Annotated in this window: 213 protein-coding genes, 1 tRNA gene and 2 pseudogenes (2 of these 216 running past the window's edge); 121 read left to right on the forward strand and 95 right to left on the reverse strand. The window is 70.1% G+C overall.

The window, feature by feature from the left end:
* A protein-coding gene (locus tag ABZ470_RS17800; RefSeq protein ID WP_362912246.1) for a nitrate- and nitrite sensing domain-containing protein crosses the window boundary here: on the reverse strand, positions 1-2,069 show its 5' portion. 232 nt of this gene lie to the left of the window's left edge; 2,069 of the gene's 2,301 nt are visible here — the first part of the coding sequence; it begins with the start codon at positions 2,067-2,069; its stop codon lies beyond the left edge, outside the window.
* A gap of 158 nt (positions 2,070-2,227) precedes the next feature.
* On the opposite strand from ABZ470_RS17800, the gene ABZ470_RS17805 reads away from it, so the two are divergent.
* Together ABZ470_RS17805 and ABZ470_RS17810 are read left to right on the forward strand one after the other, a co-directional pair.
* Positions 2,228-3,034: an SDR family NAD(P)-dependent oxidoreductase gene (locus ABZ470_RS17805; protein ID WP_362912248.1), complete on the forward strand. Its 807-nt coding sequence runs from the start codon at positions 2,228-2,230 to the stop codon at positions 3,032-3,034.
* Between the two features lie 66 nt (positions 3,035-3,100).
* On the forward strand, positions 3,101-4,132 hold the full coding sequence (locus ABZ470_RS17810; protein ID WP_352011162.1) for an acyltransferase family protein: 1,032 nt from the start codon (positions 3,101-3,103) through the stop codon (positions 4,130-4,132).
* A gap of 36 nt (positions 4,133-4,168) precedes the next feature.
* On the opposite strand, the gene ABZ470_RS17815 is transcribed toward ABZ470_RS17810, so the two are convergent.
* Positions 4,169-6,091, reverse strand: coding sequence for an NAD(P)-binding protein (locus tag ABZ470_RS17815; protein WP_362912250.1), 1,923 nt, complete (start codon positions 6,089-6,091; stop codon positions 4,169-4,171).
* 136 nt (positions 6,092-6,227) lie between these two features.
* The gene (locus ABZ470_RS17820) at positions 6,228-8,936 is read right to left on the reverse strand and encodes a M4 family metallopeptidase (protein WP_362912252.1); all 2,709 of its coding nucleotides are present in this window, start codon (positions 8,934-8,936) and stop codon (positions 6,228-6,230) included.
* 408 nt (positions 8,937-9,344) lie between these two features.
* Between ABZ470_RS17820 and ABZ470_RS17825 the strand changes: the two genes are divergently transcribed.
* Positions 9,345-9,545 carry a hypothetical protein gene (locus tag ABZ470_RS17825; RefSeq protein WP_352011159.1) on the forward strand — a complete coding sequence of 67 codons (201 nt, stop codon included), beginning with the start codon at positions 9,345-9,347 and terminating at the stop codon, positions 9,543-9,545.
* 46 nt (positions 9,546-9,591) lie between these two features.
* A complete protein-coding gene (locus tag ABZ470_RS17830) occupies positions 9,592-11,052 on the forward strand; it encodes an SPFH domain-containing protein (protein WP_362912254.1) in 1,461 nt (486 codons plus the stop codon).
* 109 nt (positions 11,053-11,161) lie between these two features.
* Here ABZ470_RS17830 and ABZ470_RS17835 read toward each other — a convergent pair whose 3' ends face one another.
* Both ABZ470_RS17835 and ABZ470_RS17840 read right to left on the reverse strand, forming a co-directional pair.
* The gene (locus ABZ470_RS17835) at positions 11,162-11,992 is read right to left on the reverse strand and encodes a hypothetical protein (protein ID WP_362912256.1); all 831 of its coding nucleotides are present in this window, start codon (positions 11,990-11,992) and stop codon (positions 11,162-11,164) included.
* A 40-nt stretch (positions 11,993-12,032) separates the two neighbouring features.
* Positions 12,033-12,779 carry a MerR family transcriptional regulator gene (locus tag ABZ470_RS17840; protein ID WP_362912258.1) on the reverse strand — a complete coding sequence of 249 codons (747 nt, stop codon included), beginning with the start codon at positions 12,777-12,779 and terminating at the stop codon, positions 12,033-12,035.
* A 286-nt stretch (positions 12,780-13,065) separates the two neighbouring features.
* On the opposite strand from ABZ470_RS17840, the gene ABZ470_RS17845 reads away from it, so the two are divergent.
* Complete coding sequence (locus ABZ470_RS17845; RefSeq protein WP_362912260.1) at positions 13,066-13,464, forward strand: hypothetical protein; 399 nt, start codon at positions 13,066-13,068, stop codon at positions 13,462-13,464.
* Positions 13,465-13,476: 12 nt separating this feature from the next.
* On the opposite strand, the gene ABZ470_RS17850 is transcribed toward ABZ470_RS17845, so the two are convergent.
* Entirely contained in the window at positions 13,477-15,549 is a 2,073-nt protein-coding gene (locus ABZ470_RS17850) for a glycosyltransferase (RefSeq protein ID WP_362912262.1), read from the reverse strand.
* 62 nt (positions 15,550-15,611) lie between these two features.
* Positions 15,612-16,781 carry a UDP-N-acetylglucosamine 2-epimerase (non-hydrolyzing) gene (wecB, locus tag ABZ470_RS17855; protein ID WP_362912264.1) on the reverse strand — a complete coding sequence of 390 codons (1,170 nt, stop codon included), beginning with the start codon at positions 16,779-16,781 and terminating at the stop codon, positions 15,612-15,614.
* A gap of 56 nt (positions 16,782-16,837) precedes the next feature.
* Between wecB and ABZ470_RS17860 the strand changes: the two genes are divergently transcribed.
* The 7 genes from ABZ470_RS17860 (at position 16,838) to hisC (ending at position 26,115) form a co-directional block, all read left to right on the forward strand.
* Entirely contained in the window at positions 16,838-18,508 is a 1,671-nt protein-coding gene (locus ABZ470_RS17860; RefSeq protein WP_362912266.1) for a glycosyltransferase family 4 protein, read from the forward strand.
* Between the two features lie 198 nt (positions 18,509-18,706).
* Entirely contained in the window at positions 18,707-19,969 is a 1,263-nt protein-coding gene (locus ABZ470_RS17865) for a nucleotide sugar dehydrogenase (RefSeq protein WP_362912268.1), read from the forward strand.
* A 19-nt stretch (positions 19,970-19,988) separates the two neighbouring features.
* Positions 19,989-21,077 carry a glycosyltransferase gene (locus ABZ470_RS17870; protein WP_352011150.1) on the forward strand — a complete coding sequence of 363 codons (1,089 nt, stop codon included), beginning with the start codon at positions 19,989-19,991 and terminating at the stop codon, positions 21,075-21,077.
* A 60-nt stretch (positions 21,078-21,137) separates the two neighbouring features.
* Positions 21,138-22,952: a DUF4434 domain-containing protein gene (locus ABZ470_RS17875; protein WP_362912270.1), complete on the forward strand. Its 1,815-nt coding sequence runs from the start codon at positions 21,138-21,140 to the stop codon at positions 22,950-22,952.
* 19 nt (positions 22,953-22,971) lie between these two features.
* The gene (locus ABZ470_RS17880; protein WP_352011148.1) at positions 22,972-23,637 is read left to right on the forward strand and encodes an NUDIX domain-containing protein; all 666 of its coding nucleotides are present in this window, start codon (positions 22,972-22,974) and stop codon (positions 23,635-23,637) included.
* 357 nt (positions 23,638-23,994) lie between these two features.
* Positions 23,995-24,858, forward strand: coding sequence for a hypothetical protein (locus ABZ470_RS17885; RefSeq protein ID WP_362781690.1), 864 nt, complete (start codon positions 23,995-23,997; stop codon positions 24,856-24,858).
* 195 nt (positions 24,859-25,053) lie between these two features.
* Entirely contained in the window at positions 25,054-26,115 is a 1,062-nt protein-coding gene (gene hisC / locus ABZ470_RS17890; RefSeq protein WP_362912272.1) for a histidinol-phosphate transaminase, read from the forward strand.
* Between the two features lie 94 nt (positions 26,116-26,209).
* Here hisC and ABZ470_RS17895 read toward each other — a convergent pair whose 3' ends face one another.
* The 5 genes from ABZ470_RS17895 to purD all read right to left on the reverse strand — a co-directional run bounded on the left by ABZ470_RS17895 (position 26,210) and on the right by purD (position 33,005).
* The gene (locus ABZ470_RS17895; protein ID WP_362912274.1) at positions 26,210-27,148 is read right to left on the reverse strand and encodes an EamA family transporter; all 939 of its coding nucleotides are present in this window, start codon (positions 27,146-27,148) and stop codon (positions 26,210-26,212) included.
* A gap of 416 nt (positions 27,149-27,564) precedes the next feature.
* Positions 27,565-28,854, reverse strand: a complete 1,290-nt coding sequence (locus ABZ470_RS17900; RefSeq protein WP_352011144.1) for a GTP cyclohydrolase IIa — start codon at positions 28,852-28,854, stop codon at positions 27,565-27,567.
* Between the two features lie 227 nt (positions 28,855-29,081).
* A complete protein-coding gene (gene murA / locus ABZ470_RS17905; protein ID WP_352011143.1) occupies positions 29,082-30,347 on the reverse strand; it encodes a UDP-N-acetylglucosamine 1-carboxyvinyltransferase in 1,266 nt (421 codons plus the stop codon).
* A 268-nt stretch (positions 30,348-30,615) separates the two neighbouring features.
* A complete protein-coding gene (locus ABZ470_RS17910) occupies positions 30,616-31,650 on the reverse strand; it encodes a hypothetical protein (RefSeq protein WP_352011142.1) in 1,035 nt (344 codons plus the stop codon).
* Between the two features lie 122 nt (positions 31,651-31,772).
* Positions 31,773-33,005 (reverse strand): phosphoribosylamine--glycine ligase, encoded by a 1,233-nt coding sequence (gene purD, locus ABZ470_RS17915; RefSeq protein ID WP_362912276.1) that lies wholly within the window; start codon positions 33,003-33,005, stop codon positions 31,773-31,775.
* A gap of 440 nt (positions 33,006-33,445) precedes the next feature.
* On the opposite strand from purD, the gene corA reads away from it, so the two are divergent.
* Positions 33,446-34,561, forward strand: coding sequence for a magnesium/cobalt transporter CorA (corA, locus tag ABZ470_RS17920; protein ID WP_352011140.1), 1,116 nt, complete (start codon positions 33,446-33,448; stop codon positions 34,559-34,561).
* A gap of 2 nt (positions 34,562-34,563) precedes the next feature.
* Here corA and ABZ470_RS17925 read toward each other — a convergent pair whose 3' ends face one another.
* Entirely contained in the window at positions 34,564-35,490 is a 927-nt protein-coding gene (locus tag ABZ470_RS17925; RefSeq protein ID WP_362912278.1) for a glycerophosphodiester phosphodiesterase family protein, read from the reverse strand.
* Between the two features lie 159 nt (positions 35,491-35,649).
* Here ABZ470_RS17925 and ABZ470_RS17930 point away from each other — a divergent pair, with 159 nt between their 5' ends.
* Together ABZ470_RS17930 and ABZ470_RS17935 are read left to right on the forward strand one after the other, a co-directional pair.
* Entirely contained in the window at positions 35,650-36,213 is a 564-nt protein-coding gene (locus ABZ470_RS17930; protein WP_362912280.1) for an RNA polymerase sigma factor, read from the forward strand.
* A complete protein-coding gene (locus ABZ470_RS17935) occupies positions 36,210-37,385 on the forward strand; it encodes a hypothetical protein (RefSeq protein ID WP_362912282.1) in 1,176 nt (391 codons plus the stop codon). The genes ABZ470_RS17930 and ABZ470_RS17935 overlap by 4 nt, the downstream gene beginning before the upstream one ends.
* A gap of 650 nt (positions 37,386-38,035) precedes the next feature.
* On the opposite strand, the gene ABZ470_RS17940 is transcribed toward ABZ470_RS17935, so the two are convergent.
* Positions 38,036-38,599 (reverse strand): TetR family transcriptional regulator, encoded by a 564-nt coding sequence (locus ABZ470_RS17940; RefSeq protein WP_362912284.1) that lies wholly within the window; start codon positions 38,597-38,599, stop codon positions 38,036-38,038.
* 80 nt (positions 38,600-38,679) lie between these two features.
* Here ABZ470_RS17940 and ABZ470_RS17945 point away from each other — a divergent pair, with 80 nt between their 5' ends.
* Positions 38,680-39,546, forward strand: a complete 867-nt coding sequence (locus ABZ470_RS17945; RefSeq protein WP_362912286.1) for an SDR family NAD(P)-dependent oxidoreductase — start codon at positions 38,680-38,682, stop codon at positions 39,544-39,546.
* A gap of 90 nt (positions 39,547-39,636) precedes the next feature.
* Positions 39,637-40,146 carry a GNAT family N-acetyltransferase gene (locus ABZ470_RS17950; RefSeq protein WP_362912288.1) on the forward strand — a complete coding sequence of 170 codons (510 nt, stop codon included), beginning with the start codon at positions 39,637-39,639 and terminating at the stop codon, positions 40,144-40,146.
* Positions 40,147-40,488: 342 nt separating this feature from the next.
* Here the strand turns inward: ABZ470_RS17950 and ABZ470_RS17955 are convergent, their stop codons facing one another.
* The 6 genes from ABZ470_RS17955 to ABZ470_RS17980 all read right to left on the reverse strand — a co-directional run bounded on the left by ABZ470_RS17955 (position 40,489) and on the right by ABZ470_RS17980 (position 42,793).
* A complete protein-coding gene (locus ABZ470_RS17955; RefSeq protein WP_362912290.1) occupies positions 40,489-40,782 on the reverse strand; it encodes a BldC family transcriptional regulator in 294 nt (97 codons plus the stop codon).
* Positions 40,783-40,792: 10 nt separating this feature from the next.
* Complete coding sequence (locus ABZ470_RS17960; RefSeq protein ID WP_362912292.1) at positions 40,793-41,026, reverse strand: hypothetical protein; 234 nt, start codon at positions 41,024-41,026, stop codon at positions 40,793-40,795.
* A gap of 260 nt (positions 41,027-41,286) precedes the next feature.
* Positions 41,287-41,616, reverse strand: a complete 330-nt coding sequence (locus ABZ470_RS17965; RefSeq protein WP_362912294.1) for a hypothetical protein — start codon at positions 41,614-41,616, stop codon at positions 41,287-41,289.
* Positions 41,617-41,675: 59 nt separating this feature from the next.
* Complete coding sequence (locus ABZ470_RS17970) at positions 41,676-42,020, reverse strand: hypothetical protein (protein ID WP_362912296.1); 345 nt, start codon at positions 42,018-42,020, stop codon at positions 41,676-41,678.
* Positions 42,017-42,241 carry a hypothetical protein gene (locus tag ABZ470_RS17975; protein ID WP_362777688.1) on the reverse strand — a complete coding sequence of 75 codons (225 nt, stop codon included), beginning with the start codon at positions 42,239-42,241 and terminating at the stop codon, positions 42,017-42,019. The genes ABZ470_RS17970 and ABZ470_RS17975 overlap by 4 nt, the downstream gene beginning before the upstream one ends.
* Positions 42,242-42,469: 228 nt before the next feature.
* Positions 42,470-42,793 (reverse strand): hypothetical protein, encoded by a 324-nt coding sequence (locus ABZ470_RS17980; RefSeq protein WP_352011129.1) that lies wholly within the window; start codon positions 42,791-42,793, stop codon positions 42,470-42,472.
* A 202-nt stretch (positions 42,794-42,995) separates the two neighbouring features.
* Between ABZ470_RS17980 and ABZ470_RS17985 the strand changes: the two genes are divergently transcribed.
* Positions 42,996-43,781: a GntR family transcriptional regulator gene (locus tag ABZ470_RS17985; RefSeq protein WP_352011128.1), complete on the forward strand. Its 786-nt coding sequence runs from the start codon at positions 42,996-42,998 to the stop codon at positions 43,779-43,781.
* 247 nt (positions 43,782-44,028) lie between these two features.
* On the opposite strand, the gene ABZ470_RS17990 is transcribed toward ABZ470_RS17985, so the two are convergent.
* Positions 44,029-44,676, reverse strand: coding sequence for a TetR family transcriptional regulator (locus tag ABZ470_RS17990; RefSeq protein ID WP_362912298.1), 648 nt, complete (start codon positions 44,674-44,676; stop codon positions 44,029-44,031).
* 85 nt (positions 44,677-44,761) lie between these two features.
* Here ABZ470_RS17990 and ABZ470_RS17995 point away from each other — a divergent pair, with 85 nt between their 5' ends.
* The 3 genes from ABZ470_RS17995 to ABZ470_RS18005 are packed head-to-tail and all read left to right on the forward strand — an operon-like array spanning position 44,762 to position 47,729.
* Positions 44,762-46,705, forward strand: coding sequence for a fumarylacetoacetate hydrolase family protein (locus ABZ470_RS17995; protein ID WP_362912300.1), 1,944 nt, complete (start codon positions 44,762-44,764; stop codon positions 46,703-46,705).
* Entirely contained in the window at positions 46,702-47,298 is a 597-nt protein-coding gene (locus ABZ470_RS18000; RefSeq protein WP_362912302.1) for a DUF2867 domain-containing protein, read from the forward strand. Before ABZ470_RS17995 ends, ABZ470_RS18000 begins: the two co-directional genes overlap by 4 nt.
* On the forward strand, positions 47,295-47,729 hold the full coding sequence (locus ABZ470_RS18005; protein ID WP_362912304.1) for a DUF6463 family protein: 435 nt from the start codon (positions 47,295-47,297) through the stop codon (positions 47,727-47,729). Before ABZ470_RS18000 ends, ABZ470_RS18005 begins: the two co-directional genes overlap by 4 nt.
* 73 nt (positions 47,730-47,802) lie before the next feature.
* Here the strand turns inward: ABZ470_RS18005 and ABZ470_RS18010 are convergent, their stop codons facing one another.
* Positions 47,803-48,252, reverse strand: coding sequence for a carboxymuconolactone decarboxylase family protein (locus ABZ470_RS18010; protein WP_362912306.1), 450 nt, complete (start codon positions 48,250-48,252; stop codon positions 47,803-47,805).
* A gap of 83 nt (positions 48,253-48,335) precedes the next feature.
* Here ABZ470_RS18010 and ABZ470_RS18015 point away from each other — a divergent pair, with 83 nt between their 5' ends.
* The 4 genes from ABZ470_RS18015 to ABZ470_RS18030 all read left to right on the forward strand — a co-directional run bounded on the left by ABZ470_RS18015 (position 48,336) and on the right by ABZ470_RS18030 (position 51,536).
* Positions 48,336-49,232, forward strand: coding sequence for a sigma-70 family RNA polymerase sigma factor (locus tag ABZ470_RS18015; RefSeq protein ID WP_362912308.1), 897 nt, complete (start codon positions 48,336-48,338; stop codon positions 49,230-49,232).
* A gap of 81 nt (positions 49,233-49,313) precedes the next feature.
* On the forward strand, positions 49,314-49,790 hold the full coding sequence (locus ABZ470_RS18020; RefSeq protein ID WP_362912310.1) for a lamin tail domain-containing protein: 477 nt from the start codon (positions 49,314-49,316) through the stop codon (positions 49,788-49,790).
* A gap of 115 nt (positions 49,791-49,905) precedes the next feature.
* Positions 49,906-50,424, forward strand: a complete 519-nt coding sequence (locus ABZ470_RS18025; protein ID WP_352011120.1) for a SigE family RNA polymerase sigma factor — start codon at positions 49,906-49,908, stop codon at positions 50,422-50,424.
* Complete coding sequence (locus ABZ470_RS18030; protein WP_362912313.1) at positions 50,421-51,536, forward strand: hypothetical protein; 1,116 nt, start codon at positions 50,421-50,423, stop codon at positions 51,534-51,536. Before ABZ470_RS18025 ends, ABZ470_RS18030 begins: the two co-directional genes overlap by 4 nt.
* A 57-nt stretch (positions 51,537-51,593) precedes the next feature.
* On the opposite strand, the gene ABZ470_RS18035 is transcribed toward ABZ470_RS18030, so the two are convergent.
* On the reverse strand, positions 51,594-52,985 hold the full coding sequence (locus ABZ470_RS18035; protein WP_362912315.1) for a hypothetical protein: 1,392 nt from the start codon (positions 52,983-52,985) through the stop codon (positions 51,594-51,596).
* A 311-nt stretch (positions 52,986-53,296) separates the two neighbouring features.
* On the opposite strand from ABZ470_RS18035, the gene ABZ470_RS18040 reads away from it, so the two are divergent.
* Entirely contained in the window at positions 53,297-54,985 is a 1,689-nt protein-coding gene (locus ABZ470_RS18040; protein ID WP_362912317.1) for a hypothetical protein, read from the forward strand.
* A gap of 40 nt (positions 54,986-55,025) precedes the next feature.
* On the opposite strand, the gene ABZ470_RS18045 is transcribed toward ABZ470_RS18040, so the two are convergent.
* Positions 55,026-55,601, reverse strand: coding sequence for a TetR family transcriptional regulator (locus tag ABZ470_RS18045; RefSeq protein WP_362912319.1), 576 nt, complete (start codon positions 55,599-55,601; stop codon positions 55,026-55,028).
* Between the two features lie 55 nt (positions 55,602-55,656).
* Between ABZ470_RS18045 and ABZ470_RS18050 the strand changes: the two genes are divergently transcribed.
* Positions 55,657-56,580 (forward strand): alpha/beta hydrolase, encoded by a 924-nt coding sequence (locus ABZ470_RS18050; protein WP_362912321.1) that lies wholly within the window; start codon positions 55,657-55,659, stop codon positions 56,578-56,580.
* Positions 56,581-56,745: 165 nt separating this feature from the next.
* On the opposite strand, the gene ABZ470_RS18055 is transcribed toward ABZ470_RS18050, so the two are convergent.
* Together ABZ470_RS18055 and ABZ470_RS18060 are read right to left on the reverse strand one after the other, a co-directional pair.
* Positions 56,746-57,219 carry a hypothetical protein gene (locus ABZ470_RS18055; RefSeq protein ID WP_362912323.1) on the reverse strand — a complete coding sequence of 158 codons (474 nt, stop codon included), beginning with the start codon at positions 57,217-57,219 and terminating at the stop codon, positions 56,746-56,748.
* 103 nt (positions 57,220-57,322) lie between these two features.
* On the reverse strand, positions 57,323-58,303 hold the full coding sequence (locus ABZ470_RS18060) for a GlxA family transcriptional regulator (RefSeq protein WP_362912325.1): 981 nt from the start codon (positions 58,301-58,303) through the stop codon (positions 57,323-57,325).
* Between the two features lie 121 nt (positions 58,304-58,424).
* On the opposite strand from ABZ470_RS18060, the gene ABZ470_RS18065 reads away from it, so the two are divergent.
* Positions 58,425-59,009 (forward strand): HD domain-containing protein, encoded by a 585-nt coding sequence (locus tag ABZ470_RS18065; RefSeq protein WP_362912327.1) that lies wholly within the window; start codon positions 58,425-58,427, stop codon positions 59,007-59,009.
* Positions 59,010-59,014: 5 nt separating this feature from the next.
* Here the strand turns inward: ABZ470_RS18065 and ABZ470_RS18070 are convergent, their stop codons facing one another.
* Positions 59,015-59,512 (reverse strand): helix-turn-helix domain-containing protein, encoded by a 498-nt coding sequence (locus tag ABZ470_RS18070; RefSeq protein WP_352011110.1) that lies wholly within the window; start codon positions 59,510-59,512, stop codon positions 59,015-59,017.
* A gap of 47 nt (positions 59,513-59,559) precedes the next feature.
* On the opposite strand from ABZ470_RS18070, the gene ABZ470_RS18075 reads away from it, so the two are divergent.
* Positions 59,560-59,973, forward strand: a complete 414-nt coding sequence (locus ABZ470_RS18075) for a nuclear transport factor 2 family protein (RefSeq protein ID WP_362912330.1) — start codon at positions 59,560-59,562, stop codon at positions 59,971-59,973.
* Positions 59,974-60,067: 94 nt separating this feature from the next.
* Here the strand turns inward: ABZ470_RS18075 and ABZ470_RS18080 are convergent, their stop codons facing one another.
* From ABZ470_RS18080 to ABZ470_RS18090, 3 genes are all read right to left on the reverse strand, one after another.
* Positions 60,068-61,351, reverse strand: coding sequence for an adenylosuccinate synthase (locus tag ABZ470_RS18080; RefSeq protein ID WP_352011108.1), 1,284 nt, complete (start codon positions 61,349-61,351; stop codon positions 60,068-60,070).
* Between the two features lie 113 nt (positions 61,352-61,464).
* A complete protein-coding gene (locus ABZ470_RS18085) occupies positions 61,465-61,881 on the reverse strand; it encodes a DUF3151 domain-containing protein (RefSeq protein WP_352011107.1) in 417 nt (138 codons plus the stop codon).
* 73 nt (positions 61,882-61,954) lie between these two features.
* Positions 61,955-62,443 (reverse strand): MarR family transcriptional regulator, encoded by a 489-nt coding sequence (locus ABZ470_RS18090; RefSeq protein WP_362777731.1) that lies wholly within the window; start codon positions 62,441-62,443, stop codon positions 61,955-61,957.
* 68 nt (positions 62,444-62,511) lie between these two features.
* Here ABZ470_RS18090 and ABZ470_RS18095 point away from each other — a divergent pair, with 68 nt between their 5' ends.
* The 4 genes from ABZ470_RS18095 to ABZ470_RS18110 are packed head-to-tail and all read left to right on the forward strand — an operon-like array spanning position 62,512 to position 65,451.
* Complete coding sequence (locus ABZ470_RS18095; RefSeq protein WP_362912332.1) at positions 62,512-63,267, forward strand: SDR family NAD(P)-dependent oxidoreductase; 756 nt, start codon at positions 62,512-62,514, stop codon at positions 63,265-63,267.
* The gene (locus tag ABZ470_RS18100) at positions 63,264-63,974 is read left to right on the forward strand and encodes a hypothetical protein (RefSeq protein ID WP_362912334.1); all 711 of its coding nucleotides are present in this window, start codon (positions 63,264-63,266) and stop codon (positions 63,972-63,974) included. Before ABZ470_RS18095 ends, ABZ470_RS18100 begins: the two co-directional genes overlap by 4 nt.
* Entirely contained in the window at positions 63,971-64,792 is an 822-nt protein-coding gene (locus ABZ470_RS18105) for a GDSL-type esterase/lipase family protein (RefSeq protein ID WP_362912336.1), read from the forward strand. Before ABZ470_RS18100 ends, ABZ470_RS18105 begins: the two co-directional genes overlap by 4 nt.
* Complete coding sequence (locus ABZ470_RS18110; RefSeq protein ID WP_362912338.1) at positions 64,789-65,451, forward strand: SDR family oxidoreductase; 663 nt, start codon at positions 64,789-64,791, stop codon at positions 65,449-65,451. Before ABZ470_RS18105 ends, ABZ470_RS18110 begins: the two co-directional genes overlap by 4 nt.
* A gap of 222 nt (positions 65,452-65,673) precedes the next feature.
* On the opposite strand, the gene fbaA is transcribed toward ABZ470_RS18110, so the two are convergent.
* The gene (gene fbaA / locus ABZ470_RS18115) at positions 65,674-66,696 is read right to left on the reverse strand and encodes a class II fructose-bisphosphate aldolase (protein ID WP_352011101.1); all 1,023 of its coding nucleotides are present in this window, start codon (positions 66,694-66,696) and stop codon (positions 65,674-65,676) included.
* Positions 66,697-66,863: 167 nt separating this feature from the next.
* On the opposite strand from fbaA, the gene ABZ470_RS18120 reads away from it, so the two are divergent.
* Positions 66,864-67,583 carry a VTT domain-containing protein gene (locus tag ABZ470_RS18120; protein ID WP_352011100.1) on the forward strand — a complete coding sequence of 240 codons (720 nt, stop codon included), beginning with the start codon at positions 66,864-66,866 and terminating at the stop codon, positions 67,581-67,583.
* A gap of 88 nt (positions 67,584-67,671) precedes the next feature.
* Complete coding sequence (locus tag ABZ470_RS18125) at positions 67,672-68,079, forward strand: hypothetical protein (protein WP_352011099.1); 408 nt, start codon at positions 67,672-67,674, stop codon at positions 68,077-68,079.
* Here ABZ470_RS18125 and pyrE read toward each other — a convergent pair whose 3' ends face one another.
* Positions 68,080-68,616 (reverse strand): orotate phosphoribosyltransferase, encoded by a 537-nt coding sequence (gene pyrE / locus ABZ470_RS18130; protein ID WP_362777740.1) that lies wholly within the window; start codon positions 68,614-68,616, stop codon positions 68,080-68,082. It abuts the gene before it with no gap.
* A 267-nt stretch (positions 68,617-68,883) separates the two neighbouring features.
* Here pyrE and ABZ470_RS18135 point away from each other — a divergent pair, with 267 nt between their 5' ends.
* Positions 68,884-70,116, forward strand: coding sequence for an NYN domain-containing protein (locus ABZ470_RS18135; RefSeq protein WP_362912340.1), 1,233 nt, complete (start codon positions 68,884-68,886; stop codon positions 70,114-70,116).
* 89 nt (positions 70,117-70,205) lie between these two features.
* Here ABZ470_RS18135 and ABZ470_RS18140 read toward each other — a convergent pair whose 3' ends face one another.
* On the reverse strand, positions 70,206-70,838 hold the full coding sequence (locus tag ABZ470_RS18140) for a response regulator (RefSeq protein WP_362777744.1): 633 nt from the start codon (positions 70,836-70,838) through the stop codon (positions 70,206-70,208).
* Entirely contained in the window at positions 70,839-75,017 is a 4,179-nt protein-coding gene (locus tag ABZ470_RS18145) for a HAMP domain-containing protein (RefSeq protein ID WP_352011095.1), read from the reverse strand.
* 121 nt (positions 75,018-75,138) lie between these two features.
* Here ABZ470_RS18145 and ABZ470_RS18150 point away from each other — a divergent pair, with 121 nt between their 5' ends.
* Entirely contained in the window at positions 75,139-76,680 is a 1,542-nt protein-coding gene (locus ABZ470_RS18150) for a GAF domain-containing SpoIIE family protein phosphatase (protein WP_362912343.1), read from the forward strand.
* Here the strand turns inward: ABZ470_RS18150 and ABZ470_RS18155 are convergent, their stop codons facing one another.
* Positions 76,681-78,447 (reverse strand): prolyl oligopeptidase family serine peptidase, encoded by a 1,767-nt coding sequence (locus ABZ470_RS18155; protein WP_362912345.1) that lies wholly within the window; start codon positions 78,445-78,447, stop codon positions 76,681-76,683.
* Between the two features lie 175 nt (positions 78,448-78,622).
* A complete protein-coding gene (locus tag ABZ470_RS18160) occupies positions 78,623-79,453 on the reverse strand; it encodes a putative RNA methyltransferase (protein ID WP_362912347.1) in 831 nt (276 codons plus the stop codon).
* A 121-nt stretch (positions 79,454-79,574) separates the two neighbouring features.
* Here ABZ470_RS18160 and ABZ470_RS18165 point away from each other — a divergent pair, with 121 nt between their 5' ends.
* Positions 79,575-80,003 (forward strand): hypothetical protein, encoded by a 429-nt coding sequence (locus ABZ470_RS18165; RefSeq protein WP_352011091.1) that lies wholly within the window; start codon positions 79,575-79,577, stop codon positions 80,001-80,003.
* Between the two features lie 197 nt (positions 80,004-80,200).
* Complete coding sequence (locus ABZ470_RS18170; protein WP_362912349.1) at positions 80,201-80,935, forward strand: MBL fold metallo-hydrolase; 735 nt, start codon at positions 80,201-80,203, stop codon at positions 80,933-80,935.
* On the opposite strand, the gene ABZ470_RS18175 is transcribed toward ABZ470_RS18170, so the two are convergent.
* Together ABZ470_RS18175 and ABZ470_RS18180 are read right to left on the reverse strand one after the other, a co-directional pair.
* Entirely contained in the window at positions 80,916-82,160 is a 1,245-nt protein-coding gene (locus tag ABZ470_RS18175; RefSeq protein WP_352011089.1) for an MFS transporter, read from the reverse strand. The genes ABZ470_RS18170 and ABZ470_RS18175 overlap by 20 nt on opposite strands.
* A 240-nt stretch (positions 82,161-82,400) precedes the next feature.
* The gene (locus ABZ470_RS18180) at positions 82,401-82,985 is read right to left on the reverse strand and encodes an XRE family transcriptional regulator (protein ID WP_362912352.1); all 585 of its coding nucleotides are present in this window, start codon (positions 82,983-82,985) and stop codon (positions 82,401-82,403) included.
* Positions 82,986-83,097: 112 nt separating this feature from the next.
* On the opposite strand from ABZ470_RS18180, the gene ABZ470_RS18185 reads away from it, so the two are divergent.
* Positions 83,098-84,294 (forward strand): benzoate/H(+) symporter BenE family transporter, encoded by a 1,197-nt coding sequence (locus ABZ470_RS18185; RefSeq protein ID WP_362912354.1) that lies wholly within the window; start codon positions 83,098-83,100, stop codon positions 84,292-84,294.
* 71 nt (positions 84,295-84,365) lie between these two features.
* On the opposite strand, the gene ABZ470_RS18190 is transcribed toward ABZ470_RS18185, so the two are convergent.
* The gene (locus ABZ470_RS18190) at positions 84,366-84,797 is read right to left on the reverse strand and encodes a hypothetical protein (protein WP_352011086.1); all 432 of its coding nucleotides are present in this window, start codon (positions 84,795-84,797) and stop codon (positions 84,366-84,368) included.
* A 237-nt stretch (positions 84,798-85,034) separates the two neighbouring features.
* Here ABZ470_RS18190 and ABZ470_RS18195 point away from each other — a divergent pair, with 237 nt between their 5' ends.
* Together ABZ470_RS18195 and ABZ470_RS18200 are read left to right on the forward strand one after the other, a co-directional pair.
* Positions 85,035-86,090: an FAD-dependent oxidoreductase gene (locus ABZ470_RS18195; protein WP_362912356.1), complete on the forward strand. Its 1,056-nt coding sequence runs from the start codon at positions 85,035-85,037 to the stop codon at positions 86,088-86,090.
* Between the two features lie 20 nt (positions 86,091-86,110).
* The gene (locus ABZ470_RS18200; protein WP_362912358.1) at positions 86,111-87,079 is read left to right on the forward strand and encodes a magnesium transporter CorA family protein; all 969 of its coding nucleotides are present in this window, start codon (positions 86,111-86,113) and stop codon (positions 87,077-87,079) included.
* Between the two features lie 2 nt (positions 87,080-87,081).
* Here the strand turns inward: ABZ470_RS18200 and ABZ470_RS18205 are convergent, their stop codons facing one another.
* Positions 87,082-87,825, reverse strand: coding sequence for an antibiotic biosynthesis monooxygenase (locus tag ABZ470_RS18205; protein ID WP_352011083.1), 744 nt, complete (start codon positions 87,823-87,825; stop codon positions 87,082-87,084).
* Between the two features lie 137 nt (positions 87,826-87,962).
* Positions 87,963-88,505: a helix-turn-helix domain-containing protein gene (locus tag ABZ470_RS18210; RefSeq protein ID WP_362912361.1), complete on the reverse strand. Its 543-nt coding sequence runs from the start codon at positions 88,503-88,505 to the stop codon at positions 87,963-87,965.
* Positions 88,506-88,611: 106 nt separating this feature from the next.
* On the opposite strand from ABZ470_RS18210, the gene ABZ470_RS18215 reads away from it, so the two are divergent.
* The 3 genes from ABZ470_RS18215 (at position 88,612) to ABZ470_RS18225 (ending at position 91,621) form a co-directional block, all read left to right on the forward strand.
* On the forward strand, positions 88,612-89,619 hold the full coding sequence (locus tag ABZ470_RS18215; protein WP_362912363.1) for an aldo/keto reductase: 1,008 nt from the start codon (positions 88,612-88,614) through the stop codon (positions 89,617-89,619).
* Between the two features lie 117 nt (positions 89,620-89,736).
* Positions 89,737-91,014, forward strand: coding sequence for an aminotransferase class I/II-fold pyridoxal phosphate-dependent enzyme (locus ABZ470_RS18220; RefSeq protein WP_362912365.1), 1,278 nt, complete (start codon positions 89,737-89,739; stop codon positions 91,012-91,014).
* The gene (locus ABZ470_RS18225; RefSeq protein WP_362912367.1) at positions 90,998-91,621 is read left to right on the forward strand and encodes a hypothetical protein; all 624 of its coding nucleotides are present in this window, start codon (positions 90,998-91,000) and stop codon (positions 91,619-91,621) included. The genes ABZ470_RS18220 and ABZ470_RS18225 overlap by 17 nt, the downstream gene beginning before the upstream one ends.
* 90 nt (positions 91,622-91,711) lie before the next feature.
* Here ABZ470_RS18225 and murJ read toward each other — a convergent pair whose 3' ends face one another.
* The 3 genes from murJ to ABZ470_RS18240 form a co-directional block, all read right to left on the reverse strand.
* Positions 91,712-93,274, reverse strand: coding sequence for a murein biosynthesis integral membrane protein MurJ (gene murJ / locus ABZ470_RS18230; protein WP_362912369.1), 1,563 nt, complete (start codon positions 93,272-93,274; stop codon positions 91,712-91,714).
* Between the two features lie 71 nt (positions 93,275-93,345).
* Positions 93,346-93,576: a hypothetical protein gene (locus ABZ470_RS18235; RefSeq protein ID WP_352011072.1), complete on the reverse strand. Its 231-nt coding sequence runs from the start codon at positions 93,574-93,576 to the stop codon at positions 93,346-93,348.
* Positions 93,563-93,811, reverse strand: a complete 249-nt coding sequence (locus ABZ470_RS18240) for a DUF6400 family protein (protein ID WP_362777814.1) — start codon at positions 93,809-93,811, stop codon at positions 93,563-93,565. The genes ABZ470_RS18235 and ABZ470_RS18240 overlap by 14 nt, the downstream gene beginning before the upstream one ends.
* Positions 93,812-94,260: 449 nt before the next feature.
* Here ABZ470_RS18240 and ABZ470_RS18245 point away from each other — a divergent pair, with 449 nt between their 5' ends.
* Complete coding sequence (locus ABZ470_RS18245; protein ID WP_352011070.1) at positions 94,261-96,144, forward strand: ABC transporter ATP-binding protein; 1,884 nt, start codon at positions 94,261-94,263, stop codon at positions 96,142-96,144.
* Between the two features lie 260 nt (positions 96,145-96,404).
* Here ABZ470_RS18245 and ABZ470_RS18250 read toward each other — a convergent pair whose 3' ends face one another.
* Complete coding sequence (locus tag ABZ470_RS18250) at positions 96,405-96,689, reverse strand: hypothetical protein (protein WP_362912371.1); 285 nt, start codon at positions 96,687-96,689, stop codon at positions 96,405-96,407.
* 234 nt (positions 96,690-96,923) lie between these two features.
* Here ABZ470_RS18250 and ABZ470_RS18255 point away from each other — a divergent pair, with 234 nt between their 5' ends.
* Positions 96,924-97,139, forward strand: coding sequence for a hypothetical protein (locus tag ABZ470_RS18255; RefSeq protein ID WP_362912373.1), 216 nt, complete (start codon positions 96,924-96,926; stop codon positions 97,137-97,139).
* Positions 97,140-97,593: 454 nt separating this feature from the next.
* On the opposite strand, the gene ABZ470_RS18260 is transcribed toward ABZ470_RS18255, so the two are convergent.
* Complete coding sequence (locus ABZ470_RS18260) at positions 97,594-98,580, reverse strand: agmatine deiminase family protein (protein WP_362912375.1); 987 nt, start codon at positions 98,578-98,580, stop codon at positions 97,594-97,596.
* A 1,426-nt stretch (positions 98,581-100,006) separates the two neighbouring features.
* Here ABZ470_RS18260 and ABZ470_RS18265 point away from each other — a divergent pair.
* The 3 genes and pseudogenes from ABZ470_RS18265 to ABZ470_RS18275 all read left to right on the forward strand — a co-directional run.
* Positions 100,007-100,804, forward strand: a complete 798-nt coding sequence (locus tag ABZ470_RS18265; RefSeq protein WP_362912377.1) for a thymidylate synthase — start codon at positions 100,007-100,009, stop codon at positions 100,802-100,804.
* Positions 100,801-101,304 carry a dihydrofolate reductase gene (locus ABZ470_RS18270; protein WP_362912379.1) on the forward strand — a complete coding sequence of 168 codons (504 nt, stop codon included), beginning with the start codon at positions 100,801-100,803 and terminating at the stop codon, positions 101,302-101,304. The genes ABZ470_RS18265 and ABZ470_RS18270 overlap by 4 nt, the downstream gene beginning before the upstream one ends.
* A gap of 101 nt (positions 101,305-101,405) precedes the next feature.
* Positions 101,406-101,786: pseudogene (locus tag ABZ470_RS18275) on the forward strand (response regulator transcription factor); the annotation flags it as partial.
* Between the two features lie 31 nt (positions 101,787-101,817).
* On the opposite strand, the gene tmk reads toward ABZ470_RS18275, so the two are convergent.
* The 3 genes from tmk to guaA form a co-directional block, all read right to left on the reverse strand.
* Positions 101,818-102,465, reverse strand: a complete 648-nt coding sequence (tmk, locus tag ABZ470_RS18280; protein ID WP_362777816.1) for a dTMP kinase — start codon at positions 102,463-102,465, stop codon at positions 101,818-101,820.
* Positions 102,466-102,578: 113 nt separating this feature from the next.
* Positions 102,579-103,361 (reverse strand): SDR family oxidoreductase, encoded by a 783-nt coding sequence (locus ABZ470_RS18285; protein WP_362912381.1) that lies wholly within the window; start codon positions 103,359-103,361, stop codon positions 102,579-102,581.
* Between the two features lie 130 nt (positions 103,362-103,491).
* Complete coding sequence (gene guaA / locus ABZ470_RS18290; RefSeq protein WP_352011067.1) at positions 103,492-105,081, reverse strand: glutamine-hydrolyzing GMP synthase; 1,590 nt, start codon at positions 105,079-105,081, stop codon at positions 103,492-103,494.
* A gap of 327 nt (positions 105,082-105,408) precedes the next feature.
* Between guaA and ABZ470_RS18295 the strand changes: the two genes are divergently transcribed.
* The 11 genes from ABZ470_RS18295 (at position 105,409) to ABZ470_RS18345 (ending at position 116,949) form a co-directional block, all read left to right on the forward strand.
* A complete protein-coding gene (locus ABZ470_RS18295) occupies positions 105,409-106,836 on the forward strand; it encodes a radical SAM protein (RefSeq protein WP_352011066.1) in 1,428 nt (475 codons plus the stop codon).
* An 11-nt stretch (positions 106,837-106,847) separates the two neighbouring features.
* The gene (locus ABZ470_RS18300) at positions 106,848-108,029 is read left to right on the forward strand and encodes an adenylosuccinate synthetase (protein ID WP_362912383.1); all 1,182 of its coding nucleotides are present in this window, start codon (positions 106,848-106,850) and stop codon (positions 108,027-108,029) included.
* Positions 108,029-109,057 carry a winged helix-turn-helix domain-containing protein gene (locus ABZ470_RS18305; RefSeq protein WP_362912385.1) on the forward strand — a complete coding sequence of 343 codons (1,029 nt, stop codon included), beginning with the start codon at positions 108,029-108,031 and terminating at the stop codon, positions 109,055-109,057. Before ABZ470_RS18300 ends, ABZ470_RS18305 begins: the two co-directional genes overlap by 1 nt.
* Positions 109,058-109,082: 25 nt before the next feature.
* Positions 109,083-109,607, forward strand: a complete 525-nt coding sequence (locus ABZ470_RS18310; protein WP_352011063.1) for a DinB family protein — start codon at positions 109,083-109,085, stop codon at positions 109,605-109,607.
* On the forward strand, positions 109,604-111,370 hold the full coding sequence (locus ABZ470_RS18315) for a prolyl oligopeptidase family serine peptidase (RefSeq protein WP_362912387.1): 1,767 nt from the start codon (positions 109,604-109,606) through the stop codon (positions 111,368-111,370). Before ABZ470_RS18310 ends, ABZ470_RS18315 begins: the two co-directional genes overlap by 4 nt.
* Positions 111,371-111,424: 54 nt before the next feature.
* Positions 111,425-111,568, forward strand: coding sequence for a hypothetical protein (locus ABZ470_RS18320; RefSeq protein WP_362912389.1), 144 nt, complete (start codon positions 111,425-111,427; stop codon positions 111,566-111,568).
* 31 nt (positions 111,569-111,599) lie between these two features.
* The gene (gene asnB / locus ABZ470_RS18325) at positions 111,600-113,783 is read left to right on the forward strand and encodes an asparagine synthase (glutamine-hydrolyzing) (RefSeq protein WP_362912391.1); all 2,184 of its coding nucleotides are present in this window, start codon (positions 111,600-111,602) and stop codon (positions 113,781-113,783) included.
* A complete protein-coding gene (locus tag ABZ470_RS18330) occupies positions 113,773-114,552 on the forward strand; it encodes a hypothetical protein (RefSeq protein WP_362777832.1) in 780 nt (259 codons plus the stop codon). The genes asnB and ABZ470_RS18330 overlap by 11 nt, the downstream gene beginning before the upstream one ends.
* On the forward strand, positions 114,552-114,827 hold the full coding sequence (locus ABZ470_RS18335) for a PqqD family protein (RefSeq protein ID WP_352011058.1): 276 nt from the start codon (positions 114,552-114,554) through the stop codon (positions 114,825-114,827). Before ABZ470_RS18330 ends, ABZ470_RS18335 begins: the two co-directional genes overlap by 1 nt.
* On the forward strand, positions 114,824-115,777 hold the full coding sequence (locus tag ABZ470_RS18340) for a diiron oxygenase (protein ID WP_362912393.1): 954 nt from the start codon (positions 114,824-114,826) through the stop codon (positions 115,775-115,777). Before ABZ470_RS18335 ends, ABZ470_RS18340 begins: the two co-directional genes overlap by 4 nt.
* A 179-nt stretch (positions 115,778-115,956) precedes the next feature.
* A complete protein-coding gene (locus ABZ470_RS18345; protein WP_352011056.1) occupies positions 115,957-116,949 on the forward strand; it encodes a LacI family DNA-binding transcriptional regulator in 993 nt (330 codons plus the stop codon).
* Here ABZ470_RS18345 and ABZ470_RS18350 read toward each other — a convergent pair.
* Together ABZ470_RS18350 and ABZ470_RS18355 are read right to left on the reverse strand one after the other, a co-directional pair.
* Positions 116,940-118,424 (reverse strand): MFS transporter, encoded by a 1,485-nt coding sequence (locus ABZ470_RS18350; RefSeq protein WP_362912395.1) that lies wholly within the window; start codon positions 118,422-118,424, stop codon positions 116,940-116,942. The genes ABZ470_RS18345 and ABZ470_RS18350 overlap by 10 nt on opposite strands.
* The gene (locus ABZ470_RS18355; protein WP_362912397.1) at positions 118,421-119,383 is read right to left on the reverse strand and encodes a hypothetical protein; all 963 of its coding nucleotides are present in this window, start codon (positions 119,381-119,383) and stop codon (positions 118,421-118,423) included. Before ABZ470_RS18355 ends, ABZ470_RS18350 begins: the two co-directional genes overlap by 4 nt.
* Before the next feature lie 1,110 nt (positions 119,384-120,493).
* On the opposite strand from ABZ470_RS18355, the gene ABZ470_RS18360 reads away from it, so the two are divergent.
* From ABZ470_RS18360 to ABZ470_RS18370, 3 genes are read left to right on the forward strand one after another with little or no spacing between them, the layout of a single operon-like run.
* Complete coding sequence (locus ABZ470_RS18360) at positions 120,494-122,311, forward strand: non-ribosomal peptide synthetase (protein ID WP_362912399.1); 1,818 nt, start codon at positions 120,494-120,496, stop codon at positions 122,309-122,311.
* Positions 122,308-124,326, forward strand: a complete 2,019-nt coding sequence (locus tag ABZ470_RS18365; RefSeq protein WP_362912401.1) for a radical SAM protein — start codon at positions 122,308-122,310, stop codon at positions 124,324-124,326. The genes ABZ470_RS18360 and ABZ470_RS18365 overlap by 4 nt, the downstream gene beginning before the upstream one ends.
* Entirely contained in the window at positions 124,316-125,449 is a 1,134-nt protein-coding gene (locus tag ABZ470_RS18370) for an acyl-CoA dehydrogenase family protein (protein WP_362912403.1), read from the forward strand. Before ABZ470_RS18365 ends, ABZ470_RS18370 begins: the two co-directional genes overlap by 11 nt.
* Before the next feature lie 116 nt (positions 125,450-125,565).
* Here ABZ470_RS18370 and ABZ470_RS18375 read toward each other — a convergent pair whose 3' ends face one another.
* Complete coding sequence (locus tag ABZ470_RS18375; protein WP_352011050.1) at positions 125,566-125,871, reverse strand: hypothetical protein; 306 nt, start codon at positions 125,869-125,871, stop codon at positions 125,566-125,568.
* Between the two features lie 131 nt (positions 125,872-126,002).
* Positions 126,003-127,022: an aldo/keto reductase gene (locus tag ABZ470_RS18380; protein ID WP_362912405.1), complete on the reverse strand. Its 1,020-nt coding sequence runs from the start codon at positions 127,020-127,022 to the stop codon at positions 126,003-126,005.
* Between the two features lie 141 nt (positions 127,023-127,163).
* Here ABZ470_RS18380 and ABZ470_RS18385 point away from each other — a divergent pair, with 141 nt between their 5' ends.
* Complete coding sequence (locus ABZ470_RS18385) at positions 127,164-127,748, forward strand: TetR/AcrR family transcriptional regulator (protein WP_362912407.1); 585 nt, start codon at positions 127,164-127,166, stop codon at positions 127,746-127,748.
* 22 nt (positions 127,749-127,770) lie between these two features.
* Here the strand turns inward: ABZ470_RS18385 and ABZ470_RS18390 are convergent, their stop codons facing one another.
* On the reverse strand, positions 127,771-128,547 hold the full coding sequence (locus ABZ470_RS18390; RefSeq protein ID WP_362912408.1) for a DUF4253 domain-containing protein: 777 nt from the start codon (positions 128,545-128,547) through the stop codon (positions 127,771-127,773).
* A gap of 129 nt (positions 128,548-128,676) precedes the next feature.
* Complete coding sequence (locus ABZ470_RS18395; RefSeq protein ID WP_362912409.1) at positions 128,677-128,937, reverse strand: holin; 261 nt, start codon at positions 128,935-128,937, stop codon at positions 128,677-128,679.
* A gap of 357 nt (positions 128,938-129,294) precedes the next feature.
* Here ABZ470_RS18395 and ABZ470_RS18400 point away from each other — a divergent pair, with 357 nt between their 5' ends.
* Together ABZ470_RS18400 and ABZ470_RS18405 are read left to right on the forward strand one after the other, a co-directional pair.
* A complete protein-coding gene (locus ABZ470_RS18400) occupies positions 129,295-129,594 on the forward strand; it encodes a hypothetical protein (protein WP_362912410.1) in 300 nt (99 codons plus the stop codon).
* Between the two features lie 702 nt (positions 129,595-130,296).
* The gene (locus ABZ470_RS18405) at positions 130,297-130,662 is read left to right on the forward strand and encodes a hypothetical protein (protein ID WP_362912412.1); all 366 of its coding nucleotides are present in this window, start codon (positions 130,297-130,299) and stop codon (positions 130,660-130,662) included.
* 1,202 nt (positions 130,663-131,864) lie between these two features.
* Here the strand turns inward: ABZ470_RS18405 and ABZ470_RS18410 are convergent.
* Positions 131,865-132,212 carry a peptidase inhibitor family I36 protein gene (locus ABZ470_RS18410; protein ID WP_362912414.1) on the reverse strand — a complete coding sequence of 116 codons (348 nt, stop codon included), beginning with the start codon at positions 132,210-132,212 and terminating at the stop codon, positions 131,865-131,867.
* A gap of 478 nt (positions 132,213-132,690) precedes the next feature.
* A complete protein-coding gene (locus ABZ470_RS18415; protein ID WP_362912416.1) occupies positions 132,691-132,969 on the reverse strand; it encodes a hypothetical protein in 279 nt (92 codons plus the stop codon).
* A gap of 200 nt (positions 132,970-133,169) precedes the next feature.
* On the opposite strand from ABZ470_RS18415, the gene ABZ470_RS18420 reads away from it, so the two are divergent.
* A complete protein-coding gene (locus ABZ470_RS18420) occupies positions 133,170-133,583 on the forward strand; it encodes a tyrosine-type recombinase/integrase (protein ID WP_362912418.1) in 414 nt (137 codons plus the stop codon).
* A 78-nt stretch (positions 133,584-133,661) separates the two neighbouring features.
* Here the strand turns inward: ABZ470_RS18420 and ABZ470_RS18425 are convergent.
* Positions 133,662-133,735 (reverse strand) — tRNA-Pro (locus tag ABZ470_RS18425).
* Between the two features lie 32 nt (positions 133,736-133,767).
* Complete coding sequence (locus ABZ470_RS18430) at positions 133,768-134,691, reverse strand: metallophosphoesterase (RefSeq protein WP_362777900.1); 924 nt, start codon at positions 134,689-134,691, stop codon at positions 133,768-133,770.
* 80 nt (positions 134,692-134,771) lie between these two features.
* Here ABZ470_RS18430 and ABZ470_RS18435 point away from each other — a divergent pair, with 80 nt between their 5' ends.
* Positions 134,772-135,227, forward strand: coding sequence for a GatB/YqeY domain-containing protein (locus tag ABZ470_RS18435; protein ID WP_352011023.1), 456 nt, complete (start codon positions 134,772-134,774; stop codon positions 135,225-135,227).
* Positions 135,228-135,425: 198 nt separating this feature from the next.
* Here ABZ470_RS18435 and ABZ470_RS18440 read toward each other — a convergent pair whose 3' ends face one another.
* Positions 135,426-137,651, reverse strand: coding sequence for a transglycosylase domain-containing protein (locus tag ABZ470_RS18440; protein ID WP_362912420.1), 2,226 nt, complete (start codon positions 137,649-137,651; stop codon positions 135,426-135,428).
* 308 nt (positions 137,652-137,959) lie between these two features.
* Between ABZ470_RS18440 and ABZ470_RS18445 the strand changes: the two genes are divergently transcribed.
* Positions 137,960-138,256, forward strand: a complete 297-nt coding sequence (locus tag ABZ470_RS18445) for a WhiB family transcriptional regulator (RefSeq protein WP_012887233.1) — start codon at positions 137,960-137,962, stop codon at positions 138,254-138,256.
* A 158-nt stretch (positions 138,257-138,414) separates the two neighbouring features.
* On the opposite strand, the gene ABZ470_RS18450 is transcribed toward ABZ470_RS18445, so the two are convergent.
* Together ABZ470_RS18450 and ABZ470_RS18455 are read right to left on the reverse strand one after the other, a co-directional pair.
* Complete coding sequence (locus tag ABZ470_RS18450) at positions 138,415-139,563, reverse strand: ArsA family ATPase (RefSeq protein ID WP_352011021.1); 1,149 nt, start codon at positions 139,561-139,563, stop codon at positions 138,415-138,417.
* Positions 139,560-140,564, reverse strand: coding sequence for an ArsA-related P-loop ATPase (locus ABZ470_RS18455; protein WP_362777905.1), 1,005 nt, complete (start codon positions 140,562-140,564; stop codon positions 139,560-139,562). Before ABZ470_RS18455 ends, ABZ470_RS18450 begins: the two co-directional genes overlap by 4 nt.
* 158 nt (positions 140,565-140,722) lie before the next feature.
* On the opposite strand from ABZ470_RS18455, the gene ABZ470_RS18460 reads away from it, so the two are divergent.
* The 4 genes from ABZ470_RS18460 to ABZ470_RS18475 are packed head-to-tail and all read left to right on the forward strand — an operon-like array spanning position 140,723 to position 143,023.
* Positions 140,723-140,878 (forward strand): DUF4177 domain-containing protein, encoded by a 156-nt coding sequence (locus ABZ470_RS18460; protein ID WP_221460272.1) that lies wholly within the window; start codon positions 140,723-140,725, stop codon positions 140,876-140,878.
* Positions 140,875-141,333, forward strand: coding sequence for a RidA family protein (locus ABZ470_RS18465; RefSeq protein ID WP_362777909.1), 459 nt, complete (start codon positions 140,875-140,877; stop codon positions 141,331-141,333). Before ABZ470_RS18460 ends, ABZ470_RS18465 begins: the two co-directional genes overlap by 4 nt.
* A 56-nt stretch (positions 141,334-141,389) precedes the next feature.
* The gene (locus ABZ470_RS18470; RefSeq protein ID WP_352011018.1) at positions 141,390-142,229 is read left to right on the forward strand and encodes an NUDIX hydrolase; all 840 of its coding nucleotides are present in this window, start codon (positions 141,390-141,392) and stop codon (positions 142,227-142,229) included.
* Positions 142,226-143,023 (forward strand): MBL fold metallo-hydrolase, encoded by a 798-nt coding sequence (locus tag ABZ470_RS18475; protein ID WP_362912422.1) that lies wholly within the window; start codon positions 142,226-142,228, stop codon positions 143,021-143,023. Before ABZ470_RS18470 ends, ABZ470_RS18475 begins: the two co-directional genes overlap by 4 nt.
* 3 nt (positions 143,024-143,026) lie before the next feature.
* Here ABZ470_RS18475 and ABZ470_RS18480 read toward each other — a convergent pair whose 3' ends face one another.
* Together ABZ470_RS18480 and ABZ470_RS18485 are read right to left on the reverse strand one after the other, a co-directional pair.
* On the reverse strand, positions 143,027-143,707 hold the full coding sequence (locus ABZ470_RS18480; RefSeq protein ID WP_086567499.1) for a Crp/Fnr family transcriptional regulator: 681 nt from the start codon (positions 143,705-143,707) through the stop codon (positions 143,027-143,029).
* 277 nt (positions 143,708-143,984) lie between these two features.
* Complete coding sequence (locus ABZ470_RS18485) at positions 143,985-145,409, reverse strand: APC family permease (RefSeq protein ID WP_362912424.1); 1,425 nt, start codon at positions 145,407-145,409, stop codon at positions 143,985-143,987.
* Between the two features lie 136 nt (positions 145,410-145,545).
* Between ABZ470_RS18485 and ABZ470_RS18490 the strand changes: the two genes are divergently transcribed.
* The 6 genes from ABZ470_RS18490 to ABZ470_RS18515 all read left to right on the forward strand — a co-directional run bounded on the left by ABZ470_RS18490 (position 145,546) and on the right by ABZ470_RS18515 (position 150,509).
* Entirely contained in the window at positions 145,546-146,172 is a 627-nt protein-coding gene (locus ABZ470_RS18490) for a TetR family transcriptional regulator C-terminal domain-containing protein (RefSeq protein WP_362912426.1), read from the forward strand.
* A complete protein-coding gene (locus ABZ470_RS18495) occupies positions 146,169-147,266 on the forward strand; it encodes a P1 family peptidase (RefSeq protein WP_362912428.1) in 1,098 nt (365 codons plus the stop codon). The genes ABZ470_RS18490 and ABZ470_RS18495 overlap by 4 nt, the downstream gene beginning before the upstream one ends.
* 20 nt (positions 147,267-147,286) lie before the next feature.
* On the forward strand, positions 147,287-148,189 hold the full coding sequence (locus ABZ470_RS18500) for a TrmH family RNA methyltransferase (protein ID WP_362912430.1): 903 nt from the start codon (positions 147,287-147,289) through the stop codon (positions 148,187-148,189).
* A 51-nt stretch (positions 148,190-148,240) separates the two neighbouring features.
* On the forward strand, positions 148,241-148,981 hold the full coding sequence (locus ABZ470_RS18505) for an rRNA methyltransferase (RefSeq protein WP_352011012.1): 741 nt from the start codon (positions 148,241-148,243) through the stop codon (positions 148,979-148,981).
* A gap of 48 nt (positions 148,982-149,029) precedes the next feature.
* Positions 149,030-149,794 (forward strand): endonuclease III, encoded by a 765-nt coding sequence (gene nth / locus ABZ470_RS18510; protein WP_352011011.1) that lies wholly within the window; start codon positions 149,030-149,032, stop codon positions 149,792-149,794.
* Between the two features lie 73 nt (positions 149,795-149,867).
* Complete coding sequence (locus ABZ470_RS18515) at positions 149,868-150,509, forward strand: CoA pyrophosphatase (RefSeq protein ID WP_352011010.1); 642 nt, start codon at positions 149,868-149,870, stop codon at positions 150,507-150,509.
* Here the strand turns inward: ABZ470_RS18515 and ABZ470_RS18520 are convergent.
* Entirely contained in the window at positions 150,459-151,049 is a 591-nt protein-coding gene (locus ABZ470_RS18520) for a HEAT repeat domain-containing protein (protein WP_362777922.1), read from the reverse strand. The genes ABZ470_RS18515 and ABZ470_RS18520 overlap by 51 nt on opposite strands.
* Before the next feature lie 73 nt (positions 151,050-151,122).
* Between ABZ470_RS18520 and ABZ470_RS18525 the strand changes: the two genes are divergently transcribed.
* Entirely contained in the window at positions 151,123-152,322 is a 1,200-nt protein-coding gene (locus ABZ470_RS18525; protein ID WP_352011008.1) for a MarP family serine protease, read from the forward strand.
* A 331-nt stretch (positions 152,323-152,653) separates the two neighbouring features.
* Here the strand turns inward: ABZ470_RS18525 and ABZ470_RS18530 are convergent, their stop codons facing one another.
* The 5 genes from ABZ470_RS18530 to acs all read right to left on the reverse strand — a co-directional run bounded on the left by ABZ470_RS18530 (position 152,654) and on the right by acs (position 158,030).
* The gene (locus ABZ470_RS18530; RefSeq protein WP_362912432.1) at positions 152,654-153,112 is read right to left on the reverse strand and encodes a DUF309 domain-containing protein; all 459 of its coding nucleotides are present in this window, start codon (positions 153,110-153,112) and stop codon (positions 152,654-152,656) included.
* Positions 153,109-154,032, reverse strand: a complete 924-nt coding sequence (locus ABZ470_RS18535; RefSeq protein WP_352011006.1) for an alpha/beta hydrolase — start codon at positions 154,030-154,032, stop codon at positions 153,109-153,111. The genes ABZ470_RS18530 and ABZ470_RS18535 overlap by 4 nt, the downstream gene beginning before the upstream one ends.
* Positions 154,029-154,517 (reverse strand): phage holin family protein, encoded by a 489-nt coding sequence (locus ABZ470_RS18540; RefSeq protein WP_352011005.1) that lies wholly within the window; start codon positions 154,515-154,517, stop codon positions 154,029-154,031. The genes ABZ470_RS18535 and ABZ470_RS18540 overlap by 4 nt, the downstream gene beginning before the upstream one ends.
* Positions 154,514-155,770 (reverse strand): Na+/H+ antiporter NhaA, encoded by a 1,257-nt coding sequence (gene nhaA / locus ABZ470_RS18545; RefSeq protein WP_352011004.1) that lies wholly within the window; start codon positions 155,768-155,770, stop codon positions 154,514-154,516. Before nhaA ends, ABZ470_RS18540 begins: the two co-directional genes overlap by 4 nt.
* Positions 155,771-156,044: 274 nt before the next feature.
* On the reverse strand, positions 156,045-158,030 hold the full coding sequence (gene acs / locus ABZ470_RS18550) for an acetate--CoA ligase (RefSeq protein ID WP_352011003.1): 1,986 nt from the start codon (positions 158,028-158,030) through the stop codon (positions 156,045-156,047).
* Between the two features lie 324 nt (positions 158,031-158,354).
* On the opposite strand from acs, the gene ABZ470_RS18555 reads away from it, so the two are divergent.
* The 9 genes from ABZ470_RS18555 to ABZ470_RS18595 all read left to right on the forward strand — a co-directional run bounded on the left by ABZ470_RS18555 (position 158,355) and on the right by ABZ470_RS18595 (position 167,072).
* Positions 158,355-159,128 carry an oxidoreductase gene (locus ABZ470_RS18555; protein WP_362912435.1) on the forward strand — a complete coding sequence of 258 codons (774 nt, stop codon included), beginning with the start codon at positions 158,355-158,357 and terminating at the stop codon, positions 159,126-159,128.
* Between the two features lie 1,011 nt (positions 159,129-160,139).
* Entirely contained in the window at positions 160,140-161,186 is a 1,047-nt protein-coding gene (gene ssd / locus ABZ470_RS18560) for a septum site-determining protein Ssd (protein ID WP_362912437.1), read from the forward strand.
* Complete coding sequence (locus tag ABZ470_RS18565) at positions 161,183-162,511, forward strand: TadA family conjugal transfer-associated ATPase (protein ID WP_362912439.1); 1,329 nt, start codon at positions 161,183-161,185, stop codon at positions 162,509-162,511. Before ssd ends, ABZ470_RS18565 begins: the two co-directional genes overlap by 4 nt.
* On the forward strand, positions 162,508-163,227 hold the full coding sequence (locus tag ABZ470_RS18570; protein WP_362912441.1) for a type II secretion system F family protein: 720 nt from the start codon (positions 162,508-162,510) through the stop codon (positions 163,225-163,227). Before ABZ470_RS18565 ends, ABZ470_RS18570 begins: the two co-directional genes overlap by 4 nt.
* A gap of 395 nt (positions 163,228-163,622) precedes the next feature.
* Positions 163,623-164,207 (forward strand): type II secretion system F family protein, encoded by a 585-nt coding sequence (locus ABZ470_RS18575; protein ID WP_362912443.1) that lies wholly within the window; start codon positions 163,623-163,625, stop codon positions 164,205-164,207.
* A gap of 158 nt (positions 164,208-164,365) precedes the next feature.
* Positions 164,366-164,614: a DUF4244 domain-containing protein gene (locus ABZ470_RS18580; protein WP_362912445.1), complete on the forward strand. Its 249-nt coding sequence runs from the start codon at positions 164,366-164,368 to the stop codon at positions 164,612-164,614.
* Positions 164,615-164,658: 44 nt separating this feature from the next.
* Complete coding sequence (locus ABZ470_RS18585; RefSeq protein WP_352010996.1) at positions 164,659-165,009, forward strand: TadE family type IV pilus minor pilin; 351 nt, start codon at positions 164,659-164,661, stop codon at positions 165,007-165,009.
* A 127-nt stretch (positions 165,010-165,136) separates the two neighbouring features.
* Positions 165,137-165,712: an Rv3654c family TadE-like protein gene (locus tag ABZ470_RS18590; protein ID WP_352010995.1), complete on the forward strand. Its 576-nt coding sequence runs from the start codon at positions 165,137-165,139 to the stop codon at positions 165,710-165,712.
* 703 nt (positions 165,713-166,415) lie between these two features.
* Positions 166,416-167,072 carry a 3'-5' exonuclease gene (locus ABZ470_RS18595; RefSeq protein ID WP_362777949.1) on the forward strand — a complete coding sequence of 219 codons (657 nt, stop codon included), beginning with the start codon at positions 166,416-166,418 and terminating at the stop codon, positions 167,070-167,072.
* Between the two features lie 892 nt (positions 167,073-167,964).
* Here the strand turns inward: ABZ470_RS18595 and ABZ470_RS18600 are convergent.
* On the reverse strand, positions 167,965-170,307 hold the full coding sequence (locus ABZ470_RS18600; RefSeq protein ID WP_362912448.1) for a DEAD/DEAH box helicase: 2,343 nt from the start codon (positions 170,305-170,307) through the stop codon (positions 167,965-167,967).
* Between the two features lie 154 nt (positions 170,308-170,461).
* Here ABZ470_RS18600 and ABZ470_RS18605 point away from each other — a divergent pair, with 154 nt between their 5' ends.
* The 5 genes from ABZ470_RS18605 (at position 170,462) to ABZ470_RS18625 (ending at position 176,914) form a co-directional block, all read left to right on the forward strand.
* A complete protein-coding gene (locus ABZ470_RS18605; RefSeq protein ID WP_184711921.1) occupies positions 170,462-170,812 on the forward strand; it encodes an STAS domain-containing protein in 351 nt (116 codons plus the stop codon).
* Between the two features lie 2 nt (positions 170,813-170,814).
* The gene (locus ABZ470_RS18610) at positions 170,815-171,261 is read left to right on the forward strand and encodes an ATP-binding protein (protein ID WP_352010992.1); all 447 of its coding nucleotides are present in this window, start codon (positions 170,815-170,817) and stop codon (positions 171,259-171,261) included.
* A gap of 514 nt (positions 171,262-171,775) precedes the next feature.
* Entirely contained in the window at positions 171,776-174,109 is a 2,334-nt protein-coding gene (locus ABZ470_RS18615) for a sodium-translocating pyrophosphatase (RefSeq protein ID WP_352010991.1), read from the forward strand.
* 206 nt (positions 174,110-174,315) lie between these two features.
* Entirely contained in the window at positions 174,316-174,810 is a 495-nt protein-coding gene (locus tag ABZ470_RS18620) for a histidine phosphatase family protein (RefSeq protein WP_362777959.1), read from the forward strand.
* Positions 174,811-174,826: 16 nt separating this feature from the next.
* Positions 174,827-176,914: an FUSC family protein gene (locus ABZ470_RS18625; RefSeq protein WP_352010989.1), complete on the forward strand. Its 2,088-nt coding sequence runs from the start codon at positions 174,827-174,829 to the stop codon at positions 176,912-176,914.
* A gap of 9 nt (positions 176,915-176,923) precedes the next feature.
* Here the strand turns inward: ABZ470_RS18625 and serB are convergent, their stop codons facing one another.
* Positions 176,924-178,141: a phosphoserine phosphatase SerB gene (serB, locus tag ABZ470_RS18630; RefSeq protein ID WP_352010988.1), complete on the reverse strand. Its 1,218-nt coding sequence runs from the start codon at positions 178,139-178,141 to the stop codon at positions 176,924-176,926.
* A 115-nt stretch (positions 178,142-178,256) separates the two neighbouring features.
* On the opposite strand from serB, the gene ABZ470_RS18635 reads away from it, so the two are divergent.
* Positions 178,257-178,997, forward strand: coding sequence for a GNAT family N-acyltransferase (locus ABZ470_RS18635; RefSeq protein ID WP_362912451.1), 741 nt, complete (start codon positions 178,257-178,259; stop codon positions 178,995-178,997).
* Complete coding sequence (locus ABZ470_RS18640; protein WP_362912453.1) at positions 178,994-179,857, forward strand: lysophospholipid acyltransferase family protein; 864 nt, start codon at positions 178,994-178,996, stop codon at positions 179,855-179,857. Before ABZ470_RS18635 ends, ABZ470_RS18640 begins: the two co-directional genes overlap by 4 nt.
* Here ABZ470_RS18640 and ABZ470_RS18645 read toward each other — a convergent pair.
* Positions 179,833-180,144, reverse strand: coding sequence for a PASTA domain-containing protein (locus tag ABZ470_RS18645; protein WP_362912455.1), 312 nt, complete (start codon positions 180,142-180,144; stop codon positions 179,833-179,835). The genes ABZ470_RS18640 and ABZ470_RS18645 overlap by 25 nt on opposite strands.
* 385 nt (positions 180,145-180,529) lie before the next feature.
* Here ABZ470_RS18645 and ABZ470_RS18650 point away from each other — a divergent pair, with 385 nt between their 5' ends.
* The 3 genes from ABZ470_RS18650 (at position 180,530) to ABZ470_RS18660 (ending at position 182,210) form a co-directional block, all read left to right on the forward strand.
* Positions 180,530-181,069 carry a hypothetical protein gene (locus tag ABZ470_RS18650; RefSeq protein ID WP_362777970.1) on the forward strand — a complete coding sequence of 180 codons (540 nt, stop codon included), beginning with the start codon at positions 180,530-180,532 and terminating at the stop codon, positions 181,067-181,069.
* Positions 181,070-181,155: 86 nt separating this feature from the next.
* Entirely contained in the window at positions 181,156-181,587 is a 432-nt protein-coding gene (locus ABZ470_RS18655) for a hypothetical protein (protein ID WP_352010983.1), read from the forward strand.
* The gene (locus tag ABZ470_RS18660) at positions 181,584-182,210 is read left to right on the forward strand and encodes a TetR/AcrR family transcriptional regulator C-terminal domain-containing protein (RefSeq protein ID WP_362912456.1); all 627 of its coding nucleotides are present in this window, start codon (positions 181,584-181,586) and stop codon (positions 182,208-182,210) included. The genes ABZ470_RS18655 and ABZ470_RS18660 overlap by 4 nt, the downstream gene beginning before the upstream one ends.
* A 96-nt stretch (positions 182,211-182,306) precedes the next feature.
* On the opposite strand, the gene ABZ470_RS18665 is transcribed toward ABZ470_RS18660, so the two are convergent.
* The 4 genes from ABZ470_RS18665 to ABZ470_RS18680 form a co-directional block, all read right to left on the reverse strand.
* Entirely contained in the window at positions 182,307-182,987 is a 681-nt protein-coding gene (locus ABZ470_RS18665; RefSeq protein ID WP_352010981.1) for a response regulator transcription factor, read from the reverse strand.
* Between the two features lie 179 nt (positions 182,988-183,166).
* A complete protein-coding gene (locus ABZ470_RS18670; protein ID WP_352010980.1) occupies positions 183,167-183,721 on the reverse strand; it encodes a hypothetical protein in 555 nt (184 codons plus the stop codon).
* A 91-nt stretch (positions 183,722-183,812) separates the two neighbouring features.
* Complete coding sequence (locus ABZ470_RS18675) at positions 183,813-184,943, reverse strand: S-adenosylmethionine:tRNA ribosyltransferase-isomerase (protein ID WP_362912457.1); 1,131 nt, start codon at positions 184,941-184,943, stop codon at positions 183,813-183,815.
* The gene (locus ABZ470_RS18680; RefSeq protein WP_362912459.1) at positions 184,940-185,605 is read right to left on the reverse strand and encodes an SDR family oxidoreductase; all 666 of its coding nucleotides are present in this window, start codon (positions 185,603-185,605) and stop codon (positions 184,940-184,942) included. The genes ABZ470_RS18675 and ABZ470_RS18680 overlap by 4 nt, the downstream gene beginning before the upstream one ends.
* Before the next feature lie 112 nt (positions 185,606-185,717).
* On the opposite strand from ABZ470_RS18680, the gene ABZ470_RS18685 reads away from it, so the two are divergent.
* Both ABZ470_RS18685 and ABZ470_RS18690 read left to right on the forward strand, forming a co-directional pair.
* Entirely contained in the window at positions 185,718-186,848 is a 1,131-nt protein-coding gene (locus tag ABZ470_RS18685; RefSeq protein ID WP_352010977.1) for a GAF domain-containing sensor histidine kinase, read from the forward strand.
* Positions 186,845-187,483, forward strand: coding sequence for a response regulator transcription factor (locus tag ABZ470_RS18690; RefSeq protein ID WP_352010976.1), 639 nt, complete (start codon positions 186,845-186,847; stop codon positions 187,481-187,483). The genes ABZ470_RS18685 and ABZ470_RS18690 overlap by 4 nt, the downstream gene beginning before the upstream one ends.
* A 19-nt stretch (positions 187,484-187,502) precedes the next feature.
* Here ABZ470_RS18690 and ABZ470_RS18695 read toward each other — a convergent pair whose 3' ends face one another.
* The gene (locus tag ABZ470_RS18695) at positions 187,503-188,222 is read right to left on the reverse strand and encodes a hypothetical protein (protein WP_352010975.1); all 720 of its coding nucleotides are present in this window, start codon (positions 188,220-188,222) and stop codon (positions 187,503-187,505) included.
* Positions 188,223-188,288: 66 nt separating this feature from the next.
* Here ABZ470_RS18695 and ABZ470_RS18700 point away from each other — a divergent pair, with 66 nt between their 5' ends.
* Both ABZ470_RS18700 and ABZ470_RS18705 read left to right on the forward strand, forming a co-directional pair.
* Complete coding sequence (locus tag ABZ470_RS18700) at positions 188,289-189,083, forward strand: ABC transporter ATP-binding protein (RefSeq protein ID WP_352010974.1); 795 nt, start codon at positions 188,289-188,291, stop codon at positions 189,081-189,083.
* Between the two features lie 94 nt (positions 189,084-189,177).
* Complete coding sequence (locus ABZ470_RS18705) at positions 189,178-190,098, forward strand: SPFH domain-containing protein (RefSeq protein ID WP_362912461.1); 921 nt, start codon at positions 189,178-189,180, stop codon at positions 190,096-190,098.
* A gap of 15 nt (positions 190,099-190,113) precedes the next feature.
* Here ABZ470_RS18705 and ABZ470_RS18710 read toward each other — a convergent pair whose 3' ends face one another.
* Positions 190,114-192,012 (reverse strand): serine hydrolase domain-containing protein, encoded by a 1,899-nt coding sequence (locus ABZ470_RS18710; RefSeq protein ID WP_362912463.1) that lies wholly within the window; start codon positions 192,010-192,012, stop codon positions 190,114-190,116.
* 95 nt (positions 192,013-192,107) lie between these two features.
* Between ABZ470_RS18710 and ABZ470_RS18715 the strand changes: the two genes are divergently transcribed.
* Complete coding sequence (locus ABZ470_RS18715) at positions 192,108-193,781, forward strand: histidine kinase (protein ID WP_362912465.1); 1,674 nt, start codon at positions 192,108-192,110, stop codon at positions 193,779-193,781.
* Here ABZ470_RS18715 and ABZ470_RS18720 read toward each other — a convergent pair.
* Positions 193,722-194,330 carry a response regulator transcription factor gene (locus ABZ470_RS18720; protein WP_352010970.1) on the reverse strand — a complete coding sequence of 203 codons (609 nt, stop codon included), beginning with the start codon at positions 194,328-194,330 and terminating at the stop codon, positions 193,722-193,724. The genes ABZ470_RS18715 and ABZ470_RS18720 overlap by 60 nt on opposite strands.
* A 154-nt stretch (positions 194,331-194,484) precedes the next feature.
* Between ABZ470_RS18720 and ABZ470_RS18725 the strand changes: the two genes are divergently transcribed.
* The gene (locus ABZ470_RS18725; protein WP_352010969.1) at positions 194,485-195,240 is read left to right on the forward strand and encodes a sulfite exporter TauE/SafE family protein; all 756 of its coding nucleotides are present in this window, start codon (positions 194,485-194,487) and stop codon (positions 195,238-195,240) included.
* Between the two features lie 29 nt (positions 195,241-195,269).
* Positions 195,270-195,497, forward strand: coding sequence for a hypothetical protein (locus ABZ470_RS18730; RefSeq protein WP_352010968.1), 228 nt, complete (start codon positions 195,270-195,272; stop codon positions 195,495-195,497).
* 58 nt (positions 195,498-195,555) lie between these two features.
* On the opposite strand, the gene ABZ470_RS18735 is transcribed toward ABZ470_RS18730, so the two are convergent.
* The 4 genes from ABZ470_RS18735 to ABZ470_RS18750 form a co-directional block, all read right to left on the reverse strand.
* The gene (locus ABZ470_RS18735; RefSeq protein ID WP_352010967.1) at positions 195,556-196,377 is read right to left on the reverse strand and encodes a Rieske (2Fe-2S) protein; all 822 of its coding nucleotides are present in this window, start codon (positions 196,375-196,377) and stop codon (positions 195,556-195,558) included.
* Between the two features lie 135 nt (positions 196,378-196,512).
* The gene (locus ABZ470_RS18740; RefSeq protein ID WP_352011281.1) at positions 196,513-197,067 is read right to left on the reverse strand and encodes an HD domain-containing protein; all 555 of its coding nucleotides are present in this window, start codon (positions 197,065-197,067) and stop codon (positions 196,513-196,515) included.
* Positions 197,068-197,310: 243 nt separating this feature from the next.
* On the reverse strand, positions 197,311-198,762 hold the full coding sequence (locus ABZ470_RS18745) for a catalase (protein ID WP_362777993.1): 1,452 nt from the start codon (positions 198,760-198,762) through the stop codon (positions 197,311-197,313).
* Positions 198,763-198,783: 21 nt separating this feature from the next.
* Positions 198,784-199,203, reverse strand: coding sequence for a Fur family transcriptional regulator (locus ABZ470_RS18750; protein ID WP_352010965.1), 420 nt, complete (start codon positions 199,201-199,203; stop codon positions 198,784-198,786).
* 147 nt (positions 199,204-199,350) lie between these two features.
* Here ABZ470_RS18750 and ABZ470_RS18755 point away from each other — a divergent pair, with 147 nt between their 5' ends.
* Complete coding sequence (locus ABZ470_RS18755) at positions 199,351-200,463, forward strand: CapA family protein (RefSeq protein ID WP_352010964.1); 1,113 nt, start codon at positions 199,351-199,353, stop codon at positions 200,461-200,463.
* 117 nt (positions 200,464-200,580) lie between these two features.
* Positions 200,581-201,219, forward strand: coding sequence for a TetR family transcriptional regulator (locus ABZ470_RS18760; protein ID WP_352011280.1), 639 nt, complete (start codon positions 200,581-200,583; stop codon positions 201,217-201,219).
* Here ABZ470_RS18760 and ABZ470_RS18765 read toward each other — a convergent pair.
* On the reverse strand, positions 201,195-201,806 hold the full coding sequence (locus ABZ470_RS18765; protein WP_362912468.1) for a hypothetical protein: 612 nt from the start codon (positions 201,804-201,806) through the stop codon (positions 201,195-201,197). The two genes, ABZ470_RS18760 and ABZ470_RS18765, sit on opposite strands and share 25 nt — an antisense overlap.
* Positions 201,807-202,026: 220 nt before the next feature.
* Between ABZ470_RS18765 and ABZ470_RS18770 the strand changes: the two genes are divergently transcribed.
* A complete protein-coding gene (locus ABZ470_RS18770; protein WP_352010962.1) occupies positions 202,027-202,515 on the forward strand; it encodes a hypothetical protein in 489 nt (162 codons plus the stop codon).
* A gap of 45 nt (positions 202,516-202,560) precedes the next feature.
* Here ABZ470_RS18770 and ABZ470_RS18775 read toward each other — a convergent pair whose 3' ends face one another.
* The 6 genes and pseudogenes from ABZ470_RS18775 to dnaK form a co-directional block, all read right to left on the reverse strand.
* Complete coding sequence (locus ABZ470_RS18775) at positions 202,561-203,301, reverse strand: hypothetical protein (protein WP_362912470.1); 741 nt, start codon at positions 203,299-203,301, stop codon at positions 202,561-202,563.
* Positions 203,302-203,389: 88 nt separating this feature from the next.
* Positions 203,390-205,975 (reverse strand): ATP-dependent chaperone ClpB, encoded by a 2,586-nt coding sequence (gene clpB, locus ABZ470_RS18780; protein WP_362912472.1) that lies wholly within the window; start codon positions 205,973-205,975, stop codon positions 203,390-203,392.
* A 155-nt stretch (positions 205,976-206,130) separates the two neighbouring features.
* Positions 206,131-206,406, reverse strand: a pseudogene (locus ABZ470_RS18785) (helix-turn-helix transcriptional regulator); the annotation flags it as partial.
* A 2-nt stretch (positions 206,407-206,408) separates the two neighbouring features.
* Positions 206,409-207,596 (reverse strand): molecular chaperone DnaJ, encoded by a 1,188-nt coding sequence (gene dnaJ, locus ABZ470_RS18790; RefSeq protein WP_352010959.1) that lies wholly within the window; start codon positions 207,594-207,596, stop codon positions 206,409-206,411.
* A gap of 34 nt (positions 207,597-207,630) precedes the next feature.
* A complete protein-coding gene (gene grpE / locus ABZ470_RS18795) occupies positions 207,631-208,227 on the reverse strand; it encodes a nucleotide exchange factor GrpE (RefSeq protein WP_352010958.1) in 597 nt (198 codons plus the stop codon).
* 26 nt (positions 208,228-208,253) lie between these two features.
* Entirely contained in the window at positions 208,254-210,125 is a 1,872-nt protein-coding gene (dnaK, locus tag ABZ470_RS18800) for a molecular chaperone DnaK (protein ID WP_352010957.1), read from the reverse strand.
* 193 nt (positions 210,126-210,318) lie between these two features.
* On the opposite strand from dnaK, the gene ABZ470_RS18805 reads away from it, so the two are divergent.
* Both ABZ470_RS18805 and ABZ470_RS18810 read left to right on the forward strand, forming a co-directional pair.
* Positions 210,319-210,888 (forward strand): RNA polymerase sigma factor, encoded by a 570-nt coding sequence (locus tag ABZ470_RS18805; protein WP_352010956.1) that lies wholly within the window; start codon positions 210,319-210,321, stop codon positions 210,886-210,888.
* A complete protein-coding gene (locus ABZ470_RS18810; RefSeq protein ID WP_362912474.1) occupies positions 210,881-212,014 on the forward strand; it encodes a CU044_5270 family protein in 1,134 nt (377 codons plus the stop codon). Before ABZ470_RS18805 ends, ABZ470_RS18810 begins: the two co-directional genes overlap by 8 nt.
* 7 nt (positions 212,015-212,021) lie before the next feature.
* Here ABZ470_RS18810 and ABZ470_RS18815 read toward each other — a convergent pair whose 3' ends face one another.
* Positions 212,022-212,519 (reverse strand): hypothetical protein, encoded by a 498-nt coding sequence (locus ABZ470_RS18815; protein ID WP_352010954.1) that lies wholly within the window; start codon positions 212,517-212,519, stop codon positions 212,022-212,024.
* A gap of 121 nt (positions 212,520-212,640) precedes the next feature.
* On the opposite strand from ABZ470_RS18815, the gene proC reads away from it, so the two are divergent.
* The 8 genes from proC (at position 212,641) to ABZ470_RS18855 (ending at position 219,728) form a co-directional block, all read left to right on the forward strand.
* Positions 212,641-213,435 (forward strand): pyrroline-5-carboxylate reductase, encoded by a 795-nt coding sequence (gene proC, locus ABZ470_RS18820; RefSeq protein ID WP_352010953.1) that lies wholly within the window; start codon positions 212,641-212,643, stop codon positions 213,433-213,435.
* 79 nt (positions 213,436-213,514) lie between these two features.
* The gene (locus ABZ470_RS18825; protein ID WP_352010952.1) at positions 213,515-214,765 is read left to right on the forward strand and encodes an MFS transporter; all 1,251 of its coding nucleotides are present in this window, start codon (positions 213,515-213,517) and stop codon (positions 214,763-214,765) included.
* A gap of 149 nt (positions 214,766-214,914) precedes the next feature.
* Positions 214,915-216,078, forward strand: a complete 1,164-nt coding sequence (locus ABZ470_RS18830) for an acetoin utilization protein AcuC (RefSeq protein WP_352010951.1) — start codon at positions 214,915-214,917, stop codon at positions 216,076-216,078.
* 44 nt (positions 216,079-216,122) lie between these two features.
* Entirely contained in the window at positions 216,123-216,920 is a 798-nt protein-coding gene (locus ABZ470_RS18835) for a phosphatase (RefSeq protein ID WP_352010950.1), read from the forward strand.
* A gap of 321 nt (positions 216,921-217,241) precedes the next feature.
* Positions 217,242-217,445 (forward strand): helix-turn-helix domain-containing protein, encoded by a 204-nt coding sequence (locus ABZ470_RS18840; RefSeq protein ID WP_012887307.1) that lies wholly within the window; start codon positions 217,242-217,244, stop codon positions 217,443-217,445.
* A 296-nt stretch (positions 217,446-217,741) separates the two neighbouring features.
* On the forward strand, positions 217,742-217,840 hold the full coding sequence (locus ABZ470_RS18845; RefSeq protein WP_018654693.1) for an AURKAIP1/COX24 domain-containing protein: 99 nt from the start codon (positions 217,742-217,744) through the stop codon (positions 217,838-217,840).
* Between the two features lie 23 nt (positions 217,841-217,863).
* Entirely contained in the window at positions 217,864-218,880 is a 1,017-nt protein-coding gene (locus ABZ470_RS18850) for an NAD-dependent epimerase/dehydratase family protein (RefSeq protein ID WP_362912477.1), read from the forward strand.
* Positions 218,877-219,728, forward strand: a complete 852-nt coding sequence (locus tag ABZ470_RS18855) for a lysophospholipid acyltransferase family protein (protein WP_352010948.1) — start codon at positions 218,877-218,879, stop codon at positions 219,726-219,728. Before ABZ470_RS18850 ends, ABZ470_RS18855 begins: the two co-directional genes overlap by 4 nt.
* A 38-nt stretch (positions 219,729-219,766) precedes the next feature.
* Here the strand turns inward: ABZ470_RS18855 and ABZ470_RS18860 are convergent, their stop codons facing one another.
* The 3 genes from ABZ470_RS18860 to ABZ470_RS18870 all read right to left on the reverse strand — a co-directional run bounded on the left by ABZ470_RS18860 (position 219,767) and on the right by ABZ470_RS18870 (position 222,168).
* Positions 219,767-220,633 (reverse strand): HAD-IB family hydrolase, encoded by an 867-nt coding sequence (locus ABZ470_RS18860; protein ID WP_352010947.1) that lies wholly within the window; start codon positions 220,631-220,633, stop codon positions 219,767-219,769.
* A gap of 97 nt (positions 220,634-220,730) precedes the next feature.
* Entirely contained in the window at positions 220,731-221,369 is a 639-nt protein-coding gene (locus tag ABZ470_RS18865) for a DUF5667 domain-containing protein (RefSeq protein ID WP_362912479.1), read from the reverse strand.
* 154 nt (positions 221,370-221,523) lie between these two features.
* Positions 221,524-222,168, reverse strand: a complete 645-nt coding sequence (locus ABZ470_RS18870; RefSeq protein ID WP_362912481.1) for a sigma-70 family RNA polymerase sigma factor — start codon at positions 222,166-222,168, stop codon at positions 221,524-221,526.
* A gap of 203 nt (positions 222,169-222,371) precedes the next feature.
* Between ABZ470_RS18870 and ABZ470_RS18875 the strand changes: the two genes are divergently transcribed.
* A protein-coding gene (locus ABZ470_RS18875; RefSeq protein WP_362912483.1) for an antibiotic biosynthesis monooxygenase crosses the window boundary here: on the forward strand, positions 222,372-223,575 show its 5' portion. The gene runs 578 nt beyond the window's last position; 1,204 of the gene's 1,782 nt are visible here — the first part of the coding sequence; the start codon lies at positions 222,372-222,374; its stop codon lies off the right edge, out of view.

A 223,575-nucleotide genomic window follows, 5' to 3' on the forward strand; every position in this document is an offset into this window, starting at 1 on the left:
TGCGCGGGTTCTCCGCCGCCCGCGCCGTTGGGGCCTCCCGGCGCCGGGCCGCCCGCGACGGGGCCGTCCGCGACCACGGACAGGGAGGGTTCGGGAACGGGCGGGGCACCCGTCGTCCTGCTCCTGCGGGGCAGGGCGCCCGGCATGGACGACTCGAACAGGCCGCCGGAGGGACGCGCGGGAGGTTCGGCGGGCCGTTCCTCCACCCGCTCCGCGGTGAGGGCGAGCTGCGCGGGCAGTTCGGCCAGCACGGTGCGCGGGATGAGCACGATGGCGGTGGTCCCGCCGAAGGGGGAGCCGCGCAGGATGACGCGGATGTCGTGCCTGGCGGCGAGCCGTCCGACCACGAACAGGCCGAGACGCTCGCTGTCGGCCAGGTCGAACTCCGGCGGGGTGGCCAGCCGTTCGTTGAGGACCGCGTACTCCTCGGCGCTCAGGCCCAGGCCGCGGTCCTCGACCTCGATGACGAAGCCGTTGGCGACCAGGTCTCCGCGCACGGTCACCATGGTCTGCTCGGGGGAGTAGATCGTGGCGTTCTCGATCAGCTCGGCGATCAGGTGGGTGATGTCGGCGACCGCGGCGCCGTCGAGCGCGGCGGCGGGCATCGGCGCGACGTTGACCCTGGTGTAGTCCTCGACCTCGGCGATGGCCGCCCTGACGATGTCCACGGCCGCCACGGGGTTGCGCCAGGCGCGTCCCGGGGCCGCCCCGGACAGGATGATCAGGCCTTCCGCGTGCCGCCGCATGCGGGTGGTCAGGTGGTCGAGCCGGAAGAGGTCCTCAAGGCTGTCGGGGTCGGTCGCCCTGCGCTGCATGCCGTCGAGCAGGGTGAGCTGGCGCTGCAGCAGGTTCTGCTTGCGCCGGGCGAGGTTCAGGAAGACCTGGCCGACGCCGCGGCGCAGGTTGGCCTGGCCGACGGCGGCCTCGACGGCGGTGCGCCGTACCGAGTCGAAGGCGTGGGCGACGTCGCCGACCTCGGTGGAGTCGCCCACCTTGATCGGTGGGATCTCGGCGGGGACGTCCACCTCCTCGCCGCGCCGCAGCCGTTCGACGACGCTCGGGAGCCGTACGTCGGCCAGGTCGAGGGCGGTCGAACGGAGGGTGGCGAGCTCACCGGCGAGCCTGCGGCCGAAGCGGACGGACAGGATGATCGAGGCGATCACCGCGACGAGTCCCAGGCCGCCGGCGACCACGATCCTGACGATGATCCCGGTGGCGATGGACCTGGACCGCTGGGACAGGGTGTTGGAGGAGGAGACGCCGAGCTGGTCGAGCCAGTTGGCCACGCTGTTGGTGGTCTGCTTCCAGCGCTGCGCCTCGATGGGCAGCCGGTCCCCCTGGGTCCCCGCGATGGCCCTCTCCAGGGCGGTGAACCGCTCGAAGGCCGTCGAGTCGAAGGTCTCCCGGTACGGCCTGCCCAGCTCGGCGTCCAGCGCGGACAGGCCCCGCGCGTGCAGGTAGCGCCGGGTGGCGACGTACTCGCCGAAGGCCTCGCGCTCTCTCGGGGTGAGGCGGTAGTCGATCAGCGCGCCGCTGATCAGCGCGTTCTCCCTGGCGATCATCTCGCGGGCGTTGCCCATGGACTGCATGGCCGCGGCCTGCCGGTAGATGCCCAGGTCGGGGACCGCGACGAGCTGGTCGTACAGGAGGAAGACCGAGTCGAGGACCCGGTTGTAGTTCGTCAGGACGTCCAGGCGCGCGTCACGGCCGCTGTCGATGCCGGCGCGGATGGTCGCCAGCCTGCCGATCTGGCTGAGCACCCCGTTCAGCGCGGTGCGGAGTTCCGGGCTGCCGGAACCGGTGGACGCGGCGGCGGCGCGGAACTTCTCGGCCGCCCGGTCGGTGCGGGCGCGCTGGTCGGCGATTCCGCTGGTGAGGACGCGGGAGCTGATCGCGACCGAGGACTGCGTCCGTTCCGCCTGAAGCTGGAGCCCAAGCTCGGTGGAGGTGAGGCCGACCGTTTGGTAGAGGTTGTTCGACCGTAACAGCGCGGCGCCGTCGCCAACCGTCAGATTAAGGGCGAAACCCCACAGAGCACTCAGTGACAACAGGGGCAGGAGCAGCAGCAAGAAGATCTTGAACCGAATTGACCGGTTTCCAGAGCCCATGCCCACTCGTCCCAACTTCTGAGTGTGTGGAGGCCCGCGTCGCCTTGGGGATGGATATGCCTCCGGAAGATCGCACAGGAGACTAGCACCGATAGGGTTTCCGCGCAGTGGAGGATCTGATGATTAATGTGATTACCGGGGCGAGTGCCGGAATCGGTGAGGCCGCTGCCGTCGAACTCGCCAGGCGCGGGCGTCAGGTCGTTCTGGTCGGCCGGAACCAGGAAAGGCTGGCCGGGGTCGCCGCCAGGGTCAAGGAGGCTTCGGGGTCCGTCCCGGACACGCTGACCTGTGACTACACCTCCCTCGACGACGTCAGGCGGCTGGCCGGTGAGCTTCGGTCCCGCTACGAGCGGATCGACGTCCTGGTCAACAACGCGGGCGTGATGTCCACCGAGCGGACCCGCACCGGGGACGGCCACGAGACGATGATCCAGGTCAACCACCTCGCGCCGTTCCTGCTGACGACCCTGCTGCTCGACCGGGTCGGGGAGCGGGTGATCACCACCTCGTCCATGGCGGCCAGGTCGGGCAACCTCGACCCGGCCGACCTGAGCCGTGAGCGGCGCCGCTGGAGCGGCTGGCTGCAGTACGGCGACTCCAAGCAGGCCAACGCGCTGTTCACCGTCGAACTGGCCCGCCGCCTGTCCGGCACCGGGGTGAGCGCGACCTGTTTCCACCCCGGCGTGATCAAGACCGGGTTCGCCTCGGGAACGTTCCTGATGTGGATGACCCACCACATCCCGGGCGTGGGCCGTACGGTCGAGCAGGGTGCGAGCACCCTGGTCCACCTCGCCACCCACCCCGACGGGACCGCGCACCCGGGGCGTTACTTCGCCAACGGCGCCCCCGCCAGGGCTCCCAGGGGCATGACCGACCCCGGCCTGGCCCGCGACCTCTGGGAGGCCAGCGAAAGGGCCGTCTCCTGACCGTCCCCGGGATGTCATCCCGGGTTCGCCCGCCGTTGGGACACGGGCGGCTACGGTGCGTGGCCTGTGAGCGTCACGAGCCCCCGCCAGGTCGCCGCCGTCCCCACGGCGGGCAGGGACCCCTTCTTCGACAACGCCAAGTTCCTGGCGATCACCCTGGTCGTCTCCGGGCACCTGGTGGAGGACCTGCGGGACGTGGCGGTGGCGCACGCGGCCTACTTCTTCGTCTACGTGTTCCACATGCCGCTGTTCATCGTGCTCAGCGGTTACCTGTCGCGGAACTTCACCTTCTCCTCCGGCAAGGCGCGCAAGCTGATCAGCACGCTCGCCGTGCCGTACGTGATCTTCGAGCTGCTCTACTCACTGCCCCGCCTGATCCTGTACGGCAAGCTGGACATCAGCCTGCTCGACCCGTACTACCTGACCTGGTTCCTGATGTCGCTGTTCCTGTGGCGGCTGTCCACCCCCGTCTGGCAGCAGCTCAGGTGGCCGCTGGTGGTCGCGGTCGGCCTGTCGCTGCTGTCCGGGACGAGCAGGCTGCCCGACGAGCTGTCGATGAACCGCACGCTGGGACTGCTGCCCTTCTACGTGCTCGGTCTCATGCTGCGCCCGGAGCACTTCGAGATGCTCAGACGGCCGAAGGTCAGGATCGCCGGGGCGCTCACACTGGTGGCCGGGGCGGCTCTCGCGCTGGCCGTGCACACCTCGGTGAAGACCGAGTGGATCCGCTGGCGGCACGCCAACGACGCGATCGGGGTGGACGACCTCACCGGCAGCCTGATCCGGCTCGGCATGCTGGCGGCCGGGGCGCTGCTGGTCGCGGCCTTCCTCGCGATCACCCCCTCGCGCCGGACGTGGTACTCGGGTCTCGGCGCGGCGACCATGTACGCCTACCTGCTGCACGGCCTGGTGGTGAAGGTCGCCGAGCGCTTCTACGGCGACTGGGCGCGGACGGTGCCCGGCGTCGTGGCCGTGGCGCTCCTCGGCGTCGTGCTGGCAGCCCTGCTGTGCACGCCCCCGGTCAGGGCCCTGACCCGCTGGGCGGTCGAACCCAGGATGAGCTGGGCCTTCACCCGGCTGCGCCGCCCGTCCCCCTGAACACCCGTCCCCCTGAACACCCAGCCCCGCGAGTCTTCAGGTCCGCAGGTCGAGGACGGCCCGGTAGGCGGCGGTGATCGCCGCGTCGGCGTAGGCGGCGGGCACCGAGTCGGAGTTGGCGATCGCGATCCGGCCCCACCTGCGGCGGGCGGTCTCGGCGGGGAAGGGCCCGTCGGGGTAGAAGTCCAGGTTCCACGGGGTCGCGTACTCCGGCGCGTAGCCGTGCCCCCACCGGTTGACGGTGATCGCCTGGATGTCGCGGACCGGGTCGAACCCGCCGGGCCCGAGCAGCCTGACCAGCTGCTCACGGATGCTGAACTCCAGATAGGAGTACGGCGTGCCGAGCAGTTCGCGCCGCCCCGCGGCCGAGCCGTCCGCCGGTGACATGCCAGGCACCGCGGGAGCCCGTACCAGGTGGGCCAGGACCGGCTCTCCGGGGTCCTCGGGAGGCCGGTAGCCGCCGACGGCGACCCGGGGGGCCAGCTCCGCGACGGACCAGTAGGCCCCGGTGAAACGGACCCGGCCGACGCCGATCGCCCGCCAGGCCCGCCAGTCGCGCAGCTGGACCGTGGCGTAGAGCATCGGCACCTTGACGGCCGAACGCAGCGCCCGTTCCTGCTCGGGAGGCAGCCCGGTGACGAGGTGGGGGATCATCATGTTCCAGCAGGCCATGATCACTCCGGCGGCCCGTACGGTCCTGACCCGGTCGCCGTCGAAGTAGCCGACCGTCGCCGTGGCCGCGGTCTCCGGGTCGCCGTCGTTGGCCACCGAGACCACCGGGCTGGACAGGCGGACCCGGACCCGGTTGCCCGGCCGGTCGAGCCGGTCGTAGTCGAACCGCGCGGTCGTGACGTCCTCGGGGTCGACGGAGGTGGCGAACCCGGGGACCATCCTGCCGACCATCATCCTGACCAGGGCCTGGTTGCCCTCGGGGAAGAGCAGCACCTCCCTGGGCGCCTCCCACTGCCTGATCACGCTCGGCGAGTTGTAGACCGAGGGCTTCGACCGGTCGAGCCCGAGCCCCTGGAAGCCGGGGTAACCGCACCCCCAGGCGTCGACGGCGCCGAAGGCGTCGGAGCCGTACCCCCACTCGTCGCTCGGCATCGTCCGCACGAAACGCAGCACGTCCGGGTGGACCCCGCAGACCTCCCCGAGGAAGCCGGAGTAGGTCAGGCCCGCCAGGAACCGGTGCTTGGCCCGCTCCGTCAGGCCGGGCAGCCAGTCGGGCGGGTCCAGGTGGAGCGTGAGCAGGTCCCTTCTGGCCCGCTCGGCGAGGGGCAGCTCGGCGATCCACCGGCGGGTGTCCGTGCCGGTCGGCACGAGCCGGTCGACGCCGAAGGACTCCCGGTCGCAGAAGACCCCCTCCCGCGTCCCGAGGCCCGGGTACGGCGCGGCGGCGAGCCGTGCGGGCCGTACCCCGAGCCGGTCGAGCAGCAGTCTGCCCTCGGGGGTCCAGGCGGAGGGCGCCTCGATCGCCTGGGAGCCGCCGTAGCCGACCAGCGGCCCCCGGCGGCCCGTGGGGTGGAACTCGTTGCGGCGGGCGTGCCCGCCGACGTCGTCGTGGTTGTCCAGGATCAGGATCCGCGCGTCCGGGTCGTGTTCGAGCCAGCGGTGGGCCGCGCTGATCCCGCTGATCCCGGCGCCGACCACCACCAGGTCGTAGCGTTCGCCGGTCGGTTCGGCGGGGCCCGCGTGGGCCCAGAACCGGCCGTCGCGCAGGGCGTGCGGTACCCCGACGTCCTCCGGGGTGTCGCCCCGCAGCCCCGTCAGAGCGGCCGGGTGGCCTCCCCGCGGTGCCGCCCCCATCGGCTCGGCCGACGCCGGCCGGCCGGTGAAGGTCTCCAGCGCCGCGACCCCGGCGGCCGTCGCGACGCCGTCGAAGAAGTCGCGGCGGGAAATGGGGCGGTTCATCCCCAGTTCCCCGGCCCTGTGCGGAGTGATCTCCCCGGGATCCGTCATGGAGGGATCATCATGAATCGGGCCGCCCGAATTGGTCGTCCAAGGGCGGCGACGAGGACTTTTTACCCGGGGTGTTGAAAGGCTTTTCGTGGTTTCCGGCGGGCGGGCTCTACGACCCACCCGCCGGAAATGTCATTTATTTCGTGCTTTTGACCCGTGCCCACAGGGCGGGAGTCCTGGGCGGCTGCCAACCGGGCAGGGAGACGTGCCCGAGCACGCACCGGTAGACGACCCCGTTGTGGGTGACGCGGTCACCGGCCTTGTACTGGGTGTACGGCTTCCACGCGGGCAGCGGGGGCGGCGTGACGGTCAGGGTGAAGGTCGTCGAACGCGTCTCCACGCCGGTCGCGCTGACCGTGATCGGATAGGTCCCCGGCACGGTCGTCGCCGAGGTGGCGAACGTGATCGTGCTCGGGCTGCCGAGCTCGACGGCGGACGGGTTCGCCGAGAAGGTCACCCCCGCCGGGATGCCGCTGGCGGAGATCTGCAGCACCTGTGGGGCCAGCCAGACGGGCGTGGTCTCCAGCGTGGAGGAGATCGTCTGCCCGGGTTCGACGGTCGCCGCGGCCGGGGTGAGACGCACGTCGAAGTCACCGCCGCTCACCTCCAGCCGCAGCGTGGTCGTACGGCGGGAGGCCCCCGTGGCCCGGACGGTGGCGAAGTAGACGCCGGGCGGCGTCGCCTCGGACGGATGGACGGTCACCCGGGCGGTCTGCCCGGTGGTGATCGTGGACGGGTTGAAGGTGAAGGAGAAGGAGTCGGGCAGGCCGAAGGCGGTGAGCGCGACCTGCTGCGGGTCACCGGCCGTGGTCGTGGTGCCGAGCGTCAGCGTGGCCGTCTGGCCCGGTTTGACGGTGACCGTGTGGCGGTCGAGCGAGACGGAGAAGTCGTTCGCCGGGGAGGCCGGGGAGACGGTCAGCCGGTAGGACGTCGTCTCGGAGAGCGTGGGGGTGGCCGCCGAGGTGGCGCGGACGACGATGGTGTGCGTGCCGACCGGGGTCGACGCCGAGGTGGTCACCCTCATCAAGGTCGAGGCGCCGCTCGGCATGCGGGGGGTGGTGAAGGTGACGTCCGTGCCGGCGGGGACGCCCTCGGCGGTCAGGTCGAGGTCCTGGCTCGGGCCGCTCAGCTTCCTGGTCCGCACCGCGACGGTCGTCGAGGTGCCCTGGTCGATCACGCCGTCGGGCTCGCCGGTCCGCACCGTGAAGGTCCGCGAATCGGCCGGGCAGCCGGGCTCGTCGGGGGAGGCCGCGACCCCGACCGCGTCCCAGGCGTCCTTGACCCGCTGGAGGTGGAGGCAGCCGAACAGGGCCAGCGCCGACTGCACGGTCGCCGCGCGGACCTTGGCGTGGGTCCAGGGCACGGTCTTGAGGTTCAGCGCGCCCATGTAGATCTCACCCGCGTCGCGCAGGCCGATCCCGGTCACGCCGTCGCCCGCGCAGACCGGGCTCTGCTCCGGCCTGCCCTGGACGCGGTCGCCCTCGGCCAGCAGGTAGAACCAGTGGTTCTGGATACCGGCCACCTTGTGCGGCTCCTGGGTGAGCACGTCCTCGGAGTAACAGCCGGGGTCGCCGAAGACGGCCGGGTCGTACATGTTGCGCAGCGGGCCGGGGCCGCTGAAGTCCACCTTCTCCCCGATCAGGTAGTCGGGCGCGTCCACCCCCGGCGGCTGGTTGGCGTAGTGCTCGGTGAGGGTGCCGATGATGTCGCCGGTCGACTCGTTGAGGGCGTTGGTCTCGCTGCCGCTGCCGTTGCCGCCGCTGGTGTTCTCGAAGATGGCGTGGCCGTACTCGTGGCCGACCACGTCCATGGAGGACATCTGCTTGCTGCCGCTCTCGTTGTGGCCGAGCCACACGCCGTCACCGGCCCAGACGGCGTTGGGGAAGTTGAAGCCGACCCTGATCGGGAACGTCCGGCCGGTGCCGGTGATGCCGTCCCGGCCGAGCCAGTCCCGCACCATGTCCCAGGTGCGCTGCGCGGCGAACATGCCGTCGACGCAGGTGGTCTCCAGGCCGGAGGCCGAGCCGTCGCCCCACTCGTCGTCGGCGCCGGTGTAGACGGTGCCGTTGGTGGACGCGCAGCTCAGGTTGGCCCGGGTGGGGTCGGTCATGCTGTAGGAGCCGGCCGAGCCCGAGGTGTCGATGTAGACGGGGTCGCCGTTGTGGAACGGGTGGCCGACGCCGCGCCGTACGTCGTCCCAGCGGTCGGCGATCGAGCCGTCGGCGGCGTCGACGTAGACGTGCAGGACGGAGGGGCCGTCCTTCGAGCTCCCGGTGACGACGCTCTCCCAGGTCAGCCGGGGCTTGGTGCCCGCGGCGTGCACCACGAGGCGCGGGTCGCTCTGCTTGGTCACGGTGCCGAGCAGGTCCCGTGCGATGGCGCGGGCCCGCTCGGCGGTGACGACGGGCTTGGTCGCGACGTCGTCGAGCTTGGCCCGCTGGCCGGTGGTGACCGAGGTGACCCTGCCACCCTCGCGGTCGGTCGCGACGATCACGTCACCGCCGTAGACGGGCAGGCCCCGGTGCAGGCGCGGATAGGTCAGGTACTGCAGGCCGCGTGAGCCGAAGACGACCGTCGGGCTCCCGAAGGTGTCGCCGTCACCGGCGCGCAGCTCGCGGGAGCGCGCGGTGAGGGCCCTGTCCGCGGTGCCGAGGGCGCGGGAGCGGGCGCGGGCGTCCGGGGGAGCGTAGGCGGAGCCCTGGGCTCCGGTGGCCTGGGGGCCGGAGGGGCTGACGGGAGGGGTGGGGGAAGGCGAGGCGGTCGCGGGCGCGGCGCCGTACAACGCGCTCGCGCCCAGTGTCGCCGCGAGCAACGCCGCGACGCGTGTTCTGCCGTTCGGTTTCACTGCGTGTGACTCCTCAAGACGTCCCTGGGGAGGGGGACCAGGAGCCGGGCCGGCCAGGCTCAACTCGAAACGCAACTCAACGTGACACCGGATTGTGTGGGGCGAGTAGCCAATGCTTTTCCATGTCGCGGTGTTATGGACCGGACTTCTGCCAAACGAGGTACGCCCTGCTCAGTCGTATATATGGGGATGCGTCGAGATTGTTTGGGCTTGTCGCAACCGATGGTGAACGTTTTCGAGGCGCCGGTCGTTGGAGGGGGAGACGGGCTGCGGAGCGGTCATCGACCCCGCGGGGCGCCGGGCGTGCTACGAAGGGTGGTGAAACAGGACATGTCGGAGTAGCGTCCGCAGACGCGGATTCGCTCGGTGGATGACGGATCTGCTCCGCGACGGGACGGGGAGCCGCGCGTGGTCGGTAAGCAGGGCAGGGTGACCGGCAAGATCGGTCCCGGTCTGGTCGGCGAGGTGCTGATCGCCGTCCGCGGCGGCGTCGAGGCCTTCTACGCCCATCCCGCCGTCCCCGACGAGGAGATCTCTCCCGGATCGATCGTCGTCGTCGTGGAGTACTACCCGCCTCGCACGGTCTATGTCGCTCGCGCGCTCGTCTGACCTCTCTCCCTTTTCTTTTGCTCTCTCCCCCCTCGTGGAGGCCACATTGCCAACCGAGTCCCTCATCATCGGTGGCGGCGTCCTTGTCGCCCTCTTTGTCATCATCCTGCTGTTCAAGGCCGTCTGGCGGGTGGCCGAGCCCAACGAAGCACTGATCATCTCCGGCCTCGGCGCCCGGGGAAAGAACGAGGGCGACAGCCTCGGCTTCAAGATCGTCACCGGTAAGGGCACCGCCGTGCTCCCCGGCTTCCAGACCGCGCGCCGCCTGCGCCTCGACAGCCGCGCGGCCAACCTCCAGGTCTCCTGCGTCACGCTGCAGGGCATCCCGGTGGTCGTCAAGGGCGTGGTGATCTACAAGGTCGGCGACGACCTGCACTCCATCGCCAACGCCGCGCGCCGCTTCCTCGACCAGCAGGACTCGATGAACGGGGCCATCCACGAGCTGTTCACCGGTCACCTGCGCTCGATCATCGGCAACCTGACCGTCGAGGACCTCATCCTCAACCGTGAGCGGCTGACCGGCGAGACACGCGCCTCCGCCGCCGATGAGATGATCAAGCTCGGTCTGATCGTCGACTCCCTGCAGATCCAGGAGATCGACGACGAGACCGGTTACATCACCAACCTCGGCAAGCCGCACGCCGCCAAGATCGCCGCCACCGCCCGTATCGCCGAGGCCCAGCGCGACCAGGAGGCCACCGAGGCCGAGCAGATCGCCGCCGCGAACAAGGCCGCCGCCTGGCGCGACGCCCAGATCAAGCAGGCCGCCTACCAGGCCGAGATCGACGAGGCCCAGGCCAAGTCCCGCCAGGCGGGCCCGCTGTCGGAGGCCTCCGCCCGCCAGGAGGTCGTGGTCCAGGAGACCCGCGCCGCCGAGCTTGAGGCGCAGCTCTCCGAGCAGCGTCTGCAGTCCCAGGTTCGCAAGCCCGCCGACGCCAAGGCGTACGAGACCGTCACGCTCTCCCAGGCCGAGAGGGACGCCCGCATCGCCCGCGCCGAGGCCGAGGCCCGCGAGACCGAGCTGCGCGCCGCCGCGCAGGCCTCCCAGGTCAAGCAGGCCGCCGCCGCCGAGGCCGAGTCCGTACGGCTGCGCGGTCTGGCCTCCGCCGAGGCGACCAAGGCGACCGGCCTGGCCTCCGCCGACGCCGCGAAGGCCAAGGGCCTCGCCGAGGCCGAAGCCGCCAAGGCCAAGGGTCTGGCCGAGGCCGAGGCCATCCGTGCCCGCTCCCAGGCGCTCGCCGAGAACCAGGAGGCGGTCATCGCCCAGCAGCTCGCCGAGAACTGGCCGCAGATCGTCGAGGCGGGCGCGAAGGCCTTCGGCAACGTGGACCACATGGTCGTGCTGAACGGCGCCCAGGGCATCGAGGAGATGCTCGCCAAGGCCCTCACCCTCGGTGGGACCGGCCTCGGCCTGGCCCGCTCCCTCCTCAACATGAACAGCGCCCCCGCTGCCGCTCCCGTCCCCATCCCCGAGGCCAACGGCAAGGCCGTCGAGCCCACCTCCTGACCCGCGCCCTCGGAGGGGCCGCCCGCCAAGCCGTACGGCACGCGGGCGGTCCCCAGGCCCCCAAGGCCCCCAAGGCCCCCGGCCTCTCAGGCACCGGGCACCAGGCCTCTCAGGGCACCGGGGTTCGCAGGGCGTCGAGGACGAGGGCGGGGGAGTCGGCGAACAGCCGGATCACCCTGGCCCGCTCCCTGCGGCCGAGAGGCCGGACCACGGTGACCGGTTCGGACAGTTCGACGACCACGTTCGTCTGGGAGGAGACCGCGACCCCCAGCCGTCCGTCGGTCACGGTGACGGTGCCCCGCTCGTCGTAGGCGCGCGCCAGCCGTACCGAGGAGATCAGCTCGCGGGGGACGCGCAGGTCGAAGTGGACGCCGTAGCGCACCCGCAGCTCCCCCTCGGTCACCACGTGCGGCCGGGTCGCGCAGGCGGCCCACAGCGCCAGCACCAGCACGACCGCGTACGCGTCGAGCACCAGCACCACCGTCCGCACCCCGGACGGCACGCCGAGCGCCCCCAGCAGCAACTCGACCGCCACCGTCTCGACGACCGCCGCGAACAGCAGCACCAGCAACATCGAGGACTGCTCCCGGACGTACGGCACCGCGGTCGCCCCCGGTGGCACCCCGTGACGGCGGCGCGTCACCCACAGCAGGAGAGCGGCCACGTTGCGCGCCTCGAACCCGATGAGCCTGAGCACCGGGACCGGCACCAGCTCCCGCACGGCCGTACCCAGCGCCGCGCGCCGACCGGCCCCGCCCCGGCGCGCCGCGCGGAACAGCCGCAGCAGGGTCACCGCCTCCAGCAGCAGCACCGCCACGACGGCCACCTCGACGACCACGAGCACCGGCCCCGGTGGCCGCACTCCAGCCGCGGTCAGAACCACGAGCAGCAACTCGGCGGGAAGTACGGCAAGCAGCGCGGCCCGCGCGACCCTGAACATCAGCCCTCACCCCGCACCATGACACGGGCGCATCCGAACGTCATCTCTCACCTCTCAGCGTGGTCAGCACCAGCCGGAACACCTCGATCTGCGCGGGCGACATCTCCGTGTCCAGCGCCCCGGCCATCTCCTCGACCGCGTACGGCCCGGCGAAGGCCCCCGCCAGCTCCCCGGGCAGGTGCGCGGCCAGGTCGGCGGCGAGCACGGCCACCCGGGGGTCGCCGGGGTCGGCGTCGGCCAGCTCGTCCAGCCGCCGGTAGAGAAGCCGCCCCCGGGCCAGCGCCTCCGGCTCGGTCAACGGCCGGATCACGCCGAGCATCCTGTCCCTGGCCTCGGGATCGGTGACGCCGTCGAGCAGGGTCAGCAGCTCCCGGTCGAGTTCGGCGATGCGCGACCCCTCGGCGGGAAGCTCGCGCAGCACCGCCGCCAGGCCGGGGGAGACCGTGGAGTCCGGCCCCAGGTCCTCCTCGGCGAGCAGCGCGGCCAGCCGTTCACGTCTGGCGCCGATCGCCTCCTGCTGCCTGGCGAGGTCGGCGTCCAGCTCCATGAGCGCCTCACGCAGGTCCCCGCCCCGGTCGCCGGGGCCGAGCACGTCACGGATCTCGTCGAGCGAGAGCCCGAGCTCCGTCAGCCGCCGCACCCGGGCCAGGACGACCGCGTCGCGCAGGCCGTACTCCCGGTAGCCGTTGGCCAGCCGTACCGGCTCGGGCAGGAGGCCGAGGTGGTGGTAGTGGCGCACGGTCCGGGTCGAGACCCCGGCCAGCGCGGCGAGTTCACCGATCCGCATGCCCTCATTAGAAACGTTGACGTTACGTCAACGTCAACACGCCTCGGCGGGTGCCGTACGGACGACCGGGAGCCACCCGGAGAGCAGCGGGGAAGACCGCTCTGACCAGGCTGTTCATCATTATGTCGATCTTCGTCCCCGGGGGAAGGCACCACGCCAGACGGGCCGGAGTTCTTGGGGGAGCGCATGGCGGTCGACACGGCTGAGGGAAGAGGTGATCATGGGACGGTTGATCCGGGGGCTTCCCTTCCGTCCTGAATCGGGGAAGCCGAGTCGAGGAGGACGTGTGACCGACATCGCCGACGACATCGCCGACTGGCTGTATCCCACCATCGAGAGTGAGATGAACGGCGCCCAGGTTCTCGCGGCGGACGGTGACCTGCTCAGGACCCTCGGGGAGAAGACCCTCGGCCCCGGGGGCGGGGAGAAGTTCATCGACCACATCTCCGGCAGCTCCCAGGTGAAGCTCAACATCATCCAGCGCTACCGGGCGACCCGTGAGGTCGTCGTCGCCTTCCGGCGGCGGGCCGCCTCGGGTGAGTCCCTGAGCACCGAGGACACGCTGGCGCTCACCCGCGCCACGATCAGGGACGAGACCCTGTCCGAGGTCCTGTCGTATCTCGCGGCCGGCTACTACCTGCGCCCCGGGTTCAGGGAGGAGTGGCGTCCGGCCTCCCAACCCTGAACCCGGGCCGGTTCAGATCATCACGTGGGCCTCGGGGTGGCCGACGAAGGAGAACTGGGCGTTACGGGTCAGTTTGATGTCGTCGGCCTGCCAGGTGTGCATGGCCGCGTCGCCGCTGCGCCAGTACACGAAGTTGAACCGGTCGGCCGAGTAGATCTTGACGCGGTCCTCCTTGAGCCGCCGCACCAGCCGGGTGTCCTCGCCCCGGGTCACGTCCTCGAACCCGTAGTGCTTGAACATCTCGGCCTTGCCGAGGAAGGTGCCGCCCTGCACCAGCCAGCTGTAGCGGTGTTCGAGCCCCGGCAGCCGCAGCATCGTGGTGTTGCTGCCCTCGAAGTAGGCGTAGTGCGCGCCCTTGCCGACGAGTTCGGCGTCGGAGTAGTCGAAGGCCCGCACGAGGTCCGACAAGTAGTGCTCGCCGTACAGGTTGTCGTCGTCCATCTTGGCGATGAGCGAGCCCTCCGCGGCGGAGATGCCCAGGTTCATGCAGGCGCCGAGGGAGAGCGACGGGTCGGCGGGCAGCACGACCACGTCGGAGATCCCGGCGACCCGCGCCTTGTCGGCCACCACGACGGGGTCGATGTCGAGGCCGTGCAGCACCATGACGAGCTGGACGGGCCGGTGGATCTGCTTGGCGACCGAGGAGATGGCGTGTTCGATCTGCGCGGCCCTGTTGGTCGGCAGCACGACCGAGACCGACCGCGACCGCGTCTCGACGGGCTTGCCGAGCACCCGCAGGATCTGGTCGACCCGGTGGGTGAACAGGTGCTTGTCGAAGACCTCCCGCATCGCCATGTGGCCCTGCCTGGCCCGCAGCTCGGGGCTGTTGATCAGGTGGAGCACCTGGTTGTAGGACTCGACGGGCTCACGCGCGATCGGGATCAGCGACCCGAAGGTCTCCTCGATGGCCCGCGACCACCCGGAGACGACGGAGGTCGCGCAGGCCGACAGCTCGAAGACACGGCGGGCGCACATGGTCGGCGAGTCGAGCACCGAGTTGACGTTGAGGAAGACCTTGTACATCTTGTACGCGGCCAGCATCTGGTCGTAGGGCAGTTCGCCCACGATGTGCGGGACGTACTCGGCGGGCCAGGCGTACTTCTCGTCCACGGTGCCGTTGCGGGCGAAGATGTGCAGACCCAGTTCGCGGACGGGGGCGAGCACGGTCTCCATCTGCTCACGCCGCTCGGGGTGCTTGTCGCGGAAGTACATCCCGGCGAACACCACGTCGTGCAGCCTGCTCTGGCGCTCCTGGATGGGGTTGTGCACCCGGGGCTGGGCGGCGAACTGCAGCACGTCCACCCGGTCGTGCCCGAGGACCTCCCGGTAGCGGGGCACCATGTCCCCGTCACAGGTGAAGACGTAGTCGAACAGCTTGGCCGTGTCGATGAAGAACTCGAAGTTCGGCGGGTCCTCCTTGTTCCAGAAGACCGTGGGGATGCCCTCCGCCTTGCACCAGTCGATCAGGGCGCGCAACTCGGGTTTGGGCGCGTTGGAACCGGTCATCTGGTAGCGCCAGCGGCCCTGGTTGCCGTGCCAGGCCGACTCGGCGAACAGGATCTCCGGCCTGCGCTCGGCGAAGATCTCCGGCCAGTCGCGCAGCCCGAACTCGATCTGGTCCCACTCGTACTTGAAGGCCATCCTGGAGAAGTCGTCCAGGATCACCGCGACCTTCATGTCGGGCCGGTTGATCGGCCCGGCGGGCCACTTCACCTGGGGCACGTTCACCACGGGCCCCTGCTGGTCGAGCTCCTCGACCACCTCGGACACGGGCCTGGGCGCCTTGGGGCCCTTGCGGGTGGACATGGCCGCCTTCAGCTTGCCGGGCAGCCGGACGACCCCCGACCCCTTGGCCCCGGTCAGCGCCTCGGCCACCCGGTACGGCCGCTGCACCTTCGTGGACTCCAGCTTCCACTGGGCGTAGTCGGCGCGCGCCTCGGCGATGGCCAGCCGCCGTTCCAGGTCGCGGACGCGCTCCTCGAAGCGCTCGACGACCTTGCGCTCCTCGGGAAGCCAGTTGATCGGCCCAAGACGCTGGAACTTCGGCTCTTCGGGGGTCTGCTCAGACTGCTCAGGGGAACTCATGGGAATCGCCTTTACACCGAGGTCGTGCCAGCGTACGGCGTGCGCCGTACCGAAAGGGCGGTTTACAGGGAATTGGGCGGTATGACCTGGCCTGCGGGGGAGAGGTTGCCCCCCTTGAGCCAGGCGGCGATCACCCGGGCGATCCTCGGACCGGCCTTGCCGTCCCAGAGCGGGGGAAGGTCCCCGGACGGCGTCGTGGCGCCCTCGGCCAGTGCGCGGTCCGCGGCGACGGCCAGCTGCGCCGGGGTGACCAGGCGGTTCGTGCCGTGGGTGATGGTGATCGGCCGCTCGGTGTTCGGCCGGACCGTCAGGCACGGCACGCCCAGCATGGTCGTCTCCTCCTGCACCCCGCCCGAGTCGGTGACGACCAGCGAGGCGCCGCGGACCAGCGACAGGAAGTCGACGTAGCCGAGCGGATCGACGATGAGCAGGTTCCCGCCGGTCACCAGCCCCGCGTCGGCCAGCCGCTGCCTGCCCCTGGGGTGGATCGGCACCACGATCGGCAGGCGCGCGCTCACCTCAAGGACGGCGTCGACGAGCTCCTTGGCCGAGGCCGGGTCGTCCACGTTCGCGGGCCGGTGCAGGGTGGCCACGCCGTACCGGCCGGTCAGGCCGAGGCGGGAGCGGATCGGGGCCGGGTCGAGGTGGTCCAGCGCGGAGAACAGGCTGTCGATCATCGGGTTGCCCACCAGGTGGACCCGCGCCGGGTCGACGCCCTCGTTGGACAGGTGGGACAGCGCGTCCGGCGAGGTGGCGAACAGGATGTCGGACAGCGCGTCGGTGACGACCCGGTTGACCTCCTCGGGCATCTCCCGGTCGAAGGAGCGCAGGCCCGCCTCGACGTGCGCGGTCGGCACGTGCAGCTTGGAGCACACGAGGATCGCCGCGAGCGTGGAGTTCACGTCGCCGTAGACGACGACCAGCGTGGGACGGTGCTCAAGCACGACGTCCTCAAGGCCGGTCAGCAGGGCCGCGGTCTGCCGCGCGTGGGAGCCGGAGCCCACCCCGAGGTTGGCGATCGGCTCGGGCAGACCCAGGTCGGCGAAGAACACGTCCGACATCAGCGCGTCGTAGTGCTGACCGGTGTGGATGATGCCCTGCCGCACCCCCAGCTCCGCGAGCCCGCGCACCACCGGGGCCGCCTTCACGAAGTTGGGCCGCGCGCCGAGCACGTGCAGGACGAGGGGATTGTCGGGGTCCGGGGTCGTCCCCGTGGGGGCGTAGTCCCTCATTGACCTCGCCTTTCATGCGGGAGTGGGGCAAACGATGCCTATGGTACGGTCACGGCGTGGTATCCGATGCCAGCACGCCAGACTCCTCAAAGGTTTCCGCGAAGTCGGCCCGTGCCGGGCTGAGCGGCCTGTTGAAGGGATTCGCCAAGCACCCCGTGATCGTCTCCCGGGTCGTGGCGGCCAAGGTCAAGTCCGATCCGGTGCGTGTGGCCCAGGCCGCCGCCGAGACGCTCCCGCCGAGCCTGCGCCCCGTCGTGGGCCGCTTCGCGTGGCCGGCGGCGCGACAGGCCAGGCTGGTCGTCCGCAAGCTCGGCATGCGCATGGTCAAGGGGCCGTGGGCCGAGGCCAAGGAGCACTTCGACTCGGGCCGGATGAGCGAGGCCGTCGCCGTGCTCCAGGGGCACACCAGGTATCCCTTCATCAAGCGCAGGGCCACCTACTACGCCGGTGAGCTGGGCGCCATCCAGCCCAACCCGATCCCGCCCAAGGACAAGGTCATCGTGGGGGAGCGGGTCGAGGGGCGGGTGCTGCACTGCGTCACCAACGCGCTGCCGTTCACCCAGGCCGGCTACACCGTGCGCACCCACCGCATCGTCACCGCGCAGAAGGCCGCGGGTCTCGACCCGCACGTGGTGACGAGCTGGGGCTGGCCGATGATGCAGGGCCACGCCGACGCGACGCCGTACGAGGAGATCGACGGCATCCCCTACCACCGGCTGATCCCCGACGGCGGTGAGGTGCCCTTCGAGAGCCAGGGCCGCATGATCAGGGGCGCCGGTGAGGTGACCGAGCTGGTCAGGACCCTCAGGCCGCAGATCCTGCACGCCGCGACCGACCACCGCAACGGCTCGGTCGCGCTGGCCGTACGGGAGCGGACCGGCACGCCGATGGTCTACGAGGTCCGCGGCTTCCTTGAGGAGACCTGGGCCTCGCGCGACCCCAAGCGGATCGGCAGCCAGCGGCACGTGCTCCAGCGCGACCGCGAGGCGTTCATCATGCGCTCGGCCGACGCCGTGGTGACGCTGGCGGAGACCATGGCCACCGAGATCGTCGAGCGCGGCGTGCCGAGGGAGAGGATCTTCCTGGCGCCGAACGCGGTCGACGACTCGCTGCTGTCCGCCGAGTACGACGGCGCCGCGTTCCGTTCCGCGTACGGCATCGCCCCCGGCGAGGTCATCATGGGCTCGGTCTCCAGCATCGTGGCCTACGAGGGCTTCGCGACGATGCTGAGCGCCGCGGCGCTGCTGCGCGACCGGGGGACCCCCGTCAAGGTCCTGCTCGTCGGCGACGGCGCCGAACGGCCCGCGCTGCTCGAACAGGTCGAGGAACTCGGCCTCGGCGACGTGGCGATCCTGCCCGGCCGGGTCGGTCCCGACGAGGCGCTGCAGGCCCAGGCGGCCATCGACATCTTCGTCTGCCCCCGCGAGGACCTGCGGGTCTGCCGACTTGTTACACCATTGAAACCTGTCGAGGCGATGGCGCTCGGCAAGCCGGTCGTGCTGAGCGATCTCCCCGCCCTCTCGGAGCTCGTCGGCTCCGACGGCGCCGGGCTTCTCGTCGCCCCGGGCGACCCCGAGGCCCTCGCCGACGCGCTCGCCGCGCTGCGCGACGACCCCGAACGGCGGGCCGAGATGGGGCAGGCGGGACGGGCCGAGGTGGCCGCCAAGCGCACGTGGAGCCGCGTCGCGGAGACGTACCGTGACCTTTACCGATCACTTACCGCTTGATGACCTTCGGAAGAGGCCCAGAAAACAACCGGTTTGTGATGCGTTCAATGGCATTAGACGTGGCTCGTTCGGACTTGAGATAGCCTTTGCGACCATGAAGTGTTGTTTCCGGCATCCCAAGGTCACCCGGTGAGCGAGCGCAACGAGCCCGCCGGCGACACTGGCGCCCCCGTGGGCGGGGCCGGCGAAGGAGGCCGAGTGAGCACCTACGACCTGGCCGTCATCGGTCTCGGATATGTCGGCATGCCCCTGGCGAAGGAGGCCGCGGGGGCCGGACTGCGCGTCGTCGGCTTCGAGGTCGACCCCCTGAAGGTGGAGGCCCTCAACGCGGGCCGCTCCTACATCGACGACCTGACGGACGCCGACCTGGAGCACATGCTGGCCGGTGGTTTCACCGCCACCCTGGACGAGTCGGTCCTGGCCGAGAGCGCGACCGTGGTCATCTGCGTGCCGACCCCGCTCGACGAGGACCACCGCCCCGACCTGTCGGCCGTCGAGGGCGCGACCGCGACCGTCGCCCGTAACCTCTCCAGGGGCACCCTGGTCGTCCTTGAGTCGACCACCTGGCCCGGCACCACCGACGAGGTCGCCCGCCCCATCCTTGAGGCCTCCGGCCTCGCCGCGGGCACCGACTTCCACCTCGCCTTCTCGCCCGAGCGCATCGACCCGGGCAACGCCAAGTACGGCATGCGCAACACCCCCAAGGTGGTCGGCGGTTACACGCTCGCCTGCCGGGAGCGCGCGGTCGGGTTCTACTCCCGCTTCGTCGAGCAGGTCGTGCCGGTCAGCGGCACCCGCGAGGCCGAGATGGCCAAGCTGCTGGAGAACACCTACCGGCACGTCAACATCGCCCTCGTCAACGAGATGGCGATCTTCTGCGACGAGCTGGGCGTGGACCTGTGGGAGGCCATCGAGGCCGCCTCGACCAAGCCGTTCGGCTTCCAGAAGTTCCTGCCCGGACCGGGCGTCGGCGGCCACTGCATCCCGGTCGACCCGTCCTACCTCTCCTACACGGTGCGCAAGCTGGGATACCCCTTCCGGTTCGTCGAGCTGGCCCAGGAGATCAACGAGCGGATGCCGGCCTACGTGGTCGCCCGCGTCCAGCGGCTGCTCAACCGGCACAGGAAGGCCGTCAACGGCTCCAAGGTGCTTCTGCTCGGCGTCACCTACAAGCCCGACATCGCCGACGAGCGCGAGACCCCGGCCCTCCCGGTCGCGCGGGCGCTCGTCGAGCTCGGCGCCGACCTGGTCTTCGCCGATCCCTACGTCAAACAGTGGCGGGTCGACGGCGTCGAGGTTCCCCGCGAGGAGGACCTGGCGAAGGCCGTCACGGAGGCGGATGTGACGCTGCTGCTCCAGCAGCACGCCGCCTTCGACCTATCGATCGTCGAGGACCACGGCAGGCTCGTGCTCGACACCCGAGGCGTTCTCGCCGAGGGTGAACGCGTCGAGCGGCTCTAGTAACGAAGGGCTGCGCGCAGTGCACGTGCTCGTCATGACGGTGGTGCATCACCCCGAGGACGCCCGGATTCTGCACCGGCAGATCCGCGCGCTGGTGGACGCCGGTCATGAGGTCACGTATGCCGCGCCGTACACCGCGCGGGGCGTCATGGCCCGGTCGTGGGTGAACGGCGTCGATCTCCCCAGGGCAGCCGAGCGTAAGCGGCTCACCGCCGTGCGCGCCGCCCGCAAGGTCTTCAAGCGCATGCGTGGCCAGGTGGATCTCGCGATCGTGCACGACCCCGAGCTGCTGCTCGCGGTCGTCGGCGTGCGCAACCGGCCCCCGGTGGTCTGGGACGTCCACGAGGACACCCCGGCGACCCTGTCGCTGAAGCCCTGGCTGCCCGCGTTCCTGCGCCCGCCGGTGCGTTTCCTGGCCCGCCTGCTTGAGGGTACGGCCGAGCGCCACCTGCACCTGCTGCTGGCCGAGAGCGCCTACGCGGGCCGCTTCCACAGGACGCACCTGGTGGTGCCGAACGAGACGTGGGTCCCCGACCAGGTGACGGCGCCGGGCGGCGACCGGATCGTCTACCTCGGCTGGTTGTCGGAGGCGCGCGGGGTGCGCGAGGCCATCGAGGTGGCCAGGCTGCTGCGGCCGCACCGGGTCGCGGTCGAGCTGATCGGCTACGCCGACCCGCAGTCGCGCCCGATGCTGAACGAGGCGGTCGCCGAGGGCCTGCTCGAATGGCGTGACTTCATGCCGAACGACGAGGCGCTCAAGCGGCTCGACGGCGCGCTGGCCGGGCTCTCGCTGCTGCGTGACGAGCCCAACTACCGGCACTCCATGCCCACGAAGATCGTGGAGTACATGGCGCACGGCATCCCGGTGATCACCACTCCCTCGCCACGGGCGGTCGAGCTGGTCGAACGCTACAACAGCGGTGTCGTCGTGCCGTGGCAGGACCCCAAGGCCGTGGCCCAGGCCGTCGTCTTCCTGCGGGACGACGTCAAGGAGCGGCATGGCCAGGGCGCGCGGGGGTACGCGGCGGCCCGTGCGAACCATCACTGGCCGAACTCGGCACGTCGTTTCGTCTCCCAGCTTGAGGCGTGGGCGGGGGTCAAGAGCTGATCTCCGGCACGGGGAAGCCGTTTATGTCCGCCTGATCGTGAGAACGGTAGTGTCCTGAAAGTGCGCTGGCTGACCGCTTTCCTGGGCCTGGCGATCCTCGCAACCGCCGTCGTGGCGGTCGTGATGGTCCTGCCCCGTGGCGAGAGCGCCTCCACGGCCCAGAGCACACCGTCCACCTCTTCGCAGAGCCCGCCGGACCCGTCGGCCTCCCCCTCGGGCACGCCGTACACCGATCCGTGCGGGACGTTCGACACGGCCGTGCGGTCGCCGTACGCGCTGACCGGCTACTGGCTGATCCCCACGACCGACCACTGCACCTGGCGCAGGCAGTTCACGGCCATCCACGAGGTGGGCGGCGACACCGTGATCCGGATCGGCTGGGGCCTGCAGGCCCGCAGGACCTCCGAGGACGGCCGTGTCCTGGAGAAGGAGGGGAACAAGGCCGACCCCCGCTACGCCTCCTGCGTCGAGGACGGTGTGCCGTGCGTCGAGGCGGCCGAGCGGGACCTCAAGGCGGCCAACCCGGGCAACCGGGTGAGCTGGACGTTCGTCTACCGGACCGACGAGGCGTTCGGCGACGGGCTGTTCCGCTGCCCGGCCTACGAGCGCCGGATCGTCGCCGGGGACACGGTCTTCTACCGGTTGCTCGCGCCCGACGACGGCACCGACGACCCCAGCTGCGACAACATCAGGAACAGGGGACGCGGCTACCACCTGATCCTGGTGGCCGCCGCGAAGAAGGACAGCCTCACCGAGCTGCTCGACCTCGGCGACCGGTTCGGGGTGAAGGTCTTCCCGGCGCTGCCGCTGGCCCCGCGCGACCCGGCGCAGAGCACCCGCGCCTCGGAGCGCGGCACCGACACCCTGACCACTCTCACCCGGCGCATCCTGCAGGACTACGGCGACCGCTTCGCGAACCGGACCTCGCTCGGCGGGTTCTACCAGCCGTTCGAGCTGCAACTGCGGGACATGAAGGCCGAGCATCCGACGCTGGCGGTCTACGCCTCCCAGCACCAGATCGTCGAACAGGAGATGCCGGGCAAACCCATCCTGGTCAGTCCCTACCTGGACGCGCGCAAGCGGCTGCCGTTCAGCGCGACGCCCCAGGAGGTGGCCAAGGGCTTCGAGGCGCTGGCCAGGACCGGCGTCGGCATCATCGCGCCGCAGGACAGCCGGGGCACGGGCAAGGTGGGGCTGTTCTGGCCCGACCAGCGGGGCCAGCGGGTGGACGAGCGGCTGAGGTCCGTCGTGGGGGAGACGACCAACGGCGACGCCTACCACGGCTCGACCCGCGACTACTACCGGGAGATGGCGGCGGCCAGGACCAGGATGGTCGAACAGGGCTACGACGTGCAGCTCTGGGCCAACGTCGAGGCGTTCGAGCCGTCGTCGGACGAGCCGTGCGCCGCCAGGACGGGCACCAGGGGGCGCACCGACAAGAAACGGCTCGACACCGCGGTGACCCAGGTCGGCCGGTACGTCTCGAAGATCGTCTCCTACATGTGGAGCGACTTCTTCACCTGCGGTTCGCCGTCCCTGTCCGAGGAGGTCGCCAGGGACGCGGGCAGGCCGATCCCGGTCGACGCCGTCCACCGTCCGCGTGACATCCAGGACGGCGTCGAGATCCGCGGCTACGACATCCCGGTCGGCTCGACGGTGACGATCACCTGGTCCGGTCAGGAGACCCCCGAGGTCACCAAGGTCACCGGGGTCGATCTCGAAGCGCTCCCGGCCGACCTGCCGGAACGCGTCAGGACGGCGTGGTTCCCGTTCAACTGGAACGGCGTGCCGCCGGGGACGTGGGTGCGGATCAAGGTGACCGCGCCCGACGGGCGCGCGGCGGCCGAGTCCTTACACGTTCGCGTGGGCCCCTGAGCGGTGTAACGTGCCTGACATGGTTCCGCGCATCCCCGTCAGCGTGGACCTTGTCGTTCTCACAGTGCGGTGCCAGGAGCTGAGCGCGCTCGTCTGGCGGCGGGACAAGCAGCCCTACGAGGGGCGCTGGGCCCTGTCCGGCGGCTTCATCCACCTCGACGAGGACCTCCCCGCCGCCGCGGAGCGCGTGCTCGCCGAGCGGGCGGGCCTGCCCGGGGCGCCGGTCCACCTGGAGCAGCTGCAGACCTACGGCTATCCCGACCGTGACCCGCGCCAGCGCGTCCTGAGCGTGGCCTACCTCGGCCTGGCCCCCGACCTGCCCGCCTCGACCGAGGCCCACATGAGCTGGCAGCCGGTCTCCTCGCTCAGGGAGATGGCCTTCGACCACCGGCGCATCATGGTCGACGGGATCGAAAGGGCCAGGGGAAAGCTCGAATACACCCCCCTGGGCGCCGCCTTCTGCCCGCCCGAGTTCACGGTCGCCGATCTTCGCCGGGTTTACGAGATCGTCTGGGGTCGCGCGCTCGATCCGCGTAACTTTCACCGGAAGGTCACCAAGGCGGAGGGCTTCCTGGTGCCGACGGGCCGTACGACCACCCGTGACGGGGGCCGTCCGGCCAAGCTGTACCGCAGGGGACCTGCGGTTTTCCTGCATCCCCCGATGCTGCGCTCCCTGAAGGAGTAGGTCCGGAGACAGTCCCCACGGGGAAGGCTTCCGACGCATCGAATCTCAAGGGATGAAAACCATTCCCTCGTTATAGACATGAAAATGGTTATCGCTTACGCTATTTCCACACTGAGAGGTTAAGAACGCAAAATCTTGAAATTTCAGGATGTCGTCGGGGTTGTTCCGCGACGATTGTCCTGGTGGTCTCGGCGACCGTGAACCCGGCACCGGACGGCGACGGCTCACCCGGCGAACGGCCATGCCTCCTCACCGTCAGGTGGTGGGGGCGGAGGCCGGGCCGGGGCGGGAACCGTCCGGACGCGTGACGCCCTTCCCAGGCACGGAACAGGCTTTTCTCAAGACAGGAGAGTGCTGATGGCGCGGCGGACACTTGCGCCCGGCGTGGAGATCTTCTCGGTGACGACCGGGACGGTACGGCAGGCGGCGGGCACGACGGGACGTTCCGAGACCGAGCCCCGCGGGCGACTGCGGGCCGGGGCGGGCAACGGCCACGCGGAACGCCGCGTGGGCCGGGCCGTACCCGAGGAGTCCGCGAAGGTGACGGTGCTGCGGACCGCCGCGGGCGAGTTCCTCCCCGTCCAGCAGGAGATCGGCGGAGACCTCGACCAGCTCGACCCGGGAACGCTGCGGACCTTCGAGGACCGTGGGCTGCTGGTCGAGCGTGAACCCCGCTCCTGGCCGGGTCCCGTCGCCGTGGTCGGCGGCGGAGCCATCGCGCTCGCGCTGTCCGAACTGCTCGCGCGGATCGGCGCCGAGGTCCACCGGGTGCCGACCCCGGACGCCGCCCTCGGCTGCGCCGCCGTCAGCTGGTGCCAGGACGACCACCCGCCCGCCGAGTGGGCCAAGGCCGACGTCCTGCTCACCGAACGCTCGATCGCCTGGCAGCGCTGCTCGGTCGAGGGCGCGACCGCGGTGCTCGAACCCATCTCCTCGGGCCCCGAGGACCTCACCCACTCCGACGTCAGGGCCAGGCGGCTGGCCGCCTCCGCCACTCCCGGGCACCTGCAGGCCTACTGGAGCAGCGAGCGCCGCAGAGGGCCCTCCCCGGTCGGCCCCGCCGAGGCCTGGTTCGTCGCGGCGCTGCTCGCCGCCGACCTGGAGGCCTGGGCCGCCCGCCGTACGGTGTCACGGGGGTTGAGGCTGGTCGACCTGATCAGCCTGACCGTGACGGAACAGCCGATCCTCCCGCTGTCGGTGGTCTCCTCAGGGGACGCCTGACCGCGAAACGCCCATGGACAGGCGCCGGGTCCCCGGGGGGGTGGAACCGGCGTCTACCGGCCGGCGACCGGACATCCCACGTCCGGTCGCCGGCCGGACATCTTTCACCCGTTCGGCTCGGAGACCTGCTCGGAGGCCTCCATTCCGGCATTCCAGGAGGATGCCCCATCCGCCTGCTCCTCATAAAGTAAGGCCATGCCTCGTTTCCGTGCGATTCTGGACACCGTGCCCCCCTATCGGGCGGGCAAGGCCGTGGTGTCAGCCGACGGCCGGTCCTTCAAGCTGTCCTCGAACGAATCCCCCTACGGTCCGCTTCCCTCCGTGGTCGAGGCCATCTCCAAGGCGGCCGCCCAGGCTCATCTGTACCCCGACCCCGGGGTGGGCGCGCTGACCAACGCGCTGGCGGAGCGCTACGACGTGCCCGCGGAGCACGTCGCGGTCGGCGCGGGCTCGGTGACGCTGCTGCAGCAGCTCTTCGAGACCGTGGGCGAGCCGGGGGCCGAGGTGATCTACGCCTGGCGGTCGTTCGAGGCCTACCCGCTGATGGCCGACCTGTCGGGTTCCACCTCGGTGCGGGTCCCGCTGGCCGACGAGACGCACCACCTCGACGCCATGGCCGAGGCGATCACCCCGCAGACCCGCATGATCTTCGTCTGCAACCCGAACAACCCCACCGGCACGGTCGTGCGCTCGGCCGAGCTGGCGGCCTTCCTCGACCGGGTCCCCGAGGACGTGCTGGTCATCCTCGACGAGGCATACCGCGAGTACGTCAGGGACACCGACGTCACCGACGGTCTCACGATCTACCGCGACCGGCCCAACGTGGCCGTGCTGCGCACCTTCTCCAAGGCGTACGGCCTGGCCGGGCTGCGGGTCGGCTACCTGATCGGCAACGAGCCCGTCGCCGCGGCCGTCCGCAAGACCGTGGTGCCCTTCGCGGTCAACCACCTCGCCCAGGTGGCCGCGGTCGCCTCGCTTGAGGCCGAGGCCGAGCTGCTCGAACGGGTCGAGACCGTGGTCAAGGAGCGCGACCGAGTCCGTGACACGCTGATCTCCCAGGGGTGGACGGTGCCGGTCACCGAGGCCAACTTCGTCTGGCTGCGCCTGGACGGGCGCACCCTTGAGTTCGCCGGGGCCTGCGCGGCCGAGGGCGTCGCCGTGCGTCCCTTCGAGGGTGAGGGCGCCCGCGTCTCCATCGGCTCCCCCGAGGCCAACGACACCTTCCTGGCCGTCGCGGAGGCCTTCCTGAAGGGCTGACGCACCCGGGGCCCTGGGGGAAAGTCCCCTGGGGTGTCCCAGGGCTCCCACGGGGCTCTCAGGCCCCTGCGGTCCCTTTTGTAGGAACCCGTCCCTACGCGGGGGCGGGTTCCTTCTCTGTCACGGCCGGCGCCTTCCTGCGTTCGGTCGAGACCACCAGCGCCACACCGACGACGATCACCAGGCCCGCGACGACCATCGAGCCGGTGACCACCTCGCTCAGGATGAGTCCGCCAAGGACGACCGCGACGACGGGGTTGACGTAGGCGTAGGTCGAGACGAGGGAGATGGGGGCGTTGCCCAGCAGCCACGCGTAGGCGGTGAAGCCGACCAGCGAGCCCATCACGATGAGGTAGGCGAGCCCGATCCAGGAGCGCCCGGAGACGGCCGCGAGGTTCAGGTGCTCGCCCGACGCCGTGCCGACCAGCGTCAGTCCGACGCCGCCCACGAGCATCTCGACCGTGCTGGCCGCGAAGGGGTCGGCGGGCATCGGGATGCGCGAGGACAGGAACGAGCCCACCGACCACGAGATCGAGGCCAGCAGGATGATCGTGATCGCCGTGCCGTTCGACGAGCCGCTCGCCCCGGTCAGGGAGAGCACCGCGACACCGGCGAACCCGACGAGCACCCCGGCCAGGGTCAGCGCCCGGGGCCTGTCCCGCGCGACGACGCGCAGGATCACCAGCCACAGCGGCACGGAGGCGACCAGCAGCGCGGCCAGGCCGCTGGAGATGTGCTGTTCGGCCAGCGCGACCAGGCCGTTGCCCGCGGTCAGCAGCAGCACGCCGACCAGCGCGGCGCCGCCGAACTGCTTGGCCGCCATCCTGAAGGGCCCCGGTCCCTTCAGCAGCAGAATGACCAGGCTGAGAATCACCGCGGCGGAGGTGAAGCGCATCGCTCCGCTGAGCAGCGGGGGAAGCGTCTCGATGACCACCCGGATGGCGAGATAGGTGGAACCCCAGACCACGTAGACGATCGCCAGCGCGCCCCAGACGAGGAGAGACGTGCGTCTGTCAGCAGCGTCATAAGCCATAGCTCCTGACAATATCCCCTTATATGGAGAAACCTCTCGCGGATTTCAGTCCTTGAGACGACCCTCCCGAGTCTCGGAAACAGCAAGCGCCGTCACCCCCCGGATGTCCTCGCGGACCCGGAGGGTGACGGCGCGGCGGCCCCGGGGTATGGGCCGTGCTGCAGTACGGCGCAGGCCCCGGAGCCACGGACACACGAAGGTCGCGGCCCAGACCGCGACAGGGGCCCCGGCGGAGGCTGCGACCTCAACGGTCTCAGTGGCCTCGGCGGAGCCCGGACAGCCCTTCTCCGCCCCGGAAGCCCCAGGGGTCTCCGAAGTCCTGGCAGGGACTCCGGTGGGGACTTCGTGGGAGGCGTCGAAGGGAGCCTCGACAGCCGCGGCAGCGAACTCGGCGGCCTCGGCGGTCTCGGCGGACCTCAGCGGGTTCCCAGCTTCTCCACGATCAGCCGGTAGAGCTGGCGTGGACGACCGGGCTGCGGAGTGCGGTTCGGCGGAAGCGGCCACGCGAGCCCCTCGTCGACCAGCGTGCGCAGCAACCGCCGTGCCGTACGCGGGGTGACGCCGAGCATCTTGCCCGCGCCCTCCGCGTCCACCACGGTGTCCCCGCCCTCCAGCTTGGCGGCCAGCCGTGCCAGCACCTCCACGCCCTTGGGCTTCAGCGGTCCGCCGCCCTGCGGAGGCATCCTGGGCGCCGGGATGAGCGCCCTGCCCTCCCGGTCGACGGCGAAGCCCTGGGCCTGCTTGCCCGCCTGCGTGCGCGCCAGGGCGGCCCTGGCGTGCGACTCGGCGTCATGCGTCGTACGGCCCATGCCGACCCCGACCTCGACCGCCAGCCCCAGCTCGTCACGCACCCGGGCCGCGAAGGGCAGCACCCGGAAGCCCTCGGTCGCCGTGGCGACCGAGCCGCGTGTCGCGGTGACCATGTAGCTGTGGTCGTCGACCGCGGTCACCGAGGCGTTGATGCGGTTCGCCTCCTGCACCAGCAGCCTGTGCAGCGACAGCCTCAGCTCGTCACGCCAGTAACGCGGCGCGGCCCTGCGGACCGGCTCGCGGAGCGTGGGAACCTCGACCAGCACCACCGTGAGCTGAGACTCCTCCAGCCTGTGGTGCGCCCCGAGCAGCGCCGCGGTGTGCAGCGCCGTACGGACCGCGGCGGAGGTGGGGCGGATCCTGACCACCGGAACCCCGGCCGTCTGCAGCCGGTCGGCGACGGCGGGCAGGCAGGTGAGCGCCCCGCTGGTGTTCCCCTGGCGCGCCAGGCGCTCGTGGAAGGACGCGATCGTGCCGGTGGCTCCCGGCTCGTCGCGGCTGTGCACGTCCCCGGCGGGCAGCCCGAGGTCGGCGTAGGCCTCCTCGATGTCGGCCCGTCCGAGCACGTCGATGCTGACCCTCCTGGGGTCGATCCGCTCGTCCAACGCTGCCCTGGCCAACGCGGCGATCAGTGCCGCGCCGCCGAGCTGGACATACGTCGCGGGCATCGTCAGCACCCCCGATCGTCTGGCCAGGTCGTAGGGAACCGGGCTGGCGAACAGACAGGCGTCGACTCCCGCCCCGAGGCGGGTCACCTTGTCGGCCGCCTCCTGTTCGTCCCGGTACGCAGCGGCCACCAGGCGGCACGGCAGAGGTGCCGCCGCATGTCCCATAAGCATCACTCTTTCTACGAGGTCATGGGGGCCCACCACACCGATAGTGAGGTCCGGTGTCATGGCACCCGGGCGTGACACTCGTGGAGTTTCTTCGGCCCGCTCGACCAATGTTCGTCCCATCCTGCCGTCCCTGTTGATTCGGCTCTCTTTTGGAACGATCGCTTGCGAGGGCCGTAATGTCACGCCCGTTTAGAGGTCAATTCTTGGAGGAACCCACGGTCTAAACCCTGACTGACAGTGTTTACACAGGTCAGAGCGCTTTTTGGGAGACTGAAACCGGTTGATTATCAGGCAGAAATCTCTCGGTGGACATCCGCGCCCAGCGCCTGCATACGCTCGGCCAGATAAGAGTGGCCCCGGTCGATGAGATATCCTGACCCGATCACGGTCTCTCCCTGGGCCGCCAGACCGGCCAGGACCAGGGCGATGCCGGAGCGCAGGTCATGGGCGGTGACGTCGGTTCCGGTGAGCGGAGTGGCGCCCCGGACGACGGCGCTGTTCTCCTTCACTTCGATGTCGGCGCCCATTTTGTTCAGTTCTGCGGCCAATGCGAACCGACCGTCGAAAATCCGTTCGTGGATGTAGCTCGCGCCGTCCGCGAGACAGGCGACCGTCATGATCGGCGACTGCAGATCGGTGGCGAAGCCGGGGTAGGTGTCGGTGATCACGTTGATCGGGCGCAGCGGGCGGTCCCTGCGCACGTGCAGCACGGCGCCGTGGTCGGCGAACTCCACCCCCATCTGCTCCAGCTTGTAACGGACGACACCGAGGTGGTCCAGGTCGGCGCCGACCAGGTTGACCTCGCCGCCGGTGATCGCGGCGGCCATGGCGAACACGCCGGCGTCGAGCCGGTCGGGCATCACGGTGTGCTCGACGGCCTGCAGCTCGTCGACGCCCTCGACGGTGATGAAGCCGGTCCCGCCGCCGCTGATCCGCGCGCCCATCCTGGTCAGCATCTCGATCACGTCGAGGACCTCGGGCTCAAGGGCCGCGTTCTCGATCACGGTCGTGCCGCGCCCGAGGACGCCCGCCATGATCAGGTTCTCGGTGCCGGTGTGCGAGGGGGTGTCGAGGTACAGCGTGGCGCCGGTGAAGCCCGCCGTCTTGACGTGGATGACGGCGTCGCCCTCGTCCACGACCGCGCCGAGCCGCTTGTAGCCCAGGTAGTGGAAGTCGAGGTTGCGACTGCCCAGGTTGCAGCCGCCGACCCCCTCGATGACGGCCTCGCCGAGGCGGTGCAGCAGCGCCGGGACGAACAGCACCGAGCCGCGGAAACGGCGGGCGATCTCGGCGGGCAGCACGGGGCTGCTCAGCGTCGAGGCGTCGATCACCAGCGTGCGTTCGGCCTCGTGGAGCTCGACCTTGGCACCGACGGCCTCGGCCAGCTCGACCGCGCGGCGGACGTCCTCGATGATGGGGACGTTGCGCAGCACGGTACGGCCTCTGGGCGCCAGGAGGGCCGCGCCGATCATGGGAAGCACGGCGTTCTTGGCGCCCTGGATGAAGGCGGTTCCACGGAGGGGATTGCCACCGCGCACGCGGTAACGGACCATGCTTCATGCTCCTTGGGGGTGGGGGACGATATTCGTACGACATGGGGGGCGGTGGCCGGAAGGCGTCGGCCAACACTAGCCGTTGGATGCCCCTGAACCTGCTATTTCGTGGGGAAACCGGACCCGGTCAGCGGACTGACCAGAAGCTTCCGCGCGAAAGTCTCGACGGTTCCCACATGACAATTTCCACTCGGCCGTGAAAGCTCCCGCGGTTCGTGTGCCCCGCCGGGCGGGCCGTGCGACGCCTGCGTCACCGGCCAGAGTTTATTCACGCGGTACGGGTGCCCCTGCCCGAGGGGGTCAGCGGGGAGGCGGCCGTCAGCAGGGTGTCGGCCCGCTGGTCCACGAAGCGGGTCACGACCTGCTGGCCGTACCCGAAGACCATGGCCCAGACCAGGATCGCAGGCTGGGAGCCGAGCCCGGACATGCCCGGGACGAACCCGGAGTTCAGGATCAGCAGCCCGAGCACGGCCGTCGCCACCCCGGCGGGCGCCTTGAGCAGGGTCTGGGCGACCGCCAGCGAGTAACGCGTGGACAGGTCGGCGCGGGTGGACAACGAGGCCGCGCTGGACAGCGCCGCGCCCAGCACGCCGACCAGGGCGACGAGCGGGACGTCGCCGTGACCGGGCCGGTGGCCGCCGGTCGGGCAGATCTGGGCGGGCATCAGGCCCTGGGCCTGGACCACCGACTGGTTGCCGCACATCGGCACCGCGTCCGGCCAGATGGCGCCGACCGCCACCAGGCCGAACACGATCACCGACAGCATGAGGACCCCGCCGAGCAGCAGGTTGCGGAAGCTGCGGACCCGGCCGCTCTCCATCGCCTGCGCGGTGTAGGCCGCCCGCAGCACCGACTGCATCAGCGGCCGGTCACCCTCGCCCAGGTCTCCGGCGGCGATCCTGGCCTGCAGCTGGACCAGCCTGGGGTCGTCTCCGGGCAGGTAGGCCCTGCCGATCGCGAGGACCTCGGTCGCCCGGCCGCACAGCTCGGGCGTCGGCAGCACGCCGTACAGCATCACGGTCGCGCTGTTGACGTTCGACCAGGCGCCCTCGACGGCGTGACCGGTCAGCCAGCGGCGCAGGCCGTGCCTGCTCCTGGCGTAGGACTCGGCGCGGGCCAGGTGCGTGCCGATGCCCTCGCCCGCCGAGGCGGACGAGCCCGTGCGCTCGCACGCGGTCAGCGCGCGCTCGGCGTCGGCCCTGATCTCCTCGCTGCGGGTCGCCACGTACACGCGCCAGATGCCGGGCCAGCGCAGGACGCCGGTGTCGCCGATCCGTTCCGGGGAGACTGCGTCGAGCGACATCGTTCCTCCGTTGGGCGCGGGCCGTGGGGGATCGGGCCGGGAGTGTTCCCGGCCCTCGGGGTGTGCCGATTCGACGGTACGTCCCCGTGCCCCGGGACGCCGGGCCTTCGCGGAGCCGGGGCTCAGAGGCCCTGGACCGCGATGTCCGTACGGTGGTGCGAGCCGCGCATCCGGATGCGGCCGACCGCCTGGTAGGCGGCCTCGCGGGCGGCGGCGACGTCGGCTCCGGTGCCGACCACGCTGAGCACCCGCCCGCCCGCCGACAGGACACGGTCGCCGTCGGCGGCGGTCCCGGCGTGCAGCACGTAGGCGTCGTCCGCCACCTCGGAGAGCCCCTCGATGACATCGCCCTTGACCGGGTCCGCGGGGTAGTTCTCCGCCGCGACGACCACGGTCACCGCCGCGCCCTTGTGCCAGGCGAGCGGACCGAACCGGTCGAGCGTGCCGTTCGCGCAGGCCAGCAGCAGGCCGGCGAGCGGCGTCGCGAGCCGGTCGAGCACGACCTGGGTCTCCGGGTCGCCGAACCGCGCGTTGAACTCGATCACCTTCGGGCCGTCCTTGGTGAGCGCGAGCCCGACGAAGAGCACCCCCGTGTACGGCGTGCCGCGTTCGGCCAGCTCGGCCACGGTCGGCAGGACGGTCTCGGCCATCACCCGGTCGGTCAGGTCGGCGGGTGCCCAGGTCAGCGGCGTGTAGGCGCCCATGCCGCCGGTGTTGGGGCCCTTGTCGCCGTCGTAGGCGCGCTTGTGGTCCTGGGCGGGCAGCAGCGGCACGGCCGTCGAGCCGTCGCAGAGCGCGAACAGCGAGACCTCGGGGCCGTCGAGGAACTCCTCGATGACGACCCGTCCGCACGCCGCCGCGTGCCCGAGCGCCTCCTCGCGGTCGTCGGTGACCACGACGCCCTTGCCCGCCGCGAGCCCGTCGTCCTTGACCACGTACGGCGCGCCGAACGCGTCGAGCGCCGCGGCGGCCTCCTCGGGCGTCTCACAGGTGTGGGAGCGCGCGGTCGGCACGCCCGCCGAGGCCATGACGTCCTTGGCGAAGGCCTTGGAACCCTCGATCCTGGCCGCCTCGGCCGAGGGGCCGAAGCACGGGATGCCCGCCTTCCTGACCGCGTCGGCGACCCCGGCGACCAGCGGCGCCTCCGGGCCGATCACGACCAGGTCGGCCCGCAGGTCCTCCGCGAGCCCGGCGACGGCCCCGGGGTCGGTCGGGGTGACCGGGTGGAGGGTCGCGATCCGCGCGATCCCCGGGTTTCCCGGAGCACAGTGGACCTCGGTGACCTGGGGGTCCGTCGCCAGAGACCGGCACAGGGCATGCTCGCGCCCGCCGGATCCAATCACAAGAATGCGCACTCGGGAGAGCTTATCCGCCGGGCATGGGGCGACTGTCCACAGGCTGTGGACAAGGTGTTCGACCGCGTACCGCCCGGGGTTGACGAACTTCCGCGTGTCGATCTTCTCTGTGACATATCCTGATGAAAGAGCTGATCTAGCTGTAAACGGGACATGAATTTCGTTGGGTTCCGCATGATCGCCCCTTGTGACCGAGGGTATCCTGGGAGTCCGCCCCCAAGCATGTGCTAAGTTTGGGCGGCTTTGGCGTGTCTGATGCTGATTGGAGGTGGTTGGGGATGACCTCTGGCGATCCCAGCAGTACGTGCTCGCGCACACGTGCTGTGCGCACTCTCGACCACTCCACACCGGTGTCCGACCGGCTGCGCACGCATTCTCTTTGAGTTGAGGTGACACAACGTCGCGTGCGATCAGTGCCGGTTCGGGCGGGAAGGCCTGACATGCGCTCTTCGCTTCTGTTCCCCCGCATCAAGCACGTACGTGCCGTTCGTACTCCGCGTCCCAGCCTCTCGGCTGCCGACCGTGCGAACTCCCCCTGTGTCCCGCCGAGCGACTCGCTCGTCGAGTACGCCGCCTACGTCAACGGCAAGAAGATCGACGCCCTGGGCATCGTCGACGCCCTCGAACTCGTCCGCGAGCACAACGCCGCGCAGGAGAAGGGCAACGCCTTCGTCTGGGTCGGCCTGCACGAACCCGACGCCCCCGAGGTCGAGTGGCTGGCAGAGGTCTTCGCCCTGCACCCCCTCGCCGTCGAGGACGCCGTCAAGGCTCATCAGCGTCCGAAGGTCGAGCGGTACGGCGACTCGCTGTTCGTCGTCCTGAAGACCGTCGCCTACCTCGACCACGACGAACTCACCGCGACCAGCGAGATCATCGGCACCGGCGAGATCATGGCCTTCGTCGGTCCCGACTTCGTGGTCACCGTACGGCACGGCACGCACTGCCCGCTGACCGAGGTGCGCCAGCGCCTTGAGGACAAGCCCAAGCTTCTCAGCCGGGGCCCGACCGGCGTACTGCACGCCATCGCCGACCACGTCGTCGACAAGTACCTCACCGTGGCCGACCTCATGCAGACCGAGCTCGAAGACGTCGAGGCCATGGTCTTCGCCGAGGTCAGCGCCCGCGACATCGGCCGGATCTACAACCTCAAGCGCGAGATGATCGAGATGAAGCGGTCGGTGACCCCGCTGCAGTCACCGCTCGCCACGCTCGCCCAGCGCCGGATGATCCCCTCGGAGATGCGCGAGTACTTCCGTGACGTCGTCGACCACCTCGCCCGCGTCTGCGAGCAGGTCGAGTCGTCCAACGAACTGTGCAACTCGGTCCTGCAGGCCGCGCTGGCCCGCTCGAACGCCCTCGCCAACGAGGACATGCGCAAGATCTCCTCGTGGGTGGCCATCATGGCCGTCCCCACGATGATCGCCGGGATCTACGGCATGAACTTCAAGCACATGCCCGAGCTTGAGTCCGTCTTCGGATACCCGCTCGTGATCTGCGTCATGGTGATCGTCTGCACGCTGCTCTACCGGGGGTTCCGCCGCAACGGCTGGCTGTGACGTCAGCCGACCGGCGCGCGCATCGGGGAGAGCGGGGCGGCCAACGGCAGGCCCCGCTCGGCCCACAGCACGCGCATCCGGTCGGGATAGTCGGTGACGACCCCGGCGACCCCCAGGTCGAGCAGCACCGCGGCCCTGGCCGGGTCGTTGACGGTCCAGGCGACCACCGGAAGCCCGGCCCTGGCCGCGTCGGACATCAACTCCTCGTCGAGCAGCACGTGGTCGGGCGAGAGCACCGTTCCCCCCGCCGCCAGCGCGGCGGCCGGAAGGTCGCCGCCGAAGTCGTCGAGATCGAGCCCGCCGAACCACGCCGGGTCCATCGTCGCCCGCTCGACCAGCGCGTAACAGGGCATCGCCGGGACCAGGGATCGGGCGACGCCGAGAATCCGCCAGTCGAAGCTGAGGATCGCCGCCCCGCCGAGCCTGCCGTGCAGGTCCAGCTCGGCGATGACCAACTCGGTCAGCTCACGCGGGTCGGCACTCAGGTCGGGCCGCGTCGGATCGGACTTCAGCTCGACGTGCAACCGCACCCGGTCGGCCCCGTAGGCGTTCACCAGGGCCAGCACGGCGCTCAGCGTCGGCATACGGGTGTCGGGAACCGGCACCTGGGTGGCGACGAACCGGTCACCCGAGACGAGCGGCAGCCGTACACCGCATTCGAGGGTGCGTAACTGTGCCAGCGTCAGAGTCCCGACGGGCCTGCCCACGTAGGGGAACAGCGGGTCGCCGGGGAAGGCGGGGTAGCGGTCGGCGCTGGTGACCGCGGAGACCGTCAGGTCGTGGGTCAGCACCAGGCGCCGGTCGGCCGTCAGCGCGACGTCGAACTCAAGCGCGTCGACACCCAGCTCCAAGGCGTGGGCGAGGCCGGGCAACGTGTTCTCTGGCCGGAGGCCGCGGGCTCCCCGGTGGCCATGGATCTCGGCATGCACACAGGGGACCCTACCGACCCCGGACCCCGATTCCACAGCGCGGCTCGCCCCCTGTTTCCATCGCGCGTCAACCTTGTCACCGCATGTGGTTCGCAAAATCCTCACCAGCGGACAACCAAGACGGTGCAGCGGATCGGGCCCGGTGCGCGTTCCTAGGTCATGAACGGTGAGACAGTCGCTCAGGCGACCGCGCCACCCGGTGCCCGGGCGGTACTGGCGGACCTGTACCGCGAGCACCGGCTCGCCCTGGTCCGCCTGGCCGTACTGCTCGTGGGGGACAGGGAGAGCGCGGAGGACGTCGTGCAGGACGTCTTCTCCAGGCTGCACACCGCCACGCTGAACGGCGGGCGCCCCGGGACGCTCACGCTGACGTACGTCCGCGTCTGCGTGCTGAACGCCTCGCGCTCCCTGCTGCGCAGACGCGGGGTCGCCGCCAGGCTGAGGCTCACGCGACGGGACTGGCCGATCGGCCCCGATTCGGCCTCCGGCTCCGGCTCTGACTCCGCGGAGACGAGCGTGCTGCTGGGCGAGACGCGCCAGGAGATGCTGGCCGCGCTCGGCAGGCTGCCCAGGAGGCAGCGTGAGGTCCTCGTCCTGCGTTACTACCTCGACCTGTCCGACGCCGAGATCGCCCAGGTGACGCGGCTCGGGCAGAGCACCGTACGGTCCACCGTCTCACGGGCTCTGGGACGGCTTGAGCGCGAACTGGGAGGAAAAGCATGACCGGCATCGAGGATCGGCTCAGGGACGCGCTGGCCGCCAGGGCCGAGGCCGTGACGGACGACGGACGGCCCCGCGTTCTCCCCGAACCGCACAGGCCGCTCGCGCGACCCGGGTGGTGGGCGCCGGTCGCGGTCGCGGCGGCCATGGTGCTCGTGGTCGGCGTCGTCGTCGTGGGGACGCGAACGCGGCTGGTCACGGCCCCGCGACCCGTGTCCTCCTCCGGCGCCCTTCCCCCGCCGATCAGGCAGGTGTGGCCGGACGCGGTGCACGAGATCCCGGCGACAGGGCCCGGCGGCCGGACGTTCACTCCGGAGACGTTCGTCACCGACTGGATCGTGGTCGGGCAGAGCCTGAAGAAGGACCGGTTCGACGGGCTCTGGGCGTACGACGTCGCCCGGCGGAGGTTCACCCTGATCGCGTCGTTGAATGAGCCGATCGACGGGTCGCCGGCCTTCGAAGACGGCCATCTGGCGTGGTCGACCACCCGGGGCCGGACGACCGAGGTGTGGACGGTGTCGATCGCCGGCGGCACACCACGGCGGCTCGCCCGGTTCCCCGCCGCGCTCGACGACGACGACAATTACGAGGGGATGAGCCTGGCCGTGGCAGACAACGCGGTCGTGTGGTCCCCGCCGGGGGGCGGTGTTTACCGGGTTCCGCTGAAGGGCGGGAAGGTGTCCCTCATCGAGGGGACGAAGGGCCAGTGGCTGGTCGAGTGGCCGTGGGCCGGGTGGCCCAGGCGGGGCACCATGACGGACCAGTCGGTTCCCCGTCCCATGGAGCACCTGCGGAACGTGCTCACGGGTGAGACGAGGGACGCGGTCCCTCCGGCCGGACACACCTCGTGGTACGAGTGCGGCCTCACATGGTGTTACGGCGGCTCCAACGCCTGGCGGCGTGACGGGACGGGCCTGCACGCGATGCCGGGGTCGACGGGCGGGGCGTCCTTCCTGGGCCGCGTCGTCCTGCTTGACCAGACGGACCACGCGGGCAACGGGGGACGCGGTCTCTACGACGCGGCCACGCGCCGCTCCGGCCTGCTGTTCCCCGTTCGGGCTTCCCTGAACCCGAAGGATCATCCTCCCGGCCTGTTCGTGGAGAAGAACCTGTTCTGGTTTAAGAAGGACAAGAAAACCCTGGTTCTGGTGAACCCCAATGCCATAATTCGATGAGGCTTTATTGGTTTCGGTCGGCTGGTAAACGGGTTCGGGTCCTCGGCCTCGCGGGAGAGCCGTGGCGAAGGGGAAAAGTCCCGCGCCGCCTCCTGGGAGCGTCCGCCCGTGTCCTCGCCCTGGCGGCTCAGGAGGCGGGGGAGGCCGCGTCCCTCCGGGACCCGGCCCATTCGGAACAGGTCGGCCGCCGTGAAAACCCTGGTGACGACGGGAGTTGACAACCGGTCCTTACAGGCTTGTTTCGGAAACGGTGTGTGCGAACTCGTGGGAAGGCCCGTACGGCGGTCGGACCGAACGGGTCGTCGGGCTTTCCCGTCGCGGGGCCGCCCGAATGGGAGCCTGTTATGTCGGAACTGACATCCCCTGCTCGGAACAATCGCGGAGGAACAGGAAAACGGTGGTCGCATTCTTTTGACACCGGATGTGGGAATTCACAATGCCACGGGGGCTGAATTCCTCTCGGCGCCGGTAGGGGCGATTTCCCGATGACGCCCTTCCGGGGCCGTACGGCTCGCTGTGGGGTTGCCCGGAGGGGCCGGAGTCCGAGATCCGGCTCGTCGTGGGGTGGGCGGGGCCGTACGGCCTTGGGGAGGCTCGGCTGAGGACCTGGATCCTCCCAAGGTCGTACGGCTCGCCGGGGCTTCGCCGGGTCAGCTGAGGAAGGCCGGGCGGAGCATGGCGAAGACCTGGTCCGTCAGGGTCAGGCGGTCGGCTGAGCCGCCGGTGCGCAGCCATTCACGCGCCACCGTGTCGAGGGCCGCCCCGGCGGCGACCGAGGCGAGGTCGGCCTCCAGCGGGGACAGGCCGCGCCCCGTCAGCGCCTCGACGATCAGGGCGCGGGCCTCGTCACGCTTCTGCAGGAGCCTGGCCCGTAGCGGGGGAGTGGACTCGATGAGCCGCAGCACCTCGATCTGCGTGTTGATGTGCGCCTCCCAGCCGCGCAGCACCGTGTGCAGGCACTCCCACGCCCCTTCCCCCGGTGGCCGGGCGGAGATCTCCTGGGCGACCCGCTCGGCCGTCGCCTCAAGCTCTCCGAGAAGCGCGTCCTCCTTGGTCGGGAAGTAGCGGAAGAAGCTGCGCTTGGACATCCCGGCCGCCCTGGCGATGTCGTCGACCGTGGTCTCGTCGAAGCCGCGCTCAGTGAACAGCTCAAGCGCCCGTGCGGCCAACTCAGCGCGCACCGCCCGCCTGGTGCGATCTCGTAACCCCTCCATGACCCAAAATCATACACTCATTGCCAAGCTTGGCACTTGGTGACATATTCAGGGCGACGCTCTTTGGATCGGAGGCTCTCATGCGTGGAAAGACCGTCCTGATCACCGGCAGCACCGGAGGAATCGGCAAGGAGACCGCACGCGGGCTGGCCGCCCTGGGCGCCCGGGTGATCCTCGTCGGCCGCGACCCCGTACGCGCCCGGCGGGCGGCCGACGAACTGGGCGCGGGCGGCGGCCAGGTCGAGGCCCTCGTGGCGGACATGACCCGCCTGGGTGAGATGGCGGCCCTCGCCGCCCGGGTGGCCGAACGCTGCGACCGGCTGGACGTGCTGATCAACAACGTCGGCGCCAACCCGCCACGCCGTACGTTCACCGAGGACGGGGTGGAGACCACCTTCGCCGCCCACGTGCTGGCGCCGTTCACACTCACCCGTCTGTTGCTGCCGCTGCTCGTCGGCCGGGTCGTCAACATCACCGGGGGCATCCCCGGCGGCCCGATCGACCTGGACAACCTCCAGGCGGAACGGCGCTATCTGGGGTGGACCTTCGCCCAGTACAACCACACCAAGACCATGCAGATGGCGATGAGCCTGCGCTTCGCCGAGGAGGTGGCCGGAACCGGCGTCACGGTCAACGTGGCCTACCCCGGGCACGGCCACACGCCGATGAACCAGTCGCTGAAGGCGGCCGGATTCCCCTATCTCTACCGCCCGATCGTCCCGCTGCTGGGCCTGGTCGCCCCCCGGTTCTTCGCGGACCTCGGCAAACCCGCCCGCTCCAGCATCCACCTGGCCTCAAGCGCCGAGGTCGAGGGAGTGAGCGGAGCCTACTTCAGCATGAAGTGCCGTCGTACGGCCTGGCCGGAGAGCGCCCTGAACCGCCGCAACCAGGACACGATCTGGGCGCTGTGCGAGAACCTGACCCGCGAGGTCATCGGACGCCTCTGATGTAGGAGGCTAGGGGGATGACACAGTCACATATCACTGGTCTTCGAGCTCTTCGGGTCTCCCGGACCTTCCAGGTCGGCGGTGGCTCCCGTGGCTGACCCGAAGCGTCCCGTTCCCGTGATCCGCGAGGCTCGTGAGGAGGACTGGCCGCGGATCTGGCCCATCGTTCACGACGTCGTCACCGCGCAGGAGACCTTCACCTACGACCCCGCCATGAGCGAGGACGACGCCAGGAAGCTCTGGCTCCTGCCGGCCCCGGCCAGGGTGGTCGTCGCGGTCGACGGTGACCTGGTGCTCGGCACCGCCAACATGTACGCCAACCGGCCCGGCCCCGGCGACCACATCGCCTCCGGCAGCCTGATGGTCGCGGGGGAGGCACGGGGCATGGGCGTCGGACGCGCCCTCGTCACGGACATGATCACCTGGGCGAGGCGGGAGGGGTTCGCGGCGATCCAGTTCAACGCCGTCGCGGACAGCAACAGGAGCGCGATCCACCTCTACGAGAGCCTGGGCTTCACCACCCTGGGCACGGCCCCCGGCGCCTTCCGCCACCCCACGGAAGGTCACGTCGGCCTCCGGATCATGTGGCTCCCCCTGTGACGGGTACGGCCTTGCTCACCGGATCACATGGACGTGTCGTGAAGAGGCCGCCGTGTGACACAGTGGCCTCCAGACAGGTTCCTGAGGACCGGGCCGCTGCCGGGAGGAGGGAAGAACCGTCGTACGACCCAGCCACATCCACAAAATGATCAACGCCCTGACTCGCACTTCTGCACTACCGCCGGACTGCCGCAGAACCAGCCGATCCCACCTTCGACCTAACCTGCCTGACCTGGGACTTTACCCCGGGTCCCTCATCACCCTGGAGGGTTCGCAACACTGCGGAACGGCGAACCGCTTCCCGCGGCCGATGGGTCACTCATCGCCCTGAAGGGTTCGCAACTACGGAAGGCGCGGGATGCCGGTGGCCATGTCGCCCGGTCCCTCATCACCCTGAAGGGTTCGCACCACTACAGGAGAAGCGTTGAGGAGGGCCTTGATGTCGGTTTCGCGGTAGCGGCGTTGGTTGCTGGGGGTTCTGACCGAGGGGATCTTCCCGGTGAGGGCCCAGCGGTTGACGGTCTTGGGGTCGACGCCGAAGATGCGGGCGACCTCGCCGGGGGTGAGGAGTCGTTCGGTGGTGTCCGGTCCGGTGGTGAAGGTGCCGTCGGGGGCGACGGCCTTGAGTGGGGACATGGGGGCTCCTTCAGTAGCGGAGGGCGTGCAGGATCTGGTCGTGCCGGGCGAGCGCGCGGACGAGCCGGTGCAGGGTCGTACGGCCGAGCACGTCGCGGGCCCCGGCTTTGCGCTGGTCGAGGCGCAGGGGTTCGTAGCGGACGGCCCACCACCTGGGGAGTCCGGGCAGGTTCCGTTCCTCGTACCGCCAGGCGGGGTGGGTGCTGATGAGCAGGTCGATCAGGCGCCGTTCGTCGTCGGTCATGGTCGTCCCTGGTTGGGGAGCGGAAGTGGGGGCGGGTACCCGGCCCCGAGCCGGGGAGCATGCGGCCGGGCACCCTGGAGGAGGACCGGCCCCACACACTCGGGGCCGGTGCGCCAGACGACTCCCCTTCCCCAGCACGCCAGCGTGCATGGGAACCGTCTTGCGGAGGTGTGCGGCTCAGGTCCCTCCTACCTGAGCCGCACGTCATGGAGTACGGCGAGCGACGGGTGGGATGACGTCCTCCGCCCGCCGTACCGGCTTCACGAGCGCAGCAGTCTGCGCAACGCCGTAGCCCGACCCGACACAACGGCCTGACCAGGACTTACGGCCTGCACAACCCGGGAGACCCGGGCCATCTGCCTGACCCGAGCGGTCTGGATGGCACGGGCGACGGCGACGGCCTGAATACTCGGCGGCACCATCGGGGGCGCCTGGGCGCTCAGCTTGCGGTCCAGCTCCTCAGCCGACTCGGCCCGCACTAGCAGCACGTCCCCGACGTACGGCCTGCTGGGCAGGACGCTCCGGTAGGCGCTCCACAGGCCGGACCGCGAGCTGCGGAAGACGAGCCAGTCCGGGTGAGCCGTCTGCACGGAGTTACAGGTTCGATCGGAAAACTCAGAAACTTGACGAAGAGCCCAGCCCGGGAGAATCATGCCGCCCTCCCACCCGGCGAACGCCGTCCACCGACCCTCGCCACCTCGGAGGTAAGGCGTCCCCGTCGAGCCAGTGAAGGTGGCGCGAGCCGAATCGCCCGGATCATCTCCGCCTCCCGCATCCGCTCCTCCAACCCCTCGGAAGTGGAGTCCTCGACGATCACCGGACGCGGACCGTCCCAGGAGGCCATCGCGTAGAAGGAACGTCGCCCCAGGCTGTAGAGGACGGTCCAGTCGGCCCAGGCCAGGTCGATCCGTTCAGCCTCGGCCCGCGCAGGCCCGTCCCACACCCGCCGATACACCGGCGCGTACGGCAGGCCGTCCCGATGCCGCCCGGTCACGAAGGCACCCCCTCAACAGCCGCGACGGCCTCCCGGGCCTTCTCCTCCTGCGCGGCCACGGCCTCCCGGACCTCCTCGAAGGTGTCGGCGTCCACGGTCGGCTCCGCACCGGCCCGCAACGCCGTACTCGGGAACGCCCGATTGCGGATCGCCCAGAACCGTCCGGCATCACTGATGATCAACCGCCAGCCAGGGATCGTCTGGCAGGCCGGAGTCTCCATGAATCGAACCTCCTCTTCTGCTCAAGGGCCTGTCGGGTGGTAGCGGTTTCCGGGTAGAGGCCCTGTTTCGGGAAGTGCTCAGTGCGGTGTTCGATACGCGGTTGGCGTGGCCGTAGGTGTCTTCCGGTTGGTGGCCACGCTGGTAGGGCGGGTGCGATCATTCGTTTCGATCACCGAACGTTTGCGGTCAGCGCCCTTGGCCTGGGGTGCTGTTGTGCTTTTCCGCGATCAAGGACTTGCGTGGTCGGAGAGTTCCTTCTCGGCCAGTAGACGTAGTCGGCGCAGGAAGGCGGTGATGCCGGTCGCGGCGTCGGTGAGCGTCCAGGCCTGGCATATTGGTGGGCAACCGCTTCGGATGGTTTTCTCCGCCAGGTGGACGTGGTCGCCGTGGTCGCGGATGACGGCGAGTTCCGCGCCTGGCCACTGTGCGCTGGCCAGGCGCTCGGAGTGAGCGAGGAGGGCGCCTGTCACCGAGTCCCAGAAGGCGCTTTCGGCGCTCTCCGTTGTGGGGTATCGGTCCCCTTTCGACAGGCGGTCGCTGACGATGACCACGATGGGCTCCGGTTCCTCGATGAGGTGCCAGTGCTCGTCACGCCATCGGAATGTCAGGCGTGCGAGATGTGCCGGATCGTGTGGAGTTGTCACCCAGCCCCCGTTCTCGTATACGTTAACTGATTGGCGTATACGAGAATGGAGACCGGTATCGTGCCTGTCAAGCCGTTCGACAAAGATCCTTCCAAGAAAGGGAGAACCGGTGCGGGGTCATGCCTACGAACACGTCGCGGCCGAGCTGCGCGAGGCGATCCTGCGAGGTGACCTTCCCGCAGGAACACGACTGCCCAGACACGCCGACCTCGCCCAGCGCTACGGCGTCTCCGAGATCGTCATCCGCAAAGCCATCGACGACCTGAAAGGCCAAGGACTCGTCGAAACACGCGGCCGAGGCGGCACCACCGTCCGCGAACGCCCACCGGTCCGCCGGATCTCCATGGACCGCTATCTCGCCGACGCCGGACCGCAGACCGTACCCCAGACCTCCTTCACCCGGGACGCGGGCATCGGATGGTCGGAATACCGCCTCGACAAGGCCTACCAGTGGATCACCGCGGACCCACGCCTGGCCGCCCTGTTCGGCGTCGAACCCGGCACCAGGGTCCTGGAACGCCGCTTCGTCTTCTACGCCAACGGCCTGCCCTCCCAGACTTCACGCTCCTGCCTGCTGGCCGCCGACGTCGAGGGCACCGCCGTCGCCGACCCGAAGAACGAACCCTGGCCCGGCGGCAACATCGCCCAGCTCAGAACCCTCAACATCGAGGTCGACGAGATCACCGAGGAGACCACCGCCCGCATGCCCGACGCCCAGGAGGGCGCGACCCTCGGCATCGGCAGCGGAATCCCCGTCTTCTCCATCGTTCGCCGCACCCTCGCCCAGGGCCGAGTGGTCGAGGTCGCCGACCCCATCGTCATCCCATCCGACCGCGCCATCCGCGTGGACCGCATCGTCCTGCCACCCCAACCCGAACAACACCGGCCCAGCTGAAACGCTCACTTTTGAGGGTGCTCGCCGTACCTCAGTTGCTACCGGATCTGGTCTGACGCCTTCAACGAGGGGATCGGTATGACCGAGCCGTGCACCGATGTCTCGTCTCGGCCTCTGGCGCCCGCGAGCGAATCCCGCTCCTGCGATGCCTGACCTGGGACTTTATCTTCGGCTCACTTATCACCCTGAAGGGTTCGCAACGCGGCCTCCAGTGGGGTCGTCTCGACTCCGGCGTCCTGGTCGCTCGTCACCCCCGGTCGGTCCCGATGCTCTCCAGGACCGTGGGAAGCAGGGCGCGGAGTGCGGTGCGGACGGCTTCCAGGTCTACTGTTTCCGGGGTTATCCGCCACTGGGCGTGGATGCCGATGACGGTTCCCACCAGGACGACCGTGAACGCCTCCGGGGTGGTTCCCGGGGGAACGGCGTGTTCCGGGATCCAGGCTCGTACGGCCTCCCTGAGGGCCACGTGGAGCCGGGCGTAGTGGTCGCGGATCGGTGAGTCGGCCTCGACGGCCTCGGCGAGCAGGGTGATGAACAGGCGTGCGACGGGCATGCGGATGAAGGCCATCACCTGCTCCAGCGGGTCGCCGCGCACCTCCCCTGCGGCCGAGCCTTCTGAAGCCGGGCCGGAAGCCGAGGTTCCTGAGGCCGGGCCGGACGCCGGGGCCGGGCCGAAGGCGGTCAGCATGGCGTCGAGGCGGTCGTCGATCACCGCCTCAAGCAGGCCCAGCTTGTTGCCGAAGTGCCAGGGGATGGAGCCACGGCTGATACCGGCCCGGTCGGCGATGTCGATGAAGCTCGTCTGCCGGTAGCCCTTCTCGGCGAAGAGTTCGGACGCGGCCGTCACCAGCAGCCGGCGGCTCTCCTGCGTCATCTCGGTACGTCGCGTGGCCATGTGACCCATCAAACCAGGTATGCCCGATGACCTACCAAGTGCTGATCGATATATTCTGTGTCAGTCAACATAGAAAGAGGTATCCATGCGTTGGGTCACCTACGAAACGGACGACGGCGACCGCGTCGGAGTGGTCGACGACGACCGGATCCACCCGATCGGGCCGGGCGTCAGCCTGATCGACCTCATCGGCCAGGGTTCGGAGAAGCTGCGCGCGGCCGGGGAGGCGGCACTGACCTCGGAGGCGCACATGGTCCCGCTGGCCGGGGCCAGGCTGCGCGCGCCGATCCCGCGTCCGCCCTCGATGCGCGACTGCCTGTGCTTCCTGGACCACATGCGCAACTGCCAACAGGCCATGGGGCGGCCGCGCACGCTCAAGGACGCCTGGTACCAGATCCCGGCCTTCTACTTCGCCGCTCCCTCGACGGTCGTCGGGCCGTACGACGACGTGGCGATCTCCCCGGGCAGTTCCTGGTTCGACTTCGAGCTGGAGATCGCGGCGGTCATCGGCCCCGGCGGCCGGGACCTCACCCCGGAGCAGGCCGAGGAGCGCATCGTCGGCTACACCGTCTACAACGACTGGTCGGCGCGGGACCTGCAGACGCACGAGGCCGCGCTGGCGATCGGCCAGGCCAAGGGCAAGGACGGTGCGACCACCCTCGGTCCGTTCCTGGTCACCCCGGACGAGCTTGAGCCCTACCTTCGCGACGGCAGGCTCGCGCTGCGGGTCGAGGCGACCGTCAACGGCCGGGTCATCGGCTCGGGCCGTACGGACTCCATGGACTGGAGCTTCGGCGAGGTCGTCTCCTACGCCTCACGCGGTGTCGACCTGCTGCCCGGTGACGTGTTCGGCTCGGGTACGGTGCCCGGCTGCTGCCTCGTCGAGCACTTGTCCCTGGCGGACCCGGCCTCCTTCCCCGGCTGGCTGAAGGACGGCGACGTCGTCGAGCTGGCCGTCGAGGGGCTGGGCCGTACCCGGCAGACGGTTCGCGCGTCGGCCAGGCCGTACGCGCTGACGCCTCGGGAGAACCCCGACCGGCGTCCGCCGCGGCCCCGGGTGAACAGGGCGCCGTCGCGGCTGCCCTACACGCGCGGTCTGCACGAGGTCGGCGCGGACGTGTGGGCCTGGCTGCTGCCCGACGGCGGGTACGGCCTGAGCAACGCCGGGCTGGTCGCGGGCGAGGGCGCCTCGATCCTGGTGGACACCCTGTTCGACCTGCCGTTGACGGCCGAGATGCTCCACGCGATGGGTCACGTCACCGCTCGGCACCCGCTCACCCACGCCGTCCTCACCCACTCCAACGGCGACCACACCCACGGCAACCAGCTGCTCGGCGAGGGTGTCGAGATCGTCGCCGCCACGGCCACCGGCGCGGAGATGCCGCACGAGATGCCCGCGGAGCTGCTGACCGCCACCCAGGTCATGGACGTCGGCCCCGCGACCTCCTACCTCCGTGAGCGGTTCGGGCCCTTCGACTTCGGCGGCATCCGTCTGCGGCTGCCCGACCGGACCTACGACGGGGAGCTCGCCCTGGACGTCGGAGGGCGTGAGGTACGCCTGACGAACCTCGGTCCCGCCCACACCGGCGCCGACACGGTCGTGCACGTGCCCGACGCGGGGGTGCTCTTCGCGGGGGACCTGCTGTTCGTCGGCTGCACGCCCATCGTGTGGAGCGGCCCGGTCGGCAACTGGATCGCCGCCTGCGACAGGATGATCGCCACCGGCGCCCACACGATCGTCCCCGGCCACGGCCCGGTCACCGACCCCGACGGCGTTCGCGCGGTACGCGGCTACCTCACCCATGTGGTCGAGCAGGCCGACGCCGCCCACGCCCGGGGCGTCCCCTTCGCGGAGGCGGCCAAGACCGTCGACCTCGGGGAGTACGCCACCTGGCTGGACGCCGAGCGGATCGTGGTCAACCTGCACCGCCGCTACCGCGAACTCGACCCCGGGACCACGCCCGAACTGAACCGGCTGACGCTGATGGCGATGATGGCCGACTGGGACGCGACACGGGGGCTCTCGTGAGACTCCCCGGAACCGCGCACACCCGCCTGCCCTGGCGGGTCCACGAACTCACCGGGGACTTCACGGTCGAGGACGTGTGGTCGTTCCGTACCCCCGGCGCCGGGCCCGACGACTTCCCCACGATGCTCGCGGCGATGCGGACCGCCGGGGGGATCGCGAAGCTGCCCCGGCCCGCGCGGTTCCTGTTCACCCTCCGCTGGAGGATCGGCGCGCTGCTCGGCTGGGACAGGCCGTCCTCGGGCGTCGGCGCGCGGGTCGGCTCGCTGCGCGACCGCCTGCCCGACGACCTCCGCGACGCCCCCCGTGGCGCCGACAGCGCGACCATGCCGCTCAAGGCGGTCTACGAACTCGACACCGAGTCCGCCAGGGAACTGGCGAACAGGACCGTGCACACCGTGATGCACCTGGGCTGGGTTCGAGGCGCCGACGGTGACCACGAACTGAGGATGGCCGTCCTCGTCAAGCCCAACGGCCTGTTCGGACGGCTCTACATGGCCGCCATCGCGCCCTTCAGGTACCTCGTCGTCTACCCGGCGCTGACCCGGCGCTGGGAACGCGCCTGGCGTGACCACGCGGAAAGGACGCCCCGATGAACTCCAGGATGCTCCGCTGGGCGAGCGGGATCATGATCGCGCTGGGCGCGGGGCACCTGTCCGTGGTGGTGCTCACCGGCTGGGCGCAGATCTCCGACTGGGTACGGCAGGGCCTGTGGGCGGCCGTCCCGTTCCTCGGCACGAGCGGCGACACGGCTCAGCTGGTGGAGGCCCTGCGGGACAAGGCCGTCTTCTGGGCCGGTCCGGGAGGCTTCGCCGTTCCCCTGGTCCTGTTGGGCTGCCTGACGTGGCACCTCGCCGGGCGTGGGGTGACCGTACCCGCCGGAGTCGGCTGGGGTGTCGCGGTGTGGTCCGTGGTGGGCGGCGTCGTCCTCGTGCCGTCCCCGTTCTTCCTCGGGGCCGTCGCCGGAGCGCTCATCGTCCTGGCGGCGCGGAGGGGAGTGGGTGCGCCGACCTCGCACGGGAGCTGAGCCGGTCACCACGGGGGCGTCCGGCTCACGCTCCCGGCGGGGCGTCGTCCGTCGCGACGACGCCCCGTCCGGTTCACCAGGTCTTGCCGGCCTGCTCGCGGATCGTGTGGTTGATCCGGTTGAAGAAGTTGGTCAGCGCGATCTCCATGGTGATCGCGTTCAGTTGCTCGCCGGTGAAGTGGTCGGCGGCGTGGTCCCAGATCTCGTCGGTCACGCCGGGGGCGCCGTCCTGGATCCGGGTGGCGGCCTCGGCCAGTGCGAGCGCGGCCCGCTCCTCGTCGGTGAAGAAGGACGTCTCGCGCCACGCGACGACGTGGTGCAGCCGCTCGTCGGTCTCACCGGCCTTCTTCGCCGAGGCGACCGAGGCGAAGACACACGGGCTGCAGCCGTTGATCTGGCTGACGCGCAGGTGGACCAGCGACAGCAGACGGCCTTCGACACCTCCGGAGTGAATCACCTTGTACAGCTTCGTGATCCCCTCGATCAGTTCGGGGCTTGCCGTACCTTTCAGGCGTGCTTCCATGGTTCCTGCTCCCTTGTCGGTTACCTGAGCCCGTTCCGGCTCGTCATCACCCATGACGGAGCGGTTCTGCGGAAGGTAACAACATGCCCGACACCGGCCAGGCCAGGCCCACCGATCCGATGGCCGAGGCGTTCGAGTCGCAGCGCGACCGGCTGCGCGCGGTCGCCCATCGTGTGCTCGGATCGCACGCCGACGCCGAGGACGTGGTCCAGGAGGCGTGGCTGCGGCTGTCCCGCCAGGACGCGGCGGTCGCTGGTGACATCGCCAACCTCGCCGGGTGGCTGACCACGGTGGTCGCCAGGATCAGCCTCGACGTCCTGCGGACGCGCCGGGCCCGCACCGAGGTGCTCCTGGACGACCGGCTGCCCGAGTTCGTGGTGACCCCCGATGACGGTCCCGCTCCCGAGGAGGACGCGGTGCTCGCCGACTCGGTCGGGCTCGCGCTTCTCGTCGTCCTCGAATCGCTCCGGCCGAGTGAGCGGCTGGCCTTCGTGCTGCACGACCTGTTCGCGGTGCCGTTCGACGAGATCGGCAAGATCCTCGGCAGGTCGACCGACGCCGCCAAGATGCTCGCCAGCCGGGCCCGCAGGAAGGTGCGGGCGACGGAGCGTCCGGCGGGTGCCGGTCGGGAGCGGCGCGAGGTGGTCCAGGCCTTCCTGGCGGCCGCCCGCCGTGGCGACTTCGAGGAACTGCTGCGCCTGCTCGACCCCGAGGTGAAGCTGACCGTCGACACCCCCACCGGAGAGATCGTCGTCCTTGGCGCGACCAGGGTCGCGGCGGGCGCGCGGCTGTCCTCTGGCGCGGGCGTCCTCGGCCGGGCGGTGCTCGTCAACGGCCTGCCCGGGTTCGTCTCCTGGCATCAGGACGGCACCCCGTTCTCCGTCCTGGCGTTCACCGTCACCGAGGGCAGGATCGCCGCCATCACGGCCCTCACCGACCCGGCCAAGCTCGCGCGGATGAACCTGCCCGACCCGGCGTGAGCCGTCGGGACCTGCTCAAAAGACGTGTGAAGTGCGAGGATCACTAGCAGAGTTACCTTTTACTGCACTTCCGGAGGATTGGTGCGTTCTCTCCCCCTGGCCTGCGCGGTGGCACTGGCCGCCGCCACGCTCGTCCCCGCCCTGCCCGTTCAGGCCGCCGCGACTCCGTCCCTCCAGATCACCCGTATCTGGTACAACTCGCCTGGGTCACCCGATTTCGGGGCGAACAGCAGCCTGAACGGCGAGTACATCCAGGTCAAGAACACGACCCGGCGAGCGGTCAGCCTCAAGGGCTGGACCATCCGCGACGAGACGCGTCGCTCCGACCACATCTACACGTTCGGTGCCTTCACCCTCGGCGCGGGCAGGACGGTGACCCTGCGGACCGGTAAGGGGAGGAACACCTCGACCACCCGGTACTGGGGCAGGAGCGGGGGCACGCTCGCCTACATCTGGAACCAGACCAGGGACACCGGCTACCTGCGTGACCCCAGGGGGAAGCTGGTCGACTCCTGCTCCTACAACTCGTCCCGGGTCGAGTACGTCAACTGCGTCTAGGACCTGGTGAACCGCCAAGGAGCCCGCGCCGGAAGGGGCGGGCTCCTTCCATTTGAGATGTCCTGCAACCTTTCGCTGGTTTGGCCGCGTTGGGAACCGGCGAGAGGAGATCACATTGGATCGTCACGACGGCTTCCGCGAGTTCGTGCTCGCCCGGCAGCAGGCGCTGACGAGGACCGCGTACCTGCTCACGGGTGACGCGCACCTCGCCGAGGACCTGCTGCAGAGCGTGCTGATCAAGGTCGCCAAACAGTGGCCCAAGCTGTCCGTTGACGGCAACCCCGAGGCGTACACGCGCAAGGCGCTGATGAACCAGTACATCTCGTGGCGGCGGCGGTTACAGCGGGAGTGGCCGAGCGCCTCTCCACCCGAGCGGGGCGCCTCCCACGACGAGGCGACGATCGACCGGATCATGCTGCGTCAGGCGATGACCAAGCTGACGCGTAAACAGCGCGCCGTACTCGTGCTGCGTTTCTGGGAGGACCTCACCGAGACGCAGACGGCCGAGGCGCTGGGCTGTTCGGTCGGCAACGTCAAGAGCCAGACCCACCGCGCGCTGGCCCGCCTGCGCAGGCTCGCGCCCGAGTTGTCCGACCGGAGTTCCCTTTCCTTACTGCAGGAGGTGGCGGTATGACGAGGCTGCGCAGAGCCCTGAACGGCCTCGCCGAGGAGGCGCCCTCGGCGGACCTGTCCGGCATGGTCGACCGGATCCTGACGGGGAACCGGCGCAGACGGCACACGACCGCCGTGCTGGCCGCCGTCGCCACGGTCGTCACGGTCGTGGCCACGGGCACGGTGATGGCGACCGTGACGCGGTCCCGGTCTCCGGAGGTGGCCACGTCACTGCGGGCGGGCGCGATCGCCGACCTGCCCGGGGGGAACGTGGGACCGCTCGAATACGCGTACGAGACGCCCTGCAAGGTGGACAAGCGGAAGGCCCTCGACTGCTCCTCCGCGGAGTGGCGGGTGGTCACCCGCGCGGGCACGACCTACCGGCTGCCGCAGGCGCTCGCCATGACGGCCCAGAACCACCGCGTGCCCGTCTCGATCAGCCGGGACGGGCGCATGCTCGCCTACTACAGCAGGAAGGCCCGGGCGCACGTGGTGCGCGACCTCGTGGGCGGTTCCGAGACGACGTCCCCCGTCACGGTGAAGGAGTCGCAGATCGGCGCGGGCTCCATGCTCGTGCTCTCCGACGACGGCCGTCACGTGGTGTTCGACCCGCGTGAGGGGACCAAGAAGCCGGGACTGCTGATCGACGTGCGCACCGGCACGACGGTGCGGGTGCCCGGCCAGTACGAGGCGGTCAGCGTGCGCGGCGGCGTCGCCGAGCTCGTCCGGTACCTCAGGACCGACCTGCGGCTGATGCCCGTCACCGGCGGAGGCAGGACGGTGCACTTCGACGGCACGTTCACGGGCTTCAGCGAGATCTCTCCCGACGGCCGTACGGTCGCCGCCTTCGAGAGACGCGACGTCAAGAAGTGGGTCCAGGAGCTGCGCACGTTCACCCTGCTCGACGTCGGCACCGGGCGCAGGGTGCGCGAGGTGCCCATCAACGGCCTCCCCGAGGGGGAACCCGTCATGGCCACCGGTCCCTGGCTGAGCGGGTCGGAACTCACGGTCGTCGTGCAGGACTCGAAGCGCACCTATGTCTACGGGGTCGACATCGGCACCGGGAAGGCCCGCCGGCTGGCCGACCATCCGAACGCGCCGTACCTGACCCTGCCGGGGATCGCGAGCGAGTGATCCACCGAGCGTGTGGGAAGGGCGTCGGACAAGGGGGCTCCGACGCCCTTCCGGCGTTCAGCTGGAGAGTTGGCCGTGACGGGCGCGCATGCCGTCCACGAGGGTCTTGAGGGCGGCGGCGGTCGGCAGCCAGGGGTCGGCCAGAGACTGGGTGGCCTGGGCGACGAGCTGGTCGGCGAGGTTGGACACCGGCGTCGCCGCGTTCGTCACGTCCGCGGCCCACAGGTGGGCCGCGTTCCCCGCGGGCAGGGGCGTCCCGGCCGCCAGGACGTGCACGGTCTGCTGCGCCTGACCCCAGCCGACCAGCCGGTGCAGGTCGGCCAGGACCTCCTCCATCACCGCGAGGTCGTAGGCGGTGATCAGGGGAAGGACCGGCGAGGTGTCGACCGGGGTGGTGGAGCGGCCGCCGGGCCCGTGGTGCAGGGTCATCGAGATCTGCTGCGACTCCAGCATGAGCTGCCGGTACAGCAACTCGGTCGGCGCCTCATCCAGCCAGATGTAGGAGTTCTGGTACTTCTGGACGAACACCATGTTCTGCCACACCCACAGCGACCGCGCCCAGCCCTTGGTGAGACGCTCCTGGGCCTCCGTCAGAGCCTGGCGCACCCTGGTCTCCTGCGGAACCGTCAGGGCCGGACCGGCGGCCGGGGCGAGTACGGCGAGCGGCGCGGGCGCGGGCAGGACGAGGTTCGTGTGGCGCCTGGCCACCTCGGCGTAGTGGTCGGCGTTGGTCTTCATGGCCGGCCAGTCGACCGTGGCGAAGCCCGCCGCGCCGAAGTAGATGTGGTCCACGATGTCCTTGCCGGCGATGTGGAAGGACTCGTGCAGCAGGGTGCGGACCCGGCCGTCGGTGCGGGCGTCCGCGAACGCCATGGGGACGGTCAGCGACTCGGGAGAGGACACGGCCCCGGCACCCTGGATGGCCAGGTCACCACGGCTGTCCAGCAGGATCATCCGGTTGTCGTAGAGGCGCCTCAGCCCGTTCGCGGCGTCGGTGAACCTCTGCTTGATCTTCGGCAGCCTGGTGCCGTCCGGCAGGTTGAAGACGGCGGTGATGTGCGCGTCGGCGTTGCCCGCCGCGATCTGGGTGAAGGCGGTGGTGGCCTCGTCCACCATGGTCTTCAGCACCGCCTGACCGGCGTCGCCCGGAGGCTGGTTCTTCCGGTTTCCGGCCTGCGCGACGTACGGGGTCTTGTCGGCGAGGACCGCGATCAGCTTTTCCAGGGTGTCGTTGGTCGCCGCGTTCGCGTAGTTCAACGGGGCGGCGGTCCTGGCGTAGTTGTCCACGCCGGTACTGCCGAGCGCGACCCGCAACGCGCCCAGGTCGGCCGGCCGGACCCTGTCGTAGGCGCGCCGTACCAACCGGTGCAGCGTCGCACGGAGCGGAGGCTGGGAGAGCTGGGGGTGGGTGAACGGTTCCTGCTGGGTCACACCGCTTAACGGCAGCATGAATTCCCTTCCACATCCGCGTTTTCCCTCGCGACGGATGTCGCGTATGTCAGATATGACACCCACCACAGAAAATGCGTTTACCGCCCGGGCGAATCCCCCCGGCCGCGCCGCGCTGAGGGCGGTGAGGCGAAGGCCGACAGGAACAGGAAGCCGCCGGCCATCGCGAGCCGGCGTTGCGGAAGCTCTTGCGCGCCTTTGGTGAAATATCCCGGTCTAATAGGAAATATATCTACTTTAGTCTAATTGTCGCCATTGTGATCCACTGCGAAAATCGCCGCATGCGACGCAAAACACCTAAATTGCAGGTCATGACGGTCGCCATGTTGGTCGCCGGTATGACGTGGGCCGCGACGGGCGCGGCGTCCGCGCAGATCTCCCCCACGAAACCGCCCCTCGATCCGGCGGGGACCGAGAAGGACCCGCCTTTCACGTTGGGGCAGATCATCGCCGAGTACGGGAACACCGACCTCTGCGAACCGGGAAGCGGACCCGGCGGACCGGCCTTCAACGCCTTCGGAACCCAGCCGGTCCCGTTACCGGGGCGACGCGTCGTCAGAATCGTCATCACCGGTGACTCCTACATGTCCGGTGAGGGGACGAGTGACTACTACAACAAGAAGGGCGTCGTCCCTCCGCCGATGATTCCCGGGCCCAACGGGCCGGTTCCCGCCCCCGGATACTCCGCCGAGGACTACCAGACCGACTGGCGGCACAGGTCGCCCAACGCCGCCGTCATGGTGGCGATCGACCAGTTGCGGCGGGCCAATCCCGACGTCCACTTCGACGTACGGTTCAACGCCTCCTCCGGCGCGTCGTCGCAGCACTACTTCGTCCGGCAGCTGGACAACGAGAACCGCGACAACCCGCCGCAGCAGGAGGGCATCACCCGGGAAACGGACCTGGTCATCGCCGGATTCGGCGGCAACGACGTCCAGTTCGGGCCGCGGGTCCAGGACATGCTGAAGGGGGGCGCCGCGCAGAGCGCGATCATCAGAAACAACCTGCCCCTGCTGGACACCTCACGCGCGGACGAGACCGAATGGGCGGACTCGGCTCCCCCCACTCCTCCGCTGCAGCGCCCGCTCACCACTCCCTCGACGCTCTCGGCCCGCTATGTCCAGCTGGTACGCGCGATGCACGCCTCCGGGGGGTCGAAGACGAGGGTCATGCTCGTCAACTACCCCCAGAGCGTGAAGGTGGGGCAGCTGCCGACCGGGGTGATGGGCAGGCTCCTGAACTGGCACAACACCAACCTCGACCAGCTGGAGCCGCTGGCGGGCCAGTTGACCGCCTCGATGAGGAAGGCGATGCAGGTCCTGGTCTCCCACGGTGTCCAGGCCGACCTGCTCGACATCCAGAACGCCTTCGCCGGACACGAGCTGGGCAGCCGCAGCCCGTACGTCCGCAACCTGGCCATCCAGGCGGGGCCCACGACCTTCAACAGGGTCCAGCAGACCGCGCACCCCACCAGGGCGGGCGCCGCCGTACTGGCGAACTACTACGCGCTGATGATCGCGGCCGAGGTGGGTGTCAAGGCGGTGCCCGAGGCGGGCGCGCCGGCACCGGACGCTCCGGCCCGCCCGTGCCAGTCGTCGACGGTGTGGGAGCCGCCGGACTGGACCCCGGGCGACGGCGGTTCCACCGGCGGTGGTGGCGGCGGTGGCGGAGGCAGGGGCGGTTCCCCCTGGGCTCCGACGGGCGTCGTCATCGGCACCCCGCCCTCCTCCTGGCTCTTCCCCGGCGGCGGCAACCCGGGCAACCCCGGTAACCCGAACCCCGGTACCCCGGGCTCAGGCAACCCGACCGGCACCGACCACGGCACCGTCGTCGTCCTTGAGCCGGTCAAGACGGTCCGGCCGGGCGACCCCGTCCCGGACCCCAGCCTCCTGAACCCCTTCCCGACCGGGGTGCCGAACAGCGGCGGAACGACCGCCACCTGTCAGCAACTGCTGTACATCCCCTGCACCCCCACCATGGTCAAGGTGCCGATGCAGTAAGGGCACGGGCCCTCCGGCGCCGGAGGGCCCGTACCGATGGTCATGAGGCCGGATCGGCGGCGAGGCGGTTCAGCTGCAGGTCGAGGGTCGCGACGGCCGTGTCGCGGTCGGTCTCACCCAGCATGAGCGCGTCGGCGAGCGCGCCCGCCGCGCCGAGCAGGATGCGCGCCTCCGCCTCGGCGGCGACGGCCGGACCGTAGGCCTCGGCGACGAGCCGCGTGACGGCGGCCGTCGCGGCGGACAGCCCCTCCCGGTAGAGCCGGTGGAGCTGGGGGTTCGCGGCGGTCGAGGCGAGGAAGGCGTGGCCCGTCAGGATCTGTTCGGCGCCGAGGTCCACGAGGGCCAGGAGGACCTGCCGCAGCGCCGTACGCGGCGGATCACCCGGCCGTACGGCTGCCGCGAAGGCGCTCTCGATGTCGTGCCGCCGCATGGTCGCGGCCAGCCGCAACAGCTCTTCCTTGGCGGGGAAGTAGTGCTGGACCAGGCCCTTGGAGATCGAGGCCTCCACCGCGACGCGCCCGACGGTCACCGCCTCCGGGCCCTCGCGCACGCACAGCCGAAGCGCCGCCCTGGCGATCTCCTCACGCCGCGCGTCGTGGTCCACGTGCTTCGGCATCATCACCTCCGTGGAGCGTTTACAGTACGATCGTATCGTAAACGAGGGGGTTGCCATGGACACCATCGCGCCGAACGTCGGAGCGGCATTCAGGGCGGACAGGCTCGGTCACTTCCACGACGCCGCCGCCTACGCCAGATATCGGCAGGCCTACGACCGCGCGCTGGCGACCCTGCCCGCGCCGAGCGCGACGCTGGACGTGCCGACCGACTTCGGCACCGTCCGCGCCTACCGGTTCGGGCCCGCCGACGGGGTGCCGCTGTTGCTGCTGCCCGGTCGTGCGGCGGCCGCGCCCATGTGGGAGGCCAACCTGGCGGGCCTGGCGAGGAACCGCCCGGTGTACGCGGTGGACCTCATGGGAGAGCCGGGCCTGTCCGTGCAGACCCGGCCGCTTACCTCCTCCGAGGACCAGGCGGCCTGGCTCACCTCGCTGGTCGACGCCCTGCCGGAGCCGGAGCTCCACGTGCTGGGGCTGTCGATCGGCGGCTGGTCCGCGCTCAACCTCGTCGTCCGCCGACCGGCCGGGATCCGCTCGCTTGTCCTGCTCGAACCGGCCGTCACCTTCGGCGGCATCACCTGGAAGGTCGTCGTCGTCTCCCTGGGGTCGGTGCTCCCCATGCCCGGCGCGGTACGGCGACGCCTGCTGAGCTGGATCTCCGGTGGCGCCGACGCCTCGGAGGACGAGCCCGTCGCCGAGTTGATCGCCTCCGGCATGCGTGACTTCACCGCCGCCCTTCCCCGGCCCGACTACCCCACCGACGAGCAGATCGCCGGGATCGACCTGCCCACCCTGGTGGTGATCGGCGGCCGGAGCATCATCCACAATCCGGAGAAGGCCGTGGCACGGGCACGCCGCCTCCTGCGGCACGGCACCGTCGAACTCTGGCCGGAGGCGTCGCACGCCGTCAACGGCGAGTTCCCCGAACGCGTCGAGACCACCGTCAACGCCTTTCTGGCCGAGGTCGAGCGCCGCCCGTGAACATGACGTCCGTCAAGTGAGAAAGCGGATCCGGCGGCCGTCGAGCTCCGGAGAATCATCCCGAAAGGACGACCCACAACCACGGTGACCGCGACCGCGGCGACGCCGGTGCGGCCGACGCCCTCGCCTCCCCATCGAGGAACCGTCCGCCCCGCTGCCCGGTGGTCAGCCGGCCCCTCCGAATTCGAGGATTCTCCAGGGGGCGTCGTCTGACTGCCTGCCGACCAGGAAGCTGTAGGGGTAATGGCGGTCGTCGTCAGGAGGCTCTTCGCTGCACCGGCGGATCTCGACATCGACGTGGACTCTTTGAACCTGCCGATAACCGCCGGGTCCATAGGTGTCGGAAATCGGTCTGCCGACTTTGGAGACCTTCACGTCGGCCCACGTGTTGATCGGGTCGTTCAGCCAGCCGTGGAAACGCCGGTGATAGGACGGCGTCGACAAGGCGCGGGCAACGTCGGAGTCACGCGCCGCGACGGCGGCGAGATAGGCGCGGACCACCACGTTCGCGGTGGCATCGTCCTTCGGCATGGTGACCGGTGGCCCCTGCGAAACGTCGCACGCGGCACAGCTTCTGCCGTTGACCAGGAGGAACAGGATGGTCAGCGCGAGAACCGCACGACCCGGCTTCGTTCGCACAATGCTCCGATCCTGGTGGGGAAAACGACCAATTCCTTGCTCCCGGCGCCCGTCAGAATAGCCTGATCTCCGTGATCCAAAAGAATGTCATCCGGCGAAATGCTCAGGTGGTGAATCGCTCGCGGTAGTCCGTCGGGGTGACGCCGAAGCGCTGTCTGAAGACCCGGTGGAGTGTCTCGACGGAGCCGAGGCCGACCGTGTTCGCGATGGTCCGCAGACCGCTGCCGGTGTGGAGCAGGTGCCGCGCCGCGGCCTCCACCCGGATCGTCTCGACGTAGTCGGCGGGTGTGACCCCGACCTGGCGGCGGAAGAGCCGTGAGAAGTGGCGGACGCTGAGACCGGCCCGGCGCGCGAGCGCCTCGTTGGAGAGGTCCTCGGTGAGGTGGTCCGGTATCCACGCCTGCAGGCGAGCGATCCCGGCGTCCGATGCCGAGGGGTGCGCGAGGAGGTCGCTGAACTGGCTCTGCCCGCCGGGCCGTCGCATGTACATGACGAGCCACCGGGCGACCCGGCGGGCCAGTTCGGCGTCGTGGTCCTCGGCGACCAGGGCGAGGGCGAGGTCCATGCCCGCGGTCACCCCGGCCGACGTCCAGATGTGCCCGTCCTGCACGAAGATCGAGTCGGGGGCGACGGTCACCTCGGGGTGGTCGGCGGCGAGCCGTTCCGCCGCCGCCCAGTGCGTCGTCGCCCGCCGTCCGTCGAGCAGCCCGGCCGCCGCGAGGATGTGGGCCCCGACGCAGACCGATGTGATCCTCCGTACGTCGTGGTCGGCGAGGGCGGTGAGCCACTCGACGAGCGGTTCGGCCCGCAGGATCCTGGGGCCGGTCGTGTCCAGCACCAGGCCACCGGGCACGATCAACGTCCCGATCTCGCGGCGCAGCTCCGTCCAGGAGACGTCGGCGGCGATCGAGGCGCCTCCCGCGCAGCGGACGAGGCCCGCCTCCGGTCCGGCGACCACGATCTCGTAGCCGGGCGCGCCCTCGCCGAGAAGGCGGTCGGCGGTGGAGAACACCTCAAGCGGTCCGGCGACGTCGAGCAGTTCGACACCGTCGTACACGGTGATCACGACGAGATGCGAAGTCACGGTGCCCACTCTGCCGTACGGATGCGATGGCCGGATATGACATGTGCATGTCCTTGCGGACATCGGTTTCGCCGATCGACGATGGTGATCGTCCATCCACCGGTGACGTACGGAGCACCTGATGATTCCCTCGATTCCCGACTCGCCCATCGCCCAGGCGGCGGTCGCCCTCGCCGCCGAGGCCGAGTCCGTGGATCTGCTCAACCACAGCTACCGCACCTACCTCTTCGGCCGGTACCTGGTCGCCGAACCCGGGATCGACGAGGAGGCGGCCTTCGTCGCGGCCATGCTCCACGACCTCGGCCTGGCCGAGGACTACCGCGGCGAGGCGGAGTTCGCGCGCGTCGGGGCCGACCACGCGTGCCGCTTCCTCGAAGGGCGTGGCTGGGATCCGGACCGGATCCACCTGGTCGAGGAGGCGATCCTGCGGCACGCCAACATCCACGCCGAGGAGGTGCCCGAGTACCGCGTGATCCAGGCGGGGGCCGCCCTGGACGTCGGCGGACTCGGCTACGAACACGTCAGGAGGGATGATCTCTCCGGCGTCCTGAGGGCCTATCCGCGCCTCGGCTTCGCCTCGCACATGCGCGACCGCTTCCTCGGCGAGATCCGACGGCACCCGGAGGGTTCCTTCGCCGAACTGGAGCGGGCCTTCGGGGCGACCGACCTGATGGGCGCCAATCCGATCGACAGGCTGGAGGAGTAGCCGCCTCAGGGGCTTTCGAGCACGGTGCCGATCAGGGCGGTGCCGCGGTCCGTGCGGCCGCCGGGGCCGGGGTGGTAGCCGACCTGGTCGGCGGTCAGCTCGCCGCCGCACGACCGGCAGGTCACGGTGGCCCGGGTGTCGTCGCCACAGGTGTGGTGCCGGACGATCAGCGGCGGCCCCGCGTCGTCGGCCTCCCAGCGGTCGCCCCACGCGGTCAGCGCGAGCAGGACGGGCACCAGGTCCCGGCCCTTGTCCGTCAGGTGGTAGCCGTACCGGTCGGGCCGTTCGGCGTAGCGCTCACGCCGGAGCAGACCGCCCTCCACCAGCCGTTCGAGACGCTGGCTCAGCACGTTGGTCGCAGCGCCCAGGTCGCGCTGGAGGTCGTCGAACCTGTGCAGGCCGAGCGTCACGTCACGCATGATCAACAGCGCCCAGGGGTCACCCACGATCGCCGCGGAACGGGCGATCGAACATGCGATGCCGGTGAAGTCCGTTCTGGTCATATTTGAGTCCCTTGCTTAAAGCAAGTCAGCAGGATACCTTGCGCTTCATGTATCACGCTATTGTGCGGTCCGTTGTCAGGAGAACCTGGCGCAAGGTGGGCGCGGGCGACTACGAGGCGGCGGTCGCGATGGCCGCTCCCGATGTGCGCTTCCGGTTCGTCGGGGACACGGCGCTGGGCGCGGACGTGCGAGGCCGCGACGCGTTCCGGGCGTGGTTCGCCCGTTTCGAGGAGCGTCTGCCCGGGGTCCGGCTGAGGCTCGTCGACGTCGTGGCCAACGGCTGGCCGTGGAACACCAAGGTCGCGGTGTGCCTGCAGGTCGTCGGCACCCTGCGGGACGGGACGCCGTACCGCAACCTCGCCATGCAGTGGGTCACCCTCCGCTGGGGCCGCATGGTCGACGACGTCGTCGTCGAGGACACCCTCAAACTCGACGCGGCTCTGCGCGGTTCCGAGGCCTGAATTCCCGGCGCGGGGGCACGGGAAGGCAGGGAGAGGGAAACGCGACGCGGGGACGGCGCCGGGCACCGTCCCCGCGTCCGCGGGCCGTACGGGATCAGATCAGCGAGTGGACCTGCAGGGTCTCGGTACGGCCGGGGCCGACACCGATGGCCGAGATGCGGGCACCGCTCATGCTCTCCAGGGTCTTGACGTACGCCTGGGCGTTGGCAGGCAGGTCCTCGAAGGACTTGGCGCCGGAGATGTCCTCCTGCCAGCCGGGGAACTCCTCGTAGATCGGCTTGGCGTGGTGGAAGTCGGTCTGGGTCATCGGGATCTCGTCGTAGCGGACCCCGTCCACCTCGTAGGCGACGCACACCGGGATGCGCTCAAGGCCGGACAGGACGTCCAGCTTGGTGAGGAAGAAGTCGGTGACGCCGTTGATCCGGCTGGCGTAGCGGGCGATGACGGCGTCGAACCAGCCACAACGGCGGTTGCGGCCGGTGGTCACGCCGTACTCGCCGCCGGTCGTGCGCAGCCAGTCGCCCATCTCGTCGTCGAGCTCGGTCGGGAACGGGCCGGAGCCGACACGGGTCGTGTAGGCCTTGAGGATGCCGATCACGCGGGTCAGACGGGTCGGCGGGATGCCGGAACCCGAGCAGGCGCCGCCGCTGGTCGGGGAGGAGGAGGTGACGAAGGGGTAGGTGCCGTGGTCGATGTCGAGCAGGTTGCCCTGACCGCCTTCGAGCAGCACGACCTTGTTCTCGTCGAGGGCCCTGTTCAGGATCAGGGAGGTGTCGGCGATGTGCGGCTTGAGACGCTCGGCGTAGCCGAGGTACTCGTCGAGGACCTTGTTCGCGTCGATGGACCTACGGTTGTAGATCTTGGTGAGGATCTGGTTCTTCTCACCCAGGGCGATCTCGATCTTCTTCTGCAGGATGCCCGGGTCGAGCAGGTCCTGGACCCGGATGCCCATGCGGTAGATCTTGTCGCCGTACGCGGGACCGATGCCGCGGCCGGTCGTGCCGATCTTGGCCTTGCCGAGGTAGCGCTCGGAGACCTTGTCGAGGGCCTTGTGGTGCGGCATGATCAAGTGCGCGTTCGCGGAGATGAGCAGACGCTCCGAGGAGACGCCACGGGCCTGGAGGCCGTCGATCTCACTCAGCAGCACACCCGGGTCGATGACGACACCGTTGCCGATCACCGGGATGACGTTGGGGGAGAGCACTCCCGTCGGCAGCAGATGCAGCGCGTACTTCTGGTCGCCGATGACGACCGTGTGTCCCGCGTTGTTGCCACCCTGGTATCTGACGACGTAGTCGACCTGGTCACCGAGCAGATCGGTCGCCTTGCCCTTGCCCTCATCGCCCCACTGGGCACCCACGAGAACGACAGCCGGCATCGTTAGTCTCCAACCGCAAAAACCAAAGCCCCTGACGCAATCGCGACAGGGGCTCTTGCGAGGTGAGAATACCTGACCTGGTGGGAAATGGGGATTGTCCGTTTCCTGGCGGGTCAGCGTCCGTTCAGTTCCTCGGCGGCGGTGGCGCTCGAATCCCTCAGGAACTGCTGGCAACGTTCCGCCTCGTCCTTCTCGCCGATGGCCTGGGCCGCGCGGCCCAGAGCGTGCAGGCAGCGCAGGAAACCGCGGTTGGGCTCGTGTTCCCAGGGGATGGGACCGTGGCCCTTCCAGCCCGCCCTGCGGAGCTGGTCGAGACCGCGGTGATAGCCGGTCCTGGCGAAGGCGTAGGAGGTCACCGCGTGTCCGGCGGCGAACGCCTCGTCGGCGAGGGCGCCCCAGGCGGCGGGGTAGGCGGGGAAGCGCGCGGCGACGTCTGAGGCCTGGGCGCCGGACTCCAGCGCCTGCCTGGCCTCGGGCAGGTCGGGCAGCCTGGTGGGCGGCGGACCGGCGAGAAGGTTCTCGGATTCCATAGGGACAGTCCTACCCGTTGGGACGGGGTCAGGCCAAGATCGGCCGCCTGAGACGTGCCTTACTTCTGCGGGCTCAGCGGCGGTAGCCCGGATGGACTCCGGGGGTGAGGCCCTGCTGTACGGCGACGGCCTCCAGGAGGGCGGCGAGCTGCTCACGCTGGGCCTCGTCGAGGGCGGCGCAGATGTCGTTCTCGTGCGCGGTGCCCACCTCGCGCATCCCGGCCATCACGCGTGAGCCCTCCTCGGTGAGGTACAGGGCGTAGTTACGGCGGTCCTGGGGGTTGCGCCGCCGTTCGACGAGCCCCTTGCGCTCCAGGCCGTCGACCAGCGTGACGACCCGGCTGGGCACGACCCCGAGCTCCCCGGCCAGGGACTGCTGGCTGCGTCCGGGGCGCATGGCGATCATGCGCAGCAGACCGACGTCCGAGGGGGCGACGCCCAGGGCGCCGACCCGCTCGGCGAAGCGCGCCGCCGCGTGCGCGCCCACCTGCGAGAGCAGGAACGCGGTGCCCCTGGGCTTCGACCATGGCGCCGTCCCGCTGTCGTGCTCCTCTGTGGTCATGGAGCGATGGTAGCTGTAGTGAATAGTTCTCTGCTATGAATAGTTCAGTAAAGAGAACGGAGAAGAGCGTGTCCCACGACATGACGGGCAGGGTCGCGCTGGTGACCGGCGGCTCACGGGGGATCGGTGCCGAGACCTCCCGTGTCCTGGCGGCCAGCGGCGCGAAGGTCGCGGTGAACGGCCGCGACCGGGCGGCGATCGACGAGGTCGTCGCCGACATCACCGCACGGGGAGGTACGGCGCTTGCCGTACCCGCGGACGTCACCGACGAGGGCCAGGTGTCGGCCATGCGCGAGCGGATCGAACGAGAGCTCGGGCGGGTCGAGATCCTCGCCGCCTTCGCGGGCGGCTCCGGGGCACCCGCCCCCACGGCCGATCTCGGGGCCGCCCGCTGGCGCGCGGTCATCGAGTCCGACCTGACCTCGGTCTACCTGACGGTCTCCGCGTTCCTGCCCGCCATGGTCGAGCGGGGCCGGGGCGCGATCGTCACCATGTCCTCGACGGCGGGACGCCACCCCGGCGGGGCGAACGCCGCCTACGCCGCCGCGAAGGCCGGGGTGGTGATGTTCACCAAACACCTGGCCAACGAGGTCGGCGGGCACGGCGTCCGCGTCAACTGCGTGGCCCCCTCGGCCGTGCTCAACGAACGCATGCGGCGGTTCATGTCCGACGAGCAACTCGACGGGCTGGCCGCCTCCTACCCCCTGGGCCGCATCGGGCGTCCCGAGGACGTCGCCCAGGCCGTCCTGTACCTCGTCTCGGACGCCTCGTCCTGGGTGACCGGGGTCACCCTCGACCTGACCGGCGGCCGGGTGATCGTGTGAGCGAGACGACCGTACGGCGCAACGGCCAGGGCGGCCCTCCGCTGGGCGTCCTCGGCGTCGTGTTCACCGTGCTGTTCCTGGCCGGGATCATCGTCAGCACGATCATGGCGGGCGGCGCGACCTTCCCCTCGCCCTTCGGGGACGGGGCCGTCGACTACTTCAGGGAGAACGGCAACGCCGTCGCGGTGACCGGGTTCCTGCAGTTCGCCGCCTCGGTCCCGCTGGCCGTCTACGCCGCGACCGCCTCGGCCCGGCTGCACAACCTCGGCGTCCGCGCGCCCGGCGCCGTCATCGCCCTGACGGGCGGCGCGCTCGCCTCGGTCATGCTGACCATGTCCGCGCTGTTCAGCTGGACGCTCTCGCGCCCCGAGGTGATCGCCGAACCCGGTGTGGTCCGCGCGCTGCACTTCCTGGCCTTCGCCGCCGGCGGCGTCGGGCACGTCGTCTTCCTGGGACTGCTCATCGCGGGCGTCGCCGTACCGGGCTGGCTGGCCGGGCTGCTGCCGCGCCCGTTCGCGCTGGCCGGCCTGGTGATCGCCGTGGTGGCCGAGCTGACCACCCTCGTCATCCCGCTGACCGGGCTGGCCGTACTGCTGCCCGTGGCCCGTTTCGGCGGCATGGCCTGGCTGGTGGCCGCCGGATTCCTGTTGCCCCGCACCCGGACCCGCGGCAACGGCCGCCCGACCGTCACGAAGGAGACCCCGTGAACACCGCGATACTCGAAAAGCTCATCAGGTTCCAGCACCCGGAGAAGGTCCTCGGCTATCTCGGCGGGCTCGACGACACCCGCGTCGCCGCGCTCTTCGGTCTCGACGAGGACGCCTACCTGCGGATACGCCGCGACCACGAGGGCCAGGTGCGCCGGACGGCGGAGGAACTGCTCGACGACCCGGCGTTCGCCGCGAAGGTGGACAGGCTGCCCTTCGAGCCAGGCCGCCGCGTCGTGGCCGTCGGCGAGAGCACGACCGACGACCTGCTGTCCTGGTTCGAGATCCTGCGCCACCTCCTCGCCCTGCGGCGTCCCGGCGACGGGATCGTCCTGGTGAACACGGCCGTCTCCGGGCAGACGAGCACCCAGGCCCTGGCCGGCTCGCCCGCGGTTGCCTTCCAGCGGCCCGACTGGGTGCTGTGCATGCTGGGTGCCAACGACGTGCGGCGCTTCGGCGGCCCCGAGGGGCCGATCCTGGTCAGCCCCGCCGAGACCGGCCGCAACCTGGGAGCGCTGCGCGACATCGTCACCGCGCGCACCGGAGCCCGCTGGGTGTGGGTCGCGCCGAGCCCGATCGACGACGCGCGGGTCGCGGCCTACCAGCCGTTCCTGCAGGGCGGCTTCTCCTGGAGCGACCGCGACCTCGACCCCGTGGGCGCCTTCCTGGCCGCCCAGCCGGAGCCCGTGGTCGGCGGCGGCCCCGCCGTCGCGAAGGAGGGCGCCCACGCCCACCTCGACGACGGGGTGCACCTGTCCCTCGCGGGCCAGCGGGCCCTGGCCGTCGCCGTGGTCGAGACCCTCGCGGACCTCACGTGAAGCTGATCGTCTTCGGCGCGACGGGCGGCACCGGCCTGCAGGTCGTGGTCCGGGCCCTCGACGCCGGTCACGACGTCACCGCCGTCGTGCGGGACCCGGCGAGGTTCGGCGCGGGCGGTGTCGTGGGTGGGGCTGTGGGCGGGGACCCCCGGCTGACCGTGGTCCGGGGCGACGTCCTGGAACCCGCGGCATGGCGGCAGGACGTCGGCGGCCACGACGCGGTCCTGTCCTGCCTGGGCAGCAGGGACCGCAAACACCCCACGACCGTCTACTCGCGGGGCACGTCCAACATCATCGACGCCATGCTCGGCACCGGGGTACGGCGGCTGCTGTGCCTGTCGTCCGCGGGCCTGGAGGTCCCACCGGGAACCCCCTTGGCCCAGCGCCTGGTCACCAGGCTTGTCATCCAGCGCCTCTACCGGTACGGCTACGCCGACATGGCCGCCATGGAACGCCTCGTCAAGGCGGGCTCCGTGGACTGGACGATCATCCGCCCGCCCATGCTCACCGACAAACCGGCGACAGGGCACCCCCGCGCCGCGATCGACGGCCACCTGGAGGGACTGCGCAGCGTCTCCAGGGCGGACCTGGCCGACTACATGATCGGGCACGTCGAGGACCGGGAGACCTGGGGAAGGACGGTCGAGGTCGGTTCGTGACCCGGTGTCCGGCCCCTCGACGGGGGTGGGCCGGAAACGGTTTTCCGGCGGCCCGCCGTCAACCCCGAACGGGGCGGGCCGCCGGGATCTCCGAACGAGATGACCCGTCGGAGCCTCCGAACGAAGCGGCCGGTCAGGGCCTCCGGACGGGGTGGGCCGCCGGGGTCTCCGGACGAGAGGAGCCCGGGTCCGAACGCGGACCCGGGCTCGAAGGACTCAGGCTCAGGTGAGCCTGGTGCCCGCGGACTTCAGGTGCCGGCAGGCCTCGGCGATACGGTCCGCCATGGAGGTCTCGGCCGCCTTGCCGTACGAACGGGGGTCGTAGGCCTTCTTGTTGCCGACGTCGCCGTCCACCTTGAGCACGCCGTCGTAGTTCTTGAACATGTGGTCGGCGATCGGGCGGGTGAAGGCGTACTGCGTGTCGGTGTCGATGTTCATCTTGATCACGCCGTACGAGATCGCCTCGTGGATCTCTTCGAGCAGCGAACCGGAACCGCCGTGGAAGACCAGGTCGAAGGGCTTCTCCTTGCCGTACTTCGTGCCGACGGCCTCCTGGATCTCCTTCAGCACGCCGGGACGGAGCTTGACGTGGCCCGGCTTGTAGACGCCGTGCACGTTGCCGAAGGTCGCCGCCAGCATGTAGCGGCCCCGCTCGCCCAGACCGAGGGCGTCGGCGGTGGCCAGGGCGTCCTCGGCCGTGGTGTAGAGCTTCTCGTTGATCTCTCCGACGACGCCATCCTCCTCGCCGCCGACGACGCCGATCTCCACCTCAAGGACGATCTTCGCGCGGGCGGTCTTGTCCAGCAGCTCCTGCGCGATGTCCAGGTTCTCCTCAAGCGGTACGGCGGAGCCGTCCCACATGTGCGACTGGAACAACGGGTCCTGACCGCGGGCGACGCGTTCGAGGGAGATGTCCAGCAGCGGCCGCACGAAGCCGGGGAGCTTGTCCTTGGGGCAGTGGTCGGTGTGCAGGGCGACCGTCACGGGGTACTTGGCCGCGACGACCCTGGCGTACTCCGCCAGCGCGGTCGCGCCGGTCACCATGTCCTTGACGGTGGTTCCGGAGAGGAATTCGGCGCCACCGGTCGAAACCTGGATGATGCCGTCGCTCTCCGCCTCGGCGAACCCTCTGAGCGCGGCGTTGAGGGTCTGGGACGAGGTCACGTTGATCGCCGGGTAGGCGAACTCACCGGCCTTGGCCCGGTTGAGCATCTCGGCGTAGACCTCTGGAGTCGCGATGGGCATCGGTGTCATCTCCCTAGAGACGGCGGTGAACTGCTGGCGCGGGGTCCGGCCGGGGCCAGGCCCTCAGCCAGTATTCCGGGTTCCTTCCCAGCCGGACAGTCCGGGCAACACTTGTGCCCGCGAAGATCTCTCGATCCGGGGGCTTTGCCCGGGTAGGCTTCACGCCGATGGACCTCCTGCATAACATCCTCGACCCGAAGTGGTGGCTCGGCCTTCTTGGCCCGTTCGCCACCATCGGCGTGCTCGGCATCATCTTCGCCGAGACCGGGCTGCTGCTCGGCTTCTTCCTGCCAGGTGACTCGCTGCTCGTCGCGGCGGGGGTGTTCAGCACGGCCGAGGCGGCCAAGGCCATACCCGGCCTGGAACCGCTCTCGTTCCCGGTGCTGCTCGTCCTGGCTCCCCTCTGCGCGATCGTGGGGGCCCAGCTCGGCCACCACCTCGGCGCCAGATACGGCCGCAAGATGTTCGACCGGCCCGACTCCCGGCTCTTCAAGCGGGAGTACGTGGAGAAGGCCGAATACTACTTCCAGCGGTTCGGCCCGGCCAGGGCGGTGGTCATCGCCAGGTTCATCCCGATCGTGCGGACGTTCCTGAACCCCGTCGCGGGCACGCTCGGCATGGACGCCAAGCGGTTCTTCCTGTGGAACTGCGTCGGCGCCGTGCTGTGGACCGACAGCCTGTTGATCTTCGGCCGCCTGGTCGGCTCCGCGGTGCCCAACGTCGACCGGTACATCCTGCCGGGCGCCCTTGTGATCATCCTGCTGTCCGTCATCCCGATCATTCGGGAGGTCCTGAAGAGCCGCAAGGAGGGCAAGGCCGTACAGACTCCGCAGGGCAGGCACCACCGGGGCGCGCCGACCGGCACCCCTGGTGAGCCCGGTCTCTGACCGTTCTTCCTCAGTCCGGCCGAAGCCCCTCCCAGGTCCGCTGCCTGCCGCTACTCTCCACACTGTGGGACGCCACAGGTCTGATCCGATGGGTATAGCGCGCCTCGGCCTCGCGGCTCTGGCGGTGCTGGCGCTCGTCGCCTTGGTCGTGATCGGCGTCAGGTCCCTGTCGGGAGCGCTCTCCGTCGCGGCCCCGAAGCCGACGCCGACCGTCACTCCGCCGTCCCCTGAGCCCTCCGCCGCCTCGCCGCGGCGGGTGCCCACGGTCGTGGTGCGGTGTGTACGGGAACGTTGCCCCACGGTCTTCCTGAAGGAGGCCGGGGGCGACGTGCTGATCAACCGGGAGATGGACGACGGCGAGCAGGTCCGTTCCTTCGAGCGGAAGCTCGAAGTGGTGCTGGCCGACTCCGCCTCGGTCAAGGTGCTGGTGAACGGGGAGGAGCGCCCCCCGGGCAGTCCGGGGAAGCGCCAGGAGTTCACCGTCTCCCGTGACTGATCAGGCCAGGCCGAGGTCCCCGAGGGTGTAGGCGGTCAGGTACGGCAGGCCGGCGGCGGCGATCGCCGAGGCCGCGCCACGGTCCACGATCGTGGCGACCGCGACGACCTCGGCGCCCGCCTCGCGCAGCGCCTCGACCGCCGTCAGCGGGGAACCACCGGTCGTCGAGGTGTCCTCGACGGCCAGCACCCGCCGCCCGGCCACGTCCGGCCCCTCGATCCTGCGCTGCATGCCGTGCGCCTTCTGCGCCTTGCGGACGACGAAGGCGTCGAGCCTGCGGCCCCGCGCCGCCGCGGCGTGCAGCATGGCCGTGGCCACCGGGTCGGCGCCCAGCGTCAGCCCGCCGACGGCCTCGTAGTCGAGGTCCTCCGTGAGGTCCAGCATGACCCGGCCGACCAGCGGCGCCGCGTGCCCGTCGAGGGTCACCCTGCGCATGTCCACGTAGAAGTCGGCCTCCTTGCCGGAGGACAGCACGACCTTTCCGTGCACGACGCCCTTGTCCTTGATCTCGGTCAGCAGGTTCTCGCGATCGCTCATGGCAACAAGGTTAGGGTGGCCGCCGAGAGTCTCGTGCGGCGGGCGAATCCACGTGCCGCGGGGGCCTCAAGAACGGGACAAACTGGTACGGTCTGCGTAAACCCTCCGGCGTATGGTCATGCGCGGGTCGAATCGTCGGGATTCACCCTCGGACGATCAGTGGCTTGATTACCCTGAGAAAGGGCCGCCTGTTCTGGTCTCTCAAGGGGTTCTTTCAGGCGTTTGTGAGCCGGAAGGGCCGGGCCACGCAAGAAAGGGCGGTTTCGCGTGGATCGCTGCGCGCTTTTCGTGGACGCTGGATATCTGCTGGCCGACGGCGCTATGGCGGTGCACAGTACCCGTCATCGGGAGGAGGTCTCGTGGGACTACCGAGGACTGCTCTCCCTGCTCAACGAACTCTCCAGGGAACGCACCGGTCTGCCGCTGCTGCGCTGCTACTGGTACGAGGCCACCGTCGAGGGCCGTCGCACTCCCGAGCATGACGCGCTGGCCGACCTTCCCGGGCTCAAGCTCCGCCTGTCCCGCATCCGTCCCGGCCGTCGCGAGGGTGTGGACGCCCAGGTCCACCGCGACCTGATGACCCTGGCACGCAACGGCGCGGTCTGCGACGCGGTCGTGGTCAGCGGCGACGAGGACCTGGCCCAGGTCGTGTGCGACGCCCAGGACTTCGGGGTCCGGGTCACCGTCGTGCACATCACCGCGGACGGCAGCTGGGCCGTCTCGCGCTCGCTCCGCCAGGAGTGCGACGACCTGATCGAGATCAGCGCCTCCCATCTGAGGCCGTACGTCACCGTGACGTCGAGCGTCTCGGTCGGCGTCACGGTCACCCCCGCGGTGACCTCGGCGACGACGGAGACCCCCGCGCTGCCCACCGGCGGCAGGACGAGTGCGAACGGGCAGACCCCCGTGGTCTCCCTCGGCACCGGGCCCTCGCAGACCGGCCCCATGCCCGCCGTCCCGCCCTCGCGGGCCGCCCACGCGCTGCCCACCTATCCCGGCTACTCGACCGAGCCGCCTCCGCCCGCGCCCCCGGCGCCGCCCGTCCCCCAGTCGCAACCGCAGCCCCAGCCGCAGCAGCAGGCTCCGGCCCCGCCCGCCTCGTCCGGCCAGGGCGGTTCGGCGGGCTCGCCGCAGCCGCCGTACGGCTCGGCGGGCACCGGCGGGCCCTCGGCCTACCGGCCGGGTCAGATGGGCGCCTACACCGGGCCGCACCCCGCGCCCGTCCCGCAGCAGAGCACGGGCGGCAACGGCACGACCACCCTCTCCGAGGCGGTGAAGGCCGCGCACAAGGAGGGATACGACTTCGGCGAGTCCGTCGCCAAGGACGCCCCGGCCCTGTGGCTTGAGGCCGTGCTCGCCCGCAAGCCGCGGATGCCCTCCGACCTTGAGGCCCGTCTCCTGCAGGGCTCCTCCCTGCCGATCGACTTCCTGCTGCACGACGAGGTCCGTCACGCCCTGCGCCGGGGCTTCTGGGACGCCCTGGAACGCGCCCGCCGCTAGGTTCCCGGTTCCGGGGCCGCCGCGTGAAAGCCGTCGACTGAAAACGGTGAGGCCGCCGGGGAAGGTCCCCGGCGGCCTCATGCTCCGTGTCAGGAGAGGGCGTCGAAACCGGCCCTGAGATGGTTGAGACGGTGGGAGAGGTCGGACAGGGGGCCGACGAGGTTCGGGTCGCCACTCTTGCGGGCAAGTTCGACGACCCGGGCGAGCTCCTCCTCAACGGCCGTCAGCCGCCCGGACAGCTCCGGCAGCACGGCCGTATGGACGTCGGCCTCCCCCGAGGGGATCTCGGAGGCCAGCCGGTCACGGAGCATGAAGGCCTGCTCGGCCAGGCGGCGGTTCATGTTGTACAGCTCGACGAAGACCGCGACCTTGGCCCGCAACACCCAGGGGTCGAACGGCTTGGTGAGATAGTCGACCGCCCCGGCCGCGTAACTGCGGAAGGCGTAGTCGGGGGCGCTGTCCACCACCGTCAGGAAGATGATGGGGATGTTGCGGGTACGCTCACGGCGCTTGATGTGCGAGGCGGTCTCGAACCCATCCATGCCGGGCATTCGCACATCCAGCAGGATCAGTGCGAACTCCGTGTTGAGCAGGGCCTTCAACGCCTCCTCTCCCGATCTGGCCCGTACGGGCACCAGATCGAGCGAACTGAGGATCGCCTCAAGCGCGATGAGGTTCTCCTCCCGGTCGTCGACCAGGAGGATCTTGGCGCGGTCCGCCATCTACTGTGCCCCTTCGTTGGAGTCGTCCGCCGGCCTGCCCCTGGTGAGCCAGCCGCGCAGCCGTTCCAGTAGCCGGTCGACGTCCACGGGCTTGGGAACGTAATCCGAGGCACCCGAGGCTATGCTCTTCTCCCGGTCGCCGCGCATGACCTTGGCGGTCAGCGCGATGATCGGCAACTCGGCGAACTGGGGCATCCGGCGGATCGCCGACGTGGTCGCCCAACCGTCCATCTCGGGCATCATGATGTCCATCAGCACGAGGGCGACGTCCTCGTTGCGTTCGAGCTGCTCGATGCCCTCACGGCCGTTCTCCGCGAAGACGACCGTGGCGCCGTGCCGTTCGAGCACGCTGGTCAGCGCGAACACGTTGCGGATGTCGTCGTCCACGATCAGGATCTTGGTCCCGGTGAGCGGATCGTCGCCCTTCCACGTCTTGGTCTCCTGCTTCGGGAAGTGCGAGACCGGCATCTCCTCCGGCATCGGGATCTCGGGCAGTTCCTCGGGCTCCTCGGCCACCCCCACGATCGTCTGGCCGCGCGGCAGCGTCTCGGAGACGGCGGCGCCGCCGTCCCGTGAGGCCAGCGGGCCGACGTAGGAGGGCGGGAGGTACAGCGTGAAGGTGCTGCCCTGCCCGACCTCGCTGGCGACGTGGATCTCACCGCCGAGCAGACGGGCGATCTCCCGGCAGATCGACAGACCGAGGCCGGTGCCGCCGTACTTGCGGCTGGTCGTCCCGTCGGCCTGCCGGAACGCCTCGAAGATGAACTCCAGCTTGTCGGCGGCGATGCCGATGCCGGTGTCGATCACCTCGAAGGCCAGGGTGCCCTCGGCGCCGCGCAAGGTGTCGTCGACGTAGGGGACGTTCGAGGGGGCGCGGACGACGCGCAGCCGTACCTCGCCCTTGGGGGTGAACTTGATCGCGTTGGACAGCAGGTTGCGCAGCACCTGCTGCAGGCGCTGCTCGTCGGTGCGCAGCTCCTGCGGGACCGAGGGGTCGACCTCGACCGCGAACGACAGCCCCTTGTCCTGCGCCAGCGGGGCGAAGGTGGCCTCGAAGTAGTCGACGAGCTTGGGCAGCGAGATGCGCTGCGGATGGATGTCCATCCGTCCCGCCTCGACCTTCGACAGGTCGAGGATGTCGTTGATCAGCTGGAGCAGGGCGGAACCCGCGCCGTGGATGGTCTTGGCGAACTCGACCTGCTGCACGGTGAGGTTGCCCTCGGCGTTCTCGGTGAGCAGCTTGGCCAGCACCAGCAGGCTGTTCAGCGGGGTGCGCAGCTCGTGGGACATGTTGGCCAGGAACTCGGTCTTGTAGCGGGAGGAGACCGCCAGCTGCTCGGCCCGCTCCTCCAACGTACGGCGCGCCTGCTCGATCTGGAAGTTCTGGATCTCGATGGCGCGGTTCTGCTTGGCCAGCAGGGCGGCCTTGTCCTCAAGCTCGGCGTTGGAGCGGCGCAGCTCCTCCTGCTGGCGCTGAAGCTCGTCGGAGCGTTCACGGAGCTCGGTGGTCAGACGCTGCGACTCGGTCAGCAGGTCCTGCGTCCGGGAGTTGGCGATGATCGTGTTCATCGTGACGCCGATTGTCTCGACGAGCTGGTTCATGAAGTCATGGTGTATCTCACTGAACTGGCTGAAGGAGGCCAGTTCGAGCACTCCCAGGACCTGCGTCTCGAACAGGACGGGCAACACGATGATCTGGGCGGGCACCGAACTGCTCAACCCGGTGTCCACGGTCAGATATCGGGCGGGGACCTCTCCCAGGAAGATGCCCTTGCCGTCCATGGCGGCCTGCCCCACGATGCCCTCGCCGGTCGCGAAGCGCTGCCTGATCCGCGAACCCGGGCGGGCGCCGTACCCGGCGATCAGGTGCAGGTCGTGGTCACCGGACGGGTCGGCGAGGTAGAAGGCGCCGTAGTGGGCCGCGACCAGCGGGGTCAGCTCGCTCATGATCAGCCTGGCGACCTCCATCAGGTCACGGTGGCCCTGCATCAGACGCGAGATCCTGGCCAGGTTGGACTTCAGCCAGTCCTGCTCCTGGTTGGCCTTCGTGGTGTCGCGCAGGTTGGACACCATCGTGTTGATGTTGTCCTTCAGCTCGCCGATCTCACCCCCGGCGTCCACGGTGATCGAACGGGTCAGGTCACCCCTGGCCACGGCCGTGGTGACCTCGGCGATCGCGCGGACCTGCGTGGTCAGGCGGCCCGCGAGCTCGTTGACGTTCTCGGTGAGCCGCCGCCAGATGCCCTCGACGCCCTCGACCCGGGCCTGGCCGCCGAGCTTGCCCTCCGAACCCACCTCACGGGCGACCCGGGTGACCTCGGAGGCGAAGGAGGACAGCTGGTCGACCATGGTGTTGATGGTGGTCTTCAGCGCCAGGATCTCGCCCTGGGCGTTCACGTCGATCTTGCGGGTGAGGTTGCCGTTGGCGACGGCGGTGGTGACCTCGGCGATGTTGCGGACCTGGTAGGTCAGGTTGTTCGCCATCGAGTTGACGTTGTCGGTGAGGTCCTTCCAGACGCCGGAGACGCCTCGGACGCGGGCCTGGCCGCCGAGCTGTCCCTCGGTGCCCACTTCGCGGGCGACGCGGGTGACCTCGTCGGCGAACATGGACAGCTGGTCCACCATCGTGTTGAGGGTGTCCTTGAGCTGGAGGATCTCACCCTGGGCGTCGGCGGTGATCTTCTTCGACAGGTTGCCCTGCGCCACCGCGGTCGAGACGGCCGCGATCTGCCGGACCTGCGTGGTGAGGTTGTTGGCCATGACGTTGACGTTGTCCGTCAGGTCCTTCCAGGTGCCCGAGATGCCGGGAACCTGCGCCTGGCCGCCGAGCTGCCCCTCGGTGCCGACCTCGCGCGCCACCCGGCTCACCTCGGAGGCGAAGGAGGACAGCTGGTCGACCATGGTGTTGATGGTGGTCTTCAGCGCCAGGATCTCGCCCTGGGCGTCGACGTCGATCTTCCTGGTCAGGTCGCCGTTGGCGACGGCGGTGGTGACCTCGGCGATGTTGCGGACCTGGTAGGTCAGGTTGTTCGCCATGAAGTTGACGTTGTCGGTGAGGTCCTTCCAGACGCCGGAGACGCCTCGGACGCGGGCCTGGCCGCCGAGCTGTCCCTCGGTGCCCACTTCGCGGGCGACGCGGGTGACCTCGTCGGCGAACATGGACAGCTGGTCCACCATCGTGTTGAGGGTGTCCTTGAGCTGGAGGATCTCACCCTGGGCATCGGCGGTGATCTTCTTCGACAGGTCGCCCTGCGCCACCGCCGTGGCGACGGAGGCGATCGCGCGGACCTGCGTCGTCAGGTTGCCCGCCATGAAGTTGACGTTGTCGGTGAGGTCCTTCCACACGCCGGAGACCCCGCGGACCTGCGCCTGACCGCCCAGCTCACCCTCGGTGCCGACCTCACGGGCCACCCTGGTGACCTCCTCGGCGAACGCCGAGAGCTGGTCGACCATCGTGTTGACCGTGGTCTTCAGCTCGAACATCTCGCCGACCGCGTCGACGGTGACCTTGCGGCTCAGGTCGCCCTTCGCGACCGCCGTCGTGACCAGCGCGATGTCACGCACCTGCGCCGAGACGCGGCTGGACATCGTGTTCACGGCCTCGGTCAGGTCCTTCCAGCTGCCCGACATGCCCCGCACGTTCGCCCGGCCGCCCAGACGACCCTCGGTGCCGACCTCGCGCGCGACCCGGGTCACCTCCGAGGTGAACAGCGAGAGCTGGTCGACCATGCCGTTGATCGCCTTGCCGAGGCGGCGCACCTCGCCCCGGGAACCGCGAACCAGGTCGATCCTGCGCGACAGGTCGCCCTTGGCCACCGCGTCGATCACGTCCGCGGCCCCGCTGACCGGGCCGACCAACGCGTCGATCAGAGCGTTCACCGAATCGACGCTCTCCGTCCACGAACCGACCCCGGGGCCGGGGGAGAGACGTTCACCGAAGCGGCCCTCCCGCACCACCTCCCGGCGCACCCGGTGCAACTCGTTCGCGAGGTGCTCACGGCGGTCGGCCACCTCGTTGAGCAGCAGGCGGATCTCGCTCAGGATGCCCGGCGGGGCATGCGGCACCCGGCGGCGGAAATCGCCATCGCGCCAGGTGATCAGTGTCTGGAGAATCGGCTGCAGGTCCGATTCGGTGTACCGTCGTTCTTCGACGCCAGACACGGTGTTGGCCGTGGTCATGAGACCTCCTTGACTCCCGGGGGGCGCAGCCGTGAGTCATCCCAGTCTGTCACGGTGCGCAACTCCGAGTCCCGCCTTCGATTTACCCCATGTCAGCAGCAAGTGTGGTAGGCACGGAACAGTGACGAACGCTCCCCGCGCCGTCCTGGCCGCGACATTCGCCCCAGGAGACACGGCCGTCCCGGCAGCCAGGCGGTTCACCATGGAGGTGATGACCGCCTGGGCGGCCGCGTCCCTGCTCACGCCCGCCGAGCGGCTGGTCGCGGAGTTCGCCCGCCAGGCCGGGGACGCGCCGTTCGAGGTCGTCTGGAGTCACCTCGGCGACGGTCTGCGGATCGAGGTGCGGCGGCAGGACACCTCGGAGACGGCGTTCGAACGCCCGACCGTGCCGGTGGAGGAGTGGGGCGTCACCTTCACCGACGACCAGCGTACCCACTGGGCGGTACTGGGCCTGTCCGGCGAGGCCGAGGGGCAGGCCGCCGAGTGGAAGGCGGAGGAGCCGAGCCGCGGGCCGCTCTGGATGGGCTTCCTCGCCAACGCCAGCGACCTGCTCGCCGGGACCCTCAACCCCGACATGGTGCCCGCGATCATCTCGCAGATCGTGGTGCCCCGCCTGGCCACCTGGTGCGCCGTCTACACCTGGAGCGACAACGGCGGCCCGCAGCGCCCCGCCTACCTGTGGCACACCGACGAACGCGGCATCGACGGGCTGCGCGAGGAACTCGCCACCGTCCAGATACCGCAGGCGGGCGGCGGCGCCATGCAGCTCGGCGACTGGCAGATGCTCGTCGTCCCGCTGCTGGCCAGGGGCAGGGCACTCGGCGCGATGTGCCTCGGGCGCCCCGACCACTTCGCCGAGGACGTCTTCCAGTACGCCGAGGACATCGGCCGCCGCGCCGCCCTCGCCATGGACAACGCCAGGCTCTACGCCACCCAGGCCGCGGCCAACCGGGCGCTCCAGCGCAGCCTGCTGCCTCCCGACGAACCCGGCGAGATCCCGGGCCTCGACCCGGCCGTCGTCTACGAGCCCGCCGGTGAGACCAACGAGGTCGGCGGCGACTTCTACGACCTGTTCGCGGCCGGGGACGACTGCTGGCGCTTCGCGGTCGGCGACGTCTGCGGCACCGGCCCCGAGGCCGCCGCCGTCACCGGCCTCGCCCGCCACACCCTGCGCCTGCTCGCCAGAGAGGGGTACGGCGTCGCCGCCGTCCTCGACCGCCTCAACCAGGCCATCCTCGAAGAGGGCGACCGCGCCCGCTTCCTGACCCTGCTGCACGGGGAGATCAAGCCGGTGCCGACCGGGCTGGACGTCTCCATGGTCTCCGCGGGCCACCCCGAGGCGCTACGGCTGCGGCCGAGCGGCGTCGTGGACACGGTGGTGACCTCCCAGTCGCTGCTCGGCGTCTTCCCCGAGGCGACGTTCAAGGCCCAGCTCGTCCACCTCGACCCCGGCGACGTCCTGCTCGCGGTGACCGACGGGGTGACCGAACGCCGCCAGGGCGGCAGGCTGCTCGACGACGACGGGGGACTGGCCAAGCTGTTCGCCGAGTGCGTGGGACTGTCCGCGCGGGCGGTCGCCGAACGGATCCGCCGCGCCGTACAGGACTTCGCCACGGAACCCAGCGCGGACGACCTGGCGATCGTGGTTCTAAGAGCTAGGTGATCAGGGGCCTGGGGTTATGTGTTTGCGGGCGAAGTCGAGTTGGGCGGACATCTGGGTGATGCGTTCGGCGACGACCAGGGAGCCGTGGCCGGCGTCGTAGCGGTAGACCTCGTGGGGGTGGTCGCGTTCGGCCAGGCGGGAGACGTAGGTCTCGATCTGTCCTATGGGGCAGCGGGGGTCGTTCTCTCCGGCCAGGATCAGCACCGGGGCCTCGACCTGGTCGACGTAGGTGATGGGGGAGCACCTCGCGTAGCGTTCCGGCTGTTCCTCTGGGGAGCCGCCGAGCAGGGCGCGGTGGTAGGCCCGCAGCGCCTCGGTCTCCTCGCGGTAGGTGGCCAGGTGGTCGGCGATGGGTACGGTGGCGATGCCCGCCGCCCACATCCCCGGCTGGGTGCCCAGGCCGAGCAGCGTGAGGTAACCGCCCCAGGAGGCTCCCGCCAGCACGAGGCGGGTGGGGTCGGCGATACCCCGTTCGATCATGGTGGTCCGCACCGCGGCCACGTCGGCCAGCTCGATGTGGCCGACCTCGCCGACCAGGGCGTCCCGCCAAGCGGAGCCGTACCCGGTCGAGCCTCGGTAGTTGATCCGCACGACGGCGAAGCCGTGGTCGACCCAGGCGGCCACCTGCGGCACGAAGGAGTCGTCGTCCTGCGAGGTCGGGCCGCCGTGCAGCAGGAAGACCGTGGGGAAGGGGCCGGAGCCGCGTTCCGGGCGTGAGACCAGGGCGTGGATGCGCCCGCCGGGCCCCTCGACGTCCAGGTCCTCGACCGGTACGGACAGCGGCGCGGTCGGGCCGCCGTGGCTCACCACGATGTGGCCGTTGGTCGACCTGATCACCGGTGGGTGGGCGCCGCTCGACCAGGAGTACTCGACGGAGTCGTCGGGCCGGGGCGTGGCACCGTCGATCACCCCGTGCGGGGTGTCGATCGGGGACATCCTGCCGCCGGGAAGGTCGTAGTGGTGCAGGTACGTACGGCCCCGGTTGGCCCGCACGAGCAGCAGGGAGCGGCCGTCGTCGTACCAGTCGGCGGTGATCTCGCCGGAGTCGCGCAGCCAGATCTCCCGCTGGTCGCCGGTCTCCGGGTCCCAGACCAGGGGTTCCCTGCGGCCTCTGCGCTCATGCAGGGCCAGCAGCCTGCGGTCGCCGAGCACGGGCGCGAAGCGCAGGCCCAGCACGCCCTTGCCCTCGCCGTCGCGCAGGTCGCCGACCACCGTGCCGTTGCGTCTGAGCACTCGCAGCGCGGGGTGGCGCGAGTCGCCGTGCTCGCTGTGGCTGATCGCGATGAGGGAGCCGTCCAGGGAGATCGCGGCGACGGAGGCGGCCTCGGTGTGCTCGTAGATCACCCGGGCGGGTTCGCCGGGCCGTACCAGGCTGACGGTGAAGCCCTCGCCGGGCCTGGCCATGCCGATGGCCGCCTCACCCGTCGCGGCCAGGGCGATTCCCGAGGGGAAGCCGGGCTCCAGGTCGATGGGCTCGTCGGGGCCGCCGTAGAAGGGCTGGCGCATCCAGCCGCCCCACTCGTCACCGTCGGTGTCGGAGAACCACCAGATCCACTTCCCGGTGGGGTCGATCGTGCCGTGCGAGGTGCCCTTGGGACGCGTGGTCACCTGGCGGGTCGCGCCTGTCGTGCGGTCCCAGGCGTAGATCTCCCAGGTGCCCGAGGCGTTGCTCCGGTAGACGTTCCTGGCGGGGGCCCGCCGCGCCCACACGGGCAAGGTCACGCGGGGCGCTCGGAACCTGGATTGCCAGCGTTCCTCCGCCTTCATATATCGCTTCCCCTCGTCAAGGCGTGGCTTCAAGCGTCCAGGCGCGGGCTCGCCGGATTGCCGTCCAGTATGTCGCCTCCACCACTGGTTTGCTTCATTAATGTGTGGGAATTTCGGACTAAATGTCACTCCAGTAACACGAATCTCGGAGGCGTCTGTCAAGTTAACGGCTTGATCAGAGACGGCGGTGAAAGATAGACATATAGAAAGAAGCCGTCACTTCACTGGATTCCGGTAGGTCTGCGATCCTCGCTCGCATAGCGTGAGAATCGGTGTGCCAGGCGCTCGGTCCCATGCCCACGACGGCCTCGACCGCGTCACGTCCGAGGGTCATGCCGAACTCGTGCAGGCTCCGCCCGGCCTCGACGAACCGGTCGCCCAGGCTGTCGGCGACCCGCCGCTCCTTGTCCTGGTCGACCGAGAGCAGCCCGAGCCGTTCGACCAGCGGTTCCAGGTGCCTGGAGGTCGGGGTGACCACGACCAGCGTGCCGTCGGGCGCGAGGACCCTGGCGAACTCGGGACCGTTGCGCGGCGCGAACACGTTCAGCAACACCTCGGCCGAACCGCTCCTGAGAGGCAGTGGCCGCCACACGTCGGCCACGACGGCGCCGAGCCGGGGATGGGCCCGTGCGGCCCGCCTGAGCGCGTGCTTGGAGACGTCGAGCGCGACACCGACCGCCCCCGGAAGCCGGTCGAGCGCCCGGGCCAGGTAGTGCCCCGTGCCCGCCCCCGCGTCCACGACCACCCCGGCGTCCGTACGGCAGGCGCCCGCGACGACCTCGGCGAGGGGGGCGAAGTGCCCGGCCCCGAGGAAGGCGTCCCTGGCCGCGACCATGTCCGCGCTGTCGGCCGTCCCCGGCGCCCGCGAACCGGTCAGCAGGCTGACGTATCCCTGCCTGGCCACGTCGAAGGTGTGTCCCGTGTCACACCGTACGGCCCGCTCGTCGAGGGCCAGGTCGCCGCCGCAGACCGGGCAGACGAGAAGATGGACGACGTCGGCCAGCATCCGTCCATCATCCCGCCTCCCGGGGAGTGCCCCGCCCCGGCCCCTCGTCCTGTTCTGAAGGGGAATTCAACTCAGTGCCGTACAAGCCGGTTCCAAGTGGCGGGCCGTACAAATTCGAAGCATGAGAAGGACATTTTTCGCCGGTGCCGTCCTCGTGGCCCTCGCGGCGGGCCCGGTCACCGCGCTTCCCGCCGCGGCGGACTACCGGCTGGGGTCGGTCAGGACCTCGGCCGGCCACGGCGGCTACGCGAAGGCGACCGTCAGGATCACCTCTTTCAGCGCCGAGACGTTCAAGGTGTACGGCACGCTCTACGACCGCGACCCGCACCGTGACCACTGCGCCTACATCAGGGCCAGGTTCCACTACACGGGCGGCGGGACGGGGTGGGCGCAGCCGCGCGTGACATGCGCCCCCAGCGGCTCCTACCGGCTCGGCTCGGACGGCGAGATCACGAGGGTCGACATCAAGATCTGTCTCTACGACCGCAGGACGCGTTCACTCGGGTACTGCCGGGTCGACTCGATCAGGAACGAGGACCTGGCGTACTGAGCGGGGTCGGCGAGGCTTGACGCCCCTGGCGCCCTGGTCGGGAGATCTCGGACGGGTCGGCACGGGGAGAGGAAAGGGGCGGTGAGGGAGAATGGGCGGATCATCGCACGCGGCCCGGCCTGCGGTGCGTCACACCCACATTCGCCATAGCGCCGTCAAGCCGTGGACGAACAGGAGAGCCGATGCCACATCAGCCGATGACAGTCGCCGGAGTCGAGGTGTTCCCCCTCTGCGACGCCGTGGGCCCGATGGGCGGGACGGTCCGGCGCCCGCTGACGGAGCTGTTCCCCGGGGGCGGGCACCGGGAGACCGACGAGTGGGTGCTGCACTTCCACTGCTACCTGCTGCGTGACGCGGCCGGTCGTACGGTGCTGGTGGACACGGGGGTCGGGCCGGAGGACTCGCCCGCCGCGAGCTGGGCGCCGGTTCCCGGCGTGCTCGGCGCGGAGCTCGCGCGGGTCGGCGTCACCGCCGAGGAGATCGACGCGGTGGTCGTCACCCACCTGCACAGCGACCACGCGAGCGGCGTCGTGGTCGGCGGGTCGCCCGCCTTCCCCAACGCCAGGCACCTGCTCCAGCGGGCCGAGATCGAGACGGCGGAGGAGACGGCCCTCGACCGGTTCGTCAGGCCGCTGGGCGAGCGGGTCCAGGTCGTCGAGGGCGGGGCCGAGGTGTTCCCCGGCATCAGGGTCCTGCACACCCCGGGCCACACACCCGGCCACCAGGTCGTCCGGGTGGGGGACCTGGTGCTGACCGGTGACGTGGTGCTGCACCCGGTGCAGCTGGCCGATCCGTCGATCCCCTACCTGTACGACGACGATCCCGACCTCGCCGTGGTCACCCGTACGAAGCTGCTCGAACAGGTCGGGGCCGAGCGGGGCGTGATCGCCACCGCCCACTTCGCCGAGCCGTTCACCCGGCTTGGGGGGTGACCTCGGGCTCGGCCGTCCGTACGGCCGCCAGCAGCCTCCGGGTCCTGCGCCGGTAACGCAGGACCTGGAGGGCGCTCAGCGCCCAGATCGGATACTGGACGGCCAGGGCCCAGCGGAAGGACTCCAGGGTCGTCTGTCCCGTCAGGTCGAGGACGATCCCGACCAGGGCGATCAACGACATCGAGGCCACGAACCCGCCGCCGTTGACGATGCCGGTCGCCGCGCCGATCCTGGCGGCAGGGTTGAAGGTCCTGGCGTAGTCGAAGCCGATCATCGACCCCGGCCCGTTGGAGGCCAGCACGACCACGAGCACCACCAGCAGCCACAGCGGGGCCCGTCCCGGCCAGGCCAGTACGGCGGTCCACGCCGCGGCCGTGCTGCCGACCACGACGAACACCATCCGTGAGCGGTGGAAGGGGAAACGGCCCGCGAGGTAGCCCATCAGCGGTCCGCAGACCATGCCGCACAGCGTCAACGTGGACAGCAGCACACCCGCCGTCGCGGGGGACAGGCCCTGCCCCTGGACCAGGAACGGATACCCCCACAGCAGCAGGAACGCGGCGGCCGAGCACTGGGTCGCCGCGTGGGTCCACATGCCGAGGCGGGTCCCCGGCTCGGCCCAGGCGGCGCCCAGGCTCGGCCGTTCCGCCGTCCGCGCGGGCCGGGCGTCGCGGAGCACGACCAGCAGCAGCACCGCCGAGACCGCCCCGAGCCCGGCCGCGCCGACGAAGGTCGGGGTCCAGCCGTTGACGCGCAGGGAGTGGATCAGCGGCACCGTGGAGGCGATCGCGCCCACCTGTCCGATCAGGCCGGTGAGCTGCACCATCAGCGGGTTGCGGCGGGCGGAGAAGTGGACGTTGACCAGCCGGATCACGCTGATGAACGTCATCGCGTCGCCGCAGCCGATCAGCGCCCTGCCCGCGATGCCGCCGGTGAGCCCGTCGGCGAACGCGAAGACCAGCTCGCCGCAGCCCATCACGACCGCGCCGGTCACCAGCATGCGCTTCGAGCCGAACCGGTCGACCAGCACCCCGACGGGCACCTGCATGGCCGCGTAGACCAGCAGCTGCAGCATCGCCAGGACGGAGAGCCCGGCCGCGCCGACCCCGAGCCGCGCGGCGGCCTCGATGCTGGAGACGCCGAGGGACTGACGGTGGAAGACCGCGATCACGTAGGCAAGGACGCCCACGGCCCAGAAGAGCCCCGCCTTGGCTCGTGGAGTCATGGGATGAATATACGTTTATGCCCTTTTTGCCGCACCATTGGGGTCCCGGGGTGGGCTGTGGGCGGTACGTGTGCCCCGGGTCGTCTTTGGGTGGGTAGTGGGCGGGCTTCGGTGCCGCGCTCCGGACGGGCTGTGGGCGGTGCGTGCCCCGGGCCGGCTTTGGGCGGGCGGGATCGTGGTCGGGTTTCGGTGGTGTGTCCTGGGTGGGGCCGTGGGTGACGCTGATGTCGTGGATGGGCGTCAGCGTCGTGGGTAGCGGATGAGCAGGCTCGCGTGGACGTCCTGGTCGCCGACGGCCTCGTAGGAGTGCGGCACGTCCGACACCCAGCCGATGTGCTCGCCAGCCCCGGCCGTCAGCGTGCGGTCCGCGGCGACGACCCTGAGCGTCCCGGAGAAGACCGTGATGTGCTCGGTCACCCCCCGGTGATGGGCCGGGGAGGTCTGCGCGGCGCCCGCCGGGACCGTCATCCGGTAGAGCTCGTAGGTCACCTCCCTCTCCTCGAACACCTCAAGGAGTACGGCGGCGACGGCCGTACCCCTGATGGTGGTGCCCGGGGCGGCGGGGGCGGTGCCGAGGGCCACGGCCAGCGGCACGCCGAGTTCGGCGGTCACCGACCAGAGCGTCTCCAGGGTCGGATTGCGGGTGCCGTTCTCCAGGCCGGAGAGGGTGGCCTTCCCCACGCCCGCACGACGGGCCAGTTCGGAGAGCGACATGCCGCGTTCCTCGCGCAATTGGCGGATTCGCAGGCCGATGTCGTGAGTGTTGCTCTCCAGAGCTGGACGAGGGGTTTGTGAGTGGCACTCCATGGGGCTATGGTGCAGCATGCCCGCTGTTCCGTTTACGGAACGATCGTCCGCGCGTCGTTCGGAACGGGCCGGGTGAGATGCGCATGCCGCCGGGCGGGGTCGCGTGCCGCCGGGCGGAGAACGGAGAACGATGTCACGCCTTCTGCAACCGGCCCTCGCCGGGATCGTCACCGCGCTCGTCGGCTTCGCCAGCTCCTTCGCCGTGGTCCTGGCCGGGCTGCGGGCGGTCGGCGCGGACCAGGACCAGGCGGCGTCGGGACTGCTCGCCCTGTGCCTGGCCAACGGGGTGGTCGCGATCTGTCTCGGGCTGTGGCGGCGGATGCCGATCACCATCGCCTGGTCCACCCCCGGCGCCGCGCTGCTGGTCGCAACCGGCGCCGTCGAGGGCGGCTTCCCCGCGGCCGTCGGCGCCTTCGTCGTCTGCGGCCTGCTGATCGTCGCCGCGGGGCTCTTCCCCGCGCTCGGCCGACTGGTCGCGGCCATCCCGGCCCCCATGGCCAGCGCCATGCTCGCCGGGGTCCTGCTCGACCTGTGCGTGGCCCCGGTCAGGGCGCTTGGCGAGGTGCCGCTGATGGCCGCCCCCGTGGTGCTCACCTGGGCGCTGCTGAGCCGCTTCGCCGCCCGGTGGGCCGTCCCCTGCGCCCTGCTGGTCGCGGTCGTGGCCATCGCGCTGACCAGCTCCGGCCTCGGTGCCGTGGACATCCGTCCGGTCGTGGAGCTCACCGTCCCCACCTGGAGCCCCCAGGCCATGATCAGCGTCGCCCTGCCGCTGTTCCTGGTCACCATGGCCTCCCAGAACGTGCCGGGCATGGCGGTCCTCGCCCAGTACGGCTACCGCCCCCCGCTGCGCGGCATCCTGCTCGGCACCGGCCTGGCCAGTACGGTCGGCGCCCCCCTCGGCGGCCACGCGGTGAACCTGGCCGCCATCACCGCCGCCCTGGCCGCGAGCCCCGACGCCGACCCCGACCCGGGACGCCGCTGGATCGCCTCCGTCACGGCCGGTGTCTCGATGATCGTCCTTGGCGTCGGCTCCGGACTGGCCACCGCGCTGGTCCTGCTCTCCCCGCCGGTGCTCATCGAGGCCGTGGCGGGTCTGGCCCTCGTCGGCGCGCTCGTCTCCGCGCTCGCCGCGGCCCTGGCCGACCCGGACGGCAGGCAGGCCGCCGTGATCACCTTCGTGGTCACGGCCTCCGGGATGACCCTGTTCGGGATCGGCGCCGCCTTCTGGGGTCTGGTCGCCGGAGGCCTGATGACCCTCCTGTACGGCGGACGGAGGGCTCCGGTGGCTCCGGCGGAGCCGGAGAAGGCCGAGTCCGCCCTACGCTGACCCGCCTTCCCGTCCGGCGGCCGGGCGCGGAGCCGTACCGGGCGGGAAGGCGCGGTCCCACCTCGTGGTCCCTACTTCGACGGGCGGGTGTGGCGGCCCGCGACGAGCTGGTCGGCCGAGTGCTGACGAGGGACCTCGACACGGGGGTGCGGGGCCGTCGTCTCGGGGTCGGCCGTCTCGGGGGTCTCCGCGAGCTTGCGTTCGAGCTCCTGCTTCTCCCGCTCCAGGCGGTTCATGCGGTCACGCGCCTCAAGACGGGAGGCACGCAGCCTGCTTCGCCGTACGGCGGAGCGGCGGGTCCCGGCGATCAGCAGGGCCAGGCCGAGCAGGAAGACCGCGCCGGTCGCGGCTCCGGCGAAGAAGAACTCCAGCTGGGAGAGCTGGAGGGTGCGGTCGAAGACCGTGAACGTCGCGGTCGCCGTCGCGGTGGCGGCCTCGTCCCAGGAGACCGCGACCACAGTCGCGCCCGCGAGGACGATCAGGAGGACTCCAAGAACCAACATGTGACCTCATCTCGGGCTGCTTGTGCTGTGCTGGTCACCCAAACTGCCCCGGGACGGCCCGATTATGCGGGTCCGGCGGCAGGCGGGGGGATCGCCCGAGGTGGGCGGCCCGACACGGTCCGGTGCGCGTCGGGCCGTGTGTGGGGGCTTCTGCGGCTGACATGGTCAGGCGCGCGTTCGGCCGCGTGGGGGATTCGCGGGGGATTATCCGTGGACGGGCCGTGGTTGCCAGGGAGCATGACGCAGATCGACGTCGTGGTCATCGGAGCGGGGCAGGCCGGGCTGTCCAGCGCCTACTTCCTGAAGAGGGCCGGTCTCGACTTCGTCGTGCTCGACCGCTCACCGGCTCCCGGCGGCGCCTGGCAGTTCCGCTGGCCCTCGCTGACCCTCGGCGCCACGCACCGGGTGCACGACCTGCCCGGCCTGTCGCTGGGCGACCCCGACCCCGGCCGTCCCTCGGCGGAGGTCGTCTCCGAGTACTTCGCCCGCTACGAGCGGACCTTCGACCTGCCGGTGCTGCGCCCGGTCGAGGCGCGCTCCGTCGAGGAGGGGCCCGAGGGCAGGCTGCTGGTGCGGACCTCGGCCGACGACTGGTCGGCCCGTGCCCTGGTCAACGCCACCGGCACCTGGGAACGCCCCTTCTGGCCGCGTTACCCCGGGCAGGAGACCTTCGCCGGACGGCAACTGCACACCGCCGACTACGTGAGCGCCGAGGAGTTCGCGGGCAGGCACGTCGTGGTGGTCGGCGGGGGCGCCTCCGGGGTGCAGCTCCTCATGGAGATCGCCCGCGTCACCACGACCACCTGGGTCACCCGCCGTCCGCCGGTCTTCCGCGAGGGGCCGTTCGACGAGGAGGCGGGACGTGCCGCCGTCGCCAGGGTGGACGCCCGGGTCCGGGCGGGCCTGCCGCCGGGCAGTGTGGTCGGCGCGACCGGTTACCCGCTGACCCCCCAGGTGCGGGCCGCGATGGCGGCCGGGACGCTGGACCGGCTGCCGATGTTCGACAGGATCGTCCCCGAAGGGGTGGTCTGGGATGACACCGGTGATCTTGTCAGGGCCGACGTGATCCTGTGGGCCACCGGGTTCCGGCCCGTCGTCAACCACCTGGCCCCGCTGCGCCTGCGCGAGCCCGGCGGTGGCATCCGGGTCGAGGACACCGTCGCGGTCCTCGACCCCCGCGTCCACCTGGTCGGATACGGTCCCTCTGCGAGCACCATCGGGGCCAACCGCGCGGGCCGTACCGCCGTCAGGCACATCAGGAGGCTTCTCGAAGCCGTTTCCGAGGCCGCCTGACCGGGTTAGTGTGAAACGCCATGGACCGCACCCGCCTGTACCGCAACGGGGCTCTGAAGGCCGAGGGTTTCCCCATCGACGAGGTCTCCGAGCATGTCGGGGACCCCTCCGCCGTGGTGTGGTTCGACCTGTGCTCGCCGACGCCCGCCGACCTGGAGACGATCAGCGAGGAGCTCGGACTCCACCGCCTGGCCGTCGAGGACGCCCTGCAGAGCCACCAGCGCCCCAAGCTGGACAGCTACGACAGCCACCTGTTCATCACCGTCTACGGTGCCAAGCTGCACAGCGGGAGTCTCGACCTCGTCGAGATATCCGTCTTCGTCACCAAGAACGCCCTGGTGACGGTGCGGGAGAACCCCGGGTTCGACATCGACGAGGTGGTCAGGCGCTGGGACGCCAACCCCGAGATGGCCAGGTACGGCGTGCCGTACCTGCTGCACGGCCTGCTCGACTACGTCGTGGACGGCTACTTCGACGTGCTGCAGGCCATGGACGACCGGGTCGAGGCGCTTGAGGACGACCTGTTCGCCGACGTGCCGGGGGACCGGGTGCACATCCAGCGGCTGACGTTCGAGATGCGCAAGAAACTGGTGCGTTTCCGGCGGCTGGCCGTACCGGTGCGGGAGGTCGTCGGCAGTCTCCTGCGGCGCAGCGTGGAGATGGTCGACCCGGCGCTGACGCCGTACTACCAGGACGTCTACGACCACACCCTGCGTGCGGCGGAGTGGACGGACTCCCTGCGCGAGCTGGTCGGCAACGTCAGGGAGGCCCACATCAACCAGCAGGGCTTCCGGCTCAACGACATCATGAAGCGCATCACCAGCTGGGCCGCGATCATCGCGGTGCCCACGATGATCACCGGCTTCTACGGCCAGAACGTCCCCTACCCGGGCTTCGGCCACGCGGCGGGCTTCTGGATCTCCACCCTGGCCATCGTCCTCACCTCGGCCGCCCTCTACACCGCCTTCAAACGCAAGGGCTGGCTGTAGCGTCAGGGCTGGTAGGGCGGCATGACGCCCCAGCCCCAGCGCGGCACCGGCTCCTCGCCCGGCTGGGAGACGCCCGGCTGGGAGAAGTGGACGGCCAGCCGGGTGCCCCATTCGATGTAGCCCGCGAACGCCGCCCTGAACTCCGGGTCTGAGGGCAGGCCGACCTCGTCGGCCGCGTCCATGAGCAGGCTGACCCACCTACGGCGCTGCGGTTCTGTGATGCCCCTGCCGAGGTGGTGGGAGATCATGTGCGAGTGGCCGCCGCGTTCTCCGGTGTAGCGGGCGGGGCCGCCGAAGACCTCGCCGAGCCACATCGCCACGTACGCGGGGTGGCGGGGATCCATGTGCGCGAAGAGCGGTCCGATCAGGTCGTCGTCCATGACCCGCCCGTAGAACGTCTCGGTCAGCCGTTCGAGCGCCTGCGCGCCCCCGGCCCATTCGAACAACGTGGGCTCGGTCTTCTCGATCACCTTCTCGTAGTGCCGCATCTCCTCGATGTTCGACACATACGGCTTGATCTCCGCGAAGAACTCCTGGAAGTGCTCACTGCCGCGGAAGCCCTGGAGATGGTCGTGGGCCGACGTCCAGGTGATGCGCAGGACGTAGCACTCGGGCTCCTCGACGCAGCGGGACAGTTCGTAGTCGAGGCACTGCGGCGCCCGCCCGAGCGGCACGACGGCACGCCGGTAGGCGGCCTCGAACTCCTCCCCGTCGGGAACCCGGTAGCGGATGTACTCAACAACCATCACACAACTCCCTTGTAACTATGTAATCGACATTACATCACCGTTTCATGCCGTCTTCGTCGGCCTGACGGGGGCGTCCGGCCCCGGGGGTGGTGCGTCTTCAGGGCGCCCGGTTGCTCCCGCCTCTCGATGGGCACTCAGGGGCGCAGGCCGTGGAAGACGACGTCGAGTGCTCTGGTTCGTAGGGTCTCGTCCCAGTTCTGGTGTTGGGCGGCCAGGCAGGCGGCGGTCAGGAGGGCCAGGATCTCCGGCATCTCCACCTCCTGGCGCACCTCACCCGCCTGCTGGGCGCGGACCAGCAGGGTCTCGACGGCGCCGCGGATGTCGTGGGCTCCCGCGGTCGCGGCCTTGACGTCTATCCCGGCCTCGGTCAGGGCGTCGGCGAAGATCTTCTTCGGGGTGGCGTCCTCCACGACGCGGGCGAAGAAGGCGAAGAACGCGGCGCCGGGTTCGGCCGCCTCCGCCAACGCCCGCGCCTCCTCGGCGAGCCTGCGTTGACGGTCGACGACGATCGCCTGGTAGAGGGCCTCCTTGGTGGGGAACTGCCGGTAGATCGTGCCCACGCCGACCCCGGCCCGCGCGGCGATCGCCCGCATGGGGGCGGAGAGGCCGTCGCGGGTCAGGACCTCCTCCGCCGCGCTCAGCACGCGCGCCAGATTGCGCTGTGCGTCCGTGCGCATCCTCGCCCTCCGTTCTTCACGATCGTTGACAACCGGAACAAGTGTTCCGTATCGTTTCGCGCATTCCAAGCGGAACGCTGGTTCCGATTCTATCGGGGGTATTTCCATGGATCACGTACGGCTCGGCGGCTCCGGCCTGAAGGTCTCTCGCACCTGCCTCGGCACCATGAACTTCGGCACCGGTCCCGGCGTGGGCGGCTGCGAGGAGGCGGAGGCGATCCGCGTCATCGACGCCTTCCTCGACGCGGGGAACAACTTCATCGACACCGCCGACATCTACCACGCGGGCGAGGCGGAACGGATCGTCGGCAAGGCGCTGCGCGGACGCCGGGACTCGGTGGTCGTCGCGACCAAGGCCTTCGGTCCCCAGGGGCCGGGCCCGAACGACCGGGGACTGTCCAGGGCGCACCTGACCAGGGCGCTTGAGGCGAGCCTGCGACGTCTCGGCACCGATTACATCGACCTCTACCAGTGCCACCAGTGGGACCCCGAGACCCCCGTTGAGGAGACGATGGCGACCCTCGACGGGTTCGTCCGTTCGGGAAAGGTCCGCTATCTGGGCTGTTCCAACTTCACCGCGCCGCAGATCGTGGAGGCGCAGTGGGCCGCCGAACGCGTCGGGGGCACGAGAATGGTCAGCCTCCAGCCGCAGTACTCCCTGCTGGCCAGGCTGATCGAGGCGGAGATCCTGCCCGCGTGCGAACGCCACGGTCTGGGCGTCGTCACCTACGCCCCGCTCGGCGGCGGTGTCCTGGCGGGCCGCTACCGCAGGGGTGTCGCCCCCGGCCCGGACAGCAGGATGAGTTCCCTGCTGGCGATGTCCAGCCCCGCGGCCGACCGCTGGGCGGGGGAGATGCTCAGTGAGCGCAGTCACGGCATCGCGGACGAGGTGGCCGAAGTCGCCGCCGAACTGGGCGTCACGCCGGTCGAGGTGGCCGTCGCCTGGGTCGCCGCCAGGCCGGGCGTCACCTCGGTCGTGATCGGCCCGCGCGATCTGGGGCAGTACGAACGGAACGCGGCCGGATTCGCCCTCGGCCTTCCCGCCGAACTGGCCGCCCGGCTTGAGGAGGTCTCCCGGCCCGCGCACCGTCCCGTGACCGGGGCGTCCTTCTGATCGAACTTCGGAAAAGCTGATATTTCCGGGTATGGCATGCCGTACCCGGCAGATAACCCGCTTTCCGGCTGTTCTATTCTGCGAAGGCCATTCTGACCAGCAGGCGAAGGAAATCCCGTGACCTTTTCGGCTCTGAACCTCGACGAGCTGACCGCTCAGCGTGACCGCGCCCGGCGTGACTACGACGCGCTCGTCCAGCGCGGTCTCTCGCTTGACCTCACCCGGGGCAAGCCTTCGGCCGGCCAGCTGGACCTGGCCTCCGCCATGCTGACGCTGCCCAGCGGCCACACCGCCGCCGACGGGACCGACTGCCGTAACTACGGTGGCGGACAGGGTCTGGCCGAGCTTCGGGCGATCTTCAGCGGCCTGCTCCAGGTGCCCGCCGCCCAGCTCGTCGCGGCGAACAACTCCAGCCTGTCCCTGATGCACGACACCCTCGTCCATGCGCTGCTCAGCGGTGTGCCCGGTGGCGAACGCCGCTGGGTGGACGAGCCGAGGGTCGCCTTCCTGTGCCCGGTGCCGGGGTACGACCGTCACTTCGCGCTGGCCCAGCGCTTCGGCATCGAGCTGATTCCGGTGCCGATGAACGACCAGGGCCCCGACATGGACGTCGTCGAGGACCTCGTGCGGCAGGACGCCCAGATCAAGGGCATCTGGTGCGTGCCCAAGTACAGCAACCCCAACGGCGTCTCCTACGCCGACGAGACCGTACGGCGCCTGGCCGCCATGCCGACGGCCGCCTCCGATTTCCGGATTTATTGGGACAACGCCTACGCCGTACACCACCTGACGGACACCCAGGTCGAGATCGCCGACATCCTGGCGCTGTGCGCGGAGCACGGAAACCCCGACCGCGCCTTCGTCTTCGGCTCCACCTCGAAGATCACCTTCGCCGGGGGCGGCGTCGCGTTCTTCGGCTCCTCCCCGGCGAACGTGTCCTGGCTGCTCGGCCACACCGGCAAGCGCACCATCGGCCCCGACAAGATCAACCACCTGCGGCACGTGGAGTTCCTCAAGGACGAGGCGGGCGTTCTCGACCACATGCGCCGCCACCGGGAGCTGATCCGGCCGAAGTTCGACACGGTCGACCTGATCCTCGGCAAGGAGCTCGGCGGAACCGGCCTGGCCACCTGGTCCAAGCCCCTCGGCGGCTACTTCATCAGCCTCGACGTGCTGCCGGGGTGCGCCCGCCAGGTGGTCAGCCGCGCCGCGGAGGCGGGCATCGCGCTGACCCCGGCCGGTGCGACCCACCCCTACGGCGACGACCCCGCCGACAGCACCATCCGCATCGCGCCCACCTACCCCGAGCTGCCCGAGGTCGAGCTGGCGATCAGCGGCCTGGCCGTCTGCGTCCGCCTGGTCGGCACGGAGAAGCTGCTTGAGCAGGCCCGGTAACGGCTTGGGCGAGCCTGACTGGTCGCGGCTGTTCCACGCCTACGGCGTCGCCGTCGACGTTCCCGCCCACCTCGAAGCGCTGGCCGGCGACGACGAGCGGGCGCGGGTCAAGGCCGTCGACCACCTGTGGGCGGCGGTGATCCACCAGGGAACGCCCTGGTCGGCAACCCCGCCCGCGGCGCTGGTCGTCGCCGGGCTGCTGTCCGATCCCCGTACGGCCCGGCGCCGGGTGGCCTCGGCGCCGCTGCGGGCCGTACTGCTGGACTTCCTCGGGGAGGTCGGCGAGGCCGCCCAGCCCGAGGTGCCGCAGGCGGAGATCAGGGCCGCGGCCGACCCCCGGGGGCGGGAGGCGGAGATCGCCGCGACCCTGGAGACGCTGCTCAGCGAGGACCCCGAGGACTCCGAGGAGAGCGAGGACGTCTGGGACGAGGAGGCCATTGAGGTGATCATGGCCCAGGTCGTCCTCGATCTCAGGGCCGCGGTGCCGTACCTGACCGAGGTGGTGGCCGCGTGCCTGGCCGACGAGGAGCCCGCGGTGCGCGACGCCGCCTCGAAGGCGCTGGCCGTCCTCAGGCGCGTGCCGACGGACGGTTCCTCAGGCACGTAGGGGCCGGCTCGCGGGTACGCCGGCCAGGCACGCGGCCGGCTCACTGGTACGCCGGCCAGGCGCGCAGGGCCGGTTTCGCGGGCGCGGCGGTCAGGCGCGCAGGGCGCTGACCAGGGTTCGGAGCTCGGAGACGCGCAGCGCCCACGCGGCCAGGCCGTACAGCAGGGCCCCGCACGCGCCCGCCGCGAGCACCACGGCGAGTGAACTCGCCCACCCCGGTCCGGTGACCTGCCCGGTCAGGCGTGCCACGACGGCCGCGGCCCCGCCCGCGACGAGCGCGGCGGGGAGCATCCGGCCGTGCGCGCGCAGCAGGCGGTGACCGTCGACCCTGCCGAGCCTGCCCCGCAGTACGGCCGCCGCCACGAGGAATCCGGCGCAGTTGGCCAGCGCGTACCCGACCGCGACCCCGACGACCATCCGTGGGCCGGGCACCAGCCACGCCGAGACCACCGCGCCGCCGATCGTGGTCGCCGTGACGAGCAGCCCGATCATGGCCGGGGTACGGGTGTCCTGCATGGCGTAGAAACCGCGCAACAGAACCTGATAGCCGCAGAACGGCACCAGGGCCAGGCCGTAGGCGGCCAGGACCGACCCGGTGAGCGCGGCGGCCGAAGGGGTGGCGTTGCCGTGCGCGAACAGGACGGTGGCCAGGTACGGGCCGAGCACGACCAGGAAGGCGGCCACCGGCAGGAGCACCACGCCGGACAGCCGCAGACACCGGGACAGTTCGGCCGTCACCAGCGACAGGTCCCGCCGCGCCGCGGCCCGGCTCAGCCCCGGCAGCACTCCGGTGACGATGGACACGGTGACGACCGCGTAGGGCAGTTGGAACAGCGTGTAGGCGTTGGCGTAGGCGCCGAGGGCTCCCTCCCCCGAGGCCAGGGCGAGCCGGTTGACCACGATGATCGCCATCTGCGCGGCGGCCACGGACAGGAGCGTCCAGCCCGCCATGGCCGCGATCCGCCGGACACCGACCCCTCGCGGATCGGCGCGCAGCCGTATCCGGAACCCGGTGCCGCGCGTGGCCAGGCAGAGCACGAGCGCCTGTACGGCGACGCCCGCCGTGGTGCCCACGCCGAGCAGCCAGGTCTGGGCGACGGTCAGCCTCTCAAGGCTGCCGGTGCCGCCGATCGCCAGGTAGGCGGCGGTGGTCGCGACGACCATGAGGTTGTTGGCCACCGGCGCCCACATCGGTACGGCCTGGCGGCCCCGGGCGCTCAGGACGGCGGCCAGGGTCGTCCCCACGCCGTAGAACAGGACCTGCGGCAGGAAGAAACGGGTGAGCGCGATCGCCACCCGCCGCTGGTCCGCGCCGAGGTCACCGGCGCACAGGTCCACGATCTGCGGGGCGAACAGGGTGGTGACCACCACGGTGGCGCCCAGGCCGTAGACCACCAGCGACAGCAGCCGTTGCGCGTAGAGCTCGTCGGGATACCGGACGAGCAGCGGGACCAGGACGCTGGTCAACGCCCCGCCGAGCACCAGGTCGTAGATCGAGTTGGGCAGCGTGTTGGCGACGGTGTAGGTGTCGAACAGGCCCTTCCCGAGCCCGAGCGCGGCGACCAGTGTCAGTGTGCGCAGGAAACCGGTGACCCTGGAGACGAACGTCCCCACGGCCATGGCCCGCCCCGCACGCGCAAGTCCTTCGTCCATGAACGCCATATTTCATGAACAGGACATGGCAGGTGAGGCGTTTGACGGGAACAGAGCTTTGCGGCGGTCAATCAGAAGGGGCGGCCGCCGCCTGCGCCGAAGTTGGTTTCGTGGCTCCACAGGTGGGTGCAGCCGGGGCACTGCAGGTGCAGCAGGCTTCCCGTGGTGCGGATGAGATAGCGCCAGTGGTCCGAGCAGTTGCGGCCGTCGGAGCAGGGGGCGCAGTCCCTGTCGTCGCGGCATCCCGGGCAGGGGACCCAGGCCCTGCGTCCCAGGTCGGCGTGCGGATCAATCGGCAGCATGCCCCGCCCCCCGGTACGGCAGGACCCCCGCGGCGACGAGCATGTCGTAGGTCTCCTGCTGCCGCTCGTCGAGGCCCGAGTAGAGCAGGTCGTAGGCCTCCTCCTCGCCCCGCATCACCGCGATCGGGTCCCAGTCGTCTCCCAGGGCCTCCATGACCGCGGCCCGCCGCCGGGCCTCCTCAAGCGTGAGGTCGATCTCGACGACGACGTGTGCGTTGCTGTTGTCCTGACTCATGAGACTTTCCTGTGGGTCGCTCTGGGCTTTCCTTGGCGGGGTTTCGCGGGGGCCGGGCCCGTGGGCTTCCCCGCTGCTTCGTGGGGCTCGCGGAGCTCATGGGCTTCCCGCATGCCTTCACGGGGTTTCCGTGACGGAGACGTGGCGGATCTTTGTGATCAGTCGGACACCCGGCGACGCGCCACGAGGCTCTTTATACCTTTTTATACCTTATGTCGTTTTTCTTGCCTAGTTCGTGACGTGTCTCACGGGATGTCGTGCCATGGTTGACCTGAACATATGTTGAGGTCTTAGTGTTCGGGGAGGCCACACCTGGAGGGCGGCCACGCCCCGTCTCCACGCGGACGCGGTCACGCGGCGGTTTTGTCGGTGACGGATGAGAGCCTTTCGGTGTCGTCAACCTGTTCGAAGAGCGGTCGGAAGGCCACCACCCCCCCCGGAGAAGAGCGATGGACATAGAAGTCACCGCGTGGACGTCGATGTACCACGCGATGCACGCCCAGAACGAGCGCAGGCCCTTCTCCCGGGCGACCCTGCGGCGCATCGGCGCCTTCGCCAGGCCGCACCGCCGGTTCCTGACGTGGTTCCTGCTGCTCAGCGTCACGACGGCGGTTCTCGCGGTCGCGACTCCCGTGCTCGCGGGCCGGGTCGTCAACGCGATCGTCGAGGGCGCCGACTTCGGCCTCGTCGTGCTCCTGGCCTCCCTGATCGCCGTCATCGCGGTCGTCGAGGCCGGGCTCGGGCTGGTCACCCGCTGGCTGTCGGCGAGCATCGGCGAGGGGCTCATCCTCGACCTGCGCACCACCGTGTTCGACCACGTGCAGCGCATGCCGATCGCCTTCTTCACCCGCACCCGCACCGGCGCCCTGGTCAGCAGGCTGAACAACGACGTCATCGGGGCGCAGCGGGCCTTCAGCGACACCCTCTCCGGCGTGGTCGGAAACATCGTGACGCTCGTGCTCACGCTCATCGTGATGGTCGGGACCTCCTGGCAGATCACCCTGCTGGCCCTGCTCCTGCTGCCGCTCTTCGTGCTGCCCGCCCGCCGGATGGGCACCCGTCTGGCCAGGCTCGAACGCGAGTCGGCCGACCACAACGCCGCGATGATCACCCAGATGACCGAGCGCTTCTCCGCGCCGGGCGCCACGCTGGTGAAGCTCTTCGGCAGGCCCAGGCGCGAGTCGGCGGAGTTCGAGGGGCGGGCCAGGCGGGTGCGCGACATCGGCGTGCGCACGGCCATGTCCCAGTCGGTGTTCGTCACCGCGCTGGTGCTGGTCTCCGCGCTCGCCCTGGCCGTCGTCTACGGCCTCGGCGGGTTCTACGCGCTGCGCGGGCAGCTCGAACCGGGCGCGGTCGTGGCGATGGCGCTGCTGCTCACCCGGCTCTACGCCCCGCTGACCGCCCTGGCCAGCGCGCGGGTCGAGGTGATGACCGCGCTGGTGAGCTTCGAGCGGGTCTTCGAGGTGCTCGACCTCAAGCCCCTCATCACCGACGCCCCGGACGCCAGGCCGGTGCCCGAGGGGCCGGTCTCCATCGAGTTCGACGGGGTCGGCTTCGCCTATCCCTCGGCCGACAAGGTGTCGCTCGCCTCACTTGAGGAGGTCTCGACCCTCGACACCCGTGGTGGCGTCGAGGTGCTGCACGGGGTGTCCTTCCGGGCCGAGCCCGGGCAGATGGTCGCGCTGGTGGGCTCCTCGGGGGCGGGCAAGTCGACGATCGCGCAGCTGGCGGCACGTCTCTACGACGTCGACAGCGGCGCGGTGCGGCTGTCCGGTGTCGACGTCCGTGACCTGAGCGCCGAGTCGGTGCGTGAGACGCTCGGCATGGTGACGCAGGACGGGCACCTGTTCCACGAGTCCGTCCGCGCCAACCTCCTGCTGGCCCGCCCTGAGGCCACGGATGAGGAGATCTGGGAGGTGCTGCGGCGCGCCCGGCTGGCCGACCTCGTCTCGGCGCTGCCCGACGGGCTGGACACGGTCGTGGGTGAGCGCGGATACCGCCTGTCCGGTGGTGAGCGTCAGCGTCTGACGATCGCCAGGCTGCTGCTGGCACGCCCCCGGGTCGTCATCCTCGACGAGGCGACCGCCCACCTGGACTCCACCTCGGAGGCCGCCGTCCAGGAGGCCCTGGGTGAGGCGCTCGCCGGGCGGACCTCGGTGGTGATCGCCCACCGGCTCTCCACCGTCCGCGCCGCGGACCTCATCCTCGTGGTCGAGAACGGCCGCATCGTGGAGCGCGGCACCCACGCCTCCCTCCTCGCCGCCGGCGGCCGCTACGAGGAGCTCCACCGCACCCAGTTCAACCAGTCAGAGGAGAAGGAGCCCGTCCACTGAGCCAGTCTCCACGGTCTGAACTCGTCCCTACGGTCTGAGCCCCCCTTCTCAAGGGCTCGGGGCGTGGGGACGCAGCCGATGAGACCGCGGACCGGGGCGTCAGAGAGGTGCTTGGGCCGGCGAAGAGACAGCCGCTCCGCCACAACTTGCGATATCCCGGCGATACGAAGAGCGCGACTGATCACAGCTCGCCATTGAGGTCGAGGTCACGGCCGGTTCCGGACCGGCCGTGACCTCGTCTCGCGAGTTTCCACGGGCCTCTACGGGTCTCTGCGCGACAGAGCGGCTCCCGCGGCGGCAAGCGAGACCACGATGTAGCCGAGCAGCACGAGCGTCGCCGCCATGGGCGGGAACCAGTCACCCGTTATCCGTCCGGACAGAAGGTTGGACGCCATCGGCAGTGTGAGCGAGCCGATCCATTCGTGCCAGGGAGCGGGCAGGAACGAGGTCAACGGGGGAACGACGAACAGCAGCGCGAAGATCGAGACGAACGCGGCTCCGGTGGACCTCAGAAGTGTCCCAAGTCCCAGGCCCACGAGCGCCATGACCATACAGCTGAAACGGCCCAGGACGCTAATGAGGGTAAGGGCCTCTGGTGTGATCCGTCGAAGTTTCCTACTCTTGAAGGACTGATCGAGGGCGTCGTCCCGAGGGGGCACGAGCTTTCACAGCTCGCGCCCACCTCGCGGCAACACCGTCTCAGCCAACTACCGTTTTTGGTGGTCTAGCTGAGACGCGTGTCTTGGAACGGCCACCCCTTCACAGAAGGGATGTGGGCCGTGCGCCCCGGACTTTCGGTACGGATCTTGCTCGTCGCTTTGGCAACCACCCTGTCTCTGCTGGTTGCGGTCATCGCGAGTGTGCTGTCCTGGGCAGCGGACGGAAGCATTCCACGCGCACTGCTCTACGGTGGTGGGGCGTTCGTCGTATGGATGACCCTTTCCATCTCTCTCTGCTCAGCTCTGGGAATGCTCGACAAAGACAGCGGGCAGTGACGTACCTCCCGGTCGGGCGATCGGACGGGTGCCGTTACGCGTCCACCAGCTGCATGAACGTCCCGAAAATCATCTTAAACCGGACAGTGTTTGGGGTGGTGTTCGATGTCGGATGTCTTTTCCCAGGTCAACACGGCACAAATATCGAACAGAATCTCGATTCTGTCCGGTTCCCGGGACACCACCTGACCAGGTCCAGAGCAGCGGAGGTGACGCGGGGAAGTCTGCCCCTGCGCCGGGCATATCCATCCACAGCCAAAACCCTGAATTCTACGAAACCCTCGTTAGCACAGCTCAGACAGCACTTCGTCGAAATTTCTTCGTTGCCACCGGGACCCCTCGAAGGAGGTATTCCTCAAGCAGTCTGCTGGTCTTCTCGTCGATCCGGAGCCGGACACCCGGCCGATCACCGCCACCGCGACCATACCGGCCGTGGCCACCAGAGCATTGCAGTTCATGTCCTCTTGGGCATCTGCTGGGTGGCGCAGTGGATGCCGCCGCCGCCCTCGCCCAGAGTGTCGACGCCCACCTGAACGACCTCGCGGCCAGGGTAGAGTTCGCGGATGATGGAGACCGCGTCCCTGTCGGCCTTCTTGTCGCCGAAACGGGGCAGGACGACGCCGCCGTTGACCACGTAGTAGTTGACGTAGGTGGCCAGGAAGCCCTCGCCACGCCGGCCGACGTCCTCGGGTTCGGGCAGTTCGACCAGTTCCAGCCGCTTGCCGCGGGCGTCGACGGCTGATCTCAGTACCGCGTGCGCCTGGTCGTAGGCGGCGGTCCAGACGTCCTGCGGGGCGTCCTCGGGCGGGGTACTGACCACAACGACTCCGGGCTCGGAGAAGCGGGCCAGCGCGTCGATGTGGCAGTCGGTGACGTCCTTGCCCTTGACGCCCTTCACCCAGATGAACGTGGTCGCGCCGACGGTCTGGGTCAAGGCGGCCTCGATGTCGGCCTTGGTCTTGCCCGGGTTGCGGTTGTTGTTGATCAACGAGCTCTCGGTGGCCATGAGCGTGCCGACGCCGTCGACCTCGATCGAACCACCCTCGCCGACGATGGGCGCGGCGATCCGGGCGACCTTCTCCATGGCCAGGATCTCGCGGGCGACGCCGGAGTCACGACCGTGTTCCTGCTTGCCGCCCCAGCCGTTGAAGTGGAAGTCGACCCCGGCGAGCTTCTTGCCGTCCAGCACGAAGGTGGGGCCGATGTCGCGCATCCACAGATCGTCGACCGGGATCGAGACCACCTCGACCTGGGAGCCGCAGGCACGCTGCGCCGCCTTGACGTCCCGGGGGCCGGCCAGCAGCACGACCGGCTCGAAGCCGGCGATCACGCGGGCGACGCCGGCGATGTCGTCGCGCACGTCGGCGATGTCGGCCCCCCAGATCAGCTCGGTCGGCCATGACATGAACGTCTGCTCGTGCGGATGCGTCTCCTCGGGCATCAGCCATCCACCCTTCGTGCCTGTTGCGGCCGGAATGTTCTGTGCCGTGGCAGGCGTCGACCCCGCCCCCTTTTCCGTCGAGGACGGACCGCAGGCGCCCAGCGCGTCTCCGACGGCCGCCAGAATCACGGCTTGCAGTGCCTGACGTCGCGATATCCGCACAACAGCCCCCTGACTGAAATTGCCGCGGTCGCCGTACCCACATCAAGATCGAAGCTTCTGTCATGGGAGACGAGGGCTGGGGGCTGGCTGGAGTCGCCCGTGAACATGAAGGTGGAACGTACCTACCCGGCTGGCGAACTTCTATCTGGTCTACGCCTTCTGCGCCACTTCTACTGAGTCGGCGCCGGTTCGACTGAGCCGGGACAGTCAGGGCGTGTCGGTTGCCGTCGGTCCGGCTGCCTGGCTCCTGACAACCGGCCGTGCCGGGGCGGAGCAGTATCTTGAGCGGTCGTCAGCGGGATGGAAGAGCCAGCTGGCTCAGGGCACCGGCGGACTCGTTTGGGAATCGACTTCACCGGCAACCCAAGGCGAGACGCTCTCGCGCATCCGCGTCTCAACGGCAACGAGAAGTGAGACGAGTCCGGCGACGCGGTCTCACCCCCGATTACGTTCGTCCAGCTCGGCGACCAGGCCGCCGACAAAGATCAAATGAGACAGAACAACCAGCGCGGCACCCGAGCGCCCCGATTCGGCCCTGTTCTCGTACAGCTCCGGCGAATGGACGTGTAGCGCTGGGTAACGCTCGGGGCTGCGCTCGCCGTGAAGGCTGGTGGTAGCGATGGTTCCGTTTCGAGGTCGGCTGAGTGGCCTGATGGCTCGTCAGGGTGCTGCCGCAGTAAATGCCGGATTTACTGCCGCCCGTCTCCCCCGTCGCCGCCATCGACGACCCTGCGCTGCCGGAGGTGCCGGTCAAGTCGTCGGCGGCGCGAGCAGACGAGATGAACGCCGGCACCGTCAACCGGGAACTGTCCATCACCGCAAGGCGATCGGCTGGTGGCAGCGCCAGGGCTGGATCGTCTGCGATCCGACGATCGGCATCGAGCGGCGGCGGGCCCCGCCGGACCGCACCAAAGCCCTCGCGGAGAACCAGATTGCCGCCCTGCGGCGTCTCGACATCGCGCTGCGGGAGAAGACGTTTATGAGTCCGCCGCCCGCGCCAATGAGGTGCTCTACCTGAACGTGGAGGACCTCCACCCGCAGGACAAACGTGGGAAGACCACCGCCAAGAGGGGCGACGGAGTGGATCCACTGGCAGTTCTCCGGAGCGGTACGCACGCCCCGGCATCGACGCCGTCGCCCGGCATGTCGCTGAACGCGACTCCGTAGCCCGCCACCGACGCTGAGCCTCACGCCGACACCACGGTGTACGGGGAGACATGGCCGTCGAGTGCGTGCCTGCCGGCGGCCAGTAGACTCGGCCGCCGTGGCGGACACTCAGTACGAAGACCTTTTGCGGCTGGTACACACCTCCGGGACGGCCAAAGCCGACCGGACGGGTACCGGCACCCGAAGTGTCTTCGGGCATCAACTACGCTACGACCTCTCACAGGGGTTCCCGCTGGTCACCACCAAAAAGGTGCATATCAGGTCCATCGTGTACGAGCTGCTGTGGTTCCTGCGTGGCGACTCGAACGTCGGCTGGCTACAGGAGCACGGCGTCACCATCTGGGACGAATGGGCTGACGTGAACGGCGAACTCGGTCCGGTTTACGGCGCGCAGTGGCGATCCTGGCCCGCCCCGGATGGCAGGCACATCGACCAGGTCAGCGAGGTTCTCGACACTCTGAGCCGGGACCCGGACTGCCGCCGGATGATCGTCTCCGCCTGGAACGTCGCCGAGCTCGACAAGATGGCTCTCGCGCCCTGCCACGCCTTCTTCCAGTTTTACGTCGCCGACGGCAGGCTCTCCTGCCAGCTGTACCAGCGCAGCGCGGATCTGTTCCTCGGCGTCCCGTTCAACATCGCCAGCTATGCCCTGCTCACGCACATGGTGGCTCAGCAGGCCGGCCTCAAGGTCGGCGACTTCATCTGGACCGGCGGCGACTGCCACATCTACGACAATCACGTCGAGCAGGTGACCGAGCAGCTCTCGCGCACCCCGTTCGAGTTTCCCGGGTTGCGTCTGCGCCGGGCCAACTCGCTTTTCGACTACGCCTACGCCGATGTGGAGGTGCTCGACTACCAGCACCACCCGGCCATCAAAGCCTCGGTCGCGGTGTGAACGTCGGGCTGATCTGGGCGCAGACCCTTGATGGCGTGATCGGTGCGGACAATGCGATTCCGTGGAGCCTGCCTGAGGACATGGCACATTTCAAGGCAACCACCCTCGGCCATCCCGTGGTGATGGGGCGCAAGACGTGGGATTCGCTGCCTCCACGCTTCCGCCCGCTGTCCGGCAGGCGCAACATCGTGGTGACTCGTGATCCGCAGTGGGTGGCCAGTGGTGCCGAACGCGCTGAGTCTGTCGCCGAGGCTCTGGAGCTTGCAGCCCAGCCGTTGGAGCGAGCTGCCCCTGCAACAGCATGGGTGATCGGAGGCGGGGAGATTTACCGGGCCGCCCTGGAGTACGCAACAATGCTCTCGGTGACTGAGGTCGACTGGACGGTGGACGGCGACACCTATGCGCCGGCACCGGGCCCGACGTGGAGAGTCTCCGAGGATAAAGGCTGGCGGTCTTCCGTGTCCGGACTGCGCTACCGCATCCGCAGGTACACCCGGTGACAGTTGACTCACGACCCCGGTGGGCTGCCCCATCCTGCGCCATGTGAGGGTTGGGCACCGTAGCCGCCCTGATACGGGCCGTCCACGGGGCACCGCACACCGGAGCCAGTGGGTTCGTCCTCAAGGACACCCCGCCCGCTGACCTTCTTTCCGCCGTCCGTGTGGTCGCGCGAGGGGAGTCCCTGACCTCGCCGGCCGTGACCCGCAGGTTGATCGCGGAGTTCGTGCGAAGCCCCGGGCCGGTGAGCACGCGAGGCCATGGCCGCCTACTCGCCGGTGTCACGGACAGGGAGCGCGAAGTGCTCTTCCATGTCGCGCGCGGCCTGTCGAACACCGAGATATCCGACCATCTCCATATCAGTCTGGCAACCGTCAAGACGCACATCGGCAGCCTGCTCGCCAAGCTGAGAGCCCGTGACAGAGCCCAGCTTGTCATCGTCGCCTACGAGTCCGGGCTGGTCGGCGCCGCACGGAGAAAGTGACCCGCCCCCCGGCGGCGAACCGAAGAGGACGTCAGCCCAGGAGGTTGGGGAGGCGGTCGTTGACGATGCCGTACAGGAGGTCCAGGCTCTCCTCGACCGGGAGGTTCGTGTCGAAGCGGACCAATCCCTCCTCGTCGGCGACGATCTGGTAGTTCATGTAGAGCTGCTGGTCGTGGTCGGCCTCGATGTAGGAGTCACGCCAGTCGGTACGGCGTCCGACCCGGCCCTGCGAGACCTGGAAACCCGGGTCGCACAGCAGCGTCAGGTCCGGCCTGGGCACGTGCTTGCAGATCTCGAAGAACCACTCCTCGTTGGCGAAGCCGCGTGCCCTCATCTGCGCCAGCGCCGTGAAGACGTACCTGTCGGTGATGACCGTGCGCCCTTCGCGGAGGGCGGGCAGCACCACCTCGTGGAGGTTCTGCAGCCGGTCGCTGGTCAGCAGGCAGATCAGGGCGCGGTAGTCGACCTGGTGCCGCTCCTCCGGGTGGTAGATGTAGCGGGTGAACAGCGGGGACTCCCGGGCATACCTGGACGGCTGCATGGTCACGACCGGTTCCACACCACCCGAGGCCAGCCGCTTGGAGAGCCCCTCGATGAGGCTGGTCTTCCCACTGCCGTCCATGCCGCAGAAGGCGATGAACGTGCCGGGGAGGTCGTGGTCGTAAAGGGGAAGGGCCATGTCCGGGCTCCTCTCAGAGTCCTCTCTTGGGCAGATGACGGTACAGCTGATGGGGCGGCCCCGGGGCAAGCCGGTTCCTCTCGGGGCCGGACGGTGCTCCGGCCCCGGGCCGGTCAGATGGCGGTGTAGCCGCCGTCCACCAGCAACTCGGTGCCGGTGACGAACCGGGCGTCGTCACCGGCGAGGAAGTGGATGGCACCGGCGATCTCCTCGGGGCGTCCCTCGAAGCGTAGCGGCGCCCCGAAGGAGTGACGTTCCCGCCGGGGACCGTCGGCGGAGGTGTAGACGGTCTCGGCGAGTCTCCGGGTGTTCTCGCCGAGCCGGGTGGCCGTCCGTCCCGGGCTCACGATGTTCGCCCGCACGCCGTACGGGGCGTTCTCCACGGCGAAGGCGCGTACCAGCTGCACCAGGCCCGCCTTGGACGCCTCGTAGGCGGCGCACCCGCCGCCGGCGCCGATCACGTGGGCCGAGACCGAGCCGACCGCGACGACCGAGCCGCCGGAGGAGAGCCGCAGCAGCGGCGCCGCCCGCTTCAGGCACAGGAAGGGGCCGGTGAGGTTGACGCCCAGGATGTAGGACCAGTCGTGTTCCGACATGTCGGAGACGAACCCGTCGCTGGTGACGCCCGCCGCCAGGACCAGGGTGTCCAGCCCCCCGGCGTCCGCGATCCCGGCGAAGAGGTCCTCGACCTGCTCGGCCACGGAGACGTCCACCGCGTACGGCCGGACCCGGTCGGCGCCGTGTTCGGCGGCCAGCCGTTCGGCGGCCTGGGCGAGGGCGGTCTCGTCGCGGTCGACCAGGGTGACCTGGTCGCCGCGTTTGAGGAAGATCTCGGCGGCGGCGTGACCGATGCCGCTGGCGGCACCGGTCACGCACACGCGACGGGGAGCCGTCACCGCCTGCCTCCCAAGGCACCGGGAAGTTCGCCGCCCGAGGGGCGGGGGAGTTCGCCGCCCAAGACGCCGGGAAGTGCGCCACCCCAGGAGCCCGGAGTCTCGCGGGGCGTCTGACGTTCCCGGGAGGTCGTCACTCCCACTCCACGGTCGCCGGGGGCTTGCTGGTGATGTCGTACACCACGCGGCTGATGCCCGGCACCTCGTTGACGATGCGGTTGCTCACCGTCGCCAGGAAGTCGTGGGAGAAACGCGACCAGTCGGCCGTCATCCAGTCTTCGGTGTCCACGGCGCGCAGGGCCAGGACGTCCTCGTAGGTCCGGGCGTCGCCGAGCACGCCGACGGTCCGCTCGGAGGTGAGGACGGCCAGCGCCTGCGCGGTGTGCCGGTAGAGACCGGCCGCGCGCAGCTCCGAGATGAAGATGTGGTCGGCCCGGCGCAGCCGTTCCAGCCGCTCCCTGGTCACCGCGCCGGTCATCCGTACGGCGAGGCCGGGGCCGGGGAAGGGGTGGCGGTCGACGATCTCCTCGGGCAGGCCGAGGCTGCGGCCCACCTGGCGTACCTCGTCCTTGAACAGGAACGACAGCGGGTCCAGGAGTTCCAGGCGCATGGTGTCGGGCAGCCCGCCCACGTTGTGGTGCGTCTTGATCTTCGCCGCGGCCGAGGAGTGGCGCTTGGAGTCGCCGGCGCTCTCGATGACGTCCGGGTAGGTGGTGCCCTGGGCGAAGAAGTCGGCGTCGCCGAGGGTGGGGGCGACCTCCTCGAAGACCTCCATGAAGCTGCGGCCGATCCGGCGGCGCTTCTCCTCGGGGTCGACCACGCCGTCGAGGGCGCTGAGGAACTTCTCGCTGGCGTCCACCTTGACGACGCGCATGTTCAGGTGGCGGGAGAACACGTCCATGCACTGCTCGGCCTCGCCGAGGCGCAGCAGCCCGTTGTCGACGAAAACGCAGGTCAGCTGGGAGCCGACGGCCCGGGAGACCAGGGCGGCGGCGACGCCGGAGTCGACTCCGCCCGACAGCGCGCAGATGACGCGCCGGTCGCCGATCCGGGTGCGCAGCCAGTCGACGGTGTTCTCGATGAACGACGTGGCCGACCAGTCGCCCGCGCAGCCGCACAGGTCGAGGGCGAAGTTGCGCAGCAGGTCGCGGCCGAAGGCGGTGTGCGCGACCTCGGGGTGGAACTGCACGCCCCAGAACAGGGCGCCGTCGCCGATGACGGCGATCAGGCCGTCGCCGCTGCGCGCGAACACCTCGAAGCCGGGCGGCACCTCGACGATGTGGTCGGTGTGGCTCATCCACGCGACGGAGTTCGACTCGACGCCGGTGAGCAGGGGGGAGTCGCCTTCGAGGAGCACCTCGGCGCGGCCGAACTCCCGGCTGGGGGCGGAGGCCACCCTGCCGCCGAGGGAGTGGGCGAGCAGCTGGGCTCCGTAGCAGATGCCGAGGACGGGAATCCCCAGGTCGAGCAGTCCTTCGGGCAGTCCGGCGGCGCCGTCGTCGTAGACGCTGTGCGGGCCGCCGGACAGCACGATCCCGCGCGGTTTGCGCGCGGCGATCTCCGAGACGTCGGCGGTCGCGGGCATCAGTTCGCAGTACACGCCCAGTTCACGGATTCGGCGGGCTATCAGGAGGCTGTACTGCGAGCCGTAGTCGAGCACGACCAGCTCAGCCTGCTCGACGGAGGGGCGGTTGAAGGTGGGGCTCACGTCGGAGCGTGACATGCGAATCCATTCGGGCGGTCTCGGTGGTCCCACGCGGGTGCCACAAGTACTCAGATCATACGTATTAAGTATGAGGACGAGGCCCGGAAACAAGCCCCGCCTGAGGCCCTTCGCATTTACGCAGGTCAAGGCCTCGTGACTGCTTGGAGAGCCAGCGGATCCGGCCCTCGTGAACGGTAAACCTTCTTAACTATAGGTCCTTGACACTACCAAAGTCATACGTATGATGAGGCTCACTTGTAAGCCCGTTTGTGGGCTAATGGGTGCTTTGGCCGCCTGAAAAAGCGTGTCTCCCACCCATAACTCTGCAGCTGGGAGTGAGCACAGATGTCCACCAAATCTGAACTCCAGCGGTCCATCGACGGCGGGGCCATCCCTCCCTTCGTCTACTGCTATCCGGTGCGTTCCTCCTACCGCCCGCTGGATCCGGGACGGGCCGTCGAGGCCATCTGGGAAGAGGACCTGAGCCATTCGCCGACGCGCGAACTCAACCTCTACCTGCACGTTCCCTTCTGCAGGTACAAATGCGGGTTCTGCAACCTGTACACCGTCATCTCCGAGGACGCGGACGTGTACGACGCCTACACCGAGGCGCTGTGCGCGGACATCCGCAGGCACGCCTCGGTGATCCGGGACCGGCGATTACGGACGGTCTACATCGGCGGGGGAACGCCGAGCCTGCTGCACCGCCGCAACTTCGACCAGATCTTCGACACGCTGACCGAGGTCTACCCCAACTGGCGCAGCACCACCGAGGAGGTCGCGGTCGAGGCGACGCCCGACTCCATCGTCGACCGGCCCGACACCCTGCGCCACCTGATCGCACGCGGCCTGACCAGGGTCAACATGGGCATCCAGTCCCTGCGGCCGCAGGAGATCCGTGAGGCGGGACGCGGCCAGGCCAACGAGCGCACGGTCCGCAAGGCGATCGAGATCGTCAAGACGACGGACCTCGCCAACCTCAGCACCGACCTGATCATGGGATTCGCCGGACAGGACGACCAGTCCTGGCGCGAGTCGGTCGACGAACTGGTCTCCCTGGCCCCCGAGACGATCAGCACCTACTTCCTGACGATCCGCCCGGACGCCTGGTTCTCCAAGACCGGCAGGTACCGGTACATGCGCAACGGCGCCCTGTACGACCGCTACGACTACGCGCAGGAGAAACTGCTGTCGGCGGGATACGTCCAGGAGTCCAACGTCCGGTACAAGAAGCCGGGACGCGGGGGCTACGTCCAGAAGGTCCTGCAGTTCCACGGCGTCCCCGTGCTCGGCCTGGGCGCCGGGGCGCGGACCTACACCAACACGGTCGACTACATCGTCGGCGGCAGCGCCAACCCCACGCTCGCCGAGGTCGGCGACTACATCAAGGGCGCCAACACCGGCAGCCTCGCCCCCCGGGCCGGGTTCGTCTACGACGACGTCGAGCGGATCCGCAAGCGGCTGGCCCTGGACCTGTTCGACCTGAACCTGCACGACCTCGACAGGTACGGCTACCGCGAGCACGCCCACCTGTTCGAGCCCGTCCTGCTCGCCGCCGAGGAACTCGGCCTGCTGACCCGCCTGCCCGGGGACCGGGTGCAGCTCACCAGGACCGGCTTCAAGTACCGCGACATCATCTCCTGGATGTTCTACTCCCCGGAGGTCGTGCGCCTCGACGAGGAGTTCTACCGGGAACTGCACAACCAGAACTCCCGGGCCACCCGCCTGCTCGGCAACCCCTCGTTCATCTCCGGCCTGTCGGCCGCGGTCTGAGAGGGGACGAGATGCCGGTACTCGCCGTCCTCGGAGCCCACTGGGGAGACGAGGGCAAGGGAAAGATCGCGGCGGCCCTCAGCCGGGACGCCCACGTGTGCGCCCGCTTCCAGGGCGGGCCGAACGCCGCCCACTCGGTGCTCGCGCCGGGCCGTACCGAGCCGTGGGTGCTGCGGATGGTGCCCAGCGGGATTTTGAGCGGGGCCGTCGGCGTCGTCGGCGGCGGCTGCGTCATCGAGCCCAGGATGCTGCTGAACGAGGTGGCGACGCTGCGCGTCGCCTTCCCCGACGTCACGGACCGCCTGCGCGTCTCCCTGCGGGCCCACGTCATCACCGCCGACCACCGGGAGGCCGACAGCGCCGGAAGCGGCGTGGGCAGCACCCGGATGGGCGTCGGCCAGGCCTACCGCGACAAGGCGGCGCGCACGGGACTGCGGGTCAAGGACCTGCTGACCGGCGGGGACCGCCTGCCCGCCGACCTGCGGCCGGTCGCCGAGGAGTTCGCCGACCTGATCGGTCACTGCTGTGTCGACGAGGTCGCCTACCTGCGCGACCGGCTCGACCACGGCGCGCGGGTGGTCGCCGAGGGCGCCCAGGGCAGCAGACTGGACCTCGACCACGGCGACTACCCCTACGTGACCTCAAGCAACACCACGGTCGGGGCGGTCCTCACCGGCCTGGGGGTCGGCCCGAGGGACATCGCGAGCGTCCTGCTGGTGACCCCCGCCTACGTCACCAAGGTCGGCGGCGGTGAACTGCCCTCACGGCTGTACGGCGAGCTCAACGCCGAACTGCAGGAACGCGGCGAGGAACTCGACCGTGCGACCGACCTGATGCGGGACACCGGCTGGCTCGACATCGGCTGGTTGCGCAGCGCCTGCCGCCTCAACCAGGCGGACGGGATCGTGATGACCAAGTTCGACGTGCTCGCGGGCTTCCCGGCGATCGGGCTCTACGACCAGGACAGGGCCCCCGCGGTACGGATGCTCCCCGGCTGGAGCGCCGAGGACGTCGCCGCCGCGTCCGGGGGCGCCGAGGCGCCCCCCATCGCGGCCTACCTCGCGGAGGTCGAGCGGCACTGCGCGACCCCGGTGGTCGCGGCGGGCCGCGGGGCGGGGCTGGACGACTGGTGGTGGCGCGGCGCCGAGGAAGACCTGTGGAGGTCGCCCGACCAGGCCCTGGTCGTGAACTGATGATCGAGGTCGACGTGGGCGACGCCGTACTCGGCAACCTGCGGATCGGGATCAGCCCACTGTGGGAGACGGTGGCGAGCCTGTCGCTGCTCAGCAGGCGGGACGCCTGCCCGTGGCCGTACACCGTGTGGGCCAGGAACGCCAGGCAGGCGCTCGCCAGGGGACGCGGGGGTGAGGCCCTGGCGTGGTTCGCCGGGGTCGGGCTCCCGCTGCCCGCCTTCCTCACCCCGGCCCCGCCGCCGGGGGCGGCCGGGATCGACGAGGAACTCGCCGCGCTGCGCGCCGTACCCGAGGAGACGGTCAGGGAGGAACTGGCCCGCCGCCACCCGTCGGGGACGCCGGAGCCGTTCGCCCGGTTCGCCAGGGAGCCCCGGGAGGCGCTCGACTGGTATGCGGACCTGCTCCAGGACTACTGGGCGGCCACGGTCGCGCCGTACTGGTCGGCCATGCGGCCCGTGCTGGACCAGGAGGTGCTGCTCCAGGCCAGGGTGCTGGCCACCGCGGGCGGCGGGGCCGTACTCGGCAGGCTCGGCGGGCGGCTGCGCTGGGACCGGCCGACGCTGAGCCTCAACGACTCCTCGTCGTCCCGGCGCGACATCCGGGGCGCGAGCAGGCTGGTGCTGGTCCCGCTGCTCTTCGCCCGCGGCACGCCGTTGTGCGCCACCGGCTCGCAGGAGGAGGTGGCGATCGCCTACCAGGCGCGCGGCTCGGCCGTACTGGCCGGGGGACGGGCGTCGGGGGCGGTCAGGCAGGACGCGGAGCCGGAACGCGGTGACCGGCTGGCGATCCTGGTGGGACGCGGCAGGGCCGCCATCGTCAGGGCGCTGGCGGTTCCCACCACCACCTCGGTGCTGGCGACGACCCTCGGCCTGGCGGCGAGCACGGTCTCGGAACACCTGACGGCTCTGGTCGCCGCCGGTGTGGTGCAACGGCATCGAATCGGTGTACGTGTGATGTATGAGCTGAACCGGTCAGGTCGGGCGCTGCTGGAGTATCTCGACAACGAGACCGTGCACCCGGCCGCCTGACGCCTGTTCCAGGAAGGACCACCGCATGCCACCGACGACGACGCCGTTGATGACGCCGTCCCTCACCGCCGACGAGAAGACCACGCTGCACGCCTTCCTGCGCTACCTGCGGGAGTCCGTGATCGCGAAGTCGGCGGGCGTCGACGACGAACAGGCCGCCAGGGAACTCGTTCCCTCGGGCAAGAGCCTGCTCGCGCTGCTCAAACACCTGACGGTCATGGAGCTCGGCTGGGTGAGCTGGGCGTACGCGGGCGTCGACCTCCCCTCCGAACTGTGCGACCAGGAGGTAAGGCCAGGGGAGACGGCCGAGGAGGTGATCGCGGCCTACCGCGCCGCCGCCGCCCGTTCGGACGCCGTCATCGACGGCTGCGCGTCCCTGGACGCACCCGGCGTGCGGACGCTGCGCCCGACCGCCCCGGCCACGCCGACCATGCGCTGGGTGCTGGCCCACCTCATCGAGGACACCGCCCGGCACACCGGCCACGCCGACGTGCTGCGGGAGCAGATCGACGGGCTCGCCGGGAACTGGAAGGGCAACACCCGGTGGTGAGCGGGCTCCACGAGGTGGAGACCGTCTTCGCCGAAGGGCACGTCGAGATGCTCGACTGGTCGGGCGGCCCGGTGCTGGCCGACCAGGACGAGAAGGGCGTGCTGCTCACGGGCCCCGACGGTACGGTGCACCGGATCGACGACGAGGCCGACGTCACGATCTTCGCCGGGGACGAGGCCGCCTTCCTGTCCGTCCACCGGGACGGCACGACCCTGCGGGTCGTCCAGCGGCCCCTGCGCGGTGACCCGGTCACCTGGGAGGCCCCCCTGACGGGTGCCGCCGCGCGGGGGTGGGCACCGTTCGACGCCCTGCCGGGACGGCCGGTCGGCGGGACACGGGGCGTCGCGCTGGTCGTGGAGACGGACACGGGCGCCCAGGCGATCCTTGAGGCCTTCCCCGGCGGGACCGGGCGGATCCACCCGAACCGGTGGCCCGGCGAGTCGCCGGTCCACGTGGACGGCGGCCTGAACCTGGCCGTGACCCAGCTCCACGACGCCCCCGACCGGCCGGTGCTCCACGTGTGGCCCCTGGATCCGGACCTTGACGACCCCGTGGAGAGACGGGTCGAGGGACGCTGGCTCGACGTCCGCGACGGCCTGGCGCTCGTCGAACGCGACGGCAGGCCGGTGACGTGGCGGCCGGGCACGGACGTCGTCACCGACGAACTCCGGATCGAGGGAGACCTGGTCGACGCGCGTTTCCTGGGACCGGGCACGGACACGATCGCCGTGGTCGTCACCTCCGAGGGCGCCGACAGCCTGGTCGTCGTCGACCGGGCGAGCGGCGCCCGGCGGGCCGTACCGCTGCCGCCGGGCCGGATCCGGGTCTGCTCCGCCCACGCCGGGGGTGCCGGGCTGCGCCTGACCTCCGTCGTGAACGGCGGCGTGTGGGCCTGGCTGGCACCGGACGGGACAACGCGCACCGCGCCGGGAGGCGTCCCGCCACTCGGCGGCGGCGCCGTCTCCAGCCACCGCTGGCAGGGCGCCACCCCCATCCACGTCCACCTGCCGGGAGGCAGGCCGACCGGCGTGGTGATCTCCCTGCACGGCGGGCCGGAGATCGTCGAACGGGACGAGCTCCGCTTCGACGGGCTCTACCGGAGACTCCTGGAACGCGGGATCGCCGTCCTCGCGGTGAACTACGCCGGATCGTCCGGCTACGGGGCGGCCCACACCAGACGCGCGTGGCGCGCCTGGGAGGAGACCCTGCGGGAGGACCTGACGGCCTGCCTGACGTTCGCCGAGCGCAAGGGCGTGCCCCGCGACCGGACGATCCTGCTCGGCGCCAGCTTCGGCGGCGGCCTCGCGCTGCTCGGCAACGCCATCCTGCCCGGTACGGCCGGCGTGGTCGCCTGCTCGCCCCTGGTCGACCTGGTGCGCCACGTGCGCAGGATGGTCGAGGAGGACCCCCGCTGCCGGGCCTGGTTCACCCGCAGGTTCGGAGACCTGACCGCCGAGGGAGCCGTCGCCCCCCTGGACCCGGTACGGCTCGCCTGCCAGGGAAGCGGTCCCGTCTTCCTCATCCAGGGCGACCGGGACCCGATCTCCAGCCTCGGGGACGTCCGGGACCTCGCACGGCTGGCGGCCGAACGCGGACTGCCCTGGGAACTCGTCGTCGAGCCCGGCGTCGGCCACCGCCCCGCCACCCTCAGGCAGGCGCTGAACCGCTACCGCAACCTCATGGAGGCCCTGGAGAAGTTGGCCGGTCAGTGGGGGCATTCGGCTGGAACCGAATTCCTTGTCGGGCCCGCGGACGCCACCTAGGGTCACGATGGCGATCAGCCGTCCGTCCAGGAACCCCTGAACCCGGGAGAACCCATGAAGCCGTACGTCAGACCGCAGCCCATGCCCGAGGAGCCCCAGGAGGAGGGCTCGGCCGAGTCCTCCAAGCCCCTGAAGCCCTACGTCAAGTCGCAGGCCAAGCAGGTCGCCTACAACACGGTGCTGCGCGTGGTCGCCTGAGCAAGGACTCCCCCCAACCCCTGAGGTGCACATGTGCGGTCTGGCCGGTCTGGCCCGTATCGACGGCGGCCACACGGACGCCACGACGGACGCGCTCCTGGAACGGATGGCGCGGATCATCGCCCATCGAGGCCCCGACGACCGGGAACTGCTGCGGCAGGGACCGGTCGGCCTCGCCTTCACCAGGCTCTCCCTGGTCGATCCGGAGAGCGGCGGCCAGCCCCTCTCGACGGAGGACGGCGACCTCGTCCTGATCGCCAACGGCGAGGTCTACAACCACCGTGAGCTGGCCGCGAGGCTTCCCGCGGGCACCCGGCTCAAGGGGGGCTCCGACTGCGAGGTCCTCCTGCACCTGTACCGCGAGCGGGGCGACGCCTTCCTCGACGAGGTACGCGGCATGTTCGCCATCGTGCTGTGGGACCGTCGCCGCGGACGGCTCGTCCTGGCTCGCGACCGGTTCGGCATCAAACCGCTCTACTACCACCGTGACGGCCGGCGCGTGGTGTTCGCCTCGGAGATCAAGGCGCTGTTCGCCGACCCGGCCACGCCACGCTCCCTGGACTGGGAGCAGGCGCTCACCCACCCCATGCTCAGCGCCGCGCCGTACCCGCACCGGGCGGAGGTCCCCTCCACCTGGTTCACCGGGATCGAGTGCGTCCCCGCGGGCCGGATCGTGCAGATCGACCTGGCCGACGGGACGACCCGCGAGCACACGTACTGGTCCCTGCCGACGGCCGACGCGGACGCCTCTGAGGAGGAGTTCGTCCGCCGCTACGGCGAACTGCTGGCCGAGTCCGTGGCCGAGTGCGCGACCGCCGACGCCGAACTCGGGGTCTTCCTCAGCGGCGGCGTCGACTCGGCGGCCGTCACCGCCCTGGCCACGCCGTACGCGGGACGGCTGCACACCTTCACCGTGCTGTCGGCGAGCACCCTGCGCAACGGCGACGCCGAGCACGCCTCCTGGCTCGCCGGGAAGCTCGGCCTGCCCAACCACCAGGTGTGCTTCGAGGCCGATCGGATCCCCTCCCCGGACGAGTGGAAACGGCTGCTGTGGCTGATGGAGCACCCGCAGTGCGGGCCCGAGCAGTACTACAAGCACGAACTGCACCGCTACGCCAAACAGGCCAGGCCGGAGCTGCGGGGCATGCTCCTGGGGGCCGCCAGCGACGAGTTCAACGGCGGCTACTCGGTGGACTACAGCGGGGGAGGCGGCTGGGACGCCTTCGTCGCGACCCTCGACTCCATGGCGTGCTCCGGCGCCCTGCGGACCCGCCCCGGCCTGGCGCCCTGGTGGACGCGGACCGACGTGCCGCTGCTGTCCAGGGAACTGCTCGCCGTACGTGAGGACCCCTACCGGGCCTACCTGGCCGCCGAGTACAGCAAGATCCAGCAGTACAACTGCTGGCACGAGGACCGTACGGCCGCGGGCAGCGGCATTGAGGCGCGGGTGCCGTTCCTCGACCACCGCCTGGTCGAACTGGTCCTGTCCATCCCGCCGAGCCACAGGAAACGACTGCTGTGGGACAAGACGATCCTGCGGGAGAGCATGCGGGGCGTGCTGCCGGACCGGATCGCCGCCCGGGAGAAGGTCCCCTTCTTCTACGGCGAGGGCCAGCGCCACACCCACCGGGTCTTCCTGCGGATGCTGCGCGGGGACGGGGCGGCGCTCGTCGAGGAGGCCCTGGCCGCACCGGGCGCCTCCGGCGCGCTGGACGGCTCCGCCGTACGGGGACTGCTGGGGTCGCTGACGGAACGGGACGACCTGGCCCAGGTGGAGATCCTGCTCAGGCTGGTGAACCTGGGGCTGCTGTCCCAGATGGTCGGCGATCTTCCCCCGCCCGTCGTGGACATGTCCGCCGGCCCGATCCCCGTCGCCTTGGGCGGTGAGAACGAGGCGCGGACGGAGGAGATCCTCGGCTGCGCGCCCTCCGTCGAGCCGGGGTCGGTGCCCGCGCAGGAGGACGGCTTCCTCCTGCTCACGGACACCACGGCCGAGGGGACCTGGTACGTCGCCGTGGACGGCGCCGTCCGGTACGTGCTGGAGAAGGACGACGACTGGCTGGACCTGCTGCGCTCCGTCGACGGCGCCCGCTCGGTCGCCGAGATCGCCGAACTGACCGGGCGGCCGGGGGACCAGGTGGCACGGCAGGTCGCCGAGGCCGTCGAACACGGGATGTTGCACCTGATCGAGGAGGGGACGGGCCATGCGGGTTGACCCGAGCGGACACCTGGCGGAACTGGCCGCGCGCGGGCTGCTGCCCGAGGACCACCAGGCCGTCTACCTGGCCGGATCCCTGGTCAGGGGCTGGGGCAACTCGGGCAGCGACCTCGACGTCTACGTCGTGTCCACCGCCCAGAGAACCGCCCCGAGCACGGCTCTCGCCCCGGTCGCGCTGACCCCCGACCACGTCCCCGTCGAGGTCGTCCACGTGGACGGCGTCAGGTGGGACATCGAGTACTGGACAGACTCCCAGGTCGACCAGATGTTCGCCAAGGTGTCCTGGGAGGAGTTCGACACCAACCACAGCGTGGCCGACCTGCTCACCTCCCACGAGATGGACTTCCTCGAACGACTCGGCAGCGCTGTGTCCGTCACGGGGGAGTCGTGGCTGGCCGGGCGCAGGACACAGCTGGAGTCCTCGGCGATCCGCTCGATCCTGGTCAGCCGCGCGCTCAACCTGTCGGACCTCTTCGTCGAGGACGCCGTCGGCCAGCTCAAGGCGGGAGACGTGGAGAGCGCCGTGCTCTCGGCCAAGCTCGCCTTCGGCTACGCGGTCAACGCCCTGCACGTCTCGTGCGGGGAGTTCGGCCACAGCGCCAAGTGGCGGGCACGCCGGTTCCGCCAGGTCGAGCAGACCATCATGCCCTTCGAGGAGTACTGGACGATCGAGACCATGCGGGGGTACGACCCGGCGAACCCGGCCGCGTGGGTCGAGGACGTCGTACTGGCGTGCCGCCGGATCTCCATGGAGGTCGTGATCTGATGGAACAGCTGTCCCCCGAGGCCGTACCGGTGCCCAGGCTCGACGTCCGGGTGCGCAACGTCGGCGGCACGATCACCGTCGCCTGGGGCGAGAGCGTCTTCGAGCTCTCCGAGACGGCGGGCTTCCTGTGGAGGCGCGTGGACGGCCGCAGGTCGCTGCGCGAGCTGGCCCTGCTGCTGGCCGGGGAGTACGCGGTCGACGCCGAGACCGCGCTGCTGGACACGGCGGAGACCATGACGGCGCTTGCCGACGGCGGGCTCGTGCGGTTGAGATGAGAGACACGCCGGAGGACTACGGCAGCCGTTTCGAGCGCTGGGACGAACGGGCGGCCGTCAGGGTCAAGCCGCAGCCCGTCATGGACCCCCCGGCGCCGGACGCGCTGTACTTCCCCCCGGAGCTCGTCCCCGTGCTGCGCCATCCGCTGGTCGCCGAGCGGGGGGAGCGGGCGGTCCACGACGCCCTCGCCCAGCACCTCTACCACTACCTGCACTTCACGGTCGAGCTGGAACAGCTCGCGATCATCCCCGTCGCGGCCAGGATCGCCAGGGGGCGCTCCGGGCTGGACCTCCCGGAGCGGATGCGCGCCGACGCCTACAAGATCGTGACGGACGAGGCCTGGCACGCCCAGCTCTCCTACGACCTGATCAGGCAGGTCGAGGCGCGCTCAGGGGTCGAGTGGGCCGACGCGGGCGCCCCGGCCTTCCTGCGGCGCCTCGACGCCGTCCGCAGGCGTCTCGACCCTCGGGTCCGGGGGCTGGAACGGCTGCTGTTCGCGGTCGTCAGCGAGACGCTCATCTCGACCGTCCTGACCGACATCCCCAGGGACCGGCGGCTGCCGGGGGCCGTACGCGACCTGGTGCGCGACCACGCCGAGGACGAGGGCAGGCACCACGCCTACTTCCGTGACCTGCTCCAGCGGCTCTGGCCCGCGCTGAGCGCCGGGGAGCGCGCCTGCGTCGGCCCTCTGCTGCCCGCAATCGTCGCGGCGTTCGTCGAGCCGGACCGTGAGGCGGCGGCCGTCGTCGCCCGGTCGGCGGGGTTGTCGCGCGAGGAGGCCAGGACCGTCGCGGCCGAGTCGCTCTCGGTGGAATGGACGGCCCGGGACACCGCGTCGAGGGCGCGGACCGTCGTACGGTATTTCGAGGAGGCGGGAGCGCTCGACGACGGCGCGACCATGGAGGCGTTCGTCTCGGCCGGGCTCCTGAACAACGTCCGGGACGGGTGAGAGCGCGCCTCTTTTTCCCCTTCGATCCGATGGGGAATGCCTGGATGGAATACTTGTCCTGGCATCGGATCACAGAGCATCGAGTGGCAGCGGTGTACGGGGTCACGGGTCACGGGGAAGAACGCGATCTGTCTGTGCGCCATGACGAACACATAGGGTGATTAGACATGCTTAGGCCGGTGAAAGCGCGCATCACCAGCAGGGATGTGGCTCAGGCAGCCGGGGTCTCACAGTCGACGGTCTCCCTCGTCCTCACCGGGAAGTGGCCGGGCCGGGTCTCGAAGGAGACCGCGGCCAGGATCAGGCGCATCACCGCGGAGATGGACTACCAGCCGGATCTGACGGCGCGGAGCCTGCGACTTGAGCGAACCGGCACGGTGCTGCTGATCGTTCCCGCGATCACCAACACCTTCTTCGCCAACCTGCACGTGGGGGCGACCCAGGTCGCCAACCAGCACGAGACGACCGTCCTGGTCTATCCCATGGGCACCGACAGGCACGAGCGGCTGCTGCCGATACCGCAGCAGGCCATCGACGGGATGCTGGTCTACGGCGACGTGGGGACGGAGGCCATCCGCCCGCAGGGCGTCGTGCCGATGGTGCCGCTGGACTGCGACCCCCGGCTGTACCCCGACGCGGTCAACGTGGACATCGCCGTGGGCAGCCGTGAGGCCGCGCGCCACCTGCTGGACCTCGGTCACCACAGGATCGGCTACCTGCACGTGGACCGGCGCGGCGCCTGGATGCTGACGACCAGGCTGCGCTCCCTGCGCGCGGTGGTCAGGCACCGCCCGGGGGCGAGCCTCACGGTGGTCGGCACGACCTTCGACCCCGTGGACGCCCAGCGGGCTGCCCTGGAACTACTGCGTTCTGACCCGGCCCCCACGGCGGTGGTCTGCGAGGACGACAACCTGGCCGTCGTGGTGTTCGCCGCCGCGCGGAGCCTCGGACTCGACGTCCCGAACGACCTGTCGGTGATCGGCTACAACAACCTTCCGATCAGCGACGTCCTCCACCCGGCGCTGACGACGGTGAACATCCCGGTCACCGAGCTGGGGGCGGCCGGTGCCCAGGCGCTGCACGACCGGCTCGCCGCCAGGCAGCCGAGCCCCGCCGTGCTGCGGAGCTCCCTGGTCGTACGGCAGTCCACCGCCCCGCCCCGTCAGGCCTGACGTTCGCGAGCCCCCGCGAGGCCGGGATCACGGTAGATGATCCCGAACGAGGTGAGGAGGAAGGCGACCGGCAGGAGTGCCTGGATCGTCCCGGTGAGGAGCACGGTGGTCGCGCTGCCGAGAGACTGCGCCGCCACCCCTCCGGCCAGCGCCCCCAGGGGAATGGCCCCGTGCGAGATCAACCGGTAGCTCGCCGTCACCCGCCCCATCAGCTCGGGACGGACGATCGCCTGCCGGGCGCTGATGGCGTGGACGTTGTACACGGCCAGCGCGAACGTGCTGACGAACATGCAGGCCACCAGTACGGCGACGCGCGGCGCCGTGGCGTCGAGGAGCGTGGCCGAGGCCGCGGCCATCACCCCGATCCCGCTCATGACCTGGGCCGCGAAGATGGTCGGCCCCGCGGGGAACCTGTTGTGGACGTAGGCGGCGAAGGCGGAACCGGCGATGCCGCCCACGGCACCCGCGGCCACGACCACCCCGAGCAGCGCGGGCGTCAGGGCGAGGTGCTGGACCACGTAGATGAGGATCGTCACGTCGAACGCCTGGATGCACATGTTGCCGAGGCCGCTGGCCACCCCGAAGGCGAGAACCCGCCGATCCTTGACGAAGTACCGGAACCCCTCGGTGATCGCCGTCCCCCAGCGGAGCCGCTGCGGCCCCTTCCGCCCGGAGAACCTGAGCTTCAGCGTGGACAGCAGGGAGGCCGACAGCAGGTAGGACACCGCGTCGACCAGGAGGGCGTACGGCGCGCCGAGCAGCTGGACGATCAGCCCCGCGAGCCCGGGACCGGCCACGTCGATGACGGAGTAGCTCGTGCTGACCGCGGCGTTGCCGGGGACGAGCTGCTCCTCACCGACCAGCCGGGGAAGCATGGAGTGGTGCGCCACGTCGCCGAGGGCCTTGAACACGCCCATGGCCAGGCCCAGGCCGTACAGCCAGCCCAGACTCAGCACGCCGGTCGCCGTGACGATCGGCACGGTGAGCAGGATCAGTCCGCGGGCCAGGTCGCACCCGGCGTTCACCAGCTTGGCCGGCCAGTGGTCGGCGACGACCCCGGCGAAGGGCAGGACGACGACCGCGGGGACGTACTGCAGGCCGGTCAGCAGGCCGAGCTGTACGGGGTCGGCGTGCAGGACCATCAGGGCGGTCAGGGGCAGGGCCATCAGCGTGACCTGGGACCCGATTCCCGAGACGGTGACCGCGGTCCAGAACCTGAGGAAGTTCGCGTCGCGGAGCGGGCCTTTCCCAGCCGAGCCTTTCCCCGTCAGGCTTTCCGCGGCCGGGCCTCCCACGGCCGGCCCTTTCCCGGCCGAGTTTTCCGCGGCCGAATCCTTCCCGGCCGAGCCTTCAGCGGCCGGGTCTTCCACAGCCGGGTCTTCCACAGCCGGGTCTTCCACAGCCGGGTCTTCCACAGCCGGGCCTTCCGCAGCGGGGTCCTTCGTAGCGGGGCCTTCCGTGGCCGGGTCCTTCATGGCAGGCCGATGACGCCGACGTCGACGAGCGAGGCGTGGTAGGCGGCGATCTCGTCCTCGCCGACCTGGAGCCCGGCCGAGGCGAGCACGCCCCCCATCAGGTGTACGGCCTCATCCTTGGGGCGGCCGTGGGAGATGCCCCACAACAGGGCGCCCTGCCAGCTGAGCAGCACGGACTCCCCGCGTACCGACTCGATGAGGACGCCGCTGCCCTTCATCGGGATCACGCTCACGTCGACGCGCCGGGAGTGGTGCTCGGGTACGGCGCCGAGCACCGGCACGTACTCCAGGCCGGTCGCCGCCATCACCAGCAGGTCCTGCGCGAGGAAGCGGTTCCTGCCGACGGCGTCGTCCTCGGCCGTGTACGCGTGGTCGATCACCTCGGTGAGCGAGGCCTTCAGCAACTCGCTCGCCGAACGCCTCCAGCGGGCCCAGACCCACTTGGTGTTCACGTAGAGGTCGTCCCGCATGCACAGGTAGGCCTCGGTGGCGCGGTGCAGGTACTCCTGGGAGAGATACCTCATGGCGGGCGCGTCACCGTTGAGAATGGCGCCGCAGATGTCCTCGTTGAGATTGTGCGCGTCGATCGCGTGCCGCGTCATGAGGAGCCGTTTGTAGTCCGGCATGTTGTCGGCCAGGCGTTGCCGCAACGCGGCGAGTTCACCGTCGTCGACGACGACCTCGCCGAGCAGGAAACGGGTGAGAACGTCCAGCCGGTTACGGCTGAACCGCGCGGTCTGGCTGAAGTCGGTGTTCGTCACCCGGAAGACCGTGCTCTCCTGCACGTCCCGGCGCAGTTGTTCGAGATCCAGGTACTCCACGTCCGCGCGCTCGCCCTCGAATTCGAGCTGCGCCGGGGGAAGCGATTCGCAGTCGGCCCTGACGACGAACAGATCGATGTCCGACATCGGGGAACCAAGCCCTGCCGTCGGCGCGCCACCGAGGTAGATCCGGGACACGGGATGTTCCTTCGCGAGCCATTCGGCGGCGCGTCGCCCTCGCGCGAGGACGTCATTCGACATGGGGGTGGTCATAAGCTTTCCGACGCTTTCCGAGGCTCTCGCTGGACGGTTTCCAGAACTGTCACCGGGCAGCTTTTCTGAATCGTCACCGGACAGGTCGTGGAGACCCGGCGACCGGGCGGCTGGGTGCGCGAGCACTCGGTCAGAGGGCACGCGCACCCAGTCAAGCTGGGGAAACTCAACCGTCTCCCGTTGTGGAGGACTACTCCATCCTGGTGGAGATGGTAATCATCGGAGACTCACCCATGGTCGATCACCCCCTTCCTGACCGTCGCGGCGGTGTTTCCCGCGAAACAAGGCCGTCTTTATCGGGAACCGTCTCACCGGGGCCGTGGGTTTTCCGGCCGCCGTCCTCTTCCACAGGCGCCCGCCCACGGGAAGGACGTTCTGAATCCGTTGCCGCAGCGATTTCTCTTCCGGCCCTCCGGCCGATACGGTTCCCTGCCCAACCTTCGTGGCGCCGGAGATCGCCGGGCAACTCTTTCGGTCCCCGCCGAATCGCCGGACTCCCGGGGCTCCCCAGGCTTCGCGGTGCGCGGGTCCGGAAACGGCGGTACGCGACGAGTACGGCCCCGTCCCAGGGCGCCGCTGAGTCCGTTCGCTCCTGAGCGGTACCTGTTCGTCGCGACCGTCACACCGCCCGGGGCCCCTCCTCGGGGCGGAGGACCCGGGGCTCCCCGACGGATCCGGGCCGCGACGGGCCCCTGGGTGAAGGCCTGATCATCCAGACACACCCCTCCCTTCGCTGGCCTTTTATCGTAGAATGCTCAGTTTTCTGAGGCCCTTCTCCCGGAATTGCCCGGTGCATATGATTCGAGCCGGTTGACGAAGTATCCCGCGCTCGGACCCGGCCGCCTCCGCACGAGGAAAGGGACATCGCAGAGCGGCCGGCCGTACTCCGCCTGCGCCGATGCGGCCGTGCGGCGGGTGCCGCGCGGCGTTTTTCGGAAATCCCGAACAAACGGTGGAAACAAAAGGCGTCGGTTCGGCGGAGCCCTTTCCACGTGAGTCACGCCCTTTCTTTTCGTATGCCTCGGAGGCGGAACGATGAACGAACCGATGACGGTCGGTGCCGCGGTTCCCGCTCTTGTCGCGCGCTGGGCGCGGGCGCGTCCTGACCACCCGGCGATCGTGTCCGCCGGTACCGAGCTGACCTACGGCGAGCTGGTCGAACGGGCGGGCCGGATGGCGAGCGTGCTGCGTTCCCACGGCGTCGAGCGGGGCACGCTGGTCCCCCTGGTCGTCGAACGCTCCGCGGAGCTGGTCGTCGCCGCCCTCGCGGTGCTGTTCGCCGGGGGCGCCTACGTGGGTGTCGACGTGGACGAACCGGACGCCAGGCTCGGCGCGATCGTCGCCGACTCCGGAGCCCCTCTCGTCGTCACCCGCGCGGCCACGGCCGGGCGGCTCGGCGGGGGACCGGCCAAGGTGCTGGCCGTTGAGGAACTGCTCGCCGCCGACGCGCCGGTGAGCCTGCCCCCGGAGGCGAGCCCCCTCCCGCCGGTGAGCCCGTCCCCGGAGAGAGGCCCGTCCCTTGGGGCGGGCCCGCTCCCGGAGGTGACGGCCGGCGACGTCTGCTACGTCACCTACACCTCCGGTTCCTCGGGCACGCCGAAGGGCGTCATGGTGGCGCACGGCGGGCTGTCCAACCTGGTCTCCTGGTACGGCCAGGCGTTCGGCGTGGGCCCCGAGGACCGGATCACCCAGTTCGCCCGCCCCTCGTTCGACGCCTGGGCGCTTGAGGTGTGGCCCTGCCTGGCGTGGGGCGCGACGCTGCGTCTGGTCGAGGGGCGGCTGCCGGACTCCCCGGCCGACTTCGCCGAGTGGCTCGCCCGGGAACGGATCACCCTGTGCTTCCTGACCACGGTGCTGGCCGTCGAGATGTTCGACCAGCCCTGGGACCTGTACGGCCACGCGCCCCGTGTCCTGCTCCTGGGCGGGGAGAGGCTGCGCCGCCACCCGCCGTTCGGCCTGCCGTTCGCCGTGTACAACCTTTACGGGCCGACGGAGACGACGGTGGTCGCCACCTGGGCCGAACTCGACCCCGCCGACGTGGTCGGAGGCCAGGACCCGCCGATCGGCAGGCCGTTGCCCGGCCTGCGGACCCATGTCCTGGACGCCGAGCGGCGCCCGGTGCCGCCGGGCACGGTCGGCGAGCTGTACGTCGCGGGGGCCGGGGTCGCGCTCGGCTACCTGCGAAGACCCGAACTGACCGAGGAGCGCTTCCCCGCCGACCCGTTCACCCCGGGCGGGCGCGCGTACGCCACCGGAGACCTGGTCCGCGAGCTGCCCGGCGGCGCGCTCGTCTTCGTCGGCAGGGCCGACGACCAGGTGAAACTGCGTGGCTTCCGGATCGAGCTCGGGGAGGTCGAGACGGCGCTGACCCGCCTGCCCGGGGTCCGCGAGGCGGCCGTGGTCCTGCACGAGCGGGGCGACCGGCTGGTGGGTTACGTCGTGTCCGACGGCCTCACGGAGGACCCGGGGGAGGGTCTGGCCGCTCTGCTGCCCGCCCACATGGTGCCGCAGACGATCGTCACGGTCGAACGGCTGCCCCTGACACCGCACGGGAAGCTCGACCGCGACGCCCTGGCCAGGCGCCCCCTCCCGGCCCGCGTCGCAGGTGGGGCCGGCTTCCTGACCGAGGCGGAGCGGGTGCTCGCCGAGATCTGGTGCGACGTGCTCGACCTCGACGAGGTCGGGCGGCAGGACAGCTTCTTCGACCTCGGGGGCGACTCGCTCAGCGCGATGCGGCTGGCGTCGCGGGCTCGCGAACGCGGCATCAGGCTCGGCGCCGAGGACGTCTTCGAGCACGAGGTGCTGCACGAACTGGCGGCGGCGGTCGACGCGACGGCGGGTGAGGACAGATGAGCCCCCTGACGAGCTTTTCGACGAGCCCCCTGCCCGAACCGCTGCCTGAACCGCTGTCGGAGTCACCGTCTGGGTCACTGCCGAGGCCGCTGCGGGTGAGCCTGCTCGAACTGCCGCTCTACACCAACACGCTGCCCCTGGCCTCGGGCTACCTGCAGGCCTACGCCCTGCGGGACCCCGCCGTCGCGGCCGGCTGCGAGTTCCTCGTGCACGCCCCCACGGCGCGGACGCCGGTCGCCGAACTGGTCACGGCGCTGCTCGCGCAGGACGCCGACGTGTACGCGATGAGCTGCTACCTGTGGAACATGCGCCGGATCAAGGAGGTGCTCGACGAACTCGTACGGCGCCGCCCCGACGCCTGCTTCGTCCTGGGTGGTCCGCAGGTGATGAACCACGCCGCCGAGTACGTGCCGCCGGAGCTGGAGAACGTGCTGGTGTGCAACGCCGAGGGGGAACGGCCCTTCCACGCGCTGCTCACCGAACTGCTCACCGCCCGTGAGGGCGCGGCCGTACCGGACTTCACCCGGGTGCCGGGGATGAGCTTCTGGGTACGGGGGGAGCTGCTGACCACCGACAAGCCCGCCCGGATCACGGACCTGGACGAGATCCCCTCGCCGTTCGCCATGGGCCTGTTCGACGGCGGGGAGTACACCTTCGCGGTCGTGGAGACCAACCGGGGCTGCCCCTACAGCTGCTCCTACTGTTACTGGGGCGCCGCGACCAACGACAAGGTCCACCGCTGGGACCTGGAGCGGGTCAAGGCCGACCTCACCTGGATCAGCGAGCACGGCGTCGAGAGCGTCTTCCTCGCCGACGCCAACTGGGGGGCGCTGCCCCGCGACGTCGAGCTGACCCGGCACCTGGTCGAGGGCAAACGGCGCACCGGCTACCCGATGATGATCGCCATCCAGGCGGCGAAGAACCGTCCCGACCGGGTCACCGAGATCACCGAGATCCTCGTGGAGGGTGGCCTGCTGACCAGCCAGCCGGTCTCGCTGCAGACGCTGAGCCCGCAGACGCTTGAGATCGTGCAGCGCGCCAACATCAAGGAGTCCACCTATGTGGAGCTGCAGCTCAAGCTGCACGAGAAGCAGATCAGTTCCTACACCGAGCTGATCTGGCCGCTGCCCGGTGAGACCCTGAAGTCCTTCCAGGCGGGCATCGCCAAGGTGTGCAGAACCGGGGCCGACGCCGTCGTCGCCTACCCGCAACTGCTGCTGCGCAACACCCCCATGTACGGCACGCGGGAGGCGCTGGGCATCGAGACCGTACGGGTCGACGACCCCGTGGCCGAGGCGGACGTGGTCGTGGCCACCAAGTGGGTGACCCGCGAGGACTTCCAGGCCGGGGCCTGGTTCTACTACGCGGTCATCAGCCTCTACAACGCCCGCGCCGCCTTCCACGTCGCCAGGGAACTCGACCGGAGCGGCGTCTGCTCCTACGAGGACTTCCTCGTCCGCGCCGCCGACCACTACCGCCGCCGCACCGACACGGAGATCTGCGCGTTCTTCGCCGAGTCGGTGCGCGGGCTGGGCAACTACGACCTCAACAACATCGGCAAGGTCCTGCACATGGTGCTGCACTCCCACCGGGCGGAGATGGACACCCTGCTTGGGGACTTCCTCGGCGAACAGGGCTGGCTGGCCGATCCCAGGCTGCGCGCCGTCTTCGAACTCGACCTGGTGGCCAGGCCGTACGTGTACCGGGAGACCGTCTCCGCACCCACGGTGCCGCTCTCGCAGGTGAGGATCGTGGACAGGGACCGCTACCGGCTCGTGGTCGACCTGCCGGAGGCCGCCGTGGGGGCACTCGCCGAAGCGGGTTTCGTCGAGGGCGCCACGGACCCCGGCAGGTACGTCGTCGACCATCGAGGCCGCAGGAAGATGCCCTATCCGCGTCACCGCAGCCTGGAGCACAACGCCGCCTACTGCCAGGCGATGATGAACCGGCTGCGCGACATCCTGCCCTCCTGGCGGGCGGCGGCCGTACGGGATCGGGTTCTCGATGCGTCGTGACCTCTTCACCCGGGAGCACGAGGAGTTCCGCGACCTCGTGCGGACCTTCGTCGCCAGGGAGGTCACCCCGAACCTGGAACGGTGGGAGGAACACGGTGCCGCGGACCGGGCCGTGTGGCTGCGCGCGGGCGAACACGGCCTGCTCGGCCTCGACGTCGACCCGGAGTACGGCGGGGCGGGCGTCGCCGACTACCGCTACCACGCGGTGCTGGGAGAGGAGTTCGCCCGCGCCGGAGCCCACGCCCCGGCGCTCTCCCTGCACAACGAGATCTGCGGCCTCTACCTGCGCACGCACACCACCCCGGAGCAGCGACTGCGCTGGCTGCCCGGCTTCTGCTCGGGTGAGCTGGTCACGGCCGTCGCCATCAGTGAACCGGACGCGGGCAGTGACCTGCGGCGCATCCGGACCAGGGCGGTGCGGGACGGTGACCGCTACGTGCTCAGCGGGCAGAAGACCTTCGTCTCGAACGGGGCCACGGCCGACCTCGTGCTGGTCGTCGCCCGGACCGGGGAACGGCCCTCCGACGCCGGTGTCTTCGTGGTCGAGCCGACCAGGGTCGGGGTGACCAGGGGCAGGACACTTGACAAGATCGGAATGCGCGCGCTCGACACCGTCGAGCTCTTCCTCTCGGACGTGGAGATCCCGGTGGAGAACCTGCTCGGTCGTGAGGACCGTGCCTTCGCCTACCTGATCAGGACCCTTCGGCAGGAACGGGTGATGCTCGCCGTCTCGGCATTGGCCACCGCCGAACGGCTCTTCGAGGAGACCCTGACCTACTGCGGCAGACGCGAGGTCTTCGGACGGCCGGTCGGACGCCACCAGTACAACCGTTTCCTGCTCGCCGAGCTGAGGACCGCGCTCACGGTCGCCCGCGCCTTCACCGACCGCTGCGTGGCCGAACACGACGCCGGACGTCTCACCTCGGAGGAGGCCGCCATGGCCAAGTGGTGGAACACCGAGTTGTGCCAACGTGTGGTCGACCGGTGTGTCCAGCTCCACGGGGGTTACGGCGTGATGCGGGAGTTCCCGGTGGCCCGTGCGTTCGTGGACACCCGGGTCCAGACCATCTACGGCGGGACCACCGAGATCATGAAGGAACTGATCGGCCAGTCCCTCCTGTGACCGGTTCGACGGCTCCAAGCGGATCGGGTGGTTTCCAGCGGGTCCGGCGGCGAACCGGAGCCGGTGCGGACCTGGGGTTTTCCAGCTCCGGCTCCGGTGGGTGGGTCTTCAGGAGGTCACAGCTTGACGCAGCCGCTTCCGGAGACCCAGGTGCTGGTGAGCAGGTTCGCCCGGTCGCACTCGTAGGTGCCGGCGCTTGAGCCGGACGAGATGGTGATCACGCTTGCTCCTCCATCACCGGAGCCCGTGCACGGATTGCCCCAGACGTGCCAGATGGGGGTGCCTCCGGCGGGGCCCCGCTCGAAGAAGGTCCCGCTGTCGCAGGTGTAGGTTCCGGCGGCGTGCGCGGCCGGAACCATCAGCAGCGGCCCGGCGAGGGCCGCAGCGGCTGCGGTGATGGTGAGACGCTTGATCAGGGACATGGGGGGTGTCCTTTCTGAAAAAGGATGATTGTCCAACTATCCACCCATCCACCCAAGGAACACCCTCACCACACCGTCAGGCTTTTGGACCTTCTCGTTTGATCACCGAGAGTGTCGACGGACCCGGAGGCTCAGCGGCGCCGCAGTGACGGGTCGAGCAGGGCGGGCGGGGTGTCGAACTTCTCGTGCGGGGCCAGATCGACACCGGGGGCGACGATCGCGTCGATCGCGTCGAGGACGTCGGCGGAGAGCACCGTGTCCGCGGCGTCGAGCTGCGAGCGCAGGTGGTCCAGCGTGCGGGGGCCGATGAGCGCGCAGGTCACGGCGGGGTGCGCGGTCACGAACCCGAGCGCGAGCTGGATCATGGTCAGTCCCGCCTCGTCGGCGACCTTGGCCAGTCGCTCGACGGCGTCGAGCCTGGCGCGGTTGGCGGGGATCGCAGTGTCGAAACGCTGTGGCATGAACGTCGAGCGGCTGGTGGTGATCTCCCGGCCCTCACGGACCGCTCCCGACAGCCAGCCGGAGGCCAGCGGGCTCCACGCCAGCACACCGAGTCCGTACTGCTCGGCCACGGGCAGCACGTGGGTCTCGACACCGCGCTGCAGGATCGAGTAACTGGGCTGTTCGGCGACGTAACGCCCCAGATGGTTCTCGCGGGCGGCCCACTGAGCCTGCACGATGCGGTACGCGGGGAAGGTCGAGGAGCCGAAATAGCGGATCTTCCCCGCGCGTCGCAGGTCGGTCAGGGCCGACAACGTCTCCTCGTCGTCGGCGCTCGGGTCCCAGCGGTGGATCTGGTAGAGGTCGACGTGATCGACGCCGAGGCGGCGCAGACTGTCGTCCAGCGCGGTGACCAGCCAGCGGCGCGAGCCTCCCCGGTGGTTGCGCTCCTCGCCCATCGGCATGGCCGCCTTCGTGGCCAGCACGATGTCGTCGCGGCGCCCGGCGACGGCCTTGCCGACCATCTCCTCCGACTCGCCCGCGCTGTACATGTCGGCGGTGTCGATGACGTTGATCCCGCCGTCGAGGGCGGCGTCGACGATGGCGGTGACCTCCTCCTGGGTGGTGCGGCCGATCTGGCCGAAGTTCATCGCGCCGAGCGCGAGGGAGCTGACCTGCACACCGGTGCGGCCCAAGGTGCGGTACTGCATGGCCGTGTTCCTTCCGTCAGGGGTGGGGGAGCTTGGACACGGGGGCCCGTTCTGCCATCATGAATAAACGGGACGATGTCCCGATTAACGATATGGAACGTTGTCCCGTTTAGCAAGCTCGACGGCGGAGGGAACGGCGCGGTGAAGAACAGCGACGAGAACGCGGGGAGTACGGCCCGCCCCAAGCGGGCGGACGCCCAGCGCAACAAGGAGGCCCTGCTCGACGCGGCCGCCGCGATCTTCGTCACCTCGGGCGTCGAGGCGCCGGTACGTGACATCGCGGCCAAGGCGGGCGTCGGGACGGCCACGATCTACCGCCACTTCCCGACGCGGGCGGACCTCATCATCGCCGTCTACCGCCACCAGGTCGAGGCGTGCGCCGAGGCCGGACCGGCCCTGCTGGCCTCGGGCACGACGCCGTACGCGGCGCTGGAGCGATGGATCGGCCTCTTCGTCGACTTCCTGGTCACCAAACACGGTCTCGCGGCCGTGCTACAGCCGGACAACCCCGGCTTCGACACGCTGCACGCCTACTTCATCGACCGTCTCGTGCCCGTATGCGGCCGGCTGCTCGACGCCGCGGCCGACGCCGGTGAGATCCGATCGGGCATCCAGGCCTACGAGCTCATGCGCGGCATCGGGAACCTCTGTATCGGCGCGGGCGGCGATCCTCGCTACGACGCGCGCCGCCTGGTCGAACTCCTCGTGGCGGGCCTGAGGACCTGAGGGGGCCGGTGCGTGAGGGCCGTCAGTCCCACCAGAAGGCCCAGGTGTCGACGCCGACGAGCTCCCGCGCGTAGGCCTCAAGGGTGTACGGACTGCCGCCCTGCTGGATGTTGTCCGGACAGAACGCGAAATGCTCCGCCGCGACGTGCAGGGCGTGCTCCACGGTGCTGGGCGGCGCGGCCACGCTGAGATAGAGGGTGGCGAAGCCGACTGCGACCACGCGAGCGCCGAAGCGGCTCTCCCAACTGCGCAACACCGCCGACAGGGGCGGCATGTCGCTGTGGTTGCACGGCCCCGTCCAGCCGATCGCGGTCAGGGCGTCCGCGCCGCGCGCGGCGGGCACCAGGCCCAGATGGCCGTGCTGCCCGTCGAACAGCCGGGCATGTCGGTCGGCGGCCTCGTCCGGATCGGTGACGGGGACGCCGGGCGCCGCGAGGCCGGGACGCGTGCGGCGGAACGTCTCAAGCTCCTCGAACTCCGCCCACGTCTTCACCATGAAGTCGGCGACGTCGTACCCGTCGATCGCCGACACGGGCGTCGGCGTCAGCTCACCCTGCTCCCACGGCCGGCCGTCACCGTCTCTCAGGTCGTGCAACAGGAGCAGGGGCCACAATCCGGACCGGGGGTGCTCGGCGCGACACGCGGCCCAGACCTCACCGCCGACCGGACGCTCGCTCATCCAGAAGACCGGCGCGTACGGCTGGGCCGCGGTCGTCTCGTCCGACATGGACGGGTCCGCCGTCATAAGGCGCCCGGCCGGAAGCGGGACGCGCGGTTCGGGAAGTACGAGATCGTCCATCGTGCCGGATCCTCACATGTCGGCTGAACCCCTCGGCGGGTGGTGTCCGAAAGGACCGTACGGATGAGGACCGACAAATTAGCCGATCGCGTCCTGCGAGCTCTGGCGGTCGTGACGAGGCGTCGAGGGTTACGGGTTCAAGCCCTTCCGGGCGCCGGTGGTGAACCCGGCGGTCTGCGGGTCGCCGGTCGTGCCCGCGGCGACCGAGGTCAGCATGCTGACCACCGCCGCCATGCCCGCCACCGAGACCACCGCGGTCCAGGCGACGTCGAACAGCCCGGCCTGCCTGGCGGTCAGCGCCGCCAGGGCGCTGGAGGCCGCCGCCCTGATCATCCGTTCGACCGTGTCCGCCCAGTACGTCCCGGTCAGGAGCCGTCGTGTCGTCATCATGATCTCCTCATCTGCGCCGGGGTCAGGGCGCTCTGGAGGGTGGATACTTCCACGACCGTAACTATTTGTAGTTTTGTGAACACTTACCGTCACAGTGAGGAAGTCATCACTCCACCCGTGCGTAAGCGGTCCGCGAGTCCGCCCTGCTCGGCGCAGGTGTCGCCGGGGTTCACGGATTTCGAGTCGTACGGCGGAAACACGCCGCCCTTCTCGGGTTGGGGTGATTACGCCAGGACAAAACACCATGGACGTATCAACCATAGGGCCGAAATATCGGCAAATATGATCTCCGCATCCACTGGTGAATAATGATCACCTTGGTCGCGTTAACCCCCCCAAACCGCAAGGAACCACCCAGTGGGAATTCGCAACCTGTCCGCCGCAGCCGTACTCGCAGTGGCGCTTGGCGCCGGAACCCTGGCAGCCGCCGCCCCCGCGACTGCGGCGCCCATCGGATGCCGGCCGACCTACCCCTACAACGGCGCCGTCACGACCTACTGCTCGGGCGGTACGGGTGAGCACAGGGCCGTCTGCCTCTACCGGGACGGCCAGACCGTCCTGAAGAACTTCGGCGCGTGGGTACCCACCACCGCCTCCTCCAGCACCTGGTGCCCGCCCGCCACCATGATCGGCGGCAACGTCGAGACCAGGGGCTGACAACCACGCCAAACGCGACGACGACGCCCCGAGATCCCCGGCGGCCGCGGGGCGTCGTGCCGTCCAGGGTCATGCCACCCGATAACACCAAGGCCCGGAGGCTTTTCCCTGCCCGCCGTACGACGGGCAGGGAAAAGCCTCCGGGAACATCCGGGAACAACGGACGGAAACCACAGGAACGGCAAGCGGGAAAGCGCATTCCGGATTTCCCCCGGAGACAGCGAAAAGGCCTGATCCGATAATCGGATCAGGCCCTTCCAAATGGCCGAACACTGTCGGGGTGGCGGGATTTGAACCCACGACCTCTTCGCCCCGAAGGAACCGCGAACGTCCCGGGCCTTGAGGGATTCACCCTCCGACCAGGGCCATAGAGACCCTGAGCGCCCGTGGACGTCCGGAAAGGTTCCCCGGCGTTGTCACGCGGTTCGACACACAGCACCCCACGAGCCTGTCTGCCGCCACCGGCACATATCCCCACGTGCGCGGGGAGCACCGGCCCGGCGTGCGGATGGTCGGCCTCGATCAGGGACCATCCCCGCGCGCGCGGGGATGGTCCTTCTCTGAACTAGCAGAACCTTTTGTTTAGGCCCTGTTCGGCAGCTAAACGAGTGGTGCAGTTAGCTTCAACAGGAAGTCGTCGGGTTGGAGTACTCATATCCTCCAGAGGAAACACGTCTGCGCTTGTAGAAGGGTTCCTGCGTCGTGAGTTTTGATCTTGGGGTGTGGGCTATTCCGCAGTCCATCAGTGATGCTCAAGCCATGCGAATCTATGAGGAGCTGTGCGAGGAGAACGCTGCGTCGGTGCGGGATGATCCTGGAGTGCAGCGCTTCGCTCAGGCGCTGCTGGAGCAGTTCCCGGCGCTGGAGGACCTGGCCGATGAGCAGATAGAAGCCTCGCCTTGGAGCGTGAGCCCGTGGGTGACCGGCAGCCACGTGATCATAAGCACGGTCTGGTCCAGGTCGAGCGAAGTGACTCAGTTCGTGCTGGGGCTCACGGGTCAGTACGGCTTGGTCTGCTTCGACCCGCAGAATGCGGTGGTTGTGTATCACCCTTCCACTCCGGCCTAAATCGGCGGGGGTGATCCCCGTGCTCCAGCGATGGCCAGGTCACGCAGGCCGTGCTTCTCGCGGGTACGGCTGCGCGTGGGATGCACACCCGAACGTTTTTGATCTTCCTGCCAGGGGTGCCGCACCGGGTGCCACGGCCCGGGTTGGAGGGGTGGCCACGAGGGTGCCAGCCCCCTGCCACAGGGGTGCCAGGAAGGTGCCACACCAGGTGCCAGGGGGTGCCACGGGGGGTGCCACGATGGTGTGGCACCCCTTTGACCTGTAACTCCCTCCCCCAACCCCCGCCCCTGGCACCCCCAGGGGTGCCACACGATCATGAACACACCCTCAAGGAGGCTCCCCAGGGACGCCGTTCGGGCCAGTACCGCCGGACCGTCAGACGGGCGCCAGGGCAGGCGTCAGGCGGGCCGCCAGAGAGTGTCAGACGCTCTCGCGGGCGCGTGCGCGTGCTACCCGGGGAAACAGCGCCCGTGTCAGACGGGCGTCAGGCGTCAGACACCCCTGTGGCCGCTTCCCCCGCCCCGTTCGGAGGGGCGGCCGGGAGGGGGTTGGAGCCGCTCTGTGTCACGGGGGTTGTCACGGGGAGGGGCTGGGGATGGGAGTTACAGGTCAGCGGGGGTGTGACACCGTGACACCCGTCGGCGTGACATGCCGTGACAGCCACCCGTGACAAGATCATCGACGGGGCGGGAGGCTCCCCGTACGCGCAGCCGCGCGACCCGGCCTCCGCCCGTTGCGCACGCCGCCCGCGCGACGAGTCCTCAGCTTGGCCGGGGCCGTGGGAGGGGGTCACACCCCCGGGTGTGACCCGCACACCCCGGTGTGGCCCCCTGTGACCCCCTTGACCAGCACGAACAGGAAGGGTGTGACCCGGTGTGCGGGTCACACCCCACCCCCGCCACCAGCCTCCTGAGGCCCTTTCACCCCTGTTCCGCCAGAGGGTCACGGGGGGTTACGGGGTCACGCCCCGAACGAGGGCCGGTCGAGTTGGGGGTGCGTGGGCTGTACGGGGCACTTTTGGAGGTGTCGCCGGAATACGGGGGAAACGGGCCGCCCTGGGAAACGGGACAGAGTCAGAATTTCTGCTCGTTGGTTCAGCCCGACGACCTGGTCAATGCAATCGCGTGTACCTGGTTGCACGAGCCTTGCCCCAGCGCCCGATACCGGCCCGCCGAGCAGAGCGCAGCCGACCAAGCGGCGGGTCACCGCCAGGCGGCGATGGGGGGATCAAGGAAGGGCCTGCTCCCGCCCGCCGGGATGAACGCGACAGGCCGGCTGGCGCAGTCGGGGTCGACGTACAGCAGTCGTGAGAAGCGGGTGTTGTTGACGGCGGATTCCGCGTGGGTGTCGGGCGTGGGAACGCACGGGCGCGGCCCGGGGGCGGGGCGGACGACCTGCCGGTCGCCGTCGAACCCGGGATGGGTCCAGAAGCAGACCGCGTCGTCGGGGCAACGTGGGTCAGGGGCGCGAAGGGTGTGGGCCGCAGCGGGCGTGGCGGTGGCGAGAGTGGCACCGGCGGCGAGGACCGCAAACAGGGCAAGGGAACGCATGTAGGCCTTCTCTCGATCGTGGACTCCGAACCCCCATTATCCTCACCCGGTGTATTCGTTAAGGCACTTTGAGTGACTGGCCTATTGTCGTGACACCAGTGCGGCTGGGACTGGTGACTGCGAACCGTCGGCAAGGAGATCCTGAGTTCCCGGGAGATAGGGCGAGGCGAAAACGGGTGAACCACCGGCGTCACCCGTGAGGACCATCAGAACGAAAGCCGGTGACAGGCCGCCCGTGCCTTCACCGCCACTGCTGCGCACGCGGCGACGCTCCCGCCTACACCTGCGAATCCATCCTCTCTTGCCGGGGCTGCTGTTCACGTGGTCGCCCAGCCGCCGCCGAACGTGACGGCTAAGGCTGGTCTCGCTTACCGCCAGGGCGCTCGATCGGATCAGACGTGAACGGTACGCCGAAGCCGAGCGGCAGCGTGTTCACGAATGCCGCGAACGCCAGGTGCGCCACGCTGGAGCAGCGACGTCACCATGAGACGAAACGCCCCGTGAACAGCAGGAGCAGGCTGATCGTGAGCGCCGTGAACGCGAACAGCGCGAGCACGCCGAGCGTGAACACCAGACGCGCGAACAGCAGGAGCGCCACGCCCGTGAACGGGCTGATGCGCTGGTCCGCGAACGCCGTGAACGCCAGACCCCGAACACGGGCAGCAGCAGCGTGAACGCTTCGGCGAACACTCGCAGGACGCCGCGGTGAACGCCAGCGGCCTTCAGCCGGTGAGCCGACCGTCTCCTGCAGCTGCACGGCTTGAGAGGGCCCAGCTCAGGAGGCCGCACGACGCATCACAGATAGCGTTCACCGTCGGATGGGGCAGGCTGGCGAAGTCGCGCCTACCCCATGACCGCGAGGAGTGCTGTGGCGTCGTCGTAGCGCTTCGTCCGGGGAAGCCGCGTTCCGTCCGCCCGTGCCGCCGCACCTGGCCGTCTGGCGTTCGGTACGGGCCGGTGGAGACCACCAAGGCCCGGAAGTCCCGGCGAACGCTCGCCCTCCTCAAACGGTGGGTGGATGTTCTCCAGCAGCACCGGAAGGATCAGGGCGACTCCTGGTCGGCAATCGGGCTCGTGTTCGCCTCCGCTGCGGGGACGTCGCTCGACGCCGCGAACGTCCGGCACGACTTCCGGAACGCCATCAAGGACGCGGAAGGCGTGAACCCGGGGGAGTGGACGCCCCGGGAGCTTCGGCACAGCTTCGTCTCGCTGCTCTCCGACAACGGAATCCCTCTGGAGGAGATCTCCCGGCTGGTCGGCCACAGCGGCACGTCCGTGACGGAGGCCGTCTACCGGAAGCGGATCCGGCCCGTTCTCCAGGGCGGGGCCGTCGCCATGGACTGCATTTTCGGAGGTGAATCAGAGGCCTAGTCGCGCACTTAGACACGCAGAAAAGCGAAAAGGCCACTTCCGTAGATCGGAAGTGGCCCTTCAACTGGCCAAACACTGTCGGGGTGGCGGGATTTGAACCCACGACCTCTTCGTCCCGAACGAAGCGCGCTGCCAAGCTGCGCTACACCCCGGTGCACGCCGTTTTGCTCGTGCTTCGGAAAGTCTAGCGGACTTCGCGCGTGCTTGCGTCACCTCTGGGGCGGGGCACCAGGGTCAGCAGGCTGGCCTCGGGGAAACAGGAGAAACGCACGGGGGAGAAGGGGCTGGTGCCCAGTCCCGCCGAGACGTGGAGGAAGGCGGACTCGTGCCTGCTCAGCCCCTTGACCCGGGCCCTGTCGATGCCGCAGTTGGTGACCAGGGCGCCGTAGAACGGCACGCAGACCTGGCCGCCGTGGGTGTGGCCCGCGAGCAGCAGCTGGTAGCCGTCGTCGGCGAAGCGGGACATGTTGCGGGGCTCGGGGGAGTGCATCACGCCCAGACGGAGATCGGCCTCCGCCGGGGCGGGTCCGGCGATCTCGTCGTAGCGGTCGAGGTTGATGTGGGAGTCGTTGATGCCGCCGACGGCCACGTCGAGGTCACCGACCTTGAGACGGGCGGTGGTGTTGTTCATGTTCAGCCAGCCCTCGTCGGACATGGCGGTGCCCAGCTCCTCCCAGGGCAGGGAGGGGATCTTCCTGCCGTGGTCGCCCTTCGAGGTACGCCACAGGTAGCGCATGGGGTTCTTGAAGATCGGCGCGTACATGTCGTTGGAGCCGTAGACGAACAGGCCTGGGCGTGACAACAGTGGTTCGAGGGCGTGCATGAGGGGGCCGACGGCGTCGGGGTGCGCGATGGAGTCGCCGGTGTTGACCACCAGGTCGGGCTTGAGGGTGCCCAGCGAGCGGACCCAGTTGATGAGCATCCGCCTGCCAGGGGTGAGGTGCAGGTCGGACAGGTGCAGGACACGCACGGGCCGCTGGCCGGGTTCGAGAACGGGCACGTCGAAACGCCGCAGGCGGAAGGTGTTGCGCTCGACGACCGAGGCGTAGGCGAGGCCGGTCAGGCCGAGACCGATCAGGGACAGGGGCACCGCGGCTGCTTTCCTCACCTTCTCATCATGCCCGACGAACGACCCCCCGCAGGAAACCTGCGATACAACGAGGCGGTTAAGACGGCAAGATGGACCGCATGAGCGCATTGAAGGACAAGTTGAAGGCCGACCTCACGGCCTCCATGAAGAGCAGGGATGAGGTCCGCACCCGTACGATCCGCATGGCCCTGGCGGCCGTGAACGTCGAGGAGGTCTCGGGCAAGGCCGCCCGCGAGCTCTCCGACGAGGAGATCGTCAAGGTGCTGACCAAGGAGGCCAAGAAGCGCCGTGAGGCGGCGGAGGCGTTCAGCGGCGCCGGCCGTACCGAGCAGGCCCAGGCCGAGGTGGACGAGCAGGCCGTCCTTGAGGAGTACCTCCCCGCCCAGCTGTCCGACGAGGAGCTCGCGGCGCTGGTCGAGGAGGCCGTCACGGAGAGCGGGGCCTCGGGGCCGCAGGCCATGGGGCAGGTCATGAAGGTCCTGACCCCCAAGGTCGCGGGCCGGGCCGAGGGCGGCAGGGTCGCGCAGGCCGTACGGAGCCGTCTGGCGCGCTGAGAGCACGGGCCGGGAGCACGCGCTGAGCGTCGGCCCTGTACGGGAGTCGTCCTGGTGGGCGGTGCCCACCCCGTGCAGAGCCGTCGGCGGGTCTGGGGGCGTCGGCCCGTACGGAAGCTGTACGGCGGGCCTGGAAGTCCACGACATGGCCGGAGCCCCTCCCTGATCGGGGAGGGGCTCCGGCCATGTGCGGGCCGCTCAGCGGCCGATGGGACGGTTGGAGTCGCCCTTCTTGTTCTTGCCCCGGCCGCCGAACCAGCCGCCGTTGCCGTCGTTCTCGATGGTGCCGTTGTCGTCGGGGCGGTCGCCGCCGCCACGGCCCCGGTCGGGGCCGCCGTCACCGGGCTTGTCCGGCTTCGGCGGCGGCTTGGGGGCGCACCTGGTGCAACCGCCGAAGCGGTCCTTGTCCACCGCGGTGAAGGGTGTCGGGTCGACGCCCTTCAGCGCGTCGATCATGGAGTACTTCCAGATCCGTCCCGAGATCGTGGCGCCGTACACGTAGGGGTAGTAGGTGCCGCCGATGGTCACCCCGGTCAGGTCGTGCTGGAAGGCGCCACGCGGGTCGCCGAGGCTGACGGAGGAGGCGAGGTCGGGGGTGAACCCGGCGAACCAGGCGGCGGTGTAGCCGTCGGTGGTGCCGGTCTTGCCGGCCGCGGGACGACCGATGCCGCCGTACTGGCTCATCGTGCCCTTGGTGAACACCCCGGACATGATGTGCGCGGCGGCGTCGGCGACCTTCTCGTCCAGGACCTGCTGGCACTTCGGCTTGTACTGCGTGGCCTTGTTGTTGCGGTCACGGATCTCGGTGATGGCCATCGGCTTGCAGTAGGCGCCACGCGCGGCGATGCCCGCGTAGGCCGCGGCGACCGTCACCGGGTCCATCTCGTTGACGCCGAGGGTGAAGGTCTCGACCTCCTTGAGCTTGTCGCCGTCGGCCCGCTTGATGCCGAGGCTCTTGGCGGTCTTGACCACGTCGCAGAGGCCAACCTCCTCCTCAAGGCGCATGAAGAAGGTGTTGACCGAGTTCCGGGTGCCGGTGAGCAGCGTGTTGAAGCCGCCCTCGCCCTCGCTGGAGTTCTGCACGGTGTGGCTGGGGATGCCGACCGGGTTGCCCTTGCAGTCGCGGAAGGAGCCATAGCCTGAGGCGCTGTAACCGGCGCCGGTGCTGAAACCGTCGTTGATCTTGAAGCCCTTGTTCAGCGCCGTGAGCAGGGTGAAGACCTTGAACGTCGAACCCGCCTGGAACCCGGTGCCGCCACCGTGCTGGCTGTCGCCCGCCAGGTTGTAGCTCATCTGGTTCTTCTTCTTGTTGCGCCCGAAGTCGCGGCTGGCGGCCATCGCCTTGATGGCGCCGGTGCCGGGCACGACCATCGCCTGCGCGGCGACCGGCTTGTCGCTGGCCTTGACGAACTTCCTGATGGCCTTCTCGGACGCGGACTGCATCTTCGGGTCGAGCGTCGTCTTGATCGTCAGACCGCCCCGCTGGAGCAGCCTCTTGCGCTCCTCGGGGGTCTTGCCGAAGGACTCGTCGTTGAGCAGCTCGTTCTGGGCGTAGAGGCAGAAGTAGGGGTAGGAGCTCACGTCGCAGCCGCCGGGGACCGGGGTGTCCTTGAAGCCCAGCTTCTTGGCCTTGGCCTCCGCGGCCTCCTGCGTCGTGATCTTGCCGAGCTCGGCCATCCGGTTCAGGACGATGTTGCGCCGTTCGAGCAGCCGCTCACGGCTCGCCTTGCCCACGTTCGGGTCGGTCCTGTTGGGGTTCTGCACGGCTCCGGCCAGCGTCGCCGCCTCGACGAGGTTCAGCTTGGAGGCGTCCTTGCCGAAGAAGCGCTTGGCCGCGGCCTGGATGCCGTGGGCTCCGGCACCGAAGTAGGCGATGTTGAGGTAGCGCTCAAGGATCTCCGACTTGGTGTACTTCTCCTCGATGGCCAGCGCGTAGCGAAGCTCGTTCAGCTTGCGTTCGAGGGTCTGCTCGATCGCGGCGTTCTGCTCCTCGGGAGTCTCGGCCGCGTTGAGCAGCACGAGCTTGACGTACTGCTGGGTGATCGAGGAACCACCCTGGACGCTGCCCCCGCTGAAGTTCTTCATGGCCGCGCGAAGTGTGCCCTCGGGGTCGATCGCGCCGTGCTCGTAGAACCGGAAGTCCTCGATCGCGACGATCGCGGTCTTCATGATGTCGGAGACCTCGTCGAGCTTCACCGACTCGCGGTTCTCGTAGTAGAACTGGGCGAACTGCTTGCCGTTCGCGTCGAGCAGGGTGGTCTTCTCCGCGAGCGGAGGTTCCTTCAGCTCCTCGGGGAGCAGGTGCAACTCCTCCGTGGCCGACTTGACCGTCAGCCCCGCCCCGCCGACCGCGGGGAACGCCACGGCGGCGACCAGCACGCCAGTGACGGTGGCCGCGGCGAGCAACCGCACCACGTTGCCCATGCCACGGAGCACTGACCTGTGAGCTTTGCCTTGAGCTTGCACGACACCAAGGGTACGTCGGACGGATAGCCCAAACGGTAACGGAACACCACTTCGCTGTGCCTCACTCCCGTATCGGACGCAGGTGACTAGTCATTACCGGCCAGATGGCCGCCGATGACCATGCGGGAAATTGGTCCCGCCGGGGTCTGTCGGCCCGAACGTCTGATTGCGTACGTTCTCCTTCTGCGGCAACTGAATACGGAGGCTCGACGCCCGCGCCCGTCGGCCCCAAGTCACGACTGACCACCTAAGGGGAGTGGGGTCGAATGTGGATCACGGATTGGACCTCCCGTGCGGCCTGTAAGGGTGCGGATCCTGACGCGCTTTTCGTTCAGGGCGCTGCCCAGAACCGGGCGAAGCTGATCTGCCGGGGATGCCCGGTCCGGACCGAGTGCCTCGCCGATGCGCTGGACAATCGCATCGAGTTCGGGGTGTGGGGCGGGATGACCGAGCGCGAACGCCGGGCGTTGCTACGCCGGCGACCGGACGTCGACTCCTGGCGTGACCTGCTGGAGTTGGCCAAGGAGGAGTACGAGCGGACGAACGAGCTGATCGCCGGCTGAGTTCGCGCAGATCCCGTACGGCTGGCGCACCGCGCCGGCCGTACCCGCGCGTCCGCGGGACGTCGGTTCCCGGAGACGGGATGCCAGGTTCCCGAAGACCGCGGGGTGTCAGGCTCTCGGAGGCCCGAAAGAGGCCTCCGAGAGCCTGAGAACCCTCGCTACTGGGCCGTCAGCAGTTCACCGACCCTGCGCAGACCCGCCAGGTCGTGCACGTCCTGCGACATCGCCGGGACCCGGGCCACGGGCACCGTGGGATGCGCCGACAGGAAGTGCTCCTGTTCACGGTCCTCACGCGCGGCCAGTTGCATCCGGCCCGCGTGCAGGCGCAGGACGGCGGCGGTGAGGTCGTGTTCGCCCCGCGTCTCCAGATCCTCGGCCGCGGCGGTGCTGCGCGCGGCCGACAGCACGGCGGCGGGCGCCCGGTGCACCCGGTTCACCACCAGACCGGCCAGCGGCATGCGCTCCTCGGCCAGCCGTTCCACGAAGTAGGAGGCCTCCCGCATGGCGTCGCGCTCCGGCGCGGCCACCACGACGAAGGCCGTCCCCGGAGCCTGCAGGAGCTTGTAGGTCTGCTCGGCCCTGGCCCTGAAGCCGCCGAAGACGGCGTCGAGGGCCGAGACGAACGTCTGCAGGTCCTTGAGCACCTGCGCGCCAAGCAGCTTGGTCAGGGCGCCCGCCACGATGCCGAACCCGGCGTTGAGCAGCTTGAACGCGCTGCGCCCGCCCGCCTTCGCAGGAGCCATGAGCAGCCTGATGAGCCTGCCGTCGAGGAAGCGGCCGAGCCGTTCCGGGGCGTCGAGGAAGTCGAGCGCCGAGCGCGACGGCGGGGTGTCGACGATGATCAGGTCCCAGTCGCCGGAGCGCCGGAGCTGCCCGAGCTTCTCCATCGCCATGTACTCCTGGGTGCCGGAGAAACTCGACGAGAGAGACTGGTAGAAGGGGTTCGTCAGGATCTGCCGGGCCCGTTCCGGGTCGGCGTGCGCCTCGATGATCTCGTCGAAGGTGCGCTTCATGTCGAGCATCATGGCGTGCAGCCTGCCCTCGCCCTTCACCCCGGCGACGGGCCGCGGGGTGTTGTCGAGCTCGGTCAGGCCCATGGACTGGGCCAGCCGCCTGGCGGGGTCGACGGTGAGCACGACGGCGGATCGGCCGCGTTCGGCGGCGCGCAGCCCGAGCGCCGCGGCCGTCGTGGTCTTGCCGACGCCGCCGGAGCCGCAGCAGACCACGATCCTGGTGCCCGGGTCGTCGATGATCGCGTCGAGGTCGAGGACCGGGACCGCCCTGAGCCTGCCGGACCGCTCGTTCATGCCGCTCCCTGCGCGTGGATCGACTCGGCCAGTTCGTAGAGTCCCGCCAGGTCGACCCCGTCGGACAGCAGCGGCAGCTCGTAGCGGGGCCTGCCCGAGGTGTCCAGCGAGCGCCGTTCACGGCGTTCGAGCCTGGTGCGGTGGGCGTGCTCGGCGATCTCCTCGGCCAGGGCGTCGGCCACCGCGGCGGCGTCCGCGCCGCCCTCGGCGAGCCCGGCGGCCTTCAGCCCGAGTGCCAGTTCGGCCGGGTCGAAGCGGCCCTTGGCCGCGGCGTCGAGGACCGAGGCGGGCAGCAGCGACTCCCTGACCATGTTCGTGAAGATCCCTCCGGGCGGCAGGCCCGCCTCCCGCAGCTCGTCGAGCCCGTCCAGGGTCTCCTGGACCGGCATCTCCTCAAGAAGTGTGACGAAGTGCACCGCGGTCTCCGGGGAGGAGACGACGCCGTTGACCAGGTCGGCGTGGTTCTTGATCGGCCCGACCCTCGCGAGCCCGGCGACCTCGCTGGTGACGTTGAGGAAACGGGCGACCCGCCCCGTCGGCGGGGCGTCGAGCACGACGGCGTCGTAGATCCGCCTGCCGTCCTTGCCCTTGCGCCGTACGGCCTCGGTGGTCTTGCCGGTGACCAGGACGTCGCGGAAACCGGGGGCGATGGTGGTCGCGAAGTCGACGACGCCCATCTTGGTGAGAGCCTTGCCCGCCCTGCGCATCCCGTAGAACATCTCCAGGTAGTCGAGCATGGCCTCCTCGGGGTCGATGGCCAGCGCGTGCACGTCACCGCCTCCCGGCGCGACGGCGATCTTCCGCTCCTCGTACGGCAGCGGCGGCAGGTCGAAGACCTGTGCGATTCCCTGACGGCCCTCGACCTCGACCAGCAGGACCCTGCGCCCGCCCGAGGCGAGCGCGAGGGCGAGGGCGGCGGCGACGGTGGTCTTGCCGGTCCCGCCCTTACCGGTGACGACATGGAGGCGTACGCCGTCCCAGTCGGTGTCACGAGCTCTCACGCTTCGAAGGCTACCCAACGGCCCCCTGCCGATTCGCCCGGACCGTCCACCCACGAATATGCCGATTCTCACTGGCGATCCATCCGAAAAGGGACACGGACGTGGTGGGAGCCGGTGGACGGCCGTCCACCGGGGCGGCTGTCGCTAATGTGTCCCCCATGACGCAATGGGAGTACTCGACGGTGCCGCTGCTGGTGCACGCGACCAAGCAGATCCTCGACAACTGGGGCCAGGACGGCTGGGAGCTCGTCCAGGTCGTGCCGGGGCCCAACCCCGAGCAGCTTGTCGCCTACCTGAAGCGGCCGAAGCAGTGACGCCGGAGGAGCGGCTGAGCGAGCTCGGCCTGACGCTGCCCAAGGTCGTCGCACCGCTGGCGGCCTACGTCCCCGCGGTCCGCTCGGGAAACCACGTCTACACCTCGGGCCAGCTCCCGGTGGTGGACGGCAAGCTTCTGGCGACCGGCAAGGTCGGCGCCGAGGTGAGCCCGGAGGATGCCTACCAGCTCGCCAGGACCTGCGCGCTCAACGCCCTGGCCGCTGTCGGGTCGGTGGTCGGCGACCTGTCGAACATCGTCAGGATCGTCAAGGTCGTCGGCTTCGTGGCCAGCGACCCGGCCTTCTCCGGCCAGCCGCAGGTGGTCAACGGCGCCAGTGAGCTGCTCGCCGAGATCCTCGGGGACGCGGGCAAGCACGCCCGCAGCGCGGTCGGCGTCGCCGTACTGCCGCTGGACGCCCCGGTCGAGGTCGAACTGGTCGCCGAGGTCGTCTGACCGGGTGACGGGGCGGAAGCCGTACCGGATGACAGGGCCGAAACCGGAGGGATCTGATGGGCGGGATTCCGCTCCGCGGTGAGCTGGGCGAGCGGGCACGGGACATCCTGGCCGGGCGGGCCGAGCCCGTCCCGGCCCGGGACGCCGCGACCGTGGTCCTCCTGCGCGAGGACCCACGCCAGGGGGTCGAGGTCTACCTGCTGAGACGTACGGCGAGCATGGCCTTCGCCGCGGGCGCCTGCGTCTTCCCCGGCGGTTCCGTCGATCCCCGGGACGCCGACCAGGCGCTCGCCTGGGCCGGTCCGCCGCCCGCCGAGTGGGCGCGGGCCTTCCGCACGTCGGAGGGCACCGCGCGCGGCCTGGTGTGCGCGGCGGTCAGGGAGACGTTCGAGGAGTCGGGCGTGCTGCTCGCCGGTCCCTCGGCGCGGGAGGTGGTGGCCGACACCACCGGGGACGACTGGGAGGCCGACCGGCTCGCCCTGATCGACAGGAGTCTGTCCTTCACCGACTTCCTGGCCAGGCGGTCCCTGGTGCTGCGCGCCGACCTGCTGCGTCCCTGGGGGCACTGGATCACCCCCGTGGCCGAGCCGAGGCGCTTCGACACCCGCTTCTTCGTCGCCGCGCTCCCGCCGGGCCAGCGCACCCGCGACGTCGGCGGCGAGGCCGACAAGGTCATCTGGGTACGGCCGGCCGACGCGCTGGACCAGGCGCGGCGGGGGCTGATCAGGCTGATGCCCCCGACCTACCGCACGCTGCGGGAGGTCTCCGCGCACCCGGCCGTGGCCGGCGTCCTGGCGGCCGAACGTGAGATCGTGAGCTACATGCCCGGTATCGCCGAGGTCGACGGGGAGATGCGGATCGTGCTCGACGACGACTACGGACCCGGTGTGGGATGAGCGGGCTGCGGATCCCCCTGGACGGTCCTGACGGGTCGGGAACCGCCAACGCGTTCGCGATCCTGGCCCCCAACCCCTCCGCGATGACCCTGGAGGGCACCAACACCTGGGTGGTCGGCGTCGGGGAGGAGGCACTCGTCGTCGATCCCGGCCCCGAGGACGAGGCCCATCTGCGGCGGGTCGCCGCCCACCTCGGGGAGCGCCGGGTGCGGGCGGTCCTGCTGACCCACGGTCACGACGACCACAGCGGCGGTGCCAGGAGGTTCGCCGAGCTGGTCGGAGCCCCGGTCAGGGCCCTCGACCCCCGGCACCGTCTCGGCACGGAGGGGCTCGGCGACGGAGACGTGATCACGGTCGGCGACCTCGAACTGCACGTCGTCGGCACTCCGGGCCACTCGTTCGACTCGCTGTGCTTCTGGCTGCCGCAGGACGGGGCCGTGCTCACCGGGGACACCGTGCTGGGCAGGGGGACGACCGTGATCGCCCCGGACGGGGACCTCGGAGACTATCTGCGCTCCCTCGACCATCTGCGGGCGACGGTCGAGAAGGTCGGGGCGCGGGCGCTGCTGCCGGGACACGGCCCGGTGCTGCCCGACCCGGTCGGCGCGCTCGACGGCTACGTCGCGCACCGCAGGCGGCGGCTCGACCAGATCAGGCGGGCCAGGCGGCAGGGGGCGACGACGGCGAGGGAGATCGTCGAGGTCGTCTACGCGGAGGTCGACAGGTCGCTGTGGCCGGCCGCGGAGATGTCGGTCCGCGCCCAGCTCTCCTATCTGGAGGGTCTCGGCGAGTGAGGGTCAGCGCGAGCGGTTGTGCAGGCGCTCCAGGTCCATGATGACCACGGCCTTGGCCTCGATGCGCAGCCAGCCGCGCTGGGCGAAGTCGGCCAGGGCCTTGTTCACGGTCTCGCGGGAGGCGCCGACCAGCTGGGCCAGCTCCTCCTGGGTGAGGTCGTGGTGGACCCGGACACCGTCGTCGATCCGCTGCCCGAAGCGCTCGGCCAGGTCGAGCAGGGCCTTGGCGACCCGGCCGGGGACGTCGGTGAAGACCAGGTCGGCCAGCACGTCGTTGGTACGGCGCAGCCGCTGGGCCAGGGCGCGCAGCAGGTGCAGGGCGACCTCGGGGCGGCCGGTCAGCCACGGGCGCAGGTCGTCGTGGCCCAGACCGGCGAGGCGGACGTCGGTCAGCGCCGTCGCCGAGGCCGTACGGGGACGGGGGTCGAACAGCGAGAGCTCGCCGAACATCTCACCGGGGCCGAGCACGCTGAGCAGGTTCTCCCGCCCGTCGGGGGCGGTCCTGGACAGCTTGATCTTGCCTTCGAGGACCACGTAGAGGCGGTCTCCGGTCTCGTTCTCGCTGAAGAGGGTCTGTCCCTTGGACAGCTCGACCTCCGAGACACTCGTACGCAGCGCGGCGGCGCCCTCACGGTCGAGCGCCGAGAACAGAGGCGCCTTGGCCAGCACGTCGTCGGTGTTCACAGTGCCTCCTGTTTCACGGCTCACGCAGTTATTGTGACCTATCACACCGAGTCGTTCTCAAGGGGCCCGGCGTGAAGGCCGCCGGGACTCCACGGCGGTGGTTCCGCTGGGTTGGACCCGGCTCGCGGTGGTCCGCCGTGTTCGACGGCTGGATCACGCTCATCCGGAAATCTACCCATATAGATGGGCGAACCCGACGTCGGTCCCTCCTCCCGCGTCCCCGACCGTCTCTCAGACCCCGCACCCGCGGGCACGGGGTCCCCTAACAGAGGCGTTGTCAGTCGTCGGCCGCGCCGCGCAGCTCCCACGCGCCGCGTCTGCGCAGGACCAGCAGGTAGTAGGCGGCGAAGACGATCCCGATGCCGACGGTGATGAGGAGGCTCGGCCGCCCGACCTCGGGGTCGAGGAGGTTGCGGTAGGCGACGTACCCGATGGCCAGCAGGGCGAGCACCGGCGCCACCGGGAACCACGGCATCCGGTAGGCGGCGTGCGAGGTCGAGCCGTTGCGGCGCCCGGTGAGGGTCGCGACGCACAGCGCCGCGTAGATCGCGATGATCGTGGTCGCGGTCACGACCAGCAGGAACCGTTCGTCGGCGTAGCAGAATCCGGCGCCGATGAGCCCGGCCCCGATGGTGGCGATCCACGGGCTGCCGAAGCGGGGGTGGATCGAGGCCAGCGCCCTGCTGACCGGGGACGGCCAGGTGGTGTCGCGGCCGGTGCTGAAGATCATGCGGGCGGTGACGAGGATGATCGCCAGGACCGCGTTGAAGATGGCCAGGGCGACGGCGAGGCTGAGGACGTTGTTCAGCGTCGTCCCGGCGCGTGCGGTGATGAAGTACTCCATCATGTTGTCCGCGCCGAAGAGACCGGGAAGCGAGGGCGCGCCCATGAGCACCGCGGTCACCGGGATCAGCTCGGCGGCGACGGTGATGCCCAGGGCCCACAGGACCGTCTTGGCGATGCCCCGGTGGGCGTCCTGGGTCTCCTCGCCCAGATAGACGGCGGCGCCGTAGCCGTTGTAGGCGAACAGGGCCACCGCGGTGGCGGCGCCGATCACCCCGGCCGAGGCCGCGACGACCGTGCCGTCCTGGCCCGCGGCCACCGGGTGCAGCACCAGGTCGGCCAGGGAGCGCTCGGGGTTGAGGAAGCCCAGCGCGCTCACCACGACCAGGGCGAGCATCTCGATGGCCAGGAAGACACCGGTCACCCAGGCGTTGAGCTTGATGTCGAACACGGCGAGCACGGTGGCGACGACCGTGGTCACGGCCGCGACGGTCGGGGCGTGCAGGCCGGGGAAGATGACCGCCAGGTAGGTGCCGACGCCGAGCGCGATCACCGCGATGATCAACAGCTGGGTGACCATGAACAGGCCGAGCACCACGAAACCGGGCAGCCGCCCGAAGGTACGGGCCACGATCGCGTACTCGCCGCCGCTGAGCGGGTAGGCCGAGCCGAGTTCGGCGTAGACGAAGGCCATGAAGATCCCCACGACACCCGCGACCAGGAAGGCCGTGAAGGCTCCCGAGCCCGCCTGGCCGATGACACCCGGGGCGATGATGAACACCGAGGACGCCGGCGAGATCGCCGACAGGGTGATGAACAGGGTGCCCAGCAGTTTCAGGCCCCGGTGCAGGTGGGGGTGGGAGCCGGTCGGGGAGGGTGGCGGTGTGGGGGTGGACGGGCTCGTGTCGTGGGGGGTCACGGCGCCTCCTCAGGCGTGGTTCTTTGAACATGCATCAAAGAACTCTGTGAGATGTACGTCAATACACCTCCGTGTAAAAGCTCCGTTTCACCTTCCCCGGTTGCGTTCTTTGACCGATGTCTAGAGAATCACCGGCATGGCACGACCCAGCCGAGCACACGAGAAGCGCGCCGAGCTCGTCGCCGCCGCCCGCCGGGCGGTGCTGCGGCACGGCGTCGTCGACCTGCGTCTGCGGGACGTCGCCGAGCAGGCGGACATGTCGGCAGGATCGGTCCTGTACTACTTCCCGGCGCTGACCGACCTGCTGAAGGAGGTGCAGCACGAGGCGGTCGAGCGTTTCTGCGTCGAACGGGAACGGGCGGCCTCCGAGGAACCCGACCCCAGACGCAGGCTGCTCGGCATGATCCGCGCGGGCCTGCCGGCCGGCAGCGACGACGAACTGTGCGTCCTGCTGTACGAGCTGGGCACCTATGCCCGCAGGGACCCCGCCTACTCCGCCCAGCACATCCGCCTGTGCGAACGGCAGGTCACCCTGTACGCCTCCATCCTGGAGGCCGGGGCCGCGACGGGGGTCTTCACGCTGACCCGTGACGCCGCCACCCTCGCCCGCAACCTCGTCATGCTTGAGGACGGCCTCGGCCTGCACGTCACGCAGGCCGTACCCACCCTCGACGCCGGGCAGGCCGAGCGCCTGCTGCTGACCTACGCCGCCGACGTCACCGGCTGCGACCTGGAGAACCTGGAAGGACCTGAAGAACGATGACACGGGCGCGCGAACTCGGCCTGCCGCTGCCGGGCCGTACGGGGCCGGACAACGCGATCACCGACGTTCCCGGGGTCGAGGTCGGCCACACCACGCTGATCGAGGGGGAGTCGGTCCGCACCGGCGTGACCGCGCTGCTGCCACGCGGGCGCGCGGACTTCGAGGTGCCGTGCGCGGCGGGGTGGTTCTCGCTCAACGGCAACGGCGAGATGACGGGCACCTCCTGGCTCAGCGAGACCGGTTCCCTGCGGCTGCCCGTGCTCATCACCAACACCCACGCCGTCGGCACCTGCCACCGCGGGGTCATCGACTGGGTGGCCCGTGAGAAGCCCGAGGTCGCCGCCGAGTGGCTGCTGCCCGTGGTCGCCGAGACCTGGGACGGCTACCTCAACGACATCAACGGCCCCCACGTACGGCCCGAGCACGCCGTGGCCGCCATCGACGCGGCCCGCCCGGGACCGGTCGCCGAGGGCTCGGTCGGCGGCGGCACCGGGATGAACTGCTACGGCTTCAAGGGCGGCAACGGCACCTCCTCCCGGCTGGTCGACTACGGGGCCGACACCTACACGGTCGGGGCGTTCCTCCAGGCCAACTTCGGCGCCCGCAAGGAACTGACCGTCTGCGGCGTGCCCGTCGGCAGGTCGCTCACGGACGACGACCCCATGGACGGGCACGACTCCCCGGCGGGGGCGGGCTCCGTCATCGTCGTCGTCGCCACGGACGCGCCGCTGCTGCCGCTGCAGTGCACCGCGCTGGCCCGCAGGGTCCCGCTGGGCCTCGCCCGTACCGGGACCACCGGCTCGCACTTCTCCGGAGACATCTTCCTGGCCTTCTCGACCGGCAACCCCGGCGCGCTGACCTCGGGCTTCCCCGGGGAGGAACCGGTCTACGAGAGCATGCGGTTCATCCCGTGGAGCCGGCTCGACGTCTTCTACGAGGCCGTCGTCGAGGCCGTCGAGGAGGCCGTGCTCAACGCCCTCCTGGGCGCCGAGACCATGATCGGCCGTGAGGGGCGCCGCTCCCCCGCCATCCCCGTCGCCCGGCTTCTCGACCTGCTCGGCACCCAGGTGTCGTCCGCGAATCGCGTGGAGTGAGGGCCGGTAGGCTCCTGCCCATGCCGGGTGACAGACAACGTGACGGATCGCGTAACCACGGTGCCCGCGCGGGCCGGGGCACGCGTCCGGCGAGCGGCGCCGTGGGGGTGCACAGCCGCGGCGACCGGTTCCAGACGTGGCAGGCGTTGCTGACCAACCGGAACAAGCGGCAGAAGCTCGGCGAGTTCCTCATCCACGGGGTCCGCCCGATCACGCTCGCGGTCGAGCACGGCTGGCCGCTGCGCTGTCTGCTCTACCCACACGGTCAGCACCTGTCGGCGTGGGCGGAGGGCCTCATCCGTGACAGCGGGGTCCGTTCGGTGCCGGTGGCCCCGGAACTGCTGCTCGAACTCGGAGAACGAGAGTCGGCGGCGCCGGAGCTCGTGGCCGTCGGCGCGCTGCGGCCGGACGACCTGGGGCGCCTGCCCCAGGGGCACGACCTGCTGGGAGTTGCCTTCGACCGTCCGACGAGCCCGGGCAACATCGGGACGCTGACCCGTTCAGCGGACGCGTTCGGCGCCTCGGGGATGATCATCACCGGCCACGCCGCGGACGTCTACGACCCGAAGACCGTGCGCGCCAGCACAGGATCGATCTTCAGGCTGCCGGTGGTCAGGGCTCCCGGCGTCAACGAGGTGCTCGAATGGGTGGAGTCCCTGCGCGGGCGGGGCACCCCGGTCAAGATCGTCGGGACCGACGAGACCGGCGGGACCTCCGTACAGGACTGTGACCTGACGGGCCCGGTCCTGCTGGTGGTGGGCAACGAGACCGTCGGGATGAGCGCCCGCTGGCGCGAGGCCTGCGACGAGATCGTCAGGATTCCGATCGGGGGTGCCGCCAGCTCACTCAACGCGGCCTCCGCGGGGACCCTGATGCTCTACGAGGCCGCCCGGCAGCGCGGGTTCCCCACGGCCAGGGACTGACGTGAGACCGCCTGTGCTCTCAGCGGAAAGGCGTCGGAGAAGGGGGCGGGAGTGACGGGCTACCGTCATGTGGTCGCCAAGGACGACTACACGGATCTCGCGAGCGGCACCGTCCTGCGCTCGGCCCCGGGATTCCCGGCCTTTCCCGTCAGGTTGGTCTCGGAGATCTTCCTGCGCGCCCTGGAACTGCGCGGCGGTGACGCCCCGGCGGTGATCTGGGACCCCTGCTGCGGGAGCGGCTATCTGCTCACCGTTCTCGGGCTGCTGCACCGGCGTGAGGTCTCCTCGCTGGTCGCCTCGGACGTCGCGGAGAACGCGCTGGTGCTCGCCCGGGAGAATCTGGCCCTGGTCGATCCTGAGGCCATGGAACGCCGGGCGAGGGTGCTTGAGGAGCGAGCCGGACGCTTCGGCAAGCCCGGCTACCTGGACGCGGCGGCGAGCGCGCGGCGCCTGGGCGGACGGCTCACCAGGGAGGGTGGGGCGCTGCCCACCACGGTCAGCCGGGCGGACGTGTTCCGGCCGGCCGAGCTCGCTGCCGTCGTCTCCACGGCCGCGCCCGACATCGTGATCACCGACGTCCCCTACGAGGAGCAGACCAGCTGGATCGGCGGCACCGGGGTGCCGGAGATGCTGGGTTCCCTGGCCTCCGTCCTCGGCGGCGGATCGGTCATCGCGGTCACGGCCAAGGGGCGCCGGGTCCCGGTCGGGGACGTCGCGCGCCCACGGGTCTCCTTCCGTGTCGGCAACCGCTCAACCGTGCTCCTGAAGGCGGCCGACCTCTCCGCCGGTTAACGGGAATCTCCGAGGCCGCAGGGCCGGACACCACCTACGCTTGAGGCCATGGCGACGCAGTTGACCCCTGGGCAGAGGACGAGACGATTCAAGAACGAGACCCGGCTCGGCCTGGTGCGCAGGGCCCGGCGGATGGACCGGGTGCTCATGGAGACCTACCCCGACGCCCACTGTGAGCTCGACTTCAACAGCCCGTTCGAGCTCCTGATCGCCACGGTCATGTCGGCGCAGACGACCGACGTCCGCGTGAACATGGTGACGCCCACGCTCTTCGCGAAGTATCCGACCCCCGAGGACCTCGCGGCGGCCGACCCGGAGGACGTCGAGGAGATCATCAAGTCCACCGGGTTCTTCCGGGCCAAGACGAAGTCGATCATCGGACTGTCGATCGCGCTGCGCGACGAATTCGGCGGCGAGGTGCCCAGGACCCTCGAACAGATGGTCACCCTGCCCGGTGTGGGCCGCAAAACGGCCAACGTGGTCCTCGGGAACGCGCGTGACCCCAAGACGGGAGAACCGTTCGGGGTGACGGGCCTGACCGTGGACACCCACTTCCAGCGGCTCGTGCGGCGCTTCGGATGGACCGAGGAGACCGACCCCGTCAAGATCGAGCACATCGTCGGCGAGCTCATCCCGAAGCGGGAGTGGACGATGGCCTCCCACCGCCTGATCTGGCACGGCCGCCGCGTCTGCCACGCCCGCAAACCCGCCTGCGGCGCCTGCCCCCTGGTCGCCCTCTGTCCCTCGTACGGCACCGGCCCGACCGACCCCGTCGAGGCCGCGAAACTGGTCCGTTCCGGCCCTCTTCCCTGACATGACCGGATCGTCGGGAAGCACGAGGCCGTACGGCGTGTTGCAGAGACCGGAACAGACCGGAGGTGTGCCCGTGGAAGTGCCCGGCTGGTTGGAGACGCTCGCCGAACGGGTCGCGAGGAAACCGGTTCCCCTGGCCATGCGCCCGCCGGAGACCGGCGGCCGTCACGCCGCGGTGCTCATGCTGTTCGGCGAGGGGCCGCTCGGCCCCGACGTGCTCCTGATCCAGCGCAGCTCACGCGGGCGCAGACACGCGGGACAGCCCGCCTTCCCCGGCGGCGGGATCGACCCGGACGACGGCGGTCCGGTCGCCGCGGCGCTGCGTGAGGCCCGCGAGGAGACCGGGCTCGACCCGGCGGGCGTCCACGTCGTCGGCACCATGCCCGAGCTGTACATCTGGCGCAGCGACAACCGGGTCACCCCCGTCGTCGGCTGGTGGCACACCCCCTCCGTGGTGCACGCGGCCTCGCCGAACGAGGTCGAGTCGGTGGAACGGGTCCCGCTGTCCGAACTGACCGACCCGGCCAACCGCGTCACCCTGCGTCACCCGAGCGGCTTCGCCGGCCCGGCCTTCCGGGTCCGCGGGCTGCTGGTGTGGGGCTTCACCGCCGGGGTGCTCGACGGGGTGCTCGCCGGCTCCGCCTTCGAACGCCCCTGGGACAGGTCACGGGTCGAGGACATGCCTCCCGACGTCGTCAACCTCGCCGCCCGCTGACCCCTCCCAGCCGCCCCCCTCGATCTCACGCCCGGTGGACAGGGCCAGCCCGAGACGCGCCCACTCGGCCACGTCCTCGCAGGGGTCCCCGGTCAACCGTTCGAGTACGGCCAGGCCCGCCGGGTCCGGCGGAGCACCGATGATCTTCGGGAGTGCGTGGGCGACGCCGTACCTGACCCTGGAGTCCTCGTGCTCGCTCAGCGTGACCACCGAGGGCAGCGCGCGGCCGTCCCGTAGGTGACCGAAGGCGATCAGCACCGAGTAGAGCACCATGCAGTCGTCCTCGGCGGCGGCCAGGAAGCGCAGAACCGGCAGACTTCGGTCGACGAACGGCAATCTGCCGAGGATGTCCACCCCGAGCATCCGCTCGGTGGCCGTGTTGCCCGCGCACAGTCGTCTGGCCGCGGTGAAGGTCTCCAGATCGCCCCGTTCGTGCAGCATGGCGATGGCTTTCCAGCGGATCGTGCCGTCCTGGTCCCTGTCCCGCAGCGCGGTCTCGATGAGCGTTTCCACAGCCGGCGACCCCCCGATCGTTGCCATACGGCCCACGATAACGGCCGGGACCTCCGGCAAGGGGTGCACGCGCGGGCCAAGGGCTGGATACCGTTAAGGGGTGCGTGGTGATCTCCTCGACCTTATCCTGATCGCCCTTATGGTGGCCTTCGCGGTGTCGGGGTACCGTCAGGGGTTCATCATCGGGTCCCTCAGCTTCATCGGATTCGTCGGCGGTGCCCTGCTGGGCATGTTCATCGCCCCTCCCATCGCCGGGGCCATAGTCGACGGCGACACCGAGCGGGCGCTGCTCGCCATCGTCATCGTCTTCCTCGCCGCGACGATCGGGCAGTTCGCCTCCTCCACGATCGGCGCGGTGGTCCGCAGTCACGTCACCTGGGAACCGGCCAAGGTGGTCGACGCGGTCGGCGGCACCTTCGCCAGCGCCTTCTCCGTGCTGGTCATCGCCTGGCTGATCGGCTCACTGATCGCCTCCTCGCCGTTCACGCTGCTCAGCGAGCAGATCAACGGCTCTCTGCTGATCAGTACGGTCGACCAGGCGTTGCCTCCCGCGGCCAAGGACTTCCAGAAGCCGTTCAAGCGCTTCATCGACACCTCGGGCTTCCCGAAGGTGTTCGGCGCCATCGGCGGCAACCAGCTCGTCGAGGTCCCGCCCCCGGACCAGAGCGTGGCCAAGGGAGTCCAGCTCAAGCGGGCCCGCCGGGGCATCGTCAAGGTCCAGGGCGTGGCCACCAGCTGCCGCAGGCACATCGAGGGCACCGGGTTCGTCTTCTCGCAGAACAGGGTGATGACCAACGCCCACGTGGTCGCCGGGGTCGACCAGGAGCTGGAGGTCACCGACTACCTCAACAACAACCACCCGGCCAGGGTCGTGCTCTACAACCCCGACCGGGACATCGCCGTCCTGTACGTCCCCGGCCTCAACATGCCGGTGCTGCGCTTCGACGGCACCGCGACGATGGGCGACGACGCCATCATCGCGGGCTTCCCCCACGGTCAGGGCTTCACCCTCGCCGAGGCCCGCATCAGGGTGAAACAGCGTGCCAAGGGCCCCGACATCTACGAGCGCAAGACCGTCGTCCGCGACATCTACTCCATCCGCGGCTCGGTCATCCAGGGCAACTCGGGCGGCCCGCTGCTCACCCCCGACGGCCGGGTGTACGGGGTCGTCTTCGCGGCGGCCCTCGACCAACAGGAGACCGGCTTCGCACTGACGGCGGCCGAGGTCTCCCCGGACGCCGAGGACGGCTCCAAGCTGTTCAACCAGGTCAGCACCCAGGAGTGCGACCGTAACGGCTGAGTCTCTTTGCTCCGCCTGGCTGTGTCTTTTTGCGACGCCTGGCGGCGTCGCGGGCTTGGGCGCTTCGGGTCGGTGCTTTCCCTCGTCTCTGCGTCGCTTCGCTCCTGCGTTCCTCAGTCCAAGCACCGACGCGCCCAAGCCGTGTCTCTTTGCGACGCCTGGCGGCGTCGCGGGTTCGGGCGCCTCAGGCCAACGCTTTCCCTCGTCGTTCGTCCGCTTCGCTCCCTCACTCCTCAGTCCAAGCGCCGGCGCGCCCGAACCGAAACCCCTCACACTTAGCGCCGGTACCCCGAACCCTTCACTCCTGGCACCGAGAGTTTCCTAAGCCGGGTCAGAGAAGGTGCTTGATGGTGCTTATGGCCTCTTCTGGGGTTTTTGGGGTTTCTGCTAGGGATTGGGCTGCTTGGGCTAGTTTTTTGTATGGCGGGCCGTACGGGGAGATTCTGGTGGCTCCACGGGTGAACAGGGCGGCGGCGCCGCGGGGGTTGCCTCGCTGGAGGTGGGTGAGCCCGACGCAGATCTGCGCCAGGCCCTGCCACAGCTCGCGTTCCTCCTGAGGGGAGGTCTTCCAGCGGCCTTCGAGCACCTCGTGCGCGTGGAAGGGCCTGCCCTCGCCGAGCAGCCTGCGTGCCTCGTGGAGCGCCTCGGCGGCGTCCGGCGCGTAGTCGTCGGGGACACGCTCCACACCCTGCGCGTCGTGCGGCAGGGGACGGCCGAAGGCGTCCCTGGGGCGGCGGTTGCGCGGCCTGCCCTCGGGGTCGCGGTCTCTGGGGATCGGATGGTCCGTCATCGGTCGAGATCCGCGTCCGCGAGCCAGGACAGGAGTTCGGCGTCGAACTCCTCTGGCCGTTCCTCGTGCGGGAAGTGCCCGGCCCCCTCGATCAGCCGCCACCGGTAGGACCCGGTCACGTGGCGACTCGATCCCTGGGCGGTACGCGGCAGGGTGTGCGGATCGAGCGCGCCGTGGACCTGGAGCGTGGGCGCGTGGACCTCACCGCGCATGATCCTGGCGTAGCGCAGGCCGTCGGGACGGAGCTGGGAGCGGGCGAACCACCGGTGGTACTCCAGCGCGCAGTGCGCCACGGTCGGGATGCGGAACGCCTCGCGGTAGGTCCGTGCGACCTCGGCCTCCGGCCAGCCGGGCCCCGACCACTCGTCGAGCATCCGCCCGACCAGCGCGCCGTCCTTCGCGGTGAGCCGCCACTCCGGCAGGAAGGGCAGCTGGAAGCCCAGCGCGTAGGCGCTCGCCCTGATCTGGCGGAGGGAACCGGTCAGCAGGGCGGAGCGGAGCCTGAGCGGGTGCGGCGCCGCGACCGGGACCAGCCTCAGGACCGACTTCGGGTCCCGGACGGCCATGGTCCAGCCCAGCAGCCCGCCCCAGTCGTGACCGACGACGGTCGCGCCGCTCTCGCCGAGAGCCCTGATCAGCCCGGCCGCGTCACCGGCCAGGGTCGGCAGGTCGTAGCCACGTGGTGGCTTGTCGCTGGCGCCGTACCCCCGCAGGTCGACGGCGACGGCGCGGTAGCCCGCGGCGGGCAGTGAGACGAGCTGGTGGCGCCAGGTCCACCAGAACTGCGGGAAACCGTGCAGCAGCAGGACGAGTGGGCCCTCACCGGCCTCGACCACGTGGAAGCGGGTGCCCCCCGCGTGGACCGAGCGATGGGTCCACGGGCCCTCGATCCTGACCAGGGACTCGTCCGGCTCGTTCACTGGTCCGGACTCACCGGTTCGCGGTGGGAACCGACCTGCCCGGCGCCCTGCGGGGCGGGGGCGGCGGCGAGGCCGGTCTCCGGCTCGCCTCCCTTGAGGTTCTTGAGCGAGCGCATGGTCCGTCGCATTCCGGTCAGGCCCTTGAGCCTGCGCACCCCGAACAGGACCAGCAGGGCCGCGACGACCAGGTAGAACACCGTGACGATGGTGAAGGCGAGCCAGTCCCACACGCCCAGGGCGACCAGGCCGTACGCGATGGCGAAGGAGGCCAGGATCAGGCACAGGTGGGCCATGAACGCGGCGGCGCCGAAGAGTCCGGCGGCCGTGCCCACCCGCTTGGCGTCGAACCTCAGCTCGGCCTTGGCCAGTTCGATCTCGGCGCGGACCAGGGTGGAGATGTGGTCGGTCGCGTTGGCGACGAGCAGGCCGAGCGACTCCTCCTGTGGTTCTGCGGACAGTGGCTCCGCGGCCGGGTTGTGTGTCATGAAGGATCTCCTATCGAGCGCCGGTGTCCATCATCATCCTGTGCGCCGGCGCGCTTGCGCACGCGTAGCCGGAGCAGGATCGCCGCCAGGACCGACGAGATGAGGCTCGCCGCGAGCACACCTGTGGTCACCGCGTTCACCCGTCCCGGATCGTCCCCGTATGCCAGGCCGCCGATGAGCAGCGACACGGTGAAGCCGATCCCGGCCAGCGTCGAGACGGCCGCCATGTCCCGCCAGTGCAGCTCCTCGGACAGTCTCGCCAGGCCGAGCCGTACGGCCAGCCACGCCCCGCCGAAGACGCCGAGGAACTTACCGACGACCAGCCCTGCGATCACGCCGAGCACCACGCGGTCGGTGAACATCGTGCCCAGCGCCTCCGGGGCGAGCGTCACCCCGGCGGACATGAACGCGAACACGGGCACGACGAACCCGGCCGACAGGGGGCGCAGGCGGTGGGCGGCCAGTTCGGCGGGGGAGTTCTCCTCGCCGGGATCGTTACGCACACGGGTCATCAGACCGAGGGCTACCCCGGCGACGGTCGCGTGAACACCGCTGATCTCCACGAGGTACCAGGCGGCCAGGGCGAGGGGGAGATAGATCCACGGGCCGCGGACCCGCTTGGCCTGGAGCAGGCCGTACAGGGCGATGACGGCGATTCCGGCGGCCAGGGCGAGGAGGTTGAGGTGGTTGGTGAAGAAGACGGCGATCACGGCGATGGCACCGAGGTCGTCGACCACCGCGCAGGTCAGCAGGAAGGCGCGTAGCGCCGGGGGCATCGCGCTGGCCGTCACGGCGAGCACCGCGAGCGCGAAGGCGATGTCGGTCGCGGTGGGTACGGCCCAGCCCTGTCCGGCCCCGGGAGCCCCCCAGCTCACCGCCAGGTAGACCAGCACGGGGACGACCATCCCGGCGATCGACGCGAGGATGGGCAATGCGGCCTTGCGGAGGTTGGACAGCTCGCCGTGGACGAACTCCTCCTTGACCTCGATGCCGGCCACGAAGAAGAAGATCGTGAGCAGGCCGTTCTGGACCCATTCGCGGAGGTTGAGGTCCAGGTGGAGAGAGGCGGGGCCGAACGTCGTCTCGCGCAGCGCCTCATACGAGCCGGTGGACACATTCGCCCAGATCAGCGCGACGACCGTGGCGGCCAGCATGATGACGCCGCCGACCGTCTCCGTCCTCAGCGCCTCGGCGAGCGTGCGGGAGTGGTGGATGGTGGGCCTGAACGGCCAGATTTCGGCAACGCGACGCATGCGACCTCCGGGGAGTACAGGCAGGGCCGGTTCCCTCCCTGGCCGACCAGACTTCCCGGCACACCTGATCGCCAGCCTACAGAAGGCCGACGAATGGGATTCGCAGTACCTCAGTGTCGCATATCACTCATGATGGGCGGTCGCGCCCTCGGTCGCCCTCGCCTTGTGGGCGGCGACATCGAGGGGCGCGAACCGGGAGCCATCATCTGTCTCGCTCTTCATCCGCGCGCCGCGCCTGTGGCGGGGTGACCGCCCACGGCGCCCGAGATGGTCCTCAGTCCTCGCTCTTGGCGCTGGGCAGCTTCTCGGAGATGAGGTTCATCACCGTGCTGTCGGCCAGCGTGGTGACATCACCGATGCTGCGGTTCTCCGCGACGTCGCGCAGCAGACGCCGCATGATCTTGCCGGAACGGGTCTTCGGCAGCTCGGGGACGACCAGGATCTGGCGCGGCTTGGCGATCGGGCCCAGCGTCTTGGCCACGTGGTTGCGCAGCTCGGCCGCGATGTCCGCGCTCTCCTCCACGCTGCCGCGCAGGATCACGAACGAGACGATCGCCTGGCCGGTGACCGGGTCGGTCGCGCCGACGACCGCGGCCTCGGCGACCTTCGGGTGCGAGACCAGGGCCGACTCGACCTCGGTGGTCGAGATGTTGTGACCGGAGACGAGCATGACGTCGTCGACCCGGCCGAGGAGCCAGATGTCGCCGTCGGCGTCCCTCTTGGCGCCGTCGCCCGCGAAGTACATGCCCTCGAAGCGGGACCAGTAGGTGTCGATGTAGCGCTGGTCGTCGCCCCAGATCGTACGGAGCATGGAGGGCCACGGGTCACGGATGGCCAGGTAGCCGCCTCCGCCGTTGCCGACGCTGTTGCCCTGGTCGTCGACCACGTCGGCGGTGATGCCCGGCAGCGGGCGCATGGCCGCACCCGGCTTGGCGCTGGTCACACCGGGCAGCGGGCTGATCATGATCGCGCCGGTCTCGGTCTGCCACCAGGTGTCCACGACCGGGGTGCGGTTGCCGCCGATGTGCTCGCGGTACCAGACGTAGGCCTCGGGGTTGATCGGCTCACCGACGCTGCCCAGGACGCGCAGGGACGACATGTCGAACTTGGCGGGGATGTCGTCGCCCCACTTCATGAACGTGCGGATCGCGGTGGGCGCGGTGTAGAGGATCGTGACGCCGTACTTCTGCACGACCTCCCAGAACCGGCCCCGGTGCGGGGTGTCGGGGGTGCCCTCGTAGATGACGCTGGTGGCGCCGTTGGCGAGCGGGCCGTACACGATGTAGGAGTGGCCGGTCACCCAGCCGATGTCGGCGGTGCACCAGTAGACGTCGGTCTCCGGCTTGAGGTCGAAGACGGAGTAGTGGGTGTAGGCCGTCTGGGTGAGGTAGCCGCCCGTGGTGTGCAGGATGCCCTTGGGCCTGCCGGTGGTGCCGCTGGTGTAGAGGATGTAGAGCGGGTGCTCGGCGTCGTGCGGCTGCGCCTCGTGGGTCTCGGACTGGCGCTCGACGAGGTCATGCCACCAGATGTCCTTGTCCGTCTGCTCGACCTCCTGGCCGGTCCGGCGGACGACCACGACGTGCTCGATGCCGGGGCACTCCTTGACGGCCTCGTCGACGGTCGGCTTCAGGGCGCTGGGCGCGCCACGGCGGTAGCCGCCGTCGGCGGTGACCACGACCTTGGCGTCGGCGTCCTTGATCCTGCCGCTGAGGGCGGTGGCGGAGAAGCCGCCGAACACCACGGAGTGGATGGCGCCGATGCGGGCGCAGGCGAGCATCGTGATCGGCAGCTCGGGGATCATCGGCAGGTAGACGGCCACCCGGTCACCCTTGCCGACCCCCAGCTCCTGCAGGGCGTTGGCCGTCTTGGCGACCTCCCGCTGCAGGTCGGCATAGGTGATCGTACGGCTGTCGCCCTCGGGCTCGCCCTCCCAGTGGTAGGCGATCTTGTCGCCGTTGCCCGCCTCGACGTGCCGGTCCACACAGTTGTAGGCGACGTTCAGCTCCCCGCCGACGAACCACTTGGCGAAGGGCGCGTTCCACTCAAGGGTGTTGTCCCAGCGCTTGGACCAGGTCAGCCGGTCGGCCTGCTTGTCCCAGAACGCCAGACGGTCACGCGCGGCCTCCTCGTAAGCCTCTGCGGTCACGTTCGCGGACGCGGCCAGCTCGGCAGGAGGGGCGAACCGCCGGGTCTCGTTCAGCAGGTTTGACAGCGTCTCCTGGGTCTCACGCGACTCGGAACCAGGGGTCTCCGGGGCCACTGCACACTCCTTATACGTACTGCTCGTCTACTGTTCGTGTTCCACTTCACCAGGCCAGAGGTGCCCGCCACAAGAGGTCTAGACTGGTCTGTACCAATCGGTGATAGCGGTCCGTACGGTTCACAGGCGCCTTAACACCGGATAACAACCGCAGCGGAAACGTTGCTCTTTTGTCATCGTAAGAATGTAGATGACGCTATTCGGCAGCCTTTAGCGGGGGGCCGTACTGAGCGTCTCCCGCCCCCGGAGGTCCCGTACTTACGGGCTGTCCGTAAGGACGGGGCGTGTCCGCCTCCCGGCACCCGGCCGCTATGGTCGGGGAGCGTGAGCGACCCATTGGCTGTCATCGCGGAGATGCCGGGAGTGCCCGAGGCCGTCGCCGAGGCGCGCAAGGCCGTCGACCGGCTCTACGGCCACCGTGTGCTGCGGCGCAAGAGTCCCGAGGTCTCCGCCAGGTCGGCGCTGCGCGGCGCCCGCGCGTCCGCCGCCCTCGACGGCGTCGACGTCCCGCTGGAAGCCGTCCCCGAGACCGCCGACCCGGTCGTCCAGGGCGCGCTACGCGTCTCGGCCGAGCTGGGACGACTCGGCGCGACCTGGCGTACGGCACCCCGCCAGGTGCTGGCGAGGCTGCACACCCTCGCCGCGTCGGGACAGGGCGACGACCTGGGCCGCCCCCGGTCCTCCACGACGGCGCCCGACCCGCTCGGCCTGGGCGCCGCTCCCGGGCCCGAGGAGACAGTGGCCCGGGTGGACGGTCTGGTCGGCCTCCTGACCGGCCCGACCTCGGCACCCGCCCTGGTGCTGGCCGCCGTCGTCCACGCGGAGCTGGCGGTGCTGCGGCCGTTCGGATCGGCCGACGGGGTGATCGCCAGAGCGGCGGAGCGTCTGACGCTGGTCGAGTACGGCCTCGACCCCAAGTCGCTGGCGGTCGTGGAGGTCGGTCACCTCGAACTCGGAGCCGCCTACCCGCGGGGCCTGCGGGCCTACCTGAGCGGGACGCCGGACGGGATGGCGACGTGGGTACGGCACTGCGCGGACGCGGTCGTCCTCGGGGTGCGTGAGACCACGGCGATCTGTGAGGCCATGCAGCGCGGTTGAGGTGTCCTTGCGGCCTTTCGCCGACGCGCCTTTCGGACACAGCAGACGGCGCCCCTGGTCATGGGGCGCCGTCGCTAACACGACGCCACCGGGTTACCAAGCGTGCACCTGTCTATCGTCGGAACGGGTCGAGACCCGTACTCGACGTGCCTCCCGCGGCTCGGCGGCACGTGGGTACCCGGCGGTTCGTGCTCGGACAACTCGGACAAGTGGTCCGTGCACCCTTTGTATGACGGATTCGGGCTGTTGGGAACCCCTTGGGGTGGGTCCTTTACCGAACATGGGACATTTATGGACAAATCGCCCATGTAGGGCGCCTGGTGTGCCGGGCGATCTTCGTGACCTCTGGCTGCCGGTCACGCTGTGTGATCGAAAACGGGCCTATTAGGGACGCGCCCGATTGGCCGCTATGCCTATGCGAGATCGTTACATTGAAAAAAACTAGCGGAAACTGCAGATTGCTCCTCGACGAAACTCAACTTGATCGGGCAGCATGAGGTGGTATCTCCACAAAGTGGAGAGACCACGCACGCTTGGGCATGCAATGTCCTTGCCATGCCCTGGTCAACCGTTGAGGCTTTCTTCTGAAACGGGACCGGCTCTACCCCCCCAGAGCCGGACCGGTTGGCGGCCCCCGCTCTCCCCCCCCGGCGGGGGTCGCCACTTTTTCTCCCACCCCGCGTACGGCGGTACGCGGAGGACGGCCGGGACGTTCCTTCGTGAGGCTCCGACCGGATCGACGAGGGCCGGGTCCCTGGGTTCTTCTCGTCTCGCGACTTGACCGCGCCCCGCCTTCCGGTCTGGTCGTGTCCTGCCTTCCGGCTGTGTCTCACCGCCTGCTCCTGTCCCGTCCTTGTTCCCTGCCGTATCTCACCGTCTGGTCGCGTCCTGTCGGCCGGTTGTCCACAGGCGGGACCGTCCCTCTCGGGTTTTCCACAGAACGGCGTTCGGTGCCGTCGAGGGGAGGGCGTTTGGCGGAAAGTGGGCTTCCCGCATCCCAGGGAGGCACCATTGGACCGTCCGTTGGTCATCACCGAGGACCACGATCTGCTCGACGACCTTCTCCGGGTCGCCGCCGCGGCGGGCGCCGAGCTCGACGTCGCCCACGCGCCCACGCACGCCAGGCCGTACTGGAACCGGGCCCCGCTCGTCGTGGTCGGCGGTGACATGGCCGACACGCTGGCGGCGACCAGGCCACCGCCCAGAGACCGCGTTCTGCTGGTCACCCGCGCTCCCGGCGATCCCGACGCGTGGCGCAGGTGCGTCGCCGTCGGTGCCCAGACGGTCCTGGAACTGCCCTCGGCCGAGCGGCGGCTGGTCGAGGAGTTCGCCGACGCCGTCGAGCCGGTTTCCAGGGCGGGGCCCGTGGTCTGCGTGGCGGGCGGGCGCGGCGGAGCCGGGGCCAGCGTCCTGGCGGCCTCCCTGGCGCTGACCGCCTCCCGGCGGCGCCTGCGCACCCTGCTCGTCGACGCCGACCCACTCGGTGGCGGACTCGACCTGCTCCTCGGTCAGGAGGAGGCGAAGGGCGCCCGCTGGCCGGACCTGGTCGCCCGCGAGGGCAGGATCAACGCCGCAGCGCTCCAGGCCGCCCTTCCCACGTTCGCGGAGCTCACCCTGCTCTCCTTCGGCAGGGGAGAGGTCGAAACCATCCCCGCGGAGGCGATGCGCTCGGTCCTTGAGGCGGGAATGCGCGGTTTCGACCTGGTCGTGGTCGATCTGCCGCGCCACTGCGACCACGCCGCCGCACAGGCGCTCGCCAGGGCGGCGGCGACCCTGCTGGTCGTCACCGCCGACGTGCGCGGTGTGCTGGCCGCGGCGCAGGCGCTGGCCCGGTTGCGCGAGCACACCACCGAGATACGGGCCGTCGTGCGGAGCGGCGTCCTGGACGACGACGTCGTCACCTCCTCCCTCCGCCTGCCGTCCGCCGGAGGCCTTGCCGACCAGCCCAGGCTCACCGCCGCCCTCAACCGGGGCGATCCGCCCCCGCTCGGCGGGCGGACCCCACTGGGGCGTTTCTGCGCGTCGTTCCTGAACTCGCTGCCCGAGGCCGAACGATGATCCGGGAGGTCACGGTCTCACCCGAGGTGGTCGAGGCTGTCCGGATACGCCTGGCCCGCGCCGGGACCGAGCCGAGCGCCGCCCACGTCGCGGCCGCCCTCAGGGCCGAGCGCGCGGTGCTCGGCGACGCGGAGATCCTGGCGGTGACCCGTGCCCTGTGCGCCGACCTGATCGGCGCCGGGCCCCTCGAACCGTTGCTGGCCGAGCCCGACGTGACCGACGTGCTGGTGAACGGCCCGGAGGAGGTGTGGGTCGACGACGGCAGGGGCCTGCGCCGTACATCCGTCGTCTTCCCCGACGAGGAGACGCTCCGGCGGCTCGCCCAGCGGCTGGCGGCGGCCGCGGGCAGGCGTCTCGACGACGCCTGCCCCTACGCCGACGCCCGTCTCGCCGGGGGCGTGCGGCTGCACGCGGTCCTGCCGCCCGTCGCCGCGGGAGGCACCTGCCTGTCCCTACGGCTTCCGCCACGCCGTACGTTCACCCTGCCCGACCTGGTCAGGGCGGGCACCGTCAGGGCCGAAGCCGTGCCCGTGCTCAGCGCCGTGGTCCGATCGAGACTCGCCTTCCTCGTCACGGGTGGGACGGGCACGGGAAAGACCACGCTGCTGTCGGCGTTGCTGTCCCTGGCCGATCCGGGAGACCGGCTGATGCTGGTCGAGGACTCGGCCGAGCTGCGTCCCCTCCACCCGCACGTCGTGCGGCTGGAGAGCCGCCCCGCCAACCTCGAAGGGGCCGGTGGCGTGTGCCTGCGCGATCTCGTGCGTCAGGCCCTGCGCATGCGTCCCGACCGTCTGGTCGTCGGCGAGGTCCGCGGTGCCGAGGTGGTCGACCTCCTCAGCGCCCTCAACACCGGCCACGAAGGCGGATGCGGCACACTGCACGCCAACACGGCGGCCGACGTCCCGCCCCGCCTCGAAGCCCTGGCCTGTGCCGCCGGCCTCAGCAGGGAGGCCGTCCACAGTCAGCTCGCCGCCGCGCTGGACGTCGTCGTCCACCTCGTCCGAGACCACACCGACGGGCGCCGCCGGGTGGCCGAGATATGCGTGATGGTCCGGCGTCCCTCCGGGCTGGTCGAGGTCGAGCCCGCCCTCACCTTCTCTTCCGACGGCCGGACGACCACGGGGCCGGGGCTGCCCGTTCTCACGGCCCGTGCTCCCGGTGTGCCCCACTCGCCCGTCCTGGCTCTGACGCGGGGAGAGACCCGGCCGCCGGAGGCGGGCCGCCGGTCGCGCGAAGAGCCTCCCGAGGCCGTGGGCGGCCGAGCCGGTCCTCCATCCGCCGTACGGATCGGTGGAAGAGCCCGTGCGCATGGGGCGCCGCCATGACGGTGGCGGCCGTGCTGCTGGCCGCTCTGTCGGGGTGGCTGTGGACCGGCGCAGATCAGGCGACCGCCCGCCTGCTCCGGGCGGGGAGCGATCGGCGTCGTCCGGCCGGGCGTTCGCGCCGACCGGGTTCGCCGCTCGGTCTTCTCCTGGACTCTCTGCCGTCGAGACGCGCGAGGGCCTGGCGGATCGCGTCGATCGAACTGTGCCGTGGCCTCGCCGCCGAACTGACGGCGGGGCGGACCGCCGGAGAGGCGCTGGCCCGCGCCGTGTCGGCCACCGATCTTCCCGATCCCGCGGTGGCGCGTCCTCTGGCCGCGGTCGCGAGAGACGGCGGCGACGTTCCCTCCGCTCTGCTGGCCGTCGCTCCCGAACAGGGCGGAGAGGCATTCCACGACCTGGCGGCCTGCTGGCGGGTGAGCACGACGACCGGGGCGGCCCTGTCCGTCCTGGTCGACCGTGTGGCCGCCTCGCTCGGGGAGGCACGGTCCCACCGTCAGGATCTCGCCGCCCAACTCGCCGGTGCCCGGGCCACCGCCCGCCTGCTGGCCTTCCTGCCCGCGCTCGGGTTGCTGATGGCGACCGGGCTCGGCATGGATCCTCTGGGCTTCCTGTTCGGAGGTCCCGCCGGTGCGGGGTGCCTCCTGGCCGGTCTGGCCCTCGACGGTTGCGGCCTGTGGTGGACGAACCGCCTCGTCGCCCGTGCCCAGCGTTTCTGATCCCGAGGCTGTCGCAGGGCGTCGGCCTCGGTGCCGGTTCGTCGCCTGTGTCCGGCGTTCCTGATCCCTGCCGCGTTTTGGAGGTGTCCTTTGTTCCCTGCCTCTTCCGCCTTCGCCGGACCACCACGGCGGCCGGAGTGATCCTTGTGCTGGCCGTCGTCCTCGCCGGGACCGCCGGATGGCTGTGGACGTCGCCCGAGGGTCCCGCGGATCGGGTCCACCGGGCCCTGCGAGCTCCTTCGAGTCCGTCCTCTCCGCCGCCTTTCTCTTCACGGCCCGCCGTACGGGGCTCACCTGTCACGGAGCGGGTCTGGACACCGTCCTTGGCCCCCGCCTCAGGAGGGTGGTCCTCGGCTTCCGCCTCAGGGAGACGGCGACGGCCGGAGCGTAAAGAGGTGGTGCTCTGCGCGATCGTCGGCCTGACGGCGTTCCTCGCGCTCGGGGGCGCCACCGGGTTCGTCGCCGGCGTGACCGGTTTCGCGATCGCGCTGGAGGCCGCACGAAGGCGGCAGCCGTCCTGGCTCCGTCAGGAGCGCGACCACGTGATGACCGACCTGCCCCTCGCGGTCGACCTCATGGTCGCCTGCCTGCGCGCCGGACAGCCGATCGCCGGTGCCGTCGACATGACGGCCGGAGCGCTCGGTGGGCCGCTCGGTGACCGGCTGGCGTGGGTGGGCGGGCAACTGAGGCTGGGAGCCGCTCCTGAGGAGGCCTGGCGGGCGCTGTCGGCCGAGGGACCGCTGGCCGCGCTGGCGCGGACGATGAGCCGCGCCACGCTCAGCGGCGCGCCCGTGGCCGACGTTCTCACCAGGCTGGCCGACGACGCCCGCGAGGAGGCCCGTTCCGCCGCCTCGGCCGCTGCCAGGAGGGTCGGTGTTCAGGTCGTCGCCCCGCTGGGGCTCTGCTTCCTGCCCGCCTTCGTCTGCCTGGGCATCGTTCCCGTCGTGGCGGGCCTCGCCGGTGACGTGCTGTTTCCCTGAATCCCCCGATGTTTTCCACAGGGCGCGCTCGCGTCCCCGAGTTATCCACAGAACGCTGTTCGCGGCCTCGGAGCCCGGTCCTCATCGAGAAAGCTGACCTTGACCGGCGCTGGGTGCCCGCCCGGCGACAACCCCGACGACCCTCCCAGGAGGAAACGATGTCCCCGATGGTGTCCCCATCATCCACCGGCTGTGGCCGCCCCAGGCTGAGGCGGTGGCTTCACGACCGTTGGGCCCGGCTGACCATGCTCACCGGCCGCGACAGAGGCATGTCCACCGCTGAGTACGCCGTCGGCACGATCGCCGCCTGCGCCTTCGCGATGCTCCTTTTCAAGGTGGTGACCAGCCCCGAGGTCCGGCAGATGATCAGCAATCTGATCAAGCGAGCGCTCAACGTGGCCGGATGACCCCCGTGAGATCCGCTGCGCCCCTCCGCCGATCGAGGGGGTCGGTGACCGCGGAGACCGCGGTCGCGCTTCCCGCCCTGGTCATTGTCCTGGCGGTCGCGCTGTGGGCGGTGACGACGGTGGGGGCGCGGCTTGAGTGCGTGGACGCGGCTCGGGCGGGTGCCAGGGCCGCGTCGCGAGGCGAGCCCCTGGAGCGGGTGCGAAGCGTCGTCCTGGCCGCGGCTCCGGCGGGGGCGCGGGTGACGGTGACCCGAGGAGCGGAGACCACCCGGGTGGAGGTGTCCGTGAACGTCGTTCCTGGCTGGGGCGCGTCGCTGCCCGGCGTCACCGTTCACGCGACCGCCGTCTCCATCACCGAGCCGGGTGTGGAACAGCCAGGTGGAACGCCGGAGTGAGGGGGGCCGAGCCCCGCGAGGCGAAGCCGGGGCGGGTCACACGGACGAGACGGCCACACGGTGAAGAAATCGTGGAAGACGGCGACCAGGCCACGGAGGAAGCACGAAGGAAGGACGGGGGACAGGCATGAGACGACGTGGGCCAGACGGGCGACAGACGAGAAAAGCGACAAGAAACGCTGAAACAGCAGCGGGCCCGACAGGCGGCTCGATAGGCACAACAAGCAGAACAGCGGGAAGACGGCGGGGAGCTGACCGGGGAGGGGCGACGATCTGGATGGCCGGGTTCATGACGTTGGTCCTCATGGCGATGGCCGTGATCATGCTCGCCGGAACGGTCAGGGTCGCCCGGCACCGCGCCATGAGCGCCGCGGATCTGAGCGCCCTCGCCGCCGCACGCCTGGCCTTCGCCGATCCACGACGCGCGTGCGCCCAGGCGGCCTCACTGGCCGAGGGCAACGGGGTGCGGCTCACCCGGTGCTCTGTCAACGGTCACGGGGTCGCCGACGTCCAGGTGACAGTACGGCTCCGCCTTCCCACGTTGGGCCCCCAAACGGTCACAGCCGTCGCCCGTGCCGGACCCGTCCAGCTCACCGTCCCCACAGGAGAGGCCGACGAAGCGGTGAGAGGCCCACCCCCGGAAAGACCCTCCCCTTCGCGAAGATCGGCTGCGCCCGTTCCGGCGGTGGATTCCGGGTCCTGACCGACCAGGTGGCTGCACGCGCCGGCCAGGTGCCGCGGTCGTCGGCTACGTGCCGGTGGCGGAGATCCCAGGGGGGTGGTCACCGTCGGCTGGCGACGTGAATTTCCCGGTGACCTGCCAAGACGTGCCCGCTCTTCACGCTAGGGTCTGTTCCTTGGATCTTCGCCGTGGTGAGGACCGGCCGGTCGTTCGTGTCGCGAGGGAAGGAGTCCGTAACGGTGCTGCGGGCGGTAAGGGCCTTCCCGGCGTTCACGGCAGGCGCGGAACCGGCGGAACGTCACCGTGGGTGAACCGGCATGGCGGTCGGCGTCTGGCCGACCACGATGGGCGCGAAGATCCGTGAAGCGAACCTGGGGCGACCCAGGGTGACCGCGCCGAACAGCCGGTCAGTAAGGAGAAGACCCATGTGGTGTCGAATGATTGCGAATGCCATGGCGGTTTGATCCTGATGTGTGACGCCGGATGCCCTGGCCAGACGGGCAGGGCATCGGTTACACCAAAAAACAGCGGAACCTCCCCTCCGGCCCCTCCTCTCCGATTCACTCGGCAGAAGGCGAAACGACTGCGCGGATCGCCTGTCTCCTCTCGGGAGCTGTCGCTGAACACCAACCTCATATCGCGGCCGGAGTGAAGAGCTGCCGACAGGGCGCTCCCCACACCACGGTTCGCCACGACGACTGACCCGAACCGGGGAGAGAACACCATGCATGATCAGCCGTGGACCGCTGTGCCCCGTCTGGTGGCCTTCGATCTGGAGGGGACCGGTGGCCAGGACAGGGAGCGGGAAGCGGTCCTGGAAGTGGCCGTCGTCCCGCTGGACGACGGGTGCCCTGACCTTTCGGGCGCCTACCACTCCGTGGTGAACCCCGGCCGCTACATCCCGCCCCACCGGTGGATCTCGCCCGGACTGACCAACGACCTGCTCGGGCTCGCCCCACCGCTGGAGCACATCCGCCCGGAGCTGGTGACCCGTTTGGGCGGTGCCGTCGTCGTCGGCCACAACGTACGTGTCGACGCGCGGCTGTTGGAGTTGTGCTGCCCCGGCATCCGCCTGGCCGGATTGATCGACACGCTCAAGCTCGCCCGGTTTGTTCACCCCCACAACCGGCGGCTGGGGCTGACGGCGCTGTTGGATCACTATGGGCTCACCGAGGAGGTGAACGGGCTGACCGGCAGTGTGCCGCACCGGGCGCTGTGGGACGCGGTGGGAGCCGCCCTGTTGCTGGGAAGTCTGCTGCGAGACATCCCGGGAGGCGTCGACTACACCTTCGCCCAACTGAACACGGCGGCAGGTTTGCCCGACGCGACCGGTGCCGAGGAGAGCAGGTCGCATGAGGACGACCGGTCACAGTTGTTCTAGGGGGCGTTCTTGTTCCAGGGAGCGTCCCGACACGCTCTGGCGGTGGTCCCATGAGGTATCGACGGGTGACCTGCCTCGGGCGTCGGCCTCCTGGCCGTTCTCGACCCGGCACGCATGGGCCGTCGGCCGTACGGCCCGTGGCGGCTTTTTCCAGCGGGCGGAGAGCCTCACGCGGCGCGGGAACGGGAGAGGTGAAGCTTCCCCGAGAAGTAATTCACATAAAAACGGTTATGTCGGAAATTTGATTTTATGAAGGGGGTTTTGTCAGGAACGCATTGACCTTCTCGCCTCGGCCTTCCCGAACTTCCCCTGCCCTCCACCGGGACTCGTGGGAGGTCTCCATCTCGCGGGGCTTAGCGGGACTTCGTCAGGCTTCGCGGAGCTTCATGAGGTTTTGCGGAGATTCATGAGGCTTTGCGGGGCTCGGGTCTCATCCTCACCTCAGCGGGTGCTCCTCGTCGATCACCATGTACACCCTGGAACCGTCTGCCGGGCCGAAACGAGGGCCAGAACGACGCCCAGAACGATGGACGGAAAGCATCGGAGAAGACAAGAGGGCGCCGATGACGAGAGCGCCGGTAGTGGAGGTTCGCGAAGCAGTAGGGAAGCGCCGGTTGGATGATCGGCCACCATGGAGATGAAACGTGTTCCCCGGAGTACGCGAAGTCGGCTCTCCGCAGTTCCATTGCCCGAAGAAAACGCCCGCACTCCATGAGCCGTTCTCTCACGTGATCGAGCCCTCATGTCGATTCCTGGCATCAGGCCCCCGTACCAGACCCCGTTACCGATCCCCATGCCGAGATCTCGTACGCGATTTCATGTGGAGCGACAGTGGAGGGATATACGAAACAGGCCTTCCGGCAGGCCCTCGGTCGACGGCCGGGAAACGGAATCAGGAGCCGACCGAGAGCAGAACGGCGAGCATGCGCAGGGCTCCCGCCTTGTCGAGAGGGTCGTTGCCGTTGCCGCACTTGGGAGACTGGATGCACGACGGGCAGCCCCGCTCGCACTCGCACGCCAGGATGGCCTCCCGAGTGGCCGTGAGCCAGTCGACGGCACGGGCGTAGCCACGCTCGGCGAAGCCCGCGCCCCCCTCGTGGCCGTCGTAGACGAAGACGGTGAGCAGGCCGGTGTCGGGGTGCAGTTCGGTCGAGACGCCGCCGATGTCCCAGCGGTCACAGGTCGCGAAGAGCGGCAGCAGGCCGATGGAGGCGTGTTCGGCCGCGTGCGCCGCCCCACCCAGGTCCAGGCCCTTCTGGGCCAGGGAGGCGGTCGCGGAGGCGGGCAGGGTCCACCAGACGGCCCGGGTGCGCAGGGTGCGCGCGGGAAGCTCAAGGGGTTCGTCGCCGAGCAGTTCGCCGCTCTGGGTGCGGCGTTTGACGTAGGAGACGACCTGGCGGGTCACCTCGACCGAGCCGAAGTGGAGTTCCCCCGGGCCGAGCGGGTGGGAGCGGAGCGACTCCAGGACGGAGATGTCGGTGACGTCCCTGGCGAAGGTCGTGTAGTCGGGGCTGCCCTCCTCCACGAGGGCGACCCCGGCGTCGAGGTCCAGCTCCTCCACCAGGAATGTCTCCCCCTGGTGGACGTAGACCGCGCCGGTGTGCACGGAGGTGTGCGCGGAGGCCTCGTCGACGGTGCCGAGCAGCCGCCCCGTCGACGCCTCGACGACCTGTACGGGGGGCCCGCCCGACCCCCTGATGTCGGCGAGGTCGGTCGCCCGTTCCCTTCTGGTCCAGAACCAGCCCGTCGGCCGCTCCCTGAGCAGGCCGTCCGCGACGAGGTCGGCCAGCACCTCCTTCGTGCCCTCCCCGAAGATCTCCAGGTCGTCCTGGGCCAGCGGGATCTCGGCGGCGGCGGCGCACAGGTGGGGCCCGAGCACGTAGGGGTTGCCGGGGTCGAGCACGATCGCCTCGACCGGGCGGCCGAAGAGGGCCTCGGGGTGGTGGACGAGATAGGTGTCCAGCGGGTCGTCCCTGGCGATCAGCACGGCCAGCGCGTCCCGCCCGGCGCGGCCCGCCCGGCCGGCCTGCTGCCACAGCGAGGCCCTCGTCCCGGGCCAGCCCGCGATGAGCACGGCGTCCAGTCCGGACACGTCGACGCCGAGTTCCAGCGCGTTGGTCGTCGCGAGCCCGGCGAGCGTTCCCGAACGGAACGCCTTCTCCAGCGAGCGACGGTCGTCGGCGAGATATCCGGCCCGGTAGGCGGCCACCCTGTCGGGCAGGTCCGCCGGTGCCCCGGTGCCGAACACGAGATCCTGGAGCCTGGCCCTGGCGGTCAGGGCGACCGACTCCGCGGCCCTGCGCGAGCGGACGAAGGCGAGTGTGCGAACCTCGGCGGCGACCAGGTCCGCCAGGAGGTCGGCGCTCTCCAACGTGGCCGGGCGCCGCAGCGGGGCGCCCCTCTCGCCCCGCAGGTCGGTCAGGGGCGGCTCCCAGAGGGCGAAGGCGGTCGCGCCCCGGGGAGAGGCGTCCACGGTCACCTCGGCCGTCTGGAGGCCCGTCAGGCGCTCGGCGAAGGCTCCGGGCTCACTGGCGGTCGCGGAGGAGAGCAGGAACACGGGCCGGGCGCCGTGGCGCGCGCAGACCCGGCGCAGGCGCCGCAGGATCTGCGCGACGTGCGAGCCGAACACACCCCGGTAGCCGTGGCACTCGTCGATCACGACCATCCTCAGCCGCCGCCAGAAGGCCGCCCACTGGGCGTGGCGGGGCAGCAGCGAGCGGTGGAGCATGTCGGGGTTGGTCAGGACGTAGTTGGCGTGCTTGCGGACCCACAGCCGTTCCTCGTAGGGGGTGTCGCCGTCGTAGGTGGCCGCGCGCAGCTCGGGGAGGTCCAGCTCGTTCAACGCGCGAAGCTGGTCGGCGGCCAGTGCCTTCGTCGGCGTCAGATACAGGACCGTGCCCCCGTCCAGTACGGAGGACAGGGCGGGGACGAGATAGGCCAGGGACTTGCCCGACGCGGTGCCGGTGGCGATGATCACGTTTTGGCCGCGACGTACCAGCTCGGCGGCCTCGACCTGATGCGGCCACAGGCCCGGTATCCCACGGTTCGCCCAGCGCGTAACCAGTCGTTCCTCGACCCAGTCCGGCCAGCCGACCTGGCCGCTCTGACGTGCGGGAACGTGTTCGACGTGGGTCACGCGATCGTGACGTGCGGGAACACGGAGCAGGGCGTCGAGCGCGGAACCCGCTCCGAGGGAGGAGGATGAGGTCGGAGTCACTGGTTTCCAGTCTGGCATCTGTGGGCAGAGTCGCCGGGAATCGTGATTTCGTATAGACACTGAGCGTACGCATGGTTGAATGCCGCGCGTCGGGGCTTGTCGTCTGGGGGCCACCCGGTCCCGGGAGTCACGCCTGAATCGGTACTTTCGCAGGCAAGGCGCTGGAGGATCTGTGGATCTGAAGTTGGACCACCATTCCGAGGACCGTCTCACCATCGTTGAGGTCGAGGGTGAGATCGATGTCTACACCGCGCCCAGATTGCGTGAGCTCCTGATCGACCTGGTCAACAAGGGAAACTTCCACCTTCTCGTGAACATGGAGAAGGTCGACTTCCTCGACTCGACGGGCCTTGGTGTCCTGGTCGGCGGGCTCAAGCGCGTTCGGGCGCACGACGGCTCACTGGAGTTGGTCTGCACCCAGGAGCGCATCCTGAAGATCTTCCGGATCACCGGACTGACCAAGGTCTTCGGGATCTACGCCTCGGTTGAGGAGGCCAAGGAAGCTCACGGCTCAGACAAGTAATCATGGCTACCGTCGAGCTGACGTTCAGCGCCCTTCCGGCCCATGTGCGCACGGCACGCCTGGTCGCCACGGCGATCGCCAGGCGCACCGGGGTGGAGGAGTCGCTGCTGGACGAGGTACGGCTCGCAGTCGGTGAGGCGTGTTCCCGGGCTGTCGAGGCACATCGTCTCCATTGTCCGGGAGAGCCGATCCGCATCGAGCTACGTGATGATCTCGGGCGGTTCGAGGTCACCGTCACGGATGCGGCCCCGAGCGACGAGCTGGAGCAGGAGCAGGTCTCGTTAGGTTTCGAGGACCCGCTCGTGCAACTTCCCGACACCCTGATGTCCGGTTTCGGCATCGCGGTCATCGTGGGGCTGGCCGACGACGTCCAGGTCTATCCGAGCCAGAAGGGCATGTGCATCCGCATGAGCTGGCCCGCCACGGCCAACGGCCTGTCCGCGGTCTGACCGTCCGCACCCCCCACGACCCGCTCCCGGTCCGGACATGATCCGGACACGGGACCGGCGAGCGGCTCCACAGCGTGATCTGACAGCGTGAACACCCCGGCAGCCGGGCGCGTCCTCCAGGGCGCGTCCGGCTGTCTGTTTGGGGGGGTCGAAGTGGGGCAAACATAACTTTGATACGTGCAGACCGAAACAGGCGTGAAGGCTGGCGAAGAACCTCCTGCCCCGATTTGAGTCTCCTGTTAACCATGGGAGTCGGGAAGGATTACTGACCCTGTCATCAAATGGCCACGCGCGGAGGCTTCATATCGGCGTCCTCGCTGCGTAGACTCCCGGCACCGGCCAAGGTTTGTCCTTCGGAAACGGCTCGTAGGAGGGCTGAGTTCCGTGGGAGGTCTGCGGACGCAACCGGAAGCGGCATTGCCAACCACCCCGGATGCGCGCCGCTCCCACTGCCGATCATCTATCGCGGCGCAGTCCGGGCAGGACGTGTTCCCGTCTTGCCAAGGAGAGTCGGATGCCTGTGCTCGATCTCGCCGCTGCTGCAGAGCCAGCGGTTTCCCTGAGCGGTTCTCACTTCAACATCGTGATCGCTGTGGCCGTCGTGGCCCTGATAGCACTCGCCGTGGCGGCCGTGCTGGTCCGGGAGGTGCTCGCTGCCAGCCAAGGCACCGAGCGCATGCGGAACATCGCGCGCGCCGTACAGGAAGGGGCTTCCGCGTATTTGACGCGGCAGTTCAGGACCCTGGCGTTGTTCGTGGTCCTCATTCCCTTCCTGCTCTACCTGCTTCCCGCGGACTCGACCGGAGTGGCCGTCGGCCGTTCCGTTTTCTTCGTGGTCGGCGCGGTCTTCTCCGCGCTGACCGGCTTCGTCGGCATGTGGCTCGCGGTCCGGGGGAACGTCCGGGTCGCCGCGGCCGCCCGTGAGTCCGGCGAGAAGGTCGCCATGCGGATCGCCTTCCGCACCGGCGGCGTGGCCGGCATGATCACCGTCGGCCTCGGCCTGCTCGGCGCCGCCATCGTCGTGATCGTCTACGGCGGCGAGGCCCCGGCGGTCCTTGAGGGCTTCGGCTTCGGCGCCGCGCTGCTGGCCATGTTCATGAGGGTCGGCGGCGGCATCTTCACCAAGGCGGCCGACGTCGGCGCCGACCTGGTCGGCAAGGTCGAGCAGGGCATCCCCGAGGACGACCCGCGCAACGCCGCGACCATCGCCGACAACGTGGGCGACAACGTCGGTGACTGCGCGGGCATGGCGGCCGACCTGTTCGAGTCGTACGCGGTCATGCTGGTGGCCAGCCTCATCCTCGGCAAGGTGGCCTTCGGCACGGAGGGCCTGGTCTTCCCGCTGGTCGTGCCCATGATCGGTGTGCTCACCGCCATCATCGGCATCTTCACCACCGCCCCCCGCAAGGGCGACCGCAACGGGATGGCGGCGATCAACCGGGGCTTCTTCATCTCCGCGGCCATCTCCGCCGTCCTGGTCGCCGTCGCGGCCTACCTGTACCTGCCCAGCAGCTTCTCCGCGCTGAGCGGGGTCGACCCGCAGATCGCCGCGATCACCACCGACCCCCGTCTGATCGCCATCGGCGCGGTGCTCATCGGTCTGGTGCTGGCCAGCGCCATCCAGATCCTCACCGGCTACTTCACCGAGACCAACCGGCGTCCGGTCAAGGACATCGGGGAGAGCGCCCGCACCGGTCCCGCGACCGTCATCCTGTCCGGCATCAGCGTCGGCCTTGAGTCGGCGGTCTACTCGGCGCTGGTCATCGGCGCCGCCGTCTACGGGGCGTTCCTGCTCGGCTTCGGCAACGTCACCGTCGCCCTGTTCGCCGTCGCGCTCGCCGGAACCGGCCTGCTGACCACGGTCGGCGTGATCGTGTCGATGGACACCTTCGGCCCGGTCTCCGACAACGCCCAGGGCATCGCCGAGATGTCCGGCGACGTCGAGGGAGAGGGCGCCAGGGTGCTCACCTCGCTCGACGCGGTCGGCAACACCACCAAGGCCATCACCAAGGGCATCGCGATCGCGACCGCCGTACTCGCCGCGACGGCCCTGTTCGGCGCGTTCAGGACAGCGGTCGAGACCCAGCTCAGCTCGGCGAGTCAGGCGGTGAAGGACGCGCTCGGCTCGTTCAGCGTGTTCAACCTGAGCGTCGACTCGCCGAACGTGCTCGTCGGCCTGGTCGTCGGCGCGGCGGTGGTGTTCATGTTCTCCGGTCTGGCGATCATGGCGGTCGGCAGGGCCGCCGGACGGGTGGTCTTCGAGGTCCGCGAGCAGTTCCGCACCAAGCCGGGCATCATGGCGGGCACCGAGCTGCCCGACTACGGCAGGGTCGTGGACATCTGCACCCGTGACTCGCTGCGGGAGCTGGCCACGCCGGGTCTGCTGGCCGTACTCACCCCGATCGCCGTCGGTTTCGCCCTCGGCTACCCCTCGCTGGGCGCCTTCCTCGCCGGTGCCATCGCCTGTGGCACGCTGATGGCGGTGTTCCTGGCCAACTCGGGCGGCGCCTGGGACAACGCGAAGAAGCTGGTCGAGGACGGTCACCACGGAGGCAAGGGCTCCTCCGCCCACGAGGCGACCGTCATCGGCGACACCGTCGGAGACCCGTTCAAGGACACCGCGGGACCGGCGATCAACCCGCTGCTCAAGGTGATGAACCTGGTGGCGCTGCTGATCGCCCCGGCCGTGGTGATCTACGCCGACAACGTCGCGCTGCGGACCGGGATCGCCCTGGTCGCGGTGGCCATCGTCGTCGGCGCCGTCGTGGTCTCCAAGCGCCGGTCGGCGAGCATCTCCCCGACCGAGGACAACCACGTGGACCGTACGCGGGAGCCGGTCACCAGCTGACGGGCGAACCGGTGTGAAGGGGTGCACGGTCCTCGTGCACCCCTTTTCCCGTACATGAGCCCATCGGTGTGTGCGGGACCTCACGGTGGAAGACTGATCCGTATGGAACAGCAGCCCTCCGGAGGAGGCAGAACGCTCGTGTTCATCCTGTTGGCGATGGTCGTGGTCTTCGCGGCGATCGCGGGCATGGCGATGTGGGCGTCGCGATGAGCGCCGGGACGAACGGGGCGAACGGGGCACGGACGCTGGTCGTCCTCAGGCACGCGAAGGCGGCGCACATCCCCGGGCTGGCCGACAGGGAGCGGCCTCTCACCGAGCGCGGGCGCCGCGACGCGGACCGGGTGGCGCGGGTGCTCGCCGACCTGGGTGTCCAGCCCGACCTGGTGCTCTGCTCGCCGTCCGTGCGCACCAGGCAGACCGCCGAGCTGGCGCTGCCGGGTACGGACGTCGTCTACGAGTCCGAGATCTACGAGGCCTACGCCGACGAGCTGCTCGCCCTCCTGAGGCGTGGTGACCCCGAGGTCCGCACGCTGGTCCTGGTCGGTCACAACCCCGGTGTCCACGAGCTGGTCCAGCTGCTCACCACAAGAGACGACGAGGGCTTCCCGCCCGGCGCGTTCGCGGTCATCGAGACCGACGACGAGTGGTCCGGCCTCGACGCCGGGCGTGCCGTCGCGCGCTGGAGCCCCAAGGAGCAGTAGGGGAACACGGGGTGGCATGCGCAGGATCGCCGGGGCGCTACGCGGTGACTTCGCGGTCGCCGCGCGTCCCGCGTGGGGGTACGGCCTGCTGTGCGCCGTGGCCATCTGCCTGCCGCTGGTCGCCGGGGTTCTCACCGGCCACGTCCGCGAGGGCGCGACGGCTGCCCTGGGCGGTTATCTCACCGTCTTCGGCGACGCCCCCGGCCTGCCGTACGGGGAGAGGGCGCGCAAGCTGTTGCGGACCGCGTTCATGGCCACGCTCGGGGTGGGACTCGGGCAGCTGATCCAGCCGTGGCCGTGGCTCGCGGCCGTCGTGATCGGCCTGGTCGCCGCGGCGGGGGCGGTCTGGCCGGTGATCAGCGTCCCGGCCGTGCTGGCGGTGGCCCTGACCTACTTCGCGCCCTCCGGGGCCGGTCTGCCTGCCCGTATGGCGATCACCGCGGCGGGTGGTCTGCTGATCACGGCGCTGGTCCTGGTGCTGTGGCCGGTGCGCCGCCTCCAACCGCTCCGCACGGCCTTCGAGGAGGCCGGCACGGCGCTGGCCGACCTTCTGGTCGCGGCGGGACGCGCCCCCCTGTCCGACGAGAGCTGGGAGTCGCTGCGGCGGCGGGCCGTCACGACCCACGACGCCGCGGCCAGGGCCTTCTCCCTCTATCGGGTGTCGCAGGAGGACGACCGGGCCCTCGAACGGCTGCTGACGACCCTGGACCGGATCTTCCGCGAGACCATCGCGCTGCGGGTGCTGCGGGCGGCCGCCGTGCAGGAGGATCCGGACGGCCGGTGGGCCGAGGAGCTGGACGAGACGACCGAGGCGCTGGCCCACGCGCTGCGGGAGGCGGTCACCCTCGGTGGTCAGGCCGCGGCCCCGGAGGCCATGGACGCGGTCGGGCGCTTCGCCGACCTGAACGAGGAGGTCCGCAGAGCCGCCCACGCCAGGAGGACACCGCTGCCCGCGGCCGTGCTGCTCGGGCAGATCCGCCGCTGCCTTGACCGCGTCGGTACGGCGGTGCGGTCGATCTCCCAGCAGGCGGAGGAGGCGGTCGAGGTCGGGCCACGCCTGCCCAGGTTCACCCGGCCCCGCCTGCCCGTCCTGTCGACCGGCCACCACCCCGTACGGCTCGGCCTGGCGGTGACCCTGGCGATGGCGTTGATGCTGCTGGCCCACGAGCACTACGCCAAGTGGTTCGTGGTGACCGTGCTGGTCAGCCTCCGTCCCGCCTACCGGGACACGGTCGACCGGGTGACGCTGCGGGTGGTCGGCACCGCGGTCGGGGCGGCCGGGGCGGCCGTCGTGCTCGCGGTCGCGCCGGGCCACACGTACCTGATCGTGTTCATCGGGGTGTGCGCCCTGCTGGGGTTCGCGTTCAGGGGGGTCAGCTACGGCTACTGGACGATGTTCGCCACACCCCTGTCGCTGATGCTGTCGGACTTCACGCTGCCGCTGGACTGGGGCGCGGCGGCGGCCAGGGTGACGCTCACGGTCGCGGGCGGGGCGCTGGCGCTGGTCGTCGCGCGGCTGCTGTGGCCGAGGGGGCACCGGGCCAGCCTGACCGGCAGGATCGTGGACACCCTCGAACGGCACGCGGCGCTGGTGCGTTCGCTGGTCGACCGGGACCCGAAGGCGGTTCTGGAGCGGATCTCCGACGCCTCGGAGGCTGCCCGGCTGCTCGGCGACTCCCTCGACCGGCTGGACAAGGAGCCGGGCGGAAGCGCCCCGCAACGGCTCAGGGACGCCGTGACGGCCGCCAGGCGGCTGCGGGACAACGCGCTGGCACTGCTGGCAGTACCGGCGCCGGTCGAGGAGTCGGGGCCGACGGTCACCCTCCTGGACATGGTCGCCGACCGGCTTGAGGACGTCGCGGAGGCGGTCAGGACGGGTCGGCCGCTGACCAGGGCGGACGATCTCGACCGGGTGCTCGACGAGCTGGGCGCCCAGGTCGACCGGCTGACCGAGCGCCGTCTCGGCGAGGTGGACGAGGGGGCGGCGGACCGGATGACCGGTGTGCGGCGAGGCGTCATGCACGCCGTCGCCGCGCGGCCCGCCCTGAGGGGGCTCGGCGCCGAGGCGCTCGGGCTGGCCTCGTTCACCGCCCCGCGCGCCTGAACGGCCGGCTCAGGCGGTCACGACGCCGTCCTCGGCGTCGGCGGCCTCGACCTCGGCGCGGGGGATGCCCAGCAGGTAGAGGATCGCGTCGAGGTAGGGCACGTTGACCGCGGTGTCGGCGGCCTGGCGGACCACCGGCTTGGCGTTGAACGCGATGCCGAGTCCGGCGGCCGCGATCATGTCCAGGTCGTTGGCGCCGTCGCCGATGGCCACGGTCTGACTGATCGGGATGCCCGCCTCACGCGCGAAGCGTTCGAGCGCCCGCGCCTTGCCGGGACGGTCGACGATCTCGCCGACGACCCGGCCGGTCAGCACGCCGTCCACGACCTCAAGGGTGTTGGCCGCCGAGTAGTCGATGCCGAGGTCCTCGACGAGGGCGTCGGTGAGCTGGGTGAAGCCGCCGCTGACGATCGCGAAGCGGTAGTCGAGCCGCTTGAGCGTACGCACCAGCGTGCGGGCGCCGGGGGTCAGCACGAGCTCCTTGCGGACCTTCTCGAAGGTCTCCTCGCGAAGACCGGCCAGCAGGGCGACCCGGCGGCGCAGCGACTCGGCGAAGTCGAGCTCCCCGCGCATCGCCTCCTCGGTGACCCTGGCGACCTCCTCAAGGCAGCCCGCGTGCGCGGCCAGCAGCTCGATCACCTCGGCCTGGATGAGCGTGGAGTCGACGTCCATCACGATCAGCCGCTTGGCCCTGCGGTGCAGGCCGCTGCGCTGTACGGCCACGTCGACCTGCTGGGCGGCGGCCTCGACGGCCAGTTCGGCGCGGAGGGTGTCGGGGTCGGCCCCGGAGACGGCCAGCTCGAAGCAGGTCACCGGGTAGTTCGACAGCCGCTCGATCCGGTCGATGTTGGCGCCCGCGGCCGCGATCCGGCCTGAGATGCCCGCCATCGCGGCCGGCTGCAGGGGTGAGCCGAGAACGGTCACGTGCAACCGTCCGCGCCTGCGCTTCTCCTGCAGGTCCGAGCCGGTGGACAGCTCGACCTCAAGGCCCAGGTCCCCGGCGGTCCGCTCGACGGCGGTCCACAGGGCACCGAGCGTTCCGCCGGTCCCGGTGGGGGTGTCGCCCGAGTAGGCGACGAGGACGCCGAGGGTGAGCCTGCCGCGGATGACGACCTGTTCGACGTCGGCGACGACTATGGGAAAGCCGGACAGGACGGAGAAGAGCCGCGAGGTTACCCCTGGGCGGTCCGGTCCGGACAACGTGATCAGAAGCGTGCGCTGGTTCATCGGTATCTACGCTACTTGGCCCCCAAAACGATCGTGAATGCGGTTCATCATCCGGACGCCTGACGTTCTCGGCGACCTCCCGTCACACGTCATCTGGCCCTGCCTTCATATGGTCATGACGACCACCCCCGCCCGGCAGCGGGCCACCCGTTACGCCGTCGGATACACCGTCGGACTGGCCGAGACCGCCGCCGACATGCGGGAGGCGCAACGCCTGCGTCACCAGGTGTTCGCCGAGGAGATGGGCGCTCGGCTGGACACCCCCATAACCGGTCTCGACGTCGACCCCCTCGACGCCTACGGCGACCACCTCCTCGTACGGCACGGCGAGGGCGGCGAGGTCGTGGGGACCCACCGGCTGCTGTCCCCGCGCAGGGCCGACCGGCTGTACGCGGACTCGACCTTCGACCTGCGCCCGCTGGCCGGGGTCAGGCCGGACATGGTCGAGGCCGCCAGGGCCTGCGTGCGGCCCGACCACCGCTGCGGCGCCGTGATCGGGCTGATGTGGGCGGCCATCGCGCGTTACGTGGTAGCCGGGGGCCACCGGTGGGTCGCGGGGTGCTGCTCGGTCCCGGTCTCCGGGGTCACCGGGGTCGCCGAGGTCATGCGGCGGCTCCCGCTGTGCCCTCCCGAGTACCGCGTCACCCCGCGCCTGCCCTGGCGCGGCACCAGGAGGCGGGGCACGGGGGCGGCGACGGTCCCCGCCTCGCTCAGGGGCTACGCGAGGCTGGGTGCCTGGGTCTGCGGGCCGCCCGCGCACAACCCCGACCTCGGCACGGCGGACTTCTTCGTGCTGCTGTCGATGGCGAACCTGAACCCGCGTTACCGGCGGCACTTCCTGGGAGCCCCGGCATGATCGTGTGGTCCCCCGAAGCGCCGTGCCGGTCGGGCACCTGCCTGACGCCCCAGGGCCCGAAGGTCGGCCCGACGCTGCGGGCGCTGCGCCTGGTCGCGGTCTCGCTGGTCGTCCTCACGGGCGCGCTGCTCGCCCTGCCGGTCAGGCTCCTCGGTACGGCGGGTCGCGCCCGGCTGGCGAGCGTGTGGTCCAGGCTCGCGCTGTGGGCCCTCGGTGTCCGGGTCGCGGCCAGGCCGGGCTTCGCCTTCCTCGCGGGTTCCGCGGCAGGGCCGCGCGCCCTGCCCGTCTCCGGGGTCGCGCCGCTGATCGTGTCCAACCACGTGTCGTGGCTCGACCCGCTCGTCATGATGGCCGTCGTGCCGTGCCGTGTGCTCGCCAGACGGGAGGTCCGTGGCTGGCCACTGGTCGGGGAGATGGCCGTCGGCGCGGGGGCGGTGCTCATGGACGGGGAGAGGCCGTCCAGGCTGCCCGAGGCGGTCGCCGGGGTGGCCAGGGCACTGGGGGAGGGGGACCCGGTCGCGGCCTTCCCCGAGGGGACCAGGTGGTGCGGCAGGGAGATGGGGGTGTTCAGGCGCGCGGTGTTCCAGGCGGCACTGGACGCGGGGGCGCCGGTCAGGCCGGTCGCGATGAGGTATCTGGGACCCGGCGGGACCCCGGCCGTGGAGGCCGCCTACCTGGGCGACGACTCGCTCACCGCCTCGGTCCTGCGGGTCGCCGGGCTGCGCGGGCTGACCGTCGAGGTGACGTTGCTGCCGCCGGTCCAGGCCCGCGACCGCAGGTCGCTGGCGTGGGCCGCGGAGTCGTCGATCGCCTCGGTGGTGATCGCGCCGACCGTTCACGGAGCCCGGGTGGCCGCCTGATCCTCCCCGGGAGGTTCGGCCGCCGACGTGCCCAGGGGCGCGGACGGGCGCCGCGGTTCACGGACCCCGCCCTCACCGGGATCGTGGCGCGTCCACACGGTCACCGCGCCCCAGCGCTCGATCCGGCTGCCCGGTGGGGGCTTCTGGGCCACCACGACGCCGTCCATGACCGGTTGAGGGCTGTCGGGGTCCGGCCCCTGCAGAAGCACCCCGGCGTCGTGCCCGGCCAGCCAGGCGTTCAACGCCTGACTTCCGCAGAAGTCAGGAACCACCACGAAGTCAGCCAAGTCTCCTCACCCGTGCCGAGAGTACGCCGAGGCAATCGGATGCGCAGCCCCCACAGGGTTTCGGCCGGTCGGCCTACGGCCGTAACCCGGGGTTTTCGCGGTGGCGAAGGGCGGGCCTGCCCGGCGGACTTCCGGAGATTCACGACTTCGAGATTTTCCGGGGCCGGCGTCCATGCGGAGGCGGCGAGCGTGGGGTATCCGAAAGGTAAGAGCACCCTGGCTGATTGGGAGGTGTGGGGCTGAGGTGGCTCAGGGGACACTCGTTCCGTCACGCAGAGAAAGTGACTCGTTACACTCCGTTAATGTTCGGCTGGTGTGACCGGTGCCGTTTCCGGCGGCTGGGAGGCGGTCCGATCGGTCGCCGGCCGGGAAAGGTGATGCATCCGTGCGATCCATACGCCGGATCGGCGCCCTGGCCGCCGCGCTGCCCATCGCGCTGCCCGCCGTGGCCGCGCTGGCTCCCGCCGCCTGCGCCGACCCTCCGGTCTCCTACGTCGGTTCCCGGACCAGTTCGCAGTTCTCCTCCTCGCCCTGGGCGACCGACTCGACCGAGTGGGCCGTTCCGCCGAGTGGGGTCGTCCCCGACCTCGTCTCGGGCGGCCCCTCGGTGGTCCTGGTCACCTTCGCGGCGGAGGGCCGTTGTGTCGCGTCCTCCGGTGCGGGGGCCTGTGAGGTCGCGATCGAGGTCGGCGGGCAGCGAACCCGTCCGCGCACCGTGAAGGGCGCGCCCGACACCGTCTGGCGGAAGAGCGGGTGGGGGAAGCGCGTGCTCAGCCGTACCGTCTGTGTCCCCTACCAGGAGTCTCTCCGTGACCTCGGAGTAAGGGTCCTGGCCAGGAGTTCGGCGGAGGCCAGGTTCGAGCTGCGCAACCGGCAGTTGAAGGTCGAGCGCCGGGCTCCGGTGCGGGAGGACGGCTGTTCCTGAGGTTCCCGCGTTGCGCACAGGTTTGCGTACATCGTAAGCTTACGACGTACGCAAACCTGTGCGTGTGAACCGAGGAGTGCCGCACCATGACCGCCGCCGCGATCGTCGTTCCGTTCGTCTGGCTCGCCTGGCTGATCCTGACCGAGTGGGTGCCGATGTTCCCGCTCAACGACCTGGCCCCGGGCAATCTCAGGAACCGGCTGATCGCGGCGTCGGTGAACTACCCGATCCCCCTGCTGATCGCCGGGGGAGTCGCCCTGCACCGGACCTGGTCACTGGTCGCGGCCACCGTCCTGTGCTGCCTGATCATCGTCGGTCACGTCCAGAGCTGGTGGCTGCCCTACTTCGGCGTCAGCTCCGCCGCCCAGCGAGAGCTCTACCGGACCGACTACGCCCGCACCCTGAAGGTCCTGCCGACCGAGGGACGTGACGTCGTCATCGACGTCCAGCACATGGTGGTCGGCGCGCTCTCCGTGGTGATGCTGGCCACCACGCTCACCGCTACCCTGACCGGGTGACCCAGACAGCCCGTCGCCGAAGCCAGGGAGGCGGCCGTGGAGGCAGGCCCGCCACGCTCACTCCCGAGCGCGTCGTCGCCGCGGCGGTCGAGATCCTGGACGCCGAGGGTCTTGAGGCCCTGACCATGCGCCGTCTCGGTGCGCACCTGGGCGTGGCCGCGATGTCCCTGTACCGCCACGTCCCCAACCGCGACGCCCTGCTCGCCGAGGTCGTCACCCACCTGTTCTCCGAGGCCGTGATCGAACTCGGCCCCGAGGAGCCCTGGCACGAGGCGCTGACCCGTTTGGCCGTGGCCTATCGCGGGACGCTGCTGGCCCACCCGCACGCCGTACCCCTGCTGGCCACCCACCCCGTCGACACCGACAGGGGGCTGGCACTGCTGGCCGGGCTGCTGGGGCGCTTCGAGGACTCGGGGATCGGCGAGCAGGACGCCCTGACCGCCGTGCAGTCCGTCGCGGTCTACGTCCTGGGTCACGCCCTGGCCCAGGTCGGCACCCCGTCCGGCACGGCCCCGACCACAGCCACCGACCCCGCCGCGGCCGTGTTCTACGACCGGTGGTTCGAGGCGGGGCTGGCGGCCATGGTCTCCGGGTTCGAGAGGCGGTTCGCCGGAGACCGGTGAGACGACCGGCGGCCCGGGGGCTTCCCGGCCCTGGGGACGCGGACGGCGCAGGCGGCAGGAGAGCGGTCCGCGCAGACCCGTGTGGACGTGTTCCGGCTACCGGGGTCCGAGATAGGCGATGACGGCCGCGACCCTGCGGTGGGTGTCGGGGCTGTTCTCCAGGGCCAGCTTCATGAAGATCGAGTTCACGTGCTTCTCGATGGCGGAGACCGACAGGTGCAGGGCGCGGGCGATGCCGCCGTTCGACAGGCCGTGCGCCATCTCCCTGAGCACGTCCAGCTCGCGGGGGGTCAGCTCGGCGGGTGGCGGGCTGTCCCTGACGCCGCGTTTGGCCAGCAGGCCCTCGACCACCTTGGGGTCGATCACCGAACCGCCCGCGGCCACCGAGCGGATCGCGCCGAGCAGCTCGTCGATGTCGCCGACCCGGTCCTTGAGCAGGTAGGCGCGGCCCTCGGTGCCGTCCCTGAACAGGTCGAGCGCGAACAGCGCGTCGGAGAACTGGGAGAGCACCACGACCCCGATGTCCCGCGAGGCCGCCCTGATCCGGTGGGCGGCGTCGATGCCCTCCATGCCGGGCCGTACGAGGTCGGGGGAGCCGGGCATCCGGATGTCGGTCACCACCACGTCGGGGCGCAGCCGCCTGGCGGCGTCCAGCAGGTCGTCGGCGGTGCCCACGGCCGCGACCACGCCGATCTCACCCGAGGCCTCAAGCAGTCTGCGGGTGCCCTCGCGCACCAGGTAGTGGTCCTCGGCCAGGACGACCCTCAGCTCAGTCATAAGGAGATCCTGCCTGGTGAGGGGACATGCCGTACATGGGGCTGTCCGCACAACCGCCGGGAACGCGACGGACCCCCGTCCGGTGGGACGGGGGTCCGTGGGCGGGACGATCAGGCAGGGGGTCCTCGTTGATCCCCGTGAGGGTCCCGGTGCTCGTCGTAGGGAGGTGCCGGGTACGGCTAGCGCAGGATGCGGGTCCTGACCTTGACGTACTTCAGGTCGACACCGGCGTCGATGCCGTGGATGTTCAGGGTGTCGATGCCGCCCGCGGGGACGTCGATGGAGGCCGTGGCGAACTCGGCCGTCGCGGTGCCCCGGGCGCTTCCCCTGAGCCACACCTTCACCTTGATGGTCGCGGTCCTGCCGGGCCGCAGTCTGTCGAGCAGGCAGCCGACCTCGCGCCCGTCGGCCTCGCAGTAGGAACCGGAGGGGCCGGTGATCTGGACGCGACGCGCCTGCTTGGGGACATAGCCCCCGACGTAGGCGATGTCGGTCGGCCAGCTGCCCACGTTCCTGGTCTTGAGCGTGTAGACGATCGTGTCACCCGCCCACGCCCTGCGCGGGTAGTAGGCGGTCAGCTTCAGCGGAGAGAGCGGGGGAGAGGCGAGGGCTCCCGCGGAGGCTCCCACGGAGGCCACGGTGGGTGGCGTCACGGCGGCGTTCGCGCTCTGCGGGACGAACAGCAGGCCCCCGGCCATGGCTGTGGCGGCGAAGGCGATAAGGTGCCGGCGCATTTCATACTCCAGTCGGAAATTTGGTTTCCCGTTTTGTTCGCTGGAGCAAGCATGCGGTGTCCCACTTGAGAACCTCTTGCGGATGACTGACTCACCCGAGAATGAGGTGAATGTCGCCGAACTCGTGCCAGAGATAACCCTCTTTGAGTGCCTCGGCGTACGACCGTACGAGCAAATCCTCCCCGGCGATCGCCGACAGCATCAGCAGATGGCTGGAGCGCGGTTCGTGCAGGCCGGTGATCAGCCCGTTCACCACCCGCGTCCCCGAGGAGGGGGTGACCAGGTGCGAGGTCCAGCCGCGTGCCGCCCGCACCCTGCCTTTTACAGGGCCCTCCCCGGCGCCTTCCATGGGGCCGTCCGCCAGGCCCGCCGTCTCCAGCGCCCTGACCACGGTGGTGCCGACCGCGATCACCCGTCTGCCCGAGGCCCTGGTGAACTCCACCTGGCGTGCCGTGGCCTCCGGCACCTCGAAGCGCTCGGGATAGGGTGGTTCGTCTCGTTCCGGGGAGGCCACACCGGTGTGCAGGGTGATCGGCGCCACCCCGATCCCGTGCGTCACCAGGCGGGTCACCAGTTCGGTGGTGAACGGCCGTCCCGCACTGGGCATCTCCGCGCTGCCTGGCCGTACCCCGAAGACGGTCTGGTAGTGCGACAGCGGCCAGTCCCTGCCCACGTAGGAGTAGCGGATCGGCACGCCGTACCGGTGCAGGTAGGCGGGGACGTCACGGTCCAGCACGGCGCGCCACAGCCGGGGCGTGTGCCGTTCCAGCAGCCGCAGCGTCGCGCCCCCCGGCAGCGGCAGCCACTCCCCGGCGGCCCCGCCCCGGTACGGCTCGCCCGCGGGCTCGTCCCCCGAAGCCCCCGAGCCCCCAGCCCCCGAGCCCGCCGAAGTCCCCAGGACCCCTGGGACCTTCGGGTCGCGGGGCACGCCACGGCGGCGTAGCTCGACCAGCCACGTCCCGTCCTCGTGCTCCGTCGAGAAGTGCACCGCGAGCCGGTCGAGCCGTACCGCGGCGGGCAGCGTGGCCGAGTCGTTGACCACCAGCAGGTCCCCGGGGCGCAGCAGACCGGGCAGGTCGGTGAACCTGTGGTGGCCGATCTCCCCCGTACGGCCCCGCGAGACCAGCAGCCGCACCTCGTCACGAGCCAGCCCCCGTGCCTCCGGTGGCTCGTGCGCCTCAAGTTCGGGAGGAAGCGTGAAGTCCGCGGCCAGGGCGTTCACCGGACCCCGATCCGTCCGCTCGCCGGGCGCTCCTCGATCAGCCGCCGCAGGGCCGCCGCGCTCCTGTCCGGCCCGGGGGCCGTCCCCGCCTCCTCGGCGCCGACCGCCGCCGCGAGCATGGCCGTGTTCATCTCCCCCGGATCGACCCACCAGACCGTGACGTCCGGCTCCTCCACGGCCAGCACGTTGGACAGCTGTTCGAGCGCGGCCTTCGTCGCCCCGTAACCGCCCCAGCTCGCGTACGCCTCGATCGCGGCGTCGGAGGAGATGTTGACGACCGCGCCGCCGCTGCGCCTCAACGAGGGCAGCGTCGCCTGGATCAGCGCGAGCGGCGCCAGCGTGTTGACCAGGAACAGCTCCCTGAGCTCGTCGAGGGGGTAGTCGGCCAGCGAGGGCAGCGGGAGCGCCCCGAGCCCCGAGGCGTTGTTGACCAACAGGTCGAGTCCGTCCCGTACGGCCAGCGCCAGCCGTTCCCGGTGGGCCGGGTCGGCGACGTCCCCGGCGACGGCGAGGGCGCCCTCGCCGAGTTCTGCGGCGGCGGATTCGAGCGCGTCCGCGCCCCGCGCGGTGAGGACGAGCCGCCAGCCGTCGGCGGCCAGCGAACGGGCCAGCTCCAGGCCGAGACCACGGGAGGCGCCGGTGATGAGTGCCGTCTTCGTCATGCCTCGACGGTAGGAACCGGAAGGCGCCGTCCGCATCGGCCGAGGGACCGGGCTGAAGGTCCTAGGACCTGCGGCCCAGAGGTTCCGCCCGGTGAGCACCTAGAGTTTCACCGTGGAGAGTGTGGGAGACGACCGGGACGCGGTGCTGCACGCGGTCAGTTCCGCCGTCCTTGCGGTGACCAGGCACCTGTCCGTCAGGGAGGTGCTCCAGGTCATCGTGCGTTCGGCGAGGCGGCTGCTGGACGCCCGTTACGCCGCGCTCGGCGTACCCGACGACGAGGGCGCCTTCGCCGAGTTCGTCGCCGAGGGCATCTCGGACGAGGAGTGGGACGCGATCGGGCCGATGCCCCGTCAGCACGGCATGCTCGGCGCGATGTTGCGCGAGGGCGCGCCGGTCAGGCTGGCCGACATCCGCAGGGACCACCGCTTCGAGTACTGGCCGAGGGCGCATCCGGTGCTCAAGGACTTCCTCGGGGTGCCGATCCGCGACGGCGAGGCGGTGCTGGGCATCATCTTCCTGTCCAACAAACGCTCGCCGGGCGGCTTCACCGAGGCGGACCAGGACCTGCTCACCATGTTCGCCGCGCACGCCGCGATCGCCCTCACCAACGCGCGCCTCTACGAACGCGGCAGGGAGCTCGCGCTGGTCGAGGAGCGCACCCGGATGGCCAGGGAACTGCACGACGCGGTGACCCAGAAGCTCTTCTCCCTCAGGCTCACCGCCCAGGCGGCCTCCTCGCTGGTGCGCCGAGACCCCGACCGGGCACTCGGCGAGTTGGAGCGGGTCGAACGGCTCGCCGGGGAGGCGCTCGCCGAGCTGCGCGCGGTGATCGTCGAGCTGCGTCCCGCCGAACTCGACCGGCACGGCCTGGCCGAGACGCTCCGCAAGCACGTCCGCCTGCTCGACCGGCTGCACCCGGCGTCGTTCACGTTCGAGGAGAGGCCGGTGTGCGAGCTGGACCCGGCGACCGAGGCCGCCGTGCTGCGGGTGGCCCAGGAGGCCCTGCACAACGCCTCCCGGCACGCCGGGGCCGTCGCCGTCGCCGTACGGCTCGGCTGTGAGGCGGGCAGGGTGGTCCTTGAGGTGCGCGACGACGGGACGGGCTTCGACGTGGCCGCCGCGACGGGCCGCGGTCTGGGCATCGCCTCGATGGAGGACAGGGCACACGCCCTGGGTGGGGACGTGCTCGTCAGGTCGGCCCCGGGGGAGGGGACGCTGGTGCGGATGGAGGTGCCGGTGTGATCCGGGTGCTCATCGCGGACGACCACCCCGTGGTCAGGCAGGGTCTGCGGACCTTCCTCGCGCTGCAGGACGACCTCGACGTGGTGGGGGAGGCCGCGGACGGCGCCGAGGCCGTCGCGTTGACGGAGTCGCTCAACCCGGACGTGCTGCTGCTCGACCTGAAGATGCCGGTCCTGGACGGCCACGGCACGCTGCTGCGGCTCAGGGAGCTTGGCCTGTCCCCCCGGGTGCTGGTGCTGACCTCGGTCGGCGACCGCCAGGACGTCGCCCCGGCCATCAGGGCGGGCGCGACCGGGTTCCTCTACAAGGACGTCGATCCCGCCGCGCTCGTCCAGGCCATCCGCGCGGTCAGCGGCGGGCAGGTGCTGCTGGCGGCCGAGGCGGCCGAGGCGATGCTGACGACCCCCGGTGCCGTACCCCCGCGCACGGTCCCGGCCCCGACGCCCTCGCTCACCGAACGTGAGCGTGAGGTCCTGGCGCTGATCGCCTCGGGCCGCTCCAACCGCGAGATCGCCCGTGAGCTGACCGTGGCCGAGAAGACCGTCAAGACCCACGTCTCCAACGTGCTGATGAAGCTCGGCGTCCAGGACCGCACCCAGGCCGCCCTCTACGCGGTACGGCACGGCCTGGCCTGAGAGGCCCTGGGGGCCGGGATCAGACCAGTTCGGAGATGGCGTGGTGGGCGGCCACGCGGGCCCGCCGTACGGCACGGTCGAGGGCGCGCAGCGCCTGGGCCCTGACCGCGACCTGGCCGGAGGTGAGGCCCCGCTCGTCGGCGATCCTGAGCACCGCGGTGAGCCGGGCGGCCAGGGCGGCGACGCGGTGGGCACGGGCGGGGTAGCCCGGCGCCAGGCCGTCGTCGAGGGGCTGGGTGTTCCGGTGCCCCTGGGCGGGCCCGCCGACCCCCGTCAGGGCGTCCGTGGCCTCGCGCATCGCCATGGTCAGGGCGTGCTCGGCCTCCGCCAGGGAGGGAATGTCCGGAATGTTAATGCTGGCCTCAAGCACGCTCCAGCGCACCCCGGCGTACGATGAGCCGCGGCGGTCCCTTGCGGGGACCAGGCCCAGGCATCTACCGGGGAAAACGGCTGTCGCCGCCTGCCCGGCCTCGATCGCCGCGGAGTTGAAGGAGGGCGGTCCGGTGAGACCGAGCGGGTCGCCCGCGACGGGAAGCGCCAGGCGCAGCGAACGCATGCCCTCGACCCGCAGGTCGGCGAGGAATCCGCGCAGGGAGACGTCGCCCGTCTCCCCGGCGACGAGTTGGGGGCCGGCCTGTCGCTCCACCCGGTCGGCGGCCTCGTCGAGGCCGACCTGTCCGGTGAGCCAGGCGTTGCCCCAGCAGACCAAGGTGGCCGAGATCTGTGAATCAGGGTGCACCGATCCACGATATGCGCTTGCCCTGCAATAGGTTTTGTTCGAGCGATACTCAAGGAGGCGTGAGGGATGGGCGGTCAGGTGCTTCGGCTACAGGACGTCACCGTCCGCAGGGACGGGGCGGCCCTGCTGCGGGACATCGACTGGACCGTTCACGAGGACGAGCGGTGGGTCGTCATCGGTCCCAACGGCGCCGGGAAGACGACGCTGTTGCAGGTCGCCGGGACGATGCTGTTCCCGGCCGAGGGCGTCGTCGAGATCCTTGGAGAACGGCTCGGCCAGACGGACGTGTTCGACCTGCGGCCCCGGATCGGCCTGGCGAGCGCGGCGCTCGCCGAGAAGGTCCCGCCGGACGAGAAGGTCATCGACCTGGTGCTCACCGCGTCGTACGCGATCCTCGGGCGCTGGACGGAGGAGTACGACTCCAACGACGTCACCAGGGCCGTCGAGCTGATCGACCAGCTCGGCTGCGCCCATCTGATCAGGCGCAGGTTCAACACCCTGTCGGAGGGCGAGCGCAAGAGGGTACAGATCGCCAGGGCGCTCATGCCCGACCCAGAGCTGCTGCTGCTGGACGAGCCCGCCGCGGGCCTGGACCTCGGCGGCAGGGAGGACCTGGTCCGCCGTCTCTCGGTGCTGGCCAACGACCCGAAGGCGCCGACCATGGTGCTGGTCACCCATCACGTCGAGGAGGTGCCCAGCGGTTTCACCCACGCGCTGCTGCTGCGGCACGGCTCGATCGTCGCGCAGGGGCCGATGGATCAGGTGATGACCGCGGAGAACCTCTCGCGCACCTTCGCCGTTCCGCTCACCCTGGAACGCGGCCAGGGCGACCGGTGGTACGCCCGCGCCTACCAGTTCTGAAAGCTGTTTACGCTGTTCAGAGGTCGGTAACGCGAAAACCAAATACCATTCCGAATGAGAGAGATCCACTTGACTCGACCGTCCGGAGTGGCTCATGGAAACGCTTCTTGTCACGCTCGCCGCGGTGGCCGTCGCAGGTTTCGTCCTTTTTAAGGCGATTCACATCATCCCTCAGGCCACCGCGGGGGTAGTGGAGCGCCTCGGGCGCTACCATCGGACGCTCTCCCCAGGCCTGAATCTCGTGCTCCCCTTCGTCGACCGCCTCAAGCGTACGGTCGACCTGCGCGAACAGGTCGTGTCCTTCCCTCCGCAACCCGTGGTGACCTCGGACAACCTCGTCGTCTCCGTCGACACGGTCGTGCACCTGCGGGTCGTCGACGCCAAGGCCGCCACCTACGAGGTCTCCGACTTCCTGACCGGGGTCGAGCAACTCACCGTGACCACGTTGCGTAACGTGATCGGCGACATGGAGCTCGAACGGGTGCTGACCTCCCGAGACGAGATCAACACCGAGCTGCGCGTGGCGCTCGACGGCGCGGGCAGCTGGGGGATCAAGGTCGGCAGGGTCAGGCTCAAGGCCATCCAGCCCTCCGCCGAGATCCAGGAGTCGATGGAGCGCCAGATCCGCGCCGACCGGGACAGGAAGGCGGCCCTGCTCGCGGCCGACGGACAGAAGCAGGCGGCCATCCTCAGCGCGGAGGGGCTCAAGCAGGCCGCGGTGCTCAAGGCACGTGGTGAGGCGGAGGCCGTGGTGCTCAGGGCGCAGGCCGACGCCGAGGCCAAGGCGGTGCGGGCGAAGGGCGAGGCGGACGCGATCGGCATGGTCTTCCGCGCGATCCACGACGGCAAGCCCGACCAGAGGCTCCTCGCCTACCAGTACCTCAGGACCCTTCCCGAGATCGCCAAGGGCGACGCGAACAAGGTTTGGATCGTTCCATCCGAAATGGCCAAGGCTGTGGAGAACCTCGGCGGCCTGTTCTCGACCAAGGAGAAGACCGCCGAGGAGACCGGCTGACGGCCGTCCGGGGGCTCACAGCAACAGCAGGCGAAAGTCGAGGGCGACCGCGAAGAAGGCGACCGTGCTCAGGGTGAGCAGGGTGTAGGCGATCCGGGCGGGTGGCCTCCACCAGCGGGCGCGCCAGGCCAGCGCCGCGGCCGGGACCATCGGTACGGCGAGGACCAACGCGAGGGTGCCCAGCACGGGCAGGACGGCCAGCCTCGGGGAGTACAGCGGGATGTCGGCCATGAGGACGTTGGGATCGGCCGTCAGCAGGCCGAACCCGGCGAGGAAGACGGCGACCAGGGCGGCGCAGGTCCAGGCGGTGAGGACGGCCAGGCGGGCGGGCAGCGGCGGCCGTACTCCCTGTGGGCGCCGTGCTCCCCGCAGGCGGCGGACGGCGGCGGTCAGGGGCAGGACGAGCGCCGCCAGCGACAGGGCCAGGGCGCCGGTCGCGAAGAGCGGCATGGCCAGGCTCTCGTACCCCGGGACCCGCTCGTAGGTCTCCGAGGGGAGCATCGAGGAGACGAGGACGCCGTCGCGGGGAAAGGAGACGCGGGCCGGGCCGCCGCGTTCGGCGAAGAGGCCGGGGGCGGTCTGGACCCAGTGCTGGACCGGCCGTCCGGGGTCGGGGGAGAGACCGGTCGTGGTGAGAGTCCCGTCGGAGCCCACGGTGACGACCGGGGTGGCGAACAGGGCGGAGACCTTCGTCAGCGCGGTACGGCTGGTGCGGGCCGACCGGTAGGAGCCCGCGTAACGGGAGACGTCCGCGGTGAGCGGGGCGGGCGTGGCCGTACGGTCCGCGGGGTCGGGGAAGCGCAGGTCGACGATCCGGCCCGTGAGCCACTGCGCGTCCCAGGCTCCCACGCCCGAGACGCCGTCGCCGTTGAGGACGACGTAGACGCCGAACCCCTGGTCGGGCATGAGGGCCATGGCGTTGTGGTAGCCGGGGACGTCGCCGTCCTTGTAGAGGAGCCTTCTGCCGCCACGGGGGCGTTCCTCAAGGACGTAGCCCATGCCGGGCATGCGGTCGTCCACGGTGAAGTGCCGTTCCCGCATCATCCGGGCGACGGGGTCGTCCCCAAGCTGGTCGATCATGTAGTTGGCCATGTCCGACGGGGTGACGGCGGGGCCGGTTCCCGAGGGCGTCCAGGGGGAGTACTGGCCCCTCTGCTCGACGTAGCCCTCTCCGTCCGGCCGGTAGCCCCTGGCGAGCCGCGCCCCGATCGCGGCGGGGTGCGGCAGGGCGGCGGTCGAGCCGGTCATCCGATGCGCGGCGAAGACCTGCTCGGCGACGTTGCGCGCGTACGGCTGACCGGAGGCGATCTCCACGAGGTGCCCCGTGAGGGCGAGGGCGTAGTTGTCGTAGGCGACCAGGGTGCCCGGTGGCCGTACCCGGGGCGGCGTGCGGGCGCGCAGACTCTCGGCGAGGGAGGGCAGCTTCGCCGGGTCGTCGTTCGCGAGGCCGACGATGTCGTCGTCGAAGCCCGCCGTGTAGGTGAGCAGGTTCTCCAGGGTCACCGGGTGGCCCGGCCAGGTGTCCTCGATCTTGAACGAGGTGAGGTAGCGGTTGACGTCGGCGCGCAGGTCGAGCCTGCCCTTCCGGACCAGACGCAGTGCGGCCTCGGCCGTGAAGATCTTGGCCAGTGACCCGGTGAGGAAGGGGGTGGTGAGATCGACGGGACGGTTCGAGGTCGTTTCGGCCAGTCCGTATCCCCTGCCGAACACCATCCGGCCGTCCTCCACGACGACGACGGCCGCGCCGGGGATCCTGTCCCTGGTGAGGAGTTCGGGGACGAGGCGGTCGAGGGCCGCGCCGAGGTCGCCCGCCCGGCCCTGGGACGCCTGGGACGTTTGGGACGTCGCTCCGGCGGTGTGCGGGGTGAGGAGGACCGCCAGGGACGCGAGGGCGGCGGTTAGCGCTCTCTTCATGCCCGTCAGCGTGCCGTTTCGCCGGGACCCGCCATCAGTGTCCTGCACCTGTGTTCGACGTGGAGAATGCACGATCAGGGCATATGGTGCATAAAGTGCTGATCGTTGTGGTGGTCCTCGTCGGCGCCGCGTTCGATCCGCTCCATCCGGTGCCGAGCGCGCCGTTCGCCCTCGTCGTCGCTCTGCAGGTGCTGCACTGCCTGACGCCGTGGCGAAGCCGCTGGTCACTGGCCGTTCAGGCACTGCTCCTGCCCTGGGCGGGCCCCGCTGCGGCGGGCATGGTCGCGGCGTCGGCGCTGCTGATCCTGCGCGGGACGGCCCGCTGGTGCGCGTTCGCCACCGTGGTCGTCACAGCCGCCGTCACAGCCGCGGTGCTCGCGCCCGCGACGCCGTTCGGGATCACGCTCGCGGTGCTGAACGCCGCCTGCCAGGGGCTTGTCCTGTTCGGGGTGACCCGGCTCGGTGACACGCGTGCCGCCCTCCACGCGGCCCGTGCGGAACTGGCCGCCGGGTCGGTCTCCGACGAGCGCTCACGGGCCGCCCGGGAGCTGGACTCCGTCCTCGGGACCGCCCTGTCCACGATCGTCTCCCTCGCCGGACGCGGTGAGGCGGCGAAGATCGCCGAGGTCTCCCGGGCGACGGCCGCGCGGGCCCGCGCCGTCCCGGCCCCGGCGGCGGCTGCGGCTCCCGAGCCGGACCTCATGCCCAGGCTCGCACTGCCGATCCTGGTCGCGGTGCACGCCGGATATCTCGTGACGGCGTTGATCTATCTCGGTGGGCGTCCGGTCCTCTCCCTGCTCGCCGCCGGGATCCTCGGGCTGCACCTGCACCACGCGCTGCCCCGCCCGTACGGCGCCCGCCCCGGACACGGCGTCTGGACCGCATGCCTGCTGCTCCTGCTCACGGCCGTCACGCTTCTGCTCCCGGGACAGGCCCATCCACAGCTGGCCGGGTTCGCGGTGGCCGGGTTCCTGGCCCTCGGGCGGGCCTGGTGGCCCGTGGCCGGGGCGGTCGTGGCCGCGCTGGCGGTCGTGCTGGCCGTACGGGGGCAGGCTCCGGCGGAGAACCTGTACTGGACGTTCGACGCCGTGGCCGTCGCGGCCATGTTCCACGGGCTGGCCGTACAGACCTCGCTGGTCCTGCAGGCGAGGCGGGCCCAGCGGGCGCTGGCGGCGCTGGCGGCGGCCGACGAGCGCCGACGCATCTCCAGGGACGTCCACGACCTGCTCGGATACGGGCTTTCCGCCATCACGGTCAAGGCCGAGCTGGCCGTACGGGCGGGGGAGGAGGACGCGAGGGAGCAGCTCGTGGAGATCGCCGCGATCGCCCGCCGCTCGCTGGCCGCGCTGCGGGACATCCCGGCCGAGCCCGACCCCCGGCTCTCGCTGGCCGCCGAGATCGACTCGGCCTGCTCCGTTCTGCGGGCGGCGGGCGTCGAGGTCACCGTCCGCAGGGAGTCGGACAGGGACGACGCGCTGCCGGCGATCGTCCTGCGGGAGGCCGTCACCAACGTGCTGCGGCACAGCGAGGCCGGTCACTGCCTCATCAAGATCACCGAGGACGGGCTGCTGGTCGTCAACGACGGCGTCCACGGCCCTCCCGGCGCCGGGGAGGGCGGGAGCGGGACGGCCAACCTCACCGCGCGGGTCACCGCGGCGGGAGGCACGCTGACCGCCGGGTACGCCGACGGTGAATACCGGCTTGTGGTGCTATATCCAGCCGTTCTCAGCGGCGATGCGGACGGCGTCGAGCCGGTTGCGCGCGTCTAGCTTCGTGACGACCGCCCCGAGGTAGTTGCGCACCGTCCCCTTGCTGAGGAACAGCTCGGCGGCGATCTCGGCCAGGTCGGCGCCCTCGCCCGCCCGGCGCAGCACCTCGGCCTCGCGCGGGCTCAGCGGGTTCGGCCGGCCGGTGATGGCCGCGGCGGCCAGGCCGGGGTCGACGACGGTCTCCCCCGAGGCGACCCGCCGGATCGCCTCGGCCAGCCGGGCGGGCGGCGCGTCCTTCAGCATGAATCCGCGCGCCCCGATCTCCAGCGCCCTGCGCAGGGTCTCGGTGCCGCCCGCCGAGGTCAGCATGAGCAGCCCGCACTCCGGCGCCCCCGCCCGTAGCTCCCGTGCCGCGTCGAGCCCGTCGAGTTCCCCCGGCAGCTGGATGTCCAGCACCACCACCTCGGGGCGGAGTTCGAGCCCCAGCGTGACCGCCTCCCGCCCGGTCGACACCTCCCCGACGATCCGCATGTCGTCCTCAAGCCCGATCAGCGCGGCCAGCGCCCCTCTGATGAGGTGCATGTCCTCGACCAGCAGAACCCCGATCACGATCCCCCCTCAACACGTCCTCCGTGCCAATGATCCCGGTGTTCCTGACGGGGGCACCGCCCACCCCGCCGCCGGGCGGAGAGCGTTCTCCTCCTAGCATCCGGTAAGGCAGTGCACCGGTTCACGGGCGCGAGCCGTACAAGTGAGGAGAGGCATGACACCGTGGGAGGCGGTCGCGATCTTCGCGGCCGGAATCGGAGCCGGGGGCATCAACGCCGTCGTCGGCTCGGGGTCACTGATCACGTTCCCGACGATGGTCGCGGTGGGGATACCGCCGGTCGTCGCGAACGTCTCCAACAACATCGGACTGGTTCCCGGGTCGCTGACCAGCGTGCTCGGCTACCGGGCGGAGCTGAAGGGCCAGCGTGCCCGGCTCGTCAGGTTAGGGGTCGGCTCCGTCATCGGGTCGCTCATCGGCGGCCTGCTACTGCTCTCCCTGCCCGCCAGGACGTTCAACGTCGTGGTCCCGATCCTGATCGGCCTGTCGTGTGTGCTGGTGGTCGTCCAGCCAAGGCTCAACCGGTGGCTCGCCGCCCGGCGGGAGAACGCCCATCCGCACGGTGGCCCGTGGCTGTGGCTGGGGGTCCTGGGCGCCGGAGCCTACGGCGGCTACTTCGGCGCGGCCCAGGGGGTGCTGCTCATCGGGCTGCTCGGCAGCGTCCTCGACGAGGACCTGCAGCGGATCAACGCCGCGAAGAACGTGCTCGCGCTGCTGGTCAACGGGACCGCGGCCCTGCTGTTCGTCCTGGTCGCGGACGTGGACTGGCGGGCGGTCGCGCTGGTCGCGCTCGGTGCGACGATCGGCGGTTTCTTCGGTGCGAGGTTCGGCAGGAAACTGCCCGCCCCGGTGCTGCGCGGGATCATCGTCGTCGTCGGCATCGTGGCGATGGTCAAGTTGATATACGCCTAGATTCTCCCGTTAATGGGCATGAATCAGGCATGAAAGGCGATCGGGTAGAGATCGTTATCGACGCGGGTGACAGCTCGCGTACCTACGAAGTCGTCGCCACCCGCGCGGGCCGCCGCGTCGAGGTGGCCAACAGCCGGGGCGGCGTGATCGAGGTCACCGAGGTCACCCGCAGTGGTACGGCGGTGCGCACCGCCCGCTTCATGTCCAGCAGGATTCTCGCCCTGGTCGAACATCCCGCCGACGGCGAGGCGGACTGACCGCCGGGCCGCCTCCCCATGAGGCGGCCCGGACACCGTACGGCCGGTGCGGGGGCGGTCAGATCGGAGCGGGACGGACCTGGAGCACGCCGTCACGGCGGATCCGGGTCTCGAAGTACGGCTGCGGCGCCGTGGCCGGACCGTGGGCGACCGTGCCGTCCGCCAGGCGGAAGGCGCTGCCGTGCCACGGGCACACCACGCAGACCATGCCGTCGTCGGAGATCAGCTGACCCTGGTGCAGCGGCCCGGCCAGGTGGGAACAGTGGTCGGCGAGCACGGTGACCCCCTCGCCGACCCTCAGCACGAACAGGTCGATGTAGCCGAGACGCCTGGCCACGGGACGCCCCTCCGGCAGGTCCTTGAGCTCACACAGGTCGTGCCAGCCCAGCGGGACGAGGTGGGCGACCGACTCGGCGTGGTTGGAGCCCGCGGCCTGCCGGTAGGCCAGGTGCCCCCCGAGGTAACCGCCCGCGCCCGCGGCGCCCAGGCCGATGAACGACAGCAGTTTGCCGCGCCTGTCGTGCCCGGCGAGCCGGAAGGCCAGGGAACCCACGTACAGTCCCAGCGCGGTGACGTTGGCGATCGCGTGCACGAACCCCACCCGCTGCTGCTCCCGGTGGAGCGCCGACCAGTCGGTGATCCCGGAGGCCGCGGTGGGAATCGCCCCCGCGATGCCCGTGGCGAGCACGGCGCGTGCCGCGCGGGGGTCGGCCCCGGCCAGGTCGAGCACCGCGGTCGCCAGCCAGCAGCCCAGGCTGAGGTCGGTGAGCGGTGGATGGAGCGGTTTCCCCGTCGGCACCCCGTGCAGCAGGTCGCGCAGCCACCCCGGGCCGATGCGCTGCCGTACGGCCTTGGCCAGGACCCGGATGGGCCTGTCCATCCTCTCCGACCGTTCGATACGGCCGGCGATGTCGACCGGGGGTACGAGATGCCGGAAACTGCGGCGGTTCGTTTTGACTGATTCCTTCACGATCGCCCCCTTCTCAACCCTTTAGGGACCTACCCGGGAACCGCATCACGCACGCGCCAGGTGCCCCCGGCTGACAGAGAGCTCGATGATCTCCTTGGCGTAGGAGCCGAGCGTCGGCGAACCCTCCTCGATGATCTTCACCTTCTCCAGGACCTGGTCGGCCGTCACCTTGTACAACGACCAGGTGCCACCCTCGTTGTGGTGGTTGGCCATGATCGGCGCGATCCTGTCGAGGGCCTTGGCGAACTTCGCCTCCGCGGTCTCGCGCTCCTCGAACTCGTCCCACAGCGCGCGCAGCCGCGTCGACTGGTCCTCGGGGAGCAGGCCGAAGATGCGGTCGGCCGCCTTGCGTTCGATGCCGAGCTGGGCCTCGACGGCCCCGGCGTCGTAGATGAAGGTGTCTCCCGCGTCGATCTCGACGATGTCGTGGACGAGCAGCATCGCGACGACCTTGTCCATGTCGGTGCCCGGCGGCGCGTGCTCGGCCAGGATCATGGCCAGCATCCCGACGTACCACGAGTGCTCGGCGTCGTTCTCCCGCCGGGACCCGTCCATGAGGGTGTTACGGCGAACGACGCGTCTGAGCTTGTCGATCTCCATGGCGAAGGTGAGCTGGGCGTGGAGGCGGTCCTGTTCTGGAGGGGTGGTCACGCGCGCAAGCCTAGTGCGCGCCGCTCGCCGGTCATCGGACGGTCAGGCGATGACACGGGACCCAGAGTGACCACGACCCCGCTGAACACGCCTTTCCCGCCGTACGGCGGGCACCCCGCGTGTCGCGTGCCGTACGGCACGGCATGACGGCGCACGGCCCGCGCCGGAGAGCCGGCGCGGGCCGTGACGTCGTCACTCGGTGACGCCGAGCCCCTGGGCGACGCCCTGGCCCAGGTCCTTGTGGATGTTGGTCCAGTACTCGACGACACGCTTCTTCATCTCGTCCGTCACCTCGGGGGCCGAGGCGTGGCCGACGACGTTGCTCACCAGGTGGGAGCGGTCGGTGTCGGACAGCACGTTCTCCCACAGCGCGCGCGGCTGGACGTAGTCGTCGTCCTCGCGGTGCAGGGTGTAGGCGGAGCGGATGATCTCACCGCTGACGTGGTAGTCCTCGCCCGCGTACAGCGCCGGGTCGGCCACGGGGCCGCCGACGGTGTTGGGGGCGTAGACCGGGTCCCCCGGGTTGTTGAAGGCCATCTGGCCGTCCTTGTTGTAGCTGTGGACGGGCGAGAGCGGCCGGTTGATCGGCAGCTGCAGATAGTTGGTGCCGATGCGGTAGCGGTGGGCGTCCGGGTAGGAGAACAGCCGTCCCTGGAGCATCTTGTCCGGGGAGGGGCCGATGCCGGGCACGAGGTTGGCGGGCTCGAAGCTCGACTGCTCGACCTCGGCGAAGTAGTTCTCCGGGTTCCGGTTCAGGACGAACTTGCCGATCGTGATCTCGGGGTAGTCGGAGTGCGGCCACACCTTGGTCAGGTCGAACGGGTTGAACCGGTAGTCGGCGGCGTCCTCGAACGGCATGACCTGGACGTTGACCGTCCAGGACGGATGGTCGCCGTTCTTGATCGCGGTGTGCAGGTCGCGGATGTGGTGGTCGGCGTCCTGCGCGACGAGCGCGCCCGCCTCGGCGTCGGTCAGGTTCTTGATGCCCTGGTCGGTCTTGAAGTGGTACTTGATCCAGAACTTCTCACCGGCCGCGTTGTACCACAGGAACGTGTGCGAGCCGAAGCCGTGCATATGCCGCCAGGAGGCCGGGGTGCCGCGGTCGGTCATCAGGAAGGTGACCTGGTGGGCGCTCTCCGGGGAGAGCGTCCAGAAGTCCCACTGGATGTTGTGGTCGCGGAGGTTGGTGTCCGCGCGGCGCTTCTGGCTGTGGATGAAGTCGGAGAACTTCTGCGGGTCGCGGATGAAGAAGATCGGCGTGTTGTTGCCGACGATGTCGTAGTTGCCCTCTTCGGTGTAGAACTTGATCGCGAACCCGCGCGGGTCGCGCTGGGTGTCGGCGCTGCCGAGTTCCCCGGCGACCGAGGAGAAGCGCAGGAAGAGCGGGGTCTCCTTGCCCTTCTGGAACAGTCCGGCCCTGGTGAACTGGCTGACGTCCTCGGTGATCTGAAGGATGCCGTGGGCGCCACCACCCTTGGCGTGGACCACCCGCTCGGGAACCCGTTCCCGGTTGAAGTGGGCCATCTTCTGGATCAGGTAGTGGTCCTGCAGCAGCAGGGGCCCGTTCGGTCCGACCGACTGGGAGTGCTCGTCACTGGGGGCGGGGATTCCGGCATCGGTCGTGGTAGTGGGCCTGGTGCTCATGATCGGTCCTCCGGGTTCTCTTCATCGAGCATCTTCGGAACGACACTCGGGACACACGCCCCAGTAGATGACGTCCGCCTCGTCGACCAGATAGCCGGCGTCCGAGGCGGGGTCGAGGCATGGGGCGTGTCCGACAGCGCAGTCAACGTCGGCGACCCGCCCACACCGTCTGCAGACGAGGTGGTGATGGTTGTCACCGACCCGCGTCTCGTATCGGGCGGGGCTGCCCGCCGGTTCGACCCGGCGCAGCAACCCCTCACGATGCAGCGCGTGAAGGGAGTCGTAGACGGCTTGCAGGGAGACATGACCCACCCGCTCCCGTACGCCTCGGTGGACGGCGTCCACGTCAAGATGATCGCCCTCCCGTACGGTCTGCATGATCGCCAGGCGCGCCGCGGTCACCCGTAGGCCCGCCTGTCGGAGCCGGTCCTCGTCCTCCATGGAATCCACGTTATGCACCAAACCTGAACGATTCAACCAATTGACGTATTCCATTTTGTCTGGTTCGGGTAACCGCTTTGTCTGCTTAGGGTCATCACGGCCTGCCTGTTCCCCATCGCGAGGCCGGGATGGCATCCTCGGATAGCGATGAACACGTATATCCCCCGCCGCCTCACAGTGGCCGCGGTCGTCGCAGCCTCAGCCCTCCTCGGTACGGCCTGCTCAGCGGCCGAATCGGCCACCCCGGAAGCCTCGGGGAGCACGCCCGACGTCGTCGAGAAGCCGGTCTCCTCCTCCACCACCGAGCCGGAGACCAAACCGGAACGCAGGCCGTACACCATCTCCTTCGGAGGGGACGTGCACTTCGAGGGGGTGCTGCGCAGCAGGCTCAACGCCAACCCGAAGACCGCCCTCGGCCCCATCGCCAAGGTGCTCGGCGCCGCCGACATCGCGATGGTGAACCTGGAGACCGCGATCACCACCGGCGGGACCCCGGCGCCGGGCAAGCAGTACACCTTCCGCGCCCCGGCCAGCGCGCTGACCGCGCTGAAGGCGGCGGGGGTCGACGTGGCGTCCATGGCCAACAACCACGGCATGGACTACATGCAGAGCGGCCTGGCCGACTCGCTGGCCGCGATCAAACGTTCCAGGTTCCCGGTCGTCGGCATCGGCAGGAACGCCGCCGAGGCCTACAAGCCGTGGCGGACCACGGTGAACGGCAACCGGGTGGCCGTCATCGGCGCGACCCAGGTGCTCGACGCCGAGTTCATCCAGGCGTGGACCGCCACCGACCAGCAGGGCGGTCTGGCCTCCGCCAAGAACGAGGCACGGCTGCTGCAGGAGGTGCGCAAGGCGCGCAAGAACTCCGACACGGTGATCGTCCATCTGCACTGGGGCACCGAGCTGCAGAAGTGCCCGAACGAGGCCCAGCGCTCACTGGCCCCCAAGCTGGTCGCGGCGGGCGCCGACGTCGTGGTCGGCGGGCACGCGCACATCCTGCTCGGCAGCGGCTACCTCGGCAGGGGCTACGTCAACTACGGCATGGGCAACTTCGTCTTCTACAACTGGGGGCCGGAGACCGGCAGGACCGGTGTCCTCACCCTGACGATCAACGGGCGCCGGGTGATCAAGGATCGCTGGACCCCGGCGACCATCCAGGGCGGCGTCCCCGTCCCGGTCACCGGTACGAACGGACAGCGGGCGACGGCGAACTGGAAGGCGCTGCGCGGCTGCACGGGCCTGACGCCGACCCCGAGCTGACCCCCCGGACGGGCCGGAAATTGACAGGGCTCATATGGGATGTACGGGGAAAATCATGCGATTGACAGAGAGAACCTGACCGGAAGGGGGACGGGCGGGCAAGATGGGTGGGTGACCATGCCTGCCGAGGAGACATGTGAGGCCCCGCTGCGGCGCCAGCCGACCCAGCGACGCAGCGCACGCCGTGTCGAGAAGATGCTCGACGCCTGTGCCGAACTGCTGGACGAGATCGGATACGAGGCGCTTTCGACCACCAGGATCGCCGAACGCGCGGGTGTCGCGATCGGTTCGATCTACCAGTTCTTTCCCGACAAGCGGGCCATCACCCAGGCGGTGACCAGGCGCCATGTCGAACGGTTCGTCTCCCGAGTCGGCAGGCGCTTCCTGTCGGAGGACTACGGCGGCTGGTGGGACGCGGTCGACGCGATCATCGACGAGTACGTCGACATGCACAGGACCGTTCCAGGTTTCGGCGTCCTGCACTTCGGCGACGTCGTCGGCCTCAACCTGCTCGACGGGGTCTCCGACAGCAACACGGTGATCGCGGGCAGGCTGCGCGGCCTCCTGCTCCAGGAGTACGGCCTGACCGACAGCGAGGAGCTGGACCTGGCCATCCTCGTCGCGGTCGAGGCTGCCGACGCGGTGCTGAAACTGGCCTTCCGGCGTGACTCCGAGGGCGACCCCCAGATCGTCGCCGAGGCGAAACGCCTGATCAGGGGCTATCTGAACCGTCAGTTCGCCGGAGCCTCCGCCTGAGAGGAGCCGCTCACGGGGTCGGCCGGGGCCCCGTCAGAGGCCCTGTCGGAGGCCCTGTCAGAGGCCCCGCCGGAGGTGCCGGCGGGGGCGTCGGCCGCGGGCTCTTCCTGAGCCGCCGCGCACAGCCGTTCCTGCCGGTGCCTGCGCCGCTGCTCGCGCTCCGCGGCCCGCGCCTGCGCGGCCTCGGTGACCGAGGTCCCCGCAGAGGCCCCTGCCGAGGCGGAAACCCGTGCCCCGGAGACGATCCCCGGGCGGCCGTCGGAGGTGGCGTCGGGCGTCCGGGCGCCGTCGGCGAGGGTTCCGGCCCCCCGCTCCCTGCGGTTGTCCGCCCGCGCGCGCTCCCCGGGGCCGCACAACGTCACGCCCGGTACGGCGACCGTCTCGTTGCGGAACCGCGCCGGGGAGTCCTCCGCCTCGGCCACCGGCGAGATGAGCTGTTCCTGACGTATCCGGCTCTCCAGGGAGACGAGCTCACGATGCGCCCGTTCGACGGCGTCCATCCTCGCCGAGAGGTATCCGGCACACCCCGGGACGATCACGGAGAGTCCCGCGAGGAAGGTCAGAGTGAAGGTTGTCTGCTTGGACATGCCCATCGCAGCCCCTCCGAACATAACGCTCCACGAGCAGGAGACGCCTGCCATATGCCCGCTTTCCTGGCGAAACACGCGCTTGGTAGTCAATCGTTTACAACTGGTGGATGAAGGAATACCTGCCGTTGTGCGGACGAAACCAAGCGCCGCTCGCTACTCTCGCGATGTGGCGCATGTGACACGTGGGCAACTTGATCGGTTGCTTGAGCAGGCACTTTTGGCCGACGATCACGGAGACCTCGCCCGGCGGTTGGAAGGGCTGGTCGAGGAGTACGTGTCCGGAGACATCTCGCGGGCCGCGATCCTGGTGCTCGCCGCCGAGGAGTGGCGGCAGGCCGGGCAGCCGGCCCATGCCCTCGTCTGCTTCCAGCGGGCCGTGGACGACGGTGGGGAGGTGGGCGTCGATCCGAGGGCGGGCATCGCCGACACCCTCTTCGAGCTCGAACGGCCGGACGAGGCACGGCAGGTCATCGAGACGATCAGACATGAGGGGGAGGTGACAGCCGCGACCGCTCTCACGGTCGCCGAGACCCTCGTCGCCTACGGCGATCTGCGGCAGGCGCATCTGTGGGCCACTGAGGGGGCGCACAGGGCGGTGCGGGACAGCGGGGAGCACACGGCTCTACTGCGCACCCGTTACCGGATCAGGGTCGATCTGGGGCTTCCCGAGGACGAGCTGGACGCGCTGCTCGACCTCTCGCGCTGAGGGTCGGGCCGTGGTCCCCGCGCAGAGAGAGCCACGGCCCACAGGTCATCCCAGGCCGCCCAGGCCCAGGAGCGGAAGCAGCGTTCCCAGCGGGGACAGCAGCTGAGGCTTCGGCGCCGGCTTCGGAGCCGCGGGCCGGGCGGCGGGCGGCTGGACGTACTGCTCCGGCTCGGCCGAGGGGCGCTCGTCGCCGATCTCCCTGGCCGAGGCGGGGCGGGGCAGCGGCGTCAGCTCGTAGGGGTTGTCCGACCGGCCGTGGGTCTCCGGTGGCACGGGGGCCGACTGCGGACGGCCGGCGTTGACGTTCTTGCGCGTCTCGCCGACGCTCACACCGTAGGCGGGTGGGTCGGACAGGTTGCCCTCGGCGACGCTGACCGACTGGGTCCTGGCGGACTCAGTGGCGTTCTTGGCGAAGTTGCTGTACTTGGGGTCCATGATGCCCTCGGCGGCGACGACCTCGTTCACCAGACCGAAGAGGTTCTTGGCGAACGAGAGCGCGTTCGCCGCCTGAGGGGCTATCACCTTGTCGGTGACCCGCAGCGGAGCCTTCCCGGCCGCGAGCCCGTTGGCGACCGTCGTCCGCTGCGCGTCCAGGAAATCGTTGGTTCCCTCACAGACCGTCGGTGCGGTCCCGGGCGCCTGCAGCAGGCATGGCACCAGCGAGTCCACGACGGAGGCCGAAGCAGCCGCCGGAAGTCCGAACCCGGCCGCGAGTCCACCGACGAGGGCGGTGCTGAGCACCGCCCCCGCGAGGATCCCGCGGGTCTTGCGTGACCCGTTCGACATGCGCGTCTCCCTGTTACTTTCGGTTGTCGGAAGAATGCTGAAAGTAACAGGAAGAGCCCTGCGCCGGGAGCGTTTGGACCGATGCTGGTCAAACTCTTGCCGACGGTCCCACGACCAGGGTGTCCCCCTTCTCGTCGAGATCGACCAGAACCTCGTCACCGTCCTGGATCTCCCCGGCCAGCACCTTCTTGGCCAGCGTGTCGCCGATCGCCGACTGCACCAGACGGCGTAGCGGACGCGCGCCGTACAGGGGGTCGTAGCCGGTCAGCGCCAGCCAGTCACGCGCGGCCGGGGTGACCGTCAGCGTCAGCCTCCGGTCGGCAAGGCGCCTGGCCAGGTGGGCCACCTGCAGGTCGACGATCCTGGACAGCTCCTCGGTGCCGAGCGCGTCGAACAGGATGACCTCGTCGAGCCGGTTGAGGAACTCCGGCTTGAAGGAACTCCTGACCGTGTCCAGCACCGCCTTGCGCTGGGTCTCCTTGTCGAGGCCCGGGTCCACCAGGAACTGCGAGCCGATGTTGGAGGTGAGGATCAGGATCACGTTGCGGAAGTCGACGGTCCTGCCCTGCCCGTCGGTCAGCCGCCCGTCGTCGAGCACCTGGAGCAGGATGTCGAAGACCTCGGGGTGGGCCTTCTCGACCTCGTCGAGCAGCACCACGCCGTACGGCCTGCGCCGGACCGCCTCGGTGAGCTGGCCGCCCTCCTCGTAGCCGACGTAGCCGGGAGGGGCGCCCACGAGACGCGCCACACTGTGCTTCTCGCCGTACTCGCTCATGTCGATGCGGACCATCGCCCGCTCGTCGTCGAACAGGAAGTCGGCCAGCGACTTGGCGAGCTCGGTCTTGCCGACGCCGGTCGGGCCGAGGAACAGGAAGCTTCCGGTCGGCCGGTCGGGGTCGGCGATGCCCGCTCGGGCGCGCCGTACGGCGTCGGAGACCGCCTGCACGGCCTGACGCTGGCCGATCAGGCGCCTGCCGAGCTCGTCCTCCATGCGCAGCAGCTTGGAGCTCTCGCCTTCGAGCAGACGGCCTGCGGGGATGCCCGTCCACGAGGAGATGACCTGGGCGATGTCGTCCGGGCCGACCTCCTCCTTGACCATCGGGTCCTCGGGCTGGGAGGCGGCGGTCGCCTCGGCCAGTTCCTCCTCCAGCCTGGGCACCTCGGCGTACATCAGCCGGGAGGCGGCCTCGAAGTCGCCGTCGCGCTGGGCGCGTTCGGCGGCGCCGCGCACCTCGTCGAGCTTCTTCTTCAGGTCACCGACCCGGTTCAGGCCCGCCTTCTCCCGCTCCCAGCGGCCGACCAGGCCGTTGAGCTCCTCCTGCCGGTCGGCGAGCTCCCTGCGCAGCCGTTCGAGGCGTTGCAGGCTGCTCTCGTCGGTCTCCTTGGCGAGCGCCAGCTCCTCCATCTTCATCCGGTCCACGTTCCGCTGGAGCTGGTCGATCTCCACGGGACGGGAGTCGATCTCCATGCGCAGCCGGGAGGCGGCCTCGTCGACGAGGTCGATCGCCTTGTCCGGCAGGAACCGGGAGGTGATGTAGCGGTCGGACAGCGCCGCGGCGGCCACCAGCGCGCCGTCGGCGATCTGCACCTGGTGGTGGGCCTCGTAGCGGCCCTTGAGGCCGCGCAGGATCGCGATGGTGTCCTCGACGGTCGGCTCGCCGACGTAGACCTGCTGGAAACGCCGTTCGAGGGCGGGGTCCTTCTCGATCCGCTCGCGGTACTCGTCGAGCGTCGTCGCGCCGATCATCCGCAGCTCGCCGCGGGCCAGCATGGGCTTGAGCATGTTGCCCGCGTCCATGGCGCCCTCGGCCGCGCCCGCGCCGACCATGGTGTGCAGCTCGTCGATGAAGGTGATGACCTGCCCGTCGCTCTCCTTGATCTCGCCGAGCACGGCCTTGAGGCGCTCCTCGAACTCACCGCGGTACTTCGCCCCGGCGACCATCGCGCCCAGGTCGAGTGCGACCAGGCGCTTGTCGCGCAGGCTTGAGGGCACGTCGCCCGCGACGATCCGCTGGGCCAGCCCCTCGACGACGGCGGTCTTGCCGACGCCGGGCTCACCGATCAGCACCGGGTTGTTCTTGGTCCTGCGGCTGAGCACCTGGATCACCCTGCGGATCTCCGAGTCACGGCCGATCACCGGGTCCAGCTTGCCCGCCCTGGCCCGCTCGGTCAGGTCGACGCCGTACTTCTCCAGCGCCTGGTAGGTGTCCTCGGGTGTCTCGCTGGTCACCCTGGCGTGCCCGCGAACCTTCTCGAAGGCGTCGAGCAGGGCGTTCGGGGTCGCCCCGTTGCGCCTGAGCAGCTCGGCGACCGGGCCGCCGTCCGCGGCGAGGCCGACCAGGAGGTGCTCGGTCGAGACGTACAGGTCCTCAAGCTGGGTCGCCCGCTGGGCGGCGGTGTTCAGCACCGTCAGCAGCTGCCGCGAGCTGGACGGGGCGCTGACCGTCGAACCCTGCGCCTTCGGCAGGGCCGCCAGCTGCGTCTCCGCCTCGGTGCGCAGCTTCTTCCAGTCGGCGCCGACGGCCTCAAGCAGGGGTACGGCGGTGCCGCCGGTCTGGGCGAGCAGCGAGGTGAACAGGTGGGCGGGGGCGACCTCGGGGTTGCCCTCGGCGGCCGCCCGCCTGATCGCTGAGGAGAGAGCCTCCTGGCTCTTCTGGGTGAGCTTGTAGTCCATGCTTGTCTGCCTTGCTCCGTTCGGCGGCTACGGCGCCGGGCGGGCCGGCGCGATGATGTCCCCCCGGCCTTCGAGTTGGAGTGTCAGGCGGGCGGCAGTTGGTACTGGATCAGGGCGCGGATCATGGCCATCTCCGCGCGCAGGCGATGGTTCTCGTCACGAAGGCGCAGTGCCTCGGTCTCCAGCGCCAGGATGCGTTTGATGCCCGCGAGGTTGATGCCCTCCTCCTGGGAGAGCCGCTGCACCTCGCGGAGCATGACGATGTCGCGTGTCGAGTACAGGCGTCCACGCCCCGCCGTACGGCCCGGACTGACCAGGCCGAGACGGTCGTACTGGCGCAGGGTCTGGGGATGGAGGCCGGACAGCTGGGCCGCCACCGAGATCACATATACGGGGGTGTCGTCCGACAGGTCGAAGTAGTTGGCGTCCATGGCTACTCGCTTCTGGCCAGTTCGATGAGCTCGGCTCTGGGGTCACCACCAGCCGTCGCGTCGCGGAAGTCCTCAAGGGCCCCCCTGGCCTTGTCCTCCAGCTGTTGAGGCACCAGGACCTCGACCGTGACGAGCAGGTCGCCCTTCGTGCCGTCCTTACGGGCCACACCCCTGCCCCGCACCCGGAAGGTGCGGCCGTTGGGCGTGCCCTCGGGGATGCGCAGCGTGACCGGCAACCCCTTCAAGATCGGCACCTTGATCTCGGCCCCGAGCGCCGCCTCGGTGAAGGTGACGGGCACGGTGATCGTCAGATTCTCGCCGGTCCTGCCGAAGACAGGGTGCGGCTTGACGTGGATCTGGACGTACAGGTCACCGGCGGGACCGCCGTTCTCGCCCGGTGCGCCCTTGGCCTTGATCTTGATGCGCTGACCGTCTCCGACCCCCGCCGGGATGCGCGCCTGGATCGTCCGGGTGCTCTTGCCCCGTCCGCTGCCCTCGCAGACCTCGCACGGGTTGTCGACCAGCAGCCCCCTGCCCTTGCAGTCACGGCACGGCTCGGAGAAGGCGAAGTTGCCGAGGTTCCTGCTGGCAGCCCCGGTGCCCTCGCAGGTCGGGCAGACCCTCGGGGTCGTCCCGGCCTTCGCCCCCGTGCCCGCGCAGGCCGTACAGGCCGAGGAACTGGTCAGGCGGAGCGAGACCGTGGTCCCCTCGACCGCCTGGCCGAAGGAGAGCGTGACCTCGGACTCGATGTCCTGGCCACGCCGCGCCCTCGTGGTCGTCCCCCCGGAACGCTGGGCGCCACCCCGGTTGAAGATGCCTCCGAAGATGTCGCCGATGCCACCCCCGCCGCCCGTGCCGCCCTGCTGGGTGCCTCCGAACAGGTCTCCCAGGTCGAAGGGGAACCCACCCCCACGCGAGGCCCCCCCGGCCCCCGCGTAGCCGCCGAGTCCTGATCCGAACAGCGTCCGCGCCTCGTCGTACTCCTTGCGGCGCTTGGTGTCGGACAGGATGTCGTAGGCCTCGGAGACCTCCTTGAACTTCGACTCGGTCTCCGTGCTGCCTTGGTTGGCGTCCGGGTGGTACTGCCTGGCCAGCTTCCGGTACGCCTTCTTGATCTCTTCGGCGGTGGCGGTCTTGGGCACACCAAGGACGGCGTAGTAGTCCTTCTCCAGGTAGTCCTTGGTGCTCATCTCAGTTCCTTTTCAGATCTCAGATACGGGGGGTTCAGCTGTCGCTCGCGACAGGCTCTTCTTCGGGCTCGGCGACCGAGACCCGCGCGGGGCGGAGCACGCGGTCGCCGATTCGGTAGCCGGGCTGCAGGATCTCCACGCAGGTCGGCTCGGTGACATCGGGGGAGTAGCTGTGCATGAGGGCTTCGTGCACCGTCGGGTCGAAGGGCTCGCCCTTGGTCCCGAAGGCGCTCAGCCCCAGCTTGCCCGTCGCGACCTCCAGCGACTCGCTCACCTTGGCGAAACCGCCGGTGAGCTCGCCGTGGTCGCGGGCCCTGCCGATGTCGTCGAGAACCGGGAGCAGCTCGGTCAGCACACCGGCCACCGCCTGTTCCTTGATCAGGGTCCTGTCTCGATCGACCCGCTTGCGGTAGTTGGAGTACTCCGCCTGGAGACGCTGCAGGTCCGCGGTGCGCTCGGCGAGCTGGATCGCCAGCTCGGCCGAGGCCAGGTCGGCGGCCGGAGCGGGCTGTTCGGCCTGCTCCTTGACCTGCTCACCGTCCGCCGCGCGCGCCTGCCCCGTCTCGGGGTCGATCTTGCGGTTGTCGCGGATCACCGGCTCCTGCTCGGAACCGTTCTCACGCGTGTTCACGCTCGTGCTCCCCTCGGCCTGCGACGTCACTTCGCGCCGTTGTCGCGCTTCGGCTCGTCGTCCACGATCTCAGCCTCGACCACGTCGTCGTCGGCCTTCTGGCCGTCGGCGCCCGCGGCGCCCGCCGCACCGGCCTGGCCCTCGGAGGCCTGGGACTGGGCGTAGATGGCGGAACCCATCTTCTGGCTGACCGTGGCGAGCTTCTCCGCGGAGGCGCGGATCGTCGCCGAGTCGGTGCCCTCAAGGGACTTCTTCAGCTCGGTGAGGGCCTCGTTGACCTCGTTCTTGATGTCGTCGGGGACCTTCTCCGCGTTCTCGCCGAGGAACTTCTCGGTCTGGTAGACCAGCGACTCGGCGTTGTTGCGGGTCTCGGCCTCCTCGCGGCGACGCTTGTCCTCCTCGGCGTAGGACTCGGCCTCGCGCATCATGCGCTCGATGTCGTCCTTCGGCAGCGCGGAGCCGCCGGTGATGGTCATCGTCTGCTCCTTGCCGGTGCCGAGGTCCTTGGCGGAGACGTTGACGATGCCGTTGGCGTCGATGTCGAAGGTGACCTCGATCTGCGGGATGCCGCGCGGCGCCGGGGCGATGCCGGTCAGCTCGAAGGTGGCCAGCTTCTTGTTGTAGGCCGCGATCTCACGCTCGCCCTGGTAGACCTGGATCTGCACCGACGGCTGGTTGTCCTCGGCCGTGGTGAAGACCTCGGAGCGCTTGGTGGGGATCGTGGTGTTGCGCTCGATGATCTTGGTGAAGATGCCGCCCTTGGTCTCGATGCCCAGCGACAGCGGGGTCACGTCGAGCAGCAGGACGTCCTTGACCTCACCCTTGAGCACACCGGCCTGCAGGGCGGCGCCGATGGCCACGACCTCGTCCGGGTTGACGCCCTTGTTGGGGTCCTTGCCGCCGGTCAGCTCCTTGACGAGCTCGGCGACCGCGGGCATACGGGTCGAGCCGCCGACGAGGACCACGTGGGCGATGTCGGAGACCTTGATGCCGGCGTCCTTGACGACCTGGTTGAACGGGCCCTTGCACCGCTCAAGCAGGTCGGCGGTCAGCCGCTGGAACTCGGCCCGGGTGAGCTTCTCGTCCAGGTGCAGCGGACCCTCGGCGGAGGCCGTGATGTAGGGAAGGTTGATCGAGGTCTCGGACTGGCTGGACAGCTCGATCTTGGCCTTCTCGGCGGCCTCGCGCAGACGCTGCAGGGCCATCTTGTCCTTGGTCAGGTCGACGCCGTGCGCGTTCTTGAAGCGGTTGGCCAGCTCGTCGACGACGCGCTGGTCCCAGTCGTCACCACCGAGGTGGTTGTCGCCGCTGGTGGCCTTGACCTCGACGAAGCCGTGGCCGTCCTCCTGGCCGACGTCGAGCAGGGACACGTCGAAGGTGCCGCCACCGAGGTCGAAGACGAGGATGGTCTCGTCCTTCTCCTTGTCGAGACCGTAGGCGAGCGCGGCCGCCGTCGGCTCGTTGATGATGCGCAGCACGTTGAGGCCGGCGATGGTGCCCGCCTCCTGGGTGGCCTGACGCTGGGCGTCGTTGAAGTAGGCCGGGACGGTGATCACCGCGTCGGTGATCTTCTCGCCCAGGTAGGCCTCGGCGTCCTGCTTGAGCTTCTGCAGGACGAAGGCGCTGATCTGCTGCGGGGAGAACTTCTTGCCGTCGATCTCCTGAGCCCAGGTGGTGCCCATCTCGCGCTTGACCGAGCGGATGGTCCGGTCGACGTTGGTGACGGCCTGCCGCTTGGCGACCTCACCAACGAGGACTTCACCGTTCTTCGCGAAGGCGACCACGGACGGGGTGGTCCGCGAGCCCTGAGCGTTGGCGATGACCGTGGGCTCACCGCCTTCGAGAATCGAGACGACGGAGTTGGTCGTCCCCAGGTCGATACCTACCGCACGTGCCATGAGTACGTCCTTGTAGTCAAAGTTGAGTGGGTCAGACTCATAGTGGAGCTTCGAGTGGTGTTTGTCAAACGACTTGAGTCTATGCCGCTCAACCCTTGGGCGCGTGAAAGGGTTCCCGGAATCCGGGAAACAACGGGCGATCCACATCCCCCAACGAAGGAACACGCATGATCGCTCCCGGGACGGCCCCGACATGATCGACCCCTCCGATGTGGACCTGGCGGAGGGGGTCGGGGAGGCATTCGACCGGGTCTTCGACGCCCACTTCGCCGAGATCCACCGCTATGTCGCCAGGCGTCTGGACACCGACGCCGCCGACGATCTCGCGGCGGACACCTTCCTGATCGCCTTCCGCGACCGCCACCGCTTCGACGCGGCCAGGGGTGCCGTCAGACCGTGGCTGTACGGCATCGCCACCAACCTCGTCGCCAGGCATCGGCGCCAGGAGGTACGCCGTTGGAAGGCGCTCAGCCGTACCGGCACCCCGTGGGGGCGGGCGCACGAGGGACACGAGGACGCGGTGGCGGCGAGGGTCACCGCGGAGCAGGTGACGGGCAGGCTCGCGGGGGCGCTCGCCGGTCTGGCCAAGCGGGACCGCGACGTGGTGCTGCTCCTGGCGCTCGGCGGCCTGGCGCACGCCGAGGTCGCCGAGGCACTCGGCATCCCCTACGGAACCGTGGCCTCCCGGCTGAACCGGGCCCGCAAACAGCTACGCAAGGCACTGGGCGGCGTCAACCCGCTGGAGGAGGCCCACGATGGATGAGATCACCCTGATGGCGTCCCACCTGCCCGACGCGCCGCCGCCCACGCCCGAGATCGTGGCCCGTGCCAGGGCGCGCCTGAAGGACCCCGGGACCCGTACGGCCAGGGCCGTGGCGCGGCGATGGACACCGGTCGCCGGGGTGGCCACCGCGACCGTGGCGGTCGCGGTCGCGGTGGCGGTCACGGTCGTCGTGTCCGGCCTGGGCGACGCCGTACCGCCGACCGTGGTGGTCCCGGCGAAGGGAGGGCAGGTCCTCCTGGACCTCGCGGACAAGGTGGAGAAGGCCCCCGTGGGGACCGGTGCCTACTGGCGGCGCCGTTCCGTCGTCGGGTCGCTCTTCCCGTCGGACGCCGTCTCCAGCGGTGTCGTGATCAACACCTACGACGTCGTGCTCTGGGCACCGCGGAAGCCCGATGATCCCACCCTCGTCATCTCCGAGGCACAGCCGAAACGCTCCCTGGTCCTGCCGCGTGGAAAGGCGCGCAAGCCGTGGAACCCGGCCGAGAAGTACGACTACACGCTGGGTGATATGTCGAACATGTGTGGATACTCCTGGAACACCGGGTCCGGGAGGATCCTGTACGACCACAGGGCGGCCGAGCTGACCTTCGCCGAACTGCAGGCGCTGCCGACGGACCCGGCGGCGCTGCTCGAACGGCTGAGGACCCTGCGGACCCGCCCGCGCCAGGCGCCCCCCGTCTCAGGAAGGGCGGCGCGGAGGGAGGTGCCGAAAGACGCGGGGGAGGAGGAGTACCTGAGTCTCGCCGCGGTCTCGCTGCTGGATCTGCCGAGCCCTCCCGCCCTGCGGGCCGCGGCGCTGCGGATCCTCGCGGGCCGTCCCGGCACGGAGGTCGTCGGGGAGGTCGTCGACGCGCTGGGCCGTACCGAGGTGGCCGTGCGGATCAACGCCGACCGGCCGTCCAAGGTCAGGATTCCCACCGACTACCAGATCATGGTCGACCCCCGGACGGGGGAGCTGGCCGGGGACAGGAGCACCGCGGTGACGAACCGTGGCGGGCTGCCCCGGGGCACGGTGCTCGACTACACGGCCTACACCGAGCAGGGCTGGACCGACGAGCGGCCCGCCCGGCCCGGCGGGTGCAGGCGGGTGGCGAACGTTCCCTGACCGGGGGTCAGTTCTTGGGCTTGGGGGCGGGCTTGGCGCCGTCCACGACCTTGCGGTGCCCGAGGGGGGCCTTGAGCTTGACGGTCGTCACCTTCTTGATGGCGATGTCGATGCAGACCGGGTTCTGGATCTTGCCGCTCTGGCCCTCCCAGAGGGTGACGGTCACCCGCTTGGAGGTCTGTTTGACGGTCACCCGGTCGAGCACCTGGCAGGGCTCGACCCCGGACCACCAGACGACCCGCAGGCTCCGGCCGTCCTTCGACGGCTTGGCGGACAGCCAGGCCACCTTGCGCGGGCCGATGGCGTGGCCTTCCGGCTTGACCGGCTTGGGGGCGCCCTTTTCTGTCGGTTCGACCCTGGGGGCGACGGTGTGGCCCACCGAGAGGGAGGGGACGGCGCCGCCCGCGGCGCCCGCGGGAGCCTCGGGGACGACGGCGCCGCTCTGGACGCTCTGGGTACCGCAGGCCGCCGTCAGCAGCAGGCCTCCGGCCAGGACGGGAATCACGATCCTACGCATAACCCTGTCAACGGATCACGGCGCCGTACGGTTCAACCACCCGCGTCCTGGCTCGTCAGGGCTGCCCTTAGGCTGGTCATCCGCTTCTCCTCATGCAAGGTGCGTTGACGTGATCGCGATTCTGGGAACCGGGAAGATGGGCGAGGCCCTGCTGTCGGGCCTGCTGCGGGCCGGGTTCGAGCCGGACGATGTGCTGGCGACGGCGCGGCGCCCTGAGCGGGCCGCCGACCTCGGCAAGCGGTACGGCGTGCGCATCGTGACCAACGCCGAGGCCGCGGAGAGCGCCGAGACGATCATCCTCGCGGTCAAGCCGCAGGACATGGGCTCCCTGCTGACCGAGATCGCCCCGCACGTCTCCGCCGACCGGCTGGTGATCTCGGCGGCGGCGGGCATCACGACCTCGTTCGTGGAGTCGAGGCTGGCCGGCGACGTCCCGGTCGTGCGGGTCATGTCGAACACCCCGGTGCTGGTCGACGAGGCGATGAGCGTGATCTCCGCGGGCGCCCACGCCGCCGAGGAGCACCTGCGGCTGACCGAGGACCTGCTGCGGCCGGTCGGCAAGGTGCTGCGCATCCCCGAGTCCCAGCAGGACGCCGCGACCGCGCTGTCCGGCAGCGGCCCGGCCTACTTCTTCTATCTCGTCGAGGCCATGGTCGACGCGGGCATCCTGCTCGGCATGCCCCGCTCCGCCGCCCTCGACATGGTCACCCAGTCGATCGTCGGCGCGGCCATCATGCTCCGTGACTCCGGTGAGCACCCGGTGATCCTCCGGGAGGCGGTCACCTCGCCGGGCGGCACGACCATCGCGGCCATCGCCGAGCTGGAGCGTCACAGCGTCCGCGCGGCCTTCCTGGCCGCCATCGAGGCCGCCAGGGACCGAAGCCGTCAGCTCGCCGGTGGGTGATATCCCCTATTAGTCAGTAAAGTTTCCTTTTCTTGCGATAAGCGGCATCATCTCCACGGAAGCCTCGGGGAGTGATGTGATGGGCGGGCAAGCCGTACGAGCCGTCGGCCAGGGGGAACGGGAGAGACCCGCGGTCTGGTCGCGGGGTTTCGGCCTCTTCTTCACCGCCCGTTCGGTCTCCATGCTCGGCAGCGCGATGGTGCCGATCGCGACCGCGCTCGGCGTCGGCGGCCTGGGGTACGGTCCGACCGGCGTCGGGCTGGCACTGGCCGCCTGGATGGCACCGGTCGCGCTGCTGATCCTGTTCGGCGGGGTGTTCGCCGACAGGTTCACCCCGCGCCGCATGATGATCGGCGCGGACGTCGTCAGGGTCGTGACCCAGGCGCTGCTGGCCTCGCTGTTCGTCTTCGGCACCCCCACGCTGTGGCAGGTGCTGGTCATCTCGGCGATCAACGGCGCCGCGGCCGCCATGTACCAGCCGGGCGTCGCCAGCACGATCCCCAGGGTGGCCAGGGACGTGCAGCGGGCCAACGCCACCCTGCGCGTCTCCGAGTCGATCATGATGCTGGTCGGGCCGGGGGTCGCCGGGGCCGTCGCGGGCTTCGTCAACGTCGGGGTGGTCTTCGCGCTCGACGCCGTGGGGTTCGCGATCAGCGCCACCTGCCTGCTCCTGATGCGTCTGCCCCCGGGCTCCCCGGTCGTCGCCGAGGAGTCGATGTGGCGCAACCTGCGCGGAGGCTGGCTGGAGTTCCGGTCCAGGACCTGGATGTGGTCGGTGATCCTGGTCTGGATCATCTTCGGCGCCACCCTGTTCGGCCCGCTGATCCCGCTGGGCTCTGTGCTGATCGGCGGCAGGCTGGGGGACCAGGCGTACGGACTGGTCATGTCGGCCTCGGGCGCGGGCACGATCCTGGGCGGCCTGCTCGCGATGCGGGTGCGTCCCGCCCGCCCGCTGATGGCCGGGGCGATCGGCATGTTCGGCTTCGCGCTCGAACCGCTGACGATCGCGATCGGGGCGCCGCTGGGGGTCCTGATGGCCGGGCACGTGGTCGGCGGTGTCGGCTGGGCGTTCTGGTCGGTCATGTGGGCCACGAGCATCCAGACGCAGGTGCCTCCGGAGGCGCTCAACCGGGTCACCGCCTACGAGGTCGGCGGTTCGACGCTCGCCGTACCGGTCGGGCAGGTGCTCGCCGGGCCTCTCGCCGGGGTGTTCGGCGCGCGGGAGACACTGGCCGTCTCCGCGGTGGTCGCGGTGTGCGGCTGCGTCTGCCTGCTGCTGGTGCCCGCGGTCAGGAGACTGCGCAGGGTCGCCGAGGTCGTGCCCGCCTGAGGGCCCCGAGGGGCCGCCTGGGGGCCGTCAGAGGCCGGATGGGTCTGTGCGTCTGCACGTGCGGTAACGTCGGCCGGGGTGGGGAGATCCGGGGGCGGGGCCGTACCGGAGCGCCCGTTTCTCGCGTCGCGATCGAACAGGGAGGGCGCATGAGCCGGTCCGTGAGGGTCGTCTGGGACGACGCGCTCACCGGATACGACTTCGGGCCGGGGCATCCGCTCGCGCCCGTGCGGGTCGAGCTGACCATGGCGCTGGCCAGGGAGCTGGGCGTGCTCGACGCCGTCGAGGTGGCCGGTTGTGTGGCCGCGACCGACGACGAGCTGGCGATGGTCCACGGGCGCGGCTACATCGAGGCCGTCAGGCGGGCCTCCGCGGAGGGGCGCCCCGACCGGGCCCACGGGATCGGCACCGAGGACACCCCGGCCTTCGCCGGGATGCACGAGGCCTCCGCGCTGATCACCGGTGCCACCCTCGCCGCGGCCCGCGCCGTGTGGCACGGCGAGGCCGAGCACGCGGTCAACGTCGCCGGCGGGCTGCACCACGCGATGCCCGACGCGGCGAGCGGGTTCTGCGTCTACAACGACCCGGCGGTGGCGATCGCCTGGCTGCTGGCCCAGGGCGCGACCCGGGTGGCCTACGTCGATGTGGACGTGCACCACGGCGACGGGGTCCAGGCCGCCTTCTACGACGACCCCAGGGTGCTGACGATCAGCCTGCACGAGAGCCCCCGCACGCTCTTCCCCGGGACGGGCTTCCCCGACGAGCGCGGGGCGGAGGGGACGGCGGTCAACGTCGCGCTGCCCGCCGGATGCGGGGACATCGGCTGGCTGAGGGCCTTCGGCGCGGTCGTGCCGCCGCTGCTGCGGGAGTTCGCCCCCGAGGTCCTGGTCACCCAGCACGGCTGCGACAGCCACGCGCTGGACCCGCTGGCCCACCTCATGCTCAGCCTGGACGGCCAGCGCGCCGCCTACGCGGCCCTGCACGAGCTGGCGCACGAGACCGCGGGAGGGCGCTGGGTCGTCACCGGCGGCGGGGGATACGAGCTGGTCCGGGTGGTGCCCAGGGCCTGGACCCACCTGATCGCCGAGGTCTCCGGTCACCCGCTCGACCCGGAGACCGAGACGCCTCCCGGCTGGCGGCGGTTCGTCGCCGAGCGCACGGGGGAGACGGCGCCGCTCACGCTGACCGACGGCAGGAACCCGGAATTTCGGGATTTTTCTGCTGGTTATGATCCAGCAGACCCGATCGACAGAGCCATCATGGCGACAAGGAAGGCCATCTTCCCCTTCCACGGACTGGACCCCCTCCCATGACCGTGACGGTGGGAGATCACGCCGAGACAGGAGGGGAAGGACGGATGAGCGACCGGCGGCCGATGACACGTGAGAGCCTCCGCGCGCACCTGGTCCGCACCCGCATCGCCGGGGACGTGGCCACCAGCAGGGAGAACAACCTCGACCACTACCGGGCACTGGCCGAGCGGGAGCCGCGCCACCTGTTCGGGCTGAGGCCGGAGGGCCGCTGGGACGAGCGGGACGTCCTCGAACTGATGGCCAAGTCCGCCGGGGTCGTGGCCGACCCCGACCACCGCGACGGCCAGGACACCATCGACCCCGACCTGACGATCGACGCCGTCGAGGCGATGGGAGACACGATCGCCGGGGCGCTGCGCGTCGGCTCGCCGAGGGTGCTGATCGCCACCGGCCACCCGACCGGGCTGCTGGCCGTGCACCTGGTGCTGGCCGGTCTGCTCAGCAGGCATGGCGCGACGCTGCTCGACCCGGCCGAGGGCTGGTCCCACCGCAGCCCCGCCTCGGGCCGCAAGCACGAGATCCGCTACCTGGGCGGTGTCGCCATGGTCGCGGACCGGGGCAACTTCGCGCACACCCACGACGCGGCCCCCATGGAGGCCATGCTCGCCGAACTCGGCGACGGGCGGCCGGACCTGGTGATCGCCGACCACGGCTGGGCCGGGGCGGCAGGGGAGGCGGGCGTCCTCACGGTCGGTTTCGCCGACAGCAACGACCCCGCGCTCTTCGTCGGTGAGGCCGAGGGGAAGATCGCGGTCACCGTACCCCTTGACGACAACGTGCTACCGAGGTATTACGCTCCGCTGACGGATCATCTGATCGAGAGAGTCGTACGGGCTCTCTGAGACGGGCGTTGCACGAATCGGCCCGACCCTTACGTGCTTTTCGCGCCTGCATTCCATCTGCCTCGCCACCCGTTTGCCAAATTTTTGGCCGTTGTGGGCGACTCTGAGAAGAGACAGTTGGTCCGTTCCAAGACCAGGGGGAGAGGTGGGTTCCGGCTGCTGGCCAGCGTTTTCTTCCGTTTCGCTGACGTGGGACTGCGAAGACTGAGACAGTGGGGGGTTTGCACACTCGGAGTCCCGTCTTACGCTGACGGCAGTACACGTGCGTGAGCAATGGCACCAGTGGGGATAACCCGGAAACACGTGCGGAAGAGGCGTCCGATGGGTGCAGGCGAAAGACCTCTCAGTGAGGTGAAGTTCCTGACCGTGGCCGAAGTGGCCACTGTCATGAGGGTGTCCAAGATGACGGTGTACCGACTCGTGCATTCGGGCGAGCTGCCGGCCATCCGGGTCGGCCGATCCTTCAGAGTGCCGGAGCAGGCGGTCCACGACTATCTCAGGGACGCCTACATCGAGGCTGGTTGAAGCGGTGCGAGCCCGACGGGTGAGCCCGGCGGCCGGGGTCCTGGGTGACCCGGCCACCGGGTGAGCGAAGACGGGCGAACGGCCGACGGGTTCCGGTCCCCGGGTGAGATCCGGTGACGGGAACCCGGCCTTCGACAAGACGACGGTGGGGTAGCGGCGTGCGCGTCACGCCGTGAGTTCCGGTACCCGGGCTCCCCCCAGGGGGCGATCTACCACGGATCGCCGGTAGTCTGTTGAGCCGGTGTGCTCGCGCGCACCGGTCTGACAAACTCGGCTACCAGCTACCTGGGGGTCCCGTGGGCTCTGTGATCAAGAAGCGCCGTAAGCGCATGGCGAAGAAGAAGCACCGTAAGCTGCTCAAGAAGACCCGCATCCAGCGGCGTAACAAGAAGTAGCGACGCGGATCTGCGAGGCGCCGATGACCCATACCGTGCTTGTCACCGGGGTCTCGCGCCACATCGGCGCCCGAGTGGCGAGCGTTCTCGCGGCTGACCCGGCCATCGACCGGGTCATCGGAGTGGACACGGTGCCGCCGCCCTCGCTCTCACGTGATGGCGGCGTACCTCCCGGCCGGACGGAGTTCGTCCGTGTCGATCTGCGCAGCCCCGACATCGCCCAGGTGATCGCGGCCGCCGACATCGACACTGTGGTCCACATGAGCCTGGTCAGCGCTCCCTCGCGGAGCGGTGGCAGGGCCCTCATGAAAGAGCACAACGTCATCGGCACCATGCAACTGCTCGGTGCCTGTCAGCGGTCCGCGACGGTCCGCCGTGTCGTGATCCGCTCGACCACGGCGGTGTACGGTTCCTCCCCGCACGACCCGGCGGTCTTCGCCGAGGACAGCGATCCCGGCGAGCACCCGGGCCATGGCTACGCCAAGGACGCCTCAGAGGTCGAGGGCTACGTCCGTGGCTTCGCCAGGCGACGCGCGGACGTGGTCGTCTCGACACTCAGGTTCGCCAACTTCATGGGACCGGGCATCGACTCGCCCCTGACGCGTTACCTCACCCAGCCGGTCCTGCCGACCGTGCTCGGTTTCGACCCCCGGCTGCAGTTCGTCCACGAGGACGACGCCGTCGAGGTGCTCAGGCGGATGGCCACCGAGGACCACCCCGGAACGTTCAACGTGGCCGGGGACGGTGTGCTGCTGCTGTCCCAGTGCGCCCGCAGGGCGGGCCTGCCGACGATCCCGCTGCCCTCACCGGCCTTCCGGCTCATGGGCGACCTCATGGGCGACCTGGTCAAGGGCACGGGGCTGACCGGCTACTCCGCCGAGCAGGTGCGCCTGATGCGTTACGGACGCGTGGTCGACACCACCAGGCTCGCCGCGGAGCTCGGCTGGCGGCCCAAGTTCTCCACCGCCGCCGCGTTCGAGGACTTCGTCCGTTCGCGGGGCCTGCCCTCCCGTCTCCTCCCGACGGCGGCCGGACGGTGAGCGAGAAGGACGACCGCGTCGCGGGACTGCTGGACTTCCTGCGGCGCCGGGTCTCCGGACAGTACGACGTGGACGAGTTCGGCTTCGACCCCGAGCTCACCGACCGGGTGCTGCTCGAACTCATCCGCCCGCTGTACCGGCACTGGTTCCGCGTCCAGACCGTCGGGATGGACAACGTCCCCGACGACTCCGGCGCCCTGGTCGTGGCCAACCACTCGGGCACCGTCCCGCTCGACGCGCTCATGCTCCAGGTGGCGTTGCACGACGAGCACCCGAGCCACCGCGCCGTACGGTTGCTCGGCGCCGACCTGGTCTACCAGCTCCCCGTGCTCGGGCACCTGTCCCGCAAGACCGGGCACACCCTGGCCTGCCCGGAGGACGCCGACCGCCTGCTGCGCAAGGGCGAACTCGTCGGGGTCTTCCCCGAGGGGTTCAAGGGTGTGGGCAAGCCGTTCTCCGAGCGCTACCGGCTGCAGCGCTTCGGCCGTGGCGGGTTCGTCGCCTCGGCCATCAGGGCGGGGGTGCCGATCATTCCCTGCGCGATCGTGGGGGCCGAGGAGATCTACCCCAAGATCGGCGACCTGCGCTTCCTGGCCAGGGCGTTCGGCCTGCCGTACCTGCCGGTCACGCCGTTCTTCCCCTGGCTCGGCCCGCTCGGGCTGGTGCCGCTGCCGTCCAAGTGGGTGATCGGCTTCGGCGAGCCCATCAGGACCGACGAGTTCGCCCCCTCGGACGCCGACGACCCCATGCTGGTCCTCAACCTCACCGACCAGGTCCGTGAGGTCATCCAGCAGCAGCTGAACGAGCTGCGCCTGCGGCGGGGACACGCCTTCCCGCCGTTCCTCTGACCCTCTCGGGTCACCTGGAACGGATCATCCGGAGCGGGTCACCTGGAGCGGTAGAAGCGGCGCAGGGCGACGGCCGCGGCGACTCCGCCCGCGACCGCCCCGGCGCCCGCGGCGATGGGCAGTCCGATCATGGTCGCCTTACGGCCGGTACGGAAGTCCCTGATGTCCCAGCCGTTCTCCCTGGCGTACTCGCGCAGCTCGGCGTCCGGGTTGACCGCGGTCGCGTGACCGACGAGCGAGAGCAGCGGCAGGTCGTTGGCCGAGTCGCTGTAGGCGGAGCAGCGGTCCAGGTCGAGCCCCTCCCGGCGGGCCAGCGCCCGTACGGCCGCCGCCTTGGCGGGACCGTGGAGCAGGTCGCCGACCAGACGCCCGGTGTAGACGCCGTCCCTGGTCTCGGCGACCGTGCCCAGGGCGCCGGTCAGGCCGAGGCGCTGGGCGATGACCCGGGCCAGCTCGACCGGCGTCGCGGTGACCAGCCAGACCCGTCTGCCGGCGTCCAGGTGGCCCTGGGCGAGGGCGCGGGTGCCCGCCCAGATGCGGTCGGCCATCACCTCGTCGTAGATCTCCTCGCCGAGCCTGACGATCTCCTCGACCTTGCTGCCCGCGACGAACGCCAGCGCGGTCTCCCTGGCCTTGGCGATGTGGTCGGGGTTCTCGTCGCCGCGGACGCGGAAGATGACCTGGCCGAGGGCGAACCTGAGCAGGTCCTTGGTGGTGAACAGGCCGCGCGAGGCCAGCCCCCTGGCGAAGTGGTAGATGGAGGCGCCGCGCATCATCGTGTTGTCGACGTCGAAGAAGGCGGCCGAGGACGGGTCGGGCTCGGCCATCGGCATGGCCACCGCCGCCGCGGCCGCCACCTCTCCGGCCGTCCGAGGTTCGTCCCGCCGTCGTAGTAGCCGCCTCATAGCCCCTCAGCTTAACCGCGCCCGTGCACCGCGCCCGTGCGCCGCTCTCTAGACCCCGTGACAGTCGTCGTGACGCCCTGTGACGTCCTGGTGTGGATCAGTCCCTGGTGACGGGCCGAGAGTCGGGCTGGGTCAGGCCGTCGATGTAGTCGAGGTAGCCGTTGGCCCTGCGGCGGTCCTCCTCGTCCATCTTGGGGAGCATGATCTCGATCTGGTTGCGCTGTTTCTGGACGAAACGCTTGAGCTGCCCGGTGCTCCTGCCGCTGCGGCGCTCGACCCGGGTGAGGGAGGTGACCGCGGAGCGGGTGGTGTCCTCCATGTCCTTGAGGGTCTCGTCGATCAGGCCGCTCTCCCGCTTGGTCGCGCCGAGAAGCTCCTCGACCTCGTGGGCGCGCGTCTCGGCGTAGCCGAAGGAGCGGTCGGCCCGCTCGGCGTCGTCGGTGCTCAGGTGGAACAACGTGCTCTCCGCCGCACGCTTGAGGGGGTAGAGCGCGTCGCCGGGCATCGACCGGTAGGTCCCCACGCCTCCCGCGACCAGCGCGCCCGCCAACGCCAGGCTCACCAGCTGGGGCACCAGCGCCGTACGGCGTCGCGCCCGCCGGGGGACGTCCGGGACGTCGGCGGCGACGGGCTCGGGGGGCAGGTCCTCCTCGGCGGCGTTCATCAGGCGTTCACGCAGTTCGGCGCGGAACTCGGGCCGGGGGTCGCCGCTCATGTCGGCACCGAGCCGGGACACGCGATCCTGGATGTGTGTCCGCGATCTGTGTGAGATGCCGGGCAGCCACTTACCCATGAACGCTCCCTGCCGCCCCCAGGTCATGATCCGTCTGTGCACTTGCCTAACGACAGCCCCGCGTGCCAGGTTACGCGATCCCCTGCCATCGGTACGGTCAGCCGAGATCCGAGGGCAGCGCACGAGCCAGCGCCCGGATGGCACGGAACTGCAGGGCCTTGATCGCCCCGCTCTTCTTGCCCATGACGAGAGCGGTCTCCGCCAGGGACATGCCGTGCAGGAACCGCAGGACCACGCACTCCTGCTGCTCGGGGCCGAGCGCGCGCACCGCGCTGAGCACCCGATCGTTGATCATCGCGGTGACGACGGCGTTCTCCGGGATGTGCGGGCCGTCGAGGGGGACGTCGAACACCTGGGCGGTCGAGACCTCAAGGCGGTATCTGCCCGACTTGAAGTGGTCGGCGACCAGGTTCCTGGCGATGGTCACCAGCCAGGCCCCGAAGTCGCGGCCCTGCCAGGTGAAGTCGGCGATCCGGCGCAGGGCCCTCAGGAAGGTCTCGCTGGTGAGGTCCTCGGCCAGTGGATGGGAGCCGACCCGGAAGTAGACGTACCGGTAGACCAGGTCCAGGTAGCGGTCGTAGAGCGTGCCAAAGGCGTCCGTGTCCCCTGTCTTGGCACGCAGAACAAGCCTCCGGAGTTCCTCCGAGGCGTCCTCGCGCGCGGCGAGCTCATTACTGCGGGCAGGCTGGGTCACCCCGGTGGTCGTGGGGAGGGGCCCGGCGAACGGCCACGTGTCTGGCATCCGGTATCCCTTGGGGGAGGGGGCACGGCGTGCTCGAACACTCTAGGAAAACAACCTGAAATTCCACAATCCACTGGGCAATGTCGTGACTGCCGGTAATCGGTCGGTACGGTAGGGCGCCGGTGGTTTTACGTCGGTCCGAGCAGCCCGTCATCAGTTCGGCTACCGGTTAGTGGGTAATGTCCGGCAGCATTGGAGGCACCATGAATCTCCTCGTCGCTGTCATCGCGTTCGCCGGGGCGCTGCTCGCGATCATCGCCACAGTCGCTCTCATCAGCCGTATCCGGGATGAACGCAAGGGATGGCTGATCGCCTGGAGCCTCACGACGGCGACGCTGGGCGTGTCACTCGCAGTAATCGGAACCGGCTGTCTCATTGGATTTGGGGCGACCACATTCCGCGTTTTCCAGCTTTCCGGATCATTGCTCGCCCCGCTCTGGCTGGCCGTCGGAGTGGTCCAGCTCATCGGACGCGGGTCCGCGGGGAGGTTCGCCTCCTGGCTCCTCGGCGTGGCGTTCACCATTGTCGGAACGGTCATCATGATCTCCGACCGGGTGGACCTCGAACAGGAGTTCACCACCAGCCTGCCGCTGGGCAGCCGCCACTGGGACGTCTTCCCGGCCTACCTGCTCTGGGCGGTTCACGCGGGCGCCGCGCTCGTCCTGCTGGGCGCCCTGATCCTCGCGGTGCTGCGCCGCAACGGCGACGACTACGACGCCGACAACCTGCACGCCATGCTCGTGCTCGGCCCCGTGGGCCTGGCCACGATCGGGGCGGTCAGCTTCGCGGTCCCCGGGATGCTCACCATCGTCCTGCTCGCCGTCGCCGGGGCCGCCGTGTGGTACGTCGTGCTGCGCCCGCTGGCGCCGTACGAGGACGAGGACGAGGAGGAACCGGTGGAGGACGCACGACGCGAGACACGGCCCGCGGGCCGCAGGGCCGCGCCGGAGCAGCCGCCCTTCCAGGACGTCCAGGTCGCCGGGCGCCGGGCCGTACCCGAGGACTCCGCGCGCCATTCCGGTCTCGGTGACCTGGTGGCCGAATATCGGGCCGGGGAGCGGGAGGCCGACTACGCGGCGCACACACGGCAGGCACCGATCCCGCCGAACGCGCCGCCCGTGGGGAACGAGATGTTCGGCGGGCCCGCGACGGGCATGTTCATGGCGGGCGACTACGCCGCGCCGCTCACCGCGCAGCCCTCTGCGCCCCCCGCCGCACCGCCCCCGGCAGGCGCGTACGGCCCGCAGCCGCAGGGGAACGGCCAGTTCGGCATGACCTCCGGCGGCCCGGCCACCGGTGAGTACGACATCCAGACCAACGAGTACGGCAGGCGCGGCGGCGGCAGGCGCGCCAAACCCGTCGATCCCGCCGTCGGTCCCGGCACGGGCGAGTTCGCCGCCGACCCCC

Origin of the sequence: Streptosporangium sp. NPDC020072 (assembly GCF_040631445.1) — a bacterium.
GTDB lineage: Bacteria > Actinomycetota > Actinomycetes > Streptosporangiales > Streptosporangiaceae > Streptosporangium.

What these genes read in the sequence shown, in the direction of transcription:
- tmk (WP_362777816.1), bottom strand. Translation starts at nt 102,465, where the DNA reads ATGGCCCTTCCCCTTTACGACCACGACCTCCCCGGCACGTTCATCGCC.
- ABZ470_RS18085 (WP_352011107.1), bottom strand. Translation starts at nt 61,881, where the DNA reads ATGGAATCCGAGAACCTTCTCGCCGGTCCGCCGCCCACCAGGCTGCCC.
- ABZ470_RS18300 (WP_362912383.1), top strand. Translation starts at nt 106,848, where the DNA reads ATGCCGGTACTCGCCGTCCTCGGAGCCCACTGGGGAGACGAGGGCAAG.
- ABZ470_RS18625 (WP_352010989.1), top strand. Translation starts at nt 174,827, where the DNA reads ATGCGCAGGATCGCCGGGGCGCTACGCGGTGACTTCGCGGTCGCCGCG.
- ABZ470_RS18175 (WP_352011089.1), bottom strand. Translation starts at nt 82,160, where the DNA reads ATGACTCCACGAGCCAAGGCGGGGCTCTTCTGGGCCGTGGGCGTCCTT.
- ABZ470_RS18125 (WP_352011099.1), top strand. Translation starts at nt 67,672, where the DNA reads ATGGGTATAGCGCGCCTCGGCCTCGCGGCTCTGGCGGTGCTGGCGCTC.
- ABZ470_RS18475 (WP_362912422.1), top strand. Translation starts at nt 142,226, where the DNA reads ATGAGCGGGCTGCGGATCCCCCTGGACGGTCCTGACGGGTCGGGAACC.
- ABZ470_RS17805 (WP_362912248.1), top strand. Translation starts at nt 2,228, where the DNA reads ATGATTAATGTGATTACCGGGGCGAGTGCCGGAATCGGTGAGGCCGCT.
- ABZ470_RS18450 (WP_352011021.1), bottom strand. Translation starts at nt 139,563, where the DNA reads ATGAACGAGCGGTCCGGCAGGCTCAGGGCGGTCCCGGTCCTCGACCTC.
- ABZ470_RS18390 (WP_362912408.1), bottom strand. Translation starts at nt 128,547, where the DNA reads ATGGACGATCTCGTACTTCCCGAACCGCGCGTCCCGCTTCCGGCCGGG.
- ABZ470_RS18165 (WP_352011091.1), top strand. Translation starts at nt 79,575, where the DNA reads ATGAGAAGGACATTTTTCGCCGGTGCCGTCCTCGTGGCCCTCGCGGCG.
- ABZ470_RS18295 (WP_352011066.1), top strand. Translation starts at nt 105,409, where the DNA reads ATGTCCACCAAATCTGAACTCCAGCGGTCCATCGACGGCGGGGCCATC.
- ABZ470_RS17940 (WP_362912284.1), bottom strand. Translation starts at nt 38,599, where the DNA reads ATGGAGGGGTTACGAGATCGCACCAGGCGGGCGGTGCGCGCTGAGTTG.
- ABZ470_RS17995 (WP_362912300.1), top strand. Translation starts at nt 44,762, where the DNA reads ATGCGTTGGGTCACCTACGAAACGGACGACGGCGACCGCGTCGGAGTG.
- asnB (WP_362912391.1), top strand. Translation starts at nt 111,600, where the DNA reads ATGTGCGGTCTGGCCGGTCTGGCCCGTATCGACGGCGGCCACACGGAC.
- nth (WP_352011011.1), top strand. Translation starts at nt 149,030, where the DNA reads ATGGCGACGCAGTTGACCCCTGGGCAGAGGACGAGACGATTCAAGAAC.
- ABZ470_RS18640 (WP_362912453.1), top strand. Translation starts at nt 178,994, where the DNA reads ATGATCGTGTGGTCCCCCGAAGCGCCGTGCCGGTCGGGCACCTGCCTG.
- ABZ470_RS18005 (WP_362912304.1), top strand. Translation starts at nt 47,295, where the DNA reads ATGAACTCCAGGATGCTCCGCTGGGCGAGCGGGATCATGATCGCGCTG.
- ABZ470_RS18540 (WP_352011005.1), bottom strand. Translation starts at nt 154,517, where the DNA reads ATGACACACAACCCGGCCGCGGAGCCACTGTCCGCAGAACCACAGGAG.
- murA (WP_352011143.1), bottom strand. Translation starts at nt 30,347, where the DNA reads ATGGTCCGTTACCGCGTGCGCGGTGGCAATCCCCTCCGTGGAACCGCC.
- ABZ470_RS18145 (WP_352011095.1), bottom strand. Translation starts at nt 75,017, where the DNA reads ATGACCACGGCCAACACCGTGTCTGGCGTCGAAGAACGACGGTACACC.
- clpB (WP_362912472.1), bottom strand. Translation starts at nt 205,975, where the DNA reads ATGGACTACAAGCTCACCCAGAAGAGCCAGGAGGCTCTCTCCTCAGCG.
- ABZ470_RS18360 (WP_362912399.1), top strand. Translation starts at nt 120,494, where the DNA reads ATGAACGAACCGATGACGGTCGGTGCCGCGGTTCCCGCTCTTGTCGCG.
- ABZ470_RS18705 (WP_362912461.1), top strand. Translation starts at nt 189,178, where the DNA reads ATGGAAACGCTTCTTGTCACGCTCGCCGCGGTGGCCGTCGCAGGTTTC.
- ABZ470_RS18015 (WP_362912308.1), top strand. Translation starts at nt 48,336, where the DNA reads ATGCCCGACACCGGCCAGGCCAGGCCCACCGATCCGATGGCCGAGGCG.
- ABZ470_RS18595 (WP_362777949.1), top strand. Translation starts at nt 166,416, where the DNA reads ATGCATGATCAGCCGTGGACCGCTGTGCCCCGTCTGGTGGCCTTCGAT.
- ABZ470_RS18170 (WP_362912349.1), top strand. Translation starts at nt 80,201, where the DNA reads ATGACAGTCGCCGGAGTCGAGGTGTTCCCCCTCTGCGACGCCGTGGGC.
- ABZ470_RS17935 (WP_362912282.1), top strand. Translation starts at nt 36,210, where the DNA reads ATGACCGGCATCGAGGATCGGCTCAGGGACGCGCTGGCCGCCAGGGCC.
- ABZ470_RS18120 (WP_352011100.1), top strand. Translation starts at nt 66,864, where the DNA reads ATGGACCTCCTGCATAACATCCTCGACCCGAAGTGGTGGCTCGGCCTT.
- ABZ470_RS18320 (WP_362912389.1), top strand. Translation starts at nt 111,425, where the DNA reads ATGAAGCCGTACGTCAGACCGCAGCCCATGCCCGAGGAGCCCCAGGAG.
- ABZ470_RS17815 (WP_362912250.1), bottom strand. Translation starts at nt 6,091, where the DNA reads ATGACGGATCCCGGGGAGATCACTCCGCACAGGGCCGGGGAACTGGGG.
- ABZ470_RS18075 (WP_362912330.1), top strand. Translation starts at nt 59,560, where the DNA reads ATGTATCACGCTATTGTGCGGTCCGTTGTCAGGAGAACCTGGCGCAAG.
- ABZ470_RS18335 (WP_352011058.1), top strand. Translation starts at nt 114,552, where the DNA reads ATGGAACAGCTGTCCCCCGAGGCCGTACCGGTGCCCAGGCTCGACGTC.
- ABZ470_RS18870 (WP_362912481.1), bottom strand. Translation starts at nt 222,168, where the DNA reads ATGCCAGACACGTGGCCGTTCGCCGGGCCCCTCCCCACGACCACCGGG.
- ABZ470_RS18380 (WP_362912405.1), bottom strand. Translation starts at nt 127,022, where the DNA reads ATGCAGTACCGCACCTTGGGCCGCACCGGTGTGCAGGTCAGCTCCCTC.
- ABZ470_RS17975 (WP_362777688.1), bottom strand. Translation starts at nt 42,241, where the DNA reads ATGGAGACTCCGGCCTGCCAGACGATCCCTGGCTGGCGGTTGATCATC.
- ABZ470_RS18635 (WP_362912451.1), top strand. Translation starts at nt 178,257, where the DNA reads ATGACGACCACCCCCGCCCGGCAGCGGGCCACCCGTTACGCCGTCGGA.
- ABZ470_RS18490 (WP_362912426.1), top strand. Translation starts at nt 145,546, where the DNA reads ATGGCACGACCCAGCCGAGCACACGAGAAGCGCGCCGAGCTCGTCGCC.
- dnaK (WP_352010957.1), bottom strand. Translation starts at nt 210,125, where the DNA reads ATGGCACGTGCGGTAGGTATCGACCTGGGGACGACCAACTCCGTCGTC.
- ABZ470_RS18160 (WP_362912347.1), bottom strand. Translation starts at nt 79,453, where the DNA reads ATGCTGGCCGACGTCGTCCATCTTCTCGTCTGCCCGGTCTGCGGCGGC.
- ABZ470_RS18090 (WP_362777731.1), bottom strand. Translation starts at nt 62,443, where the DNA reads ATGACCACAGAGGAGCACGACAGCGGGACGGCGCCATGGTCGAAGCCC.
- ABZ470_RS18830 (WP_352010951.1), top strand. Translation starts at nt 214,915, where the DNA reads ATGAGCCGGTCCGTGAGGGTCGTCTGGGACGACGCGCTCACCGGATAC.
- ABZ470_RS18735 (WP_352010967.1), bottom strand. Translation starts at nt 196,377, where the DNA reads ATGGACAGGCCCATCCGGGTCCTGGCCAAGGCCGTACGGCAGCGCATC.
- ABZ470_RS18010 (WP_362912306.1), bottom strand. Translation starts at nt 48,252, where the DNA reads ATGGAAGCACGCCTGAAAGGTACGGCAAGCCCCGAACTGATCGAGGGG.
- ABZ470_RS18330 (WP_362777832.1), top strand. Translation starts at nt 113,773, where the DNA reads ATGCGGGTTGACCCGAGCGGACACCTGGCGGAACTGGCCGCGCGCGGG.
- ABZ470_RS17895 (WP_362912274.1), bottom strand. Translation starts at nt 27,148, where the DNA reads ATGGCTTATGACGCTGCTGACAGACGCACGTCTCTCCTCGTCTGGGGC.
- ABZ470_RS18700 (WP_352010974.1), top strand. Translation starts at nt 188,289, where the DNA reads ATGGGCGGTCAGGTGCTTCGGCTACAGGACGTCACCGTCCGCAGGGAC.
- ABZ470_RS18140 (WP_362777744.1), bottom strand. Translation starts at nt 70,838, where the DNA reads ATGGCGGACCGCGCCAAGATCCTCCTGGTCGACGACCGGGAGGAGAAC.
- ABZ470_RS18460 (WP_221460272.1), top strand. Translation starts at nt 140,723, where the DNA reads ATGACGCAATGGGAGTACTCGACGGTGCCGCTGCTGGTGCACGCGACC.
- ABZ470_RS17900 (WP_352011144.1), bottom strand. Translation starts at nt 28,854, where the DNA reads ATGACACCGGACCTCACTATCGGTGTGGTGGGCCCCCATGACCTCGTA.
- ABZ470_RS18365 (WP_362912401.1), top strand. Translation starts at nt 122,308, where the DNA reads ATGAGCCCCCTGACGAGCTTTTCGACGAGCCCCCTGCCCGAACCGCTG.
- ABZ470_RS18470 (WP_352011018.1), top strand. Translation starts at nt 141,390, where the DNA reads ATGGGCGGGATTCCGCTCCGCGGTGAGCTGGGCGAGCGGGCACGGGAC.
- ABZ470_RS18250 (WP_362912371.1), bottom strand. Translation starts at nt 96,689, where the DNA reads ATGGCGCTCGTGGGCCTGGGACTTGGGACACTTCTGAGGTCCACCGGA.
- ABZ470_RS18840 (WP_012887307.1), top strand. Translation starts at nt 217,242, where the DNA reads ATGGGTGCAGGCGAAAGACCTCTCAGTGAGGTGAAGTTCCTGACCGTG.
- ABZ470_RS17945 (WP_362912286.1), top strand. Translation starts at nt 38,680, where the DNA reads ATGCGTGGAAAGACCGTCCTGATCACCGGCAGCACCGGAGGAATCGGC.
- ABZ470_RS18520 (WP_362777922.1), bottom strand. Translation starts at nt 151,049, where the DNA reads ATGGCAACGATCGGGGGGTCGCCGGCTGTGGAAACGCTCATCGAGACC.
- ABZ470_RS18590 (WP_352010995.1), top strand. Translation starts at nt 165,137, where the DNA reads ATGAGACGACGTGGGCCAGACGGGCGACAGACGAGAAAAGCGACAAGA.
- ABZ470_RS18030 (WP_362912313.1), top strand. Translation starts at nt 50,421, where the DNA reads ATGACGAGGCTGCGCAGAGCCCTGAACGGCCTCGCCGAGGAGGCGCCC.
- ABZ470_RS18445 (WP_012887233.1), top strand. Translation starts at nt 137,960, where the DNA reads ATGTGGATCACGGATTGGACCTCCCGTGCGGCCTGTAAGGGTGCGGAT.
- ABZ470_RS17880 (WP_352011148.1), top strand. Translation starts at nt 22,972, where the DNA reads ATGGTTCCGCGCATCCCCGTCAGCGTGGACCTTGTCGTTCTCACAGTG.
- ABZ470_RS18600 (WP_362912448.1), bottom strand. Translation starts at nt 170,307, where the DNA reads ATGCCAGACTGGAAACCAGTGACTCCGACCTCATCCTCCTCCCTCGGA.
- ABZ470_RS18200 (WP_362912358.1), top strand. Translation starts at nt 86,111, where the DNA reads ATGGACCGCACCCGCCTGTACCGCAACGGGGCTCTGAAGGCCGAGGGT.
- ABZ470_RS18080 (WP_352011108.1), bottom strand. Translation starts at nt 61,351, where the DNA reads ATGCCGGCTGTCGTTCTCGTGGGTGCCCAGTGGGGCGATGAGGGCAAG.
- ABZ470_RS18835 (WP_352010950.1), top strand. Translation starts at nt 216,123, where the DNA reads ATGAGCGACCGGCGGCCGATGACACGTGAGAGCCTCCGCGCGCACCTG.
- ABZ470_RS18655 (WP_352010983.1), top strand. Translation starts at nt 181,156, where the DNA reads ATGACCGCCGCCGCGATCGTCGTTCCGTTCGTCTGGCTCGCCTGGCTG.
- ABZ470_RS18340 (WP_362912393.1), top strand. Translation starts at nt 114,824, where the DNA reads ATGAGAGACACGCCGGAGGACTACGGCAGCCGTTTCGAGCGCTGGGAC.
- ABZ470_RS18670 (WP_352010980.1), bottom strand. Translation starts at nt 183,721, where the DNA reads ATGCGCCGGCACCTTATCGCCTTCGCCGCCACAGCCATGGCCGGGGGC.
- ABZ470_RS18810 (WP_362912474.1), top strand. Translation starts at nt 210,881, where the DNA reads ATGGATGAGATCACCCTGATGGCGTCCCACCTGCCCGACGCGCCGCCG.
- ABZ470_RS18775 (WP_362912470.1), bottom strand. Translation starts at nt 203,301, where the DNA reads ATGTCGAACGGGTCACGCAAGACCCGCGGGATCCTCGCGGGGGCGGTG.
- ABZ470_RS17990 (WP_362912298.1), bottom strand. Translation starts at nt 44,676, where the DNA reads ATGGCCACGCGACGTACCGAGATGACGCAGGAGAGCCGCCGGCTGCTG.
- ABZ470_RS18760 (WP_352011280.1), top strand. Translation starts at nt 200,581, where the DNA reads ATGCCTGCCGAGGAGACATGTGAGGCCCCGCTGCGGCGCCAGCCGACC.
- ABZ470_RS18185 (WP_362912354.1), top strand. Translation starts at nt 83,098, where the DNA reads ATGTCACGCCTTCTGCAACCGGCCCTCGCCGGGATCGTCACCGCGCTC.
- corA (WP_352011140.1), top strand. Translation starts at nt 33,446, where the DNA reads ATGCGCTCTTCGCTTCTGTTCCCCCGCATCAAGCACGTACGTGCCGTT.
- ABZ470_RS17960 (WP_362912292.1), bottom strand. Translation starts at nt 41,026, where the DNA reads ATGACCGACGACGAACGGCGCCTGATCGACCTGCTCATCAGCACCCAC.
- ABZ470_RS18065 (WP_362912327.1), top strand. Translation starts at nt 58,425, where the DNA reads ATGATTCCCTCGATTCCCGACTCGCCCATCGCCCAGGCGGCGGTCGCC.
- ABZ470_RS18580 (WP_362912445.1), top strand. Translation starts at nt 164,366, where the DNA reads ATGTCCCCGATGGTGTCCCCATCATCCACCGGCTGTGGCCGCCCCAGG.
- ABZ470_RS18260 (WP_362912375.1), bottom strand. Translation starts at nt 98,580, where the DNA reads ATGCCCGAGGAGACGCATCCGCACGAGCAGACGTTCATGTCATGGCCG.
- ABZ470_RS18210 (WP_362912361.1), bottom strand. Translation starts at nt 88,505, where the DNA reads ATGCGCACGGACGCACAGCGCAATCTGGCGCGCGTGCTGAGCGCGGCG.
- ABZ470_RS18440 (WP_362912420.1), bottom strand. Translation starts at nt 137,651, where the DNA reads ATGGGCAACGTGGTGCGGTTGCTCGCCGCGGCCACCGTCACTGGCGTG.
- guaA (WP_352011067.1), bottom strand. Translation starts at nt 105,081, where the DNA reads ATGTCACGCTCCGACGTGAGCCCCACCTTCAACCGCCCCTCCGTCGAG.
- ABZ470_RS18825 (WP_352010952.1), top strand. Translation starts at nt 213,515, where the DNA reads ATGGGCGGGCAAGCCGTACGAGCCGTCGGCCAGGGGGAACGGGAGAGA.
- ABZ470_RS18740 (WP_352011281.1), bottom strand. Translation starts at nt 197,067, where the DNA reads ATGGAGATCGACAAGCTCAGACGCGTCGTTCGCCGTAACACCCTCATG.
- ABZ470_RS17930 (WP_362912280.1), top strand. Translation starts at nt 35,650, where the DNA reads ATGAACGGTGAGACAGTCGCTCAGGCGACCGCGCCACCCGGTGCCCGG.
- ABZ470_RS18305 (WP_362912385.1), top strand. Translation starts at nt 108,029, where the DNA reads ATGATCGAGGTCGACGTGGGCGACGCCGTACTCGGCAACCTGCGGATC.
- ABZ470_RS18665 (WP_352010981.1), bottom strand. Translation starts at nt 182,987, where the DNA reads ATGACTGAGCTGAGGGTCGTCCTGGCCGAGGACCACTACCTGGTGCGC.
- nhaA (WP_352011004.1), bottom strand. Translation starts at nt 155,770, where the DNA reads ATGCGTCGCGTTGCCGAAATCTGGCCGTTCAGGCCCACCATCCACCAC.
- ABZ470_RS18680 (WP_362912459.1), bottom strand. Translation starts at nt 185,605, where the DNA reads ATGACGAAGACGGCACTCATCACCGGCGCCTCCCGTGGTCTCGGCCTG.
- ABZ470_RS18610 (WP_352010992.1), top strand. Translation starts at nt 170,815, where the DNA reads ATGGCTACCGTCGAGCTGACGTTCAGCGCCCTTCCGGCCCATGTGCGC.
- ABZ470_RS18495 (WP_362912428.1), top strand. Translation starts at nt 146,169, where the DNA reads ATGACACGGGCGCGCGAACTCGGCCTGCCGCTGCCGGGCCGTACGGGG.
- ABZ470_RS18620 (WP_362777959.1), top strand. Translation starts at nt 174,316, where the DNA reads ATGAGCGCCGGGACGAACGGGGCGAACGGGGCACGGACGCTGGTCGTC.
- pyrE (WP_362777740.1), bottom strand. Translation starts at nt 68,616, where the DNA reads ATGAGCGATCGCGAGAACCTGCTGACCGAGATCAAGGACAAGGGCGTC.
- ABZ470_RS18530 (WP_362912432.1), bottom strand. Translation starts at nt 153,112, where the DNA reads ATGACGGACCATCCGATCCCCAGAGACCGCGACCCCGAGGGCAGGCCG.
- ABZ470_RS18860 (WP_352010947.1), bottom strand. Translation starts at nt 220,633, where the DNA reads ATGAGGCGGCTACTACGACGGCGGGACGAACCTCGGACGGCCGGAGAG.
- dnaJ (WP_352010959.1), bottom strand. Translation starts at nt 207,596, where the DNA reads ATGAGCACCAAGGACTACCTGGAGAAGGACTACTACGCCGTCCTTGGT.
- ABZ470_RS18570 (WP_362912441.1), top strand. Translation starts at nt 162,508, where the DNA reads ATGACGGTGGCGGCCGTGCTGCTGGCCGCTCTGTCGGGGTGGCTGTGG.
- ABZ470_RS18205 (WP_352011083.1), bottom strand. Translation starts at nt 87,825, where the DNA reads ATGGTTGTTGAGTACATCCGCTACCGGGTTCCCGACGGGGAGGAGTTC.
- ABZ470_RS18745 (WP_362777993.1), bottom strand. Translation starts at nt 198,762, where the DNA reads ATGAGCACCAGGCCCACTACCACGACCGATGCCGGAATCCCCGCCCCC.
- ABZ470_RS18565 (WP_362912439.1), top strand. Translation starts at nt 161,183, where the DNA reads ATGATCCGGGAGGTCACGGTCTCACCCGAGGTGGTCGAGGCTGTCCGG.
- ABZ470_RS18850 (WP_362912477.1), top strand. Translation starts at nt 217,864, where the DNA reads ATGACCCATACCGTGCTTGTCACCGGGGTCTCGCGCCACATCGGCGCC.
- ABZ470_RS17835 (WP_362912256.1), bottom strand. Translation starts at nt 11,992, where the DNA reads ATGTTCAGGGTCGCGCGGGCCGCGCTGCTTGCCGTACTTCCCGCCGAG.
- ABZ470_RS18235 (WP_352011072.1), bottom strand. Translation starts at nt 93,576, where the DNA reads ATGCTGCCGATTGATCCGCACGCCGACCTGGGACGCAGGGCCTGGGTC.
- ABZ470_RS17885 (WP_362781690.1), top strand. Translation starts at nt 23,995, where the DNA reads ATGGCGCGGCGGACACTTGCGCCCGGCGTGGAGATCTTCTCGGTGACG.
- ABZ470_RS18155 (WP_362912345.1), bottom strand. Translation starts at nt 78,447, where the DNA reads ATGAAGGCGGAGGAACGCTGGCAATCCAGGTTCCGAGCGCCCCGCGTG.
- ABZ470_RS18310 (WP_352011063.1), top strand. Translation starts at nt 109,083, where the DNA reads ATGCCACCGACGACGACGCCGTTGATGACGCCGTCCCTCACCGCCGAC.
- ABZ470_RS18245 (WP_352011070.1), top strand. Translation starts at nt 94,261, where the DNA reads ATGGACATAGAAGTCACCGCGTGGACGTCGATGTACCACGCGATGCAC.
- ABZ470_RS17910 (WP_352011142.1), bottom strand. Translation starts at nt 31,650, where the DNA reads ATGTCGCTCGACGCAGTCTCCCCGGAACGGATCGGCGACACCGGCGTC.
- ABZ470_RS18435 (WP_352011023.1), top strand. Translation starts at nt 134,772, where the DNA reads ATGAGCGCATTGAAGGACAAGTTGAAGGCCGACCTCACGGCCTCCATG.
- ABZ470_RS18725 (WP_352010969.1), top strand. Translation starts at nt 194,485, where the DNA reads ATGACACCGTGGGAGGCGGTCGCGATCTTCGCGGCCGGAATCGGAGCC.
- ABZ470_RS18755 (WP_352010964.1), top strand. Translation starts at nt 199,351, where the DNA reads ATGAACACGTATATCCCCCGCCGCCTCACAGTGGCCGCGGTCGTCGCA.
- ABZ470_RS17850 (WP_362912262.1), bottom strand. Translation starts at nt 15,549, where the DNA reads ATGAGTTCCCCTGAGCAGTCTGAGCAGACCCCCGAAGAGCCGAAGTTC.
- ABZ470_RS18045 (WP_362912319.1), bottom strand. Translation starts at nt 55,601, where the DNA reads ATGCCGAAGCACGTGGACCACGACGCGCGGCGTGAGGAGATCGCCAGG.
- ABZ470_RS17840 (WP_362912258.1), bottom strand. Translation starts at nt 12,779, where the DNA reads ATGCGGATCGGTGAACTCGCCGCGCTGGCCGGGGTCTCGACCCGGACC.
- ABZ470_RS18730 (WP_352010968.1), top strand. Translation starts at nt 195,270, where the DNA reads ATGAAAGGCGATCGGGTAGAGATCGTTATCGACGCGGGTGACAGCTCG.
- ABZ470_RS18410 (WP_362912414.1), bottom strand. Translation starts at nt 132,212, where the DNA reads ATGCGTTCCCTTGCCCTGTTTGCGGTCCTCGCCGCCGGTGCCACTCTC.
- ABZ470_RS18195 (WP_362912356.1), top strand. Translation starts at nt 85,035, where the DNA reads ATGACGCAGATCGACGTCGTGGTCATCGGAGCGGGGCAGGCCGGGCTG.
- ABZ470_RS18190 (WP_352011086.1), bottom strand. Translation starts at nt 84,797, where the DNA reads ATGTTGGTTCTTGGAGTCCTCCTGATCGTCCTCGCGGGCGCGACTGTG.
- ABZ470_RS18805 (WP_352010956.1), top strand. Translation starts at nt 210,319, where the DNA reads ATGATCGACCCCTCCGATGTGGACCTGGCGGAGGGGGTCGGGGAGGCA.
- ABZ470_RS18615 (WP_352010991.1), top strand. Translation starts at nt 171,776, where the DNA reads ATGCCTGTGCTCGATCTCGCCGCTGCTGCAGAGCCAGCGGTTTCCCTG.
- ABZ470_RS18070 (WP_352011110.1), bottom strand. Translation starts at nt 59,512, where the DNA reads ATGACCAGAACGGACTTCACCGGCATCGCATGTTCGATCGCCCGTTCC.
- ABZ470_RS18040 (WP_362912317.1), top strand. Translation starts at nt 53,297, where the DNA reads ATGACGGTCGCCATGTTGGTCGCCGGTATGACGTGGGCCGCGACGGGC.
- ABZ470_RS18350 (WP_362912395.1), bottom strand. Translation starts at nt 118,424, where the DNA reads ATGAAGGACCCGGCCACGGAAGGCCCCGCTACGAAGGACCCCGCTGCG.
- serB (WP_352010988.1), bottom strand. Translation starts at nt 178,141, where the DNA reads ATGAACCAGCGCACGCTTCTGATCACGTTGTCCGGACCGGACCGCCCA.
- ABZ470_RS18035 (WP_362912315.1), bottom strand. Translation starts at nt 52,985, where the DNA reads ATGCTGCCGTTAAGCGGTGTGACCCAGCAGGAACCGTTCACCCACCCC.
- ABZ470_RS18240 (WP_362777814.1), bottom strand. Translation starts at nt 93,811, where the DNA reads ATGAGTCAGGACAACAGCAACGCACACGTCGTCGTCGAGATCGACCTC.
- ABZ470_RS18750 (WP_352010965.1), bottom strand. Translation starts at nt 199,203, where the DNA reads ATGGAGGACGAGGACCGGCTCCGACAGGCGGGCCTACGGGTGACCGCG.
- ABZ470_RS18500 (WP_362912430.1), top strand. Translation starts at nt 147,287, where the DNA reads ATGCCGGGTGACAGACAACGTGACGGATCGCGTAACCACGGTGCCCGC.
- hisC (WP_362912272.1), top strand. Translation starts at nt 25,054, where the DNA reads ATGCCTCGTTTCCGTGCGATTCTGGACACCGTGCCCCCCTATCGGGCG.
- ABZ470_RS18710 (WP_362912463.1), bottom strand. Translation starts at nt 192,012, where the DNA reads ATGAAGAGAGCGCTAACCGCCGCCCTCGCGTCCCTGGCGGTCCTCCTC.
- ABZ470_RS18765 (WP_362912468.1), bottom strand. Translation starts at nt 201,806, where the DNA reads ATGTCCAAGCAGACAACCTTCACTCTGACCTTCCTCGCGGGACTCTCC.
- ABZ470_RS18370 (WP_362912403.1), top strand. Translation starts at nt 124,316, where the DNA reads ATGCGTCGTGACCTCTTCACCCGGGAGCACGAGGAGTTCCGCGACCTC.
- ABZ470_RS18375 (WP_352011050.1), bottom strand. Translation starts at nt 125,871, where the DNA reads ATGTCCCTGATCAAGCGTCTCACCATCACCGCAGCCGCTGCGGCCCTC.
- ABZ470_RS18395 (WP_362912409.1), bottom strand. Translation starts at nt 128,937, where the DNA reads ATGATGACGACACGACGGCTCCTGACCGGGACGTACTGGGCGGACACG.
- ABZ470_RS18180 (WP_362912352.1), bottom strand. Translation starts at nt 82,985, where the DNA reads ATGCTGCACCATAGCCCCATGGAGTGCCACTCACAAACCCCTCGTCCA.
- ABZ470_RS17955 (WP_362912290.1), bottom strand. Translation starts at nt 40,782, where the DNA reads ATGTCCCCACTCAAGGCCGTCGCCCCCGACGGCACCTTCACCACCGGA.
- murJ (WP_362912369.1), bottom strand. Translation starts at nt 93,274, where the DNA reads ATGGACGAAGGACTTGCGCGTGCGGGGCGGGCCATGGCCGTGGGGACG.
- ABZ470_RS18050 (WP_362912321.1), top strand. Translation starts at nt 55,657, where the DNA reads ATGGACACCATCGCGCCGAACGTCGGAGCGGCATTCAGGGCGGACAGG.
- wecB (WP_362912264.1), bottom strand. Translation starts at nt 16,781, where the DNA reads ATGAGGGACTACGCCCCCACGGGGACGACCCCGGACCCCGACAATCCC.
- ABZ470_RS18215 (WP_362912363.1), top strand. Translation starts at nt 88,612, where the DNA reads ATGGATCACGTACGGCTCGGCGGCTCCGGCCTGAAGGTCTCTCGCACC.
- fbaA (WP_352011101.1), bottom strand. Translation starts at nt 66,696, where the DNA reads ATGCCCATCGCGACTCCAGAGGTCTACGCCGAGATGCTCAACCGGGCC.